The sequence below is a fragment of the Methanolobus mangrovi genome (genome assembly GCF_031312535.1).
Lineage (GTDB): Archaea > Halobacteriota > Methanosarcinia > Methanosarcinales > Methanosarcinaceae > Methanolobus > Methanolobus mangrovi.
Window position 1 is genome coordinate 2191252 of sequence record NZ_CP133594.1, and the last position, 230045, is coordinate 2421296.

Below are 230045 nucleotides of genomic sequence, written 5' to 3' on the forward strand. Positions count from 1 at the left end.
TGCCGGTTTGTGAAGTACGGCATCGATGCATGACTTTCTAGAAACAGCCGCAAGCAGTGGCTTGTGGAATACTTTAAGGCTCTCAAACTGGTCGATGGTCTCAAAATCAAATATCGGGTCCTTTTCAGGGATCCATTTTCCGATGGCAGGGTCCAGTATGAGTTTATCCGTGTTCATTCCCTTTGAATCTGCTTTGTCAATTATGGCTGCAAGGGAATTCATGATCGCATCCATTCCTATTGGATCCCCTGGGATTTCCTCAGATGCCATAACAACTGCAGGGCAATCATATTCTGCCACAACATCAATCATGCGTGGATCGGTGGTGAATCCTGAAACATCATTGACAATATCCGCACCGTGTTTAAGTGATTCTTCTGCAACACTGGCATATACCGTATCCACGGAAATGAGGGCATCCACATTATCCTTCAGGATATCCAGAGCAGGGATCATGCGGTTCAATTCCTCTTCTTCTCCAATTACAGGATTTGCAAGAGGCCATGTTGACCGTGCACCTATGTCCAATATGGTTGCACCGCTGTCAATCATTTTCTGTGCTACATCAAGAAGAGATTCATTACTCACAACAGAACCCTTGTAAAAGGATTCTTTGCTCAGGTTGATGACACCCATTAATCTTACAGGGTGCTCATCGCCAACCTTCAAACCGCATATATCAACATCAACAACCATTATTCAACCTGGTAGTATTAATTCAGGGTTAGACAAATAGATAAAATAGTATTTAGTTAATAAAATATAAAAATGCTTATCAGGCATTCTTTGCTGCCGTAAGCACGTGTTCCATAAGAATCGCGATGGTCATTGGTCCAACGCCTCCGGGAACCGGGGTTATGAGTGAAGCCTTCTTCACCACATTATCGAAATCAACATCACCGTAAACCTTGCCGTTCTCTTCGGTGATTCCCACATCAAAGATAACTGCACCTTCCTTTACCATGTCTGCTTTGATGAGGTGCTTGACACCTGTTCCTACAACAAGGATATCCGCATCAAGGGTGAACTTCTTCAGGTCATCTGTGAAAACATGACACACAGACACAGTTGCATTCCTGTTCACAAGCATTGCTGCCATGGGTTTTCCCACAACATTGCTGTGTCCGACGATAACTGCATGTTTGCCCTGTATTGGCACATTGTACTCTTCCAGTGCTCTTATAACACCTTTTGGAGTGCAGGGCACAAGACCCTCTTCGCCAATCAGGAGTTTTCCCATGTTGTATGCGTGGAACCCATCGGCATCCTTTGCAGGATCGATGGCAAGCATTGCAGACTTATCATCAAGGTGTCCCGGAAGAGGTAACTGAAGGAGGATTCCGTGTATGTCCTCCCGTAAGTTCAATTCCCGGATACGCTCCATGAGTTCTTCCTGGGTGGTGGATTCAGGCATATTGTGGTCTTCTGCATGTATGCCGACCCTTTCACATGCCTTGTGTTTAAGACGGACATACATCTTGGATGCAGGGTCCTCACCCACAAGTATTGTTGCAAGTCCGGGAATTATTCCCTTCTCTGCCTTAAGCTGTTCGACTCCCTGCTTGACCTGTTCTTCCACTTTCTTTGACAGGCTTCTCCCATCTATTTTCCTGGAATCGTAGTTCTCTTCTGTCATGATGCAAACACCTGCGATATTGTTCCTTATACAGGATTGCGTTTTAATTGCTTATTACTTGTATATCGGAAATCCGCTGCAAAGCTGCTCAACATCAGAGTTGATGCCGTGAAGTACCGTATCATCATTGAGGTTGTTGATCACTTCCATGATAAATCCGGCAATCTCCTTCATCTGGTCTTCCTTCATTCCTCTTGTTGTTGCAGCAGGAGTGCCGATCCTTACTCCACTTGTGATGAAAGGACTTCTTGTCTCGAATGGGATGGTGTTCTTATTAAGTACTATACCAGCCTTGCTCATTGCAGCTTCTGCTTCCTTTCCTGTGATGTCGAACTTGTTAAGGTTCAAAAGCATTACGTGGTTGTCGGTTCCGCCTGAAACGATATCAAATCCATTCTTCTGGAGTTCTGTTGCCAGGACACCTGCATTCTTTACGGTCTGGTATTGGTCTGCCTTGAAACTCTCTCCAAGTGCTTCCTTGAATGCAACAGCCTTTGCTGCGATAATATGCATGAGTGGTCCACCCTGGATTCCAGGGAACACAGCCTTGTTAAGTTCTTTTGCATATTCTTCTTTGCACATGACCATTCCACCTCTTGGACCTCTGAGGGTCTTGTGGGTAGTGGTTGTTACAAAGTCTGCATAAGGTACAGGGCTTGGGTGTGCACCGGCAGCAACAAGTCCTGCGATGTGTGCAATATCTGCAAGCAGGTATGCTCCTACTTCATCAGCTATCTCTTTGAATGCCTTGAAATCAAGTGTCTTTGAGTATGCTGAAGCACCACAAACTATCATTTGTGGTTTCTTCTCTTTTGCCATTTCCATAAGTGCATCGTAATCAAGGGCCTCTGTTTCCTTGTCAACACCATATGGGATTATATTGTAAAGCTGTCCTGCAAAGTTCACCGGGCTTCCGTGTGAAAGGTGACCGCCGTGTGTAAGGTCCATTGACATAATGGTGTCCCCTGGCTTGAGGACTGAAAAATAACATGCCATGTTCGAGCCGGAACCGGAGTGTGGCTGGACATTCACATGTTCTGCACCGAAGATCTCCTTTGCTCTCTCAATGGCAAGGTCTTCTGCAATATCAACGAATTCGCAGCCGCCATAGTAGCGTTTTCCTGAATATCCTTCAGCGTATTTGTTTGTCATTACAGAGCCCTGTGCTTCCATTACAGCGCGGCTTGCATAGTTCTCTGATGCGATCAGGTTCAACTTGTAATCCTGGCGGTTTGCTTCCAGCCTGAGGGCCTCTGCAATATCCGGGTCAATTTCTGAGATGTAAGACATTGTTACCAACCGTTATATTTGAAGTAATATGTTTGTGAGAAACTTCCTGGTTTAACCAGTAATATATGAGTATCAATTTATGTGTGTACTACAATTCGACCTTCCACTTTAAGTTTACCCTCAACGAATAGTTTGACTGATTCGGGGAAGATATTGTGTTCCTGCTCAAGGATTCTTGCTGCAAGGTCATCAGCGGTATCTGTGTCAAGCACAGGTACGCATTTCTGGATAATTATAGGTCCTGTGTCCATTCCTTCGTCAACGAAATGCACTGTGCATCCGCTAACCTTCACACCGTAGTCAAAAGCCTGCTGCTGTGCATGCAGTCCTTTGAAAGAAGGAAGCAGTGCTGGGTGGATGTTTATTATCCTGTTTCGGTATGCTCCAATGAGGTCTTTTCCCACCAGCCGCATGTATCCCGCAAGAAGTATCAGGTCAACATCGTTGTCTTCCAGGACTTTCAATATCTCCTTTTCATACTCCTGTTTATTAGGGAAATCAGAAGGATCTATGAATACATCGGTGATTCCATGTTTTTGGGCACGCTCGAGTGCATAGGCATCTCCCACATCGCTGATGACAACAGATATCGTTGCACTTTCGATGTAGCCATTTTCGATATTGTCGATAATTGACTGAAGATTCGATCCTCTTCCTGAAACAAGTACTGCGATGTTGGTGGTCATTGTTAGTTCTAAAAGGGATTTCTGTATATTAGAGTTTTGGGATTTATCAGGAATTACTGAATATTTAAAAAAAAGCTGTAAGAAATTAAGTATCTGAAAGCAAAACATCAGATCTTGATGTTATGCTTTTTAGTCCTTTCATCGATAAGCTCTGCAAGCTCCTCTGTACCTGCAAGTTTGTCCAGTTCGCTTTTCTGGATAAGGATCGTATTCTCAACAGTTTCTGATTTGATCTGTCCGTCTATGATAAAAACCGACTTTGTTCTTGTTACACATGATATGCTGCTCATAAGATCTGCACGTTTTATCATTGCGCTGCTATATGTGCTGATACCTGTCAGCAGTGTGTCGGAAGTATCTTTTGATATGGCTTTAAAGGGCGCCTGGCTTGTTGACATGACCTGATAACCAAGCGCATAGAGCATACTCAAAATACCATCATCCGGTTGTGTCTCAGGCGCTTTTTCCTGTTTGACCTCAACATTTATCTTTTCCTCAAAAGAACGTAGAATATCGATGGATTTTGCAAGGGCAACATCCAGTAGTTCCTCAAGATGGAGAACCACATCTATGGATGCATCCATTCCACCTTCCTCGTATTTGCTGATAGTTCTTCTGGAGACTCCAAGTTCAGTAGCAAGGGCCCCTAACGACATGTCCGTTCTTTGGCGGGCTTCTTTGAGGACCTCACCATCTATTGAAACATAAAGTCCGCCAGGTGCCGCTGATACAAGAGGGGGTACTTCTTCCACTAAATAATCATAAAGGGTTTGTACACTAACCGCCGGAATTTCATAGCGCATATACACTACGCTATCCTCAAGCATCTGGTCCCTGGTTTTTGCACCTATAAGTACCGGAGTTCCTCCAAGGCAGCGTGCGAGGCTTTTCATTTCTCTTGCAGTTTCCTCATTTAGCCCGTCAATATTGTATAATACTTTACAAAAAATGAGGGTTTCGTCTTTCCTAGCTGCAAGATCAAAACTTCGTGGTCTTATATTGCATCTTTTTGATACAATGAAGCCTGCTTGCTGTAATACATCAATGATCTGATGTATCAGGATTTCTTTCGTCATGACAGAATAGGCTTTGTTTGCACATCTATATAAGTGTATCGTGAACTGTTTAGTTATAATTCCCATTTTAACCTTTTATAGATACTTTTAATAAAATCTCGCTAGAAAATTATTTATTTGATGTGTTGAAATAATGGTGTATATACAACAAATGATTGCTTTTGAAAAATAGTTCAGTGTGCCTTGCCAAGGATATTAATATGAAGGTTTAGACTAAGGAAATGGAAAAGAATCAGTTTCTGGAGTAGTCCTTAATGCCTGTATCTAATAGATTGGAAGTTCCTAATCTGGCAATTGAAAGCAAAATATCCGCCAAAATAATGGATAAACTGCCAATGATTATTCTCTTTCTGGATACGAAAGGCAATATCTCATTTGTTAACAAAAAAATCCTTGAGTTGACAGGGTATGAAGAAAAGCATATCTCAGGGAAACAGTGGTTTGACTTATTAGTCCCTGATTCTTTTAAATCTGAATCCCGTTCCATCTGGAATAAATTCATTTCAGATGAAATTGACTCTATTGATAATCTTGAAGTCCCTCTACTTAAAAGAGATGGTAGTAATATTTTTGTCCTATGGAATGCCGTTTCATTTACGGATAATGGTATTTTTAAAGGAATTATAATATCCGGTGAAGATATCACCCAGCAGAAACTCTCCCAGAGGGAGCTTGAGGAAAGTGAGCTGCTTTTCAGGAATGTGGTACAGTTCTCTCCTTTATCTATTGCTCTATTGGATTCCAGTTATAGTCCGATCTATTTTAATCGAAAGTTCACGGAAACCTTTGGTTATGCCCTTGAAGATGTGCTGGAAATGGATAAATGGTGGGAGTTTGCAGATTCCGACTCACATCGCAGAAAGACGATTTTTGATTCATGGTGCTCAAACCAATCATCATCCCGGGATGAAAGAAGCAATGTCTATAAAAAAGAATGCAAGATTTCCTGCAAAGATGGTTCTGTAAAAGACATCAAGTTGAATTTTGCAAAAATAACAGATGATAAGATAATTCTTCTTTTTAAGGATATAACTGAAATGAAGGCTGCACAAAAAGCTTTCTTCCTCGATGAACTAAGGTTAGAGGCCCTTGTTGAGCTTAACCAGTTTACAGGTTCAATGACAAATGATATCCTGAATTTCTCTCTTGAGAAAGCTGTTGAACTTACGGAAAGTAAGGTAGGTTATATTGCCTTTATAAATGAAGATAAAGCCACTACAAGCGTATATAGCTGGTCAGAGAAGGCAATGGAACTTTGTGATGTTCAAAATATAACGACCGAATTCAATGTTGACGAAATGGGACTTTGGGGAGAATCCATACGGCAGCGTAAACCAATAATAACAAATGATTACAGACGTGAGAATTCGTTTAAAAAAGGACTTCCGGAAGGTCATGTGGATATCCACAATCACCTTGGCATTCCCGTATTCTATAATGATAAGATTGTTATGATCGCAGGTGTTGGGAATAAAGACAGTGATTATGACAGCTCCGATATAAGGCAGATAACGCTTCTTATGCAGGGGACATGGGAACTCATACAGAGAAAACAAAGTGAGGAACAAATCAAAGCATATGCAGAAGAACTAGCCAGGAACAACAAGGAACTTGAATCACTGGACCGTATGAAAGATGAATTCATGGCGAACATAACCCACGAACTAAAGACTCCTCTCATACCTATCAAAGGGTACAGTGAACTTCTTTTTGAAGGCCATCTCGGAGCTCTGGAGGAGGAACAGGTAAAAAGCGTGGGAGTGATTTTGCAGAATGCTAAAAGATTGCATAAATTGATAGATTCCCTTCTATATATGCAGAACATTCATTCAGGAAACATACAGTATCATCTTGATTCTATTGATATTGTCAATGTACTCGATAAAGTAATTGATGATCAGTTGTCGATGCGAAGCGAAAAAGGTCCGGTAGTGAATAAAGACTATATTTTATCCCTCCCATTTGTTTGTGGCAATGTGACATATCTGGAACAGGTATTCTCTCATATACTTGAAAATGCATTGAAGTTTACCTCGCCTGAAGGTTCAATAACTGTCGTAGTGTTCCAGGGAGGTAACGAGATCCATGTTGTCGTAAAGGATACTGGCATAGGTATACCCAAAGATGAAATCCAACATATTTTCAAAAGATTCTACCAGATGGACGGCTCTCTGACACGTCGTTATGGTGGCAATGGCCTTGGATTATATCTTTGTAAAAGCATTGTGGAAGCACATGGTGGTTCTATATGGGCAACAAGTGAAGAAGGCAAAGGAACTGAAATACATGTGCTTCTTCCAACAATTAAAGAAGAGAACATCTGATATTCAGAGAATCATTTAACACTAATCAGTCATATTTGCAATTGGTCCAATGAGCAGTGAATATACTAAAATGATCGTAGGTATTGATGACACGGATTCCAGGGATGGTATGTGTACCACCTACCTATGTGCTCTTTTAAGGGATGAGCTATCATCTTATGCAAAGACCGTATCTGATCCTATACTTGTCCGTCTTAATCCTACTATTCCATACAAGACCCGTGGGAATGCATCGGTAGCATTGTTCCTGGAATGCGACGAACCTGAAAAAGTAATGGATCATGTTATCCGGAAAGTCGCTTCCATGGCCTGCATGGAAAATGAGAACACCAATCCGGGAATTGTTTTCATCACAGATGACCAGTTTGAGAAGGTCAGAAAAACACTGAGTGATTTTTTCAGGCATGCTGTCAAAGAAGTCATTACAATAGATGAAGCGAAGGAACTGGTTTCAGGACTTGGACTGAAATTCAAAACATTCAAGAATGGTCGCGGACTTATCGGTGCCCTTTCTGCCTGCGGTGCAATGCTAAGTCAGGATTGGGACCATACTTATGAGTATATTGCATACAGGAAGCTGGAGGTATGCGGTACCCCGCGTTTTGTAGATGGCGATTCTCTCTTTGAAGCTGACAGGCAAACATATCCTGATACATGGGACACTGTAGACCTGAAAAATGAAATGGTGGTTTGTGTCCCTCATGCAGGTGATCCTGTCCTTTACGGAATAAGGGGAAAGGATGCATATTCTGTTGAAAAGGCCGTATCTTTTATCAGGTCAGAACCGGTGGAACGTGTGTGTATATACAGGACAAATCAGGGTACTGATATGCATCTGATCTCAGCATCAACTATCAGTGACATTCAGGAAATGCATTCGTATATTCTGGAAGGACAGGTCTGCTGTGAACCAAAGACCATCAGGGGAGGGCATACAATATTCTCTCTGAAGGATTCTGCCGGGGATACAATTGACTGTGCTGCCTTTGAGCCGACAAAGAACTTCAGGGAACTGATACGCAAACTGATTCCCGGTGACCGGATCGTTGTCTATGGTAGTGTTACTGAAAGGACAGTGAACATTGAGAAAATAAAGATAATCGGTCTTTCCCCAAAGTACGAGGTTAGAAATCCCTTATGTCCTTCCTGTGGTAAGAGGATGAAATCCGCTGGTTCCGATCAGGGTTACAGGTGCAGGAAGTGTGGTACCAGTTCTATGGTTACAGAAAGATCAGAAGTAAAAAGAGAAATTGGGATTGGATTCTATGAGGTTCCACCATGTGCAAGGCGGCATCTTGCAAAGCAGCTTCTGAGATTTGAAAAAGATGAACTGCCAGTTTTTGCCGGCAGATAATCCTTATTAATGCTTTATCTGAGAGATCTTAGTTCTGCTATGGCAGGAGCTTTTTGTTTATGCAGGTTTGCATTGATGCGTTTAACCACAGAATCTCTCTGGGTGCTTGTCAGCCCAAGAGTATTCTGTGCGACCTGTGGGGTTTCCCCTTCTAGTAAAAGGGCAAGGAACCTGTCAACCAGTTCATATGTGATTCCCAGTTCTTCCTCGTCGGTCTGGTCTGCCCATAACCTTGCTGAAGGAGCTTTTGTGATAATCTCTTCAGGAATTCCAAGAAGTGCTGACATCTCTTTAACCTCTGTTTTGTAGAGGTCCCCGATCGGTTCAAAGTCAACGCCACCATCTCCGTATTTTGTGAAATATCCCAGGAGTATCTCTGTTTTGTTGCCTGTTCCCATAACCGTTCGTGACATCATGTTTGCATAATAGTAAAGGGTGGACATGCGAATCCTGGCTTTGAGGTTTCCATTGGAATGTGAATTGGAAGCTGAACTCTCCGGAATTGAGTTAAGGTATGCAGAAAGGATCTCTGATATATCAACGGTTTTGAATTCGATTCCCAGCCTGTCTGCCACTTCGGTGGCATCCAGCACATCTTCTGCAGGCGTTAGATTAAGCTCCGGCATGTGTATGCCAAGGACATTCTCCTTTCCAAGGGCTTCAACTGTCAGGTAAGCTGTCAGGGCGGAATCGATGCCTCCGCTGATTCCTATTACTGCGCCTTTTACACCTGCTTCCTTTGTTTTATCCCTGATGAATTCCACGATGCTATCTTTAGCTTTTGAAATGTCCATTTTATCAAGCCTGCCTGGTCCTAAATTAGGAATATTCTCAATTATACTTATCTGTTGGCCTTTGCTGGAAACAGTTTGATACCTTCTTCGGTTATGTCATAGTTAATAATGTCCAGTGATATCTTTGTCCCTCTCATCTTTGGTATGTACATGAACCGTTCCATTTTGCCGGTATACGGATTTTCTTTTGTCATGAGCCTGATAGTTCCATAAGTGGAGTACTCAGCTATCCGGTGTGTGAGTTCATGGGCAGTTGCATCCATTACTATGAGTGATGTCCTTTTTTGATTTGACAGCACATATGCCAGGGTATCAAGTTTGTCCCTGAATTGTTTCAGGTCGATTCCGATTGAAAATGTGCCGAGGTTATCGAGGATGATGACATCGACATCATCCTGAATGATATGTGCGAGGTTGTTCAGGTCATCTATGTGCATGCAGACGTTGGTATATCCTTCTGCTAAATTATTTGCTCTCAATTCAAGGAAGTGTATCATGGTAAGCTGATTAGTCTCCACGAAAGGTTCAAGGTCAAATCCAAGTGCTTTACCATGAAGGATTATCTTTTCCGGAACCTCTTCAGTTGCTATTATTACGCATTTCTTTCCTTCCTGGCATGCGTTGTAAAGAAACTGAATACCAAAAATAGTTTTACCGGTTCCTGGTTCCCCTGTTATAAGGACACACTCTCCTTCAGGAAAACCTCCCTGTAATCTTTTGTCTAAGTCAATATTTCCACTGGATAATCTAGTCATGAATGATCATTTCCTTTCACCCATATTTATTTTATAAATATATATGTATATTTGTTGAATATATGTTACGTTCATTTTTGAAACTGACAAAGAATTAATCTATGTTCAGAAAGTATCAGCTATTACATGGAATATTACATTGCGGATTCTGCGGTCTTTATAATGGGGACCGGAATCGAGCCCCATAGGATGATAACTATCCCTTCGGTTGTGAATGAACTCAAAAGCAATGAGGCATCCATGCGGTTTGAGCTTGCCCGTGAAAATGGGGCACGTGTGGAAATGCCGGAGGATAGTTCCCGAAAAGCTGTCATGGAAATCGCAAAAGAGACAAGGGATTGTGAGGAATTATCGGCAACTGATGTCGATATCCTCGCCAAGGCGCTTGAATATAAAGGCACTTCTGTCCTTCTGACCGATGATTATGCAGTTCAGAACGTTGCCAGGATCCTGGGTATAGAAGTGAAGCCAGTGGCCCAGAAAAAGATAAAGGATGTGTTGGTATGGCAAAAAGAATGTGTGGGCTGTCGCAGACGTTTTGATAGCGGTGATGTATGCCCGGTTTGTGGTTCTTCACTTAAGAAAAGGCGTAAAAGAAAAATATAACATCTCTGTTGTTATATAACAAATTACAGGTTAAAAATGAACATGCGGGATTCATATGAAGAATATTGATAAATTGATCCAAAAAGCCCTTGAATTGCAGGCAAATGGTCTTGTTACAAGGCAAATTGCAGATGAACTGAACGTTTCCCGGGAAACCGTCACGTGGCTTTTGACCCGTGCAAAGAAGGAAGAAGTCTACCCTGCACCTAAAGATATATCGGTAAACTGGAGCAGTATCGGAAAGAGCTCTTACAGGATGCGCCACATTGGAATTGCAATGTGTGACATGGTGCTTGACACAGTGCAAGAAACCGGTAACGATATCGATATGGTTGTTGGTATCGGTCTTAGTGGGGTTCCTCTTGCAACTCTTATGGCAGAAGAACTCAATACTGAAATGTCAGTGTACCATGCCTACAATGAGCAAAATGATGAATCCAAGTTGAAGGGTGCATTCAGCAGGAATTTCGGAGGCATAAAAGGAAAGAAGTGTGTCATAGTAGATGATGTCATAACCACCGGTGCTACTATGAATGATGTTGTTACCCATCTTAGAAGCTCAGGTGCAAAACCAGTGGCAATTGCGGTCCTTGTTGACAAGACCGGTTCTGAGTCACTTTCCGAGGTCCCTGTACATGCACTTGTACGCATTGTACGTGTGGACTGAAGATAATTAAAAAAAGTTTGAATAATAAATATTAAAGTAGGAGTTATTCAACTCCTACGGACCCTATTTTTTCTACAAGTTTAGAGAGCACATCTGTGCGCATACCTTCTACGAATTTTATACTTCCGACGACAAGGTGTCCTCCACCATTGACTCCGCCGCCCTTTACCTCTTCGTGAAGTTCCCTTACCATCTGCGGTATATTCATCAATACTCCCTTTGAGCGGATTACAGCAAAGTCAGGGCCATATCCTATAGTTACGACAGGTTTGCCTTCGTATCTCTTACACAATTTGTCGTGTACTTCTCCTGATGTTTTTCCTGGTGGTGGGAATGTGAACTTGTGAGCATAGTTCTCAACATCGAGCACATTCAGGACAGCTCCGTTTGGAAGGTCCTGGGCTTTCACATGGGCCATACTCACATCTATCTGTTCGGCTATCATCTCGTTTGCCTGTTCGCAAAGCACGTTGACAAGGTTCTTGTGTATCACGTGGTCACCAAAGTCCAGGATATCGTCAACGATGCCTTTTCCGTTGTTGAACTTAAGCCAGTATGCCGCAAAGTCAAGGGCAAGTGCCATATCTTTGAGGTTTTGCGTGGTATACTTGTCAGATACCAGTTCTATGTATCTCTTTGCCTCTTCCGCTTCTGAGCGGTCACCAAGAGCAGCTACTGCAGGGAGGTGTTTGATATCATTTTCTACGTTGACATTTATCATACGTGCTACTTCGGTACAGAGCATACCCGCTGTCATACCGAAATCTCCTCCGACGTGTGCTGGGTTAACATGGGTTAGTAGGTATTGATCTACCTCATCGTCGGGCTGGTGGTGGTCCATGACTATCATCTGGATACCGTATACCTTTGCCTGCTTCATTGCAGCCACGTTTTCTATGGATGATCCATTGTCCACACTTATGACGAGAGGCATCTTCTGTCCATGTCTTACCACATCTTCAAGGGCAAAGCCGATATCACGGACGACATCCGTCATCTCGTAGAACGGTGCTTTTGAAGGTGCACGTTTGTAGAAGTAATATTCCCCGTCCTGTCCGTTCACCTCTCTTATGAGTGGGACGATGGCCTTCTCGATGGCCAGAGCCGCAGTCATTCCGTCAGCATCGGCATGGTGGCGCAACAGGATAGGAGTGGATTTGATAATTGCCTTCCTTATTTCCTTTGCAGCTTTTTTCATGGTCGGCCTGAGTTTCTCAAGGACCTCACTCTCAACCATGTATTCTATCTCATAGGGTTCTGCCCTGCTGTCAATGGCAGCTTCTATACGCTGGAGTATCTCAGTTTCTTTTGGTCCGGTGAGTCTTTTAAGGCTCTGGATCTCAAGCTGGAAACTGTCTCCGCGGGATGTGATGTCACCTGTTGCTGCAACTATCATGTCCGCGTCTATTTGTGGATATGCTCTTTCACCGGCACTCTCAAAGGCAGCACAGGATATCTGTCCGGTTTCATCAGCAATAGTAAATATGGTTGGTCCTGCAGTCTGTTTGACCTGTATGACCTCACCCTGGATCTTGATCTTCTTGCCGACCATCTGGGGAATTTCGTTTGCCAGTTTTACAGGGAGGTCCTTCTCAAGTTCCACGGTCTGGTATTCTTTCAGCTTACGTGGCACAAGATCCATTTTACCCCTTGGCTTTATCTCCTTGACACTTACAATCACAGCTTCCCCTACTTCCAGTGGTTCTTTCATATTACTGGAATGTATGAGTCCCCTGAGGTTTGAATTGATGTCAACGAAAACTCCGAATTCTGCAATGTTCCTGACAACTGAATGGTACATTTTACCAACTTCGAGTTCATCAAGGGTGCAGGAGTTGTCAAGCTTATACACGACCTGCTTCTTTGCACATGAGCTGCAGACCTCATCTCCTTCGTAGAGGCCGTCCATGGATGTCCCACATATTTTACACTTGTAAAAAGTACCTTTTCCAGAACACTCCGCACATGTTTCTCTGTTCTCTATCTCTCCGCTTCCTCTGCAATTGTTACAGGAAGAGCCATTCTTCAAAAAACTGGCCATATCCTTTTCTGAAAGTTTCATAAAGTCTACTGACTTTGATTTCCCAGTCCCTTTGCATTCCGGACATTTATCAGTGCCAGTGACACGATAGCCTTTTCCGTTGCAATCTATACATTTTTCGCTCATTGTATCTAGTGTTAGATAGTATATGTTAGATTTATGTGTTTGCTTGTGATTAAAAGCTAAAGTTGACCAATAATTATATATTCTATTTGTATATTCGCCGCATGCTATCGATTTAAAAAATTAGTTTGAAATTATTAACGTCAAAATCAATCACATTAATAAACGATTAACGAGTTCTACTATTTGTTGGGTCTGAAGTGTTATTTCGATAATAACAATATGCTTTCGTGTACATCCCCTCAAACAAGAATTCAGACCCACATCCTCTACAAAATCCAATCTAATGGTTCTTGTGATTCCCTTCTAGCGTTCTTAAATATTATTCGTCCAGCCACCGGTATATTTTTAAGAAGTAGAATCTTTATATAAGCTATACTTAAGTTCACCCAGGAGAGTGGTAAATATATGCCTTTGATAGATTTTATTTTTCCTTTAGCTATTGTTGCAGTTTTGATACTGTCCAAAGCAGTCAAGATTGTAAATGAATATGAACGTGTAGTTATCTTCCGTCTTGGAAGATTAAGTGGGATAAAAGGTCCGGGTCTGTTCCTGATCATCCCTGTAATCGATACAGTTGTGAAGATAGACCTGCGTGTGGTTACCATTGATGTACCCAAACAGGCTGTCATAACCAGGGATAACGTAACAGTAGCCGTTGATGCCGTGGTCTATTATCAGGTTATTGACCCTTCAAAAGCTGTCAATGAGGTTGAGAACTTCAAGTATGCAACAGCTATGCTTTCACAGACCACCCTGCGTGATGTTATCGGTCAGATAGACCTTGATGATGTACTATCAAAAAGAGATGATATCAACAGGAGTATTCAGGAGTTGCTTGACGCTTCCACAGACCCGTGGGGTATCAAGGTTACAAGTGTAACTCTAAGGGATGTCAGTATCGATGAAACTATGCTTCGTGCAATTGCAAAGCAGGCAGAAGCAGAGCGTGAAAAGAGATCCCGTATCATACTTGCAGATGGTGAGTTCATTGCCGCTACAAAGATGAAAGATGCTGCACGCCTTTACGAGGAAGTGCCGGTTGCGATCAAACTCAGGGAACTGCAGACATATGCCGAAATAGCAAGGGAAAAGAATATGATTGTCGTAGCCAACTCAACCAATGTTGGAGACGTTGCAGCCCTTTCCAAGGCATTCTCTAAGAAGGAGTGAATGGAGGAAACATGAGACATAAGTGCCGGTCATACCTGAGCACTTTTCTTTTTTTTACATTGCTCCTTTCCCAGTTCACCGGCCTTGCATATGCTGCCGGACAGCAGAAGGTACTGGTGCTTGAGATATCAGACTCCATAACTCCTGTTTCCGATGACATTGTGGCTGATGCCATTGCCTTTGCAGAGAATGATGATTATGAAGCTCTGGTGATAACACTCAATACTCCCGGCGGGGGTCTGGATGAAACCATCGACATAATTGAGCAGATAGCTGCAACCGATGTCCCGGTGATTGGATTTGTGTATCCTGAAGGAACAAAAGCGTGGTCTGCAGGTACTCTTATTTTAATAAGTACGGACATAGCTGCAATGGCACCTTATACTATCATAGGTTCTGCACAGCCTGTCACAGTGACCGCCAGCGGGACAGAACCTGTTGAGGAAGCGAAGATAGTCAATGCTCTTGTAAAAAGAGCTACTGAAAACGCGAAAAAACATGACCGTAATCAGACAGCTGCAGAGGAATTCATCACTAAGAACCTGAACCTTGATGCTGATACTGCTCTTGAGTATGATGTTATTGAGTATGTTTCCCCAACTCTGGGAGATCTGATGTCACAGGTTGACGGTGAAGAGGTGAAAGGAAAAGTACTCAACACCGACGGTGCTGATATCACTTACTATGAACCATCCCTGCGTCTTGCGTTCATGAACATCATATCAAATCCGATAGTTTCCTCGCTGCTCCTGCTTCTTGGAGTCTATGCGATAATACTGGGAATATCAAACCCAGGATTTGGAGCTGAACTTTTCGGAATAGTTGCCATTGCTCTTGGTCTGATAGGAACCGGTTTTGATGTGAATATCGGTGCCCTTTTCCTCATTATTGTTGGTGTGATATTGCTTGTGCTGGAATTCCAGGCTCCGGGATTCGGGGTTTTCGGAATAGCGGGCTTTGTATGCATAATTGCCGGCAGTGTGTTGTTGGCTCCTACGGATTTCCCTCGTAATTATACACCTGCAGAATTCCAGAGGACACTGATAATATCGGTCTCTGCACCTACTGTTATCCTCGGCATTTTCCTTGTTTTTGTGATTTACAAGGTATTTGAGGTAAGAAGGAAAAGACCCCTGTTCGGTGAACTTATTGGTGACAGTGCAAAGGCTCTTGATCCTATTGGTAATGGCCAGGAAGGTTATATTCTCCACCATGGGCAACACTGGAAAGCACGCTCATCGGATCTGATCGAGAAGGGAGATAAGGTCAAAATTCTTGAAAAAGATGGTGTGGTGCTTGTTGTTGAGAAATTAGAAGAAGAGGATGAATTAGATAAGTAAGAAAGGAAGAACCTTTCTACTTATTTTTTACCATTTCTATTACACGGCGTTTCTTTTCGATAGCATCGAGCGCTGCCCTGTCAATGGCTTTTTTCATTTCATCATAGTCACGCGGGTTCTCGTCACCGATCATTTTTTTGATAGGTGTGTATGCCGATTCCCTGAAGCGTGGTGTGAAATCCCTTACCTGTCCGTCAATTATGATCTCAGAACCGGTGCCTTCAACTACTTTCCCGATAACTGCGATATCCACATCTGCACTTCGGATGGTCTTCATAATATCTTCAGCATATTCTTCAGGTGCAATTATGAGCAAAGCATCAAGGGAAACTCCAAGATAATCAATTTCGAGTGATTCAAGCATCTCAAGGACCACCGGGTTGACGAGTTTCCTCATTTCCTTCTCTTCAAACGTGAGTTTGACACCAGCAGTTCTGGATATTTCCTTTGCATCCCCGCGGATTCCGCCGTTTGTTACGTCTGTCATTGCATGGATGTGTTTCACAAGACCAGATTCCAGGAGTTTATCGCATGCTTCCAGGAACTTTATGTTGATGGTTTCATCTACAATATCATGCATTCCATAATAGAGCGCTGTTGTGGATATGGTTCCGCCACCAGCACCTTCTGTCATGAGTATGACGTCTCCTACTTGTGTCTGTTCACGTGATGTCAGGTCGGCTGAAACACCTACGGCACCGACTGCACCGGTCATGCGTTCGCCTATGACCATGTCGCCGCCTATTCTCAGGGTGCTGCCTGTTATGAGTGGGATTCCTGATAGCTCGGAAACTGCGGTAATACCTGCTATATGGTCAAAGATCTTACCTACATCACCATCATCTGCCACGTGGATGTCTGATAACATTGCAATGGGTCTTGATCCCATGACATATACGTCACGTAGTGCTGCTCTTGCAACGTGGAACCCTGCAAGGAATGAGTAATCGCTGAGTCTGGAGTGCATACCGTCAACGGTGAGGATGACATATTCTCCTCCCTCTGTTTTTACTACACCGGAATCATCAAGGTGGGTGGTATCAACGACTGCACTGGTCTTTCCTATGACTTCAGCTATCTTTTCATGAGTGTAAAAATCTCCAAGTCCTCTTGAACCGACACCGAACTCTCCCATTGTTACGCCGGAAACAGTGGGTTCAAGCACATCTCCTTTCAGATTCAGGGTGGCTTTGGCCTCGGTGATGGTTGCCTGTGCAAGCTTGCGTGCATGTTCAGGGCTTGTTTTCTTTACCTCCAGTATCCTGGCGGTGAGTCTGTCCTCGATGTCAGGCTCGTTGTTTTTAAGCCCCCGTTTTGCGTAGCCTTCAATATCCATAGTATCATCTCTTAGCACATAGCAACAAAGTTCTTCAGCATTTTAAGGCCCACGTCACCGCTTTTCTCAGGGTGGAACTGGGTTCCTATGACATTGCCTGTATCATTGACCACGGCTGCTGCAAATTCAGTGCCGTATTCACATGATATCAGTGTGTTCTTCCCTCCGGTATCCACGTAGTATGAGTGGACAAAATAAACAAAGGAACCATCGGGTATGCCTTCAAAAAGTGGATGTTGCTGCGTTATTTTTATAGAGTTCCAGCCCATGTGCGGAACTTTAAGGTCTGAGTGCGGGAACCTGAGAACCTGACCCTTTACAAGATCAAGACCTTCTGTGAGGCCGCCTTCCTCTGATGTGCTCATCATCATCTGCTGTCCCAGGCAGATACCAAGCATTGGCTTGCCTGATGCTACATACTCATCGATAGTGTTTCTCACTTTCTCTACATTCTTCATTGCGTCCTTAAATGCGCCAACTCCCGGAAGGATTACCCCGTCTGCATTTTTTATCTCTTCAGGATCGCTTGATATGAGTACGGTGGCTCCTGCGTGTTCCAGTCCCTTTTGAACACTCCTTAGGTTACCAAGTCCGTAATCGATGATGACTATCTTCTTCATGTGTGAATTAAAGAATGGTTTTGGTACATGAATGTAACGATATTAATTATTCACTCAACAACATAAAAATCAGAAACAAATCAGTAAATTTATATCTAATGTATTTTTCATAGCATTCGGTGTTTTTTTGACCAATTTACAAAAACTGTTTAATGATGATAGGGCCATCGAGCTTCCTATCAATATTGTAGTCATGCTGGTGGTTGGTATGGTTGCCCTTGCGGCACTTGTGGCGATTATCCCTCCTCCAACTAAGAATATGTCCGTGAATATCATTGAGTCAGGCGAGCAAAGTGCAACTCCAAGTCCAGGTAATACTATCATTGTGGATTCGACCGTAGCAAATTCCCCATTTGATATCGGTGTTGAGATATCTGTGTCCGATCCGGATGGCTATCCTGTAAGAGCTGCCAATGTGGTCTTACGCGGACTTGGCGGTGTGGCAACGGGTACTACAGATGACCATGGCAATTGTTCTCTCAGTACTGCAAGCAGTGGCTCATCTGTCAGCCTCGGTCCTAATCAGAATGAAGGAACCATGGATCTTACTATCTCAACCGATGGCTTCTATGATTTCGAAAAGACGGACGCAGTAATGATAGTCAGGACTTCATGATCCTGGCATCTCTTTTATTTTCAGGTTTACATGCTTTCTGATGAATCCGCATCTGCAGGACTTCCGATGAGGATTGTTGTGCTCACGATAATCGGGATGATAGGTATCTATGTGATAGTCACATCGATCATGAGCACACCTTTTGTGCCGGGTTCAATGTTCGCGGCTTCAAATTGCAGCAGCTTCAACATGACCGGAGCAATATGTGATTCTCCTGACCTTATCGTAAGCGTTTTTGACAATGAAGGAAGGCCGGTAGGTGGTGCAAATATTATTGTATGGGGACCAGACAGGGAAAAGGTTGCAGGTGGTATCACAGATGCCAGCGGTGAATTCAATTACAGGTTACTGAACATTTCCTTACCTCAGGGTAAAACCGAAGGCTATCTTTCGGTCAAGGTTATGCAGGAAGGGTATCTGGATTATACAAATGACTTTCTGGTTAAAGTAAGAAAAGTATGAGATTCCGGTTCTGGAATACTCATCTGATATTTTTACATTCTAAGGTTATTTTCACTTTGTTTCATGCACGCTTGCTGTTGGCCATGTAGAACTTCAAAAGTACTGCAGCTGCAAACACAAAAGCAATTGAAAATGAGAAATAGGCCGAGCGTACGATGTCCCAGCGACCTGCCATGATGAGATAGCCTGTCAGTGCAAGTATAACTGCTCCAACGATACCTGAGAGTTCCACGGGAACTTTCACCGAACCTATATTGATGCGGTTATGATTCTCGGCTTTCTCAAGGTGCATGCTGAGCTGTGTGATCTCATTTTTGATATCAAGGCTGATCGATTCAGGTTTCTGCTGTTTTTCTTGATTCAACTGTTCTGAGAGTTTTGAGTTCTCTTCCTGAAGCTCTGTTATGTGTGAGTTAAGGGTGGTAAGTTCAGAGTCAAGTTCCTGAAATCTGCTTTCATAGTCCTGATACTGCAAACTGCCTTGTTTCAGTTCATCGATATCAGAATGAATGGCAGCTATCTCTTCTCTTGTGTGCTCAAGAGCTTCTTCAAAATTAGTCTCATATTCCGGGATCACATCTTCAAGGGGAACATCAACAGAGAGTCTGCGTTCCACCGCACGCAATCGTTTTTCCACGCTTCGAACGGTCTGGTCAACAGAGTGTAACCTGCCGTTGATGTCTTCTTTTATCTGGTTGTCGTTTTTCATCAGGTCTGTCCACCAACAGACATGTCATTTTTACAGGATATATTAAAATCCTTCGATTTTCACTCAGATAATTGAAGAGTTATGTGTTCGGGGTTCACATCAACAATGTAGTACTTTCTTTTGTCCAGTATAATATAGGAGGACTTCCTGGGAAAATAGAAGTTCAGGGCATGCCCCTGATAGCCCTTTGAAAAAAGGAGTCCGATAGAGAAAGTGCTCTCCGAAGACATCCCGCAGTACATCATGTCCTGGGATGTTCCGAAGAGACTGCTTTTGATCGTCCTTCGTTCTCCTATTGCGAGGGTGAATGTCCCGTTCATAGTCGATCCTGCTTACCAGCAGAGACCTTCATAGTCAACATCGGTGCTGATGTCCTTTGGATCGATGAGGTGCCTGCCGTCTATGACTACCCTGTTGGCCATGGATTCGAATTCTTTGTCCAGTTTCCTGAACTCGGTCCATTCTGTCATGATGAGGCAGCCTTCTGCTTCTTCCAGTGCCTGTGCTGCGCTTTTGCAGTATGTGACATCGTGGAATATCTTCTTCATGCTTTCCTCTGCCATTGGGTCGTATGCGGCTATGTCAGCCCCAAGACGCAGCAGTTCAGTGATCACCGGAATGGAGCGGGATTCTCTGATATCATCGGTGTCGTTCTTGAAGGCCAGACCAAGCACGGCTATTCTTTTGTTCTTGAGATCGCCGAGCTTCTTCTGGAGCAGTTCAACCATCTTCAGGGGCTGTTTATCATTAACATCTACCACTGATCTCAGTAGCTGTGGTTCATACCCGATGTCCTTTGCCTTTCCTATGAGAGCCTTGACATCCTTGGGGAAACACGAGCCTCCGAATCCGGCACCGCAGTTGAGGAACTGGCGTTCTATCCTGAAGTCCGTGCCCACGGCATCCATGACCTCGTAGGTGTCGATGCCAAGCTGTTTGCAGATGTTACCAACTTCATTTGCAAAGGATATCTTGGTCGCCAGGAATGAGTTGTTGACGTATTTGATCATCTCGGCTGTTCTGGGATTGGTGTGCGTGACCTTGCAGTCCAGCCTGCGGTAGAGTTCGGATACTACAAAGAATGACCTCTCATCTATCGCACCCACCACTATCTTGTCAGGGTGCATGAAATCATAGACCGCCTTGCCTTCTCTCAAAAACTCCGGGTTCATCGCAACTCCGAAATCCTTTCCTGCCTTCTTGCCGGAGTACTCTTCAATGAGCGGCAGCACCACTTTTTCAGTTGTCTCAGGCACCACTGTGCTCTTGACAACAACAACATGATAGTGATCCTTCTTCGCAATAGCCCTTCCAAGGCTGGCACTTGCAGCCTTCACAATGGAGAGGTCAATGCTCCCGTCCTCTCCCGACGGTGTCCCCACACAGATAAATGAAGCATCGGAATTCTGCACAGCATAATCATAATCCGATGTGGCAATGAGCATCTTTTGTGTATGCTTTTGCATCAGCTCATCCAGCCCCTCCTCCCAGATAGGTGCAATTCCTGCATTGATCTGCTTTACCTTCTCTTCGTCAATGTCAATACAGATGACCTCGTGTCCAAGTTCAGCAAAGCAAGCAGCTGAGACCGACCCGACATAGCCCGAACCTATGATCGATACTTTCATGATGAGATTCTCCTTGTGGTGTAAATTGTTTGGAAGTGTATATTAGATTAATGACTCTCTTATTATTAATGAAACCTTTATCCCAGTTTAGCCTATTAATTGCTTGGTGCTGTAATATAATCATAAATCGAATCTTCAACAGGATGATTCATCCGATATTTTACTTTTACAACTGACACTTTTTTATTATCGTCATTAACCAAAGTAGCTTCTTCGAAGCTTTCATCAACAGGAGTCACATCACCCATATAGTAGAAATCATTACTTTCTCCATTACTTTTTTTGATGAATAAAGGCAGTCTAAGACCATTTTTGTAATTTCTAATAATAACAACATCAGGGCTATCCAGTTTTCTTCCAGATTTAGACATCCATTCGAATTGAGAATTATTAACAAAACCTTCCTCATATTTTGTAGTGCTCGAGATATGTTCTTCTTTGTGATAGTTTACGAATATTGGGCAATTTGTCTTCTGATCATTGATACGATAACCTCCGACATTCTGTGCCAATGGATTCTGATCCCAATTCAGAATTCTAAATACATCTTTTCGGGAATACTTCTGATACAATATGAAGCCATCAACATACTTGTTTTTGTCAAAATTTCGATCATAAATTGTTTTGGAATAGTCTAGCATATCATTTAGGAAATGCAAGAATGTTTCATTTTTTAGTGAATCAATAAATAGATCACTAAATGAGAGAATTCCGTTTTCATAAGAAACGATGCTTAAATCGTATATTTCACTAACACTAACTAAATTACCACTGTACTTTTCAGTTACAAAGTCAAAATTGATGTTTTTGACACATGATTCTATCGTTTCATCAGGAATCGAAATGCCATATTTATCGAAAATAATTGCTTTAAAATCTTCCTTTAATAGAGTATTTCCAGCAATTAGTTCTTTGAGAATAATAACTTCCTCGACTCTCTTAGTGTTTGCAATTTCATTGGAGAATAACTCGAGGAGCTTTGTTTCCTTTTCAGATAATTTATTTTGTAAGGCTTCTTCTTGATGTGATGCGAAGTTAAAATAGGATTTTGAATAGTTTACATACAATTGTGGATCTCGAGAACCATGTTCTACAAAGTCCATCATCAGAGGGATTCTACCAATCTTGAATTTTAATAGCTCGTAGTCTTTATCAAGGTCCTTTTTGAGATGCAAATTAGCTTTGTTAATTGCTGCAAAAATTCTATCATGTGTAATTTTATCAAAATTAATAGTTGAAGCACCCGGAACAAAACTGCTTCCACTTAACATCAATTTGCGCAGTGTATCCTTGTTATAAGTAGTATCTCCATATAATGCAATTGGAACTAAGTAATTATTATTGTAATTGCCTATAAAATCAATTACAGTGAGGTATTCTTTGTCTTTAGCTTTACGCAATCCTCTTCCTAATTGTTGTACAAAAACGATGGCAGATGCCGTGGGTCTTAACATGATGATTTGGTTTACTTTTGGAATATCTACGCCTTCATTGAAGATCTCAACAGTAAAGATATAATCTAATTTTTCAAAAGGATCATGACTTTCCAATCTGTTTATTGCAGTATTTCTCTCCTCTTCACTATTTTTGCCAGATAATGAGACAGTCTTGTATCCTCTTGCATTAAATAAATTAGATAGTTCCTGACTTTCATCTACACTGCTACAAAAGATAAGTCCTCTCACGCATCCATTATCACAACCGTAAAATTCAGCTTTTTCGATAATCCTATCTACACGTTCTTTTGCTGTTAACAAAGAGAAAGCTGCTTCTTCGTCTAAGACTTTATCATCTACCGTAACATCAGTTACACCAAAATAATGAAAAGTCGATAACATTTTTTCTTCTAAAGCTCTATGCAACCGAATTTCGTATGCAATATTGTGTTCAAATTGAGAAAAGATATCGAATCCATCAGTTCTTTCAGGCGTAGCAGTCATGCCCAACAAAAATTTTGGTTTAAAATGATTGAAGATTTTTTGATAACTTTCTGCCCCTGCTCTATGGGTTTCGTCTACAACTATATATTCAAAATGCCTTTGGTCAAATTGATGTAAATGTTCATCTCTAGAAATGGTTTGAATTGTTGAAAAAATAAAATCTGCATTAATTTCTCTTTCATTTCCTGAGTAAATACCCATGCTTCGACTCTCACCAAAAATTCGTTTGAAGCTTTTTATAGCATCATCTACAATGTTTCTTCGATGTACTACAAACAAAAACTTTTTAGGATTGTATGCTTTCACATCAAATGCAGATAGATATGTTTTTCCCGTCCCAGTTGCAGAAATTAATAAAGCCTTATCTTTATCCTTTGATCTTAAATCTTCCAGATTTGCCAATGCTTCAATTTGCATTGAATTGGGAGTTATTGAGTCATTATGACGAGATTCAATGCTTTTTCTTGAACTTGAAATGAACTTCTTTTTCAAATTATAATCTAATGTATATGATTCAATGAAGTTATCATCCACAAATACAGCATTTTCAAATTCATTTCTGAATTCATTAATTGAGTCAATTATTAATTTTGAGTCAGAAGTAGCTGATATTTTCAAGTTCCATTCTTTATTTGAACATAGTGCACTAGATGTAAGATTGCTGCTTCCAATAATTAAGTTAAAGCGATTGCTTTTTTTGAATAGGTAACCTTTTGCATGAAAATCAGAATCGACTGCTATTTTTAAATCAACATTTTTGAGTTTTAATAAAGACTTTAATGCTTCTGGTTGAGTGAAATATTGGTATTGGGATACCAGTATTTTTCCGTTAATTCCAGCTTTTTCAAGTTCTTGGAGTGTATTTATTAAAGAAACTACTCCACCTTTTGTTGCAAATGCTACTGAAAACCAAAATTTCACACAGTTTTTTAGTTCTCTAGATATAGTCTGTAGTACTTTTTTCCCATTACTAGTATCATTTACCAGTAACTCTGGAAGATATTCTTTTTTTGAAGCTAAAGACTGGTCAATAAAGCCAGTTTTCAAGCTGTCCAATAGATGTACAGGAAAGTGATCCATTTTAAGATTCCTTCATTAATTTTGAAACAATTGGAATATCTGCTTCAGCCCAGTCCAAAGTCGATAATTTTTCTGGATTCAACCATTTGAAAGCAATGTGCTCTTTCAGATTAAATGTTGAATTTAAAGCGGTGCAAATGAAACTGTGCATGGTAACACTAAAATCAGGATACTGATGATTTACAGTTAAAAACTCTCTTTCTATTTTTATATCTGCATCAAGTTCCTCTAATAACTCGCGTTGTAATGCTTGTTCTTTAGTTTCGCCAGATTCTATTTTTCCACCTGGGAATTCATACTTTAAAGAAATGTAATCGTATTTTCCATGATCTCTTTGAACACATAGAATCTTATCATCATCAATTATTATTGCTGCAACTACTTCGTGGTGTTTCATTTGTTTTGTACATCCCTGCAATTATAATTACTTAAATAATTTATAAATCTTTTTAAAAATATCGAGCTGATTCACTGCATGTCAACTAGAATCCTCTCAAAGCAAGAATTATTTAAAACTAGAAAACCAATTTTATTATAGAATAGATAGAGAATCACAATGTCCCTCTTAACCACAACCCACGTCTGCCCCACAGAAATATCCATCATTCTCAACAACAGGATTCGCAGATGGTTGCAAAATCCCCGGAAAATACTTGGGCCGTATATTAAAGAAGGGATGGATGTTCTGGAAGTAGGGTGTGGTCCTGGTTTCTTTACTCTTGATATGGCTCGGATGGTTGGGGAAAATGGTCAGGTAGTAGCTGTAGACTTACAGGAAGGCATGCTTGCGAAGGTGAGGGAAAAGATCAGGAGGATTGGGACTGGTCTGAATATCGTACTGCACAAGTGTGATGAAGACAGGATAGGGGTGTCCGGGAACTTTGACTTTGTTTTCCTTTTCTATATGGTCCATGAGGTGGTGGATAAAGAAGCATTTTTCAGGGAACTGGAATCGCTACTTAAAAAAGATGGGCAGATCTACATAGCAGAACCACCGCTGCACGTTTCAAAAAAGGCATTTGAAGAGACTGTTATGATCGCTGGTAAAGCCGGGTTTACAGTTGTGGACAGGCCCAAACGTTTTCCTGACAAAATTATAGTGTTGAAAAAGGCTTAAACACAACACAGTGGACTTCTTGATGTGATGTTATTCTTGTTTAGATGGGCGACCACAAAAAACCGTCTCCGATGTGGACACCTCTGATTACAATAGTTGCTAAGAATACTTGAGAACTCATCACTGCTGAATCACATCTGCTGTTTTACTGGATTCAATATTGAACGGCTGGCTAAATGAAACACTTGTTATTGTCCAACCCTGCTCAATATCATGTAGCTGAAAATAGACTGGTATAAGTGAAATATCAGTTTCCTTCCCAAGAATATTAAAACTGGATACAGTACAGTTTACTGCTATAACTGCTGTATCGTCTTCGATTTCATTTGACACAATATCTATCTGCTTGATGCTATCCGGTTTAATTCCTCCGTTACTGAACAACATTTGGATACTTGCGGGAACAAGAACATCTTCTCCCTGATACATATTAAAAGCAATACTGAACTGACTACCATTCACTGCATTGAGAAAATTGGTCACTATCAATTCCGTTTCATTGGAATTTGTTCCCACTATTCCATACTTGCCAACTATATTTTCTTTAATAATGGGGACTTGCATTAAGGAACCTGCAATAATAAAAAAAATCAGTATGTACAACATCTGTCTGGGGACTTCCTTCTTGCTTTTTTTATTTCCTTCTAAATTTGTTTCTTCTTTTTTACGTGGTGGGGCTGTGCTGCGAAGAATACTGAGTTTCTTGTCCGAAGGATACGGATTACGGGGATGCGGAATGATACTAGCTTCGCTTTTCTCTTCAGTCCCGCTTTGTTTGCTTTCGATTTCTTTTAGATATCTATCATACATTCTCGCAACATCTTCATCTTGCAGGCTTCGATTATATTTGCCAACCGCAACTCCATCTTTTTTGGCATCCTTCCCATTATTATTGCTCTGGCTAATTTCTGAAATCCGGGTTGAATGGGTATTGGATTGCTGTATTTCCATTGGTCGCATATCAACAATGTGTTTTTCCCATTTAGGGTCACGGTAGATTATGCTTGCTTCGATTTTTTCGCTGTGGATGCGTCCCGTAGGCTTCAGGGTGAATTTAGCAGTCAGGGCTGTGCTCGGGGGTATGTTTCCCAGTTTCAGGATCCTGTCTTTATGCAACTTAAAAAGAGATTCATTATAATCAAGAATGACCTGTACATCAGAAATGACAAGATTAGTATTATTAGTGATTCTTATTCCGAAAACGATATTGTTGTCTGGAAGTATCTCATAACCACGTTTTATGTCTATTTCCATTCAACCAAAATTTAATAATTTAGAAATATAAATACATTTTGATTTATGGTATGGGACAACGTTTGAAAAAAAGAAGATGGGGGTGCAGGGAATGCATCACAATCCCTGTAAACGTTGTCTTATCAGACTTCCTTCACCCATATGACCACGCCCTCTTGCATGGCCTCAAAAATATCAAAGGCAACATCAGAATTCGACCTGATCTTGATTTCACCATGTCTGCTGACGGTTGCTGAGAACAGGAATCCTTCACCTGCATAGACTTCCACATCACGGCCTGATACCTCGGGAACATTGAAGATGACATGCTTTCTTGTACGCTCGATGATGGGGTGGTATTCCTTATTCTCTCGTGGTTTTCGCTCCTCATTCTCCTGAGATCTTCGTTCCTCCCCGGGCTCGAACTTACGCACATCGATATGGATGCCAAGTATCTTCTCAATATCATCAATGGTTTTGCCGCTCTTACCTATCACTCTGGGCATGTCCTTATCTCTTACATGCACCATGGCGCGGTTATCTGAGGTCATTTCCACTTCAACAGGACCACTGGCATAGTTGCCAATGACTTCCTTGACCTGTTCTTCTGCAAATTTCCAGGATGGGTTTCTCTTTTGCTCACCGCCAAGAGGCATAACGACAACCTGGTCTCCGTAGGTGTATATCTCGAATTCATTCTTGCCTGTCTCAAGGTCAGAAATAAGGATAACAGGTCTGGCAAGGTCGGCTTCCATCATGCCTGCCGGAACCTTCACAGTGAACTCAAGGACGTGTACCTTTGCAATCTCTCCCTTGTCGATGAATATCACAGTATCCACAACCTGTGGGATCACACCAAGCTCCACCCTGCCGATAAGTCTCTGGATGGCATCTACCGCACGGTTTGCATGCGCAACTCCGATCATGCCCACACCTGCAAGTCTCATGTCCGCAAATATCTCGAAGTCCTTGGTCTTGCGTACTTCATCATATATGGTATAGTCCGGACGCACAAGCAGAAGCACATCTGCCGTATTCTCAAGGCTGCCGTCAAGAGGTGCATACTGGGTGATTTCTTGTGGAACCTGCAGGTCACGGGGTGATTCCATGGTCTTGACAACAAATCCCCCTTCGTTAAGATATGTAGCAACACCTGCTGCAAAAGTGGACTTTCCTGCCCCCGGTGGTCCTGCTATGAGTATTCCTCTCTGGGTTCGTATCCTTTCCTTCAGCACATCGCTCAGACGGTATTCTTCCAGTGACACCGATGCTATCGGACGAACAATGGTTATCTCCACATCATCTGAGAATGGGGGATTGGATATGGCGATCCTCATATTCCGTATCTGGAGTACAGAAGCACCGCTAAAGGACATCTCCGTAAATGACTCCTGGTCAGCGCGTGCTCTTTCCAGCAGCTCCCTTGATATAATTTTCAGTTCCTGGTATGTGCATGGCTCATTTCTTATCTTCACATATTTCACATTTGCAATGGAGCCTCTCTTTGCCATCGGGCATACCTTATGCTTCAGATGGACTGACATTGTGTCAGGCGTGAAAAACTGATCAACAAGCAACGGTCCGAATTCCTCAAAAGGAGGCTTCACAAAATCAACATCAAGTCCCTTTGCTTTCCCAACCAGTGACTGGACCCTGTCACCAGTGACGAATTTTGCATCAAGATTCTCTGCAGTCTCTCTTATCAGTGCATCTATTTCGCCGCCCTTGGCAAGCTTCACCTGGTCAAGGTTTGGTCTGGGTCCTGTGAAAAATAATCTGATGTCACCCTTAGATGCGTAACGCTGAAGTTCCTGTATCTCTTCAAGGCCTCTGTATCCAATCTCAAGTCCCCTGTTGGCCTGAGCTTCCAGTTCAGCCACCACAGCTTCCGGAACATGGATATCAACGTCCCTCAGTCCGCCATCACGTATCCTTCCTGAAAGGATACCATCAATGACCGCACTCGTATCAGGGACTATCTTTTGCCTGTTTTGTGCACTTTCTTCCATAATTATGAATAGGGTTGCTGACTATTTAATTAAGTCGCCACACATGAATCCGGCATAAAAAAGAATATGAGGGTCAGTGTATCTTCAGTCAGGACACTGATATTTGATGTTCCTAATATACATTTTCAGGATCAAAGACCTTTTCACCAATCTCTTTTCCATCGATTGTCCTGTAAAAACATGAACGGTATCCTGTATGGCATGCTCCGCCTTCCTGCCGGACCAATAGCAGAACTGCATCCATATCACAGTCTATCCTGATCTCGACAACCTTTTGTGTATGGCCGGAACTCTCGCCTTTTTTCCACAGGCTCTGCCTGCTGCGGCTCCAGTAGTGTACTATACCGGTATCGAGAGTCTTCTCAAGTGCTTCTTTGTTCATGAAGGCGCACATTAGTATCTCTTTTGTTTCACTATCCTGCGCAATAGCTTGTATGAGGCCGTTATCATACTTCAGGTCTTCAGGTTTTATCATGTGAATCACTAATTGCTATATAGTATAAAATACTATTATACTTCATCATTAATATAATTGTTAATGAAATAATTACTTGATACGGGGTATGATCATGGATTATAGTTTCAATGCTACAGGCGGATATAGGGTCCCCACGGGAATAGCCGGACTGGACGTACAGCTTGGTGGTGGTGTTCCTCCCGGAGCAACTATTCTTATCCTTGCAGAGCCAGGGGCCAATTCAGATATCTTTGCCCAGCAATTCGTGTATGGCGGTCTTTTGAACGATGAGGATGTTTTCTACTTCACCTCAGAACATCCTGCACAGGATATCGTTCATGAGATGGAGAACATGAAATGGGATGTTGAAAAATATCTTGAGGATGGGAATCTTCAGTTTGTAGATGCCTACGGACCGCGTTTCTACAATGTGCTTCCAAAAGAGTTCACAACTAATCTCTCTGCCAAGGATTTTCTTAAAAAAGGCACAGACTCAATGAATCTTCTGAAAGCTACCGTAACGCAAAAAAGAGATACAAAGTATCGTGGAGTTGTAGATTCAATCTCATATTTCCTGCGTGGTTATAGTCTGAACACTATCGTAGATTCCATTGAGCTGATATCTTCCATCGGCAGGGCAACAGGAGCAATTCACCTGATACTGATGACAAGTGGCATGCACGATCCGATTACGGAGAATACCCTTCGCCACATATGTGATGGTGTAATTGAGTTCAGGATCAAAGAACGTGGAAGCGAGATCGAGCGTACTATAATGATAAGGAAGATGCGTGGAATGCTTGTTCCTAACCGAACAATTTCCTATATGGTCACACAGAAGGGGATTGAACTGGAAACTACTACGCGTGTTCTTTGATATATTTCATTTCCGATTCAGGAGCCATCATTCAGGTTCCATACATCTTTTATTCATGGAAAGCTATTTTAATTAACCGACAAAATGGGTAATGATCATAATGAAACAGGACTTAGTGCGAATTTTGAGGGATATTTTCACATCATCAGGTTATGATGTTACAGACTCTTTCAGGTATGACCTTATTGCTGAGAAGAACGACCTGAAGACGTTCATTAAACTTTCATACAACCCGGATCCTCTGGAAGTAAAGGAATTTGCAAGCCAAATAACTGAGGGTGAAGGTCTCTATGTGATTGCCGGGGAGGCAAATGAGGAAGCCCTCCGTCAGGCAGAGGCATCAGGTCTTAAAGTATGGAGCCGTGATGACCTTGCTTTGAAAATAGGCAGGGCAGTACTTGCTGATATGGAAGGTGCAACGGGAGAATTTGATCTGCTTGAAACAGCCCGGAAAAAACCGGTTAACATGTCAGACGAGTTTGCAAAACAAGCTATAAATGCTATATTTGGTACAGGTACCTCTCCCCATGTGGAAAAAGCAGCATTAGAGGACTCTGGTGTCATGTATATGCCCAAACCGGCCATACCTGCGGTGGAGCGAGTGGCAGAAGTTAAATATTATCGCCCAAGAAGTATGCCTTATGACTCTGTTCCGGAGGAAACTGAAATTTTAGAGGCGCCTGATGTTATGGAGGAAGCGCCGGTTGAAGCTCCTGTGGCGCCGGTACAGAATATGCCGATGGATTCAGTTATCATGAATCTGCGGTCATCACCTGTCAATGTATCAGGGGACCGTGCACTTTCAATCGCTATCCCATATGTCAGTGGAGCTACAACAGCAGTACTGAAATTCGTGCCTTTCTGGAAGTATGATTATTCCCTTGGTGTGGAACATCGCTATAAATCAAAGATAATCGATATATCCGGTGATGGTTCCGGTTGCCTTAATGCACTTAACGGAAACTCAGAGAGCATGCGCTTGAATGATGTGCGCGAGAGTGTTGTTGTCCCTAATGTGCATTATGATGTCAAAACACCTGTTACAACTGGCGAAGAAGCTCGCAAGCAACTTCTTGATATGATAGTAGATGAATACACACGTGACCTCCGTTTTGATGCTACCCAGGGCGAAGCCATCATTTCCGAACACAAAAGATTTAAGCCACTTCCAACGGATATCAACTTACAGGTGGACCTTGTCTATGTGCCAATATGGGAGGTAAAAGGGCAGAGGAATTCAGTGGAGATTAATGCTTACAGTGGCGAGGTCTTGCAGAATCCCGTGGATGATGATGTTGAATTTGTGTAAACTCAATTCATCAACGGGATCAAAATAAAGTTCGTATCTATACGAATAGTTTATATATCAAAAACACATATAAGGGATTACCCGGTAGTCACTTTGTAGTATTTTCAAACAAATAACGAGGAATTAATAATGGTAGAAGTAACTGACAATGCAGCAGCTGAATTAAAATCACTGCTTGAAGAACAGGATAAGACAGATATGGCTCTCAGGATTTTCATTGCAGGCATGAGCTGCTGCGGTGTGCAGTACGGAATGTCTCTTGAAGATGAGATTAGCGAAGATAAAGATCTTGTAGTTGAAGAAAAAGGTCTCAAGATCGTAATGAACAAGGATGATGCAGATGGTCTTGCAGGCGCAAAGATCGACTACGTAGATGGTCCATCCGGAAAGGGCTTTGTCATCGACAACCAGAACGGCGGTGGATGTAACACATCATCATGCGGCGGCGGTTGCTGCTAAATAACTGTTTATATTGAATAATTGGGTAAACTTTCATATACAAAGGTGAGTACATGTTTCCGGGAATAGGTGGCAGGGGAATGAACCCTGCAAAAGTCAAACAGATGATGAAACAAATGGGCATTAACATCACTGATATAGATGATGTTGAACAGGTCATTATAAGAACAGCTTCAAAGGACATCGTTTTTAATGATGCCAATGTCTCCATAATGAATGCCCAGGGTGTGGATACCTATCAGATAGTTGGTACCCCGGAAGAGGTCGCCAGGGAAGTTCAAATACCCGATGATGATGTGAGGCTCGTTGCAGAGCAGACAGGCGTGCCAGAGGATAAAGCCAGAGAAGCATTGAAAAATGCAAATGGCGATTTGGCAGAAGCTATTCTGTCACTCTCATCATAATTCTTTTTTTAGCTTTTTTGATTATATTCCCCTTCTTATATTCATAGCGTCCTTAATTGGAAATCTCTTCTTCGAAACGATTATAGCTCCTCATTTAGAACTTAGCTTTTATAAACATACTAATTCTTTTTAGACCAAAATAGGTATATATTATTATCATGATTATACATGATGGATGAAGGTCACTTTATACAATTTATAGTCCCTTCACTGCGGTTCCTTTCATGTCCCGGGGTTTCTTCGTGAACCTTTGTTTGTTTTTCAAAATGACATGATACGGTTGCTCTGCAAGAACTGGTTCGATTGGCCCGAGACAAATTGAGGTCATGGAAAAATCATCATAGTTATTCATTATAAATGGAGTAAACATGTCTGAGAATTTTGATGTCAAGCTGGATGGTAAAAGCTACCTTCCAGATCCCTCTGTAAAGGAAAAGTCCTGGCTACAGGACTACGAAACAGCATATAGTGAGTTTCTGAAAGACCCTGAGAAACACTGGGAGAATGTGGCAGAAGAACTTGAATGGTTTGAAAAATGGGACAAAGTAAAGGAATGGAACCATCCATATGCAAAGTGGTTCACTAATGGCAAGTTGAATATCACTCATAACTGCCTGGACCGTCATGTCCTCAATGGTAAGAGAAACAAGGTGGCCATGATCTGGGTCGGTGATAATGGTGAGGAGCAAATACTGACATATCGTCAGCTTTATCGCGATGTCATGAGATTTGCAAACGGCCTTAAGTCACTTGGAGTGGAAAAGGGTGACAGGGTATGTATCTACATGCCGCTTGTTCCCGAGCAGATCATCGCAATGCTGGCATGTGCCCGTATCGGTGCGGTCCATAGTGTTGTGTTCGGCGGTTTTGGAGCCAATGCACTGCATTCCAGAATAAAGGATGCACAGGCAAAGATAGTCATTACTGCAGATGCAACTCTCAGGCGTGGAAAGCGCATAGACCTCAAGACCCTGGTAGATGAGGCTGTTGTAAATGCTTCTTGTGTGGAAAAGATCGTGGTTTTCAGGAGAATGACTCCCCAGCTCGAACTTTTCTCTGAGATAGAAGTTGATTTCTACGAAATTATGGAAGACGTCGAAAAAGAATGTGAGCCAGAGATCATGGATGCAGAAGATCCGCTATTCATTCTCTATACCAGTGGAACCACAGGTCCTGCAAAGGGAATAGTTCATGCCTGCGGTGGCTACATGGTCGGTACCTATTATACTACAAAGAATATGTTCGACCTGAAAGAGGGCGATGTCATGTGGTGTACTGCAGACCCTGGCTGGATCACAGGTCATAGTTACATTGTTTATGGCCCTCTTTCAATGGGTGCAACTATCCTTATTTCCGAAACGACACCTGATTATCCGGACCCTGGTGTCTGGTGGAGTATGATAGAAGAGTTCGATGTAACTATCTTCTATACGGCACCTACGGCAATTCGTATGTTCATGAGAATGGGGGAAGAGTGGCCTGAAAAGTACAATCTGAGCTCATTGCGTATACTGGGTTCAGTTGGTGAACCTCTCAATCCGGAGGCATTTGAGTGGTACTACCGCGTCATAGGCAAGGAGAAATGCCCTATCCTGGATACCTGGTGGCAAACCGAGACCGGTATGCATATGCTGACAACAACTGTTGGCGAGCCAATGAAGCCGGGATTTGCAGGAAGGCCTGTCCCTGGTGTTGTTGTAGATGTTGTGGATGAGAATGGTGAACCGGTTCCGGCTGGAACAGGAGGATTCCTTGTTATAAAGGAGCCGTGGCCTTCCATGATGAGGACCGTTTACGGCAATGATGAGAGATATCGCCAGTACTGGAACACCATAGGGAATTACTATGCAGCAGGTGACCTGGCGGTAAAGGATGAAGATGGGTATATCATGATCCTGGGTCGCTCTGATGACGTTCTCATAGTTGCAGGTCACAACATTGGAAGCGCAGAGGTTGAAAGTGCCCTGGTATCCCATGAGGCCGTAGCAGAAGCAGCGGTCATTGGAAAACCTGACCCTCTCAAGGGCGATTCTATCAAGGCTTTCATCATATTGCGCATGGGATTCAACCCAAGTGACAAATTGAAACTTGAACTGCTCTATCATGTAAGAATGAACCTTGGTCCGATAGCCATGCCATCAGAGATCGATTTCGTGGGGTCACTGCCAAAGACCCGCAGCGGGAAGATTATGAGGCGTTTGCTCAAGGCACAGGAGCTTGGTCAGGATCCGGGAGACATTTCCACACTGGAGGATTGATCTCCTCCATTTCTTTCAAAAAACAGCAACAGTTATGAAGTATCCTTTACATAATATTTGCAGGTGAGCACCATGATAGACTTTTTTGACCTATATCTTTCGGAAGATTGTCCTTACGGTGATGAGACCACAGAGTTCCTTGGTATAGAGGGCACCGGCCGTATCCGTATCAAATCAAGGGAACACGGGGTAGCAGCATGCATGGATGATCTTGAGGCTTTCTACAAAAAGAACGGTCTTGAAGTTGTTAACATGGTGAAAAATGGTGCGGAGTTCAATTCAAATGATGTGATATTTGAAGCTCAGGGTGATCTTCCTACGCTTTTCAAACTCTGGCGGATATCACAGACATTCCTTTCACTTGTATGTTCAATTGCATCAAGTACCCGTTTTGCCGTAGAGCTTGCAAGAAAGTCAAATCCTGATATAATGATAGCAACAAGTCGTAAAACCCATCCTGGATTTCGCAAGTATGAGCTTAAAGCCGTAAAGATTGGTGGTGGGGACCATCATCGTAACTCGTTAAGTGATTCTATCCTCATTACACAGAACCATCTTGATGTCATGGAGAAACAGGTAAAACTCAAGGCCATACGCAAGATCGAAATAGAGCCACGAACCAGAGAAGAAGCCTATGAGTCTGCTCCGGTTGCAGATATGCTTCTGCTCGATCATTACGAACCTCAGGAACTCGAGTCACTTGTGCCGGAGCTGCGCACACTCAATCCCAATCTGGAGATTGCAGTTGGTGGGATTGACATTGGTATGATTCCTGCATATGCAAAGCATGTGGATGTTATTGTGACAACTGCGCCTTATTACTCAAAGCCTCTCGACCTGACTTCCAAGATTAGACGCATGTGAGTATATAATGTAAACGAAAACTTTATATCCGATTATCTCATTGGTTGTGTGTATAACGCGCATTACCGTCACAAAGAGGTTTATGTCTTTTGGGGACTACGGGTGACAGGAAATCTCTTTCCGGCTTGGTATCGCACGGTATCGATAAATAAAAATAATAACTTCATTGACTATACATAAGAGGTATTCATATGAGCAAAGTGGAACTTTTGGATTTCAGTGCAACATGGTGCGGCCCTTGTAAGATGCAGAAGCCTTTCCTTGAAAAGGTTGAGGCAGAACTCGGTGACAAGGTTGACGTAAAGGAAATTGATGTAGACAAGAACCAGGAGCTTGCAGGCAAGTACGGCATTCAGGCAGTACCTACTCTTATCATTCTTAAAGATGGTGAAGTAGCAAAGCGCTTTACAGGACTTACCACCGCAGGTATCCTCATTGAAGAGCTGAATAAGGTGCTTTAAGCACCTGTTCTTTGTTTTTGAAATATTTTCCAACGTATTTTTTGAAAAAGCGTAAATAGCTTAAGATCAATCCAGTTTCGAGGGTTTAGGAAATTGAAGGAACTGGTCGGTCTTGGTGTAATGGTTTTCAGGGAGAAGAACTCCCGGGGTTCCTTTAAGCCTCATCTTTCTGTTAAGTTCAAATCTGTTGAAGGGGACCTGGTTACATTTTCTATAGATACTACCAGAACCCCTGCAAAGTATCAGCAACCTGATGCCTATCTTATTACTCATGCCCATTCCGATCATAACGGAAAATCCGCAATGCTGTCCGAGCGCGCAGTATGTTCGGAGAAAACGGCCCTTGCCCTTGAGATACGCCACCAGCGTAAATATGCAGGCAGGACGTTCAAAGTTGGCGAAACCATAGATGTCAAGGGCGTAAAGATTCAGACTTTCCCGAATTTCCACACAGTTGGTTCAGTATCATTCATGTGGGAAAATGAACTAGGTACAAGGATACTTGTGACCGGTGATGTGAAGGATGCTTCCATGCTTCCTGAATGTGACCTTCTGATAACCGAGGCTAATTACGGGGATCCCGGAGATACAAGCTGTTATTTTGATGACGACATCACAGGTTTTGAGAATGCCTTCAGGGATAATTCATCAATTGCTTTTGGAGCCTATGCATTTGGCAAGGCCCAGAGAGCAGTTGAACTTCTTCGGGGATTTGGTTATCAGGGAGCAATAGAGATGGATGAACAATCTCTTTCATTGACCCGAACTCTCCTTGAGGATGCCGGGGAACTGACATATCTTGGAGATAGCTGTGAGGATTGTATAAGTATCGTTCCGCCATGGGATCTGGGTAAACTGCCTTCTCATATATCTAAATATGTGATGACCGGACGCAGCGATTATCGTTATCCTGCAATCCAGATAAGTGACCATCTGGATGCCAGGGGACTTGTTACCATGGTAGAAGATATAGATCCTGAATTTACGGTTGTCTATCATCCAAATGGTCATCGTCCCGGAATATTTGCAAAACACCTTTGTTCCATCGGTTTTAATGCACTTTCCATTGACATGATCAATAATGTGTTGAGCAATGAATTTGTGTAATGTCCTTCCGGCAGGATAAACATTTATATAAGTATTGGTTTTTATAGTACCCACATCCAAGTTGTACCAGGAGATCAGATCAATTGTCAAAATCATCCAGTAAAAAGCAATCAGTACCCGTTCCTGTTAAGGAATCCACTGATGATGCACAACCAGCTCCTACCTCATCCGGTTCCGGAAAGATCTCATTTAAGGTGAGAACTCCGGAAGAAAGGAAAAAAGCTCACATGGAGGGAATCATCAAAACGGCAGTTGCAGCTATTATCGGTGTAATAGCAGGTATACTCGCCTACATACAGCTTGGTGTCGGTGATGCCCTGACCACTGGGTATGAGTGGTATGTTATCATGATGTTCATAGTTGGTATTTCCTTCTATGTAATGAAATTCTCCTTCCCTCTCTTCAAGATAAAGGTGAAGGAATTCGGCTTTAAGGACTGGTTCTATGTTGAGTTCATCGTTATAGATTTCTGTCTTGTGACATGGACGCTACTCCTTAATTGATCTTCTCTTTTTCCATTTATTTTATTTCACTGACAGGGATTTTACATGCGAATAGCCATATTGAACAAAGACAGATGTCAGCCAAGACGTTGCAGTCATGAATGTGAAAAGTACTGTCCTCGTGTAAGGACCGGGGACGAGACCATTGTTTTCGGAGACGACGGTAAGCCACTGGTGTCCGAAGAACTTTGTGTGGGTTGTGGAATATGCGTCCACAAGTGTCCTTTCGAAGCTATAATGATTATCGGTCTTCCCGAAGCTCTCACAGAACCAACCCACAGATACGGACCTAATGGATTTGCCCTCTACGGTCTCCCAACCCCTCAGGTTGGAAGAGTCACAGGTATCCTCGGACCGAATGGTATCGGTAAAAGTACGGCAGTCCAGATACTTTCAGGTAACCTTCTGCCTAATTTCTCGCAGGAAAGTGGTACCTGGGATAAGGTGCTTGAATATTATGCGGGAACAGCCCTCTATGATTATTTCAGCGATGTGGCGGACGGCGAGATCAAGGTTTCCCAGAAGCCTCAATATGTGGACATGATCCCCAAGGCTTTCAAGGGTAAGACCAGTGAGCTTCTCGACAAGACTGATGAAAGGGGCAAACTCCCGGAACTGGTGGAAAGGCTCAACCTTTCACATGTCCTTGATCACAAGATCACAGAACTCAGTGGCGGTGAACTCCAGAGAGTAGCTATTGCCGCATGTGCTGCAAAGGATGCTGATTTCTATTTCTTCGATGAGATAAGTCCTTATCTTGATATTTACCAGCGTATCAATTCAGCACAGCTCATACAGGAAATTGCAGAAGATAAAGCCGTACTCGTTGTAGAGCACGATCTTGCAATACTTGACATGCTTGCCGATGTTGTACATATAGCCTACGGAGAGCCTGGTGGGTATGGTGTGATAACCCATCCAAAGGGTGTGCGTATTGCTATTAACCAGTATCTTAAGGGCTACCTGCCTGAAGAGAATGTGCGTGTACGTTCCGAAGCCATCAAGTTCGAGGTCCATCCTCCAAGGATGGGGACAGATATCAGCACCCTTATGGACTATGCTGCCTTCTCTAAAAAGTATGGAGATGCTTTCTCTTTATCAACCGATGGCGGCTCACTGAAACAAGGTGAGGTTCTCGGTATCGTGGGTCCGAATGGTATCGGTAAATCCACATTTGTAAAGATACTTGCAGGAGAAGTACTCCCTGATGAGGGTGAACTTGACCATAATATCAAAATATCATACAAGCCGCAGTATATCAAGGCTGACACAGCCATTCCCGTACGATACTTCCTGCGCAGTGTGTCCAGCAGGTTCGACAGTAGTTACTATCAGTCAGAAATCGCCATACCTCTGCAGATAGAAAGGCTTTATGACCATCTGGTCACTGAGCTCAGTGGTGGAGAACTTCAGAGGGTAGCTATTGCAGCATGTCTTTCCCAGGATGCTGACATGTATATTCTTGACGAACCAAGTGCCCACCTTGATGTAGAACAGCGTTCAATGGCAACGAAAGTCATCAAGAGATTTGCGGAGAACAACCGTAAGACTGCAATGGTCGTTGACCACGATATCTATATGATAGACATGCTGAGTGAGCGTCTCATAGTCTTTGAGGGTGAACCGGCAGTTTACGGTAAAGCACATAAACCTTCCAGCATGCAGGATGGTATGAACAAGTTCCTGGCGAACCTTGGTATCACATTCAGGCGTGACGAGGATACTTCCCGTCCAAGGGTAAATAAACCGAATTCAAGACTTGACAGGGAACAAAAAGCCAAGGGAGAATATTACTACCATGATATTATGGATGAGTAAATTCTCTTCTCTTTTTCCTTTTCAATCTTTTTTATAGGGTAAGTTCTTTTCCCATAACCTGGTAAAACTCCTCCGATGCATGCTTTTCCTGCCACGGGTAATGTCCGCAGTTTTCCAGCAGGATGAACCTGAAATCACTGAGAACCTTTGAAAGAGGTTCTTTTACTCCTTCAAATGGATGAGGGTCATGATTGCCATGGATCGCAACCACAGGACACCTGATATCTTCTCCCATGCTGAGCAGTTTTCCGCTCTTTCTCAAATAACTGGCTTCGCTCCATATGCTTTTATTGACATCATGCCGGAATCCTGCATAAACCCCTTCATAAGGTATCAAATCAAAAGAATCAGCCGCTGAGATAAGTTTTCCAAATTTTGCAAAGACATGGTTCTTATTTGTAACAGATGGGTCGCTCATACTTGAACTAAGATGAAGGTACTCTTCTATTTCGGTTTCACTCATGCGGTCAAGTCGTGTTTTCATAATCGTGGAAGCGTAGCTCTCTTTAAAGGGTCCGCTTGAAACAAGTATCAGTTTCCTTACATAGGACGGGTAACGTGCAGCAAGCATAAAGGAGAGCCATGCACCCCAGGAATGCCCCACCAGTGATACAGGCAGTTTTCCATGTTTTTTCAAAATATTTCTTAGTTCACTGACCTGTCCATCAATGCTCATTGATGTCTGAAGCGGTTCCAGTACGCCAGACCATTCCGATAACCCCCTGGCCAGCTCTGCCACGGTTCCGGGGGCTCCGGGACCTCCATGGACAACTGCGACATTATATGGTGATGTTCCGTATTTTCGTGGGTTTGAATTCATATTCTTATCTCTGGGGATTTTTCCGGCCTGTCATAGTTCATATCTTATTCATGGATTAAAATGGATATGCTTATATGTTATATATCGATAAATATATTGATGAAGATATCAGGGTTAATGGGCCTTGGTTCTGTTTTTCATATGGATGTGGTATCATAGCAGAAACGAAATTCTATAGCAATATGACTGTCCTTGACAGTGTTGATAAAGGTAACTTTAAAGCAGAGGTCCTCCAGTACAATTCTTTAACCGGCAGTAAGGACCCTGGTCTTGCAAAGACCCTGTTCCATATACAGAAATCAGGTATGGCTCTTAAACAGGTGAAAATAACCCTTAACGACAGTGGTGTCATAGTTGAGCCCGGTGCTCTTTATTTCCAGAAAGGGAACATCACATGTGATGCCAATATTGGTGGGGTTGGTGGTCTTGCAAAGAAAATGATAAAGAACAAGCTTACAAACGAGTCAACTTTTAATCCTCTCTACAGGGGAACAGGTGAAGTATTCCTTGAACCAGGTTTTGGTCATTATCTCATAGTAACGCTGGATGGTGGTTCTATCGTTGTTGACAAAGGTGCGTTCTATTGTGCTGAATCAACACTTGAGGTCGGCGTGGCAACCCAGAAGAGCCTTACAGGAGGATTGTTGGGTGGAGAAGGATGGTTCCAGACAAAAATAAGTGGTAAAGGCATATGTATTCTGGAAAGTCCAGTGCCAATGGTAGAGATATTGAAAATCAATCTTGATAACGAGAGACTTCAGGTTGACGGAAGCATTGCCCTGTTAAGGTCTGATTCAGTGAAATTCACTGTAGAGAGGTCCGGAAAAGGTATTGCAGGCAAACTAACATCCGGGGAAGGTCTTCTGCAGACATTTGAAGGAACCGGTACCGTATGGCTTACACCAACACAGCCTGTTTACAATGCTATCGCCTATGGTGGTGTTTCATCGCTGACTGCTGCACCTTACAATAATTCTGTATAAAGGGGCTTTATGCTCCTTTATTTTTCATCCAGTACTATTCTTAGTTCCGTTTTGGTAATTTCTGGCATAGTTAAAAGCCTGGTATACATTGTACAGCCAGAAAATGATCAGTATAGGAAACAGGAGATATGCCGTAACTATCAATATAAATGCAATTACAAAATAGTAAGATCCTTTTCTGAAATCTCCATTGTACATCTGCCCAAGTCCCGGGAATACCAGAGAATAGAGTGCAGATTTCCATGGCAAAGGTTTGTATGCCTCGTCTTCCTCTATTTCTATAACACATTTCTCTTCATCATCTGTCAGGGTGACTCCCCCATCATTACATAAAAGAATATAGAGTTCTCTTTACATAACAAGTTTGCCAGATATCATATTAGTACATCTTTTGCTTTTCTGATCGTGGAAGATGCATTTTGAAGTACATTTCCAAAGCTTCCGTACTCTCGTTATCCGTCTTCCCTTTTTTTCATCTTTGTGCCCTTTGCCAGGTACCATGTCAGGAATTCTGTGTACAGGATTATCCCAATAAGGGTGGACCAGAGCATCAACAATATATGGAAATTGTTTATGGGTACAAGTCCGTTTGCAAGGAGCATATGTCTGTATGAAAGGAAAGCTATAGATGTTCCTGGCATTATGAATATAACTAGAAGGGGTGTCAGGAACAGAATAATAAGTGCAAATCTGGATGACATATTTATCAGGACAAAAAGCACTACTGCAGCGAATAATGCAAAAAGCATTCCAGATCCTATTAAAGCTAGAATTCCCATAGTCTTTTTTCCCAAGTCAGTTAACTTTCTTTACTTATATATTCTGATTATATATAAATATGCAAAGGCAGGCACCGCAGCAATTAGTAGGAACAGGCCGATAAATGAAGATGTCAAAAACCCGGCTGCCTCCATTCTTGTGATTCCGGAGTCCGTTATTGCAGTTTCCTCACCATTTTCAAAAGAGTTATCGTATAACTCATTGTAACTGCTTTCTTCAATATAGTCATCATTTTCTACAATTGCATCATCAATGTAGAGGAAAGGTTCGGCTGAAACAATACTCTCTTTTTTCCCATTTTCATCCGTAATACTCAGTTCAGTCTGTGGCAGGTAGTATTCTCCTGCTCTTTCTGCATGGACACTGTAGGTGAATTCCCTGGTATCTCCTGGTTCCAGTGTTCCATCCCATTTACTGTCCCCTTCAATAAAAGTGAGCTCATCAGGGATGTTTTCCATGAACGATACTTTGAACATATTGTCACCTTCATTACTGATTCTGATGACGATATCTATCTCTTCATCAACAAGCATATAACTGGAACTTAGTTCTTTTTCCACAGTGACCTTTGAACCACTGACATGGAATGGCTGGTCAATTGTTTCAGATTCCAGTATGTATGTCTCTCCTCCATCTTTCCATGCCACTGTTGCAGGCATGAATTTAAAATCTCCCGGTTCTGTGGGTGATACAAAGTATTCTATTGTCTCTGTGCTCCCGGCATCAAGCAACACTGTCCATTCGGTATTGTCGATATCATCGGGGATAAAAGATGCAGGCAACTTATCCGTGACTGAAACAGCTGTCTGGAAATTTGCCTTATTCTGAAGTGTTATAATTATCTGGAAGTACTGTTCTGTTCCGAATTCTGGTTTTTCAGATACTTTATCCCTGGTAATTATCTCCTTTTCGATTGATATATACGGTTTGACATTAACTTCAGTTGCAATTTGGCTATTGTATTCGTTTCCCCTATAATCGTAACCCTGTACTTTTGATATGATGGTTATGTCCTTACCCATAGGCTCGATTTGCGGCTTTACTTTGATAATGAACTTTTTTTGTTTTCCCGATTCAAGTATGGAATATTGTTGACTTTCCCCGTCGACCTTACAGTCATCACATTCGGTAGTGACTATCATCCCATGCAGTGGTATTGTGCCATTATTTGTGACCAGAAGCTCATATTCGACATAGTCATCCGGCTCATAACTGTCTTTTACATTAGCAGAATCTAACTGTATATCGGGTGAACCGGGCTTTAAAGTCTCTATGAACACTTCTTTAGTATCCTTCTTCAGGTACACGACATTTATCATGAACTCATCAGAGAATTTCTGATAATCTCCTGAATTATAGTTTTCTTCTAACTTACTGCCATCATACTCAACTGATATCAGTGCCCCGTCTTCATTCACATCTTTCAGGCTGATCTTATATTCATCCCCTGTCAGCGTATCTCCAATTTTGAATGAAGTCTTGGGGATGTCAGTGACCCATACAAGCTCGGATTTTTGTTTGTATATTTCCAGGGAAACCTTATCCTGGATGATGGAAAGTACATTGATCCTGAGTTGGCTGTTGTAAATATGTTCGTTGTTTACTCCGGCATCAACCTGAAAAGCCTCTTTAAAAACAGAATTCCCGTATACCAGCAAAGTAGCCGAGAGTTCATTATCAACATTTATATCATGGATCTTGATGGTGAAACCTTCCAGGTATGCTCTCTCACCAATTCCCAATTCATAGGAGCCCTGGAATATCCATATGTTCTCTTCACGAATCCCGTAAGCGCTTGCAGGTGTAATGAGAATTAGCAGGAGTATGCTTAAGGACAGAAGCTTTTTTGTTGGCATTAATATCATCTATGTATTTGTATGTTTTAAATGTTATTTGGATCTCTCTTAACAGCCATTACCATTGAAGCGTAAAGGAAAAGTGCCACCAGTATGTAGATGCCCATCCATGTCCAGGTTTCCAGTGCACCTATGCTTTCGATAGAAAGGCGGGTGACCATATTCAGCGGAGAGTTCGTAAACAGGTATGAGGACATGAACAGGAAGATAAGGATAAGTGAGTATAGTAACTGAGCAACTCCTCTTTCCCTGAACAGGACTGCAATTATAGTGCTTGCCAGTACCAGTATGAAGGAAATGATTGTCACAAGCATTAATATCACAAGTGAATTATGTATCGATACCCTGTTCATTGATAGCAATAACATCCATACAAACGATTGTACTGGAACTATCAATGTTGCCAGCATCACTTTTCCGTTCACTATATCGAGCATGGATGCAGGTGACACAAGGAGCATATCCATGGTCTTGCGTTCGTATTCCTCGGTAATGAAATCAACAATCAATCCGCCTGATATGAATGCAGGGGTGAATACCAGCAGTGGCAGGAGTGCTACATATATGAATTCAAAGTAAGTGGAAGATGTTTTGATTCCTCTTTTTATGATGTTGAGATCAATAGGTGTATATCCGGGCAATCTCTGAGTCCTTACATCTCTTACGCTCTGCTCGTACTTCTCAAGGGGTTCCTTTAGCTGGAGAGAAACAACGGTCGCCTGGATTTCCGATTTTGGCAGGTATATATCAACGTTTAGCAGGTCATTTCCGGTGGATGTCCCTAACGGAGTAACGATGATCGCATCGAGCTTGTGGTCATAGAAGTCCGTATATGCTAACTGGAAATCATTGTAAAGATATGTCCTGATATTGCTTTCCTGTAATATCCTGTAAAGTTCATCATCCTGGGTTCCAACTACAGCAATGGAAGTCCCTTCCAGTTCCATACTTCCCAGTGTGCTGGGGTCATAGAATGATGTAAGTCCGATAACCAGGAAGGTTGCGAATGATGCTATGAAAAGCTGGATTATAATGGCAAGTATGAATGTTTTTTCTCTCATCAGCTCTTTGAATTCCTTCTTAGCTATGGTCTTCACTTTGCTGCATGAGTTTCCGTTTTTCCTCAAAAGAACAACCCCCTCAGGATTATTATGTTATACAGGCTGTGAAACAGGGTTGCAAGCACTACGGCTACCATGTAATAACGTGGTCCTTTCCTGTACATTACAAGTGAACTGATTAGAACCGTTGTGATATGCAGGAACAATGGTATCAATAGCAAAGTTCCCATTGACATTACTGAACCGAAGGCTGAACTTGCAATTGGTGCTAAAGTCAGTACTGCAACAGCTTTTTCGCCTACGAAGAATCCAGCACCAGACAGTATGGAATACTTGATCGCATTCCTTAATGTGATGTCTGCCAGCTTCCTTTTGAAAAGTGTGTATATTCCTATTGATTTTACAAGTTCTTCCGCCATTGCGGATAGCAGGATCATAGCTATTATCGAATATGGCAGAGGCAGGTTGAAAAGCATGACTATGAGCATCAATTGTGCCATATATACAAAAGGAATGAATATGATACTAAGCAGGAACACAGAACCATAGGGATATGAAAGGAACAGCTCGAAGCAATCTACTATTTTTCCACTTATGGGTTTCTGCGTGAACAGATCCTCTTCCCTGAAAATGAAAGTTCCAAAAGCATATACTGAGATAGATACAAAATAGAATGGCAGGGTTGAGAACAGATATGTATTTGTCATGACTGCCTGGTTCTCAATAAGCCTGACTATGAGCGTTATGGGGGAAATGGAACTTATAGCATGGATATTTGCAAACATTGCAGGGAAGAACAGGTATCCTGATATGACTACAGACAGGAATACGCTTGCGAATGTCAGTTCCTTGAAGCTCCTTGAAAGTATCGCACTGTAGAATGAAAGTGCAAAGAAGAGCATGACTACAGGGAATATGGCTGCAAGTACAAGAAATACTCTCTCGACACCTGCAAAAGTTGAAGGTATGCCGATTATGTATAGTGTGATGGCTGTCTGGATAGCCATTGTGATAAAAAGGTATGGAATCGTTTTGCCGATCACGACATCAATCCCGCGTAAAGGTGCAACAAGTACAAGTTCTCCTTTTTTATTGGTACGCTCATCCATCAGGCTTGTTGAGTAGAACTGTGAGATGAAGTAGATCGGGAATATGAACAGGAATGCGTAAAGTATGGCTGTGAATGGTATGGGTGGTGAGAAGTTGGAAGGTGTGGCTATTGTCTGCTTCTCAAAGAAGGTCTTTCCTTTCATGGCATCAAGAGCTGCAATATCTTCCGGAGAGATCGTTGATGATCCGGTTCTGAGAGACCCACTGCTCCCTTGTCCGGTTGTGCCATCAGTACCGGGTACATCCTGAAAACCTGCAGACCCGTTTGCCCCTCTCCTGATGCTGTCTACTGTTTCTTCAGCTCCTGCCAGCTGGAAGGTCTGCGGTCTTTCCAGATCATGGACAGTAACCCATACCGGATGGCTATTGTTAACGTCATTATATGAGGTGAGCACTAACTCGCGATATGTTTTAAATGTGCTTTCTAATGAATCGCCGGCGGCAGCAGCTTTTCGTGTGTCGCTAAGATATACATTGTTCCCAATGATCGCCATATCTGCACCAAATTCATAATAGGTACCTGCAGTGGATCTGTCTACCAGAAAATAATCGAACCTCTGGTCGGTTTCGATAATGGGCTGTACATCCGGCTGTGAAATGGCTGCAAGATATATTTTCTGGTTCATGCTCATCCCTGTTTGGGATGCAGCGTAAGAGGCAACAATTACCAGTATCAAAGATAATGTGAGCATGATCATCGATCGTGCATCGAATTTGAGTTTGGACCTTAAAAACTCCCATTTTGCAATAGTGAACCAGCCTGGCATCACCATTTTATTAGGTATTTATTATATTAATAGGTATTTCATAAATCTTCTTTTTATTGAAAAAGACTATATGCAGGCAATTATTGATAATAATGTGGATATTTCATAATAAGATTTAGGAGTGGTAGAATGGCAGATATTTTAGCTCAAACTATACCTTACACGACAATAACACTGGCAAATATAATATTCGCACTGATCGTCTTACTTGCAGGTCTTCTGGTTGCAGGAGTCCTTTCCAGTATGTTCAGAAATGGTCTGAAAAAGACAAAACTTCCCGAACTGGTCGTCGAATTCCTTGTTCGGTTCCTGCGTGCATTGCTCTATGTAGCAGTGTTGCTTGCAGTTGTAAGTACCCTTGGAGTTGACATAAGTTCTGTGGTAGTAGGTCTTTCCGCAGTCATCGGACTGGTACTTGGTTTTGGTATGCAGGATTCGCTGAACAATATGGCGGCAGGTGTGTGGATCGCATCCCTGAGACCTCTTGACAAAGGCGAGTATGTGACTGTAAACGGTCTTTCCGGTAAAGTTCATGCAGTAGGTATCATGGCAACGGAACTCCTGACCCCTGACAATCAGTTCATCACATTGCCTAACAAACTTGTGTGGGGCAGTCCTATCGTGAATGCAACCCGTATGCCTACCCGCAGGGTATCAGTGGATGTAGGCGTAGCTTATGCAACAGAGATCCCTAAAGCTGTAGAGGTAGCCATGAGTGTTATCAAGCAACATGCCCTTGTACTTGCGGACCCTGCACCGGCAGTTGTCACTACTGAACTGGCAGATTCATCTGTGAACCTTCAGTTGCGTGCATGGGTGAATACTGCTGATTTCTGGGCTGTTAAAAATGACCTCACCATTGCTATACATGCAGCATTTGACAGGGAAGATGTGGAGATCCCATTCCCACAGCTGGATGTACATATGTACAAGCTCTGAGTACTTTACAGGCATAGTTGTCCTCCAACTATGCTTTCTCCTTTTATATAACACGGTTTATATATAGTGAACAATATTGTACTCTTGTGGAACCTGGCATAATAGAAGTTAACGGCCTGCGGAAAGAATACGGCGATTTTGTTGCTGTTGATAACCTTTCTTTTTCAGTTGCCAAAGGGCAGATATTCGGAATAGTTGGTCCCAACGGTGCTGGTAAGACCACCACACTAAAAATGCTCAGCAGTCTTGTCAGGCCAAGCTCCGGCAATATCTATATGAAGGGGCTGGATATTTCCAGAGATGCCGTTGAGATAAAGTCATTCCTTGGATTTCTTCCTGAAGAGTCACCTCTGTATGAGGGCATGGGGGTAGAGGACTACCTGATGTTCTTCTCAGAGCTATACTCCATCCCAAAAGACCGTGCAAAGAAAAGGATACGTGAACTTCTTTTTGATCTGTCCCTCAATGCCGATGGGAAGAAGATAGGTGATCTTTCAAAAGGTATGAAACGAAAGGTAGCAATAGCCCGTTCTCTTATCAATGATCCTGATATCCTGATATATGATGAACCGGCATCAGGCCTGGATCCCATGACTTCCCGGTATATTACTGATTATGTGCGCTCATTGAAACAATCGGGAAAGACCATTATATTCAGTGCTCACAATCTTTTCCAGGTAGAAAGTCTATGTGACCGGATACTTATCCTCAAATCGGGAAAACTTGTAACACTTGGCACAGCTGAGGAAATAAGAAAAGAGTATGGTAAGATCCAGTACCGCCTTGAGTTCAAGGTAGATGATGTTGAAGAATATGTCATTTCCGAAATCAAGACTGTGGATGACAACTATGTCGTTACAACCAATGATATTGATGTAGTTAACCAGACTACTAAATGGGTTGCATCCCGAGGCGGGGATATAGTGGAGATGCGCACAATCGTACCATCGCTTGAAGAGATATTCCTTGAATTGATGGGTGTTGAGCTTTTCGTAGATTGATTTATCTTAAATCTGGCTTATTCAGGAGAATGCTTTTTTATATGATTGTTGCATATGCAACAATTGATAACGCAACTAAATGGTGATAGTCCTGACAGATCCTGTTAAAAATGAAAACCTTTGTAGCATTAAAAAGCATGAATCCATAGGCCGGGACATATCTCACCTTTTCAGGTCGATAAACATCTATCTTTCAAAAGAGCTGGAGCCATATGGCATTGGAAGTGGACAATTCCCTTTTTTTATGCGCTTGATGCATCATGAAGGAGTGAGTCAGGAATCGCTTGCAAGTTCATTGAAGTATGACCGTGCAACCATCACCCGTTCTGTGAGCAAACTCGAAGAAATGGGTTATGTTACACGGAAGAGGGATCCTGGTGATAAACGTGCTTATTGTGTATACCTCACTGACAAAGGGCGTGAAATGAAGCCTGTGTTGCTCAATATCAGTTCCAGGATAAATGATGTACTGTTGTATGGTTTTAGCGATGAAGAAAAGGCGATGTTCATTTCCATGATGGAAAAAGCTGCCAAAAACATTGCATCTGAAAATGAAATGAAGAAGGCTTCAAATGAATAATGCGACAAATGGTAAAAAGGCGGGTCCTGCATTAGGGGCCCCAAAGACGACCGCAGGTATGAAGGCCCTGCTAGGTGATCCTAAAAAAGCTATCATAAAGCTGGCATTGCCAATGATGCTTGGCATGTCTGTTCAGACACTATATAATCTCGTAGATACTTTCTGGGTTTCCGGACTTGGCTCAGATGCTCTTGCAGCAGTTGGTTTTGTATTCCCCTTCTTCTTTGTGATCATTGCACTTTCAAACGGTCTGGGAGTCGGCGCCGGTTCAGCCATATCCCGAAGGCTTGGCTCAAAGGACAAAACAGGTGCGGACAATGTTGCAGTTCACACGATGATACTGATGCTTTTGATGTCCGCTGTTTTCACTCTTACACTCTTCACATTTGCAGAACCGATATTTGCTATGATCGGTGCCGGCAAGACAACTGCAATGGCAACTTCCTATGGTCGTATTATCTTCGGAGGCAGTATTCTGCTCTTCTTTACCAATGTTGCAAATGCGATACTTCGCAGTGAAGGCGACACTAAAAGGGCTATGAATGCTATGATATTCGGCTCTGTTCTGAATATAGTACTTGATCCTATCTTCATTTACCAGTTTAAGATGGGCGTTGCTGGTGCTGCCTGGGCTACGGTTCTATCAATGGGAGTAACTGCAGTTATGATGTCCAGCTGGCTTTTCTTTAAAAAGGATACTTACCTTTCCTTTGATTTTAAGGATTTCAATTTCGAAAAGGATATCCTCAAGGATATATCAAAGGTTGGCATTCCTGCTTCTGTGCAGCAGGCATCCATGGCTCTTATGATGCTTGTGATGAATGTCATAATAATAGCCGTCAGTAACACCGACGGAGTGGCAGTTTACACTGTTGGATGGCGTGTTGCAACAATAGCTCTTGCTCCACTCATTGGTATTTCGACTGCTGTTGTGACAATGGTCGGTTTTTCATATGGGGAAGGTTCGTATGATAAAGTATCCTTTTCTCACATATATGCAATGAAGATGGGCCTTCTTGTCGAGACGGTAATTGCTCTTTTTACCTTTGTTCTGGCTCCACAGATAGCTTACGCATTTACCCTTTCAGAAAGTGCTTCCCATATCACGGACGACCTTATTATATTTCTCCGAATAATTTGTATATTCTACCCTACGGTTTCCCTCGGAATGATTTCATCCTCTCTTTTCCAGGGTGTGGGAAAAGGACTCTATGCACTAATTGCAACGATACTGCGTGCTGTCATATTCGTACCATTGTTCGCAGTTTTCTTTGCCTTTAATCTGGACATGGGACTTATAGGTGTCTGGTGGGGGATGGTTGTAGGTAATATCATGGGCTCATTGTTCATCTTTGTGTGGGCAAGAGGTTACGTCGGAAAATTATTGAAGACGTTGGTTCCCATAGACATTCCCCACAAATTGCCCGATCACGAGGAATTAAGGGTCTAATGTACGTTTTCTAACATAGATTCTCTCACCCATTTATTTTTTTAAGAGGGTATTTATAAATATGGTTGAATTATTTATTCGAATATCTGATTATGAGGATATTTGATCAACATGTCAAGATTAATGAAAACGATAATTTTCCTGATCATTTTATTTATTGTCCAGATCGGGATAACAAGTGCGACTAGCGAATACGCTGCAGAAGAGCAGCAGATGCTTGATCTTATCAATGGGGAAAGAGCGATATATGGTCTTGAACCACTGAGGTTCAATGCGGTTTTAAATGACGTTGCAAGTGAACATAGCAAAGAAATGATAGAGTTGGATTATTTTTCACATGATTCCTATGATGGTACTTCTTTTTCAGAAAGGCTCGCAAACGCAGGCTATGATATGGTATATGTGGGCGAGAATATTGCGTTGCGCTATCCTCCGGACCTTGTAGCAGCCCACGAAGGCCTTATGGCTTCACCGGGGCACAGGGCAAACATACTGAGTCCCAATTACAATGAGATTGGCATCGGTATCTGGGTTGGTGAATACTCCGGTTACGACAATGCTGCCATGTATACGCAGAATTTTGGATGGGGTGATTCCACCACTACGGCTTTACAGGTGATGCGCCTAAGTCCGACTGACTCTATAATTGAATCGGATAAATCTGCCCGGACATTTTCCATCGGGACGAACGTAGAATGTGATATTATCTGGTCACTTAAAGGAGAGACCATAAAGGTCGATAGTGATGTGTTATCTTCTTATTGTGAACTGGTTCCTCCGGCAGGTGGGACTTATCAGGTAAAGGCAACAGCATCAGGCTCTGCTCAAAATGTAGTGACAGAGTGGACCTGGCTTGTAGTGGAAGAAACTGTCATGCTAAAAGGAGATGCTAACAACGATGGTTTGATAAACATTCTTGATTTCAGTGCATTTGCGAAGGTTTATAATAGCACAACTACTGGAACCAGCAAATGGGCAGATTTCAATGATGACGGTATGATAAACATTCTTGATTTTAGCGCATTTGCGAAGGTCTATAATAAATAGTCTGGAATTACCTTTTTCCACTACATTTCAAAAGATATTTAATGTACACAGGGATATATTCAATAATGTCCTGTGTATCCCATATTTCTATTTTATGGATATTACATCGAACAGGTAACAAATGATATGGAGATATCCATGGCAGCCAGATCCAGTAAAATAACAGGTCAGGAGACTGACCCTGAATCCGTAAAAGGGAGTGCAGTGGAAGAAGGCACACTTCTTTTTGAGACTACGGGCAAAGAGAAAGTATACAGGTATAAGGATTCTATTTTGCTAAGTCTGCCTGAGGGGAGAAACACTCTCACGACATCGTGGTTGAATGGTGGGTACAGGGAAGACCTGAGGGTAATTTTCAATCACAGGGTCCCAAAAGGAAAACATGCTCCAAAAGACCTGGATGGTGGAAGCATTCCTGCTTACCTGTCCATCCTGGCAAAGAGACTGGGCGCTGATCCTGACACTGCCACAGGGTTGCTGACGGCTGCCAATATGGACAATGTTTCGATCGTGACCAGATCTTTTCGTGGTGTGGAGGTAACGGCTGTCATGACCGCGGGCATTGAGGTAAATGGTGGGCGTGTTGGCGACCCTGCATCATATTATCAGGAGAATGGTTCCCATCAGTTCATTCAGGGGACTATAAACACTATGCTGATAATAGGTGCAAACCTGCCTCCATATGCTATGGCAAGAGCCGTCATCACAGCTACGGAAGCCAAGACTGCAGCTTTGCAGCAATTGATGGCTCCAAGCCGTTATTCCACTGGAATTGCAACCGGTTCGGGAACTGATATGATAGCTGTTGTTGCAGATTCTACAAGTTCTCTTTTGCTGACAGATGCAGGTCATCATTCCAAGCTTGGCGAGCTAATAGGTAAAGTTGTGATCGAGTGCACTTTCAAGGCACTTGAAATGCAGTCTGACCTGACACCTCTTTCCCAGAGGGATGTACTTGTGAGGCTTGAACGGTTTGGGATTGAAGAGAACCATTATTGGAAAGTGGCATCACATATGGACGGGGATAATCGCAAAGCAGCTTTTTTCAAGACATTACGGGAGATGTCAAAGAACCCTGTTCTGGTAAGTGCAACAGGCTCGATACTGCATATTGTGGATGAGATCTCATGGGGTCTTATTCCTGAGACTGCCGGCAGAAAGGTAGCTGTATCTATTATGAAGGGACTGCCTGAAATGCTTGGTATAGACGCTTCCATACCATTCGATGAACTGACTGACGAAAAAGATACGATAATTGAGAATTGGGTCCGTGTTACTGCCTGGCTGGCAAAGAACTGTGACCCTGAAGATATTTGTAGTTCCAGAACCTGATTCATCAGGAGTGCAAAAATGAAAGAACTGATGAATTTATCTCTTTATGAGAATGACATGAAAATGTTCGACCATGATTGGGGCAAAATTCGGAATTTCCTTGTCAGGCATGATCTGGATGGGATAGAACTCTTTGTGGATTCATCCCCGCTTCCTGATGTTCCAGTTGATCTCATAGAAGGTGTACATCTTCCTTACTGGATGGGCAGACATAGGGCATGGGCAGATCCTTCTGCTTTTTCCCAGGAAATGGAGGAGTTTGAGAAGGTTTACGTTTTTGGGGGGAGCAATCGTGAGGAAGTGATCGATAATTTCAGGAGATCACTTGAGAATGCCGCACTTCTGGATGCATCGTATGCAGTATTCCATGTTTCCTATGCGGAAATGGCACAGGTCTTTACACGCTGTTTTGATTGCACTGACCATGATGTGCTCGAAACAACTGCAGAATTCCTGAATAAGGCGGTATCTGTTTATCCAAACGGTGAGCCTCCGGTCCGTTTATTCTTTGAGAATCTCTGGTGGCCGGGACTTACATTCCTTGAGCCTATGAATGTTGAATATTTTTCTTCTCTTCTTGATTTTGATAACTGGGCTTTTGTGTTAGATACGGGGCATCTTATGAATGCTACAATGAAATGTGAGGATGAGGAATGTTCAATAGATGTTGTAATGGATCTGCTTTCCACTCATTCAGAAGATTTCATCAAGCGAATTGAAGGCATGCATTTCCATTGCAGCCTGTCGGGAGAATACATGCGTAATTCCATTGGGAAAGAACTTCCGGCCGGGTTTGATGATATGCCTTTCCATGACCGTTTGTTGTCTGTTATGGAAATCCTTGAACAGATGGACCATCATATGCCATTTACCAGTGAGAAGTGTTCGCAAATAGTCGATTTCGTGTCCCCTGATTTCCTTACGCACGAATTTGTTTCAAGTGACCTGCGCTCTCTCGATGAGAAGCTCTCTGAACAGAAGCGTGCATTGCATGGGTGAATCATATCTCTTTTATTAGCTCATTTATTATGGGCTATTTGTATTATTTGTTATATCTCTAAGATAAAAGTCTGTTTAATGAGCTGTTTGCGTAGAAACTTATATATACCTCACTACATTAACTCTTACTTATGAGCACTCTCGATAACAATGATTCAGAAAATCCAGAGCAAATGGACCGTTTAAAACTGTTCAGTGCACTTGGTAGTGAGACCAGACTCAGGATGCTTCAAAGGCTCACTGAAGGTGAAATGCATATATCCGAACTTGCCAGGGAATTGAGTATTTCTGTTCCTGTTGCTGCAAAGCATGCAAATATACTCGAAGCTGCTGACCTTATACAGCGTAAGGTCTATGGTAAAACGCATGTCCTGCAGTTGAACAATAAAAATATTTTCAATGCACTGGATATATTTGCACCTTCCAGGACAGTCGAAGTCCAAAAGGGCGCTACACTTCTGGAAGCACTTAAAAAAGCCGCAGTAGTGGAAGTGAAAAATGTCCACGGACAGGACAATATTGTTTCCACAAACGGCGAAGAAGGTTTCTTCATCTATGAGGTTGACGGTGAGTTCTCTGATCAGAATGTCAATGAGTTCAGATTTGACAGGGAAGCAACAGTTCTGTGGAAGAAACTGGAACCAATAAGCATCCTGAAGGTGAATGTCAAATTCAAGAAAGAATGATCTTCTATTTAGTCTCTATTAATTAGTAGATTCACTATCACATCTCCATCAATACCTCCTTCATTTTATTCTTTCACTTTTTTGTTTTGTTCCTGCTTAAAGGGGTGCGTTGGCTACATCCTCATGAATGAATACTTTCACCCCGCTTGCCAGTTGCTTATATCCATGTCAGGCGTATTGCTCACTGATGATTCAGAGGAATCCTGTTAATGAGCACCATATGACGCTTATGGAAAGGATGAGAGTATTGTCCGAAGGCACCAAATATGATAGTTGCAACCAGAGTGCAGTCTGCCATGCTTTTGGGCCTGATGGCCGCTGCATACAACTCTACAAGACTTTGATGACAAATTCGTGTTCAGGTGAGTGCACATATTGTCCTAACAGGTGTGGCAGGGATTCTGTACGTGCATCATTAAGTCCTGAGGAAATTGTAAAGATCACATGGTCTTTCTACAGAAGAAATGCAATAGAGGGTCTATTCCTATCCTCTGGTGTGATGGGGGATTCTGAAAGAACTGCAGAGAAGCAACTGGAGGTTGCAAGACTTCTCAGGGGTCAGGGATTTACCGGTTATATCCATATTCGTGTGATGCCCGGTACTCCGAAGTACCTGCTTGAGGAAATTGCAGATTGTGCAAATAAGTTTGGTGTGAATGCGGAGACTACAAGTTCACTGAACTATTCAGAAATATGTCCGAATTTTGATTACCAAAATGATGTGCTTCAACGCTTACAGTGGACACGGGACCTTATTAATAAAAAAAGGCGTGATGCAGGCTCCAGAGGTCGCATCATTGGTGCTAATGACACTCAATTCGTTGTAGGGGCCCTGCAGGAATCTGACAGGGAGATCATTGGAACTGTCGAGAAGTTCATGGACCAATATGAATTAAGAAGGCCATATTTCATGAGTTTTGATCCGGTCCCGTTCACGCCTCTTGAAAATAATGAGCCTTCTCCCCAGTGGAGGGAAACAAGGCTGTATCAGACCTCTTATCTTTTAAAGGACTATGGTTTGACCGCAAATGATCTGGATCATGTCCTCGATGATAATGGTTTTCTCTGCAATGCTGATCCAAAGATGCTTCTTGCATCATGTCGTCCTGATATGTTCCCGGTGGACATAAATTCTGCAAGCAGGGATGAATTGCTTACAGTACCTGGAATTGGTCCTGTCGGTGCGAACAGGATCATGCAGTCAAGACCTATAGCATCAGAAAAGGAACTTTCACGCATGGGTATTGTGCTGGCCCGCGCACGACCATTTATCTCGATAAATGGAAAGAAACAGACTAATCTTTTTTCTTTTGCAGGGGTGGGTGCATGATAGTAGCCTTCAGGGAAAATGTCGGGGGTGTTCTGCTTGCCTGTGCAGAACTCATGGAAGATCCGAATTGTGATCTTATCTCTGCAAAGGATAAAGATGGGCTGCAACAAAAAATGGATTTCGCTGGCGTTGATGAGGTGAAGGTGCTTGGTTTCAGAGGTATTGCAGACACAACAACACTCGTTCGCAACATATTTGGAAAACAGGGTTCAAGAATGTTCCAGCGTGACCCTGACGTTGAAGGATACATAGCCATGGTATTGAGACATAGAAGTTCATCACCTGTTGAACTGGTTCGTTTTCTATGTTCCTGTAAAGATAATGTTGATCTTCTTTATTCCGGGAAGAGTATCACCGGCAAGAAATACTACAATTTCATGCGTGATGTAACCCGTTCATATCATCGTTTATGCATGTTTGCACGTCCCTATTTTGTGAATGGGGTACTGTCTGTTAAAGTCGATTCACCACATCAGATAGGGGATATGTTCTGTCGCTGGCTTGCAAGGAAGAACCCCGACCTTCCCGTTTCAGTTATCGAGGGGGAAATTGCATGGATCGGTAATGGCAGACACGTAGGTCTTGAACATTTCACAAAGGTTCCCTCCTCACTGGCAGGAAGTCTGGAGTTCTCCAATGGACGTGATGAGGTCGATGATATGTGGGATATGTACTATGATTCACAGATGATCCCGAATCGAAGAAACAAAAGCCATGCTAAAAAACTGCAGCCTAAGGCTTCAGCATCTATGAGTGGGATGTCGGAAAGGGATAGGTACAAAGTTGAAAGAGGGATTGCAAACTGCACTCTGGATAATTTCGTATCCTAATTGGAGGTATAATGTTAGCTGAAGTCAGGACCTTACAGGATATTCCTCGTATTGGGGATAAAATGTCTAAACGTTTTGTAGATCATTTCGGTAGTGAGAACCAGGCACTTGATGCTATACTTGCCGGGGATATAGCAAGTATTTCCGAGGTAGAAGGCGTTGGCCAGCGTTATGCCATATCTCTGATGCAGGATGTCGCTTCCAGGGTTGAAGGTGTAAATGTCTCTGATTTTCTAAGGACCAAGGAGTCAATGGATGTGTATGAGAAATTGCTTGACCTTGTCAAGGAGTTTGCACACACTCGATATTCCAGGGACAAACTGCATATTTTTTTCCCGTATCCTTCTGCCAAAGTCGAAAAGATAATGAAGGTGCGTGAATCGGTTTCATATTACATGGAAACTGCCAAATTGCTGGAAACTGATGAGACTATTGTTGATCTGTTGTCAAAGACGACTCAACTCAATTTTAAACACCAGTGTCCTAAGGTACGTGACAGGGTTATCATAACATCTGACCAGGATAGTTACGAATATGCCAGAAAACGTTTTGCAGGATTGGTCGATGTGAATTTTGCGCGCTCCCTTTCCGAATTTATTGATGTTTCAAGAGGCTTTTCCCAGGTCATCGTTGTAGGTGATGATTACCTGTCATTCGATCTTCCTGAAGACGTGGAGCCTGAGTTCTTTTCTGACATGCAGGAAATAGATGATTTCAAGGTTATACCTGAAAAGGAAATAGTTGCATTTTCCAGAAATCTCAAGTCACTGGAATCTTCTATCAAAGTGATAAGGTTGCTTCGTTCCAGGGGAATTGATTTTTTTGACCGAATGGACGACGATAAACTTGAGTTGCTTGCTTCCACGCTGGCTTTAATTGATGAGAATGGTGATATTGCTCATGGTACGGATGAAGAGGTGGACAGGGTTTCCGATGCTATAGATAAGCTTAGTTCAACCGTTTCAGAAACAGTCCGCTTTTTGAATGATAGTCTTAATTCCTGTCTTGAGAATAGTCAGATGACTCTCAGTGGACAGGATATGCTGAAGGTGATGAATGGTACAATTGAGCTGAAAGAGATGCTTGGAAAGAAGCTTCACAAGAGTTATCATTCTATTGTAAAAGAATGTACAGACAGGATATGCAATGAACTTCAGCTTGAGAGGAAAGAAAGATTAATGGTTGATTCTCTTTTCCCGGAAGAGATAATGCATCCTGTTGAAGCTGACGTTGATAAACTCAATGCTTTAAAACAACATCTGAAGACAAAATCCCTGAAACGAAAATTCAATCACAAGCGCGAAGTTTCCCGCATATTGTCTTCTTACAGGGAAATTGTCCGGGAGATGGTTCGTGAAGTACTCGATTTCGATGTAGGATTTGCTATCGGTACTTTTGCCCAGGAATACAATCTTATGATGCCGGAAATTGTGGAACACACAGGGATTGGTTTTAATGGTGGAAGGAACCTTTTCCTGCTTTCCAGGCATGGTGATGTAGTACCAATTGATTATTCGGTGGGAGAGAACAGCCTGAGTCCCAGAGATGAGGCCAGCAGGGTTGTGCTTTTGAGTGGTGTGAATTCAGGAGGTAAGACCTCTCTTCTGGAACTTCTTGCCCAGAGTATTATCCTTGCACATATGGGATTCCCTGTTCCTGCAGGGCATATGGAACTGTCTCTTACTGAGTCTATGTACTACTTTGCCAAATCCAAAGGCACTCTGGATGCAGGTGCATTCGAAACGACTCTTACCGAGTTTTCCGTGGTGGCTGATGATTCTGCAAAATTTGTGCTTGCGGATGAACTTGAATCGATCACCGAACCGGGGGCTTCTGCAAAGATAATGGCTGGTATTCTTGAGGTGCTAACTGAGAACAACAGTACCATGTCTATATTTGTATCGCATCTTTCAGAGCAGATAATGGAGAATACGACCTGTGATATCAGAGTTGACGGAATAGAGGCAAGTGGGCTGGATGCTGATCTTAATTTAATAGTGGACAGAAGTCCTCGCTATAATTATATTGCAAAAAGCACCCCTGAACTGATAGTTGAAAGGCTCTCAAAAAAGACAGAGGGAAAAGAACAGGCCTTCTATGATAAATTAAGGAGTAAGTTCCAGTAGGACTGAAACTATATATTCTAGGTTTAAAGCACACCTTTGGTGCTTTTAATACCTTTTCCTTCAATGACTGTAGCTCTTCGAAGGGCATAAGCAAATGCCTTAAAGAGTGCTTCTATCTTGTGGTGGTCATTGTCACCATAAACATGAGCGTGCATATTTATTTTTGAGTTCTGGGCAATGGCTTCAAAGAAATGAACTACCATTTGTGTGCTGAATTCTCCCACTTTCGAAGCTTTGAACTCTGCATCCATTACAAGATAACTGCGTCCTCCAAGATCAAGAGCCACACTTGCCAGTGCTTCATCCATTGGTATGCGTGCTTCACCAAATCTTGCAATACCGGCTTTGTCAGCAAGTGCTTCTGCAATTACCTGCCCCAAAACGATTCCAGTATCCTCTATGAGGTGGTGATCATCAACTACCAGATCGCCGGTAGCTTTTACGGTGAGATTGAAGTTGCCATGTTTTGTGAATGCAGTGAGCATATGGTCGAAGAATCCAATACCAGTGCTGATGTCTGCAATGCCTTCTCCGTCAAGCTCCAGCTCGATGTTGATATCGGTTTCGCTGGTTTTACGTGATATGTTTGCTTTTCTCATGGATGCACCTGGTCATTCTATTATTTTATAAATTTTCACTGATAATATTTATTGCTTCTGGAAGTGTGAACTTTCCTGTGTATAATGCACTTCCGACAACAACTGCTTTTGCGCCTGTCTTTTTCAGAGCAATTAGGTCATCCAGCTTTGTAACTCCGCCGGATGCGATTACCGGAATGCCGACTGAATTAACCAGTTCTTCGGTAGGTGTGGTGTTTACTCCCTGCAACAATCCTTCAGAATCTATATTTGTGAAGAGGATACTTCCGGCTCCCAGTTCTTCAAACTTTATCCCCATTTCAACAGCTGTGAATTCGGATTGCTTTTGCCATCCTTCAATAGACACTTTGCCATTTTTGGAGTCAAGTGCAACGTTGATGTGCTTGCTTCCAAATGCATCTGCAAGCTCTTTGATAAGTTGTGGATTATTCATGGCTGCAGTGCTGAGTATAACTCTGTCAACCCCGAGTTTTAGCAGGTCTGCCGCATTTTCAAAAGAGCGTATTCCTCCGCCAACCTGGATCTCCACTCCAAGAGGTTTGCATTCCTCTACTATTTTTTCGATGATTTGGGCATTGTTGCGTTTTCCGTCAATGGCGCCATCAAGGTCTATGAGGTGTAAGGTCTTTGCACCCTGAGATACCCAGTCTTTGGCTACTGCTACTGGGTCATCTATAGAGACCATCTCGCTGCCGGGAACGCCCTGGACAAGCTGTACACATTTGCCGTTTCTCATATCAACGGCAGGGATAACTTCAAAGCTCATGCTACCTCAGGGCATCATTCTCTCGATAGGCACTACCAGTATGTCTTTAGCACCTGCCTTCTTGAGTTCATCCACTGTGGCAAAGATACTACCTGCATCAACAACGGCATGCACTGCAAGTATAGAATCATCGGATTCAACTTTCATAACAGTGGGGCCTGCCATTCCTGGTAGGACTTTCTTGACAATTTCCAGTGAATCAGCTGGTACATTCATCATCAGGTAACGTTTTCCTTTTGCTCTCAGGACACTCTCGACAGCGGTCCTGATCTGTCCTATCTTATCGTTGTTTTCCGTTGTCTTCTTATTTGCAATAAGGTAGACTGATGATGTGAATGCCTTTTCTATCATTTTGAGATGATTGGTGACAAGAGTGGTGCCTGAGCTGGAGATGTCCACAATGGCATCAGCGATTCCTACGTGAGGGGTCATTTCGCATGCACCGCTTACTTTAATGACTTCTATTTTCACTCCCTGATTCTCAAAGTACTTGGCAGTAATATTGGGGAATTCGGTAGCAACACGCATTCCTTCAAGCTCTTTTGCAGAGGTTATAGGAGAATCTTCCGGTACGGCAAGGACGAGATTTGCTCCTCCAAACTTAAGGTCCAGTAATATCTCAACATCAGATTCGGTTTCATGTATAAGGTCCAAACCGGTTATGCCCACATCGGCGGCACCATCCTGTACATACTCTGGAATATCTGCGGCTCTTGCAAACAGGTAAGTGATTTCAGGATCTGTTGTCTTGGCAAAAAGTTTCCTTGTCCCTCCTTCAAGTACAGGCAATCCTGCCTCTTTGAGGAGACTTACGGTTGGGTCATGTAAGCGCCCTTTATTGGGTATTGCAATACGTATCATGTGGATCCTTCTGTGAAATTATAATCAGTATCAATTGAACGTTCTTTGAAAGACTTTTATAGCATATAGACTTCACGCTGGACTTATATTCCGTTTTGTGAATTTAATAAAAGCGCGAATATAACTCAGGGTTATCATTATGGACGGATATTATTATATATTGTATAATCTCTAGGTATAGCGAAGGATACATAATTAACTTCAATTATGTATCCTTATCTTTCATTTGTCTCTTAATTGATATTATTGAGGATTAATAATGATGCGAAACATCAAAGTTGAACACCTGATTGAAACGCCGGTGGAAAAACAGCAAATCGAACTTGTGGAGAGAAAGGGTGTGGGACACCCTGACAGTATCTCCGATGGTCTTGCAGAAGCAGTTAGCCGTGCATTGTGCAAGGAATATGTCAATAAATGCGGTGTAGTTCTTCACCACAATACTGATGAGACTCAGATTGTGGCAGGAAGATCAAACCCACAGTTTGGTGGTGGAGAGGTCATCCAGCCTATATACACCCTGCTTGTGGGAAGGGCAACCAAGGAGTTCGAAGGCGTGGAGATCCCTGCAGAGTCTGTTGCTCTGAGGGCAGCAAGACAATACCTCAGGACTACCATAGTAGATATCGACCTCGAAAGTGACATCATAATAGATTGTAAACTTGGTACCGGTTCATCAGACCTTAGGGATGTTTTTAACAGGGACAGGATCCCAATGGCAAATGACACTTCATTTGGTGTCGGTCATGCTCCTTTTTCAGAACTTGAACAGATTGTCTACGAGTCAGAGAGAATGCTGGTAACTGATCTGAAAAAGAAGATTCCGGGTATTGGAACTGATATTAAGGTCATGGGTCTGAGAGATGGGAATGATATCAACCTTACAATATGCTGTGGAATGGTTGGTAAGCATATTGACGATCTGGATCACTATCTCAATCTTAAGGAAGAGATGGCAGATTATGTGACCGATCTTGCGCTTAAGCGTACAGAGCGTAATGTTAAAACCTTCATAAATGCCGCAGACAATCTTAAGTGTGAGTCTGTGTTCCTGACTGTGACAGGTACTTCTGCTGAAATGGGTGATGATGGTTCAGTTGGCCGAGGTAACCGCTGCAATGGCCTTATTACTCCTAACAGGCCAATGAGTATGGAAGCGACCAGTGGTAAGAATCCTATTAACCACATCGGCAAGATCTATAACCTGCTTTCCACCCAGATGGCAAAGGATATTGTGAAGGCTGTTCCTGAGGTTCAGGATGTCTACATTAAGCTGCTTTCCCAGATTGGTCAGCCAATAGACCAGCCACTTGTGGCAAGTGCACAGATCATTCCTGAAGACGGCGCAAACTTTGCTTCCATAAGGGCAGAAACCGAAGTTGTTATGGATGAGTGGCTTGCTGATGTCACAAAGATAACCAAGATGGTTATTAACGGCGAACTGGATACTTTCTGATATTGACATTAAAGTTCATCCTGAATTCAGGGTGGACTTCTTTTAAATTTTATTTTGTTGTTCTTGTTCTTTGTTTCTATTGAACTTCGTTTTTGTCTTTGATTTATATGCTCGTTCTGTTCATGCCCACTTTTCGGCGAAAGAGCTAAGTATGATTGTGCGTATTGGAGTGTTGCATCGCACGGCATCGTCGTGCTGAAGCATGATTTGTTAGACCCGCCTTAACTCAGTGGTAGAGTGCGCGGCTGTAGTTTGATTCATGTGATATGATCACATTACGCGCAGGCACCGCGATGTCCCCGGTTCGAGTCTGGGAGGCGGGACTTCCAAAATCATGGAAAAGCTTTATATACAAGCATCGCCTTTTAGGGGTGCTCACAAGCGAAAACTTGCAAAATGTCCGAATAGTGTAGAGGCCTATCATGGAGCCCTGTCGAGGCTCCGACCCGGGTTCGAATCCCGGTTCGGGCGTTAAAACCTCAATCCCGGTTTATCCGGGTTCTTTTTTCTTTAATTTCTAATCATTGAGTTTTACTCTTGTTTTATTTTATAATTTGTTTAATCTACAGGGCATTTTATATGTACGTTAAAATAAAAGCATATAGTGCATCACTTTTTCTACCTCACTTGCGTGCTTTTAAATGGTATATATGAATGAACATTGTAAATGCAGTACAACAAAAATAGTATTTGTTGTTCTTGCCTATGTCTTAATGATGGCATTCTTTTTATTATTGGCAGGAATGGTCGGCTATTGATGCTTGATTCTTTCTTTATTCAAAGGAAACTCAAACCTGGAATAAATAAAAAGTTGTTTACGTGTCATCTTTAGATGTCTTGTGTTTCCTGATAAAATACTATCTTTTCAACAATCATCGATTCCTGCCTGTAAGTCAGATGTTAGTAGGGATTGATACAGGCATAAGTTTCTCACTGCGAAAAAACTATTTATATCATTTCATCTATTTTAAAGACAGTTATGTTTAGTAAGCAAGGTACTTCTACAATACTGAGAATTGTACTTCTGGTATCCGTATATTTTTTACTGATGATAAGTCTGGGTCTGTTCTCAGCGTTTGTCAGATGAGCTTGCCAGATCAAATATACTAATCTCATCGAAATTAATCTATTTTCTTTTGTTGCAATAACACTTTCATACGAGGTTATTTTTTTCCTTTGTAGGTATGTGGTTAGAAAAGCGTAATCAAATTACAAAACAGCAGAATGAAAAAGAAAAATGGTGGAATTTGCCGTTTTTCTATCGTTTTTCCGTTTTAGAGGAAGTTAAAAAGTCATTGTATGGATTACCTGCAGCAAGCTGCATTCCATGAAAATGACCATAAGGTTGTTCACCACCAGGAACAAACCAACAATCGCGATACTTTTTCTGGATACTACCCACAGGAGATCTGTCCACTTTGAATCTGATTCTCTAAGTATTCTGTAATTCCAGTAAACAATAAAAAGGAAAAATGCCTTCAGAACCAGAAGTGACTCTACGCCATAGTTCTGGAACACCATGGCCAGGAAATTATTCTCTTCAAACCCATAGTTAAGTGCCTGGGCAGTTGTCAGGAAATCACCAAGTACGTAGAACAATATGATATATTTGACATCTTTAAGGAAATCAGGTATATTTGCAAATTGCGAAACGTATTGGTTTGCGTTGTGCATAATACTTGCTATTTATGGAGCTGTATATAATGTGGATGTGGATACATCGAATGTTTATGGGCACAAAAACAGGTAATATGTAGTATCACCCACAATGCTGTGTACATGGAATATATCTGATGTATGACTGGTTCGACTATCCTGGATTTCCTGTTACCTTTTTGAGCTCTACATTTGATAACAATTTTGTACTAGTAACTACTAGATAATATTATGACTTCAACAAAGGTTCCCATTGATATTTCCAAAGCGCTGGAAAGCCACAAATCAGATTCATATCTGATGGTCGGGAATTCGAACAATGCAGACATCTATTATGCAACCCGCTTCTTCGCTTCAGACGAGTTTGCGTACTTCTATACGAAAGATGGTGCTGAAACAATACTTGTTTCTGATATGGAGAAAGGCAGGGCAGAGATCGAGTCCAGGGTGTCTGATATCCGTACATTACAGGGTTGTGACTACAGGTCAAAAGTAAAGGAAAGAAAAGACCCGGCTCTTGCATATTGTGACTGCCTTGCAGAGATTCTGCAAAAGGAAGGCGCAAGAAGGGTAGCAGTTCCGCGGAATTTTCCATATCATGTTGCCCAGACTCTTAAAGAAGAGGGTTTTTCCATAGAAGCCATCAAAAGTCCTTTTGCCCAGTTGCGCTCACGAAAGGATCCTTCAGAGATCGCAATAATAAAAAAAGTCCAGGATGCCTGTAATAAAGCAATGAAAGCAGCAGCTGAGATGGTCAGAAAGTCTGAAGATGTTGAAGGCGTACTCAATTACCATGGCTTTGCCCTGACATCTGAAATGATTCGCAAGGAAATTGATATAACTCTTCTTGAACATGGCTGTGAGGCAGAAAGCACCATAGTTGCCGGTGGGACCGGTTCTGCAAATCCTCATTGGGAAGGTACGGGTCCTCTCAGGGCCAATGAGCCCATTGTCATAGATATTTTCCCCCGCAGCAAAAGGGAAAGATATTATGCCGACATGACCCGGACGGTGCTTAAAGGTGAACCTTCCGAGAAGCTCGCGGACATGTATGAAGCTGTTCTTGCAGCACAGAAAGCCGGAACGGAAATGGTAAAGCCGGGTGTCAAATGCAGTGACATACACAACACGGTTTGTGATGTTTTCAAAGAGAGAGGATATGATACTATCAGGGAAGGTTCAAATGTAGGTTTCATCCATTCCACGGGGCATGGTGTGGGACTTGAGATACATGAACTTCCTTTTGTAGGTAATAGTGATGTTGAACTTGAAGAAGGGAATGTCATCACAATCGAACCGGGATTATACTATCCCGATGTTGGAGGCATACGTCTCGAGGACCTGGTTCTTGTGACATCTGATGGTTTTGAGAACCTCACAGAGATGGAAAAGAAATTCGTATATTAGTCCTGAGACAACAAGTGCTTAAAGGAGATTTCAAATGGTTGATAAAGTAAAGGATATCGAAGAGATCATCGATAAATATGTCAAAGCAGGAAAGATACTCTCACAGGTAAGAAGTGAGGCAAGAGACAAAATAAAGGTAGGTGTCAGCCTGCTTGAAATTGCCGATTTTGTGGAGAACAGGGCTGTCGAGCTTGGAGCAGATGGTTCGGCTTTCCCATGTAATATCTCCCGTAACGATGAGGCAGCACATGCAACCCCACTTGCCGGAGATGAAACTGTCTTTGGTGAGGATGTGATAAAACTTGATCTTGGGGTTCATGTGGATGGTTACATCGCAGATTCTGCCATTACGATCGACCTTTCGGGCAACTACGGAGACCTTGTGAAGGCTTCTGAGGAAGGCCTTAAAGCTGCTATCGATACTGTCAAAAACGGCGTTGATACGGCAGACGTCGGTGCCGCCATAGAGGATGCGATTATGGCTCACGGTTATAAGCCTGTAGGAAACCTTACCGGACATGGGCTTGCACAGTATATCCCTCACGCACATCCCAGTATACCAAATAGGCGGGTAAGCAAAGGTGTTGTACTTAAAACAGGTGACTTCATAGCTATAGAGCCCTTTGCAACAGATGGTGTTGGGAAAGTAGTGGATGGTTCCCTCACAGAGATCTTCCAGGTCATAAACAGAAAACCTGTACGCTTGCCAGCTGCAAGAGCTCTCCTTAAGGAGCTCGAACCATACAGGACGCTTCCATTCGCAAAAAGATGGCTTAAGACTCCACAGCTCGATTTTGCCCTGATGCAACTTGAAAAGGCGGGGATTATCCATTCATATCCCGTACTCAAGGAAGTAGGTGGTGGAATGGTTTCCCAGACAGAGCACACAGTCATTGTCACAGACGACGGGTGTGAAGTCACAACCCTATAAAAAACGGGATGAGATAAGATTGAGGATTGAAAATCTATTATTGTTCATCGTATTATTTTCAATGTTTTCCATTCCGGCAAGTGCTGCATATGAATGGGATAACAACATCAATGTAAATGCCGACAGCATGGTCTGGGAATACACTGAAACATATTCCGGTGACCGGTCAGTGATATTCAAAGCCTTCATTGATGTAGAATTCGGGGACAATGATAGATTTGTCAGTGCATGGGAATTACTTAAAGCCGATGTAAGTACCAGCAAGTCATTTCAGAAGTCTATAGAGAATAATATGGATGTGAAAATAGACAATTCCTCAAAGAATGTGACTCTTTTGAGAGTGGAATCCGATATGTCCACTGAACTTATCGGACCTGTTAGCGGGGAAAAAGACATAATCAACAAGTATCAGGCATTTTATAATTTCAAAACACCACTTTCAGAATCCGGTTCACACATGTGGTTCCAGGGCGAACCCGGGACGGATGTAGTCATAAATATTCCTGCAGGAATGAAGCTGATATCTGTGGAAGGCATTGACGACAAATCTATAGAAGAAAGCTCAAAAGGGACAAGCATCTCCGGTAAGTTTGGATTTACAGGAGAACTTGTCATTGATTTCTCAATTGAAGAACCACCTGTTCAGGAAAAAGAAGAAATTATAGTAGAAGCGACACCTGTCAATACTTCAAAAGTGGATTCCTCACTACTTGATACGATATTCCCGGGATTTACTGACAGGTTACTTGGAATGTTAAACTCCGATAGAGTTAATGTCTCTTAAATACACTATGGAATCAGTGATTATATATGCTGGTCGAGAAAATAGAACTTGATAATGGATCGGCTCTGGGCCTTAGTTTCCAGATGCAGAATGCTCCTTTGCTTGTGATCAGGGCAGACAAGGGCTTTGTTATGTGCGGTTATCTGGATATGGAATCAGCAGGTGCCCTTGGTGATGTTGCAGTTAAGGTAAAAGGTGTCAGTACCTTTGATGATGTACTTCAGGCACTTGTTATTGGTGCTACCCAGAAAGCCATAGACCTTGGTATCAAAGTAGGCATGACAGGGAGAGAAGCACTGGAACTGATGTTCTGACTCCTCACACATTTCCTATTTTGTTTTTATCCGGCCATTCATTGAAACGCTTTAAATAGTACTTCTATTCTCTATTGCAGTTATTATGCTGTATGCTTTTGAGTTATCCGGGGAGCACGCCGTCCTGCCATGTAAAGAGGTATTTGCATGTCTTTCAATGGTAGGTCTTGAGTACAGGGAGCATGCTTTCTTTGATCAGTGCCTCGTTCTTGATATTGAAGGCGAGGATGTCGATGAGAAGCTTGTATTTATCGCAGACCGGCTCGCCATGTCCCATCATATACTGAAAGTAGTGGGAATCTGTGACATGGACAATGATTCCATTATTTCTATGTGCGATGCCTCAGATCTGTCAGGACATTTGTCCGAAGGTCAGACATACGTTGTGCGCGCAAAAAGAATCAGGCATCACGGTGATGTCAACAGGGAATATATTGAAGGCAGGCTTGGTGGCAGTATTTTCCGCAAAGGGTTCCGAGCAAATCTCAAGAATCCTGATATAACATTTCGTTTAATAATGACTGACAGGGCAATCCTTGGTACAATTGTAGCCTCTGTTGACAGGGGTGCATATGAGCACCGTGCGCCACATAAAAAACCATTTTTCTATCCGGGAGTGCTCATGCCCAGAGTTGCAAGGGCACTGGTGAATATTTCACAGGTAAAGGATGGAGAATCCCTTTTTGATCCTTTTAGCGGTACGGCTGGTATTCTTGTGGAAGCAGGACTGGTAGGTGCTCATGTGATTGGCATCGAAGTCCGCCATAAGATATCCCATGGTGCCAGGCTGAACCTTGATGAATATAACACTGACTATTCCCTGCTGGTGGGCGATGCGTGCCGCGTTCCTCTCAAGGATTCATGTGTCGATGCAATCGTGACCGATCCTCCATATGGCCGTTCAGCAGCCATAAAGGCAGAATCCCTGCATCACCTGTATAGTGATTCATTTGGCGAGATGTACAGGGTACTCAGACAGGGAAAACTTGCAGTGGTTGTATCAGAGATCAAGGTGATAGAATTTGCAGAGAATGCAGGTTTCAGAGTTGCGGATGTATTCACGCAGAAAGTTCACAAGAGCCTAACAAGGACATTCACGGTTCTTTATAAGGACTGACCAGTACATTGCTTCTGTATGAGTGACCAGTATGCTGCAAGCAGTGTCTCGTATTCTTTATAATCTGGAAAACGTTCTTTGACGTGATTCCAGAACCGATGGCTGTGGTTGAGTTCGATGAGATGTACCATCTCATGGAATACGATATATTCGATAATCCTGTCTGGCAGGTGCCTCATGTGACTGTTAAAATTCAGGTTTCCTTTAGAACTGCAGCTTCCCCACTTAGTTTTCATTTTTCGGAACCCGATTCTTTGTGGCTTTGCCCCGAGTTCATTCCCGATCATTGCGACAAAGGAGTTTACAAGTTCCTTTAGCTCCTCGACTGACCTGCCTGCCACCAGCTCAACATCCTTTGATATTTCTCTTAACTTCTGAACCCGGGAAAACCTGTTGTAGATCCATCTCCTATGCCTGTGAATGACCTTTTCATGGTCCTTGTGTGCATGCGGGACTATAAGGTACAATTGCTGGTCCCGGAACTCAAGTCTGGGATTTTTTACATCTCTGCGTATTAACTCATAGTCTATGACCATATCTTTGATACTTGCCTGGAGATGCATTTGTAGTAATAAAAAAAGTAAAGTTCATTCTTTAGGGACCAGATGGTCCATCACTTCTGCCATGACACGGTGGCGCACCAGGTAATCATGTACATTCTCATTAGCCCTTCGTATGGCATAACCATCCTCACACCATTCAATAGGTTGAGGATATTCTACTTCCATAAGGGTTAGTCCGTATGCAGCAGCAGGTTCCAGTCCCTCCTCGTAAGATTCGGGGTCAAGCATCTGATTAAGCCATTCCTCATCCCTGACTCCGCTTCCCACCATTGTGAGGGCAGAAACGATCTTCCTGACCATGTTCCAGAGGAAACTGTTAGCCTGTATATCGATCTTTGTCAGGGTTCCGCTTACACGTACATCTATTCTTTCGACATTGCGGACTGTGCTCTTGTCTTCATCTTTACTGCAGAAGTTTGCAAAATCATGTTCTCCCACAAGAATCTTGGAAGCAGCCCTTATCTTGGAAATATCGTATTGTTCCCCGCTCATGATGTATCGGTACTTACGGCTGACCGCCCATCTTCTCGGATCAAAGTCATCGGGAACTTCTGCATATGACCATGCCCATATTGAGTTTGGGAGCTTGGAATTTATCACCCTTGGTATGGCGAGGTTAGGCTTGTCTGTATTAAATGCCACTACCTGTTCCCTGGCATGTACTCCTGCATCTGTCCTTCCGGAACTTGAGAAACGGGCAGATTTCGGGTCTTCTATTATCTCAAGCTGCGTGAGCGCATTGAACAGCTCGCCTTCTATTGTTGCAACATCCGGCTGAACCTGCGATCCATGATATCCGGTGCCTACATATGCTATTTTCAGAGCAATTCTCATACCATTCACTCTGGCTTCATATGTTCTTTTTTCTATAATACATTTCTCTTACGAACAACAAAGCGATAACGAAAATGCATCCAAAGAAAAACCATATGCTGACATGTGACAGAATTCCCTGCTGGAATATTCCTGATGCAGGTTCTGCCATAGCAGTCATGTTATCAGTGAATGTATTTGACGCAGGTATTGCATGAGTCTGGTTTGTGGCATTTGGGATTATGCCTTCTCTTAAAAGATCGGCTCCTGCATCTGTTCCATTTGGCGCAGATGCTGCAAGTATCTCCGGGCTTGCGCCATCAACCGGTAAACTATCTGAACTAAATGATTCGGTGGGTACGTCATAATCCGTGATATCTGCTGAAACTGTCTGTTCATCGACAGCAACACCCATGGCGGAATCATCTACGGGCATTTCAGCCCCTGCAAAATTTTCAACTTCTACTTCAGGTGTTTCAAATTCCGGGGCAATATCCTTGGCCATGAATGCCATTGGCTCTTCATCAAACATTGGTGCTGTGGCAGTATCCTGTGCTATTGAAGGCCCTGCTCCCAAACTAAAGCTTCTTGTTATAGCCTCAAGTCCAGTGGCCGCAAAAACAGCTCCTGCAATAAGGCCCAGGTATTTTTTCAGCATGCTTATGATGGATGATCTGTCGTTTTTCATGCCTCCTGGTGCTACAACTATCAGTTTTTGCACAGGCTCATAGATCTTTATCTCTCTTCCCTTGCGACTCCACTTTGTTTCCCTGACCTTTATTAGGTCCACTTCAATTAGTCCGTCGAGGTTGTATTTGACAGTGGTAAGCGGAATATCAAGTTTTTCAGCTACATCACTGGCAGACATTGGCTTGTCTGCAAGAATCTCAAGCATCTTCATTGCTTTTTCATTGGAAAGTATCTGGGTGATCTTTTTTGAATCCTCATTGAGGGGTACAATGAGCACTTTTTCAGAATATGTACTTTCGTCGTTATCTCCCATATAATCCAGTATACAAACATTGGCTTATATTGTTTCCTTTAACTTCAATTCTGTTTGAAGTCTTCACTATATCAGATGTAACTCGTAAAGTTAAAGAATAGCTAGAACAATATGGGATAAATTCTAGGGGCTATTACACTATGATTACTAAAGAACGAATAATGGAAATTGTTGAGAACTACGATCTGAATGCTCTGAGCATTGCTACTGTTTGTTCTCACTCAAGCCTTCAGATATTCTACGGTGCAAGAAAGGAAGGCTTCAAGACCATAGGAATCTGTGTAAAAGAACCTCCAAGATTCTATGATGCTTTTCCACTGGCAAAACCGGATGAATTCATCGTTATTGAGAGTTACGCGGACATACCAAACATCCTCGATGAACTCAGGTCAAAGAACGCAATTATCATTCCACACGGTTCCTTTGTAGAGTACATGGGCACTGACGCATTTGCTGAAATGGCTATCCCTACCTTTGGTAACAGGGCGGTTCTTGAATGGGAATCTGACAGGGAAATGGAACGCGAGTGGCTGGAAGGTGCAGGTCTTGAGATGCCAAAGCTTGTTAAACCTGAGGAGATCAATGGCCCTGTTATGGTCAAGTACCACGGCGCAAAAGGAGGACGTGGTTTCTTTGTGGCCAAGAACTATGAAGAGTTCAAGGAACACGTTGATCCCAATGAGAAATTCACTATCCAGGAATTCATTGTGGGCACAAGATATTACCTTCACTTCTTCTATTCCCCGCTGAGGGAAGATGGCTATAAATTAAGCACCGGTATCCTTGAAATGCTTAGCATGGACCGCAGAGTGGAATCTAACGCTGATGAGATATTCAGGCTTGGTTCACCACGTGAACTTGCAGAGGCAGATATCATTCCAACCTATGTGGTAACAGGAAATGTTCCTCTTGTTGCAAGAGAATCACTGCTGCCAAAGATATTCAGTATTGGTGAAAAAGTGGTTGAGCAGTCTTTAGAGCTCTTTGACGGTATGATCGGTCCTTTCTGTCTGGAAACCGTAGTTACGGACAAGCTTGAGATCAAGGTCTTTGAAATATCCGCCCGCATAGTTGCAGGTACTAACCTATATCTTGCAGGCTCACCTTATTCTGACCTCATCGAACCGGATCTTTCCACCGGCAAAAGAATAGCTCAGGAAATTAAGATCGCAAGTTCCACCGGTCAGCTGGATAAAATCTTATCCTAATACTTACAATAATATCTATGGTCCTCTTTTTCTGACGGGGACCATGGGTGTGGTACTATTTCTAATGCAACAGACGATTATGATGTTGTGATTGTGGGCGCAGGGCCTGCAGGACTTTTTGCAGCTTATGAGCTTACAGGCACTGATCTGAAAGTACTTGTAGTGGATGCAGGCAAGGACATCGATAAGAGACATTGTCCGATGTCCTCTGTGTTATCATGTGAACATTGTACTCCATGTTCCATTCTTTGCGGCGTTGGTGGTGCAGGTGCTTATTCTGACGGGACGCTGAACCTGAGGCCTGACATCGGTGGAAATCTGGCAGATCAGACCGGTGATGACGAAAGTGCCTGGGAACTTGTGGAGTATGTCGATAGTATATATCTGAAATATGGTGTACCTCAGGAATCCTATATTGCTTCAGGTGGTGATGCAGATATGCTAAAGCGCAGAGCTGCTTCTGCAGGTGCCAGGTTTATAGATATAAAACAGCGACACATAGGTTCGGATTATTCTACGGCTCTTATTTCCAGCATGAAGGATGATCTTGGATCAAAGGGAATTTCCTTTCTTCTTGAATCCAGAGTGAAAGATATCCTTGTAGATAAGGGCAAATGCCATGGTGTGCTTCTGGAAAACCGGATGATCAATTCCAGGTATACTATACTGGCTCCGGGAAGAGTGGGTTATGAATGGATGGATGGTCTTGTGAATCGCCATTCAATAAAATATTCATACAGCGGAGTTGATATAGGAGTACGTGTGGAAGTTCCTTCTATTATCATGGACCCCATTACCAGGATAAATCATGACCCTAAGTTCCACATATATACACGCAGGTATGATGACTTTGTAAGGACTTTCTGCACAAATGAACATGGTTTTGTTGTGAAGGAAGAATATGAGGGTTTTGTTGCAACAAATGGGCATTCGATGCATAGTAAGGAATCTGAGAATACTAATTTTGCATTCCTCGTGCATGTGGAACTGACACGACCTATGGAAAATACTATCAAATATGCAAAATCAGTGGCAAAACTTGCAACCACGATTGGTGGCGGCAAACCTGTTTTGCAGCGGCTTGGGGACCTGAGGCGGGGTAGGCGGTCAACAGCAGAACATATTTCCAGAAATGCAGTTATCAACACCCTCAAAGATGTCACGCCAGGGGATATTTCCATGGCAATGCCTCACAGGATCGTGATGAATATAATCGAAGGTCTGGAAGTGCTGAGCAAAATAATTCCCGGTGTTGATTCAGATTGCACCCTTTTGTATGCTCCCGAGGTGAAGTTCTATTCGCTTAAAATAGATGTTGACCGCACAATGCAGACCAATATTCATGATCTGTTCGTTGCAGGTGATGGTGCCGGTCTCTCACGTGATCTTATAAATTCATCAGCAACAGGAGTGTTAGCTGCAAGAGGAATACTCTCACGTATAAAAGATGATTAAAAGAGGAACCTCACATAATGATGGTTTGGGTGAAGTTTGGGGTATGACACATTTAAGAATCAATGCATCAGAGGGGAATGATGTGATGACGGAGATTCCTCGTCCCCCTACATATAGGTAGGGCTATATATATTTTGTCAATTTATTCACGTTTCTTCTTTTATTTTATAATGTCGGCTGTATCTCATTTTAATCTTCTGTGATGGATACTTTTACAATTTAGAACCAAATAAAAAGTAATATATACTGTGCTATTACTTTTCCAATCACTATGGAAGGTTCTTTTACAGCAGGTGTTTCAAAACAGCAATACATCCTTGGTGGAAATTGTGAAGATGTTCTCCTTTACATGGGAAGGTATCTTGCACGTGACCGGTCTTCCGGTTCCCATGTATCACTTGATGTAAATCATCCTCATGCTATATTCATTGCAGGAAAGAGGGGATATGGTAAATCCTATACAATGGCAATTCTCATGGAAGAGCTGATGATGCTTCCAGTTCATATCAAAGATAATGTTTCTTCTGTTGTCATCGATACCATGGGAATTTTCTGGACATTGAGCAAGGGCAATGAAATACAAACGTCCGTCATTGATGAATGGGAACTTGTGTCAAGGGGTTTTGATGTGGACATTTTTGTACCTGCCGGAAGTCAGAGAAGTTATGAAGAACGTCATATTGTGGTAAAGCCACTGTCTATTCCAATATCACAAATGTCTGGATATGAGTGGTGCAAATTGTTTGGTATGGAGGCAGTTTCTCCGCCCGGTGTGCTTATCATCAGGATCATTGATGTTCTGAAAAAGAACCGTGCATTCTCTTTTGAAGATATCCTTGATCTGGTAATGGAAGATGAACGTTCTGAAATAACCACAAAAGGTGCTGTGGAAAATCATTTCAGAACTGCTATGGCATGGGGTATATTCGCTGAAAAAAGCGAGGGCATTGAGGATATGGTAAAAGGCGGCTCTACATCTGTTATTGATGTAAGTACGATAAGAAATGAGGCTGTAAGGTCTGCGCTGGTCAGTTCCATTGCCCGGAACATCTATCATTTAAGGCTTGAAGCCAGGCGGTCTTATGAAAGAATAATGATGGGCGACAAAGATGTTGAAAAAGGTATTCCAATGGTATGGTTATTCATCGACGAGGCCCAGCAGTTCTTACCATCTCAGGGCAACACTCTTGCTTCGGATATTCTGTTGAATGAGTGGTTAAAACAGGGCCGTCAGCCGGGATTGTCATTAGTTCTTGCAACCCAGCGTCCCTCTTCCATACACCCTGATGTGCTTTCACAATCAGATATTGTTATATGTCATCGGCTTACATCTCAGGATGATATACGTGTCCTTGAATCTGTCAGGCCGACATACATGGAGGAAAATTTCGGTGATTCCCTCATGAAAATGGGCTCTGAAAAGGGAGCAGCGTTTGTTGTGGACGATAATACGGAAGCAGCTCATCTAATAAGAATGAGGCCTCGTCTTAGCTGGCACGGTGGGGATGATCCGGCAATTATCTCTTAATTCTATCTTTTTCTGTTTCTGCATAAATGTGCCTGCATATATGCGGAATCATCAGATAACTTTTATATTGTCATAAAAGATTCTTTATGAAGAACCAAGCATGTATATCTAAATATAGAAGATCAACCACAGAAAATTGTTTGTGGTGAACAATTATTCCAAAAACCGGAATTATTTATTCTGAGGTATTCTGTTTTTCATTATCTTCTGTAAAGCAAAATCCTATATTGATAAGTGATTCGATGAAATCATACGAAACAAGACAACAAAATATTGTAGATAGAATTGATTCTGAGGAACCCCTCACAAAATGGAATGACTGGAAATGGCAATTGAGACATTCGGTCACCGATATTGATACATTTGAAACGCTTCTTAACATCAAATTTCCAGCAGATGAAAGAGAGGCACTTGAGAAAACACTGGATACATTTCCATTATCCATAACTCCTTACTACCTTTCACTCATTGAAGTCGAGGATTTCAGGAACGATCCTATATTCATGCAATCCTTCCCTTCACCTAATGAACTGGTCCTTTCCTGCGATGACATGGAAGATCCATTAAGTGAAGACCACGACAGCCCGGTGCCTGGAATCACGCACAGGTATCCTGACAGGGTGCTTTTCCATATAAGCAACGTCTGTTCTATGTATTGCAGGCATTGTACCAGAAAAAGAAAAGTGGGTGATGTGGATTCAATACCCATAAAAGATGAAGTCCTTCAGGGAATTGAATATATAGCCAGCAACCCGGAGATAAGGGATGTCCTTCTCTCAGGCGGTGACCCTTTCATGCTTTCAGATGAGTATCTGGACTGGATCCTCACAGAAATTCGGGCTATTCCACATGTGGAGGTCATAAGAATAGGCAGCAGAATGCCTGTTGTTCTTCCGTACCGTGTAACTGACAATCTTGTGGATGTATTGAAAAAACACCATCCTGTATGGGTGAATACTCACTTCAATCACCCGCGAGAAGTCACGGCCTCATCAAGGGCAGCCCTGCGAAAACTTGCAGATGCAGGAATCCCGCTGGGTAATCAGACAGTCCTGCTTGCAGGTGTGAACGATTGTTACAGGATACTGAAGAGACTTTTCCATAAGCTGGTAGAGAACAGGGTCAGGCCATATTATCTATACCAATGTGACCTTTCAGAGGGCCTGACACATTTCAGGACATCTGTTGGCAAAGGTATGGAGATAATGGAAAACCTGATTGGCCACACCAGTGGCTTTGCGGTTCCTTCTTATGTCATAGACGCTCCCGGTGGTGGGGGTAAGATCCCTGTTATGCCAAATTATCTTATCTCCTGGTCCACGAACAAGGTTATCCTGAGAAACTATGAGGGTGTGATCACTTCATATGCAGAGCCGGATTCATACGAAGCTGTGTATTGTGATCGAAAGTGCGACGACTGCAAATTACAGTTAAAACTTGATGAGGCAAAGGAATCAAAATCAGTGGGAATTGCAAGTCTGCTATCCGATTATGATGATGCATTGAGTCTGGTTCCTGAAGATACTGCGCGCATGGAGAGACGGAACATTGTGTGATCAGGTGGAAAAGATTGCAGGTTCCCTGATACAACATGGTCCATTCAATGACCGTGTGTATCTCATGAAGCTTGCGACAGATGACTTTGAGTATTTGCCATCCGTTATTGAAGGAATTGCGCAGGAAAACAATTATTCGAAGATATTTTCCAAGATACCTGTATCTGCAAAGGAATACTTTCTGAACAGGGATCACATTGAAGAAGCCCTTATACCTGGCTTCTTCAACGGGGATGAAGATGCCAGTTTCATGGCAAAGTATCTTTCTCAGGCGCGTATGCAGGAACCTGATTCCCAGGAGAATACCTCTGTTCTGAAAGCTGCAATCTCAAAATTCAATGTGCATAAAGATGTGGAACTTTCAGATGATGAACGATTTATTGTTTGCAGGGAAGCTGATACGCCAGAGATGGCTGATCTGTATGAGCAGGTCTTCACGACGTATCCTTTTCCAATAAGCGATGCCACTTATTTGCTTAAGACAATGTCTGAGAATTTTGTTTATTTTGGAATAAGGAAAAATGGAAAACTCGTTGCCGTTTCTTCATGTGAGATGGATGTTAGCAACAGCAACGTTGAAATGACTGATTTTGCAACACTTCCAGAATCACAGGGAAAAGGATATTCCTATTATCTGTTGGGTGAGATGGAATCTAATATGCGCGATACGGGCATCAAAACAGCATATACAATTGCAAGAGCAAAGTCATATGGTATGAATACGGTTTTTTCACGTCATTCCTATATCTATGCCGGAACCCTTGTAAACAATACCAATATTTCCGGGGGTATCGAAAGTATGAATGTATGGTACAAAAAGCTCTGATCAGACGTAATAGATACTGTCCTTGATACTTTTGGTTATGATCTCTACACTGTAGTTCTGCACAGGTATCTCGTAAAGAAGATGATTGTTTATGAAGCTGGTCAACTCTTCTTCATCATTGAAAAGACCGAATGCTTTGATGGAGTATTGACCGGTTGTCTGGTATATCTTGATGAATTCATCAATTTGCATGAGTTTCTTTATACTTTCCTTTGTTTTTTTAGGCTCCATTTCCAGATTGAATATCGCAAAGGTGTTTTTACCAAATTTTTTAGGATTCAATAGCACTGTATAATTTTTGATGTATCCTTCGTCTTCCAGTTTTTCAAGTCTGTATCTGACTCCGTTCTCGCTGAGATTAACTTCTTTAGCTATCTCTGATATTGGCGTCCTTGCTCCATTTTGCAGCATGGAAAGTATGACTTGATCCTTCTTGCTGACCATCTGCTTAACCTTGGGTTTGTTATTACTAATGATTTTTCGTTATAACCTGCTTCTGGAGCATTTACAGTTAACTTAATTCAATATTTATGAAGCTATCAATTTGCCAGTAGTATTATTTAGTATAATGATATCTAAGGTATAGTTTCAACTTTAGTATTGATAATCATTAATAATCTTAATCAGGTGGAAATATGAACGGAAGAGTCTGGAAATTCGGAGATGATGTTGATACGGATGCTGTTATTCCGGGAAGGTATCTTATCATGAATACCCCAAAAGAGCTTGCTGCACATGCTTTTGAAGGTGTACGGCCTGAATTCCCAAAAGAGGTCAAAGAAGGTGACATCATTGTTGCCGGTAACAATTTTGGTTGCGGTTCTTCAAGAGAACATGCTCCAATTGCACTGAAAGGAACAAAGATAAGCTGTGTGATCGCTAAATCATTTGCACGTATCTTTTTCAGGAACTCCATTAATATCGGTGTGGCACTTCTTGAGTGTCCTGACACTGATAAAATAGATGATGGTGATGAATTGTCTGTTGATTTTGCTTCAGGTGAGATTACCAACGTCACAAAGAATGAGAAATATCAGGCAACACCTCTGCCGGATTTCGTCAGGGGAATTATGGATGCTGGTGGCCTGATCGAATACACGAGACAAATTATCTGATCACTTTCTGATCATATCTTTGTAATTATCAAGAAGATCTATCTTAGGAGTAATTATGACACAGTATAAAATACCTGTAATTCCAGGAGACGGTATAGGGCCTGAGATCATTGCCGAAGGCCGCAAGGTAATCGATGCTGCAGGCGAGAGATTTGGATTTGATGTTGAATGGACAGAGTTCCCACACGGTGCTGACCATTATCTTGCAACAGGGGAACTAATATCAGAAGATTCCCTGAAGGAGCTTTCCAAGTATTCTGCTATTTACCTTGGTTCAATTGGTGACCCAAGAGTGGCACCCGGTGTCCTTGAGAAAGGAGTATTGCTTGCTGCCAGGTTCTACTTTGACCAGTATGTGAACCTTCGTCCTATCAAGTTGCTTGAGGGCGTCTGGACACCTATAAAGGACAAGACCCCTGCAGACATTGACTTTACAGTTGTCAGGGAAAACACCGAGGACTTCTACATCGGAATAGGCGGACGTGCAAAGAAAGGCGAAAGCAAGGACCTCCTGGAAGTCTCAAGATCCCTTTACTCTGCAAAGTTCGGTCTTGACATTGAGACTGACAGTGAGGAGATCGGCTACCAGATCGGTATGATCTCAAAGGAAGGTACACAGAGAGTTATCAGGTACGCATTCGATCTTGCTGAGAAGAGCAAGAAGCACGTATCATCTGTTGACAAGGCAAATGTGCTTTCTGATATCTACGGTTTCTGGAGAGAGGAATTTGAGAGTGTTGCATCAGAGCACCCGGATGTTACTACAGACTTCAACTACGTTGATGCAATGACCATGTGGTTCGTGAAGAATCCTGAGTGGTTCGATGTTGTTGTGACTCCAAACATGTTCGGTGACATCATCACTGACCTTGGCGCAATGGTTCAGGGAGGACTTGGACTTGCACCTGGTGGAAATATCAACCCTGAGGGTACCAGTATGTTCGAGCCAATTCACGGTTCTGCACCAAAGTACAAGGGAATGAACAAGGTCAACCCAATCGCTACCATCTGGGCAGGCGCTATGATGATAGAGCAGCTCGGTGAAAAGGAAGCTGCAGATACTATTGTCTCTGCTATCGAAACTAACATACTTGAAGCAAAGGTCCGTACCTATGACATGGGTGGCTCTGCCGGAACTTCTGATGTCGGTGACGATATCGCAAGAATAGTTCTTGGAAAGTAAATTCATATTGTGCATCCTTCATGGATGCATTTTCTTATATTTTCTGTATTTTACATTGTTTCTGTGTTTTAGTTCAATTTTATTATAATGGCCCTATATTCTGCATACTTTCACATTTTGTTCAATAATAACGTTTTTCATATTTATTTGTGATATTATTATTTAATTATGTAGATTCGTGACAAATGTCTGCTTTTAAGTCGCAACTCTTATATCTTATTAGATTTTTGTCAAATTTATTACAAACTTGCATAACCATGCAATTTGGGATACTTGATCCATATCAGAGAGATGATATATTGTCTCAACAAAAAATTATAACACAGCTCATAGAAAATGCAAAGAATTCGATTCTGGATTTTGATGAGGAGGGTGCTGAAAACGTAGCTATGGATGCCCTCGAAATGGGTTTGGATATCAATGACTTTATAGAGAAAGGATTTCTCGAAGGCATGAAGGCAGTTGGAGATATGTTCGAAGAGGGAAACGCATGTCTTCTTCACATCTTTGCAGCATCGAATGCTATGAAAGCAGGACTTGCAGTGCTTGAAAATTGTGAATGTTATAAAAAAGCAAATGACAGTATGGTTATCGAACTTGTCAATGAAGGTCAGAGAGATGAAAAGATCGAAATTCTGGAGGCAATGTTCAGGATAAACGGTTATGATGTTGTAGAGATTTCTGACAATGTTCCAATAGTAGATTTCATAGAAAAGGATAGGGGATTTCTTGATATTCCTAGTTCATGCAAGGAAGAATTTATGGCAACACTTGCTGCCAATCCGAGGGTAACAACTTTCCAGTTGTGTGATCTGACTAAGAACCTTATCTGTTAATTTCTATTTTTTATTCCTTTTAAGACCTCATAATGATGATGGTCATTATATTCTAAAGAATCGATATGTATATATGTCTGTATTTGTACCCTTTAAGTGTGGACGTATAGTTTGCTATGTTCTAGATCAAAACAACTTATCAATAGCGGCCTTTCACTTAAAGGAGTGTGACCCTCGTATGGCAAAAACAATTGCAGAACTGGAAAATGACCTTGATGTCATGAACGAGATGTTTCGTAAATATGTAAAAGTCTCTTTAAATTATCAATTACAGATCAAGAATGCAGAAATTCCTGAGGAGCAGCGCAAAGCCCTGATGGAAAAACTTGCAGTTGAAAACGCGAAGGTCCAAAAGGCAAAAGAGCAAATGAAAAAGTTCGAGCAAACAATAAAAACACTTAAAATGTCTAATCAGAAACTAAAAGAAGTTGTTTCCGGCAAGGAAACGCCTGCGGAAACATCCGATTATCTTGTGGCTTACATCTAAGAAGCCACAAATTGTATTTTAACTTTAATTTAACCGATTATTCTGGTTCCAAGGTATACGCCTTTTTTGTCACTGTTCTTCTCGCTTTCCTGCAAGATGACTTTCAGGACATTCTGTGGGTCACTACCTTCCATCACTATAGTTTCAATGTTGCAGCGCTCTATTATTTTTGCAGCAAGTGGGTCAACTGGTGATTTAGATCCTGCTTTCATTTCTGTCGTCATCACTGTGCTAACGAGCTGTTTTGCTGTCATTGTCGCATATTTGGTAGCATGCGGGTCCTTGCGGGGATCTGCAGAATATACTCCGTCAACGGCTGTGGATATGACTAACAGGTCCGCCCTAAGATATTCGGTCAGGATTGCAGCTACTGCATCGGTTGTCTGGCCGGGAATGACTCCTCCCATGACTACTATTTTGCCAGAAGACAAAACTTCCTGGGCCTGTTTGTAGTCCTTTGGAGGTTCAGGATATGCGGCATCTCCAATTGCAGAAATGAGCAACTTTGCGTTCAGGCGGGTTATGTCAATACCGATGTAATCGCATTCGACCTCATTTGCACCTGTGCTGCGTGCCACATTGATGTAATCTCTTGCAGCGGCGCCACCTCCGGTTACTACTACTATCTCATGCTCTTTCGCAAGCTCTTTAAGCGCATCAGCATATCCGAGAAAGCTATCCGGACTAAGTTCTTTTGCCAGTATTGATCCACCGACTGATAATATAATTAACATGATAATCTCTAGTCGTTACGCTGTTTTGATTTTAAAAGTAACGCCAGAGATAGGATTGCGACAGCTCCCATGATTGAAGAAAAGCCTGGTACAAGCGTTGTAATAGAAAGAGGTGACTTGTTCCGGGTCATACTTTCACTGTGAAGGGCATTGCCATTGTAAAGTCCGAAGGCTTTTATGTCGTCTCCGATTCCAAGTTCCGTAGATCCGTAATAATATATCTTCATGGCGTTGTTTTCGCTGTCCACAATGGTGATGGTATATCTTCCCATGCTCATTTCACGACTTGATACATTCCCTACAACGGTCATGTACCGTCCATTATGGTCGGCTGGATCACTGACAATGCTGCTAATATTAACAAGACCCATATCTTCAATTGGATAATGGAGGACATATGTGGGCATTAATGTGCTTTCTCCTACCGGTTCATATATGAACTCCCCGGTAGTCATAATTTGATCGTTTATATTGAACCCATCGAAAAGTTCTATTCTGGATATGTCAATCTTCAATGAATCCTGACCATCGACAAGGATTGCAGATTGTTTGGTCAATTCTGATATATTTCCTATTACACTTATCTTGCGATAAGCCATCGTACTATCATAGACAGTGGGGTCTTCCTTTATTTTAGAAATAGGCACTATCTCCAGTTCGAACATGGATGCGTATGCGTTCGTGACAGTACAACTGAGTAACAGTATTGCCATGAATATCGTTCTTGTCGTACTGTCATTTAGCATTATATCGCCTGTTTAAAGTTTACCTAACTTGTGAAGTAACTCGGCATTGAGTACACTGGCCCCGGCAGCTCCACGAACGGTGTTATGTCCCATTACTGTGTAGCGTATGCCTTCTCTTATGCGGCCTACTGTGATACCCATTCCGTTACCCATGTTCCTGTCAAGGCGTGGCTGTGGCCTGTCTGGCTCGTCCCTTACGATTAGGACAGGGTTTGGTTCGGTTGGGAGGTCTCCAAGACCTGGATTGAAATTGAGGAATGCTTCCCTTACCTGCTCCGGTGTTGGATTCTGTGTCATCTTTGCCCAGATGTTCTCGGTGTGTCCGTCCATTACAGGTACTCTGTTACAGGATGCACTAATCTCGATATCAGCATCTATTATTTTTGTACCATCGAACTCTCCGAGGAGTTTCAGTGGCTCGGTTTCCACTTTCTCTTCTTCGCCGCCAATGTATGGGACAACATTATCGAGTATTGCCATTGAAGCAATTCCATCATATCCTGCACCGGATATTGCTTGCATTGTAGCAACAGTGACCGACTCAAGTCCGAACTGCATGAGCGGCTTGAGTGTTGGGACCATGACAATTGTGGAACAGTTTGGGTTTGTAACGATGTAGCCATCCCATCCGCGCTTATCCTGCTGTACGTCAATGAGTCCGAGGTGGTCTGCATTGACTTCCGGGATTACGAGTGGCACATCTTTTTCCATCCTGTATGCGGATGCATTACTTGCAACAACGAATCCTTCCTTTGCAAATTCAGCCTCGACTGTTTTTGCGTAGTCGGATGGCAGTGCTGAGAATACAACATCAGCATCAACTTTCTTTGGGTCTACAGGGACCACTTTCATGTCTTTGACGGAGTCCGGAAGTTTGCTCTCAAGTCTCCAGTTGGCTGCTTTATCGTATGTCTTGCCTGCGCTTCTTTCTGATGCTGCAAGTGATGTTATTTCGAACCATGGGTGGTTTTCAAGTGCCTGGATGAATCTCTGGCCGACAGCACCTGTTGCCCCCAAAATACCTGCTTTGATTACTTCTGGCATTAGTCTCCCTCTGGGATAAAAAAAGAATAGAAAAGTAAAGAATATGGAATAAAATATTATTTTTATTCCATTGCTATTGCGTCTGTTGGGCACACATCGACACATGCACCGCAGTCCAGACATTCGCTTGCTGCAACTATTGCAATATTTTCACCGTTAAGTGTAATTGCCTCTGCAGGGCACTCATCTATACATGTTCCACAACCGACACATTCATCGACAGTAATAATTGCTACCATTTGTTTTACGCTCCTTTACATTGCATAACAATGCGCTTTCGCTTTTATATGTATATATCTCTACAATATATTAGTAGGACTCTACACTCTATCATAACACAAGTGAGATAAAAAGCTATCGTTATCTGTTTAAAATAGGGTTGCCTGCACTCATATTGTTTAGTCTTGACTTTCTTTGGTAGTTGCATTGCTATCGGTATTTTTAATTCCAATTGTATTATACTGGTGAGGATATATTAAAGTAATTAAGATTAATTTATATAGTTCTTCATAAAATTGTGCTCGTGCAAAAACAAATTTTGAATTTTACACGTCACGTTGAAGGTATATCTCCAGTCATAGGAGTCGTAATAATGCTTTTCCTAACTCTGTTATTGGCAGGTATAACGGTCTCTTCTGTGTATGGCGGAGATACTGCTTTGTTTCCTGGTAAAGCTCCTATGGCATCGATTGAAGTGGAGTCTGTAGTGGGAGGCGTTCCAAATTCTGTGAAATATGAAGAAAATTTCCTGTACTTGATGCACAAAGGTGGAGATCCTTTGCTTACAGATTCTACAAGAATTGTAATATGTGGTGAAGGGAGTGGTTACACGGGCGTTGCTGCACATGGAGGATCGTTTCTCTATGGCGAATTATTCGTCAGTTATGATGATCTCACTATTAATGGAAAAGATTCGCCGTATGCTTCAAATAATCCTGATATATTGGATGGCGTCTGGTCTGCAGGGGAGAAAGTTATTTTGAGTGGACACGATAGTCCTGATGGGAGTTCTCCTTCTTCAGTACATGTTGCAGTCAACGGTATGACAAATACTTCTGATAATTATGGTTTGAAAGAAACTAAAATGGTTTCAATCAAAATATTCGATATGCAGACCCAGTGTATCATCTCTGAATTAGAATGTTTGGTCATTCTGGCAGACTAACATTTCATTGTATCAAAACCGTTTAAGTAATGTGAGATCATAGGGGTAGTTCGATGAGCGGCAAAAGTGGATACATGAGATATTTTCCGAAAGAAACCTGTTATCCAAACCAGCAGGATGCAATGGATAAGATCCATTCTTCCCTCATAAACAAAGAGATCATACTTTTTGAAGGAGCATGTGGTACAGGTAAGACTCTCAGTGCCCTGGCACCTTCTCTGAATGTGGCAAAACAGCTCCAGAAAACGGTAATTATAGCTACCAATGTTCACCAGCAGATGGTCCAGTTTATCAATGAGGCACGTGAGATCAGGCAGACTAACGATCTGAAAGTTGCAGTGGTAAAGGGAAAGGCTGCAATGTGTCCGAATGAGACTGATTATGAAGAATGCAGGCTCAGACGCGAGAACACTTTTGATCTTCTGGAAACCGAAAGGGAAATTGTCCTTAAAAAACAGGAAATGAAGTCTGCATTTGAGACTTATAAACGTTCAAAGGACCCAGCACTAGTGGCACTGCGTGATGCTCTTTCAAAGGAGCTGGACGTGGCTGAGGAAAAGGCAAAAGAACTTCGTAAACGCTCATGCAATGAACTTTATGAGGTGCTGCGTTACGACGGTGAAACTTTCAGGCAGTGGCTGTTCGATGATGTGCGCACCCCCGAGGAAGTAAATGAATATGCTTCCCAGAAAAGTATGTGCGGTTATGAATTGCTGAAACGTGAACTTAAACATGCAGAACTGGTTATCTGCAATTTCCATCACGTATTGAATTCGGATATATTCATGACAGTGCTCAACTGGCTTGAAAAAGAACCTCAGGATGTTATTGTCATCTTTGACGAGGCACACAATATTGAATCTGCCGCAAGATCACATTCATCTATCACTATCACAGAGCATACGCTGGAAAAAGCGATCGCTGAGATCGAGGCTAATATGGACCAAATGCCCGATGGCGGTGCCCACAACCTGTTGAGGATACTTCTCAACATTATGCGTGAGGTCTATAACTCCCGATTCAAGTTCGGCGAGAGGGAAAGAGTTGGAAGGCACTGGTATGATATGCGTATCAGTGACCCATACGAGCGCAATGACGTGGTACAGGGTAAATTCCTAAAACTTGCAAGGGAAGCAGGTTTTGGGGATGAGGCTGCGATACAGACAACACTTTCAGAGGCAAGTGCATTCGGTGAGATGCTTGATGAGAATTATCGTGAACAGTACAAGAAGGGATTGAGCGGAGTTCTTAAGCGTTCTAACATTCGCTACGCTGCAGACTTCCTGTCATCATATCTAGTACTCTCAAATAACCTGAATTACTATCCGGTTCTCAATGTCAGGCGTGATCTCAGTGATGAGATATACGGTCGTATCGAACTTTTCACATGCATACCAAAGAATGTAACGGAACCATTGTTTGATTCTGTTTTCTCGGCTGTACTTATGTCGGCCACCCTGCGTCCATTCGATATGGTAAAATCCACGCTGGGAATTGGAAGACCTACTTGCGAGATCGCTTATGCAACATCATTCCCTGAAGACAAGCGCCTGACCTTATCAGTCTCAGTTCCGCCTTTGTTTGCAAAGACCAGGGACGACCCGCAGACATTACAGGCTCTTGAAGAGGTCATCTTCGATGCTGTAGAGTATAGTAAAGGCAACGTTATCCTCTTTTTCCAGAGTTCATTCGAGGCCAGAAGGTACTATAATAAACTGGAATCCAGAGTTGATGTGCCTGTTTTCCTTGATGAGGTAGGTGTTTCATCCCAGGAAATAAGGGAGGATTTCTTCAGGATGGGCGAGTCCGGTGGTAAAGCTGTACTTGTTTCTTATCTATGGGGCACACTCAGCGAAGGTATCGATTATCGTGACGGCAGGGGCAGGACGGTCATTATAGTAGGTGTGGGATATCCAGCCCTAAACGACAGAATGAACGCTGTGGAGTCGGCTTATGATCATACATTCGGCTATGGCGCAGGATGGGAATATGCAGTTCAGGTGCCAACTATCCGTAAGATACGCCAGGCAATGGGAAGAGTCGTGCGCTCTCCTGATGACTATGGTGTGAGGATACTTCTGGATGGGCGTTTTACCACAGATGCACCGAAAAAGTTTGGTAAATTCTCAGTGTTTGAGATATTCCCGCCTGAGGAAAGGGAAGAATTCATTGATGTGGAGCCACAGAAAGTAAAATATTCCCTTATGAATTTCTTCCAGGATAACGCATAGTGCCAATAATTTGTGCACTACGGTCCCATAGGTGCTACATGTTCCCGTTATATTAGTGGGCTACTTCTTTATATTCTGGTGACTCTTTTTTTATCAGTAAATAATATTAGTAATAAAAGTCCATTATTCTTAAAGGGGTTTTAGTATGGCACTTGAAGATCTTATGAAGGAAGTATCCGCAGAACTTGAAAGACTTGTGAGCACCAAGACCGTTGTCGGGGAAGCGATGGTTGTTGGAGATACCACCATTATTCCTGTCACCAAGGTTTCCTTTGGATTTGGAAGCGGTGGCGGCGAGGGCAAGAAGAAAGGTGAGGAAGAAGGTTTTGGCGGCGGCGGCGGTGCAGGCGCAAAGATAGAGCCTGTGGCATTCATAGTGATTTCCCCAGAAGGCACACGCCTGATGTCTGTATCCGGCCAGGCAGATTTCGGAAAATTACTGGAATCGGTTCCGGGACTTATCGACAAGATAAGGTCAATGAAGAAATCAAAGAAAGGCAACAGCTGTCAGGATGATTCAGAACCCTGTGAAGGGACAGATGAGTCTTCTGAAGACTGATCCCTTTATTTTTATTGATGGTCCTGCCGGGGAGCAGCTATGTTATCTGTTTTAGTGGTGATACTGCTTCTTATCATACTTGCTGTACTCTTAGTTCTGTTTGCAGCTATTGATATTGTTTTTGAGGCGAAGGGTTCCGGTACGGATATTGAACATGCGGTAACCGTACACTGGCTACTGTTTTCCAGGCTTGTTAGTCCGAAAGAAGACGATGATGAAGATATTCCAGAGGAAGTAAAGGATGCAGAGAAGTTTGTAACTGAGCATGTTACAAAACATTTTCAGAAACCAAAAAAGGAAAAAAAGAAAAAGAAAACAGATATGTCTTTTTCAGAGATGGTTCAGGCTTTCAGGCAACTGAGATCACCTGTGCTCCGGTTACTGAAGGGGATAATCCATTCCATCAGAATTCCTCATGCGAAGGTCAATGTAGCGTTTGGCTTTTCTGACCCTGCATATACCGGAATGGCATGTGGCTATGTATATGCGCTGAAAGGCTACCTGGCATGTCACTCCGAGAACCTGGTAATGCAACTGGAACCTGATTTTGTTGACAGCCGACTGGACCTTGATATGTCCGGAACTGTCAGGGTCCGGTTGTATCGTTTTATTTCTGTGATCCTGTTGTTTATTCTGAACTGGGAAGTGTTGCGTTTTTCATGGCACTTTTTGATTAAAAAGGATTCTAAAAAATCAAGTGTTAATCTTTAATAGTATGTGTCACTGATACTTCATGACATGATTACTATTAAGTCCCCATCAAGGCTCCATCTCACTCTTATTGATATGAATGCCCAACTTGGCAGAGTGGATGGTGGCGCCGGTATTTCTCTGGCATCACCCCATGTTTTGATATCTGCAGAGAAGTCAGATACTATTGAAGTGGTGGGTGACTCATTTCTTGCTGAAAGGATGCTGAATGCTGTTAAGCAGATACTTCCTGAAGGTGAGGGGATAAGTCTTAAGATCGAAGAGGATATGCTGGCTCATGTTGGTTTTGGTTCCGGAACACAGGCGGCTTTATCCGCGGCTGCTGCTGTGAACGAATTATATGATCTTGGCATGAGTGTAAGAGAGCTTGCTATTGCAGTGGGACGCGGCGGCACATCAGGAATTGGTGTAGCTTCATTTGAAATGGGTGGCTTCATTGTTGACGGTGGCCACAGGTTCATTGATAAAGGTTCATTTTCTCCATCATCTGCAAGCAGGGCAGACCCGGCTCCTGTGTTGTTCAGGCATGATTTCCCTGATTGGGATATAGTGCTTGCACTTCCTGATACCCTGGGAGCACACGATGCAAAAGAGGTCAATATATTCCAGCAGGAATGCCCGATTCCTATTAGTGAGGTGCAGGAATTGTCTCATATCATACTGATGAAGATGATGCCTGCTATTATTGAGAAGGATATCGAATCTTTTGGTTATTGCATTAATCACATACAGAATATTGGTTTTAAGAAGCGAGAGGTACAGCTTCAGCATCAGGTAGTGAGGGATGTGATGACACTGATGCAGGACAATGGTGCTTACGGCGCCGGTATGAGTTCATTTGGGCCGGCTGTTTTTGGTATAGTTGATAATAATGAGGATGCTGCCTATCTTCAGGAGGGTGTGCAGGAGCTTCTTGATAAAACAATAGGCGGCAGGGTTATAGTTACAAAGGCTAACAACACCGGTGCGGAAATAAGGAGGGTTTGATCTGGAATTCACTACTTGGTTTGGAAAGCTCAAGGTAAATGATGCCGGTGAGCTAGAGGATTGCAGTCTGTTTGATAAAGACCCTGAAAAGCTGTCCGGACTTGTTGTTGAGCTGCAGGAAAACGTGCAGTCTGTTCCGGTTCAAAGGCCGGATATCCGTGAGGTTGCTCTGGAGTCCGGTTTTGTCGAGCTTGACGAGGATTACGATATACTCCTGAGGGATGTGTGTATCAGGGCTGCAAAGAGCCAGATATCACAGACTGATACTGATGATTCAAGGATTATCCAGGCTGTTGAGGCGCTGGATGATATAGATAAGAATGTGAATGAACTCAGTGAGCGCCTTTTCGAGTGGTACGGAAGGTATTTCCCTGAGCTGGAAATGACAGGTGAGGAGCTTGCAAGATTCATTTCTGCCTATGGTTCACGGGCAAATGTGCCAGAGGAACATGTTTTGTCCGAAAAGGCATCAACTTCCATGGGTGCTGAACTTTCATTTATCGATGAGGAGCTTTTGAGAGCTCTTGCCAACAATATCTGCAGTCTGTATGATACCCGCAGGTATATCGAGAATTACATTAATACGAGCATGGGCTCGGTTGCACCGAACCTTTGCAATATCACAGGAGCATCTCTTGGTGCCCGTCTTATAAGCATGGCAGGAAGCCTGCAGAAACTTGCAGCTTTCCCGTCCAGCACGGTCCAGGTTATTGGTGCTAACAGGGCGCTTTTCAAGCATCTGCGCTCCCGGGCACCGTCCCCTAAACACGGTATTATTTTCAACAATCCGGCGATCAAGAATGCACCCTGGTGGCAGAGAGGAAAGCTTGCAAGGGCACTTGCTTCCAAGATAAGCCTGGCTGCAAGAACTGATTTCTATTCCGGTGAACTGGAGCCATCCATCAAGGAGGCCCTTGAAAAGAAACTGGAACACATAAGGAATGCCAACCCAAATCCACCAAAGAGGGAGCCAAAACCCCAGCCACAGGGCAAGGGCGGTAAAAGAACACACAGAGGCAAGAGGAAAGGAGGTAAGCGCTAATGTCAGTTAAAGAGTTATATCGCGGTATCTATGAACTGGATATCGGTGACAGGAAGGTGCTTGCAACTAAAAATATCATGCCCGGCCTGAGTGTTTACGGTGAGCGTCTCATTGTTGATGATGGTATCGAATACCGCCAGTGGGACCCCAGCAGAAGTAAACTTGGAGCCATGGTGCTCAAGAACTTCGAAAATCCGATAGAACCTGATTCCGCAGTCCTCTATCTTGGTGCTGCCTCAGGAACAACAGTAAGCCACGTTTCCGACATACTAACGGACGGTCTGGTCTACGCCGTGGAATTCTCCCCACGCACCATGCGTGACCTTATACAGCTCTGCGACCAGCGCCCGAACATAATCCCGATACTGGCTGACGCCAACAAACCCCAGTCCTATGCACATATCGTGGAAAAAGCGGACGTCATATTCCAGGACGTAGCCCAGCCCAACCAGGCTGAGATAGCAGCCATCAACTCAAAATACTTCCTAGAAGAACACGGCCACCTGATGCTCTCAATCAAGTCAAGAAGCATCGACACCGTAGCCAGCCCAAAAAAGGTATTCAAGGAAGAGGTTCGTAAACTTGAAAGCGACTTTGATATCGAGTTCGAGGTACTGCAAAGAAAAGAGCTTGACCCGTTCCACGAGGATCATTTGGGTTTGGTGGCACGGATGTTTGTGGATGATGAGGAATGAGTATTCTACTTTAAAAGACTCACTCCATTAATTTTTTAATTTCGTCAATTATTGCTCCAATATTGTGTTTTTTTGATTCATCAAGCAATTTGATAAGATTATCTTTTGCTGCCTTTGAGACCTCTCTTTTTCTCTTTTCAATTGCATGAATCTCTATGTTTTTTAATGCAAAAGAAGTCACAGTAACTCCATAAACACTTTCTTCTCCGGCTTCTTTTATCGTTTTTATTCCTATATTTCCTAATGTAGTTATGACCTCAATCGCGATTTGATATTGATGTGATTTTATAGCTATAATTCCTATAAGTTCTAAACTACTCGCGATATCGGCTATTGTTACATTAGCCCACCCTTTGCTTATACTACTGTAACTTATTGTTTGTATAGATCTGACAATAGCATCTGCAAAGTATCTCTTATTTTCTAATGCTTGGATTGCAATTTCTGATAGCTCGCCTACTACATATTCTATAATTTCAGCATCATATGATGAATTTATGGATTTATCAGCAAGTACTACAAGGGATTGAATAGTTCTTTCCGTAGCTTCATGGAATCCAATTTTAACGACACTATTTCCTAAGTTTCCGAGGCTAAATATAGTTTTTATTGCTAAACCATATTCTTCTTTTTCAACAGCTTTTATTCCAATATCAGCGATGTTCTTGATGATTAAACAAAAAAATTCTTCTTTTTTTATTTCAACAGAAATTTCTGCAATCCGGTTTAAATGTATAAATATTGGTTCTAATTCCCAGATATCACGAAACTCTTTATAATCAGGTGAATATGACTTTTCTACTTGCATAACTTCTTCAAAAACAGTTTGAGTTCTTTTTTGTATTACATTAAGCCCATTTTTTACTGTTTCATAATCATTTTTACTCAAGGCTGCATTAACAATATCTATAATCGGTTGTATGGGGTCTTTTTCAGCAATATCATTTTCATCTTTTATTACTGCCAACAGTTTTTCTTTTGTAATATCCATCGCCAACAATTTAATCACAGTCGAAGGCTTCAGCAAATCCAAAGTCTTCAGCATATACGGCACCAGACAAATAAAAGCAAAGAACCCCATGAAGTAAGCCACAAAAATGGCGCCCTCTATATAGTTTCCTAAAATGCCAAGTCCAATTATTTTGGTTAATCCAAGCCCGTAGAATATAGTAATAATGTAGATGCAGAGAAGTATCCACATATCAGGGTTCCGTTTGTAGACATCAATGACCCTTGCAGAATAGGATTGGGCTGCGAGCTGTACGGCTACAAGGCTGAGTGTGATAACTAATGCGATGGTGGCTGCAAGACTTTGGACGAGGGCGCTTAGGAGATAGCGTTCGTTGTCGTAGTTGATGGCATTGTTTGGGAAGGTGAAGTTGGGGAAAATGAGATTGAATATTCCAAAGATAAATGCGAATACAAAGGCTATGATAAGAAATATGCCCACGTAAACTCCAATTCTTTGTAACCATACATGTTTAGCGAGAAACTTTTCTAATTTGTCTGGTAGCATACCCACATAAAGTAAACAGTTTCAAGAAATAAAACAGTATTGAAATTAACAGAGAACTTATACATATTAAAAATAACATATAACTGAAAAACACTTTTCGAGATGAAAATGCTAGGCAAAAATAATATTGAAACTTATAGGAAAAAGCTCCATGAAATGCTACCGGAGTTGGAAACAGAATACAATATTAGTTACATAGGATTATTCGGCTCCTATGTACGTGGGGAGCATACTCTGGAAAGTGACCTTGATGTGTTGGTAGAATTTAGCAAGACACCTACTATTTTCAGATTCGTTCATCTTGAGAACTATCTTTCGGATTCTCTTGGAGTGAAAGTTGATCTGGTTATGAAAGATGCACTAAAACCGAATATCGGAAAGTATATACTAAACGAGGTCGAAGCTGTCTGAGGTGTTAGTATTCGGGACATAAAGGACTATGTGCAGGATATCTATAATGCCATGGATGCAGCAGAAGACTTCGTAAGTGACTGCTCATTCGATGATTTTATTGAAGATACCAAGACCCAGTATGCTGTTATCAGGGCACTGGAGATTATTGGTGAAGCAGCAAACAACGTTCCTGATGATATCAGACAAAAATATCCTGCTGTTCCATGGAAAGACTTGGCAGGTATCAGAGATAAGTTGATACATGCTTATTTTGGTGTAAATATTGAAGTTGTATGGCTGAGTGTGAAAGAAGGTATTCCTGAAGCAAAGCCTGTAATTGAGGATTTATTGAGGGAATTGAATTCATTGTGAGAACAGAAAATACTAGATTCTGATGCCTATGAATAAATTCAAAGTTGTAATAGAACATGATGAGAATGGTATTTATGTTGCTTGAGTGCCGGAATTGACGGCATGCCATACTCAAGAGCAGACACTATATGAACTTGATAATCACGTAGAGAAGGAATAGATCTCTATCTCGAAGCGATTTCTGCAAAGTGAACTCATCAAAAGCTGCACTTGACCGAATGCTGTTGATTTTGGAATTTCCCTCCTTGGTCAAAAAAGAAAATAAAAAAGTAAACGGTGGTTGAACCCACCATCATTCATTAAGCAAAAGTCAGTTCTTCGCCACGCATGATAACCATGTTATTCTTGTATGGCAGGAGTACTTTGCCGTAAAGTTCCCACTGGTAAGTTCCATCTCCTTCACTGACGGTCCATATATCATAGTCCCAGTATTTTCGGTCTCCACTCTCGTCTAGAATTGTCCATCCGCTTACACCGTAGTATGTGTCTGTAAGTGTCTTCATTGCAAGATTTACACTCTCATCATTCTCCGGGATAGAATCGAGATCCACGAATGTAGCTATCCAGAGAGCATCGTATGCAGCCAATGCGTAGGACTCAGGCATTCTTCCAAGCTGTTCTTCAATTTCAGGTCCAACTGCCTGGTATATGTCATTAGCTCTCACGTATCCGTACATAGCTGCCTTGATGTTGGTTGTTGCAGCAAATGCGGCTGCATCCTCATTGGTGATCAGCTTGTTGTTGAGTGCTATACCATCGGTAGCATACCAGTCGACCTCTGAAAGACCCGGGTAATTCTGAGCTAAAGCAAAGATATCTGTTACCTCTCCGTATGAACAAATAAGTACGGCAATGTTTTCATCTTCATATTCAGAAGTTGCAGCTATTACCTTTTCATTGAGTGATTCTACTTCTGCAGAAAAGTCTGTTGTTTCCGTATCGTATGTAACTCCCTCTATCATTGTGCCGCCAAGTTCCTCAAAATTCTCACCGATCTCATCAACGAGTCCGTTGCCCCATACGTCATTTATGTAGATTGGGACCACAGCACCGTTTCCTTCTTCACTCATGAATGTAGCCAGAACCATTCCCTGTTTAGTGTCATCGGGTACAAGCCTGAACAGGTTATCTTCAGGAATAGCTAAAGAAGGGGCTGTTGATGCAGTACTCAGAAGAGTTATACCATTCTCATTCGCATAATCCAGCACTGCTTCTGCTTCATTGCTTGCCTGCGGGCCAATAACGATAGTTATTCCCATCTCATCAAGTTCCTTGAGTTTCTCCAGAGCAGTTTCAGGATCACTTTCTGTATCCTTTACAATCACTTCTACATTCTTTCCGGAACCAAGTCCTGAGAAATAACCGTTGATATCCTCGGTTGAAACTTCAATCGCTGCCTGGCTTGCTTCTCCGATAGATGCAAGATTTCCTGAAAGCGGTAAAAGTGCTCCTATGGTTAAATCTTCAGATTCACTGGTGGCTTTTTCAGTTGATTCCGCACAACCAGACAATAGAATTGCTATAAGTAAAATTCCTATAAAAATGAATGTTGTTCTCTTCATTTGATCACGGTAGGTCATATGCACAAACACAATATATATATTTTGATAGTGTGCCAAATATTGGCATGACATCATCGATTTGCAGTGCTGGTTCATGCATCAAAACATTTATTTACTCTCTTCTCATAAATGAGATACTACTCAAATATGAGATTGGAGTGGTAGGTCAATGTACACAACAAAGTCCCTTAAAAAACTGGCATTGCTCGGTGCGATCGGGAAGCCTTTGAAGATATCTTCAACAGAGTTCATGCACCACATATCCGCCAGTTCCAAGACTGCTGCAAGAGTGCTTAAACAGCTTGAAGAGGACGGTTACATTTCCAGAAAGCTTGTTGCCGGGGGACAGCTTGTCCAGCTTACCAATACCGGTATCGAGCTTCTCAAAAAAGAGTATGTTGATTACCAGCAGATATTCTGCAAAGATTACGCCGACCTTGAACTCTACGGACATGTCATAACAGGTCTTGGAGAAGGACAGTACTACATTGCAAAGGACGGATACATGTCCCAGTTCAGGGACAAACTCGACTTCAAACCATTCCCCGGAACTCTCAATGTGAGACTCACGGACCAGAGTTCTCAGATGCGTGACAATATGGATTTCCTCCAGCCACTCATTATCCATGGTTTCAGCGATGGTGAGCGTAGTTTTGGCGGAGGGAAGTGCTATCCCATAGAGATAGAAGGCATAAAAGGTGCTGTCATCATACCCGACAGGACGCACTATCCGGCAGACCTCCTGGAAATAATCGCGCCTGTAAAACTGCGTGAGATGCTCGGGATAAGCGACGATGATGAAGTTAAAATCGTGGTGAAGAACCCTCAAAAATGTAAGTGATGATCGAGAACTGATTAGTGTGAGTGATAAAATGGATTCAGGTGCAAAAGAATACAGTAAGAATATACAGAAGGCAATCAAGGCTCTTCAGAACGGTGAGATGATCCTGCTTTTCGATCTTGAGGGACGTGAGGCTGAAACCGACTTCACCATTGCTGCAAATGCTGTTACACCCGCCGATGTAAGGTGGATGCGCAAGGATGCAGGTGGACTCATCTGTGTTGCTCTTGACTCAGAAGCATCAGAGGAACTTGGTCTTCCTTTCATGGCTGACATAGTAAGGGAAGCCAACCAGTGCAGCACAGCACTTCACAAGATAGTGGAAAAAGGCGGAGACCTCAAATACGATTCACGCTCCTCATTCTCAATATGGGTAAACCACAGGGACACACGCACCGGAATTCCTGATAATGACCGTGCACTGACAATCAACAAACTTGGTGAGATTGTCGACAGGACTCTCAAAGGTGAAGAGGTCCATTTCGGCAGTGAATTCAGAACTCCCGGACATGTTGCAACCCTGCGTGCTGCAAAAGGACTTGTCCATGAGCGTATGGGTCAGACTGAACTTTCCATTGCTCTTGCAAAGATAGCAGGTATAACCCCTGTAATGGTAGTTTGCGAGATGCTGGACGACGAAAATGGTAGGGCTCTTGCAAAAGGTGATGCAAAGCAGTATGGTAAAGACTACGACCTTGTCTTTGTAGAAGGTGAAGAAGTCGTTGAGGCTTACGATATCTGGCTGAGTTCCCAGTAACTCCCTTTTCGTTATTATTTTGAACCTTCTGTTCTCGGAAACACTAAAATACTGTAATGTATATCTAGTTACAATCCTGCGGGACTGTAGGGTAGCCTGGTCCATCCTGTTAGGCTGGGGGTCTAGCGACTGGAGTTCAAATCTCCGCAGTCCCACCATTTTCTGTTATTGATCTATGAGGTATTACACGTAGTGTTCTACTCCGTCATATATTTCAAAAAAATATTGGTTCGGAGTTTTCACGGCACCAATATCTCATCTATAGCGTGGATGATTCCATTGGTGCACTCAATATCCGCTTCGATTATCTTTGCGGTATCGACCTTTATTCCATCCTTGACCGTGATTTTCAGTTTGTTCCCGCTAATGGTTTCAAGCTCTGTAAGTTCTGCAAGGTCTGAGGTGGTATATTTTCCTTCCACGATGTGATAGTTGATAATACCAAGAAGGTATCCGTGGTCATCAAAGGATTCATCAATGACTTCATCCGGGATTGGTTCAAAAGCCGACTCGACCGGTGCAAAAATAGTGTATGGTCCTTCATTGCTGTATTTATTTATGAGTTTGAGTTTCTCTGCGGCTTTCAGGAGGGTTGGAAAAGATCCCTTCTCTTTTGCTGTTGCTATCAGGTTCTTCAGTTCAGTCATTTTCAATCCTCTTGTTTCATTCACATATGTTCTTTATTATTCAAAAAAGGTTTGAACACATATATTCTTCCTGTGAATTATCTCAATCGAAATAATTAATACTAAACCTTTCTAACTTCCATAAAGGTGGTTATCCATAGCTCCGATAATAGTAGCAAAGAACCTGCAAAAATCATTCAAAGACCTTGTAGCTGTGAACAATATAAGTTTCAGTATTGATGAAGGTGAGATGTTCGGCTTCCTCGGTCCCAACGGGGCGGGCAAGACCACTACCATGCGGATGATACAATGTGTTTCCCCGATAACAGCAGGTAAGCTGGATGTCATGGAAATGGATGTTACAATTCATCAGAGGGAAATAAAATCCTTTATGGGAGTTGTTCCACAGGAGAACAATCTTGACGGTGATTTTACGGTCTATGAGAACCTGTTGGTCTATTCCAGATACTTTGACATCCCGAAAGTAGAAGCGGAAATACGAATAGAGGAGTTGCTGGACTTTGTACATCTCCAGGAGAAGAGGGATGTCATGACAGAAAGCCTGTCAGGCGGAATGAAACGCAGGCTTGTTCTGGCAAGAGCACTTATAAATCGTCCCCGGCTTTTGATACTCGATGAACCCACCGTCGGACTTGACCCGCAGGCACGCCATCTCATATGGGAAAAGCTACGCAGTCTCCAAAAGCAGGGAGTAACTATTGTTCTTACTTCTCATTACCTTGATGAGGTGGAAAAGCTCTGTGACAGGCTTGTGGTCATGGATAATGGAAAAATACTGGTTGAAGGCAGTCCTCGCGGAGTTATTGAGGAATTCATAGGTTCGGATATCATTGAGGCAGAACACAGCCAGCAACTTCTGGACTGTCTCATAAAAAAGGAAGCCAACTACGAAATAATTGGTGATATTGTTCAGATTTACCCTGATAATGCCATAGAGCTATCGGAATATCTGCTCATGGAATGTTCTCTTTCAAAGATAAGCGCAAGGCCGGCAACACTTGAAGATGTGTTCCTGAAACTCACAGGCAGGAGGCTTCGGGAATGAAAATGGTTGATTACTTCAGGATTCCGGGTATAAGTTCCAGGTCATATAAGGTCTGGCAGCGAAACAAGGATGTTTTTATGAAGGATGTGAAATTGAATTTTCTTCCTCCTTTCCTTGAGCCGATAATGTATCTGATTGCATTGGGTTTTGGTCTGGGAAAATTCATAGAGAGCATCGACGGTGTCCCGTATGCCAGATTCATAGCTCCTGCCCTGATAGCTGTTTCAGTCATGTATGCAGCATTTTTTGAGTGCAGTTACAGTTCTTATGTAAGGATGTACTACCAGAAAACATTCGACGCTATCATCGCAACACCTTTGACGATAGAGGATGTGATCGCTGGTGAACTTCTGTGGGGAGCCACCAGGAGCATGATAAATGCAACAGTGATGATTCCAGTAATTGCTCTTTTCGGCTTGATCGACTTGAGATACTCACTTCTTATAATCCCGTTCGCATTCCTTGGCGGACTTTTATTTGCAGCCATAGGTATGTGTTTTACTGCGATAACTCCCAATATAATGTCACTCAGCTATCCTATTCTGTTATTCATAACTCCAATGTTCCTTTTCAGTGGCACATTCTTCCCATTAAGTGCTCTTCCGGTACCAGTGCAATATTTTGCCATTGCTTTTTTACCACTGACACACATGGTGAACGTTATAAGGTCACTGGCTTTTGGAACACTTGCAACATCCATGGTGTTTGATATTGTATGGATTCTGCTTGCAAGTATAATTCTGCTGATACTTTCGATAAATCTCATGAAGAAAAGGCTGGTAATTTGAACAATCTAATGGATGAAAAGAAGGCTTATATCAAGTTTCAGGGTTCTGGGTGTATTTATCTTATTATGTTATTATTATGGCATATGTAGCGATAGTTTGATAAAATAAATAATCAATTGGTGTAGCAATGAAAAAACATTTGATTCTGGTATTGTGTCTTCTCGGGCTTGTCCTCTTTGCAGGTGGCTGCATCGATGAACTTGTGCCTATAGATGAAGAAGATGCTCAGCAGGTGATATCTGCATACGAGTTTGAGGTTTTCCTTAACGATAGTTATGCTGAAGAGGTTTTAATTCCTACTCATAGTTTCTATCTCTCTAAGAATGGGTCTGCAAAGGTCGTTTCAATAATTGAGAATGAATCAGTTATTGATATTATTCCTCTGGAAGATCTAAGCACTTCAGACAATGAGGTTGTAAGCAACATTGTTGTACTGGGTGATATCTCTAACAAAACCAACGCAACACCGGAACAATTCACTGATTTTTCATTGATGGAAAACGGCTCTGATATCAATTATACTATTACAGAAGATGTCATTCGCGGGCAAAAACATGTGTTCATCACATTTGAAGAACCCATGACAGGTTTTGTAGCTTACACAATGGCAACACCACTCGGTCAGGATTTCATATACATTACAACTCCTCCGTCTGTAGTTCGTTTTGTTTTACCGGAGGGATATACTACCGGAAATTCACTCATAGGCAAGCCCAAACCTTCACCTGATGAATTTTATGTTGATACGGTAGGTCGTGAAAACCTTGTATGGCGTAATGAAGTGAAAACGACTGGTTTTCTGGGCATGCTGGGCAGATCTTCTCAGGAAGATACGGCAGATGTGGAGCCAGTACCAAAACTCATAAGCGTTAAGTTCTACACGACATCAGCACCAAAAGGTCTGACTGTTGCTGCAACTATTCTTGGTTTAATTGCACTCTTTGTTATCTCCAGATATCAACTTCAAAAGAAAAAACTGGAAATGATCCGCAGTAATATCGAGAAACAGGTAGTTGTTCCTAAAAAGAAAGGAAAGGACTAAACTCAAAGGTATTCAAAGACCATGCCATCATAGCCCAGGGGATATTCTTTGACCGCCTCATCATGAGGCTTGAAGAAATGGCTAAGGTGTGTGAATACTACTTTTTTAGCTTTAATTTCACAGGCTAGGTCCATAGCTTCTACGGTGTTCATGTGTTTTTTGACCTGTACTGTAGGCGGGACAATGGCATCGGCAATTAACAGGTCCGGCTCCATGATGGTCTCGATACTTTTCTCTGGAATGTCCCTCTGGGTATCTCCGGTGATGACCACTTTTGTATTTCCGTCCCGTACCATTACGCCTACCGACCTTTTCACAGGCGGATGTATGACTTCAAAAAGAGTGAATTCCAGACCAATAAGCTCAAAAGGTTCATACAGATTCCTTTCATTTTTTTTCGGGTGAAGGAACTGAAGGTAACCGAGAATATATTCGAGTGTTTCAGGCAGTCCGTAAACATCCACATTGTACTGGACCCTGTGGAATTCAGCAAAACCTGCAAAGTGGTCGTAATGACCGTGAGTCCATATTACTCCGTCAATGTGTTTCGTATTTTGCCTGAGTAACTGGTATCGAAGATCGGGTCCTGTATCCACCAGCACACTACCTTCTGGTGACTCCACAAGGATTGCAAATCTGGTTCTCTGACTTTTACCGCCGTTATGAGCATCCTGGCATGTAGGACAATTACATCCAATAACAGGAGTGCCGGTAGCATCTCCTGTTCCAAGAATTGTTATCTTCATGAATTGTCCTGTACGTGCCTATTCTTCGTATTCATTGGTTTTGATAACTGCTCTTTCATCGAATGATGCTACTGCATTGAGCATATCTTTCTCTGTAAGTTCGGTCCTCTCTGTAAGAAGCGCACTGAGTACAGCTTCACGGATGACCATACGCAGGTCCGAACCACTATATCCGTGTGTCAGAGCTGCTATTTCTGCTGTATCAAAGTCACCTTTTATCTCTTTTGTGACAATATCAAGTATCTTTTTGCGCATTTCCGCGTCAGGCAGGGGGAATTTCATAATGTCATCAAAACGGCGCCATGCAGCAGAATCAAGCATCTTTGGGTGGTTTGTCGCTGCCAGAAGAAGCACTCCGTCTGTTGTGAGACTGATGTTATCAATGGCTTTGAGCAACGTATTCACAGCTCTCTTAAGTGCTGCATGTTCATCGGATGAACGTGTCTTTGCGACAAAATCAAATTCATCAATAAAAAGTATACAAGGGCTTAATTTCTTGGCAAGTGCAAATACCCTGTCTATGTTCTTTGCAGTCTCTCCCAGGTACTGGTCGGTTATCATTGAGAGCCTGACCTCTACAAAGGGGGTGGAAAGGTGTTCTGACATTGCTTTTGCAAGTGATGTCTTTCCTGTTCCGGGAGGTCCGACCATGAGTATCTTGCCGACATCGTAAAGGCCAATATGTTTAAGGTAATCCCTGTACTTTATCGCCTTGACAATTTTCTTTGTTTCCTCTTCCTGTTCGGGTGTGAGGACAAAGTCTTCCATGGTCTGGCGTATATCTTCCGGTGCGCTGATCTGTGCCAGCTTGAGCATCTCGGGGCCGCCATCTTCTTTTTCAATATCTGCGATCAGGGATTCTATCCATTCCCTGTCAACTTCTTTTGGCCTTACTCTTGATTTTGCAGTGTTGTAGTCTGCACCTTCGGTCTTCTTTTTCTCAAAAAAGAATGCAAGAACGGGATTTTTCGATATTCTGTCCCTGTTTTCATCTTTTTTCTGAAACCATTCTGCTCCCACTTCAAGAGCTGTGACCTTTGCAGAAAAATCCATATCATCAATTGTGATGAAAGGAAGTGATATTGATCTCTTATTTATTTTCTCAATATCGAATATCTTTTCTATATCAGCAACTGTAACCCTTATAGGCTTTAGAACTGTTTTGTGATCCCTGCTCCAGTAATATTTACGTATATCCTTGGGCAGATCACTCACATCCATCTCGGGATATTTGTTATATATTTGTGCTGTAAGTAGCAGTTCCACAATATCGAGGGTTCTATCGGACATATTCATACCTGATCAAATAATTTATTAATTGGAAGTTAACTATTCAGACATTACATATTATACATCTTTTTAGATATATTTTTTGTATAGCTTCAAGAGTTATATTTTTCCCATCATATAAAAAAATCTGTGCATCTGATTTTGATATTAGCGATTATGGTGGTTTACACAAGCCGGATAATATCCTTTGACGGTGAGTATATTTCTCCTGCCTGTAACATTTTTTTGAGAATATCGTCGAATCTGTCCTCATCAACGTCCAGATCAATGGCCTTTTTTTTCAGTTCACCATAAAGCATCTGTTTGTCATTGGAACGGAGTACGTTAAGTATCAGTTCATCTGCTTTTTTCTTTCTTTGAGAAACTCTATTGTCAATGAAACATCCTGTCTTCTCACCGATATCCAGGCCAAATGCCTGATATTCGGTTCCTGGACCTTTCTCATTGTCAGCCGGAATAGTATATGTTTCATTTTCCACTATACTGGCCTGTACCTGCGTCCTGAAGGATATTGCTTCGTTAAGTTCCTCTGCTGAAAATAAGATGCGTAACTTCCTTAATGTTAGTGTTGCATCACACCTCTGGCAACGGGTGGTCTTTGAGCTTTCCAGCTCTATGATCTGTGCATTCTTCCTGCATTTAGTGCATATAACAACTCCGTATGCCATCGGCAACTTCTTAGTATGTATCCTATAAATAGTAAGCCTCACAGAGAAGAGAACCTAAAAACAAATCAAATGATATGATGATAAGAAGAGCATTGATCTCAGATATACCTGAAATTGTAGAAATAGAGGATTGTTCCTTTAAGGTACCTTGGCCTGATTTTCTTTTCAAGGCACACCTTAGTAATCCCGGGTTTCTTGTTTATGAGGATGATCGGGTACTTGGTTATGCAATAGTCAGCGCATCGGATGATAAGAGAAAAGCTCACCTGCAGAGTATTGCTGTTCACAGGGACTACAGGCGGCAGGGAATTGCAAGCAAACTGCTTGAATGGTGTATTGACCTTGTGAAGCTTTATGGTTTTAACAAAATGATGCTTGAGGTGAGGGAGAATAACACTGCAGCCCAACTTTTCTATTCCAAGAATGGCTTTATAGTAGAGGGGAAGATAGACGGTTATTATCTTGATGATAATGCCATTGTGATGTGCAGGGAGATATGAGTTATTTCCCAAATCTTCTCTGGCGTTTTTGAAAATCCCTTATTATCCTGATTATGTCCATTTTCCTCAGGTCATGCCAGTTGACATCGGTGAAGTAAAATTCAGAATATATTGATTGCCATATCAAAAAATCGGACAGATGCTTTCCTCCGGAACGGATGAAGAGGTCCGGTTCGTATTTCATCACAAGATTGGATTCTATATCTTTTTCGCTTATTTCCGATGCTTTGATCTTCCCTTCTTTTACCTTTTTAAGTATTGAGATCACTGCATTTGTAACTTCCCTGCGCCCGCCGAAACCAACAGAAACGTAGACCTGAACTCCTTTTCCTTCCTTCTTTGAGCTGACATCTCCGTTTTCCTCATATATCTCATATCCTACGTCATTAGGTGTTTTCGAAAGGATCTCTTTGAGCTTTGAGGTCAATTTGTCTATCATTTCAGATTTGAGTATTTCCTCGGTGTCCAGCACGTCAATGTAGATGCTGGCAATCTTTACTCCGAGCTGTCTGCACCAGAGGATGTAATCTTTGAGTTTTTTGAAACCGCCTTTTTGCAGCAGGTCGGTTTCAGAGAGTACCAGGGATACGTGCTCGGGGCTGGGATACTTCGTGACCTGCTGTAACAGGTGCTTCTCATAGAAGGAAGTTACAAAGCTCATGATATCCTGATACTTTGCTTTGATCTTTATTTTGCAGTGGAGACTATCTTCACGACATCTCCGTCGTTGAGTTCGTGCTTTTCCCCAAGTCGCATCTTTGTTTTCCCATCCACTGCATAGAGGAATCTGTCACCGATGTCGGAATGTACCCTATATGCGAGGTTGTGTGCATTGGAGCCTTTTTTCATGAGGAATGCATCAGGTAACATTCTTCCGTTCTTGTCGGTCCACTTTCCTTCATCTTCTACCGGATAAACGATTATGAGGTCAAGAAGCTCAAAAACAGCTTTGTTGATACAATTTTGTATGCCGGTGCCATCCATTTTCTGTATGAGGGTGCGTACATTCTCAAGTCCTTTTTTCTGGGCAGCGTTGAGCTCTTCAGACAGGATGGTGAAGTCCTGATCTCCCGGTTCGTATTTTATGGCATGACCCTTGGATGCTGACCTGAGCACAAGTTCTGCGGCTGCGCTGGTGGGCACTACCATCTGGTCAAGTGCCTGCAGGTTGGTGATGTTCTCTGGTGGTGCAACATCTGTTTTGTTGGCGGCGATTATCATTGGCTTGCTCATGATGCGGATCACGTCACAGAAATGAATGATGTCCTCCTCGGTCCATTTTGTAAGATGGTTCCTGTCCAGATTGCATTCGTTAAGGGCACGACTGATATGGTGCTCGTCCACACCTGCTCCGACAAGCTGGTCTGCAAGTATGTGCTCTATGGAGAGTCCTTCTGCCTGTATCTTGCGTGACAGTTTTGTCCAGTTCCTCATGATTATGCTATAGATCCACATGGTGAGTTCACGGTTGAGAAAATCAATGTCACCAAGAGGGTCGTGGTCTCCGATATCAACCGGATTTCCTTCTATGTCAGTGCCACCTGAGGCATCTATCACGTGGATGATTGCCTGTGCCTGCCTCAGGTCGTCGAGGAAGGTGTTACCAAGCCCGCGCCCTTGGTGCGCATCAGGTACCAGGCCTGCAACGTCTATGAGTTCGATAGGAACGTAACGTATTCCATCAGAACAGTTGCCACAGCGCTTGTCACGGCTTACGCAGGGGCACTGCGCCCTTACGTATGTTACTCCTTTGTTTGCATGAATTGTTGTGAATGGATAATTTGCTATCTCCACGTCTGCCAGTGTTGCAGCCTTGAAGAATGTGGATTTCCCTGCATTGGGTTTCCCCGCAAGTCCTATTGTCATCGACATGGATAGTAATCAGTCTTGCAGCATTTAACTTTTATTGATTGTGCACATATCTGTCAATGGGGAGGGAAGCTAGAACTGGCATGAATTGTCACACCCCAACCAATAATCTTTATATGCGAGAAAGACATTAGAGCATGAACCTTGTTGTCCCGGTAGGGTAATGGATATCCTTGAGGCCTGCGGAGCCTTAGATCCGAGTTCGATCCTCGGTCGGGACGTAACTTCTTATTTTTGCTATATTTTTTGTTACAAGTTTAATTTCTAATCTCTATTGCTTTTGCTATAAAATTCTACTGTTGCGAGAAAAAAGCATGGTATATCTATTGCGTGGTTCCTGAAGTCTATCTTAAAATTTTAGATGGTTGCAGGAGACATTTTCAGATATAATTTTATCACAGTTGGTCTGCTAAATCTATTATAACAGCATCTCCAATGGTTTCAGACTGAATTTTAGCACCGGCTATTATAGAAATCACGCCTGAAATTACTTCATCCTTGTTGCTTTTATATTCTAAAATAGGATTGGCTGTTTCATAAGAGGTCATAGCCATTATGTATTCTTCACCCTCATATTCAGTAACATATAATTGAATTATTTTATCAACGTTTATGTATGAACCATTCAGTGTTGTAATGTAGACAGTATACATTTTAATCTCCCCATTAACTATTATGTTCTATATTAATTCATAAAGTTTGTTCCTGAATCCTTGTACCAAAATGCCTCTGCTTGATTCGCCTTATTTAAATACGATTTTTTCCATTCTACTACTATGGGTACTCCAGACATTGACACATACATCAAAGAAGCAGAAGTTATCGAAAAGATGTATATGGAGTTGCTGGAAGGTACCACTCAAAAAAGGATCAAGCGTATCGATGACGGTTCTACGGGGTTACAGAACGTCGAGTACAGGATATGCGTGATCAATTCCAAGAACGAGATTCTGCAACATGCTCTTTTGGAAAGGTATGGGAATTGGTATGAAAGCTGCCGGAACCTTGTTCAGAAATATACAGGCATGAGCAGGAGTTCTAAATATGATGATCTTGCAGGGTTGCACGAAACTACATTGAAGCTCATTGATCTGAAAGACCCTGCCAGCAATTCCAATGAGAAAAAACATCTGAGAAAAGAATTTATCGCTTGTTTTGATGCTCATGTCCGGATTCTTCACTCAATAGGACCTCGGATAGCTTCAGCAAGAAACACCCACATAAGTTTGGTCGCAGCAGACAAGATATATTCTGAACTTGACGAAGCCGAAACTCTGTATGATCAAGGGTCCATTCGTAATTCATGTATCATCGCCGGAAATGCTCTTGAAAGATACCTGAAGATGCGATGTGAAGTTTGTGAGATCGAATTGGAGCCGGAGGATACACTGCTTGCAATGGCCCGGAAACTTCACGAATCGAATAAGGCATATGACTTTGATTTGGAGATGCATGGGATTATAGAGCATCTTGTGGATTTAAGGGATAAATGTGTCAATGTTGATGAGGGTGAAGAGCTGCAGGAAGATTGGTTAAGAGAATTGATTGACCGGATCAGGGAACTTACCTTTATGACATTTTGTTAAATTTGGTATTTCCCTTTGGTGGCTTAGGGTTCGTGATCAGGATGGATTCATGGATTGATTTGTAACCTCTAAATCCATACGGCTTTAATTATATCTCGTGTTTTATTACAAGCAACATTATAAAAATATGTGGAAAAGTTTAACACTTCTGACGATATAGATTATTAGTGGGGTTTGCCGATAGTGGGGACTATCCGGTATATTCAGACAAAAATGGTTGTCCGATAGCTGTGGGTATCGTTTGCTGGTACAGACATCGAAACACATCAACCTCAGGACGAGAGTGAGTTCATATGTCATTTGTAAGGGATATCATACCTGTATTGATTTTGTACATAATAGGTGATACCATAACCACATTCTATGCATTGGGGACGGGTGTGTTCTATGAAGGAAATCCTATTCTGTTCCATCTCTTCAAAATATATGGGTACAGTTTCCTGATACCTCTAAAATTGGGTTTCATATTCCTGTTATATCATGTCTACAGGAATGCAGACCGCTATTACTGGAACATCACAAGATATTCCGTATCATGTATTGGTCTTCTTGCGACTGCAAGCAACATGATGGCAGTCCTCTGCCATTAAAATATAAGCTGGATTTAGACATTGCCGACCATGATCAACAAGGCAATGAATGCGAGGATTCCCAGCAGGAAAATTCCTCCGAGTGCCAGAAGGATCTTCTTTCTTTGCTTTTCCTCTTCAACTGTCATTGGCAAAGGATGAGGGTTATGCTTTTTCTCCAGGTACGTTCCAATTCCCACTCCGATGGCTACACCAATTGCCGGGCCGATGGCAATCATACCTAACAAAAGACCTATCGGAATACCAAGGGGGATGCCTATGACCATGCCAATTGCTATAAAATGGCCTTTTGGATACCTTTTCTCCTCCATGACAATAACTTATCATTTGAGTATATAAATATTGTTTATCTTCAACATCGTGTGTGATCTCAACAATAATGTCTCATTGATTCCCTGGGTTCTAAATGAAAGCTGATACTTGAAAACCACGTCATGCAACATCATCCATATTTATATCCATAATACGATCAGTAAATTTGAACAAGTTTTTAATGAAGTCCTGTGTAAATTTACCATATAATCCTTAGGGGATCATTTTTGATGAAAGATAAATTTTGTTTTCTATTTTGCTGGTGCTTGGTGATTTTACAGGTAAATCCATAACATCATATTTTTATATAATAAAAAAGATAGTTATTATGTATATGACCGTTTGTAACTTTGAGGGAACCATGAAGGAACAAGATGAACAGAAATTTGATGAGTTCAGGGAAATGTTCTCCCGATATCTGGATACAGATGACCTTTCAGAACAGGAATTCGAACTCAGATGCAATATGATCAATTTCGTTAAAAGTGCCTGCATCCAGACACTCATCTCATACTAGGCCTGTAAACTGGAGCTTGCTAACATTTAAGCCTGCTTGCATGTAAAGCGTTGGCTATCTATTTTCCTTGGCTTTTGGCTTTTTTTATCTGAACCTTGAGCAATGTTTATTTGCATAAAAGAACATTTTTAATTAGGGTTTATTGTCCCGGGTGTGAAAATGCAGGAAATCAACATATATACTGAAAAAATAGGCAAGAACACTTTCAGGTCATCTGACATCCCTCTCGTTTTGAAAGTCTTGCGGCAGGATGCAAAAACCGGTTTGATCGGGTTAACAAAGGATGATATTCAATTGTTTCAGGTATATACATTTGCTCTGCAGCAGTTGGAACTCGCAGGTGGGACTAGCTCTTCGGAAGTTCATGCAGGGGACTGGAGGCAAACAGTAGATGATCTTTCCACCCTCAAGCAGGTAATTGATGAAATGGAGCAGAAGGAAATTATCTCGAATGTTGCGTGGAATGCCGGTGGCATGGCCATTTTTGATATTCCTGATAAGAAAATGTACAAAACATTTGTATATAGTATAATACTTGGTCATCTGGATAAATTATATGGCAGGTGATAATGCCTGCTATTAAGGCTTTTTATTTTGATTTTGAAAGGAACCCACTGTTATATAATATAGATTATATCTCTTATTTAGATATATGTGGCCTGCATTCTTCTGAAAACCATCTGTTTTTCACTAGTTATCTTTATATAGAACCGCCTGCATTTAGATTGAGCAGTACGAGTAAGAGTACTCAATTATGACTAATATTACTCTATTATAGAATTTATTATTATTAGGAGGTTAAAAATTGGCAGGACAGCCTACATACGCTTTAGGGAACAGTGGCCGTGCAAGAGATGCCCAGAGCATTAACATACTTGCAGGCAAAGCAGTTGCACGCGCAGTAAGGACCACCCTTGGTCCAAAAGGTATGGACAAGATGCTTGTTGATGGACTTGGAGATATCGTCATCACTAACGATGGTGCCACTATCCTCAGGGAAATGGACATCGAACACCCAGCTGCAAAGATGGTGGTTGAAGTTTCAAAGGCACAGGATGATGAGGTTGGCGATGGTACAACAACAGCAGCTGTACTTACAGGAGAACTTCTCACAATGGCAGAGGAGCTTATTGCAAAGGGAGTTCACCCAACAATCATTGCAACTGGTTACAGACATGCCGCAAAGAAGGCTATTGAGATATTGAAGACCATCACTATCGAAGTTTCCAAGGACGACAGGGAAACCCTGAAGAAACTGGCAAAGACCTCCCTCACAGGAAAGGCTGCCGGAGAATACAAGGACTTCCTTGCTGAGATCGCTCTTGATGCAGTACTTTCAGTTGCAGAAGAAACTGATGAAGGCATCACAGTCGATGTAGGCGATATCACTATCGAGAAACGTGAAGGCGGTAGTATCCTTGACACCGAACTTATCACAGGTCTTGTAATTGATAAGGAAAGGGTCAGACCTAACATGCCAAAGAAGATCGAGAACGCAAAGATTCTCCTTGCAAGCTTTGCAATTGAGTTCCAGAAGATCGAGAAAACTGCAGAGATAAAGATCACCTCACCTGACCAGATGCAGCTCTTCGTTGAACAGGAAGAGAAAATGGTCAAGGAAATGGTAGACAAGATCGTTGCAAGTGGCGCAAACGTAGTCTTCTGCCAGAAGGGCATTGATGATCTTGCACAGTACTATCTTGAGAAAGCTGGTATCTATGCCTGCAGAAGGATCACAAAGAGCGACCTTCAGAAGCTTGCAAAGGCAACAGGTGCAACACTTTTCCAGGATGTAACTGACATCAGGCCAGAGGACCTTGGTTCAGCTGAGTCTGTAGAAGAAAAGAACCTCCATGGTTCAAAGATGACATTCTTCCTCGGATGTAAGGAAGAAAAGACTGCATCAGTCATTCTCCACGGTGGTACAACACACATAGTTGACAGTCTTAAGCGCGCACTGAACGATGCACTTTGTGTCATTGGTGTAGCACTGGAAGACCGCAGCATTGTTGCTGGTGGCGGTTCCCCGGAGATCGAGCTTGCGCTCAGGCTCAGGGAATATGCATCAACACTTAAGGGCAGAGAGCAGCTCGCAGTCGCTAAGTTTGCAGAAGCATTCGAAATCATTCCTCAGACCCTCGCAGAAAATGCAGGTCTTGACCCAATAGACAAGCTTGTCGAGCTTCGTTCACAGCACGAGCAGGGTAACAAGAACATGGGTCTCGATGTCTATACCGGAAAGGTCATAGACATGTATGAGAACGATGTCCTCGAACCACTCAGAATAAAGACCCAGGCAATCAATGCAGCTACCGAAGCAACAGTCATGATCCTCAGGATCGATGATGTTGTAGCAGCAAGCGGCAGAGGCGGCGCAATGCCACCAGGTATGCCACAGCCTGATATGGATATGTAAGTTTTCTTTTCTGTGCAGGATCTTCCTGCACATCATTATCTTTTATTTCTGTAATTTCTGCTATTTGTTGTATTCTTGCATAAGGATTATATATTTTGTAAACCACACAATGAATATACGGTTAACAATAATATATAAGTAACCGATATTCGATGATAGGATATATGTTCTATATTTTGTGTTTGGTGAATCTATGAATGACAAAGTGTACTCTCATAATAGCAACATCAGAAAAATGGTCTTTGCATCCCTGTTTGCTGCCATGATGGCAGTAGGGGCTTATATTAAAATCCCTGTTCCCATAAGTCCTGTACCGATTACGTTACAGGTTCTTTTTGTATTGATGGCAGGAGCAATGCTTGGTGCCAGATGGGGAACGATAAGTGTGATAGTCTACCTGTTTCTGGGAATTGCAGGTCTTCCTGTATTTTCAGGTGGTAGTTCAGGTCTGGGTGTGCTTTTCGGACCAACCGGTGGTTATCTGGTAGGTTTCATGTTTGCTGCACTGATAATCGGGGTATTATGCGACCGATATGGCAGGGAAAAGGTCCATTTCAATGCACTGTTCATGCTGGCAGGTCTTTTTGTTATCTACCTTTTCGGTATTTTACAACTCATGAACGTTGCAAGTCTGACACTTCCTGAAGCTGTAGCTATAGGTCTTCTTTCCTATATTCCGGGAGCTATCCTTAAATTACTTGTCGCTGCAATAATCGCATCAAGATATTCTATTTGAAATGTGGTTACATGATTTGCATAAACAACCTGAGCTTCCGTTATCCTGATGGCACACTGGCACTGGATTCAGTTGATCTGAATATCCGTAAAGGTGAATTCATAGCCATAGTCGGAAAGAATGGTTGTGGTAAATCAACAATTTTGCGTCATATGAATGGCCTCCTCCTGCCCTGTGAAGGTTCTGTTACCGTAAAGGGAATGGATACATCTGATCCATCATCCCTCCTTAAAATTCGTCATACTGCAGGTATGGTCTTTCAGGACCCGGGTTCACAGTTCATCGGAATGACTGTGGAAGAGGATGTTGCATTCGGCCCTGAGAACCTGGGTCTGTCTCCTGAAGAGATACAGTTCTTTGTGAACCGATCCCTCCAGGATGTAGGTATGCTGGAACACAGGAATCATACTCCTCGTACATTAAGTGGTGGACAGAAACAAAAGGTGGCATTGGCATCTGTTCTTGCCATGGGCCCTGAGATCATACTATTTGACGAAGTCACTTCTATGCTGGATGCCAGTTCCGGGAAGGACATCCTTGACCTAATTAAGAAATTACATAAAAACGGAACTACTGTTGTATATGTAACCCATCGCCTGGAAGAACTTGCTTATGCAGATCGTCTTGTTGTGATGGACAAAGGTCGCATAATTCATGACGGAAACCCGCGTACCATATTAAGTAAGGAAAATCCTGTAAGCTTTGGCTTTGCCCTCCCTCCGGTAATTGAACTGGCCAGAAGGCTTGCAGACGAAAATATCATCGACCCGTCTCTCCTTCCGTTGTCTAAGGAAGAACTCCGGGAGGTTTTATGTCAATTGATGTGAAAAAAGTGAGTTTCTGCTATAACAGGGGAACATCTCTTCAAAAACTTGCACTGGACAACGTAAGTTTCTCAATAAACAAAGGTGAATTTGTTCTCATAGGGGGTGAGGTCGGTTCCGGTAAATCCACTCTGCTCAGGCATTTCAATGGTCTTCTCAGACCTCACTCCGGTTCTGTAACAGTAAGCGGAATTAACACCCGGGACCGGAAAGTGAGATCAAAAGTGGGTCTGCTGATGCAATATCCTCAAAAGCAACTTTTCGGAAAAACCGTTTATGAAGATGTTTCCTTTGGTCCTTCTAACTTCGGATCAAAGGGCGAGGAACTGGACAAGAAGGTAAAGGATGCCTTGAATTTAGTGGGTCTTTCAGAGAACGTCTCTGGTCTATCACCATTTAGCCTTAGCGGCGGTCAGATGAGACTTGTGGCTTTGGCAGGAGTTTTATCCATGGAACCTGACTATCTTGTTCTGGATGAACCGACATCAGGGCTTGACCCGGATAATCGTTCTTCCCTTCTATCAATATTGGGCAAGCTTCATAGTTCGGGAATTTCCATAATTGTGGTTTCGCATCAAATAGTTGAGCTTCTTCCCTTCGCAGAAAAAGTGATAATTCTTAAAAAAGGGAGCATCGATTTCATCGGTACTCCAAAAGAATACTTAAGGTCAGCACCAACTTCACTGCCGGAGATAACATGTCTTATGAAAGAACTCCGGGCAGCAGGTTTCAATGTGCGTGATGATATTTACTCTGTTGATGATGCTTTTTTGGAAATAACCAATTCATTGGCAGAAATGGGGGATTAGCGGTATGGATTATCTATTTTTGTCATTTATCCCCGGTGAATCCCTGCTTCACAGGCTCGATCCGAGGACAAAGATCCTTGGTCTTATGCTTGCAAGCATATGCATTCTTGAGACTTCATCCTTTGAAGGGATGGCATTGATCACTCTTGTTTTTACGGTTCTTGTGATAGCATGTAAACTGCCATTGATGCACTTTGCCCGATCAGTAAGGCCAATGATTCTCTTTTTTGTGCTACTCTTCCTGATGCAATTATTTTTAACAGAAGGAGCGTCAATTTTTCAATTCAAATGGATAACTGCCAGCTATGAAGGCCTGATACTTGGTACTATTCTCACTCTGCGTTTCATTTTTCTGTTACTCTTTGCAGCATTGCTCACAGCGACCACATCTCCTTCAAAAATAACAGCAGGGATTGAAAGGCTTCTTCGCCCTCTGCCACTAAAATATATCGGGATAACTTCTCATGACCTCGCAATGATGATGTCCCTTTCTATCTATTTTGTACCGATGTTGTATGATAATTTCAGAACCCTCAGGGATGCCCAGCTTTCCCGTGGACTGGATATTAAAAAAGAGCCTGTAAAAGCCATATTATCCTTTTCTGTCCCTCTTATCAGTATTTCTGTACGTGCAGTGGAAGAAGTGGCTCTTGCGATGGAAAGTCGTTGTTATGTGGGTATGGGGCGTACATCCATGCATGTAATGGAGCTTAAGGGCAGCGATTATCTGAGTTTGTTTTTATACGGGATCCTGTTTGTTTTTTGTATTGTGTTATGATCGAGGGGATATATTAATATATGAACATATGTTCATATGTTTGTAAGAACTATGGATCATATTTGTGCGGATGATAGCTCCATCAATGAAAAAGTCAGAAACTTGCCCTCAGAAGAATCAATTTCTTCCATGTGCCAGATTTTTAATGCTCTCCAGTGTACCACACGCCTGAAAATACTCTTTCTCCTACTACAAGGAGAAATGTGCGTGAAAGAGATAGAGGATGCACTTGGAATGACCCAGTCTTCGATCTCCCATAGCCTGAAACATCTCAGGCAACTTGATATTGTGAGGATGAAAAAAGAAGGCAGGTTTGCGGTATACTATCTGGCTGACGGGCATGTTGAACTATTCATGTCTATGTGCAGGGAACATGTGGAGGAAACAAAATAATGACATTCTTAAACACTCTATTATCAATCATCTCAGGTGTTCTGGCCGAATCATGGGATTTGTTTGAAGAGGCGGCACCTTATCTCATACTGGGATTTGCAGTTGCGGGTATTTTGCACGTAATGGTCCCGGATGAAAAAATTCTGAAGCATCTGGGCAAGTCTGCAGGAAAGTTCAGGTCAGCCCTGAATGCATCATTGCTTGGAATCCCGTTGCCACTGTGTTCATGCGGTGTGGTTCCGACTGCCCTTTCATTGAAGAACAGAGGGGCTACAAAAGGTGCAACTCTCTCTTTCCTTATATCTACTCCGGAAACAGGAGTAGATTCCATAGCCATCACATATGCATTGCTGGACCCTATTATGACTGTATTCCGTCCTCTTGCCAGTATGGTAACTGCATTACTTACAGGGATCGCAGAAAATATAATGGGTGAAAAAAAGGAAGCAACCTCTCAAAAGAAGAACATTCTCATGATGCAGCCTATGGCAGCATGCAGTGACTCATCCTGTTCCTGTAACAATAGTTCATTTTCAGTTGAAGATGCTTCACCTCTTCGGAAGTTGCAGGAAGCTTTCAGGTATTCTTTCGTTGAGCTTCTCGGGGACATTTCCACATGGTTAATAGCAGGTATACTGATTGCTGGAGTCATATCCTATATGGTGCCTGATGAGTTGGTGGATGTTTATCTTGGAGGTGGCATTTTTTCAATGCTAATTATGCTGGTCATAGGTATACCGCTCTATATATGTGCAACAGCATCAACACCACTTGCAGCTGCCCTTGTTTCTAAGGGGATGAGTCCGGGAACAGCTTTTGTGTTCCTGCTTGCCGGGCCTGCTACAAATGCAGCAACTATTACAATGGTCGCAAAATTCCTCGGAAAAAGAAGTGCCACTCTGTATCTTGGAATGATCGCATTGTGTTCGCTGGCATTCGGCCTGTTTCTCGATGCCATCTATTTCAGACTGGGTATTGAGGCCAGTTCTATTGTCGGTAGTGCAAGCGATGTATTGACTCCCGGAATAAAGACAACGTTCGCACTAATCCTGATACCCTTCATAGTTTATGGCATATACAAACAGAATTTTAAAAAAAGATAGCTTCTTTTACTTCTTATGAAGTTCCCTGGAAAGAACTTCTGCCATCTTTTCTTTGAATTCATCAATGATAATGTCTGTATTATCCTCAATTCCTGCCTTGGTCTCTTCAGGTATTTCTATATCCGAATCTTCCTGAAGAGGTATGCTGACTATTTTTCCAAGGGTGTTTCCGGTTGTGATTTTGCCGTTCTTCCAGGAAAAATCATCATTATTCGACATAATATCCCCACACTGAACGCATGTAAACTAATCCCCATAGTTTATTAAGGTTATATAGTGCCTGAAAGTATATACGATTTTTGAATGGCAGATATTTAAAATAAAAGGAGTTTAATCCTTATTCATCTCTTTCCCAATAAGGACTTCAGTAGACTTGATTATTGCAAATACCTTATCTCCTTCTTTAATGTTGAGTCTCTCAACTGCTTCTGAAGTGATAATGGATGTAAGCGCCGAGGGGTCGATCTCCAGCCTGATTTTTGATACAAGCCCTTCTGATTCCACACCAATAACTGTTGCAGGGATTTTATTACGTGCAGATATGGCAAGTCCTATGTTCTCCCACGAACCTTCGTCTTCCATGGTATCATTGATGAATTTCCTGCTCATTTCATATTCACTGATAAGCTTTCGTCCTTCATCAGTGAGGAAGGTTCCCTGGCTCTTCCCGCCTCTAACAGTGGTAACAACATCTTTCCCAAGCCTTTCACTTATCTTGTTCAGCACGTTCCAGGCATGTTTGTAGGATATGTCCATTTTTTCGCAGGCTTTTCGAAGTGATCTTTCCTCGTCTATGGCTTTGAGCAGTTTTACTTTACCTGCACCGATGATGGGTTTTCCATCCTCTGCAAGCCATACCTTTGTTTTTGTTTCCATAATTATCTCCATTTATTATTCGAGGTCTGATTCCTCAAAGATGAACAGTTCATCTATAGTTGTTTCCAGGGTCTTTGCTACTTTATATGCAAGTTTTAGTGAGGGATTGTATTTCCCTTTTTCCAGAAAACCGATAGTTTCCCGCCTGACACCTACTTTGTTTGCAAGGTCTTCCTGGGTCAGGTCGTATCTGGCCCTGAGTTCCTTGATCCTCGTCTTCATTGAATCATCCCTGTGGTTTCCGGTTTATTCAACATCCCCTTTTCTGAAGAGGTACCATTGAATACCTTTTGCGGTAATTATCATTGTAATCATAAGTATTGCCAATACTTGCTTTACACTTATTTGTGCCAGTTCGAATTCCTCTACCCAGAATAAGAGGGATATCAGGATGAATGTTATCAGCCATGAGTAAGAAAGCCCATAAGCTCCTATCTTTATTGTTCTTTCATCCTTTACAGGACCACTGCGGTATCTTTTTGCTCTGATGAATGTGACAAAGAGGATGATAGCTCCTATGTTTATCAGGCTGATACCAATTTGTTGGTAGTCATTGAACATTGCAACCAGTACGATTCCTGCCATGATGAATGCCAAAGCCAGTGTGTAACTGATCTTGATATATTTTTCCAGTTTTCCCATATAATTACCTTATTATCTTGTTCTAACATTACATTAGATATAGTTATTATTATGTTATATATATCGCACATTTATTACTTAAAGTAATGCTTTATCAGGAACCACTGGGAAAATTATTTATCATGTCATATCACCATATCCTATGCTGCCAATGCCATCAACCATGGTCATTCAAACAGGTGGGAATATGAAAATAAATGTTATTTTTTACAGTCTGTACGGTCACAACTACAAAATGGCTGAAGCCGTTGCAAAAGGTGCCATGGAGGTAGAAGGTGCTGATGTTGGCCTTTTTCAGGTTTCGGAAACTTTCACACCTGACATACTGGAAAAGATGGGGGCTACAGAATCCAAAAAGAGTTTTGAGCACATCCCTGTTGCAACCATTGAGAATCTCACCGAGGCAGATGCCATTATTTTCGGAACGCCAACAAGGTTCGGCATGATGACTGCACAGATGCGCGCATTTCTTGACAGGACAGGTGGCATCTGGGTGAAAGGTGCTCTCATCGGTAAAGTGGGCAGTGTTTTCACATCCAGCAGCACCCAGCACGGCGGTCAGGAATCAACAATACTGAGTTTCCACGCAACCCTGCTGCATCACGGTATGATTATAGTCGGAGTTCCATATTCGGAAACCAGGCAGTCAACTCTTTCTGAGATTACAGGTGGCAGTCCATACGGTGCTTCAACGATTGCTGGTGGCGGTGCTAATACACGACAACCGAGTGATAACGAGCTTGGGATTGCCAGGTTTCAGGGCAGGCACGTTGCGGAGATCACGAAGAAGCTGGTTGGGGAGTGATATTTTCAACCATCTCTTTTTCCTTTATGTTTTAATAATCAATCACATCAGTTACTATTTATTCATCATTCATTCACAATAATTTATATTCATTACAGTCATAATTGTGTAAAGAGTTGGATGAATAGAATTACTTGCAGTCTGGTATTATGCATTCTTTTGTGCAGTACAGCAATAATCTCTGGTTGTATATCGAAAGAAAGTGAAAACACAACAGTAACAACGGTGAATGATATCGATGATCATACTATCACCAAAGTTTATGTTTGGAAGGGTTTGAGTGGTGAGTCCTTTAATGTTGATGACAAAGATGCTATAGAAGGACTAATTGAATATCTTGACAAGTACATTCTGGAAGAAGCGGATCTAGAGTACATGGTAGGTGGCAGTCACTATGATATGGTCTTCTATAGTGATTCTACTAAAATATCCATAGTAAGCATTGTTCGATCTGATCTGATGTATATTGATGGAACTTACTATGAAGTGAATAATGATCTTATCAATATAACAGAAATTGGAGAACTTATTGATTCTTCTATTGATGTAACGGAGACAGACGACGATAATTTAGATGCAGAATCCACATCAAATTCCAAAGCTGAAAGTCTGTCAATGGATATTTCCGGAGAAATGGAAGCATTAACCTTCGAGGACCTGACATCCAGATCAGATGTTGTTTTGATTGGAAAGGTTAAGGAGATACTTCCAGCAAGATGGAACACTCCTGATGGTGAAAGGCCGGATAAGCCAGTTGAAGAGTTGGACATTGGCATTGATGACATGATCTATACTGATATTGTAATTCAAGTTGAGCAATATCTCAAGAATTCATCAGGCACAGGTGAATTTACTGTAAGGGTAGAAGGCGGAACAGTTGGCAATGATTCCATATGGGTTGAAGATAACCCTTCTTTTGAGCCTGGTGAGAAAGTCCTTCTTTACCTGCGTGGGGATATTTCACCTTTTAGTGTGACTGGTGGTTTTCAGGGTAAATTCACAATAACCGAAGATGGATCAGCTATCAGACTATATGAAAAGCCCATTAATCTCAGTGAGTTAACAAGCATGATCAATGATTGATATCTCCAAGATCTGATATTATTCGACCTTATTTTTTCTATTTTTCAAAAACAACCTGCTCCACACCTCATAACTTCGAACATCTTTGAAGTTTAAGCAAAGTATATACAGTTCTATTCCTAAATCTGTTATAAGAATCAATTATTTACAAATCCGGAGTGGTAAAGATGAACTTCACAGGAAAAAAGACAGTTTCGTTCATTGTTCTAGTATCGATATTTGCAATTTTGATGTCAGGTTGTATCGGAAGTGATACGGGGAATTCCGGGCTTCCGTCCAATATAGCAGGTCCGTGCAGTGGCCAGATAGCTTCATCGGGTGATGAGTTCCTGATACTTGCACCAAAAATGCTCTTCTCAGGCGGGGAAAGTTCGGTGACAATGGCGGCTTTCTCTGATAACCAGCCGGTGATCCGATGTGTGGAATATACACTAACCGACAAGGACAATAATGAGATAACTCTTATCCAGGCATCTACTTCAGAGTCTGGAAATGTGGTGGCTTCCTTTGAAGTTCCTGATGTTGAAGAAGGGACCTATGTACTCACTGCAAAGCCTTCAGGATTTGATGCCGAGTTCAAGGCAACCGTGGAAGTGGTGAATAACAATCCTCTTTTCATTGAGACCGACAAGCCAATTTACAAACCGGGACAGACAATACACGGCAGGATTCTCTCCCTGAACAACAATCTTATTCCTGTGGAAGAGGACATAACCATAGAGATTACAGATGCTAAAGGTATCAAGGTCTTCAAGGAAGAACTGACTTCCAACGAATATGGTGTTGCTTCATTTGACCTGCCCCTTGCATCCGAGCTGAACCTTGGTACGTGGAAGATAATCGCAACAGCAGGCGATTCAAGTTCCAATGTGGACATTCAGGTGGACAAATACGTGCTTCCAAAGTTCGATGTCTCACTTGAAACTCCACAGGAATGGTTCCTTGTATCCGATGAGATAACAGGTACGGTTTCTGCGAACTACTTCTTTGGCAAGGATGTTGAAGGGGAAGTGCTTGTCGAAGCTTCACGCTATGTGGGTGAATGGGAGCAGTACGCAAGCTTTTCTGGAACACTTGAAGACGGAACTGTTGAGTTCGAACTTCCTGCTGTAAAGTATGCTGCAGGGACATATGGTGCAGGAGGACAGGCGAGTCTCATGCTTAACGTGACGGTTAAAGATACAGGTAATCACAGCGAGACCAGCAACAAGCTGCTTACAATATCCGAATCTCCCCTTGTTATCCAGCTTATACCTGAATCAAGTACCATAAAACCTGGAATGCCATTGCAGGTACTTCTGGTTACAAAAGATCCGGGAGGCAATCCGGTGGATGCTGAAGTGACAGTTGAAACCCGTGTAAGGGATGATTCATACGATATCACTGAGAACGAGGAAACAGTATCTACAGAAGGCGGTATTGCGATGCTGGAATATGATATTCCAAACAATACTAGTCGCATTTTCATTGATGCGTATGCTGATGATGCAATGGCTAGTGAATCACTGAATGCAGCCTATTCACCAAGTGCCAGTTTCATACACATCACCCAGACAAGTCAAGGTGTTCCGGAAGTTGGTGACACAATATCTTTCCGCGTTTATTCTACAAATCCGGGAACGGTGTTCTATGATGTATTTGCAAACGGCAGGACAGTATATTCGGCTACCAGTGATGAACCGGATATCAACATACCTGTGATACCACAGATGAGCCCGCAGGCAAAGGTTGTGGCTTACATGATAAACCCCAACAGTGAGTTGTCCGTAGATGTGCTTCCATTCGATGTGGAATTCTCCACACAGGTTGATCTGGGTAGTTCATTTGACAGTGAAACTGTTGAGCCAGGGGATAATGTAACAGTTGATTTCGATGTCGGAAGCAGGTCTATGATAGGTTTCTCCATCGTAGATGAGTCAGTCTATGCTCTTAGCGAGGGCAGGCTCAATCTCAAACAGGTGTTCAATGAACTGGAAAAGCGTTTCATGGAGCCAATGGCAGAGTCTCATCCTTCCTGGTATGCGGAAGGAGCGTATGACGCGCTGAAAAATGCTGGTATGGTTGTTATGTCATCTCCCGGTCTTGAAGTTCCTCGTTCCGGATATCAGGAACCTGAATTTGAAGTGAATAATTTTGCAGGTTTTTTCGCAGATGTTGACGAGGCAATGGATGATGGAATGGTTAAAGAAGCAATGCCTATGGCTGAAATGCCTGTGGAGGAAATTGCTGAAGAAGAAAAAGCCACTGAAGGAGCGGGCGGAGAACTTGCAGAGGTTCAGCGTGTACGCCAGTTCTTCCCGGAGACGTGGGTTTGGATGCCTGAACTACTCACTGACAATGCAGGTCTTGCAAGCCTTGACCTGACCGCACCGGACAGTATAACCACATGGAGGCTGCATGCAGTCTCATCAGGTCCTGAAGGGATTGGTATTTCCGAATCCAGCCTGATGGTGTTCCAGGACTTCTTCGTTGACCCGGACCTGCCATACTCTGTAACAAGGGGTGAGGAATTCCCTGTACAGGTGCAGGTCTACAATTATCTTGATACTGAGCAGGACGTTAAACTCACACTTTCAGGTGCAGACTGGTTCGATATCATAGGTGATGATGTGCAGACAGTCACTGTGGATGCCAATGGTGTAGGGTATGCCAGCTTTACAATAAGCCCTACAGAAGTTGGTAAGCACATCGTAGAGATAACAGGCCAGACAACTAAGAGGGCGGATGCGGTCAGGAAGGATATGATCGTGGATGCAGAAGGTGCAACCCGTGAGCTTGTTGATAACGGAGTTCTCAGCAATGGTTCTGTGGAACTCGATACAACACTTCCTGCGGATATAGTACAGGATTCCGAAAAAGTGCTTGTGAGCTTTACTCCAAGTATAGTTGCACAGAGCATAAGCGGAATGGATGACCTGCTGGGTATGCCTTACGGATGCGGTGAGCAGAACATGATGCTCTTCTCAACTGATGTTGAGGTATTGCGCTATCTGAAGGCAACAGGGCAGGATAATCCGGAAGTGAGGGCGAAGGCTGAGATGTACATAATCACGGGCTACCAGCGTGAACTGACCTACCGTCACAATGATGGTTCTTTTTCAGCATTCGGTGAGAGCGATGAGAGTGGCAGTCTCTGGCTGACATCTTTCGTGCTGTCCCAGTTCAGTGGTGCAAGGGATGTGACAACCATCGATGAGAACATTCTTTCCGAGTCTGCAGACTGGATTGAATCCCATCAGCAGGAAGATGGTTCATGGGAGCAGGTCGGCTTTGTGATACACCAGGACATGATGGGTGGTGTGAGCGGCACCTATGCACTGACTGCATATGTGACCCTTGCACTGGATGAATATGGTGCTGCAAACCCTGTTGTCATGGCAAATGCGCAGAAATACCTTGAGGACAACCTTGCCAGCCAGGATGATCCGTACGCACTGGCAATCGGTACTCTGGTCCTTCAGAAACTCAACAGTCCCTTTGCCGATGAAGCTCTGAACGACCTGCTGGCAATTTCAAAGCAGGATGAGGACGGCACTTACTGGGGCTATGGCGACGGAAATGTGCCAATGCCATACGAGTACGGTGGATATGGTTTTATAGCTCCTTCAAGCAAGAACGTGGAAACCACCGCCTATGCGACACTTGCTATGATAGAAGCCCGGAACCCCACAGCCATCTCATCACTGAAATGGATATCTGCACAGCGTAATTCCAACGGTGGTTTCTCCAGTACCCAGGATACTGTCATGGCCTTCAGGGCACTGGTGAGCGCAGCGGCATCCGCAGGCAGGGATATCGATGCCACAGTACATGTGATCGCTGACGGCATTGAGATAAGGTCAGTGGATATAAATCAGCAGAACTTCGATGTGGTGCAGATAATTGAAATTTCGGGTGGCACATCAGAACTCAAACTTGAAATGGAGGGCACAGGAGACCTGAACTACCAGTTTGTCAGGCGCTTCAATGTCATCCTGCCTGAAGTCATTGAACAGGACGAGATAGAGCTTGACGTGGACTATGATTCCACGGATGTTGCTGTGAATGATATTGTTACTGTGAATGCCCGTGTAAAATACAATGGAATCCGTGGCATCGGTGGCAGTATTACTTCCAGTGGAATGATGATAGTGGACCTCGCAGTTCCGACAGGTTTCAGTCCGGTATCTTCAAGCCTTGAACTTCTCAAGGAGGAAGCCCTGATAACCCGCTACGAGATAGCAGGCAGAAAAGTTATCCTCTACATCGATGACATGCAGCCTGGTGAGGAACTGAACCTCAGTATGCAGGTAAGGGCACTGTTCCCTGTGAAAGCTATCGTATCGGAGAGTAAGGCTTACTCATACTACAACCCGGAGGTTGTGGCTGAGGCGAAAGGCATGGATGTGACCGTGGTCTGAATGAAAGGAGGGGTATATCCTCTTCTTTTCATTTGATTTTATATGCGATTAAATATCAAATGTATATTGAATTCAAAGCCAAATACTGCTCATTGACTCTGGGGTGGTTTCAAATGAACAAATATATGAGGATGGTCCTTTTCGGACTGATCGTGTGGCTGGTGCCTTTTATCCTATCCTTTGCCTTTGTGGACAGGCAGGGCAATTTCACTATAGATGAGACATTTTTCAAATCCATCATGGTAGTTACCGGCGCTCTTGTGGGTGTTGTTCTTGCTGTCAGGTATTTCAGGGACGTTGAAACGGGCTACGTTAACGAAGGTATAACTCTTGGAGTTATCTGGTTGGTCGTGAATCTTGCACTGGACCTTGTTATGGTATCCGGTGGATTCTTCCAGATGACAGTTGTCCAGTACTTCACAGATATTGGCATGAGGTATCTGGTTATGCCAATCTATACTATGGGTATGGGCTATGCTCTGATGCAAAGAACAAGCTGAATTACAGTTTTTATGGCTATTTATCCTGTAATTACAACACCTTTATCTTTTTCAAAAATAATGAACCTGCTATGACCATCCAGTACCAGAACATAGTCCCATGGGGTCGCTCGTTTCAGGAATATGTTGACATGTTCAAACTCAGCGACAAAGACCTGAACAGCTCTGTCCTTGGATGTGGTGATGGTCCTGCAAGTTTTAACTATGAGATGACACGGCAGGGCAGATCGGTGGTTTCCGTCGATCCGATCTATAATCTGGACAGGGATTTCATTGAAAAGAGAATTGATGAAACCTATATTGAGGTTCTGGAGCAGACCCGGGAGAATCAGGATAAATTTGTCTGGGAAAATATCTCCTCGGTCGAAGAACTTGGAAGAATCCGCATGGATTCTATGAAGCTATTTCTTGAGGACTTCGAGGAAGGTAAAAAGCAGGGTCGCTATATTGCTGGAGAACTGCCGGAACTGCCATTTGAAGATAATTCATTTGACCTGGCACTTGTGTCACATCTATTATTCTTATATTCAGAGCAGCTTTCTCTTGATTTTCACCTTCTTGCGATAGATGAGTTGTTGAGAGTCGCAGGAGAAGTAAGGATATTCCCGTTGCTCGACCTGAATTCAAGGAAATCGATACATCTTGATGAGGTGATTGGCTACCTGCTGTCACAGGGAATCTCTGTTTACGAGGAGAAGGTTAATTATGAATTCCAGAAAGGCGGGAATACGATGCTGAAGATACTAAGAGATTAGTTTTCATGATTTCTTCCAATGCAAACACAAAAATACTAACAACCAGATAATTTGCAGCACCAATTTTGTGTGAATTATCATGAATAAAGTAACCCCTGCAATGCAGCAGTTCTATGCTGCCAAGGAGGAGCATAAGGACGCCCTCATTTTCTTCCGTATGGGAGATTTCTATGAATCCTTTGGAGAGGATGCGAAGACCATCGCAAAGGAGCTTGAGATAACCCTGACCACTCGCGGGAAGGACAAGGATGGGGATAAAATGCCATTGGCAGGCATTCCTTATCATGCCATTGACACTTATCTTCCCCGGCTTATCAAAAAGGGCTACAAGGTTGCCATCTGTGAGCAGCTTGAGGACCCGAAGAAAGCTAAGGGTATAGTGAAAAGGGGAGTTGTACGTGTAGTCACACCGGGTACTGCAATGGATTCTTCCATGTTCACAGATTCCTCAAATAATTATCTCATGGCGTTGTATGGGGAAAAGGATGAATACGGAATCTCTTTTCTGGATATTTCTACCGGTGAATTCCTTACCACACAGTTCACAGATATAGCTCCATATAACAGAATTGCAAGCGAAGCCGCACGTATGGGACCATCGGAATGCATCATGCCACGTTCCTTGCTTGTGGATTCTGATCTCACAGAACGCCTGAAGGAACTGAAGATCATCATTCACGAGTTTGATGGGGATGCTTTTGACTTCGAGAGGGCCGAAAAAGTACTCAGTGAACACTTCAAAGTATCAACTCTGGAAGGTATGGGTTGCAGCGAACTCCAATGTGCAGTGTCTTCTGCAGGAGCAGCATTGCGTTATGCAATGGATACCCAAATGAGGGAACTATCACAGGTGCAGTCCCTGAATACATATTTTGATTCCGAGTTCATGGTGCTGGACGCTATCACTTTGAGAAACCTTGAGATCGTCAGGAATGTAAGGGGTGAAGGCAACGATTCCTCTCTAATCGGGGTTCTTGATGAGACAAAGACCCCAATGGGGAGAAGGCAACTCCAGAAATGGCTCCTGAAACCGCTGGTCTCGGCAGATGCTATCAATGATCGTCTGGATGCAGTTGCATGGCTCCATGATAACACGCTGGTTCGGTTTGATATTCGTGCCCACCTTTCATATGTAAAGGATATGGAGCGGCTTGTTGGGAGGGTAATGTATGGCAATTCAAATGCAAGGGACCTTGTAGCGTTGAAAAAGTCACTTGAAGCTGTTCCGCTTTTACTTGAATCTCTCCGGGAATGCAAAGATGTGGATCTGCTGGAGAGCATCATGTCACAACTTTCTTCTTTCGGAGAACTGAACGATCTTGCTAAACTGATCGACAGTGCCATTGTGGAAGAACCGCCCCTCAGTGTGAGGGATGGGGGAATGATAAAAGACGGATATAACGAGCAGTTAGATGAACTGTTCGACCTGTCAAAGAACGGCAAGCAATGGATTGCCAAGTTCCAGCAGAAGGAAAGGGAAAGGACTGGTATCAAGTCCATGAAGGTCGGTTACAACAAGGTTTTCGGATATTATCTTGAGGTAACAAAGGCTAACATCCCCCAGGTCCCTGATGATTATATCAGGAAGCAGACAATGACCAACGCCGAGCGTTTCTACACTCCTGAACTCAAGGAGCGTGAGAGTGCCATCCTTTCCGCTGATGAGAAAATGACAGCTCTTGAATATGAGTTGCTCTGCGATGTCAATTCAACCGTTGCATCATACTCAAAACAATTACAGGAAACCGCTGGCTTCATTGGCATGCTGGATGTAATGGCAAACCTTGCTGAAGTGGCTGCTAATAATAATTACGTAAGGCCTGCGATTACTCCTGATTGCAGACTTCTTATCAGGGATGGCAGACACCCTGTGGTGGAGAACACAGTTCCCGGAGGATTTGTTCCCAATGATACGGAAATGGATTGCAGTGAGAACCAGTTCCAGCTTATAACCGGGCCGAACATGGCCGGTAAATCCACTTATATGAGGCAGATCGCCATGATAGTCATAATGGCGCAGGCCGGTTCCTTCGTGCCTGCTTCTCACGCTTCCATCGGCATTGTGGACAGGGTGTTCACAAGAGTTGGTGCTTTCGATGACCTTGCAAGCGGCCAGAGTACTTTTATGGTCGAGATGGTGGAACTTGCAAACATCCTGAACAATGCAACCCCGAAAAGCCTGGTGCTGTTGGATGAGATCGGCAGGGGTACGAGCACGTATGACGGTTACAGTATCGCAAAGGCTGTGGTGGAATATATTCACAACAAGGGCCGTGTGGGTGTGAGGTCACTTTTTGCCACGCACTACCATCAGCTCACTGACATCGCAGGCAACCTTAAACGTGTAAGGAATTACCATATTGCTGTAAAGGAAGATGGTGACGACCTTGTATTCCTGCGTAAGATCGTTCCGGGTGCAACGGACCGAAGTTATGGTATCCATGTTGCGAGAATAGCTGGTGTTCCTCATGCTGTCACCACGCGTGCTAAAGAGATCCTTGAGGATATCGAGAATGAATGTATGATCAGTGAGGATGACCGCAAAGGCAAGAAGAAGCAGCGCAGCAGTGCCAAATACACTCAGGTTATATTGTTCGATCAGGATGCGTCCTATGGTGAAACTGCTCCCCATCCGGTAATAGGGGAGTTGAAGGATATGGATTTGAATTCAATGACACCGCTTGAAGCACTCAACAGGCTCAGTCAGCTAAAAACCAGGCTTCTGGAAGAGGGCAGATGAGCGTGAGGGTGCACCCTACGCCCATCAATTATTTTGATATTTATTTTTATTCTATTGCCCTGCAGCGATGCCTTTCTTTTGTAATATCATCCAGGCAACCAGGGTCAGAGCACCACAGATCAAAGTGATGCTTCCCAGAATCTGCATACGTTCCATCCATTCCTGAGATACCAGCCACATTCCCATAGCTCCAAGTGTGAAGTATGTGAATATCAATAAAGATGAAGCAGAGCCTGCATCTTTGTGTACCTGTTCAAGTACAAGGTGGTTACTCGGAGGTCTGCTGATGCCTATAGAATACGTTATTAGTGCCATGGGGATTGCAAAGCTCCAGGGTCCGCGCTGACCAATGACCAGAATAAGTACTGCTCCTATTACTATCCCTGCAAAACCGGTGGTTATCAGATGCCTGGGGTTCATTCTGTCTGTAAGTTTCAGGCATGACATTGACCCTGCCATCAGGGCCAGAGCATTGAAGGCAAAGAAGTAACTGAAATTTTGCTCGCTCAGTCCGAATCCGTTGATGTAAAGGGCTGAAGAGCCGGCAATGAAACTGTATAACGGTAAAAGGCTTACAGACATCACCAGAACCATGATTACATAATTTCTGTTAAGTAACAGATTGCCATAGGAATGCATAACCTTTGAAAGTGGGGTTTGTGAAGCTTCTTTCAATGTTTCCGGTGTTCTGAGTACACCCAGAAGGCCTATAGCCCCCATTATTCCCTGGGCAACGAATATCCAGTGCCATGAAAAATATGTTAATAGCCATCCTCCTACGATTGGAGCAAACATAGGAGCCAGTGCCATGATTATGGCTATATAGGCAAGTATCCTCTGTCTTTCGGCTCCTGAAAAGATATCTTTTGTCATAGCCATGGAAAGGGCTGCACTGGCAGCAGCTCCCGCAGCTTGTAGTATACGGAATGCTATCAATGTGGCTGCACTGTTTGCCATGGCGCATAATACACTTGCAAATATGTACAGTGAGATGCCGATTATCAATGGTTTTCGGCGGCCGTATCTATCTGAGATCGGACCGTAGAAAAGCAGGAAGAATCCATAAGTGATGAAAAAACAAATGAGGATCAAATTGATCACTGCAATTGACTCGTTCCACATCAGAGCAAGTGATGGGATGGCAGGTAGTATCATATCTGTGGAAAAAGCCGGAAAGGCCGTCAAAAGAGCTAACAAAGGTACAATATTTTTTAGTTTTTCAGAATTGTCCATCATGAACCTTCTAATTTTATGTTGCCTCTAACAGCACGAATATTTATAATTGTGTTGGGTATCCGTTGTTCTTTGTTCTCATATGCTTCCCCGGCTGAGGTTATAGTGGCAGGAACGTTCTCAATGCAAACACAAAAATAGTAACAATCAGATAGTTTTGGGTTAAAGGTTCAAGGGATCATAAATATACTTATTGTGGACAGGAAGTGAAAAATGACGGATAAAGCATGTGATATCGGGACTTCAAGAATAAGATTACTGGATGAGTCCACCATCAATAAAATAGCAGCGGGAGAAGTGATTGAGCGCCCTGCATCTGTGGTAAAGGAGCTTATCGAGAACTCTGTCGATGCCCATGCTTCCGAAGTTCGAGTGGAAATAGGGGGGTATGGCACGAAAAGTATTCTTGTCGTGGACAATGGTGTCGGAATGAGCCATACGGATGCTTCACTTGCCTTTAAGAAACATGCCACCAGCAAAATAAACACGATCGAGGACCTCGACCGAATCCTTACGATGGGATTTAGGGGTGAAGCTCTGGCATCCATTGCTTCGGTTGCAAAGGTTGAACTCGTCACTCGACAGGAAGACAGCATCGGAGGCACCAAAGTCGTTGTTGACGGCAGTGGTATCAGAAACATAAGTTCCGCAGGTACGGCTGTGGGAACCAGCATACTTGTCAATGACCTATTCTACAGCACACCTGCCCGCAAGAAGTATCTCAAGAGTGCAAGGACAGAACTTTCTCACATTATAGATGTCGTTTCCAGGAATTCACTTGCACATTCAGACGTTTCATTCACTCTTGTGATAGATGGGAAGGTATCACTCAGGTCCCCTTCATCAGCTAAAATGCTGGACAGCATCGTTCATCTCTATGGTGCTGATGTTGCACGTTCACTTGTTCCACTGGAATATGAGTCGGACCTGCTTACGATATCCGGTTATATCTCAAAGCCTGAACTTACAAGGAGCGGAAAGGACCTTCAGGTCTTTTTCATAAATGGCAGGTCCATTTTTTCAAATCAGATAAGCAATGCTGTCAGGCTTGGATACTACACCCTTCTTCCGAAAGGTCGCTATCCTGCAGCTTTTCTTAATTTCATTATCGACCCTGTAAATGTGGATGTAAATGTACATCCTGCAAAAAGAGAAGTAAGGCTGAGCCATGAAAAAGAGATCGAAGCCATGGTTATCTCTGCTGTTGAGGATGCCCTTGGAAGAGGTTCACTGGTTCCCGAGGTACAGGTCAGGAAAAAAGATGTGCCTGTCCAGGTCCGTTTATCTGAGCCTGAGGTGAAAGAAGAACAGGAAACTGCAAAAACATCCGCTTCATCAGATAAATTGAATGAATACGCCGGTTCAAACGTTTCGTATAAGGCGGATATTTCGGATGCATTGCTTGATGTTCAAACGAAAAGTGATCTTATCAAAGAGAGCAAAGAACCTTATCATTATCCTGCCAAGGATACCCAGAAGCGGCTGAAGAAAAGTGAGAGGCTGCAGATGAGCGTCACTTCAAATGAGATTGCAGAGCTTAGCAGCTCATTCAAACCATCTGATGTAAAAGTATACGGACAGTACGCTGACCTTTACATAATCAGTGAGATGGATGGCAAGCTCATACTCATTGACCAGCATGCTGCACATGAGCGAATAATGTATGAACAGGTGCTCAGGATGCAGGACATGGCCTGGCAGGAACTTATCACGCCTGTGACACTTGACCTGAGCCAGAAGGAGAAGGCCATAATTGAGGATTTCATTCCTGATCTGGAGAACATCGGTTTCTCAATCTCAGAATTTGGTCCGAAAAGCTATGTAGTGACCACGGTTCCAAGCATTTTCGGCAAACTTGAGGACACTGATGTAATACATGATATAATTTCAGATCTCCTGTCCACCGGGAGGGTGAAAGAGGATACTGAAAGATATGATCTCCTTTGCAGTACTATGGCATGTAGGGCAGCTATCAAGGCAGGAGCGGTGTGCAGCACAGGGCAGATGGAAGAACTTATCCGTCAGCTGATGCGCTGCAACAATCCATACACATGTCCTCACGGTCGCCCTACTATGATTTCCTTTACTAAAGATGAATTAGCAAAGCTGTTCAAAAGGACCGGATAGAGTCGGTAGATTTTAAAAGTATTAATTACAATTGACCTGAGATGATCGACCCGGTAAATAAATCAAAGATACCAGACGAGTGGCTGGATCGCTCAAAAATGCCACGTGAAGAGCTGGAAGAAGGTATAAAGAACGGAACTCTTGTAGTTCTAAGTGATGGTTCTGTACTGAAAAGAGGATATACTACCGGGACCACTGCAGCACTGGCTGCAAAGGCATCAGTTCTCTCGCTGGCAGGTGAAGTGACTCATGTTTCCGTACCAACACCTGTAGGACTTCGCGCAGAGATGGATGTCAAAGGCGACAAAGGACATGCTGTGGCAGTAAAAATGAATAACGATCACGAATCTGATATTACCAGGGGTCTTGAGTTCGTTGCCGATGCCAGGGAGGCAGATGGAATTACTGTTTATGCAGGCGAAGGCATAGGAATTGTCACTCGCAGCGGCCTTGAATCAAGGAAAGGGCACCCTGCTATCAATCCTGGTCCTATGGGCCAGATAAAAGCATCCATTCAGGAAGCTGTAGATGAACTCGGGCTGAAAGGCGCCGAGGTTACTGTCTATCTTCCAAGGGGAAAAGAGGTAGCGAAGGAGACTCTGAACAGCCGTATTGGTATCGTTGACGGGATCTCTATCCTTGGCAGTACGGGATTTGTGGAGCCCTGGAACGATCATCTGGGAGAGATGAAAGGTGATCTCATCAGGCATTCTGACAAGGTAGTGCTCACAACCGGAAGGGTAGGTATACGTTACTCGACCATGCTTTTCCCTCATTACACTGTTGTGCTCGCTGGAAGCCGCATATCCGAAGCCCTGGATTCTGCTCATGGTGATGTGGTTATTTGCGGACTGCCGGGTCTTGTATTGAAATGGGGCAATCCTGACATGCTGAAAGATAGCGGGTTTGCCACAGTTGTTGAAATGCTTGATCTTGATCCGCAGAACCAGCGCTTGAAAGAGGCTTTTGATATGGCTGTGGAAAAAGGCAATGGTGCCCGCATTGTTGTTGTTGACAGGGACGGGACCGTGTTGATGGACAGCGGGGAATAAACATGATAATAGTGGGTGTCGGTGTTGGGCCAAAGATGCTTACCCAGGAAGCCATAGAGGTCATCAGCAATGCTCCTGTAGTATATGGTTCCAGACGCTCCATCGAACTTGTAGAAGAGTTCATCAAATGTGAATCTCATCTGATCAAGGATTATAAGAATCTTCATCTTTTACCTGATGATGCTGTTATATTGTCCACCGGTGACCCAATGTTCTCAGGACTCGGCAAATTTGCCACCGAGAATGACCGTGTCGTCACAGGTGTATCTTCAATACAGGCTGCATGTGCTCGTTTTCATGTTGAGATGTCAAATCTTGCCCTAATAACAGCACATGGTAGGGATCCGGCTCCTGCAAAAGAAGCTTTTGTCAGGGAAATTAGCCTGGGCAAAAACATCTTTCTGTTGCCAGCCGACAGTTTTGGACCTAAGGAAGTTGCACTAGTTCTTCAGGAAATGGACGTGGATGCCAGAATCTGTATCTATGAGGATATAGGGTACCCATATGAGCGTGCTGTATGTGGTACTGTGGCTGAGCCTCCTGAGAATCGTTCTGATATGTACTGTATTGTGATCGTACGTTAGATGGTTTCAAAAAAGCTTCATTTTTATAATTACACAATTTCTTCTGTTTTAACAGTATCCTTCTCATTTCATAACTATATGTGTGCTATAGCGATAGTAATAACCATTAAAGATTAGTGGCATGTCATAATGTATTTATTTGTATTATTATAGTGACTAACGTTACTAACCACAAACGTGAATCGTTATGTTTATGTACCATAACATATTACATCCATTATCCAAAACAAATTTAGTTGATTAGGTATGGTACTTTAATTGATTATGTATTGTGATCAAAAATGGAAGGTGAAAATTAATGCATATATTTGAGGGCTTTCTACCCTCTCCCTGGTGGCAGGCATGGTTCGTATTCTCCATCCCTGTGATATTGTATGGCATGTACAAAATGAACAAACTTGTGAGTGAAAGAAGAGAGGTTGTACCTCTACTGGCAGTCGCCGGAGCATTCATATTCGTTCTTTCATCTCTGAAACTTCCTTCTGTTACTGGAAGTTCCTCACACCCTACAGGAACCGGAATGGCTGCCATTCTCTTCGGACCGGCAATTACAGCTGTTCTTGGTGTAATAGTTCTTCTCTATCAGGCAATTTTCCTTGCACACGGTGGTATAACAACCCTTGGTGCAAATTCTGCATCCATGGCAATAATAGGTCCTTTTGTTGCTTATGTATTCTATAAAGCAGCATCCAAGGCAGGAATGAACTTCTACCTGAATGTTTTCCTTGCAACAGCGATCGCGGATTGGGTAACTTATGTTGTAACATCTTTACAACTGGCGTTGGCGTTCCAGTCGGGGGGAAATTTCTTAACGTTGTTTGCAGGGTTTGCAGGTATATTCGCAGCCACCCAGGTTCCTCTTGCAATACTTGAAGGAGCACTCACTGCACTCATTATGAAATATGTAGTTCAGATTAAAAGTGATGTACTTGTCGATCTTAATGTCCTCACTACTGCAACAGTTGCAAAACTCAAGGAGGCAATGCAGTGAAATTAGAGTATATTGTAGCTATAGTGGTATTGCTCTTTGCTGCTCAGTTCTTCTATGGGGCGATGGCAAACCCGGATTCTGAGTTTGGCGGTGCTGACGGTGCAGCAGGGGATTATATCTCTGAGGAGGTTAGTCCTGGCTATGAACCTACAGTGCCATGGTTCCAAAAGTACCTATTTGAGCCACCTGGTGGAGAAACAGAAAGTCTTCTCTTTGCACTTCAGGCCGCATTTGGTGCCATCATCATAGGTTACACAATTGGCTATTATAAGGGAAAAAACGAGGCTAAGTAGTATATTATGTGTGTCCTGCAGGGCACACATAAGTTATTATTTACTCCTTAAAACCTCCATATTTCTACTTTAATTATTTGTATTGATTTTACTAAATCAATTAATTCTTCTTTATGTTGTCAACTATAAAATAGGGTATTTATGGTATGGTATGTTAACAAATATTTTTATTAAAACGTGAGCTTCTTATTGGTTATGGTTTCTAACGATATATTTATGTATAATGCACAGTCTCTTATTTCCTAACAATTGTAATCTAAGTTAAATAAAGTGAAATTTATTTAATGCTGCATTTTAATAACGTGATTGAAAAATGACATACATTCTGGATGATTATGCAATATTAAGTCCATTGAGGTCCAGGAACAACTGGCTCAAATTAGCTATCGTAACTTTCGGAATTTTGGTAGGTATTTCATCTACATCTCCATTTGTTCCCTTTACCATAGCACTATGTATGAGTTTTACAACCATTTATTTTGGGAAGATTCCTCCAAAGTTCTATTTTCAGATACTTGCAGTGCCGGCAGGTTTTGTATTTGTGAGTGTTGTGATAATTGCATTCTTTTTTGGAGAAGGCACTAAATTCTTTGCATTTGATATTTTAGGATACACGCTCGGGGTGAACTCACAGGGCCTGAATATGGCGCTTCTCATCCTTGCAAGAACAATTGGCGGTATGTCATGCTTGTTCTTCCTGTCACTGACAACTCCTATGATAGAACTGTTTGCAGTCTTAAAGAAAGCAAAGTTTCCGGAGTCCTTTGTGGAGATTTCCATGATGATGTATCGCTACATCTTTGTCTTTCTTGACGTTGCAATGGGGATAAAATATGCTCAGGAAGTGCGCCTGGGGTACAGGAACTTTAAGACATCGTTCAGGTCCATGGTAATGCTTGGTGCCAATCTTTTCATAAGGTCCTGGGAGCAGGGTGAAAAACTCTACCTGTCTATGAATTCAAGATGTTATGACGGTAAAATGATAATGTATGACGAAAAAAGGCCTGTAAAGATGCCTGAATTATTGCTGACCGGGGTCTATTTTGCTATTGTGCTTACGGTCTTCTATTTTACAAAGGGAATGTCGTTTATTTGAGGTGAAATGGTGGTTATTTTAGAAACAAAAGGTCTCAGTTACTCTTATCCTGATGGTACTCTGGCCCTTGATGGTATCAGCATAAAGATCGAAAAGGGCAAGAAGATAGCCTTTGTCGGTCGTAATGGTTCGGGAAAATCCACCCTTTTCATGACACTTAACGGTACTCACCGTCCTCAGAAAGGCGAGGTGCTTTTCCATGGGAAGCCCCTGAAATACGACTCAAAATCCCTCAGGGAAGTGAGGAAAAGTGTGGGTATAGTCTTCCAGAATTCCGATGACCAGATATTTGCTCCTACTATTTACCAGGATGTGGCTTTTGGCCCCACGAACCTGGATTATCCTAAAGATAAGGTTGCAAAGATCGTCCATGATACACTGGAATATGTAGGTTTGACTCATCTAAAGGACAAGCCTCCTCATCATTTAAGCGGCGGACAGAAAAAGAGGGTTGCCATAGCAGGCGTAGTTGCAATGGATCCTGAGGTCATAGTCCTCGATGAACCTCTTTCCAATCTGGATCCGGTAGGTGCGGATGAGGTAATGGACCTTCTTAATGAATTGAATTACTTCGGCAAGACTATAATCATTTCAACACATGATGTTGATCTGGCATATGGATGGGCTGATTATGTTTTCCTTATGAACAACTGCAATGTCATCAGTGAAGGAACTCCCGAGGAGATATTCAGGCAGACTGAGAAGCTCAAGGAGGCCTACCTTAAAAGACCTATAACTCTTGAGATCTACGATGAAATTCGAAAAAGAGGTATTGCTCGTGCTTCAAGACCTCCTCGTGATATTCCAGACCTTGTACACACCTTAAGGCCACAAAACCTGATGTGGGTTGATGTTCCGCCCGAGGTAAAGGAAGGTGAAACTATCAACATGGGAATTCTTTACGGGGAATTTGCACAGGATTCCATGTATGAAGCTGCAAATTGTAAAGTCCTCCACATTCATGATGAAGGCCTTGCAATAGTTGAAATGGGCAGAAAACCCCTTAGGGCAGGTTCCATTGGTATCTATGATACTTCCTGTTATGACAATGAGGAACTTTTGAAGATCATAAAAAGGGATGGTGTTGAATGTGTCGGTGCCATGGGCAAGAAAAGCAAAATAGTTGCTGAGAGGGATGAGATCTATCTTGATGTCACCTCCGGAGTCATTGACCGGTCAATCCTCAATGCACTTTCAGGCCAGCGTTGCCTTATACTTACGCATGGTGGCATGGTGGAGCATGCTCTTGAAAGGATAAACGGGTATATTGAAAAGAGTGGAATAAACCTTCATGTAGGGGTTGTGAATGGAGATCTGGAAGGAAGTGAAGGTTCGCGCTGAACAAAATGAGAGTTTAGATGCTCTCATATGTCTTTTGTAACAGGAGTGCATCCCCTTCGTTATCGGGGCTTTCGCATATCAAAAGGCCTTTTACTTTGAAATCCTTCAATGCTCTCATCAGTTCGGCATATTCAAGATCGGAATCGTCCAGATTCAGATGATTTCTCTCTCCTTTTTCGCTATATTCGATGCCTGATACATGCATGTGCATTTCATCAAGTCCTTCCCTTCCAAGTTCATTCTCTATCATCCCAAGTGTGGAAGCGAACTCTTCATAGCTATTTTCTGCTCCGTTGCTTCTGGCATGAAGGTGCGCAAAATCAATGCATGGGAGCACATTATCTATTTCACAGCCAAGCCTTACATTCTCTTTAAGGCTTCCAAACTGGGTTGCTTTTCCGGTGGTTTCCGGGCGAAGGATCACATCGATACCTTCATCCTCCAGCCGGGAACTGAGCAGTTTCAGCAGTTCGTAAACACTTTCATAGACATTTTCCGGAGCATCCTTGTGGTAGTATGCAAGGTGGAATACGATGTTCCTTGCACCACAAAGACTTCCGATCCTTGCAGATGTGTATATCCTTTCGATGCTCGCATCTACTTTTTCCGGTTCGGCTGAGTTGAGATTTATGTAGTAAGGTGCATGTACACTCAGTGATATGTCTTCTTTTTCAGACATGTCATGGACTTCTTTTGCAGTGCCTTCTCCCATCTTGACACCACGGACAAATTCAAGTTCCATACAGCCAAGTCCTAGCTCATGAACTCTTTCAATGCCGGATATGCTGTTTCTTTTTTTCGAGCTTTTTGGTGTTCCGGCAGTTCCAAAAAGCAGTTTTGCAGGCTTCATTATGCCATGCCGAGTTTTGCCTTGAGTTCCTTCAGTTTTTCAGTTGAAAGCTTCTCTTCGACCAGCTCGAGGAAAGTATCAACATCGTCCTCTTCCAGTGACCTGATGTCCTCTTTTCCTTCCATAGCAAGCTGGAACAGATACTCCATCTCTTCTTTTTCCAGTTTATTCATCCTGTTTCTGAAGTCTTCGCCATCTTCAGCGATCTTGTGTGACAGGGGTCTTAGAATAAAAGGATAATTATGCCCTGCTGAAGATACTGTGTTTCCGCTGAGTTCAGGTGCAAGTTTGTTAAAGATCTGATTGTCCATTTCGTTGAATACTCTGCCCATGGACTTAACTTGTAAAAAGTAGTTAATAAAATTATGTTCTGGAACCGGATTGCAGATGTCCGTGAATATCTATCTCTCCGTGGGCTATCCTTGTGGAAGAAATCGGCTTTTCATCATCAGCAAGGACATATTCTATCCTTACAACCTTAATCTCCTTCATGCCACTCTCGCTCCTTAGTTTGTTGATCTTCAGGGCAACAGGGTGTGTCTCAGGGGAGACTACAATGTAGTCATAGTTTTCTTTGAGTGTATTCCCATAAGGGTCATTTAGCTCTATAATAGTATATTTCCGGTTTTCTGATATCTCATTTATATATTGGAGGATTCTTTCTTTCCGGATACTATATTCAGGAACACTGCGTGGACGCTTGTTTGCCATCGCATTGGATGTAAGGCCAATATCCACTTCTCCATCTTCAGCAAGTTCAAACGCTTTTCTTAATAGCTCTTTGTGTCCATCATGAAGACATTCGAAGGTTCCGCCTACAACTACTCTGGCCATTGCTTCTTAATACGTGCTTCAAATGATAAGTCTTGTGTTATAAATAATACTTTCACCCCGCTCTCTTCATGTATATATACTCACAGATCAATTAGGTAATCGAATTGTGCACCGGAAGAAAACATGTGCACCCATGGAGTTAAGATAAATGTCAGAAGTGTTATTAGAAGAACTGGACCACGTTGGTCCGGCAACCGCGCAAAAATTGAAAGATGCAGGATTTACAACAATTGAGGCAATTGCTGTCTCCTCTCCGGCAGAACTTGCAACCGCAGCTGAGATCGGTGAATCAACAGCTTCAAAAATTATTCTTGCAGCCCGTCAGTCAGCTGATATTGGGGGTTTTGAGACGGGTGATGTTGTGTTGGAGCGCAGGAAACTTGTGGGTAAATTATCTACGGGTTGTACTGAATTCAATGAGATGATGGGCGGAGGAATAGACACGCAGGCAATAACTGAACTCTATGGTGAATTCGGTTCCGGTAAAACACAGGTTGCACACCAGCTTGCTGTAAATGTACAGCTACCAAAAGAACAGGGTGGACTTAGTGGTTCTGTAATAATCATTGACACTGAGAATACCTTCAGGCCTGAGAGAATCAAACAAATGGTGGATGGCCTTTCCGAAATATATGGTCAGGAATACGATCATGAAGAATTCCTCAAACACATACATGTAGCACGTGCATACAATTCCAATCACCAGATACTTCTTGTTGATTCAGCAATGGAGCTTGCTAATGAACTAAAAGATACTGATATGCCGGTGAAGCTTTTTATTGTTGATTCCCTGACTGCTCACTTCAGGGCGGAGTACATAGGAAGGGGAACACTTGCCGACAGGCAACAGAAACTCAACAAACACCTGCATGGCCTGCAGAAGTGCGGTGATCTCTATAATGCTTGTGTCGTAGTCACAAACCAGGTTATGTCCAAACCTGATGCGTTCTTCGGTGACCCTACAAAACCAATCGGTGGTCATATTGTGGGACACACAGCAACTTTCAGGCTATACCTGCGTAAGTCCAAAGGGGATAAGAGGATAGTCAAACTAGTGGATTCTCCAAATCTTCCTGATGGAGAAGCAATAATTTCCGTGACAACTCCAGGTCTTCGTGACCCTTGATTGCAAATATTAACGTAGGTGTCTCCTTTATGGAGATTCCGACATCTTTTTATTTGTTGTTAATTGCATATTTTGTGCTATTTTTTGTAGTTATTTCTGCCAGCCAGATATATGGGGCGCACTGAAAACACTTTTATCCCTGCCTTCTTATCTATTGCTATGAAATTCAAGGCACTTGTAATTGACATAGATGGTACTATCACCCATATGGATCGCAAACTCAGCCTGGAGGCTGCTGCAAAACTGCGTTCACTTGATATTCCTGTTGTGATAGCAACCGGAAATGTCCTCTGCTATGCAAAGGCAGCAGCCAAACTGGTGGGAGTATGCTGTAATATCATAGCTGAGAATGGTGGTGTCATAGTTGATGGATTTGACAAGGAACCTATTATTTCTGATGTGATCCATGAGTGTGAGGAAGCATATGAGTTTCTCTCCGGGACATTTGATCTGGAAAAGCTTGATTCAGTACACAGAATGACAGAAATTGTGCTTAGAAATAATTTTGATGTTGAAGAGGCCAGGCAATTACTGGGCTCACGTTTTCCGGGAGTTGAAATAATTGATACTCATTTTGCTATTCATATAAAGAGCAGGAAAATAAACAAAGGTACAGGTCTCCTGAAAATGGCAGAATTAATGGGGCTTAAAACATCCGACTTCGTTGCCATCGGTGATTCTGTGAATGATCTTGAAATGCTTGAAGAAGCAGGCTTTGCAATTGCAGTGGGCAATGCTGACGATTTCCTAAAAGATATCGCTGATTACGTAAGCACGGAAACATATGGTGATGGCACTGCCGAGGCCATAGATTTCCTTTTATCCAAAGGTCTTATCTAAACCAACTCATAAACAAAAAAGATGGCAGAACTGCAAAGGCAAATATGTGCTTTGCAGCCTCTAAAATTACATGCTGATACTTTCACTTTTAAGTCCGCGTGCTATATTCTTGTCAACAACTATGTAGTCCTTTATTGCTCTTACAGATTCAAAAGGCAATAATATGTACTGTTCGTCAACCTTGTATCTTGATGTATCAAGACTCATGTCCGGTTTAACTATCAGGTCTATGATATCTCCTGTTCTGATATCCATTACAATGTTGAACAGAATACCAATTTCTGTTCCATCTGTTGCCATTACCTGTTTGCTCGAAAGGTTTTTTGCAAAGACATTTGCCATTTTCATTCGCCCCTTTGTATAAATGTCACATCTAAATTTTTCATATATTTATCTGTATCCTATATAAGAACTTGCTTCTTCTTTCCTTATGCCGCCCTTGAACTGTGCCTGTATTTTCTCATAATATTCCACCATATTCTCGGATAGTGTTGGCCTGACCTTGTTAAGAGCTTCCCTGAAGTATTTCATACTAACCTTTTGCACTTCAAAGTTGTCTCTCAGTGCCAGCATGACCGCTTCCCTGCAAACTGCTTCAATGTCTGCTCCGACGAAGCCTTCCGTGATGGTTGCAAGGTCATCAATTGTGACATCATCATCCATAGGTATGTTCTTGGCGTGTATTTTGAAGATTTCTTTTCTGCCTGCAAATGTAGATTGCCCTACAAGTACCATTCTGTCAAATCGTCCTGATCTGATGAGTGCCGGGTCTATAATATCTGGGCGGTTAGTTGCAGCAATGACTACTATTTCTTTTAACGGCTCAAGACCGTCGAGCTCTGTCAACAGTTGGTTCACAATTCTTTCGGATACTTTAGAGTCCTCAGAGGCTGCACTTCTCATTGGTGCAATGGAATCTATTTCATCAAAGAATACTATGCATGGGGCCACCTGTCTTGCTTTCTTGAATGTCTCCCTGATGGCTTTTTCGGATTCTCCTACCCATTTGGAGAGCATTTGCGGTCCTTTCACACTAATGAAATTTGCATTAGACTCATTTGCGACAGCTTGTGCAATAAGTGTTTTTCCGGTACCTGGCGGGCCAAACAATAAAACCCCCTTTGGAGGTTTTATTCCCATGTTCACGAATTTTTCAGGGTTGGTAAGCGGCCATTCCACAGCTTCCCTCATTTCCTGTTTAGCCTTGTCAAGCCCTCCTACGTCATCCCATTTTACGGAGGGGATTTCTACGAGGACTTCTCTCATTGCGGAAGGTTCTATTTCCCTGAGTGCATTCTCAAAGTCGTCCTTGCATACCATAATGGTCTCAAGTATCTCTGGGGGTATGTCTTCGTCTTCAAGATTGATATCTGGTAAGGCACGTCTCAATGAACGCATTGCAGCTTCCTGTACAAGGGCCAGGAGATCCGCACCAACAAATGCCTGTGTGTGTTTTGCAATGTAATCTAAAAAATCTTCATCGACATCATCAGCAAGCGGGACGCCTCTGGTATGGATCTGCATTATTTCCAGACGGTCATCTGTATCAGGAACACCAATCTCTATTTCCCTGTCAAATCTTCCGGGCCTTCGAAGTGCCGGATCAATTGCATCCAGGCGATTGGTAGCACCTATTATAACGACCTGTCCTCTTTCCTCAAGGCCGTCCATCATTGTGAGCAACTGGGCTACAACCCTGCGCTCAACCTCGCCTGTAACGTTCTCTCTCTTTGGTGCAATGGAGTCGATCTCATCGATAAATACTATGGATGGGGCATCATCCTCAGCTTCTTCGAATATTTTACGGATACGCTCTTCACTTTCTCCGTAATATTTGCCCATTATCTCCGGGCCGGCTATGTAAAGGAAATTTGCTCGTGACTCATTTGCAACAGCTTTGGCAATTAATGTCTTTCCGGTTCCGGGAGGTCCGTAAAGTATGATACCTTTAGGTGGTTCAATATTAAGCCTCTGGAAGAGTTCAGGGTGCTTTAATGGGAGTTCTATCATTTCCCTTACGCGCTGTATCTCTGTGCTAAGACCGCCAATATCTTCGTATGTGGTGCCCCTGGTTGCGCCATCGTAACCACGCACGGGTTTCTGGCGAAGTTCTATTTCTGTAAATTCTCCAACGATGAGGACCTCATCTTCTTTTGGTTCAGTCTCAACGGCTACAAGCGGTATTGCCTGTCCGCCGCCCATCTGGCTAGACATGGGCTGTGTCATTGAACTTATAATGGGTACTATGTCTCCTTCTACAAGAGGGCGTTTCATAATATTACGTTTGATTATCTCGCTGATGTGGTCTCCATACTCCATGGTGACTCCTTCAGGAGGTGCAAGAATTACTTTAGTAGCAGTTACGACCTCGGCTTTCCTTACCGTAATTCTTTCTCCGATCCCGACACCTGCGTTCTGCCTGATAAATCCGTCTATTCTGGCGATTCCCTGTCCCCAGTCCTGCCTTTCGGCTCTCCATACCTTGGCTGCAGTCTTTCTCTTTCCTTCTATCTCAACAATGTCGCCAGGTGAGAGTTGGAGACTTAAGAGTGTAGTAGGGTCCAGACGAATAATTCCCCTTCCAAAATCATTTGGGTGTGCTTTCTCTACTTTTATCTGTACTTCATCCATTATTTTCATCCCTACAATTATTTTAAATCAATAGTGTGATTGTGATTTATATCTACCTATTTTATTCTAAAGAATAAATAAGATATGGTATCCGGCTTTATTTAGAATGTTATATTTTCTCCCGAACCTTTAAATATCAGGTGTGTATACTTATCGGTGTAAGAATTAATACTATTCTGGGATTCTGTTAAATTGGATTTTTATCTATTGCGGTTTTCAGTATGGTTTTAGTCTTAGCTTTGAATTAAAGGACGTGCATTATTTTGTTTAATAACAATGACAGAGAATCAACAGCCCCTGTAGAGGTTGGAGAGACCTACGAAGTAACGATTGAAGATATCGCAAGAGAAGGAGATGGCATTGCCAGAGTAGAAGGATTTGTAATCTTTGTACCTCAGACTCAGGTCGGCGATACCGTAAACATCAAGATCACAAGAGTATTGCGTAAATTTGCTTTTGGAGAAAAGGAAGAATAATTCTTCAAAGAATGGTTTTCACCATTCTTTTACATTCTTTTTTGTTTTTACTTTCGTTTTATTTTCTTTATACTTCTGATTAAGGAAATGTATTTATCCCTCAATAGCGCATGCTTTTACTATGGGGTTAAAAGCATTATTTCTGAATTGTACGCTGAAACGTTCTCCTGATGTATCAAACACTAGGGCTCTGATCGATAAAGCTGTCAGGCTTTTTGAAGAGTTAGGCGTTGAAAGTGAAGTTATCAGGGTTGCCGATTATAATGTAAAGTTTGGTGTTACGTCTGATGAAGGGGATGGTGACGAATGGCCGTTAATACTGGAGAAGGTCAAAGCATGCGATATCCTTGTTATAGGTTCTCCTATATGGTTCGGTGTCCGATCATCTGTGACACAGATGGTGTTTGAGAGACTTGATGGTACCTATGGGGAAGGTGATCCTGAAACCGGCCAGTTCCCGCTTTACGGTAAAGTAGGTGGTGTGGTTATAACCGGTAATGAGGATGGAGCACATGATGTTGCTGCCAATACCTTATTCAACCTGACACATCTGGGGTGTACCGTACCACCTAATGTTGACAGTTATTGGGTAGGTGATGCTGGTCCGGGTCCAAGCTATATTGCTGCTGGTGGGGAGAAACATCTCTACACTAACAAGACAGTGCGATATATGGTGCATAATCTTGCTTTCTTTGCAAAATTATTGAAGGACAATCCTATTCCTACAAATATAAATAAATTATATGAGGATGCACTCAGGGAAAGTGAATAGTTTCCTTAAGTAATCTGATTGTTTTTAATTAAAAAAGAAATGAATTGATGATGATTATTCCATCATCAATGTCATGAGGCTGTCCCTTGCTTCTTTGATCTCATCAAGGGTCAGTTGTACCTTTGAATCTCCAATCTGGATATTCAATGTGTTTCCGCCAACAGTTCCTATTACTATATGTGGAACGTCTTTTAGCATCTCTGCAACAACATCAGGTTCTGATGTAGCTACCAGTGCCCTGGCATAGGATTCGGAGAACAGGATATCATCTGCTCTGAGGTCATCTCCTGCGTTGCTCAAATCAATATCAGCACCGTATTTTTCACACATTTCACAAATTGAAGCTGCAATCCCTCCAAGTGATACATCGTGTGATGCTGTGAGCTTTCCGCTTTTTCCAAGGTCTATGAGGGTGTCGATGACCTTTGTAGTGTTCTCAGGTGGCTGTGGGGCTTTACCGTCCTTTTCCTTTCCAATGATGTTGTAGTATTCAGAACCACCGAGTTCGTCACCTGTTGTTCCTACGAGGATTATGGTGTCACCTTCTGTTGTGAATACTCCGGCAGGTGCCATGCTCACATCTTCAATGTGACCTACAAGTCCGATGGATGGGGTTGGTGCGATCGCTGTCTTGAATTCACCACTCTCATTGTAGAGAGATACATTTCCACCAACTACTGGTATTGTAAGATCTCTTGCTGCATCTCCAAGTCCCAGGATAGCCTGCTTGAACTGCCAGTATATGTCCGGTCTTTCAGGGTTTCCGAAGTTCAGGCAATCCACAATAGCGATTCCACGTGCGCCCTTAACTGCAAGGTTCATGGCATTTTCGATGACTGTTCCTTTTCCGCCGGCATACGGGTCGAGTAATGTGTGTCTGGGGTTGCAGCCGCATGAAAGTGCTATTCCCTCATTGCCCTCAATGCGCAGTATTCCAGCGTCATCTCCGGGTTTTGTGACTGTGCGTACCTGTACTTCGTGGTCGTATTGTCTGTATATCCATCTCTTTGATGCTACGTTATGTGAGGACATTATATCAAGCACGGTCTGTTTCAGGTCAGCCGGCATTTCCGGTTTTACTCCAATTTCACGGGGTGCCGGAGCTTTTGAAGGACGCTCGAAAGTTGGTGCTCCCTCTGTCAATTCTTTGATTGGTATATCCGCGACTACCTCTCCCTTGAACTCAACGGTGTAGTTCATAGCTTCGGTAAGTTCGCCTATCATGCTGGCATTGAGGTCGTACTTCTTTGCGATATCCAGTACTGCATCTACATTTTCAGGTTCGACTTCAAGTAGCATACGTTCCTGTGATTCTGCAATAAGTATCTCATAAGGTGTCATGCCGGTTTCACGCAGGATCACATTATCTGATATGATTCTCATTCCCAGATTTCCTTTGGATGCCATTTCTGAACTTGCACCTGCAAGTCCTGCTGCTCCAAGGTCTCTGCATGATTTCACGTATCCTTTTCCAATAGCTTCCAGCGTTGCTTCTATCACAAGTTTCTCAGTGAATGGGTCTCCTATCTGGATACTTGGCCTGTCTTCTGCTTCGGAATCTTCGGAAAGGTCTCTTGATGCAAAAGATGCTCCTCCAAGTCCATCCCTTCCGGTAGTGGATCCCATCAGTACAAGCTTGTTACCTGCCTTTTGTGCGCAGGCGGTCACGATATCCTTCTCACGTGCAAGGCCTACTGCAACAACGTTCACCAGGGGGTTTCCACTGTATGACTTGTCAAAGAATGCTTCACCACGTACTACCGGCACACCGATACAGTTGCCGTATCCTGCAATTCCCTCGATGATGTGTTCAAAAAGGTAGAGGTTCTTCGGGTTGTCAAGCGGTCCGAAGTAGAGTGGGTCCATAAGTGCTATTGGCCTTGCCCCCATGGATATTATATCACGGACAATGCCTCCGACACCTGTGGCTGAACCATTATATGGGTCTACATATGAGGGGTGGTTGTGACTCTCCATTCCAATTGCAAGTACCCATCCGTTTCCAAAACTGATGATGGCTGCATCGTCGCCGGGACCTATAATGACCTTGTCTCCGGTAGTTGTAAATGTCTTAAGCAGTGGTGCACTTGAGCGATATGAGCAGTGCTCGCTCCACAGGTTCAGAAAACAACCCTGTTCTACGAGGTTTGGTTCCCTTCCCATCTTCTCTGTTATGATCTTTAAGTCATCTTCAGGTAACATTCATGTGCCTCTGGTTTAATATGGTGATTTATATAGTGAATTATCAGGGCTTTAAAGAACCCTTAATGTAATAAACATTTCTTTGAACAGGTTTTAAGGCTGATTTCAATAATGTAGCTTATGTAATGGTTAATAACTTACTGACATTGATTCTCAAATTCAAATTTGTCCCCGATATCTATTCCCATTCTATCTGATTTGCCGTGGGAGGTTTCTATTATATATTTTACTTTTGCCTTACAGGAACATGTGCCTATCCATGGCCGCAGGCTGTCCTTCTTTATTACTCTTTTCTGTTCGTCAAGAAAAATAGCATCAATGGGGTAATTGACAAAAAGCATGTGTAATGACACTTTCTGTGCTTTCTTCATAACAAATATGAGGGCATAATTATCAGGTATCCTCTTGCTGAACATGAGCCCTTTTGTTTGCTTAAACAGGCTACATGCAAAAACAACGTCTGTTGCGACTTCTTTACCATTAGATATTAATATCATCGAAGTTCTACTCTAATCATCTATTTTGATTGAATCATATGGAGTGTTTAAAATAGATAATAATGTCGGAGGAAATACCAGAAGATGAGTTCTGAAATGTGTTCAGTATGTGGATTACCAAAAGAGCTTTGCATATGCGAAGAAGTGGCAAAAGAGCAGCAAAGAATAACTGTCAAAGTAAACAGGCGAAGATATGGTAAAGAAGTAACGGTAGTAGATGGTCTTGATGCCCATGAAATTGATCTTCATGAACTTTCAACTTACCTCAAGTCCAAATTTGCATGTGGTGGGACAGTAAAAGGAAATTCGGTAGAATTGCAGGGTAATCACCTGAGCCGTATGAAGGCCGTTCTTATCGAAAGAGGATTTTCCCCCGATCAGATAAAAAACTAATTTTATTCTCTCTTATGTGTGGAATGTCCACACATTTTCTTGCAGGATGTTTTCTGCCTGATTCTAACCATTCAGCATGCTTTGCTGAAGGATATTTATTTATTGTACATCTTCTCTACTAATTATGGATATTATGAAGCGGATCTATATGGACCACAGTGCGACCACTCGTGTGGACTCTCTGGTGGTTGATGCCATGTTACCTTATTTTAGTGAGATGTTTGGAAACTCGTCAAGTTTGCATTCATTTGGCATGGAGGCTGCAGAAGCTCTCTCCATGGCGCGTAAACAGGTCGCAGAAGCAATTGGTGCTCTGCCTGAAGAAATTATATTCACATCAGGAGGAACAGAATCGGATAATCTTGCAATAAGGGGTGTAATCCCTCATAACTCCGGAAAAAAACACATCATTACATCAGTTGTCGAGCATCCTGCAGTGCTTAATACATGTGCTTATCTTGAAAGCCTGGGCCATGAGGTATCATATATCCAGGTTGATGGCGATGGTGTGGTGGATCTTGGAAAGCTAGAGGCTTCGATTCGTGAGAACACTGTTCTCATAAGTGTAATGCATGCTAATAATGAAGTAGGAACCATCCAGCCCATAAAAGAGATTGGACAAATTGCAAAGAAAAACAATATTTACTTCCATACTGATGCAGTACAGAGTGTTGGAAAGATCCCTGTTAATGTGGATGACCTCGGAGTTGATATGCTTTCGATATCCTCTCACAAGATACACGGACCAAAAGGTGTCGGGGTATTGTATGTTCGAAAGGGAACAACCATTGAGCCGATAGTCTTTGGTGGCAATCATGAAAATGGCATGCGTTCGGGAACTGAGAATATCCCTGGTATTGTAGGTATCGGTAAAGCAATGATCCTTGCAAAGGAACGTCTAGATGCCGATTCAAAACATATGCAGCAAATGCGTGATTCTTTAATAAGCAGGATATTTGAGTCAGTTACGGATGTTCGCCTAAATGGGCATCCTGCACAACGTCTTCCAAACAATGTAAATTTAAGTTTCAAATACGCGGAAGGTGAATCCATGCTCATGCTCCTGGATATGAAGGGCATTGCAGTGTCGACAGGTTCAGCATGCTCATCCAAATCCCTGAAGGCATCCCACGTACTCAGTTCTCTTAATATAGAGGACGATTACATACATGGTTCCCTGCGGATAAGTCTTGGAAGGGAAAATACTATGGAAGACATAGATTATGTTGTTGAGAGCCTGAAGGAAACAGTTTTGAAGCTCAGGGAAATGTCTGCGATTTCCAGTTAAAATACAGTGGGAGGTATTCATGTATTCAAAAAAGGTTATTGAGGAATTTAGCAATCCCAAAAACGTAGGTAGTATAGAGGATGCTGATGGTGTGGGTGAAATCGGAAGCACCATTGATGGTGATATAATAAATATATCTATCAAGGTGAAGGACAACGTGATCGAAGATGTCAAGTTCAAGACATTCGGTTGTGTTGTTGCAATTTCCACATCAAGCATGGTTACGAATCTGGCAAAGGGAAAGACTATCGATGAAGCTCTTGCACTAGACAATGAAGATGTTATCAATGCCCTTGAAGGCCTTCCTGAAGGGAAGGACAGGTGCTCTGGTTTTGCCCTTGATGCTCTTAAACTGGCAATTGAAGATTACAGGCAAAAGAACAAATGACAATTAAAAAAGGTGACTTCTTATGAAAACAACATGTGAGATCATGGTTCAGCGGGTACTGCCTGCTATACGTGCAGAGCTTGCGAGATGTATGATCTGTGAGCATGGAAAAAACCAGCAGGAAGTTGCAGAGGTACTGGAGCTATCACGGGCAGCCGTGTCTCAGTATGTCAATGATAAACGTGGTGCAGAGGTTGATTTTTCAGAGGAGGCCCAGCAGGAGATAAAGAGATTTGCTGCCAGTCTTCTTGAGGGGATGAAGTCAAGGGAGCAGGTTGCTGGAATGTGCAATGTCTGCAAGTTCGTCCAGCGTTCCGGCTGGCTCAACAAAAATGAACCGTATGCCGGTTATTGTGTTCTTTGCGGAGATGGCGAGGTTCATTGACGCAAAATCTTTGCATAAAATGTAAGGGCAAAGGTCTTTGTGGACGACCAAGGTGTCCTATCCTGGAGAAATTCAAGTCCATAGAGTCCGTAATTCCGAAATCCTCCGGTGAGACTTCTATTTTTGGCGCATCTCCTCCATCTGTCTTTGTGGGGCGGTACAATTATCCTGAGGTAAAAGCAGGTCCCATGATACCGCCTGAGCTTTGCGGGGATGAGGCAATGTTGCTGGAAGACCCAAAATCCTTGCTGAAGATGAATATACAGGATGTCATTGCATCCCGTTCCCAGCTTGTAAGGGCTAACACAGGTATTAATGTGAAGAATGCACGTTCTCCTGATAATCAACTGATTGAAAGATCCCAGGAATTAGCCCTGTCAAAAAATCCTGTGGATACTGAGGCATGGTTCAATAAGCCCATAAGTAACAAACTCAAATTCGATAACGTCCTGACTCCTATGGGTCCTTCGGGTGACCTGAAGAAATTCGATATAACTGAGAATCCCAAAGTCCCAAAGAAAGTAGATTATCTGGTGTATGATGAAGATGCACTGGCAAAGGATGCAATATCCGAGTTATGGGGCGGTAATATCCCTGCAGAACATATCACGCGCCTTCTTTCTATCGGGCTTTTAGGTCAGGAACGAAAATTAGTCCCTACCCGCTGGTCTATAACTGCAGTCGACGATATGGTGGGAAAGGACCTCCTTTCAAATATAAGGGACTACCAGCAGTTGAGTGAAGTTCAGGTTTTCAGTGGTGGCGTATTTGGTAATCACTTTGAAATAATCCTGATTCCCCGCATGTTCTCATTTGAGTTAATTGAGGTCTGGATGCCGCGTACTGTTTGGTCCGGAGGGAGCACGTGGATAGGGGCAGATCATGAGGATTTCGGTGGAAAAAAGAAATACTCTGATCTTGCAGGCGGTTACTATGCAGCTCGTCTGGGTGCCTTGGAATATCTTAATTCCATTCGCAGGCAGGCTACCGTATTCATGGTTAGGGAAATAAGGCCTGAATACTGGGCACCGCTTGGCGTATGGGTTGTCAGGGAAGGTGTGAGGGAAGCATTCAACAATGAACCTCAACGTTTTGAATCCGTGGGGCAGGCGCTTTCAGATATTTCAATCCGTATAAAGACTTCATCATCTGAATGGTTGCCAAAAGCAGCTTTGTTGCCTGATATACGCTTCCAGCGGACTCTTAACTCTTTCTTCTAAATAGTTATATATAGTTTATTTATCTCTATATAGTATATAGTGCACACATTTATGTTTCACTTACCCTCTAGCCATACTAAATCTATATAGTGGAGAATATTACCGATGAGTTTTTTTGATCCTCTCGTATTGTTATTGGTTGCAGCAGGTCTGTATATGGCATGGAATATCGGTGCCAATGACCTTGCAAATGCCATGGGAACGTCAGTAGGCAGTGGGGCGCTGTCTATCAAACAAGTAATTATAATTGCAGGTGTTTTTGAGTTTGCAGGCGCCGTACTTTTTGGAAAAAGAGTTACTTCCACCATTGCCAAGGGCATTGTCCCTGTTGACTCCATCAGTCTAATTGATCCGCATCTTGTGGCCATTGGAATGCTTGCAGCTATCCTTGCAGCAGGTTTCTGGATCACACTTGCCACATTCTATAATCTCCCTGTGTCCACCACACATTCAATTGTAGGTGCTGTCCTTGGTTTTGGTTTAATGGCAGCATACTATGGTATCATCGGTTTTGAAGAGATAAAATGGGCCGTATTGGGTAAAATAGTTGGTAGTTGGCTGGTCTCGCCACTTCTTGGAGCGTTGCTTGCTTATGTTATCTTTTCTCTCATCCGGTATTTCATACTTCAAAAAGCAGATGATCCTTATAATGTAGAGAAGAAATTCGTCCTTCTACAGACAATGACTGCATGTTACATTGCCTTTGCACATGGTTCCAACGATGTTGCAAATGCTATCGGTCCTCTGTATGCAGGTTTGAATTCACTTGAGATGGCAGGCCTTGTTATTCCTCTCTGGGTAATGGCTCTTGGAGGTATTGGAATGGTCATAGGACTTGCTACATGGGGATACCGTGTGATTGAAACTATCGGCACACGAATAACCGAACTTACTCCTACAAGAGGTTTTTCGGCAGAGTTTGCCACAGCTTCCGTGGTGGTCCTCCATAGTTACAGTTCCCTGCCAATATCTACCACACACACACTTGTGGGTTCAGTTATAGGTGTTGGACTTGCTGGTGGTCTTGCGGCGGTTGATTTAAGTGTTATCGGAAAGATAGTTGTTTCCTGGATAGTTACTGTACCTGCAGCGGCAATTACATCTGCTATTATATTTGCAGGGCTAATGGGAGTCGGACTATGATAAAGAAAGAGTATATCCGTTCTGTATTGAATATATTTGCAAGTTCTCCTTTCAAACCACTGGTAATGCATGCCAACAAAGGAGGCGATTGTGTCAGGAAACTCAACGAGTCACTGATAGCCTACTGTGATGGCAATATGGACATAGTAGAGGAATTGAGCAATCAGATCGATGTTATAGAACACGAAGCTGATGTCATAAAACAGACCATTCGTTCCGAGCTGTCCTCTTCCATAATGCTTCCTGTACATGCCAATGACCTGCTCAATTTCCTGAAGCCGCAGGACTCTATATCAGACGATGCGCAGGAAGTGGCATTCTGGCTAACGGTGCACAAATTCGAGGCACCCGATGATATACGTGATGGATTCAAGGAGCTCATGGCGAAGACCCTTGAAACAGTGGAAATGTATGAAGACCTTGTTTCCACCCTTGGGGAACTACTGGAAACGTCTTTCAGTAAAAGAGATGTTGAAGAAACCCTTCACCTTGTAGTAAAAGTAGAGGAAATGGAGCATCAGGTCGATGTTATTGAAAAAGATCTGGTGAGGCAGATCTTCAGGAATGAAAATAATATTGGCGCGGTTGGCGTGTACCACCTTGCCCGCCTTGTAAGGGGCATTGGTGATATTGCAGACAAGTCCGAGCATGCAGCAGACAGGTTAAGGACAATGGTCCTGAGAAGGTAATTACCTTCTCATTATTACTTGTGAAGACATCCGTCTTCGTTCATCTTTTTAAGTAATTCGACTATCGAATATGCTGCACGGGTGACTCCCATACTTCTTTTATCAGTGTCCGTTCCAGCTGCATAAAGTCCGTTGATAGGTGTTCTTACATCGGCGAAATAGCCGTCGATGGTCACAGCAGCTTTTTCAGGAATCGTTATCTGATTGTGCTTCATCTCAATATGTTCCTCGATTTTCGGGATAGCATGATAGATCGTTTCATATGCTTTCTTTATCTGCATATCTTCATTATCCTCCCCGTCAATTATGAATGTGAAACCAACGAGCTGTTTTCCCTTTGGTGCCAGTGAAGCATCATAGTTGCTTATTGGCATAGCCCAGTAAGGAGCGTCCTTGAACCAGATCTCCGATCCGATGTAATTGAACTCGTCCATAATACAGTCCAGTCCAGTCCATACAGTCAGACTTTTGGTGTGTACGACACCTTTTAGCTCTTGTATGTAGGAGTTTGGAAGACTCTCTATCATGGAAGGAAGGTCAGTAACAAATCCTGTGTATATAACTTTCCTGGCAGTGTATACCTCATCAGCTTCAACACCGGTCACCCTGCCTTTATCTGTGAGTATCTTCTTTACTTCGCAGTCAGTTTTAATCTCCACTGTCTTTGGAAGTGAGAATAAAAGCGCATTAAGGAGGGCTTTCAATCCTTTTCTTGGATAGCCCTGAGAATAGCTGACCTTGTTAGTTGCCAGTCTTCCAAGGGATGTGAAAGGATTGGATACCCTGTTGATCCTTGTCTGCAATGAAGCATGCAGGTTTGGTGGAAGTATTGATCGTGGGACTGGTTCCACAGCCATCTTCTCATTAGACTTCATTATATTCTCTAACTGTTCTTCCGGTACGCTGTCACGTACAAAACTGCTTCCTGCAAGGATCCTCTGGGCAGATGTCTGCTTCATGTCCTTGCCTGAAAGGAAGTGGCATATGGTATCTACGAAGTCATATGTGTCAGCTGAAAGGTTGTTTGGCATGAATTCATAGACCGATTGCTTGGCCAGGTCAGTTCCGAATGTAGAGAGAGTGAGTGCTTTGGTGATGGCCTGCGTGAGTACTATCCTGTCCTTGCGTGGAAGGACATCGAATGTGACAAACTCCTTGATATTAGAAGGAACTTTCATGAACTGGTTCTCAGTTCTTATGTAGTAGTATCCGTAATCCTCAAAGACCGGAACGTAATCAAAATAATTATCCATAAGCCTTCTAAGAGGCCCTACTTCAAGATGTGTAATGGCATGGGCGCCTGTATCTACCTGGAAACCATCAACCATATAGCTGTTACAGTTACCGCCTACGAATTTATCTTTTTCAAGTACCAGTACTTTATTTCCATGTTTAGAAAGGGTGAGTGCGGACAGAAGCCCGCTTATACCTGCACCCACGACTATTACATCGTAATCTTCCATCATATCCCCTCATTACGAGTAAATGCGTGTGCTTATTCAAAGATCTCAGGCACGATGCGCCTTGCAACTTCTTCGTATGCTTTGGAAAGATCTCCCTTATCAAAGCGGAAAATATCCTTGTCCATTGATTCGCCTGTGCTCTTGTCCCAGAGTCGGCATGTGTCACATGATATCTCATCAGCCACAACGATCTTGCCGTCAACTCTTCCGAACTCCAGTTTGAAATCAGGGAGCAGGAATCCTTTTTCATCAAGGTATTTCACGAGTATCTCGTTGATCTTCAGGGCCATTGCACGGATCTGCGCAATCTCTTCGTAAGTGGCAATTCCCATGGCTACAGCGATATCTTCGTTCATCATAGGGTCGCCGTGTTCGTCACTCTTGTAATCCATTACAATCACGGGTGTTTTGAAAACAGTCCCTTCTTTAATAGGATACTTGCGTGTGATAGAACCTGCTGCAATGTTACGTGGAATTACTTCGATCAGTATTATCTCAACAGCACGGACGAGCATTTCGTTGTCAGAAACCATCCCCAGGTAATGTGTGGGGATGCCTTGCTCTTCAAGCATCTCAAATATCTTTTTAGATATCTGTGCATTGAAATAGCCCTTGTTCTTAGCTTCGCTCTTCTTCTTGCCGTCAAATGCCGTAAGACTGTCCCTGAACTCTGAGATCAGTTTTTCTGGGTCTTCGGTTTTGTAGATGGTCTTTGCTTTTCCTGAGTATAACTGTTCTTTCTTCATCTGCATCATCCTCTTGTCAATAGCATTATTGATTACTTTATATATAGATGTTCTATAATTATTTATGTCTTAATTTATGTATCATTAGTGTACTATTATTGCATACTAAATGTTATTATGATACTGATTGATTATTATAGGTGAACCAAATGGAACAGGAACTTATGCGTATTGGGGTATCTCTTCCCGAAAATCTTCTGACTAAATTTGACACGATCATCGAACAGAGAGGTTACTCTTCCCGTTCTGAAGGAATCAGGGATTCCATCAGGAACTATATTACCCATTATGAATGGATGAGTGATGTAAAAGGCAGGCGTGTAGGTACTATCACTTTGATATATGACCATACAAAGCGTGGCCTTTCAAGCGCTCTTACTGAAATACAGCATGATTACTCTCATATTATTAAGTCTTCCGTCCACATTCATCTTGACCATGATAACTGTCTGGAAGTCATCATTCTTGATGGTGAAGGCGAAGAGGTAAAAGAGGTTGCTGAGAGGACAATGGCGCTTAAAGGTGTCAATTACGTCAAACTCAATACAGCCCTTCCGGCAGAGAAATCATAAAATCAGATCTCTTTTTTGAATGAGGACTCAATTGCCCTCAACATTTTTTTCCCTGGTTCCGTCAGATAATATATTTGGAAATTCTTGTCCCTTCTCGAGTCAACAAGGTCTGCATCCTTGAGCAGTTTCAGGTGGTATGAAAGTGCAGAATGTTTATAGTCAGTAGTCTCCACCAGCACGCATACACACAGTTCACTGATATGGAGGGCTTTTAGAATACGTATTCTTACTGGGTCAGAAAGTACTTTAAAAAGAGATACTAGGTTATTGACATCTTCTTTCATAGCTTCATGGACTTTCAGAGTTGTTGCGTCCGGAAGTATGTAAGGTTCCTGGCTCCTTTCGTTTACCTGTATTGTCATCTGTTTGATAATTAAGGTTCAACAGATTAATAGATTTTGCAATAGAACTAATATAGAATAACCAAAAAAAGGTTAATTGAACTCCTTTTCAATAAATAGTGGTGCATACTTCTTGTCCGTATCCTGTATGTGCCCAACGAACCATTCCTTGGGGAAGTTCAGGATATCATAACTAACTCCTGCTTTTTAGTACCATATTCTCAGTATTCCGGCATCTGTTCCCACACCCATGGCAACACTGTTATTTGCCAGTGTTACAGCTGCAATATTGGTATTAAGAGCTCCATCAAGAAGTAGATGCCCTTGCATATGAATGCCTGTCTCATTATGTTCCAGTATAGTCAATTCCCTGAAATCCTGAGTTGGAACAAGCAATTCGAAACGAGTATCATTGTCAAAGTTTCCTGCAACTGCCATGTCCAGGTCTCTTGATCCGGACATATGGGAGCTATAACCTGAAAGACCTGACATTACTGTCAGTTCATCCTCATTCAGCTGGTAGAATTCCACGATACCTTCAATATGTGGTGTGAGTACACCTGCTATCTCAATTTCTTCATTTGGTCCAAAAGGTGCAACGGCTATCTGATGTCTCCATCTATATCCATTGCCTGTAGTCGGCCCTGATGCCATAATATTTCCTTTGTCATCAAAAACCACATGTCTTGAGCCATCTTCTGCATTGCTCAGGGTAACAATTATCTCACGTATCCCGTCACCATCAAGGTCAGTCCAGATAGGTGCAATTCCTTCAATAACATCCCCTTCGGGAACAGTGATAATTCTAGTAATTGCAGGTGTTCCTGCAGTTTCGACAAGTGTAATGCCCGAAGCCTCTATAATGTCACCCAGCACTCCATGTTTATAATCTTCAGTTGGACCTGTCAGTAGCAGTATTCTCTCATCCTCATCCAACAGCAGGCGTGCATCGGGAAGGGCATTGACTTCAAGACGTGCTGATTCCCTGTCATTCACTCTGAATACCAGGTCACCTGATGTTTCTATAAAAACAGTCCTTCCTGAGCTTGAAAGGACAACCGGGTGGCTTAGAAGTGATTCATTCCACAGCCCTGGTGCAAGTAAAAATGCTTCATCGTTCTTGATCATAAGTATTGGAGGGCTGTCTGCATGAATTTTAGCAGGACTTATGTTCACTTTGCCGATGTCACCATTGGAAAGCTCAAAGGCTTCTACTGCACCGTCATCGAGCACCACGGCCCAGATGCTTCCGTTGTTTGAAGCTGCTGAAATAACCCATTCAGGTTTGCCTGATAGCTCCACATCCGTGTAATCTGCACTCAGCAGATCCATATTGCCTCGCACTACCCTGTTCCCGTCTGGCTGCAGGTACGTGTATGCAAGTGTGAAAGGTGTTCTGTAATTGAAAGTACAGTAATCACAGTCCAGTATCTCCTCAGGTATTGTGACCTCTTTTTGAGTGTCCTGTGTACCATTAATCGCTATGGCAATGAGGACAATGACTGCGAGCATTCCAAGAAGTATGAACATCATATTGCGGTTCCCAGCCATCATATGGTTTTGACACTCCTTGTGATGTATTTTAGTCCCTCTGCACAGAGGAACGTAATGAAAGCAACTCCGATAGGCATAATCCACTCTCCTGCGGACAGTGGCAGCAATCCGAATGCTTCGTTCAGGTGAGGAATATACATGACTGACATAGTTGCAAAGAAGGTCGCCAGAACACCTGCTATCATGAGCTTGTTAGTGAAAATACCTATACTTAATACAGAACGTTCAAGTGACCTGAAAGCCAGCGGTATGAAAAGTATCATGCTGACTACGGTTGCAAAGGTGAGTGTTCTTGCCATGACTGTATTGCTTGCCGGGTCACTCAGGGCAAAGACAAGGAAAGATGCTATTCCCATAATGAATGCCAGAGTAATTACCAAGAATAAGTTCCTCTTTTTCAGGAAACTATCATTAGGGTCACGGGGTGGCCTTTTCATAATTCCGTCTGCTGCGGGGTCCAGTCCCAGTGAGATTGCAGGCATTATCTCATTGAACATATTGATGAAAAGTATTTGCAGTGCCAGCAGCGGTATGAGATCAAAGCCAAGAAGGCTGATTCCTGCCATGATGAGAATTATCAGGGTGAAGTTCCTTGATATAAGATATGTTATGAACTTCTCGATGTTGTTATAAATAGTTCGCCCACCCTTGACAGCTTCAACAATGGTGGCAAAGTTGTCATCCTGAAGTATCATTACACTGGATTCTTTTGCAACATCAGTACCCTTTATTCCCATGGCGATACCGATATCTGCTTTTTTAAGTGCAGGTGCATCATTGACACCATCGCCTGTCATGGCAACGATATGTCCTTTTTTCTGCAGGGCATCAACTATCCTGAGTTTCTGCTCTGGCATTGTCCTGGCATAAACATTGATATTCTCAACAATAATTGAAAACTCTTCGTCGTTGAGTTCTTCAAGCTCGTCACCCGTAACTGCACAGTCGGCTGCTATGCGCTGAAGTTTCTCATCGTCATAGATTCCGCATCCCTGTTTGCCTTCAAAGAGTCCGATACTTCTGCCAATAGCCTTTGCAGTCTCCTGGTTATCTCCGGTTATCATGATGACTTGAATACCAGCATTCCTGCACATTTCTACTGCAGTTTTTACTTCTTCACGTGGCGGGTCTATCATGGCAACAAGTCCGAGGAAGGTCATTTCCTTTTCAAAGTCACCATCAAGGCCATGCTCCGGAGTCTCTTTACATGCAACCGCAAGCACACGATAGGCTGAACTTGCAAATTCAAGGTTCTTCTCCAGTATTGCTTCCGTATCCTGTTGTGTAATGGTGTATAATTCCCCGTTCTTCTCAATGCTCCTGCATTTTGGGAGAACAAACTCCGGTGCTCCTTTTGTGAATGAGATTGTTCCACTGCCGGTGCTGTGGATAGTTGTCATTATTTTCCTTTCTGAGGTGAAAACTATCTCCTCAACCATAGCATATTCTTTTTCTAGTTCGTCCTTCCAAAGGTCTGCTTTTGCAGCGGCAACGGTGAGTGCTATTTCTGTAGGGTCCCCGACAACCTCCCATTTGTCCTGTCTTTTTTCGATGGCAGAGTTATTACACAGTGCAATAGCTTTAAGCAGTTTTAAGGAAGTCTCTTCTTCCGTCACATCAACCCGGTCACCCCTTTTCTGGAACTCTCCTTTTGGCACGTATCCTGCCCCTGTCAGTTCAAGTGCGTTCCCGCTGACGAATATCTTTTCCACGGTCATCTCGTTCTTGGTTAAGGTACCTGTTTTATCCGTACATATGACCGTTGTGGAGCCGAGAGTCTCAACAGCAAGCATCTTTCTGATAATGGCATTGTGACCCGCCATTTTTTTCATACCATAGGCAAGGGTTATTGTAAGTGTAAGCGGCAATCCTTCAGGTACTGCTGCCACAGCAAGTGCAAGGGATATTAAAAGCATATCAGCAAATGGAGCTCCAATGGCAATACCAATTGCAAAAGTGATTGCAGAGGCAAGTATTGCAAGTATTGCAAGTGTCAGGGATAATTTTGTAATCTTCACCTGCAGGGGCGTATCCTCGCTTTTTGTCTGTATGAGGCTGGCGATCTTTCCTATCTGTGTCTGCATTCCCGTAGCTGTGACCAGTGCCTTGCATTTTCCATGTACCAGCTGGGTGCCGGCAAAGATACTCTCGTTCCCTATTTTTCCGACCGGTACACTTTCCCCGGTCAGGGCAGATTCATCCAATCTCAGGGCAACAGTATCAAAGAGGACCGCATCTGCAGGAACCTTGTCCCCGGTTTCCAGAACAAGTATGTCTCCGGGAACTATCTCTGTTGTGAGTATCTTCCGGAGTTTCCGGTCCCGGATGACCGTTGTTTCGGGCTGTACTATACTTTTGAGGGCTTCCATTGCTTTTTCGGCCCTGTACTCCTGTATAAAACCAAGTACTATAACAACAGCAATTGTGAACATTATTACCCAGAAATCAATGGTCTCATTGATTATCAGGGAAATTACAGCCGCAGCCATGAGCACCCAGACTATCAGGTTCACGAATTGTCCGGCAAAGACCTTCAATGCCGTAGTTTTTTCCTTCTCCTCAAGTTCATTCTTTCCGTATTTCTGTAACCTTTCAAGGGCTTCCTGATTGGAAAGTCCTGTTTCGGAGCTCTCAAGGTCTGTGAATATTTCTTCGATTCCCACGGGTACATTTCCCACTGTATTTACTCCCTGTCCACTTTGTCAATATAATTGAATTATCAGTATTGGTATTATATCTTTTTTAAAGAGATGGCAAAATCATTGGATATGTAGTTCTCAGTGCTCATGCAGACCCGGGACGCAAAGTCAGTGGCTTTTGCTATTATTTCATCCCACATTTGTTCCGAAACACAGCCTATATCTCTTATTTTCCTTGAATGCAACATGTAAACAATGCCTGCATTGAAACTGTCACCTGCGCCAACGGTGCTAACTGTTTCTATAACAGGGACTTTGTAGTATTTTGAAAAAGAAGGTGTCTTCAGGTACACACCGTTGGAACTGGAAGTGTAGATAAGGAATTTGCAGCCATTCATCTTGATAAAATCATATGCTTCATCTGAATTCATGCACCCATGTATCATCCTCATGTCTTCATCCGAGGCTCTTACAATGTCTGAATATGCTATGTTTTCAGATATCATGGGCTTTATCTCCTCAAGAAGTGGAAGCTGCGATGGCCTGAAATTAGGGTCGTAAAGAATAGTTGAACTGGCATTCTTTGCAGAATTGATGAGTTCCTCAAGTCTGGTTCTGACTTCTTTTGTTACAGCCAGTATGGATCCGAACATTACAATATCCCCCGGACCAAAGGAGGGAATACTAGTCATGAAACGCTCTTGCGGAAAGTCTTCGTAGAAATCATACGTTGCATCGTTCCTGTCGTTTAGAAAAGCAAGTGAAAGTGGTGAACTTCCTTCATACAGGTAGAGATGCTCTGTTGATACGTTGTTCTCCCTGAGAAATTCGTATATTATATTTCCAACGTTGTCGTGAGCAAACTCACTGATGAATGAAACCGGAACATTTGCCCGTCCAAGTGAGATAGAACTATTGAGCATAGCTCCTCCGGGGCAGGCAGAAACCGGCTTGCCTTTATTGAAAAGAATATCATAGAAGGTTTCACTGATTGCAAAGACGCGGGTTATGGTTACACCTGCCATTTTCAGGCTACTTCTTATCGGTTATATCTTCCAGAACTCCCTGATAATAGATGACCTTTCCATTTTCATCTCTCATGATGGCAGTTCTTTCCTCTACGACTCTGACATAGCCTTTTTTAGTTCTGATTCTGTATGTCTGCCTGAAATCACTTGCACCTTCCAGTGCGTTCTCTGTGAGTTCAAGATATACACGGTCAAAATCATCCGGATGGATAAGGTCTTTGAATGTGATTTTGCCTGAAGTGAGATCTTCTACCTTGTACCCGAAAGATTCTATTCCCTCTGAAATGAATTCTACCGGAGCATCTTCCTTCGGGCTGCGCAGAAATGCTATTACTCTGGTGTTGTTCACAAGTCCCTCAAGTGCTCTGATGCGAAGCTCCATCTTTTTCTGCACATCAATTAATTCCCCATCGCACTTCACAGTATCCTGATTGCTGTCTTCTTTCAGGCTATCTTCTTTTCTGTTATTATTGCCAAACTTGCCAAACCCTGTATTCTGACTGATAGTAACCCCTCCGGTTTTGGATGATAATATCAATTAATTATCTGGTTCAATAAATTATCTCATTCACTAATTTAAGTAATTGTTGTCCTGGGCATTTCTACTCGGATACTGTTAATCCTCTTTCCTTGTACCTGATAGACATTTCCAGTAATATGGGACTGATTATTATGGATATGACAACCATTAGTACAATGGCAGAAAATACTTCATTGCTTATTATGCCAAGTTCCTTGCCGATGGCAATGACCACAAGTTCCACTCCTGCGCGTGGCATCATTCCTATTCCGAATATCAGACTATCCATGGAACTAAAACCCACAAGTTTTGTGCCAATGAATCCTCCGATAAGCTTTCCCGAAAGTGCAAGTACGATAACAAGGATAGCAAAGGTGCCTGCGGTGTATAGTACTTCAGTCTCTACGGAAAGTCCGATGAAAGCAAAGAAAAGTGGAGTGAAAAATCCATAGGCAATACCGCTGACCTTTTTCTGTACGGCCTCTATCTTTGCAAGAGGCAGGTCTGAAAGAAGCACACCGCCGAAAAAAGCACCAATAACAGCATGGAGCCCGAATCTTTCTGACAGGTATGCAGAGAACAGTGCAATGAGCAGTACAAAGGAGAACAGTGATTCTTTAGTGTGCATTTTTTGTATGTGCTCAAAGAGGCGTGGGAAAAGTTTCCATCCCATAAAACCCATAATGAGCATGAATGCCAGTATCTGTCCTAGAATTCCAAGTATGTGAATACCTGACGGGAATTCGTTGAGTGTTGCAATGGACACAACAATGGACAGCAGGAATATGCCTATTATATCATCGAATATTGCTGATGTAAGCATCATGGAACCAGGTTTGCTTGACAGATAATCAGTATCTATCAATGTTTTTACAACAACACTTATGCTTGTAGGGCTGAAAGCAACTGCCATGAAAAGGCTCTCGGTGAAACCAAAACCGAACATCTTTCCCACCATGAATCCAAAACAAAATGCTACGAATATCTGTGACATTGTAGGGATAAGTGCGCTTGTTGATGCAGCTTTCAAATCTTTTATGTGTACTTCTTTATAGCCTGCAGTAAACAGGAGGAATATAGCTCCAAGTTCTGCAAAAAAAGCAAAAGTTTCAACATCATCAGGCTTAAAAACAAAGGCAAAGAGAAATCCGGCTCCAATTTCTCCGATTATGCCCGGTAGTCCGAATCTTTCACTGATTTCGCTGAATATTCTTGCCAGAAATAGTATGACCATTATCTGGAGAAGAGTTTCCATTGGTCATTATCTCCGCAACTCGTATATCTTTTTGATCAGGTCTGATTTTGAAATGACGCCAACCAGTTTTTTACCATCAACGACACACATGCGATTGATATGGTGTTTTATCATGAGATCGGCGGCTTCACAGAGGCTGGCATCGTGGGATATGGTGACGGGATGGTGAACCATAAGGGTGGCTGCTTCTTCACTCAATGCTTTTATAGCCATCAAATGAGTATGGTGTGTTCGATGACTTCTTTCGAAAAAGAGTAATTCAAGTATATTCTCCTGGTCAATAACACCAACCAGTTCATCATCGGAATTAAGAACAGGGAAACTGTGGTACGGTGTCCTTGTCATAAGTTCTATGATATTTTCTATAGGCTCAGTGTCCCTTACAACAGTAGTTTCTTTTGACATTATCTGGCTGATCTTAACATCAGCACAAATGTCAGACAACCTTGTCCTGTCTCTTGGGCTATCCTCTATGCCTTTTCCATTTTCCGAATTTTCCAGGCTTTCCTCTTCCTTTTCAATCATATGGATAGGATATTGTATATGGAAAAAATAATGTTCTGGAGTATTACAACTCCAGTTTCACAGGTTAAAATTAAGGAAATTTATTTTACTTTATGTAAAGTCCGCACTTGCATGAGCCGCGCATTTCAACATCTCTGGTTCTTGCAGCACATGGGCAGATGATCTTCTTGTCCTGCTCCTTATCTCCTGTTCTTTTCTGACAGAAGCAGTACCATTCTCCAAACTCTTTCTTATTGTTGCAAATGCCTTTTACAGCAGTTGTGATAACATCCCAGTCAGTATTGAGTTTGTATCCGGTTGTTTCTGCATTTTTCTTTGACCTTTCATAGAATTCAGCTTCTAGATCATTTTCGAATCTCATGGTAACACTCTCGTTATTTTCATATAAACATTCATTTTCACTCATTTAAGATTTTGCATTCTCTTTTGCCATTTCGCCAAGCTTGTAACCAATCTCACGGCAAGCTTCCTTATCTTCTTCGTAAGGTCTGAATTTTACCTGCATGCTTTCCATGGCAAGTTCGAATTTTCCGCTTTCCAGTTCTTTTTCCATTCCCTTGACTGCTCCGCCGCCCCATCCGTAAGAGCCGAACAGGAAGTACTTCTTGCCTTTGGGGTGCAGTCCTTTCATGTAAGTGAGGAAACCGGATATTGTAAAGAACATGTTGTTGTTCATTGTGGGTGAGCCAATTGCAACGACTGATGCATCCATGAGTTCTTTCATGGTCAGGCTCCAATCGTTCTTTCGCAGGTGCCTCAGTCGAACTTCAACTCCTGATGCCCTTGCCCCTTCAACGAGTTCCATTGCCATTTTCTCGGTACTTCCCCACATAGTATCATAGATGACAAGCAGTTTGGGTGATGAACTCCCTTTTGCCCACTTTCCGTATTCTTCAATTACTCTTGATACGTCCTTTCTCCAGATGATCCCATGTGCCGGAGCTATAATTTCAGGATTTACATCCAGCTCTTTCAGTTTATCAACATATTTGAGTACCTGTGATCCGAATGGCAGAAGGATATTGGCATAGTATATGCCTGCATCTTCCATTACATCATCAACCTCATCGTCAAAACGTTTTGAAGTTGCTACATGTTGTCCGAAAGCGTCATTTGAGAAAAGTATCCTGTCTTCTTTCACATAGGTCTGCATGCTGTCCGGCCAGTGCAGCATGGTGGCTTCTATGAACATTAGAGTCCTTTTTCCAAGGCTAAGTTCATCTCCGGTCCCGACAACCTGAAGGTCCCAGTTGTCAAAGCCTTCTTCTTTGTAGTATTCGGAAAGTCCTGTTTGTCCTTTGGATGATGCAAACAACTTTGCATTGGGCGCGATGTCCATAATAGTCGATATGGAACTAGAATGGTCCATTTCGACATGGTTGGAAATAACATAGTCTATTTTTGCGGGATCGACTATCTGGCTTATACGCTTAAGCATCTCTCCTGCAAATGGTGCTTTTACTGTGTCAATGAGCGCAATTTTCTCATCGACTACAAGGTACGCGTTATAACTTCCGCCCTTTGGAGTTTCGTATCCGTGGAAGTCGCGCAGGTTCCAGTCAACCACGCCTACCCAGTATATTCCTTTTGCCAGCTCAAGCGGTTTGTAATCATCCATTAAAAAACTCTCCTTTATTATGTCTGCATCCTGAACTCAGTTGCAGCTCCAAGTAATTCATCAATTATCTGGTAGTGTCCCCTTTCAGCGGCAGCTATCTTTTCAAAGAACAAACTCTGCTCATCGTCATCTGCTCTGTTTGCAAGCTCCATATAGAAATATTCGCTTTTGTGTTCGAATCTCAGGGCGGCAAGAAGTATGCCTATCTCTTCAAGTTTTTCATCAGAGAATTCTTCTGTGAAAGATGCCTTGAATTTTGGAAAAGTGAACTCAACTTCAGGAATATGCTTGCTTTCCCTGAATTGCTTCAGGTATTCTGCATGCTTTTTTTCCTCGCCTGCAAGGAAAACATATAGTTTGCTGGCAGTTTCATTTTTTATTAGGGATGCTTTTTCAGCGTAATACTCCATTCCCTCTTCTTCAAGTTCTATTGCCAGGCCGATTGCCTGGTCCATCGATTTTAATTGATCAAGCTCTTCTGCGATCTCATATAGTATATCTTTCATTTCAAAATCTCCTTAGAGCAACAAAATGATTAAACTTAAAGTACCGACGTCCGGTCTGCGAACGAAGGCAAAACCCACTGTATCAAATATTATCTTGGTTTGACTTAATATATCTTTCGAGCTTCATTATTATGTGCCTTTATTCATTTTAAAAAAAAGTTGTCAACCACCTTCTATTTAGAAAACTTTTTATTTGTAACAATACATTAGTCAGGTTATATTTTATATGTCATTTACTTTCAAAAATCACTTTTATAGAGGTAGTTGAATGGACAAAATCAAGATTGCAATTGCAGGTATTGGCAATTGTGCAAGCTCTCTTATCCAAGGCATTGAGTATTATAAAAACAAAGAAGAAAACAATGCTATAGGCCTTATGCACTGGGAAATTGGTGGCTACAGACCTTTTGATATTGAGGTAGTTGCTGCATTTGATATTGACGAAAGGAAAGTTGGTAAGGATGTAGCAGAGGCTATTTTTGCGCTACCAAACTGTACAGCAGTATTCTGCCCTGAGCTTCCAAAAACCGATGTAATTGTACAAATGGGACGTATTCTTGACGGTGTTTCCGAGCATATGGTAAATTACAGCGACAACAGGAGATTTATTCCCTCTACTGAAAAAGAAGCTGACAAAGAATCTGTGGTACAGCAATTAAAAGATTCAGGTGCAGAAATATTGCTTAACTATCTTCCTGTAGGTTCAGAGGAAGCCACCAAATTCTATGCTGAATGTGCCCTTGAGGCAGGAGTTGCATACATCAATAACATGCCTGTTTTCATCGTAAGCAATCCAGAATGGGCTGCAAAATTCGAGGAGAAAGGTATCCCGATCATAGGTGATGACATAAAGGCCCAGCTTGGTGCTACTATCACCCACAGGACCCTTGCAGACCTTTTCCACAAACGTGGTGTGAAGCTGGAGAGGACTTATCAACTTAATACCGGTGGTAACACTGACTTCCTTAACATGCTTAACAGAAGCAGACTTGCTTCCAAGAAGGAATCTAAAACAGAGGCTGTCCAGTCTGTAGTTGGCCAGAGGATAGACGATGATAATATTCATGTGGGTCCAAGTGACTACGTGCCATGGCAGAATGATAATAAGGTATGCTTCCTGAGGATGGAAGGTAAGCTCTTTGGTGATGTTCCAATGAATATCGAGCTTCGTCTCTCGGTAGAAGACTCCCCTAACTCTGCAGGTGTTGTCATTGACGCTATCAGGTGCTGTAAACTTGCTCTTGACAGGGGAATTGGCGGAATCCTATATTCTCCTTCCTCCTATTTCATGAAGCACCCTCCAAAACAGTTCACTGATGATGAAGCCCATGTGATGACAAGTGACTTCATCAAGGGAACCCGGGACAACTGACATTCTAATATTTCCGATATGTATGTCGATACCTGAAGAGCGTCGCATCGTTTATGGTATCGACTTCAGTGCTGCAAAGGATGCCTGTAAGAAGATATGGGTCAGCAGTGGTAGACCTGTTGGTAATACTTATCATATAGATGAGTGTTACAGGCTTGCAGACATGCTCGCTCTCTCAGGTAACTACCGTGTAGGGAGGGATGAATGCTTTGCTGCACTGAGATATCTCATCGTAAACAACGAAGATGCCGTAATTGGGATCGATCTCTCTTTTTCCCTGCCGGAAGCTCTCATAGAGGATGACTGGGAGGACTTTATTGGATCGTTCTCTTCAAAGTACCCTTCTGCTGAGCAGTTCCGCGGATCATGTCGTAGCTTGGCTGGCGGAAAGGAACTGAAACGTGCATCTGAGGTAAGGGCAAAAGTTCCCTTTTCAGTATATAATCTCAGGCTGTATCGCCAGACATATTTTGGTATAAGGGACATAATATCCCCTCTTGTAAGGGATGGTCTTGCATGTGTCCTTCCAATGCAGGAAGCAAAGAATGGAAAACCGTGGCTTATCGAGATATGTCCTGCCTGCAGGCTGAAAAAAGAGAACATGTATATCCCCTATAAGGGTAAGACTGGTGACAAACGTAGTGCCAGACTTCAAATTCTTGAATATTTCATGAATAAAGGTCTTGTAATCCCAGAGTCATTGCAGGAGCGAATCGTTGAGGATACTGAAGGTGATGCCCTTGACAGTATCCTTGCAACGTATTCAACTTTCAGGTCGCTTTCCAGACTGGATGGGATATCAAAAAGCTTAAAAGGAAACTATATGGTGGAAGGTTACACATTTTTCTGAAACATGGTGGTAATTAAAAGATTATGTATCAAATGCGCAGTTTGTGTCAACCCATTCCTTTGCCCTGTATATCTGTCTGAGCATTTCATCCATGTGTTCCTTTTCGACAAAAGGACTCATAGGATAGGATTTCAGTGCAACTATCGTCCTGCTCAGCCTCGTTGTCTTGTAGTTATCAGTATAAGAGATCATAGCAGTACCTTCATGTTGCGCTTTTTCTATCATGTACTGTGCTATTCTCTGATTGTATGAATTGACCTTATCTGTGAACTTCTCTTCGTTTTCATCACACATTTCTTTCAGGTACAAAGATTCCCCTACGGAATCGTATTTTGTATGTGGATAAATACGAAAATCAGTGACAAAGGCAGGATTGTGCCTGTTCAGCAGTTCGATGTCCTGACAATCATCCATCATCTCTCTCAGGTGGTTGGCAGCGGTAATCAGATGTATTATCAGGGTTTCGTATCCCTGCTTACCCAGAAGCATCATGTTTGCAAGTGCCTTTTGTGCATAATTTGGTCTGCTGCTTTCCAGTGTAAAGGTTCCGGGCTGGTAACCTTCTCCATGAAACAGGTATGGCATGTCCTTTTTTTGTTTCTGGAGAAGTGAAAGGTCCTTTCTATCTTTTATTACAAAAGCACTGCATAGGTACGGTGCCCATCCTGTCTTATGGAAATCTATGCCAACAGAATCTGCATACTGCAGTTCACTTATTTTGGAAACTATCTCTTTGATCTCCTCCTGCAACAGGTGTGGCAGGTGATTGATACAGGTGTCTCCCCTGAATGTAAGATAAGGCCATCCTATGACTGCATCGGCATGTATGTGTATCTGGTAATCAAGTTTTTTCTGGATTCTGTTGCGGACTTCCACTATCTTCTTCAGCGGGTCTATGCCAAAAGCATCTGTGGTTCCCATTGTGGCAAATATTGTTCCGATACGGGCACCATCATTGATTGTCTTTTCCATCTCCTCTTCAAGAAGGCGTACATCCATTACGTTGTCATACGAAGGTATCGTTTTTACGTTGTCCAGCCCTACTCCTGTCCATATGGCAGCAGATTTTATGCTGTAGTGGGATACCTCGGAGCAAAAGAAGTGAATCCTGTCCCTTATTCCAGTGTTCTTTGCATTTGGGTCTGCTTTTTCAATGCCAATGCGTGCGCCATAGAGATTGCAGCCGGTTCCCCCAAAAGTAAAGATTCCGCCAGCTTTTGTCGTATCATAACCAATAAGGTCAGCAAGCATGGCTATTGCCATTATCTCAGAACGTGCTGCACTCATCCCGTAGTCGTCACTGATGGAGTTCTCATTGTATCTTGCACCCAATGTTGCTGCAATTATTGAAAGTGTCGTGGTAGGCGGCACTACGTTTGGCTGCATAAGAGGATGGCTCCATAAATTTATACCTTCATAGAGTCCAGTAATAAAATTCCCAACATCTGTTTCATTGCTCATCCTGTAAGGAAACTTTGTTTCCCTCATTAGCTTCTCATAGTCCAGAGGTTTTTTCTTCCCGATTACGGTACCGTTTTCCTTGTTGTCTATCTTTTCAAGGAGGTCGTTCAGCATCAGGACTATCCTGTCTTCGTCACCACTCGGTTTAGTAAAATAAGAGCGTACAAGCTCAATATCTGTCATATGATCTCCCCAAATCAGTTATACAGACTATTCTGAATTATTTGTCGTTATTCAAACCCAGTATTTCATAGAGATCATCTGGTCTTTCCAGCACCGTTATATTCTCCATCTGCGCAAGTTTTTCAGTGTTCGTTACGTCAACCTCACGCATTTTCAGCTCCATTACTCTTCCTTCAGGAGATACTGTTTTCACAGTCCCTCTTTTTTGGTCAACAGGAAGGATGTAGATTGGGGTTTTGCCCTTGGCTGTCTGCGCAACGACGTTCGTGACAAGGGTGTCGGCAATACCGTATACTATCTTGGCCACTGTGTTTGATGTTGTAGGGGCAATGATAAGGGCATCGTAATATCCCACCTGCAAAGGACCGGCTATGAAGGGTGAATTCGGTCCTGCATCGGTCTTGAAATTAGGAAAATCCTTCTGGATATCATTCCACATACGATACCATTTCATGACGGTCTCACCTTCTTTTGATAAGAATACCATTATCTCGATATCGCTCTTATTCTTGATATCGACCATTACGTCATACGTTTCTTTGATCAGATCTCCTGATCCGGTAATTCCCCATGCTATCCTCTTCATGATATTACTGCCTCCTCTCCTCTTATTCCTGTAAATTGCTTCAATATCCTATCAATGATTCCTTGTGTATCATGCTGTCAGGTACGTTCATATTGTGGAGCATTTCCATCATAGAATCTACCATCGGTGGCGGTCCGCATACATAGAAAACTCTCTCTGCGTAATCGGGTAGTTGTCTTATGATCATACTTTCACATATGCGTTCTCTGCATCCTGTCCAGCTTTCTGAAGCTCTTGTGAGCGTATTGAATACGGTAAGGTTCGGGTTTTGCTTTTTCATCTCTTCAAGCTCTTCCGTAAATAACATGTCCTGCTCTGTTTTATCGCTGCAGATCAACATGATGTTCGTACTCAGCTTCATATCCGTGGAATACTTACAGATACTAATCATCGGAGTAATCCCTATTCCACCGCTCAGGAGTGCTATTTTTTCGTATTCCCCTTCAAAGGTCATCTTTCCGAAGGGGCCTTTCATAAGTGCAGTATCTCCGACTTCCATGGAATCCAGCATATTGGAATACTCATGTCCTGTAAGTTTCTTTGTAAATTCAATATGGTCTTTTTCCGTAGGGCTACTTGAAAGGGTGAACGCCTTACTCATCTTCTTTTCATTGGACTTGAGTGTCACTGTAATGTATTGTCCGGCTTTGAAATCAAAGCCATCCGGTCTTTTGAATCTGAAACTCTTTGCGTTGTACGTCCTTTTTATAATCTCGGTTACAGCTTCCTCAAATTCCAAACATGACCACCTACTCTATCTTCTTCATCGCTATGGCTGTCTTGATCATCTTGTTCACGGTCCTGTGAAGGGTCCTTATACCCTCTGAATCCGCAGCAGCACCCTCGGCACCTTTATCCTGTGACCAGAATGCTCCTCCAAGGTTAGAGCCAAAAGAACCACCTGCAACGGGTATCATCTCGCTGATGATGTAGAAGTTATGGATAGTCTGCATGGCAGGTTCCTGTCCTCCGACTCTGTCCCCGCCAACTGCGGTTGCAGCTCCTACCTTGTTCATGAAGGCTTTCGGGTCACGGGCAACCACTGCGCGGCACCTGTCCATAATTGTCTTTGTCTGGGCACTTAATGTACCCTGATAAACAGGAGTGCCGATAATCCATGCATCTGCCCAGAGCATTTTGTCATAGAGCTCAACAAGGTCATCCTTATGTATGCATCCTTCTTTCTTGCGGACACAGTAATCACAATGGATACAGAACTTCATGTTCTTTGCTCTTGAAGAGAAATATTCTACCTCTACGTTGTATTTCTCTTGCGCATACCTGAGAGCTTCATTGACAATGTAGTCTGTGGATCCTTTTCTGGGACTACCTGATATTCCAAGAAGTTTGATGCTGGTGTCATCGGACATTATGGCACTCCGTATTGTTTTCAATCTAATGTTATTGCTTCTGTAGGGCAGGCGTCAACACAGTTTCCGCATTCCACACAGTCATCTGGGCGTGCGATTACGGATTTAAGATCTCCGTTCTCGTCTGCTTCAATATCTATAACATCTGTTGGACATGATTCTGCGCATGCGCCAATTCCTTCACATTTATTCTTGTCTACTTTTGGTACCATTTTTAATTTCCTCCGTTTATTTTCTGTAAAAGATATGCATAATCAGGACAAAGGCCATGGAAGCAGCAAAGATGCTGAATCCTGGTGTTGATTCCGTTCTCTCTTCAGGCGGTGTGGCTGGGTCGTATATGGTACTGGAGACCTGATTCATGTTTATTACAGGGACCTCATACATTTCCTCGCCAAAAAGGTGGTCAATGGTATACTGTGGTGCTGACCTGTAATTCAGGTTCGTTTGCACCGTAAGCGGATAAACGACATTACCCGGAAGGGTGAACGTGTGTTCTTCAGTTACGGTCTCTTTCGGACCGATCCTGTTATCCTCAAGCACCCTGTCGGCAAGCCAGAAACTATCAGTTGCGTTGCCTTCACTATCGCCGAGTATATTATTATAAATTAACTTTGCTCCATCTATGTTCCCGTAAATATCGAGAGTTCCAGCACTATATATCACATTGCCTGTGGCATCAGTTACGTTTACTTCAAGCCAGACCTGCCTGATTTCAGAAACGCCTGTCGGGATATTGTGCCCCGCTCCTGAATTGGTGATAGTGGCTTTGATTGTAACTTTATCTCCAGCGGATGCTATCTCAGGGGTTGTTACTTCCATTGTTGTAGCTTTCTGAAGCCTTTCAACAGCCATATCTGCAATATTTTCAGCACCGAACATTACAGGGATGAATGCATTTCCACCAACAATATCATGTGAGGATATATGGTCCCTTTTAGGAGCACCCGATCCTGCACGTCCGGGGTTTGCCTCAAATTCTGTGATGCCTTCTGTCATATGACAATCCTGGCAGACAATATTGTCTTCTCCATACTGGCTTTCCTTCCAGCTTGAATATGTGTCATCTATAACAAGGCCGTTGACCGGGTGTATTACCTGATGGCACATGCCACAGTATTCGGATTGGGTATAAAGTTCGAGATATTCGGATTCATGATAGGCAGACTTTGAGTCGTCAAAAGGTCCCCATTTAGTATCTCCCGGGGTTACTGTGAATGGTGCATTGCCAGTTCCGTCACTTCCTGATACGACATGGCAAAAGTCACATTGTACTCCAAGCTTTGAGATGTCACTCATTTCAGAGCCGTCTATAGGGGGAATTTCGCCGGACACGACTCCTATGGGCGTGTGGCAACGTGAGCAGAATTCATCTATCAGTCCGTCAGTGTCGTCACTTGCAACTTTTACCTCTTCCAGATAGAATGGATCAAGGTATGCATTGAAGTGCATGGTACCTTCCCAATCTGCATAAATGATTGCATGGCACTGCCTGCATCTGCTTTCATAAGTGAAATCATCAGCAGAATATTCTCCGAATTGTGTAGCCTCCGTTGCAACTGCAAAGCCGCTGAACAAAGATACTAAAACGATGGCTGCCATGAAAAACAGGCTGCTCCTTGCAAGTCTCCCCCTCATCTCCTATCCTCACAATAGTATAATATAAACCAATTGAATTTGTTCAAAGGAGCCAGTTGGCTCCTTTATATAATACTCTTATTTGAGCAGTTTCAGTGCATCTCTGCATGCAGCAACCGCAGGAGCGCCGGATGTGATGAAGATGACATCCATTGTCTCCATGATCTCTTCTTTTGTTGCCCCGTTCTTCAGAGCACTCTTTATTTGTGATGCAACACAACGTTCACACTGCTTTGATGCAACGACTGCAAGAGCCATCAGTATCTTTGTTTTAGCAGGCAGTGCTCCGTCACTGAGTATCTTGTTGTTGCACATGTTGTATTTATGCAGGAACTCCGGTTCAAGCTCTCCAAGTGTTTCCAGTATCTGTGGTGTGAATCCTAATTTTTCGGACATATCGTCAATGATCTCTCTGTGTCCGCCACATGCTTTTCCTTTATTATCTCCGCACATAATGTATCCTCCCTGTTATTAATAAGTAAATTATAATCAGTCAAATCCGTCTTCAATGGTCTGGCCAAAACAGTAGTGGCACAGAATCCTTGGCAATCCGTTTGGGAGCCTTTCAACATGGGGTGGCTGTCCTACTGATACAGGAAGTTCGAGTTCCTTAGTGTGATCAGTACAAAGTCCTTTTCCGCAAGCGATACAGACACATGTTGCTTCTGCGTCTTTTCCTTCTTCCATGCAGTCATAGCATTTCATCATGATATCACCTAATAGTTCTCCACCAGTGCTTTATGGCAAGGCATGCAGAGCACTTTTTTCCAGTGCTGGACATCCTTGTAATCGCAAGCTATTCCCATTCCACACTTAAGTTTGATGCTGTATTCACCTTCCCATACAGGTGTTTCTTCCCTGACCAGGTGTTCCTTGCAGACACCTCTCCCACAGATTATGCAGATAGCCAGTGTATCGCTATCTTTACCATTTTTTGAACATTCATAGCATTTCATGATGATCACTCTATTCAAAATTTAGTTTGTTCGCAAGCTATTCCCATATTTTATTCACATTCTTGCAGATAGGCAAACGCTCGTTTGAGGCAATGACTCAATAACTCCCTCGACATTGTCACCTCCTACAAATATGAACAATATTTCTTCTGACATTTACCGGATATATCTGTAACGGTAAGTACATGTTTATTTTATATGGGGTGTTAATGTTCTGCTGTTCGATTATATGATGATGCCAGCTCTGGTTTGATCATTCGTACTTCACTGACCACTTTCGGCTTGTTCTTTGCTCGTCATTTTCACATGTTTTGCTATAATCAAACCAACAAAGTTTTAAATATGTATAGATACCTGAGTAACAACACTCTTTAGAGGAGGATTCAAATGACTTTTGGAATAGAATTTGTACCAAGTGACCCAGTACTGAAAATTGCTCACTATGCAAAGCTTGCTGAACAGCAGGGTTTTGACAATGTATGGATTACAGACCACTACAACAACCGTGATGTATACTCAACATTAACTGTGCTCGCAATGAACACAAACAGTATCAAGCTCGGAACAGGTGTAACAAATCCGTACACAAGGAATGCAGCTATCACCGCATCAAGCATTGCTTCACTTAACGAGATCTCAGGCGGCCGTGCAATTCTCGGTCTTGGTCCTGGAGACAAGGCAACCTTCGATGCAATGGGCATCTCATGGGACAAGCCACTCAGCACAACAAAGGAAAGCATCCAGGCAATCCGCGGCTTCATTGCTGGAGAGAAAGTAACCATGGACGGCGACATGGTAAAGTTTGGCGGTGCTAAGATGGCATTCAAGGCTGGAAACGTACCTATCTACATGGGTGCACAGGGTCCAAAGATGCTTGAGCTCGCAGGAGAGATCTCAGATGGTGTACTTATCAACGCATCACACCCTAAGGACTTCGAAGTAGCTGTACAGCAGATTGCTGCAGGTGCAAAGAAGGCAGGCCGTGACCCTAAGGAAGTTGACGTTGCAGCATATGCATGTTTCTCAATTGACAAGGACGCTGGAAAGGCAAAAAGTGCAGCACAGATAGTAGTTGCATTTATTGTTGCAGGTTCACCTGACATGGTACTCGAACGCCACGGCATTGATGTAGCAGCAAAGGCTGACATCGGTGGAGCTATCGCCAAGGGTGACTTCGGTGCACTCATGGGCGGCATGGTCACAAGTGACATGATGGACGCATTCTCTATCAGTGGAACACCAGATGATTGTAAGGCAAGGATCAACGAATTGCTTGACATCGGTGTAACACAGATTGTTGCAGGTTCCCCAATCGGACCTGACAAAGAGAAAGCCATCAAGCTCATCGGCAAAGAAATCATTGGTAAATAAGAAAAGAACGTCGGAGGCAATTAATGGCCCATCCAAAAATATTAGAGGTCATTGAGCACGACGTCTGTACTGCTTGTGGGGCATGTGTATCAACATGCCCTGCTGGCGCTATTGTTATGAACAAGCGTGCAGAAGTCCGTGACCCTGATAATTTAGAATTCTATGTTCAAGGAGCAGCACCCAATGTATGTGAGGGATGTCTCACATGCGGAAGATTGTGTCCTGTGATCGATGGATATGCAGAAGACGAATTTGCAAATGTAAAAGAGTTCTTCGGAGCAAAGAGCACTATCCAAGGTCAGGATGGTGGTGTCACATCTATATTGGCAAAAGCTTTGCTGGAAACCGGTACGGTAGATTGCATTGTTGGTATCACTAAGGATGATAAATGGGGTACTGAGCTTATAGTTATGACCAAACCGGAAGATGTTGACAGAACAACAGGTACCAAGTACACTTATGATTCAGTTCTTTCAGCTCTCAAGGAACCTTTTGAGAAATATGACAAAATAGGCGTTATTGGCGTACCTTGCCAAGCACATGGTGCACGTCTCATTGTTGAGAATGCAAGTGACAAGATCGTTGTGATCCTTGGTCTTCTATGCATGGAAAGTTTCCATCATGATGTTATGACCGAGAAGATCGTTCCTGAAGTAATGGGACTTAACCTTGACGATGTCGTAAAGATGGACTTCGGTAAGGGTAAATTCTGGAACTACACAAAGGACGGCGAAGCCCACAGCGTGAAGATCCCTGAAGTTGCTCACTACGCAAGAAATCCATGTCATCACTGCTGTGACTATACTTCAGTGTCCGCTGATATCTCACTCGGTTCAGTCGGTACTCCAGATGGCTGGAACTGTGTGCTCATACGCACAGACGTAGGCAAGCAGATGTTTGAACTTGTCAAAGACAAGGTCGAGCTCATGGAAGATCCAAAGCCAGGAATGGACCTGATCCAGAAACTTGCTAAGATGAAACACGATAACAACTCAGGACACTATCTAGAAGTGTGTGAGAAGTTCACATTCGATGAATGTGGCATTCACTGATGGTTATCACATATGTACATGAGAAGGGCGTTCTATATTGGACGCTTTCAACCATTTCATCTCGGACATTATTCCATTATAAATGATATTGCCCGGGATGTTGATGAGGTCGTAATTGGTATAGGCAGTGCGCAGAAAAGCCACGAGCCTAAGAATCCATTTACTGCAGGTGAACGCGTAATGATGATCAGGCATTCTCTTGAAGATGCTAATGTGAAACATTACGCCATACCTCTGGAAGATCTGCAAAGAAATGCCGTATGGGTTTCCCACATCATTTCTATGACACCACCTTTTGATGTAGTCTACTCCAACAATCCGCTTGTTGTACGTCTTTTCAAAGAAGCCGGTATCAATGTCAGACAACCACCCATGTACAAGAGGGAAGGTTACTCAGGCAGTGAAATACGAAGGCGTATGTTGAATGATGAGGACTGGAGATCGCTTGTTCCTGAAGCGGTTGCTGATGTAATTGATGAGATAGATGGTGTTAACCGGCTCAAAAGCGTTTCAAAATCGGATGCTGATTAGTATCAGTAAGTGTTTTTACTTTTTTAATTCAATACCTTTGCAAATAGCCGCATTGAATACCTTTGAGCAGCAGTTCCCGGTTGGATTTCTCACTTTGCACTGGCATTTTGCACCTTTATCATAGAATTCCCTTATGGTTCCCATATCATGCAATCCCTGTTCCAAAACTGCTTTTATTACCTCATTTTCTGTTATGCGGCTGCAGTAGCAGGCATATTTTGGATTTGCATCTTTTTTGAACCACAAAGGCACTCTGATGTTCTCCTTATCAAAGATGGTGCTATTCTCATCATAGTAAGCAACATCACATTCAGGGTCCATGCACAGGTGGTAGTCCCCTTTCCCGACTCTTTCCATCTGCTCTTTTTTGACAATATGCCTGACTGTGACATTTTTGACAGGGATTCCCGGTTTCTTGCAGACTGGACATAAAATATTAGATATAGGGCTTAGAGTTGTATCAATTATGTTCTTTCCAATTACATGAATTGGATCGAAACGATTTGGTATTTCATTTTCATTGTTGCGCAAGAATCTCACCTTCAAGAACAGTCACTGCTTTTCCGGAAAGGATGACTCTTTCTCCTTTGACCTGCACTTTCAAAAATCCTCCTCTTGCAGATGCCTGGTATGCGTTGAAGCTACTTTTGCCCAGTTTCTTCATCCAGTAAGGCCCAAGACAACAGTGGGCAGATCCGGTTACCGGGTCTTCGGGTATGCCGATTGCAGGAGCAAAGAGTCTGGATATGAAATCATAATCTTCTGAGTTTGCAAGGGCTGTTACAATGACGCCCCGGGTCGTTACCTTTGAAAGTTTGGGTAAATCAGGTACAATCGATCTGACATCCTCTTCTGACACTACTTCCACGATGTAGTCAAAAGCATTCCTGCCAACATATTTTGGTTCAATTCCAAGAGCCTCAATAAGTCCTGTGGGTGCTTCAGATATTTCTTCATGCAATGTAGGAAAGTCCAGCTCTATCCACTTTTCCTTTAGTTCTGCCGTGAGCAATCCACTTTTTGTAAAGAACTTTAAAATCTCGTCTTTCCCGGTATATCCTTTCTCCCACAACACGTGGGCGCTTGCCAGCGTTGCATGTCCGCACAGGTTAACTTCAGCGTCCGGTGCGAACCAGCGAAGATTGTAGCCATCATTTTCAGGGTAAAGGAATGCAGTCTCTGAAAGGTTCATCTCCTTTGCCACGTTCTGCATCCATTTATCATCTGCCGGCTCTTCAAGGATGCACACTCCTGCCGGGTTGCCGTGGAATAGTTTATCGGTGAAAGCATCTACCTGGTAAATTCGGGTCATGTTCCATCCTCTCTGAAAAAGTAAGTTAGGGGAAATGCCTGAGGTTCCTGACTTTCATTTCTCCGCTCTTTTCCACCTGACTCCATCTTTCCCATCTTCAATTACAATTCCTTTATCTTTAAGCTCATCACGAATGGCATCGGATTTTGCCCAGTCCTTCTCTGCACGTGCTTTTTCTCGAAGTTCTATCATTTCCATGATGTCCTCCTCTGATAGGCCATCCGGCATATCTTCCGAGGCAGGGCCTTCATCCTCAGTGAATATTCCAAGCACTTCGTTGATCTCTGAATAGAATCTCAGTACATCCTCAAGTGCCACACTACCGGGCTTTTCACCGGAAACTATGGAATTTACCTTGCGTGAGAACACAAAAAGATTTCCAACAGCTTCCCTTGTATTGAAATCATCATCCATTGAATTGACAAACGCCTCTCTGGCCCCGGTTATTAATTCAGTGAGTCCACAATCATTTCCATCTTCATGAGCTTCTTTCAGGGCATGTTTCACGTTCAAGATCGTATTCAACAGTCTTTGCCTTGCCCTGCCTGCCTCTTCCAGGTTATCCTCGCTGAAATCGATAGTACTCCTGTAGTGTGTATAGACTATGAAGAACCTGATAGTTCCTGAGGGGAATTTGCTGAGCACCTCTTTAATTGTGAAGAAATTACCAAGAGACTTTGACATTTTCTCCTTATCTATAGTCAGGAAACCATTGTGCATCCAGTATTTGCTGAATGGATGCTTTCCACTGCAACTTTCAGACTGGTGTATTTCAGCCTCATGGTGTGGGAAGATCAGGTCCATGCCGCCGCCATGGATGTCAAGTTGTCCTGAACCATACTTCATTGACATTACAGAACATTCTATGTGCCAGCCCGGGCGCCCCCAGCCCCATGGGCTGTTCCATCCGGGTTCGCCTTCTGTAGCAGATTTCCAGAGGACGAAATCAAGCTGGTATCTTTTATCGTCCTCTACTTCTACTCTGTTTCCAGAGCCTTCAAGAAGTCCTTCTGCGGTCTGATGGCTCAGTATTCCTATCTTGTCCTCTGATGTTGTGAGGTCATAATACACGTTTCCTTTAGGAGTTACGTAGGCAGTGCCGTTTTCTATAAGGGTTCCCACGGTCTCGATAATCTCAGGAATGTGCTCCGTGACCTTTGGCTGAGTATCCGGGGGCAGCACTGCGAGAGTTTCCATATCTTCTATGAATGACTCTGTGAACTTGCGTGAAAGGACAAAAGGGTCTTCTTCCGTCTCTTTTGCTCTGTTGATTACCTTGTCATCTACATCAGTTATGTTGGAAGTGTAGTTGACATCATATCCTCTGTAAATAAGATATCGCCTTATCACATCAAAAGAAACGTAGCTCCTTGCATGCCCAAGGTGGCAGTGGTCATATACTGTGGGACCGCAAACATACATGTTTACTTTTTTTCCCTGGATGGGGACAAAATCTTCCAGCTCTCTTGTTAATGTATTGTATACTTTGAGTGCCACAGTTTAACTCCTTTATAAATATGGATCAAATATGAACAGGTATGTAAGTGCGAATGCCGAGGGGAAGATTCGAACTCCCGAAAAACCGCTCTGCAGGCGGTCACATTAGCCACTCTGTCACCTCGGCACAAGGACAGTAAAAATTATTATAATTAACTATTGTCAATTATCCCTATTTATCTGTTATTATTAATAGTAGCGTCAAGTGGCAAAATTTGACAAGAAAGTCGAAAATAGCCTGTTATTTCTCACTAAAATGATAAAAGTAAAAGGTCAATCGAAGAAATAGTCACTCCATTCCACAGATCCGGGTCTGAATTCCTGTTCGAGTTCTTCAGTATCTCCTCTTCGAAGTCCCTTTATTATTCTCCCGATATCCTTGAAGGTTCTATCCACAGTTCCTCCTGTCGTATCGAGTTCAAAGACCTTCTCGCACCAGTCCACCGCTTCCGCCAGGATGATGTCCAGGGCTTCTGCTTCGAGGTTTTCCCGTACTTTTTCAACTGAATACTTCCTTTTTTCCAGTCTTTCTTTCAGTTTTCCAGGCGATGTCCTCAGCACAATAACTATATCAGCAATATGGTGGGAAAGGTGACTATCAACTATGGTCACAGGGTAGGATTTATCCTGTAGCTCCAGAACCCTGTCATATACAAGGTCCATGTCAGCAACGACACAATCCCTCTCAACATCCACCTCTGAATAGAGCTTCTCTTCCTTGATGAGCTCGTTGAGGTGGATCACCTGGCAGAGCGGATCATCTTCCAGTAGTTTCGTTATCGAGGTTTTTCCAGTTCCCGGTGTCCCGGTGATGCCGATAATCATAGTCCACAATAAACCTGCAAACGCTTAATCCTTATGCACGCCTTCAACTATCCTGAGGAAATTCCTGATGATCTTCACTCCTTCATCTGTAAGGATGGATTCCGGATGGAACTGCACGCCGTACACCGGATATTCCTTGTGTTCGACGGCCATGATTATGCCATCATTTGTCTTTGCAGTGACTTTCAGGTCATCAGCCAGTTCCTTAATGGCAAGGGAGTGGTATCTTCCACCCTTGAAATCACCTTTAAGGTTAGCAAAGAGTGTTGAATTCTCGTGGGTTATGTCAGATGTTTTACCATGTATGGGTCCTCCATCTGCATGGCTGATGGTCCCTCCATATGCGGTATTTATGGCCTGGTGCCCAAGACAGACTCCAAGTACTGGAATCTTTGGTCCAAATTCCCTGATGATGTCAAGGCATGTTCCAATGTCTGCTGGATTGTGAGGTGTGCCGGGTCCGGGTGAAATAATAATTCCGTCCGGATTCATGGCCTTAACCTCTTCAACGGTAATTGTGTTGGGAACGACCACAGTGTCCGGCTCGAATATGGATACAAAATCCACAAGGTTCCAAACGAATGAATCTTTGTTGTCGATGAACAATATCTTCATTATTTGCCTCCTATTGCCTTTATCATTGCAGCCATTTTTCTTTCCGTTTCATTGTATTCGTATGTCGGGTCTGAGTCAGCCACGATGCCAGCTCCTGCCTGCACATAGGCTGTGTTATTCTTAATAAGCACTGTCCTTATGACAATCGCAAAGTCCGCATCCCCGTTCCATGAATAATATCCTACTCCACCGCCGTATATTCCTCTTGATTCCGGTTCAAGGTCATCTATTATTTCCATTGCCCTGATCTTTGGAGCACCTGAAAGCGTTCCTGCGGGGAATATGGCGCGTGTGGCATCGAACTGGTCGCATTCATCCCTGAGTTCCCCGCTTACGGTACTCTCGATGTGCTGGAGGTGTGAATATTTTACAACACTCATGAGATCGTCAACCTTAACGGTTCCGGCTTTTGAGACCATCCTGACATCATTGCGCCCGAGGTCTACAAGCATTACATGCTCCGCGCGTTCCTTCTCATCACTGAGCATTTTTTCTGCAAGCAGTTTATCCTCTTCGTCATCCTTTCCGCGGGGACAGGTTCCTGCTATTGGGTTTGAGATAACTTTCCTGTCGAAGACCGTCATAAGGGTCTCAGGGCTTGCACCCACGATACCGATATCCTTGAAATTGAAGATATACATGTAAGGACTTGGATTGATATTCCTCAGTCTGATGTAGAGTTGCAGGGGTGTCTGTTTCATTTTAACAGTGTACCTGCGGGAGATGACTACCTGGAATATGTCTCCGTCAATGATGTGCTGTTTAGATTTCCTGACCGCTTCCTCATAAGCTTCCTGGTTGACGTTGGCAACAGGATCATCTGAGTCTGCAGCGGGTATGTCTTCACTGATGCCGATGACTGATGCCATCTGCAATGATCTTTCCATCAGCAGCGCCTCTGAGTTTGCATGCTCATAAACAGCATCCATATCACTGGTTTCTGTGACAAATGGGGTGATTACAATGTATGTCTCGTTGGTTATATGGTCAAAGACAAAGGTCTTTGTCATAATTGCAAAATGCATGTCCGGCGTGTCAGCATCAGGCTTTTTATCGATATCTAACCACGAATCGTACACAAGGTCATAACTGTTGTACCCGATGGCCCCACCAAGGAAGGTCTGCCTGTCAAAACGCTTCTGGTTAAGGAGTGTTGTGTCGGTACTTGTGGGGTAGATCTTACGGAATGCTGCAAGGGCATCATCTCCTTCACTGACCTTTACCCTGAACTTGCCGCCTACAAGTGATTCAACATCACCGATGGACTTGAGCTTGTTATAGATATGTTTTGTAAGCTCGGAGTTCATCTGGCATTCGATTGTAAGGTAGCTGTCCTTAATGGACACTACCATCTCCGGTTCGTATCCTACAAAGGAGTATCTAGCATGTCTTTTTTCCTTTTCTACTGATTCCAGAAGATAGGAATGTCCTGCATTCTGCAGGGTTGCATACAACTGCAGGGGCGTGCATATGCTATCCACTTTTGTCATAAGCTGCACGATTGCAGGTTTTTGTGAATTTTCAACAAGGGATATGAAATCCTCTTTACTAAGATCAAAATCAACCATTGATACACCTGGCCTCTTCTATAAACCTGCATACTTTTGCAGGGTCTTTTTTTCCATTGCTCTCTACACCTGAGGCAGTATCCACAGCAAATGGTCTGACCTCTTTAACGGCATCTCTCACATTATCGGGCTTCAGCCCGCCAGCAAGTATGACCGGAGCCTTCGTATTCTCCACTACCTGCCTGCTTATTGACCAGTCATGCACCATACCAGTGCCGCCGGTGGCTCCTGCTTTGCCAGAGTCCAGAAGTATACCGTCTATCAGGTCATTGTCAAGAAGTGCATCCACCTGTGCCATCAGGTCTGCAGGTAGTTCCTTGCTTTCAACGGGTATGGTAAATGTCCTTATTAGCTTCTGGTGTGTGCCGTCACGTATAATTTCTATTTCTTCTGCACTGATGTCATTGTGAAGCTGTACGACATCCGGCTTTACCTTATCTATAAGGTCAAGTGCATCCTGCCCGCTCGATGGCATTATCACAAGTACCGAGTCCACAAAGAAAGGTACGGTCTTTACGAGTTCTGCTGCGGTCTGAGCATCCACTTTTCTGGGTGTGTTCACCGGGACCTCGGTGATAAAACCAACAGCATCAGCTCCTAAGCTCACTGCCAGTCCTATGTCATCAGCAGACTTCATTCCGCATATCTTCACTCTTGGAAGCTGCTTCATCTATAACCTCGTGGATATTGTTGTTATCACTGAATTCCATCAGTTTCTGCATAGCTTTACCGCTGTCAATTATCTCTTCAACCATTGGTATTGCTTCTTTCACGGAGTCAGCTTTGCCTGCAACATAAAGTGCTGCGGCGGAGTTCATTACTATGATGTCCCTCTTAGGTCCTTTTTCACCTTTGAGGATATATATTATGTCAAGTGCATTCTCTTTAGGCGTGCCGCCTACAATATCAGTTGCAGTTGCCCTCTTTATGCCAAGCTCTTCCGGTGTCAGTGTGTAAGTGCTGATCTTTCCATCCCTGAGTTCGGCAACATATGTTTCGGATATGTTGGATATCTCATCCATGCCGTCCCCGTGGACGACCATTGCTCTTTCAACTCCCAGTTTTTTCATTACCTGGGCAAACGGTTCGCAAAGCTTCTTATCAAAAACACCAACAAGCTGCACTTTTGCATTCGCAGGATTTGTAAGTGGACCAAGTATGTTGAAAACAGTTCTGACTCCCATTTCCTGTCTTATGGGTCCGACCCTTTTCATTGCAGGGTGGAAGATCGGGGCGAACATGAAACCAATGCCGTCCTTTTCAATTGAAGCCTTCACATCTTCAGGTGCCTTGTCTACCTTTATTCCAAGTTCTCTCAGAACATCTGCACTTCCTGAAAGTGAAGTAATGGAACGGTTGCCGTGTTTTGCTACTGCCACTCCTGCTGCTGCAGTTACAATAGCGGATGCAGTTGAAACATTGATGGTATTGTGCCTGTCGCCGCCGGTGCCTACCACGTCAACAAGCATTCCTTCAACTTCCGGGGCGATTGTGTTGGCAGCTTTTTTCATTCCGATGGCAAAACCTGCGATTTCTTCAGTAGTCTCGCCCTTCATTTTCAGGGCAATGAGGAGACCGGCGATCTGTGCGTCAGTGGCCTCTGTGAATATCTTTGTGATAGCATCCTCTGCTTCCTTTATTGTGAGGTTCTGCTTTTCACTTACTTTCTTTATGTATTCCTTCATGCTAGCACCCATCTACGCATTAATGTATATAGTTGTACAGTAATGGGCAATAATGAGATAATAGTATTTATTCTTTATGGAATTCGAAGTCTGTATTATTCTTTGCTATTTGCAGAGTCTGCATTTTCATTATTTCTTGTATTGCTGCAGGACTCTTGTGTCATCATCGCGGCTAAAAGTGTTAGGTATACAAACATTTATATCTCATAATTATCTATGGCTTCTAAAATTAGGAACGACTATATTCCCGAGGTGCAGTAAATAATGTTAAACATTCTTAAAAAAAAGAGTTGCTGTAATGTTGAAGGCGACACTCAAAACGGTCTTGAAAAGATCATCCTTGTGGGGAACCCAAACGTCGGGAAAAGTGTTATCTTCAACCATTTTTCAGACAGCTATGCAGTGGTTTCCAATTATCCGGGAACCACGGTGGCTATAAGCAAGGGAAAGGGTCTGTTCAGGGGGGAAGAGTATGAGATTATAGACACTCCTGGCATGTATTCCCTGCAACCGATCACAGAGGAAGAACGTGTATCACAAAAATATGTTTTCAACAGTAAGCCTTTTGTGTACCTGCATGTGGTCGATGCCAAAAATCTTCAGCGTATGCTTCCACTCACACTTCAGTTGATCGAAGCCAAGGTCCCTCTCATACTTGTTCTGAACATGATGGATGAAGCATCTGCCAGAGGTATCAGTATCAATGAGTCCGGGCTTCAAAAGAAACTGGGGATTCCAGTCATCTGTACGACCTCTATTAAAGGAGAGGGAATGGACCGTCTTGAAGAAGCCATATCTTCTTACAGCTTTCAATCTGCTGGAAGCAAGGTAGTAGAGTACAGCAGGGGAATAACGTATGCCATTGATGAGATATCTTCCCTTCTCAGGTCTGAATATTCAATCTCAAAAAAGACAGTTGCACAATTGCTCCTCCTGAATGATACTGTTGCACTTGAGGAAGTGAAACAGAAGCATGAGGATATTAAAGCTATCAATAAGATTGTCGAAGGGACTGAGAAAGAGTATTCTGATCCCCTTAATTATGTAATGGCAATAGAAAGACAGGGATATGTCAATGATATCGTTGACTCTGTCATGATAATGAACAATATGGCTGGGGTAAACCGTGAGAATTCAAGAAATAAATCCTCTCCATCTTTCAGTGAGCGCATAGACAAACTTCTCATACGACCGATAACCGGTATTCCGATATTACTACTGGTGCTATACTTTGGTTTGTACAAGTTTGTAGGCGGTTTTGCAGCAGGTACTGTTGTGGACTATCTTGAGGGCACACTTTTCGGTGAGCTGATCAATCCCTGGGTCATAGAGACGTTCAATTCCTTTGTCCCTTATCCTGTCATACAGGATCTCTTTGTAGGTGAATACGGGATATTCACTCAGGCGGTAACATATGCAATAGCGCTTATTATGCCTCTTGTTGGTGCATTCTTTATTGTGTTCTCTATTGTCGAGGATACAGGATACCTGCCTCGTCTTGCAATGCTGATTGATCGTGTTTTCAAAAAAATGGGCATGAGTGGCAGAGCTGTTATACCTATGGTGCTTGGTTTTGGATGTGCTACCATGGCGACCATGGTAACCCGTACTCTTGAAACAAAGAGGGAGAAGGTTATTGCAAGTATGCTGCTGGCACTGGCAATCCCCTGTTCTGCTCAACTTGGGGTCATACTGGGTGTGCTCTCATTCAGTGGAAAGGCACTGGCAATATGGGCAATTGTGATCGCCTTTGAACTTGTGTTGATAGGTTATCTCTCCTCTCTCGTCATGCCCGGAGAAAAGCCAAGTTTCTTTATCGAAATGCCTCCACTCAGGCTTCCTAAACTATCAAATGTACTTGTAAAAACATATTCCAGAATGCAATGGTATTTCTTTGAAGTACTTCCGCTTTTCGTTATTGCAAGTGTGCTTATATGGGTAGGAAGGCTTACCGGCCTGTTTGACATAGCGGTCAACCTTATGGAATATCCTTCACAGTGGATCGGTCTTCCGGCTGAAGCGGGACTTATGTTCTTCTATGGTTTCTTCAGAAGGGATTTCGGTGCAGCCGGTCTGTTCGATATGTACAATGCCGGTATGCTGACCGGAGTCAACATTGTGGTTGCAGCTATCACCCTGACGTTGTTCATGCCATGTATTGCCCAGTTCCTGGTAACGGTAAAAGAAAGAGGGATCAAAACCGCTCTTGCAATGGCAGCTTTCATTTTCCCAGGTGCTTTTGCAGTAGGATTTATTGTGAACTACTTCCTCACAACATTCGGGGTGGTACTATGAAATGTCCTCTTTGTGGCAAAGAGTTCGATGAACCTGACAGGTCAAAATGCTCGGGTTGCGGGAGATTTAGTTCTTGTAACATGCAACGTTGTCCGGCTTGCGGATATGAAATAGCACCGGAAACAAAACTGGAAAAATTCATAAGAGGGATATTCAAATGAAAATAACTGAGGATGCAGAGAACATCCTTGAACAGATGTGGGTATGCATCAATGAAGAAATGAATTATTTGGTGAATCTCTCATCACTTGGCCTGGATGAGGCTTCACCTGAGATCCGTGAACTGCTTGAGACGGGCAACATACTACTGTCCGATTCTCTGGCAACACTTTCAGAAGAAGGAGATGCCAACGGAAGGACAGTTGTCAGAAGACGCAGATTAGCAGAAAGGCTTCTTGTGGATGTGCTGAATACAAAGGAGAGGCATGTTCGTAGTTCTGCCTGCGAGTTCGAACACATACTTCACAGGGGTATTGATGAAAATGTCTGCATATTGCTGGGTCATCCACGTACCTGTCCGCATGGGAAACAAATTCCTGAGGGCGAATGCTGTAAAAAGGCAAGGGAAGAAATAGGACATGTAGTTGCTCCTCTCTCTGCACTGAAGAATGGTCAAAGTGGCAAGATCGCTTATTTTGACATGAGGGAGGAACAGAAAATGCAAAAGATGCTTTCGATGGGCGTACTACCTGGCATCTCCGTGGGTCTTGTTCAGTCGTATCCTTCGTATGTTTTTGATCTGAACCATACAAGATATGCCGTTGATTCAGAAATGGCAGACAGTATTTATGTTAGGGTAGAAAGAGAATGAAAAAGTGAAAGGGAAAATCCTTTCACTCATTCCTGATTTTCGATGAGCTGGTATATCTTCTTCATGTCGAGGCAGCTTTCAACAACTTCTGCAAGCTCTTCGTAGGCTTCATCTTCTGTTGTGATCGTTTCAGGATGGTACTCTATCCCCTTCTTTTCAGTCAGGTATATCATGAGTGCATGCCTGATGTTCTCATTCTCGAAAAGTCCATGAAGGTATGTGCCAACCACAGTGCCGCTTTCGTCAATACTGCCGTCATCTCCAAATACTGTTCTTGGTGTCTTTGTTGCGCCCATGTGTATCTCATAGCCCCATATCTTATCACCTTTGATATTCTTGAAGATGGGGCCGTCGGCAACTATGTCCTTCTGTACCTGGACTGTTCTCTTTTTGTACTCGCCAAAAGTGGTTTCGGTATCAAGGAGCCCAAGACCTTCATAGTCTGCCTCAACTCCGTTCTCTATACCTGAATCATGGATAACCTTGCCAAGCATCTGGTAACCGCCGCAAATCCCGAAGATGGCTGCTTTTCCTTTCAGGTTGCGTATCTGGGTGTCCATGCCACTTTCCTGAAGGTCGAGCAGGTCACTGACGGTATTTTTCGTGCCCGGGATTATCACGCAATCCGGATTTCCGAGATTCTCGTCAAGGTCAACATACCTGACGTTTGCAATCCTCTCAAGTGGCTCGAAATCCGTGAAATTGGAAATCCTTGGAAGGCGGATGACTGCAATGTCAATATCGTTGATATCCTCTCTTTCAGCCCTGCCTTTTTTCTTCCTGATGGCCATGGAATCTTCGGATGGTATATTAAGCTTGTAATATGGCAGAACTCCAAGAACAGGTACGTCTGTCAGGTCTTCAAGCTGCTTTAATCCTGGTTCGAGTATGGCAGGGTCGCCCCTGAACTTGTTGATGACGAACCCTTTCAGGTTCTTGCTGACATCATCGGGCAACAGTTCCTTTGTTCCGTAAAGGCTTGCGAATACTCCTCCGGATTCGATATCCCCTACCAGTATGATGGGTGCACCGGTTATGCGTGCAGTTCCTATATTGACGATGTCACGGTCATAGAGGTTAATCTCTGCGGCTCCGCCTGCGCCTTCCATTACTATGAGGTCATATTCGGATTCAAGCCTTTCAAGGGCTCCCCTGAGCACGTCATGCATTTCCTCAATAGAATCATAATAGTTGCCTGCGGTCTTGTCGGCATACGGTTCACCAAGGACGATGACCTGTGATGTCCTGTCTCCTTTGGGTTTGAGGAGCACTGGATTCATATCTGCTGTAGGTTCGACCCCGGCAGCTTTGGCCTGTATTGCCTGGGCAATTCCGATTTCTTTTCCATCCTTTGTGATCCATGAGTTCAGGCTCATGTTCTGGGCCTTAAATGGTGCAACCTTATACTTCCTGGAAAGGATCTTGCACAGGCCTGTGACCATTATGCTCTTACCTACATCTGATGCAGTTCCCAATACCAGTAGTTTCTTAGCTTTTTTCTTATTCTCCATTGCAACCGCCCTAAATATTTTTGAATTGCTATACTATGTCGTAATAATGCAACAGTTTTATGAAGGACAACTTATATCTACTTAACTCCAGTTTATCTTAGTTAAGGTGGAACATGACAGAACTTATGCACGTAAGTGGCGGTCCGACAAAACCGGAGATTATTGCAGTTGCCCTATCTAAACTTGATTTAGCGGATAACTGTAGATTTTTCGACATTGGTTGTGGTACGGGAGCCGTGTCTATAGAAGCTTCAAAAATGGTACGTAATATTAGCATATGTGCCATTGATGCAAGGGAAGAGGCAATAAATGTAACGAAGAAAAACTTCGAAGCATTTAAGATTACCAATGCCAAAGTGTTTTCCGGTGAATCTTCCGAGATCCTGGAAAAGCAGGATGTTGGGTCTATCGATTGTGCATTTATTGGTGGCACAAAAAACATTTCCCGTGTGCTTGAAGTGCTTGCCGAGAAAAAGGCAAAGAGTATTGTAGTGAATGCGGTCAGGATCGAAACGGTCGTAAACGTAATAAATAAGATGAAAGAACTTGACTTATTCGATGAGGTACTGCATTTAATTGTTTCACGTGGAGCACCGATTACCGGTGAAACCATGTTCAAACCTGAAAACCCGGTATATGTTATTGTCGGCAGATCAGGTAAGAATTAATCTTTAATCTTGATGGTGATAAAAAATGCTTGTTGGAGTTGGACTTGGTCCGGGAGATCCGGAGCTTCTTACATTGAAAGCTGTTGAAAGCCTGAAAAATGCATATAAGGTATACGTTCCTGGTCCTATGGCTGCGGATCTGGTGGCACCTTATGCAGAATCAGAGATTCTGGAATTCCCAATGTTGACAGACTATGATGTGCTAAATGCCGTCTGGAAGAAGAATGCTGACATGCTTGCTGAAGAATCAAAGGATAACCTTGTTGTTTTTGGTCTCATCGGCGATCCTAACTTTTTCTCAACATTCACTCATTTGAAACGTGTGATGAAGAAGTTTTATCCTGATGTTGAAACAGCAACAATTCCTGGCATCAGCTCTATCACATCATTCGCTGCACAGACCGGGGCAGAGGTTGACTCTTCCTTTGAGGTCAGTGATGGTTCCGAGAGCCAGTATAAGATAAGGTTAAAGGCAAGTAAGCCGCTTGAGATCATCAATTCATTTGAAAAGGAAGGTTTTAACAAATTCACTTTCTGTGAACGCCTTTTCAGTGACAAGGAAGTCATAATCACAGAAAGAGAAAAGATTCCTGAAAAAGGTAACTATTTCAGTATTATCTTTGCAGAAAAGGAATAATCGCAGGGAGAATCAAGATGACAGACAAAAAAGTCTATTTTGTAGGTTCCGGTCCGGGAAACGCTAAGTATATCACAGTAATGGGAAAGGAGCTTCTTGAAGAAGCTGACCTTGTAATATATGCCGGTTCCCTTGTGAATCCTGAAGTACTCAATTACTCCAAAGGGGAAAAGATCGATAGTTACGGACTTACCCTTGATGAAACTAACAAGCTGATCGTTGATAATCTCAATGCAGGCAAGAAAGTTGTAAGATTACACAGCGGTGATCCATCACTTTATGGTTCCATCGTTGAGCAGATCGAGGAACTGAAGAAATTCGATGTAGTGGTTGAGATCATACCTGGTGTTTCCTCAGTATTTGCAACTGCAGCAGCATTACAGACTCAGCTTACTCTGAACGATGTTTCAGAAACCCTTATTATCACACGCCCGGCTGGTAAGACCCTTGAGAAGGACCAGATAAAGGAACTCTCAAGACACAACGCAACCATGGCTGTTTTCCTGGGAACCCAGAAAATAGAGCAGATCATGGAAAAGGTTGAGTATGCACCTGACACTCCGGTTGCAGTTGTCTTCCATGCATCCTGGCCAGACCAGAAGATCATAAAGGGCACTGTGGCAGATATCGCCGGAAAGGTCAAGGAAGCAGGAATCAAACGTTCCGCAATGATCCTTATCGGCGGAGTTGTTGACCCTGTTGACTATGGCAACTACGGGAGGTCTTACTTATACGGAGTGGCACAAGAACCGCTATCATAACCTTTGAGAGAAATCTTGAGGTTGCAGAGCGTCTGGCAGGACATCTGAATGCTGATGTCCTGATGTACGATAAAAGTGTCTTCAAAAAGGCCTTCGAGCAATATGATGCTATTGTGGCAGTCTTTGCCACAGGCATTGTAGTGCGCGAGATTGCACCGCTTATTGAGGACAAATGGAAGGATCCTGCAGTCATTGTAGTGGATTCGAATATGAATTTCGCAATCCCACTGCTTGGCGGTCATCATGGGGGCAATGAGGTCGTCAGGAAGATAGCTGAAATAGGTCCTGTTCCTGTTGTCACAACGGCTACGGAGGTCCATAACCGGAATTCCGTGGAGGGTATTGCCAAGGCACTTGGTTGTGATATTGTCAACAAACCTTCCACTGTACAGGTTAACTGCGCTTTGCTTGATGAGGATGTTGAGGTCCTTGAAATAAAGGGACCTAAGATAGTCATTGTCGGGGACGATGTATCGGTCCTGAAAAAAGAAAAGGCAGAAAACGCATGATCATAGGTATCGGAGCCCGAAAGGGCATCAACAGCCAGGAAGCAATCGATGCGATCAACAGTGCACTTGCTGAGGCCGGCAGGAGCATCGATGAAGTACATGCGCTGGCGTCTGCAAAGTTAAAAGAGAATGAAGCAGGCCTCCATGAGGCAGCAGAAATTCTCGGTATTGGAATCACTTTCATTGATCACGATGAATTGAATACATATGATGCGCCGTCAGCTTCGCAGGCAAAACGCTTCGGGCTTACAGGTGTGGCAGAGCCTGCTGCACTGGCGTTGTCGGAAAAAAAAGAATTGATACTAAGGAAGAAGGCATATGGTAGGGTCACAATCGCAATCGCAGAGTGAAGCAAAAGGAAAGCTTTACATTATTGGTATAGGTCCGGGTTCTGTCGAACAGCTAACGGTAAAGGCAAGAGACGTCATCCTGAATTCAGATTACATCGTCGGAAACGGTACTTACCTCGACCAGATGGCAAGCCTGCTGGACAAACAGGAGATCGTCCGCAGTGCCATGGGTAAGGAAGTTGACCGTTCACGCAAGGCAGTGGAGCTTGCGCAGGAAAATGTAGTTTCCATGATAAGTGGTGGAGATGCAAACATTTACGGTATGGCAGGTCTTGTCCTTGAAGTGGCAGAGCACACAGGTCTGAATGTTGAGATCGAGGTACTTCCTGGTGTTACAGCTATTACTGCAGCAGCAAGTGTGCTTGGTGCACCTATCGTTAATGACATGTGTACTGTCAGTCTCAGTGACCTTCTGACTCCGTGGGAAGTTATTGAGAAAAGACTTGATGCAGCAGCATCTGCAGACTTTGTGATGTCACTGTACAATCCTAAGAGCCGCCAGCGCAAATCCAATTTCTCAAAGGCTATTGAGATCATCAGGCGTCATAAGGATGATTCAGTCCCGGTCGGACTTGTGAAAAATGCCCTCAGGGATAAGGATCAGGATTACATAGTTACCACCCTTGGCGAGGTTATGGACCACAACGACTGGGTGGACATGAGTACTACTATTCTTATCACAACCAATGATTCCCGTATATGGGAGTCAGAATATGGCAAGAGAATAATCACTCCTAGGGGGTATCATAGGAAATATGACTACTGAATCAAAAAAGGCAGACACAAGTATCGAAGAACTTGTGGAAATGACCACTGAGATCGACCCTGAACTTATTGGTATCTGTACTGACCTTGGGTCACAAACTGATGAGGCAAAGGCAATTTACATGACCAGTCGTAATATTGCTAAAAAACTCGTTGGTGATGAGACCATTGAGGACAAGGTCAGGCAGCGCTGTGTAACCTCAACCGGTGACCCGGCAGTTGCAGATCTTATGCGCTTTGTCAACAATCCTATGAAAGCAGGTGTAGAAGCTATCAAAAAGGGTGCTCCTATTCTTGTTGATATCAACATGGTCAAAGCAGGAATTACTAAGAGAGGTCATAACTGTGAGGTTATCTGTGTACTCGACAAGGATGAGGATGCAGAACTTGCCCGCAAGTACGGTATTACAAGGACCGCAGCAGGTTTCCTGAAATGCAAAGACATACTTGAAGGTTCAATTGTGGCAATTGGTAATGCACCATCAGCTGCTTTTGCAGTTTGCAGGATGATCGAGCATGGTATCAAACCGGCAATCATTGTAGGCACGCCTGTAGGCTTCGTCAATGCCGCAGAATCAAAAGAAGTTGTCAGGAAAGCACCTGTTCCTTCCATCACATGTGTGGGAACACGTGGCGGAACTCCAATGGCAGTTGCCTGTGTTAACGAACTTGTTGCAATCGCAAATGATGATGAATGTGTAATTGATTAAGCACATTCACCTTTTCTAATTTTAGTTTTCATTTTTAATTGCATTTCAGAATTATGAAATTGTCCGTTAATTGTATAGTTCTCATTCATAAATAGGCAACAATATGGTTAGTGTAGACCATCCATAGCCCCACGACTACAAGTATAATTCCTGCTGCTTTTTTGAGTTCAATATCTAATTCCGATAACTTGCTAAGTCTGTCACCGGACAGTTTTGCGGAATAGGCAATAAGCATCATCGGTATTGCAAAACCCAGGGAGTATATCAGGAGAAGTTCTACGCCGTAGATGATATTACTTTCAAGTGCCACCAATGTGAGGATGGATGCAAGTATGGGTCCTACACATGGGATCCAGACTATTCCCAGTGAGGCACCAACGACAAGTCCGCCAAGAAGTCCTTTTCCTTCGGCATGTATTTTCCCGGTGTACTGTGAAATGAAACTAAATATGTCGATTTCCGTCAACATTGAAAGGCCGATGAGAATAATCATAATCTCAGCAACGATCCTGAGCTTGCCCATATAGGGCAGGAACAATGTTCCAAAGGCAGAAGCGGCAATGCCCATAGCCGTGAATGATATGGCAAGTCCGATTATTATTGCAAGGGGGCGGAATTTACTGTTACCTGTGGAATAGGCGAGTATAACTGGCAGAAGCGGAAGTACGCATGGTGAGAGTACACTCACGATCCCTGCAAAAAAAGCGGCGATAGGTGTGAGTGATGTCGCTTCCAGCATGTTGTACACCTATTGATCATTGCCTGTATTCAATTGCTGCATCAAGAAGGTCAGTCAGCGTTTTTTTAGCGGTGATGCCTATGTATCTGGCTTTGTTCCTGTCGGTTGTTACCTGTCCGTCTGCTCCCATGTAGATGTAGCCTTCATCACTATTTTCTGCGATGACAAATATGTCCGGGATAGTGTATACATTAAAACTGGCAGCCATGGCTCTGGTATTCTCTGCATTTATAAACATGACAGTGGCTTTATCTTCATAATCATTTGCTATATCTGCCATGATTGGTTTTTGGGCAATACATGCAGGACAACTATTTGTTCCGATCTCTACCAGGACCGGTCCTTTTGCGAGTGCATCGTTCAATTGCTCCATGTTGGCAGCGGTGACGATTGCACTGTCATCTACAGCTTTATTGTCCCCGACAAGGCCCACAACAACAAAAAATACTGCTATGATAGCTACTACGGGCAGGATTATTTTATTCATGGTATCTCTCTTGTTCGTCTTATATAAAACTATATTGATTTATACTTTGTGTGTTGTTTTGGGACATGCGCGCAAAACCGCCTGTCAAAAAAAGAATAATATTTAAGTTATTTGCCAGGGACTTTCCATTTCAATAAAATGCCATCTTCTATTTTTTCAGCATCCATTAACTCAAGTTTCAAAAGCTCCTTTTCCGGAAAACCATCCCCGTCAACGAAAGTAGGGGAACTCTTCCCCCCGATTATCAGGTTTCCGACAAAGGTGTAGATCTCATCAATAAGGCCATTGGAAAGCATTCCCCAGTTAAGTGTTGCTCCGCCTTCTACCATTAATCGGTTAATACCTCGTTTCTTAAGCTCCCGCATGGCTTCCGGAAGGTCTACCTTTTCTTTTCCGGATACAATAATGTCTGCTTGTTCCTGAAGTTCCGCCACTCTTTCCACCGGGGCAGATTCCGAAACAATTATTATTCGCTTTCCTTCTCCCTTCTTGAAAATATCTGCATCACAGGGAGTTCGTGCTGTGCTGTCGACAATGATTCTCACAGGATTTGTATCAAGGCCTGCCTTTATCCTGTTATCCTGGAGTTCAGGGGATTTTACTGTCAGGCTCGGATCATCTGCAAGAACCGTGCCAATGCCTACCATTATAGCATCGGACCCTGCCCGGAGTTGATCCATACGGTTAAAATCGATCTTACCGGATATTTTAACCTGTTTTCTTTCCTTTGTAGATATCTTGCCGTCAGCAGACATTGCTGAATTTATAAATATGAATGGACGTTCCATCAGAATCACTTAACTAAAAAAAGAATTTTGGGCATTTAATGCCCGGGAATTATGCTGTATTTATTCCTGGTCTATGATAGCCTTCATGATATTACGGTCACGCAGAAGTCCAAGGAATTTCTGGTTAGCATTGACGATTGGAATCTGGTCGATCTTATTCCTTTTCATCTTCAATGCGCACTCACTCACGCCTGAGATGTATGCAGCTTTTACAAGATCTGCAATCATTACGTCCTTTACAGGTATGGCAGGAACCTTTACTCTTGAAACACTGTAATAAATGCTCATGGTATCTCTCATGGATTCCCATGTCCATTCATCATCGTCTGAACCATTGGACATATCGGACATTTCCACTGTATCTTCAATAACACTGGCATTTATGATGTCACGATCAGTGATTATGCCGACTACTTCAAGATCACTATCAATAACAGGTGCTGCTTTTGATTTTGCAAGTTCCATTATTCTGGCGGCAACATTCAATGGTGTGTCTGTCCACACAGGTACGACGGTTGGATTGACATATTGTCCTACATGATCGCTGATGTCCATTTCGGCAATGGAGGCAACTATATCTGCAACAGAAATGATTCCCAGCAGGTTGTCGTCCTTTACAACAGGTAATCTTCTGATATTGTTGTCCAGAAGGATCTTTGCTGCAACCGTTATGTCTACATCAGGGTCTACGACTATAGGATTGCGTGTCATTAAAAGAGCTAATTGTTCTTCCTCCGGGTTTCTTAGAAGATTTGCCCTGCTGACAATTCCTACGATCTTTCCGTCTTTTAATACAGGTACTCCTGATACCTTTTTATCTTTAAGGAGGGTGTGGACTTCATCTCTTGAGCCTGGGAGAGTTGCAAAGGCAACGTTTGTCCTCATTATGTCAGAGACTTTAGTGTTTTTTGGCATTGTTTAACTCCCTACTCTTCCTTTTCGGAGTCTCCCCGCACTACAAGTACAGGTACTTTTGAGTTTCTTGTGACCTTTTCTGCTACACTGCCGAGCAGGAATCTGTCTAATCCGGTCTTTCCAAGAGTTCCCAATACTATCAGGTCAATGTCATTATTGTCTGCAAATTCAATTATCTCGTGGCTTGGATTCCCTTCAAGGGTCACCATTTCAAAAGCAATACCTTCGCCCTCAGCTATCTTTTTAACTGACTCGGTTGCAACATTTGCTTCCTGCTCAAGGAGTTCATACATCATCTCCCAGCCGGAATCCATGGGGATAGAAGCAAAAGCTGCAGTATCAACAACATATCCTGCATATAATTTAGCCCCACTCAATTTTGCAAGTTCAATACTGTGCAGAATTGCTTTCCTGTTTTGTGTGGATCCATCGGTTGCAATAAAAATCTTTTTATACAGAGCACTTGTCATTGTCCCTCTCCTTTGTAATATGTCCCTATTATATCATCACAGATAGTATATCATCAGGCCGACCTCTCCTTACAATTCCACTGATCGGGTCTCTTATACCTGTGAGATTATTTGAATTACCATTAATGATCATTATTTTAGCTATATTTCCTTCCAGAATATAGCCGGGCGCATCAAGTCCCAATATTGTTGCACCCATAAGCGTACACATCATAAATACTTGTCTGTCCTCTATACCAAAAATTTTAGATAATAGCTCCATTTCAGAGAACATATTGACAGAATTCAGCATTACATTATCAGTACCAACTGCTACTTTAATCTCCTGGTCCAGCATATCTACAATGGGTGCCATCCCTACTCCCGTTATAAAGTTAGATCTGGGACAAACCACTATCGGTATGCCCATATCAGCAACTTCTTTTAGGTCCTGCTGAGTTGCCTGGGTCATGTGTATCAGGATATCCGGGTCAAGTGACAATGCTTTTTCTATGTCACTCCGACTGTGTTCTCCTGCATGTATTGCAAAGGGTTTACCTGCTTTTAGTGAGTGTTGCCTTGCGTTTTCCAGGATTTCCATATCCATATCGTTCGCACCGCTCATCCCAAGACCGTCTGCATAGTTAAGCAGTGTTTCCAGTTCTTCTGAAATACCCTTTTTACCGGTATCGTTTGCCGGTCTCCCAAAGATCCTGGCATCAAGGTCTGATGATTCAAGTGCTTCTTTCAGTGCAACTATTCCTTTTGTACTTCCCTCCCTGAAATCTGCAAATGCATATGTGCCGGTGTTGTTCATATCCTGAAGAGACTTTTCCATTGCTTCCACCATTTTCCTGTGTGGTGTCATGTTCAATATCCGGTGCTTCAGTCCGTGTGGTGGTTGAACTAGCTGGCTAAGGTCTCTTTGCACAAAATGACCATGCACATTTCCAAGCACAGGGTCTTTACAGACCGAATCTCCAATGTGGGTATGGGCATTAACAAAACAGGGTGCAATGATGATTCCGGAATCATTCTTTTTTTCGTGAACTTCCTTAATGATGCCATCCTCTATTACGATATATCCTTCAATGACCTCTGCTTCAGGGCCGTATATTATTTTACCGTGTATTGTCTGTTCACATGGCATAGCAAGTTGTTTATGGACTTTATTGTTTATAAACATTTTAAAAGTGCTAAAGCGTTTCTCCTACAAACGGACGTAAGTCGCGATTATCAAAAACAATTCTGCAACAAAACCTGAGAACACGGGGATTGCAAGATTGTCATCTATTTTTTCAAAACCTGTTTCTACAAGTGTGGCAACAAATGCCATGACAAGTGCAATGCTCCAGTTTGAAAGGAAAATGTAGCCTATAATCAGGTCTACGATGAACTCTGCCACACATCCTTCCAGGGACTTTCCTCCCCGGAATATCCTTGTCCTGCCAAAACTTTTGCCAATAAGTGCTGCACTCATGTCCCCAAAGGTGGCCATCAGGATCGCAGCATAGGCAACGCTCTCGCTGAATACAGAGACTGCAACTATGGCACCAAGGGTGAAATAAACATGTCCTGCAATTGATGTTTCTTCCTTCCGGCGCAGCAGATAATGTATGACAGGTAGCCTGAATCCGCGGTCCAGTCTCATATGTTCGATAAGAAGTACAAGAACAAGGTAGACGGTCATGAAATACAGGGCTATCTGTTTTCCGAAAAAGAAGTATACAAGCACAATAGCAACCGATGCCAGATGAAGACCCTTGCGAAAGATCTCATCAAGGAATGAACTGGGTGCCATGAATTATTATTTCATTTTTTCATATATAAAAGAGTTCAATGTTATATGAGGAGGTGGGTAGAGATGGCATAAAGCTGGAAATCAAAATTAGTGAAATGTGTTTTCTCAATATTTTGGGATGGTTACCCGATTATACATGATTTGTTCTTTGTACACTCCAGTGCAGATTAGATATATCTGGGTGCACTACCAAAAACAAAAGTATCAAGTTTATTGTCCTGGCTTCTAACAGCAGGACATGCAAGAACAATTAAAGGAGCAAAAAAATGAAGGTAATAGGAATATCAGGTTCTCCAATCCCGGACAGTAATACTGACAGGGCACTGAAGGTCGCATTGAATGCAACAGGCATGGATTCCGAATTCATCAAACTCAGCAAGCATGATATCAAACCATGCCTTGCATGTCTGAAATGTGTTGATACTAACGTTTGTGTGATTGGTGATGCTGGCAATATCATTGCAGAGAAAGTTAAGGATGCAGATGCGCTTATAATTGCAGGCTACACTCCTTACTCATCCATTGATTCCAGGACAAAGACCATGCTTGAGCGTTTGTACTGCCTAAGGCACAAGAAAGGATTCATGCAGGGCAAACCCGGTGGCATAATTGTGACATCTGCTGTGCCATGTATGCCTGAAGCGCCACCTGTTGCCGAGGGTGCTGTCAATGCTGTTGCTGCGTACATGCAGGAAGAAGGTATGCAGGTAGTAGGCGATGTCAAAATACTCGGAAATGTGCCCTGTGTTAAGTGTGGATACGGGGATGAATGTAGCCTTAGCGGCATAAAGATGGTCTACGGACCTGATGCAACAGTGGGTTCCGTGGGAATCAACAGTTTTGAGGATCAGGAGATTCCATTAGAGGCTGCAAAAGAACTGGGCAGGAATATAGCTGAAATCCTGAATTCAAAGAAGTAATTTCATAATCGATAAAATCACGACCGCAATTTCATTCAGATAATGAAGTATGAGGATATCAAAAGGTTTCCTTCCCTTTTTCCACCCCCGCAATACTCTTTGATATGTTCATACGATCTTTTCCATCTTTACATAGTCCATACTTATAATCCATAATCTCAGAAGCAACTATTTATTACGCTTTTTTGATGTGCAGCTATGGTTTAGTTGCTATAATTGAGATCAAAGTTATTCCGGAATATGCATGGGTATATAAGGAAGTATGAACTAGTGGGGACTCCAACATGAAAAAGAGTGAATAAAATGCTTAAAATAAAAGGACACGAAATTGGTTCAGTAGTTATTAAGGGTGCTAGTAACAGAAGGGCCATACAATTTCAGAATAATATTATTACAATTCTAAGAAAGATCGGTGTTAACGAGAATGACATCGATATCCCTCTTGAGCGCATTGCAATGAAAAAGGTAAAAGCTTCTGCAACCTGGTGGCTAGCGGATGACAGGATGCATTACAGCCATAATATGCAAAAGAATTATGTAGAGAATCTCTATGTCCTGTCCCGGGTAATTGAGATTGAAGCAAACAGGGTTCTTTCAGGTGACATTACAATAGCTGATTTCATTTCAGAGTTCAGAGAGGATAAAGACGTTCATCAGAAACGTCAGGAAGCAAGAGAATTCTTCGGCTGTGACCACGATGAAACAGATTTTACAGTCATTAATGAAAAATATAAGATTCTGTCAAAAGAGTTGCATCCGGACAAGCCAACCGGGGACCTCGAGAAATTCAAGCAGCTAAACGTTGCACACAAGATACTGAAGAGGGAATTGACATAAGGTCATTTCATCAAGGTGTTAAAACCCAGGTGTGATAGTTTCAATAATTACATGCAAATCTGCTTTTAGTTCGTTTTTGTTTTCACTCCTGGGATAACTTTTCAATATTGGGAAAAAGAGAGGAATACTCTCCTTTGAGTATTCTAATTTAAGTTTGCACAGACTTATATAATATATTATTATTTACGATATTTACTCTGCAAAATTTAATATTGTCTGCCAGTGAGCATTGAAAATGGCTTGAAATCACTAAAACTAGATTGAAACAAAGTTAAGATTCATCAGCTAACATAGATTTAGTTAATGGAATTGAATCTTTTAAGTAATACTCTGCAAAGTCTTGTGCCCATCTAACAGCATCTGGACCTTTACAAACGATATGCTTGTTATCAAACTCCCCGCTAATTTTCAGCGGACTCATCATTACGGAGGTTTCATTGAATACAAATGCCAAGAATTGCATTTTCTTCTGATATACATACAAATGGACTGACTTATTATTTACCAATCTCTCAATGTCTTGATAATTTTCAGCTTTTAATTTGTCAAACAGATTTTGAGAAATAATTACATGCATATCTACATCATTTGATAGTAATTCCATGAATATGTCAGTAAAATGTGGATAAAAGAAACTAGTAATTGAAAACTGAAACTCATGGGCTTTGGTCATTTGATTGAAGTCAGCATGGGCATCATACATCATTTCAGTAGATGGACTTTTAATCGTACAAGATTCAAGCTCATTTATTCTTTTAAAGAGATCGGTTGGCATGAAACTAAAATCGTGTGTTCTCCAGTATTGAACATCTGAGTCGAAGACATTAATTGTTGATAATAGTGGTTTCATCCAATCTACTATCAATTTCCCAATAGTTGTCAGTTCATAGATGTCATTATAGTGAAACACAAGATAATGTTCTTCTAAGATCTTCATTTGAGGAAGTGAAGCCTGTCTTGTTGTTTCCAGTGACTTGAGAAGAGCATCCATTTCTTGTGGACCATTCTGTAACAATAATAGCACATTCTTTCTCTTATCTGAAGCAAATATAACATCAAGTAACCGTTTTTTCACTTAAGCCACATCCCATTAGCAAAAATTGTTCATGCTATGGTTTGATACATATTTATTTTATTTAAATAGGTTTGTTAATAACAATTATATTATATATGTACCCAATAATTTTTAACCAACAATTATTTTACTTCTATTTTCCCTCTCACAAAGTCGTCGGTTTATATTTGATGAAAACGTTGTTAATTATACTAGCTCAAAATCATCTGAGTGAAATTAACAGGAGTGGGTAACATAGTACAAATAGAAGGTACATGTAAGGAAGTTCTGGATAAAACAGAATGGGTTGCAATTGCAACCTGTGGGGAAAGTGGTCCACATTTGGTGGCTACATGGGGCGGATATATGAGAGCATTAAAAACTGAAGATAGTGGTATACTCATAATTCCTGCCGGGTATTATAATATAACCGAGGAGAACCTTAAAAAGAATCCTCAAGTGGAGTTACTGATAGCTTCACAGAAAGTCCAGGGGACCAATACTCTTGGTCAGGGATGTTGTATTTCCGGAAAAGGGGAAGTTCAAACTTCAGGAAAATATGCAGATCTGGCAAAATCAAAATTCTCATGGGCAAGAGGGGCATTGGTTATAACAATAGAAAAAATCAATACGCAGCTATAAATAATCTTTATGAGTGTGATGGCATACATTATTTGGTATGCATCCTGTAGAAATATTCATTTGAATAACAAATATAACCTTGAGATATTATCAAGGTTATATGCTATTTACTTAAAAATAACCGATTTAAGTAGGTTCCAGTATTTGTTCATTCAAATTTTGAATAAATCGATACTTGACGTTTTATGTTAAGCAGGACTGTGGTTCAATTTCCTGTTGCTGATCCGTAGACTCGGTTTGTTTACCGGTCGAATGGCAACAATGGCCTTTTAACATCTTGATCAACATCAAAATTCCAAAATTTATCAATATCCATTTCAGTATCTTGTTCATTTCTCCCACTCCTACATATAATTACTAATATCTTTGATTTACATTATGATAAACGTATCTGAAATTTAGAATTCAGCTATTTTCAAGTTAGCTGACTCTGAGATTGCACGCTCCAGTTCTTTTTGTTCATCAGTACCTATCCTGTATATTTTATTGTTTTTCATCTTGATCTCAACTGCATCAAAACCAGAAACATTGAGAATCCACATTTTAGGCCACAGCCATAATCTTATTCCCCATCCATAATACCAATGATTCTTCACCGTTTTTGTTGAAATGATTTCATCAAGCAGGAACTTCTTCCTAAATATCCCATAACCAAATTTTATTCTAAAATAATTTTCGTCAATCGTTACGTTAAGTGTTGTAAAAGAAATGACTATTATCACAACTAGCAACATAGTGGCAAAAGCCATTGGCTCAAAACCTGTACTTAATAATATGAATGCAAATAATAAAATAAGTGCAAGGAGGATAAATCCCCTTAGACGTCCTTTTTGAGTGTGGTTATAGGTCATATTATTACGTTAGTCACTCAGGTTTAAAGCTTTGCTTCCTTCATCTCATTCTCTCCCTAACATGATCATTCAAGGTAAATAGCTTATCAGCTCCCGCATTTTTCTCCATATAATGCAACACATCTTTTGAGAATCTCATCTTATTCCGATCCGAATAAGAAATACTCAGTATTCTTTGCATTATAACGTATGGATCCTGCCTTTCGACACTAAAAGCAGGCTTACTGAAATCAATATTCTTCCTCTTCCCAACAAGATACTGAACAAGCTCCCCTTTTTTCAATGATAAGACATAGTTATACATTGATCTAAATAAAGTTTATAACAGAAGGTCTAAATTCAAAGATCAATATTGATTAAATGTCAGTTACTGGTTTTGAATCTTTTAGATAGCAGTTGTAAAAATCTATTCCCCATTCATTTACAGTTTTCCCTTTACATAGAAGATATTTGCTATCAAATTCCCCATTAGTTCTTAGTAAAGATAACATGGCGTAGCATTCATTAAATGCAACAAATTGAAAATCCATTTTTTTAGAGTAAACAAAAGCATGAACTAAGTGATTTTGAATTATTTTTTCAAAATCGTCGTGATACTCTTTAATCATTTTATCCAGTAAATCCTGGGAGCTGATAAAATATATATTAATATTATTGGTAATCAGGTCATTGGCTAACTGTATAAAATTTGGATGTAGAAACGTAGTAACAATATAGTGAGATTTAGCTTTCTTGGAAGCCTCAAAAAATTCGGTATTAATTTCATATAGTTCAGTGATCTTAGGCTTTATCAATTTACATTTCCTTAGTTCATCTATTCTCTCCAGAAGATGAGGTGGGATGAAATCCAAATAGTGACTTCCCCAGTAATCAATACTGCCATCAAGAAGTTCAATGATATCTAATAATGACGTCATTTCATCAATTATCAGTTTTCCAATAATTGTTAATCCATAAGTATCTTCATGGTCACAAATAAGGTGATTATCTTTCAGAATCTTTACTTGAGGAAGCAATGCTTGTCTTGTTGTTTCTAGTGATTTGAGGAGAGTATCCATTTCCATGGGACCATCTTTCAATAATAATAATACCTTTTTTCTTTTCTCAGAAGTAAATAATACATTAAGCAACGCTTTTGCCATTCAAGCCACGACCTATATGGAAATGTCACACAAATACTTTTAACAATATAATGTTATATTTTTATAATCAACACAAACTGTACATTAATAATAGTTTATTCAGTTATAAAAATTACGAAATCACATCATTATATTAGTAAATATTAGAATTTTTTCACAAATAATCTATCCTCCCTCTATAATGAGTATCTAGGGGAAATAACTTATCAGCTTCCGCATTCTTTTTAATGCAGTGGGGGTGCCCTCAGAAACCCATTTTCATCTATTGTAAGATTAACTCAGTATATCTTATCTATTGGAGAATTACATGGTAAGGTGGTTTAGAAATATTCATATAGAATTCCATTGACATTTTTATTATGCATGGAAAAGGAAGGTTAAGTGATTTGCCTTTTTTTGAAACCGTTCAGGAAATACTTTCACACTATTCATGTCCATCCAGTTGTCCTGCAATTTGCTGTAAATTAGCAGACATCAATCTGGATGAAAAAGATCTGGATCTATTAATGCAGGCATCAAAATATCAGACTGATAAGATCGAATCCTGTGATGAAGAAGGAGTAAGTCATTACAAAATAAGTATTCCTTGCCCCTATCTGGAGCTTGGTAGGTGCAGCGTATATGAATGGAGACCAACTCTATGTCGGATGTTTCCGTTTAACATCTGCGATGTGCCAGATGTATTGCTTCTATTTCCATGTGATATGGGAGCAAGTATATTCAAAGACTATGTAGAATATTCAGACAATATACTAAAACAATCCATTCCTGCAAAAACGATTGATGCCTTCGAACAATCACACTGTTCTTTTGGCATCAGGCAGAACAAGTGCTTGTCCATTCCCATGTTAGTTCTTAAAATTAATAATCTATTACCATTTAAGGAATATCTCAAACTAAGATTAAAGTAGAATGAATTAATAGCCAATTTTTTTTAACATCCTCGTCCCCACGTCTCCTAACTTTCCCTGATGTGAGAGTTTAAGGTAAATGGCTTTTCAGCCTGTGTATTCTTTTTCATGCAATGTAGAATACACTTAGAGCATATCATTTTTTCATTCTGAATAATAAATTGGGCCATAATACAGTTTATCTTTATCTATTGACATTTCTTATTTAGGCTACCTATCATCTAAAGGTTCAGGGCAGACTGAATACGGCAATGATGTTTTTGTATTTTTGACATGCACATCACCTGTTTTTTCAAACATATTCTTCATTAGGTACGTTGTCAGAGCAATAAGCAAACCCAGAATGCCTGATATCATAAAGACCGTGTTAATGTCAAAATGCAACAGGATTATACCGAGGACTATGGGAGAAAGGCTCTGACCAGTATACTTCATGGTGTTGTGTATGGATAACACGCCACCTCTTGATTCAGAAGGGGATATATGAATTATCTGTGCGTCAATTGTGGTTTGGGCAAGTCCGTAACCTGCTCCGAACACCAGCATTAAGAGAAGAACCACGATAATTGAATTTGCAAACGAAATAGATAATATTGCAAGTCCAAGAATTGCAAAACCAGTGCTAATGACTTTCATCATCGAATACTTAGTGACAAGGCCCTTTACGCGTGATGCCATTAGAATGACGGCCATTCCCTGGAAAGCTAATGTCATTCCTGCTTGCTTTGCTGTATAACCAAACACAGCCTTAAGCATAAAGGGCATGTAGATGATCACTGAAAATAACAGGAAGAAAACAGCAAAGCTCAGGAATACTGTATATAGTATTCGCAGGTCCCTGAGTGCTGGAAGTACATTAAGTATACCTTTATGGCTATCGTTTTCTTTCTTTACGCTTGTTTCCGGAAGGAATAATATTACAAGGGCAGCGAATGGTAGTGCAAGTGCATAGAAAAGGAATGGGTAGTTCCATCCCAGAATTGCCAGTCCTCCACCTATAAGAGGGGCAGATACCGTACCAATGGCAATAGCCATACTAACCCTGCTCATTGCATGTAAACTATCATGGCCTTTGTACACATCACCAATGATGAGCATAGACAAAGACATCATTCCTGCGACACCTATTCCCTGTATGAACCTCATTACAAGAAGTGCTTGCAGATCAGCCACAAAATAACTGATAAGTCCCATCAGGCCATAGAGTATGAGGCACGGGACAAGTATGCTCTTACGTTTCACCCGGTCTATAAAATGTCCAATAGCCAATGTGAAAATGGCTGTTGAAATGGTATATACCGATATCATCAGCCCGATCTCATGGGATGTTGTATTCAGAGGTTTTACCATATCTGGCAACACCGGTGCTAAAATAGCACTACCTGCCATTGCAAAAAAAGCAGTAACACAAAGCATTAAAAGGTGAATTTTTTTAAATTGCATAATATTGCCTATTTATCCTGCATTCTTTCGGATACGTTTTTGAACATAGTTTCAAGTGAACTAATGATATCTTCTCTTTGAGTCCGATCTAGATTCGAAAAAAGGATATTTTCCCACTCTGCGGCTATCTTTTTCATATCAGGTTCCAACTTTCTCCCTTTATCGGTAAGAAATATCCTGTATGACCGCCTGTCTTTCTCATCGATGGTTTTGAAAACATAACCTTCATGTACAAGTTTTTTTATAGCCCTCGTAGTTGTGGCTTTATCGATCTTCAGATAGTTTGAAAGACATTCCTGATTGACACCATCTTCGTGATACAATTGCACGAGAAAAGAGAACTGTCCACTTCCTATGCCGTATGGTTCCATTTTGTTATCAATGTAGATCTGTCCATATCGGTGGAGGTATGAGATGAACTTTCCACTGAAATCATTATCATGCATTTGTACACCTTTTTTGTTTCTCTATAGTGCCGGCCAATTAGTTGCAAACGCAACGATTTGTGCACGTATACCCTTTCAACAGATATATAGTTGCCGATGCAACTAATTTTAAGATTCTTACTCTAATTACCAAAAATAGTACTAACTACAGGTTATCTTTATCATGTGAACTCTCTTTATACATCCTCTGAAAGGTGAGTGAAAACAGTGAAAGTTGCCTGCATCCAGATGAATGTCTCTGTTTGTTCAAAGAATGATAATCTTCAGCGTGCTCTTCAAATGTCAGAAGAAGCAGTTTCCAGAGAAGCTGAGTTGCTTGTTTTCCCTGAAGTATTCTCCACTGGCTTTTGTTATGATAGGATAGAAGAGGTTGCAGAAGATGTTCCCGGTCCGACAATTGAAGCTCTTTGTGATTTCTCAAAGGAACATGACTGCATCCTTGCAGGTTCAATGATAGAAAGAAGAGAAAAGGATTCAACGAACAAAAAAGGTCAGCTTTCTCAATGTAATCTGGGTTTTTGTATCGAATCAGGAAAACTGGTGGGTTCACACCGAAAGGTTCAGCTTTACGGGCCGGAAAAAGAATATTTTGCATCCGGTGCCAGCATAACTCCTATCAAACTGAAAAAGCACGATATTTCAGTCGGACTTATTATATGTAACGAACTTCGCTACCCGGAAGTTGCACGAAAACTGGCAGTTGAAGGTGCAGACATTTTTGTATCATCAGCCGAGATCCCGGATTTTTACGCTCATCCCTGGCGTATTATGTCTATTTCCAGGGCTATTGAAAATCAACTTCCTCATGTAGCCTGCAACAGGGTTGGAAGAGGAAAGCGTACAATTTATCCTGGTGGTTCTTTGATCACAGATGGTTGGGGTCGTATTTTGGAGGAAGCTGGGAAAGAGGAAACTGTTCTCATCGGGAAAATTGACCTTGATAAAGCAAAGGACATCAAACAAAAGGGCTCTATTCTACAGGATCTAAGAAATGATCTTTACTGAGTTGATGATGTATTTAATTCGCTTTGTTGATTGAAATTTCTCTTTTTTCAAAAACACCCACAGGTTTATTTTACAAACATGACCTAATTACCTAAGGAGGAGAATCCTATGGCAAGATATTGTAAGGTATGCGGAGCAAAAAGTGGAAGATGTAATCATCTGGTAATTAACTTTGGTGAAAGGGAAGAGGAAAGCGGAAAGAACAAGGATGATTCTCAAAACTCTGATACCCAAAAATGATTTTTAAGATCATTTTTGATAAGCTCTTTTGTAAAACGTGATTCAAATGATCCTTAAATTCAAATCTTCAAATCCTGATATTTCAGATTCTGCTTTTGTAGCTGACAATGCAACTGTAATAGGTGATGTTATTATCTCGGACGAGTCCAGTGTATGGTTCAGTGCGGTAATCCGTGGTGATGTAAGTTCCATCCATATAGGAAAAAGGTCAAATGTTCAGGACAACGTTGTCATTCACACATCAGACAAGCATAATGTTGAGATAGGCGATGATGTAACGATTGGTCACTGCGCCGTGGTTCATGGCTGTAAGATTGCCAGCAACGTACTCATCGGGATGAACGCCACGGTGCTGGATGGTGCAGAGATAGGAGAGAACTGTATCATCGGTGCAAATGCACTCGTGCCACCGGGGAAAAAGATACCAGCGGGAAGTCTTGTTGTTGGAGTGCCGGGGAAGGTACAGAGGCAACTCACAGATGATGACATCGTTCACATAAAAGAAAATGCGGCAGTATACGTCCGATTGCTCAAAGAATACAAAAGTATGCAGGATGAATAATTATATCCTGCTGAAAGGGTCTGTCAGAATTAAACGATGGCTAATACAAATACGATTACTCCGATTGCGAACAAAGCAGCGAATATCATAATCGTCTTTTTTCTCAGGTCTCTTTCCCTTAGGGTAAGAGATCTTAATTCATGCTCGTGTTTCTTTTCCATATTTGACCCGATAAAGGTACCGATAACCAGACCTACCATATATCCTGCAAAGATACTCTCAAGTACAATGGCAATGGGTATCCCTATTGCAATGCCGATAGCAAGCCCCCGTCCCATATAATGGCCTCTGGGGTACTTACCGGTATTCTTGTACTCTTCTCTCTTTAGCTTGAATGCGAAAAACGACATCACAAGTCCTGCAAGGAGCAGCACAAGGATAATGACCATAACAAAATTAAACGCCATGTGTCTGTTTTTGTCTCCTTTTACTTAATAGTTTACGGACCGGGGATTATATATTCATGATGGGACTGGCGGGATTTACAAATACTATTGATGCGTAATATAAAGTGGAGTAAATAATGTCCTGTCTTCTTCATTGGGTTGAAGATGCAGGAGAAGGCCTATAGTTGGGCTTACAGGCTTATCTTTAAGGGAGTGAAACAATGATAGTTGGGGACATAATGACTAAAGACCCGGTATATGTAAGAGAGACTGATCTAATGACATATGCCAGGCAGGTAATGCGTGATAACCGTTTGCATGGTCTTCCAGTGCTGGATGAAAATGACCGTGTAGTAGGCATGCTGGATGTTCAGGACATTCTCAGGATACGGTCGAACAGGTCTGAAGTAACAGTTGGGGGTTATGCTAGTGAATCTCCGCTTATAACTCCTGATATGGAAATACGTGATGCGGCAAAATTGCTGTTCGATGCACAGCAAAACCGTGCACCTGTGGTGAATTCATCCACCGACAAGACCATAGCAGGAATACTGAGCGATAGCAATATCCTGCAGCATGTCCGTCTTACGAAACTCCCTAGGAAAACCGTAGATGATATCATGAACACGAAGGTAACGACTGCATATCATGATGACACTATTTCCGGGATATGGGGTAATATGCTGGATGGGAAGTACACAGGTGTACCGGTAATATCGCATGCGGAAGAAGTTCTTGGGATTATCACCAGAAGCGATATAATAAAAGCCGGATTTGCCAGGACAGGTAACCGTTCAAGTGATTTCCATGACAGCCTGTCAGGAGATGCCCCTAAAGTTGAAAGAATGATGTCTACTCCACTTTATTCAGTCAGCCCGGGTACACTGATATCCAAAGCCATTGAAGCCATTGTTCACTATGATGTCGGACGTATATGTGTCACTGACGATAAGAAGCTCATGGGTATGGTGGACAGATTCTCCCTTATGAAAGAATGCCTTGCAGTTCAGGGTTTTGAATAATCCCTGATTCATTTTTCTTTAATTTTTTTAGGAACACCTTAAAAGCAATCCTGCGTGTCCTCTGAAAATTTAACAGATAGGCACATATAGTCATACATAGAAGTGCATAGAAGTATACATTCTATGCAATTAAACGGGGAAATGCAGTTTTGAAGTATTATGTGAACACTCTTTATCCGGGCGACTGTTTCAGGGATTGGCTTGTGGAAATTCTCGGTGAAAGAATACGGAATAAGAACTGTGAGGTTGATGTTTTCAAGTATGATCCTTCTTCACATACCGTATGCAGGTATAAGTTCAGGGGGGAAAAGTACAGTGTTGTAGCCAAGTTCTTTGCCGAACCACGTGGTAAACTTAAAAGATACAATGCCTATGAGGCAATGACAAACGAATACAACAACCTCAAGAGAGTGGAACAATTCATAAACGTTCCAAAGCCCATAGGAATAAACCAGCATTTCAATTGTGTTCTTGTGACCGAATATATCTCGGGCAAATCTCTTTTCCGTTACATGGAGAACGAAAGGAACCTTTATGACCGCCTGACATCGGTTGCGCACATGCTAAGGCGGCTCCATGACTGCACAGATGGTTATTATAATCGTGAGAGGGAATTTGCAAATTTCCATCATGTTCTGGACCAACTCAAGCTCGATAATTCCACCAGGCAGGTTTTCAATGAATTGCTTGGGAATTGGTGGCACAGTCCGCTCCTTGACCGTTATTCCGGCTGCATGGTTCACAGGGATGCTACTCCCTCTAACTACATCTTCAGAAAAAGTGTTCCATATGCCCTTGATTTTGAAAGTTCATGGGAGGGCGGTAATGCTGTAAGGGATCTGGGTATATTGTGCTCGGAGCTGAAGAACTATTTCGAGTTCAACAAAGGTTCAGGAACAAATGCCGAACCATATATTGGGCATTTTCTCTGGCATTACAGCAGAAGTGAAGATGATTTCCGCTATGTAACGCAGGTCTTGCCATTCTTCATGAGTCTTGGGCTATTGAGGTCTGCGAGATTACACCGGAGATACCCGCATTATAATTATCTAATAAAGGAGGCTCTTGAATGCCTGAAGACTCTCAGATAAAAGGTATGATATTCGATTGTTATGGTACGCTGATAGATATCCACACTGACGAAAGCAGTTTTTACACTTATGATGCCTTAAGCAAGTGGTTGCAGTATCAGGGAGTGAAGATAGACCCTCTTGTATTGAAGGAAGGATATCGTAACAAAGCAAAGTCTATAGTTGAATCTTCTACAGAGTCCCATCCCGAAATAAAGGTTGATGAGGTCTTTGAGTCGATATGCAGCGAGAATGCCATATGGGAGATCGATGCAAAGAAATTGGGCATTGAAACTTCCCGGGTATTCAGGTCCGCATCCCTGCGCACGATAGAAGCCTATCCGCAAAGCCTGATGTTTCTTGAAAAATACAGGGATTTGCCCAAATGCATAGTATCTAACGGACAGCGTGTTTTCTCAGAACTGGAATTGCAATTCCTGGGACTGCATCAGTACTTTGATTTCATTATTTTCTCTTCTGATGTAGGTTACAAGAAACCCGACACACGGATGTTTGAACGAGCAATGGAGATCATGGGTCTTGAAGCTCATGAAGTGATGTCCATAGGTGATACGCCTGAGAATGATATCTTCCCGCCACAGGAACTTGGAATGCAGGCAATGCATATTCAAGATGCATGGAAAGAAGTTGAAGGAACAGAAAAAGCAGATGCGAATACAGGAAATAAAGATGAAGAAGCTTAGTTCTTCATTAATATGCCTTTAGTCTTATTTCTCATTGATATGGCAGGAGTCACTACACATCGATCTTATAAACCCGGATACTTCGTCGTAATTGTCATCTGTGCAGAATACAATGCTCTTTTCCCCGTATCCTGCTGAGAGTGTAACGGTACTGCTGTCAGGGTGGAATGTGGCTTTTTTGATATTTTTCCATTTAAGATTCTGGTCCTGGTGAGAACTGGCAAGAAAACCTATCCCTGTTGCCGTAGGATTTCGAGCGAGAAGTCCGATGATTATTAGCAGGAAATTCAATTTACTGTTCTTGCCTCGTTGTTCTGTTCGGCTGATGGTGCTTACACTTTTGCTGTCCATACTGTAAGAAAGCATGTACATGTTCCCGTAATATACGAATATGAACAATGCTGTGAAAAAGAATAACATGCCGATGAGGGTCAAAGCATACTTCATATCTCTGGCATTGCTGCTGTTGGAATGAATGTCCCCACCAAGGATAGAAGGCAGCGTTATCAAAAGCACGATGGCAACTGTAACAAAGGTCGCAATTCCAAGGACTTTAAGCAGTTCCTTCAGGATGAACCTGTTAGTCAATATTGAAACGTCAATATCCCATTTTATATCATTTTTTGTGTCCATATCCATCACCAACCATGACCATGAGCTGAATCTGTCTCAACAGTTGAGCTATACGCTAATATATACGAACTCTATAAAATGATTATTATTTTAGCAAGAGAAATGTTTCATTGAAATCAGGGACTTCGCTCATTTCCAGCATGGAGTTTCAGGTATTCCCAGTCTCAGTTTTTCTATCTGGAGTCTCTTTGCTTCGTTGTATCTTCTCCAGAGCAGGAAAAAGCCTAAAATTGCCACAAGTACCTGTCCTGTGAATACATTTACCACCGTTTGCGGGAATATGGCTAACACTTCGGGCAGGCCGTTCCATAGTCCGTGAAGGGCGGCTACTGTCAGATATGTGCCGATGACCTTGTAGTTTATGTGGAATATCCGTGGTCCGCTTTCCCTGAACATCACACTGACAAGAATGGCCGTCCATGTGCCGTGTCCTATGGGAGAGATAACTCCTCTTACAAGAGTTATCAGGACAGTCTGTGACAGGCTGCCGCCACTTGCCAGAAATGCTGTGAAAGCGTAGCCTGTGCTTTCAAGTGCTGCAAAGCCCATTCCTGAAGCTGCACCAAGTATGAGTCCGTCCATTTCAGAATCATGGAAACAGCGTTTTGCGATGATCAGTACTCCAATTATCTTGGCAAACTCTTCTATAAGTCCGACTTCAAAGGAAAAGTACAATTTATGCTGTGAAAGAAATATTGGTTCCAGTGTAGCTGCAGCCAGCACTCCCAGCATTCCTCCATAGAAAAAAGCTAGGGCGGTTGTTGGCAGGTCGAGTTTGCTCAAATGTCTTCTCTGGTAAAAAAATGCCACATATGTGATTGGGACCAGAAAGTTTCCGAGCATAACCACCGTTGGAAAGATGTTGCTATTGCGGGTTATTGCAAGTGCAAACACTCCAAATATATACAAGAGTAATCCGCCGGTGAATACTTTAAGCCAGGAATGGTTTCGCTGGTTAACTATTTCCTCGTAGTCGGTCTGGTCTTCCATGGTATATGTGGTCTGGTTTTTGCTTTCAAACCTTTACTAATACTTATTAACTAAGTTTATTTTTATTTAAAGATGTTTGAATAGACTGTTAGTTCAAATTCTAATATAAAGTATTAGCACATATTATCCTGATAATAGTATTTCATCACAGGGAGTAATTACACATGCCCGAATCAGCTAAGGACAATATGATCTCCGAATGGGAAAGAAAACAGCTTCTTGCAGCGTTGCATGCCCGGCTTTTCTGGGTAGGCGAGGAAGTGCCGTATTCAGTGGAGATCAAAGGAGAAAAATGCAAGCCGCATGACCTGGTTTGGGATCTCATAAACAAAGATACGCTATCAGATGATGATGTCAGGCATATTGATACATACATCTCCTATATCCGGGAAAAGGAAAAAGAGGATGAGCTGAAATTAGCAACAAGCAAACTCACACGAAAGGATGCAAAGGCTCTTTTCAACGAGACTGCCGGGCTTCTCAGGGCGATAATGGATCTCAGGGAGATTGAGGACGGAACTGCTAAAGAGAAGGAACAGGAATTTCGTGATACATTTTCCAGGGAACGTGTAGATGAAGCACGCAGGTGGCTTCAATTCCTGAAAGATAGTGGAACATTGGAATAGAAACTTCTTATCTGTTATGGTCATTTGCCGGAATAAGATATGGTTTTAATTTCCGGCATTTTTGTAACTTCAATACTTGAGATACTTCCTATAAGGATATCCGATTCATCGGCAAAGACCTCAAGAAGATTCCGGACGATCATATCATTGACGTGTCTTCGCTTTTTAGGATCAACCACATAACGAAGATGCATCTCTATCCTGTCTCCTTCGATCTGCATAAATACCTTTGTATCAACATCATAGGATGTCAAGAGGTATCTCTGTTCCATATTTGCAAGCTCTCTTTTTGAATGTTCAACGTAATCTTTTATGAGTTCATTAGTGGTTTCAAGTGCATTTGACTTTGCCTTCTCCCAGTTACTCTCTGGAGCCAGCATAATGGTCACTTCATCCCATATGAATGAGAAGTCCCTTGTGTAGTTCTTTACTGTATTGTTCAGGACAAAACTGTTCGGAACGTTGAGTATCCTTCCTGAGTACTGGTCCCCGTCAACCCATTCTCTTATCTCCATCAGGGTCGTGTGGAAATATGCAATATCAAGCACATCCCCATAGCAGTCGTCTACCTGTATTCTGTCTCCTGCCCGAAAGGATTTTGAGAACAGGATAATAATACCGCCAGCAAAGTTACGAAACACATCCTGCAACGTGATAACGATACCTGCACTGAAGATACCATATGCAATTATAAGGGTGGTAGTTTCCTTGAAAAAAACGATTAATAACGATCCCACTGCGAGCAAGGTAATGAAGATGGATGATACTTTTCTGAGCGTGTACCTGTCTCTGGTATCATGCACTCTTTCCATTATGATATTTCCAAGAAAAGCACCCAGCAAATATGCAAGCAGAATTATCAATGATGCATGTATGAGTTTTACGACCAGAGTTCCATAATTTGTGGCATAGTCCGTGAAGTAATTCAAGTAAGAAAGTATCAGGACAAGGGCAGTAAAAAATAAGATGGCAATATTAGCTCTCCCACTCACATAATAATGTTGAGCTGGATATTATAATAATTTAATCCACTATCCATTCTTAACATCTGAATGCAGTAAGATGCCGGATACTATGCTATATGCTCCGATTCCTGCAAAGATACAAAAAACGAATGCACCCAGTGCAAGATTTATTTCATGTTGTGCAGTTCCCATTCCTAAAAAGACAAGTATCCCAATTATCCTTGCCATTTTTATTCTTGCAGGGTCCAGAGGTTCATTTGTCCTGTCTCCGACACTTTCTAATTTCCCAGGCCATATGATAACAGGCAGGAACATTACGGTTCCAAACACAACAAACAGTATGCTTTCGTATGAGTAAGCAAATGTGATCTCTCTATTTTCAACGCAAACGATGGCTGAAATAATTAGCATAAGTACTCCTATGGGCAGGTGGTGTTTTGCAGGCGCATTCAACCGGCTGTCGATTATAAATCCTACTGCTGTCAGAATGCCGTATATCCAGGACATATAGTATGCCAGTATTGTCCCGATGATGGCGGTTAATAAAGAATCCATTATTCCGGCAGGCATGCCACTTGAATGGTTGACAGTTCTCAGGATAAGAAGGAACCAGACAAAAGGGAGGATGCTTGGTATTTCAAAGATCATCATGAATGCAAGTGCCAGAAATACAGTTACAAAAGCTCCCCGCTCTTTGTCGGGATCAAGCTCTCTTGAGATGGCCCATAGAAAAAATACGAGCAAACCAGCTTTTATTCCTGTTGTCAGGCTCGTGTAGTTAGTTTCTCCACGGGCTGCATTGAAAAGTGAAATAGTGGTATAAATAATAAAAGTGAGAACTGCAATGATGATTATCAATTTATTTGTAAAATAACCAAAATTCAGGGAACGACCTATAGTAGTTATTTCATGATTATTCATCTTTGTAAAGGTTGATAATATCTGATTTTAAGGTTTCCTATCATTTATTAGGCAATCCTAAAAGGACCTCATCATTATGATGATTATTAGATATGATAGTGTAGATATATTTATATAGTATGTTTTAATAGTAAGTATTGTGTCACATACAAGATGGAATGTGGCTAAATGTCCCAAATGGTACGATATGGACATCATCAAAAACCCGTCAAAAAACGAAATTGGATTGCACAGGAATGTGGACTTTACGATACTCCCCTCAGTATCTCCTCGATATGTTTGCAAGTGTCCACATTCCACTCGTCAATTTTTCATAGTGGAGTATGAGCTATAAAGGGTTTGCATTCCGTTTACCACGGAATGCGGGGTTATTGTCATTTCACTTTATTCAATGCCATCTTTTATCTTTCTGGCATTTTCATACATCCATGATGCATCTTCTTTTCTTCCCATAAGTTCCAGTGTATACCCGAGATTCTCAAGCGAAATGGTCACATTGGAACGATATGTAAGGTTCTCAGGTTCTAACTCCATGATACCTGCAAAGGTCTTCAGGGCATTTTCATAACTTTTCTTCGCTTCTGCATGCATTCCTATACTAAGGAAAAAGGAACCTACGCCATCAAGAACACCTGCATAATCCAGCTGATGCTCTGTGTTTGAAGGATTTGCATTCATCAATGACCTGTAGGTGTCAAGAGACATCTCATATCTGCTTCTTGCTTCATCACTGTCATTCCGGCTTGCTGCAAGTTCTGCTATTCTTGCATGCAGTGCTGCAATCCTTTCTACCGGAAAAACACTTTCTGGTTCCAGGTCAGCCAGCCCTGCGTATGCATCAAGTGCATAGTTGTACATGTAGCCTGATTCTTCAGTCTCTCCTTTTTCTGAAAGGACATATGCAATATTCTCGATCACAGCTGCACGGTTAGCAAGAATAGAAACATCGTTTCCATTCATTTCCATCAGTTTGTTGTATTTTGAAAGCAAGAATTCGAATATTTCAAGTCCCTCAGCTCCCGGTTGCTGGTCGGCTGAGGTCTTGAGTCTTTCAAGAAGTTTGACTATCTTAGACAGGTATGTGTTTTTGGTATCCATTTCCTGAAGTTGTTCGTATGCCTGAAGTGCTTCTCTGGTTTGCCCCATTGCAACCATGATGTCCGCTATCTTTCCCTGGAGTTCCCTTATTCCTGCTACATTCTTTTCATTCTCATCAGGTACAAGCCCCAGTAGTTCAGTTCTGATCTCCAGTATATTCTCATACTCTTTTTTCAGGATCTCTACATTTCCAGTGCTATCTGCCTTCTTTTCTTTTTCAAGCAGTATTTCATTAATCCTGTCAATGTATCCTTTGCCAAAGGGTTCTGTTTTCACAAGTTGCATATAACTGAGCAAAGCATCATCATTCAGTCCAAGACTGAGCTGTGTTTTTGCTATATTTTCCAGAACATCATTCATTTTGGAATCATCTCCAGTTGCATGTCTGACAGTTTCATAAGTTGAAATAGCCCTGTTGAAGTACTCAAGTGCTTCTGAATAAGCACTCTTTTCAGCAAGTATTTTGCCAGCTTCATGGCATATTCCTGCACTGATCAGTCCAAGTTCCAGGCTTTCCTGGCTCACTGTCTTTATCTTTTCTTCTAGGTTGCTGTACAAATTCAGTTTTGTATCGGCATCGTCTGCCAGTTCTATAAGTGCAAGCATATCTTCAATGATGGATACTCCTGCCTGCAGACTCGAACTGTCATCATGTTCACTTTCAAGAACCTGCAATGTAATATCCACAGATTCTTCTATTCTTTGCATTGCTTCTTCAATTCTGCCTGCCTCTTTTAGCAGGTTTCCAATAATGTCAAGAGAGAAAGCTACATTCAACTGGTAAGATGTATTTGATGGCATGGAAGCCAGCAATTTTCGGGACATTTCCAGTATTGACCCATATTTTTCCAGCAAAATTTCGGAGTTTTCTTCATTTTCCAGCATCCTGTTCATATCTCTCAGGATCTTTATAGCAATCTTCCTGTTAACGGATTCCGGGTCTTCATCAAAGTGCGTAGAGATATTTTCCAGTGCCTCTTGCAGTTTCATGAATGCAGCATCATGTTTACCCTCATTCTCCAGTGCATGTGCAAAATTCTGTAACGCTGTGGGCACATCTAAAGAAACAACATTATTTGCACGTGTTTCTTCAAGGTACATTTCCAGTAATTGACCGTACCTTCCTTCTTCCAGTCCGGTTGCACTCTCGATGGGTATATTCAGCAGGTTCTCAAGTATTGTGATTCTCTTAAGCTGGTATTCAGCATCTTCTTTTTTGCTCTCAGCTGTTTTCTCATGGAGCTTGAAGGCTTCTTCAAATATTCTTAATGCATCGTCGTTCTCGCGCATTTCCGCAAGCAATGCACCCATGTTGTTCAAAGTTGACACTGCATTTGATACATGGGATGTGTTTGAAGGCTCTTTTTCAATTAGTTCCCTGTAAATCTGTGCAGATATCTTGTATTTATTCCTGGCTTCTTCTTTCCTGCTCGAGTCTTCAAGGGCTGTTGCCATATTACTGAACATACTTGCCCTTTGTTCAGGGGACATATACTTCGGGTTTTCTTCAAGGATCTCAGAAGCTGAAATGTATCTTTCCAGTGCTTCCTCTTTTTGATCGTGTGAATATAAAAGGTCTGCATATGTCTGTAATACTGCGACCAGTATCTGGGGCGATTCTGCTCCCTTTGCCTGCTCTTCAGCCTGTTTCAGGTTTTCAAGTGCATCTTCATGCAGTCCTTTCTCAATGAGGCTTACTCCTTTATTGAAGTGCCTGAATGCCATATCTCTTGCTCTTTTGGACATAGTGCTCTCGGTTTTTTGATGATGGTAATTAACAACATAAGTTATACTATTTATTTTATGCTGGGAAAATAATAATGAATGATTACATTGATTCTGCTTTTTAGGTGGAATTATCTTATTTAATAATAACCCTGTTCTTAGTTACATTGATAACCTTTTCTATTAATGCATCCTTTGACTCAGAATCGACCTCTACTGTAAAATGCACTACGTCTGTATATTTTGCTTCCAGGATAGTTCCGTACTCCGAAACCAGTTTGGTAACAGCATCAATATTCGAATAATCGGATTCCATATGGACGAGTGTCCTATCCCGTACCTCGACAGTCCCCGCATTCTCTATAGCTTCAATCGCTGTCTCCCTGTATGCTCTGGCAAGCCCCCCAAAACCCAGTTTAATACCACCAAAATATCTGCTTACCACCACCGCCACATTGCTGAGTTCCTTCATCTCCAGAACTCTGAATACTGGCTTTCCTGAACTACCGGCTGGTTCTCCATCATCATCATATTTCATCGCGAGCACATTATCTGCATTTATAAGGTATGCAGAAACATTGTGATTTGCATCAGTATGTTTACTTTTGATCAATTTGATGAATTTTTTTGCATCATCTTCATCTGTTACGGGAACTGCGCAGGCAATGAATATCGAATTCCTGAACTTCTTCTGAGCCTGCCCTGTTTCTTTCAATGTTATGCAGGTTGACACTTATATTCACCCGTTTGTCCACTGTTATTATATGCCATGCATTATATTTGTAAAATTTATATTCAATATCTGTAAATACTTCAAAATCCTATATTATTATTCATAAGTGTTAGTGCTCAATTATTACTATCAGGTAATGTCATGGTCTTTAAAAATCCTGTCATATATATAATCCTCTTATTGATGTTATCTCCTCTCTGCCCTTTAGCTGTTAGTCTGGGGCAGGAAGCCAGGGGTATGAATTCAATAGCAGTCTCTATGACTGAAAATGGCACATACGATGAAGCTCTTCTTTATTATGATAAAGCTCTTGAAACAGAACCTGATTATATTCAGGCACTGGATAACAAAGGTTCAACACTTTTCCTGATGGGAGACTACAGTGAAGCGTCAAAGGCATACGATGGTGTACTTTCCAGATATCCGGATTCCTCCGCAGCTCTTTTCAAAAAAGGTATGTCTCTGTCCCGACAGGGCAACCATGAAGATGCACTCGTCTATTATGACAGGTCCCTCCAATTGCTCTCAAATGAAAGTGTTTCCGATTACGAGCCAATCTTTGACATCGGTCTTTTTACCTTTTTGGACGCTTCTCAGGGATACGAAATAAATGATATAACCTATGATTCCCGGCTTCCAAGTGTCTGGTATCAGAAAGCCCTGTCACTTGAAGCTCTTGAAAGGCACAATGAATCCCTTTACTATTATGATCTCATTCTGGACTTTGCTAATTCACATTCTACTGAACTTTCAAGACATGCGGCCAGCTTATATGATCTTGGCAAATACAATGAGTCCATAGGTGTTTATGATGAAGCACTTGAGATAGAACCTGATAATGCTGCTTACTGGTATGGAAAAGGACTTGCCTATGACAAATTGGGTGATTTTCAGAATGCTATAACCGCTTATGACAGAGCTCTGGATTTTGCACCCGGGAATCTCAATGCGCATTATAACAAGGCACAGGATCTTGAGGCATTGGGTCAGTTTCAACTTGCAGTGCAGCAATATGATAAAATCCTCACGGTGGATCCATATGCAGTTGATGCCTGGTACAAGGTAGGAAAAGTCTATGAGCAGCTTGGGAATTATGACTCTGCCCTGAAAGCATATGGCCAGGTTCTCATTTATGAGCCTGAAAATGCAGATGCATGGAGCTGCAAGGGTAATGTCCTCAATAAAATGGGGAGATACGCAGAGGCTATAGAAGCTTATGATAAGGCATTGAAGCTTGGACCCGACAGTACGTCAGTAGAGTCATTTGGTTCCGGAGCCAATCTTTTTGGTGTGCCCATGGAAGTTTCCGTTTGTTACGGAAACACTCCTGAATTCGAGTCTGATTCTGCCTTGCTGTGGTTCAACAAAGGTCTTGCTTTCTACAAAATGGCGGATTATGAAAATGCAATCGAGGCGTTTGATAATGCAGGTGCCATTGAGCCGGATTTCCCAATGCTCTGGTATAAAATGGCCAATTCATACGATAGTCTTGAGCTATATGATGAAGCCGTTGGGTCATACGAGAAAGCTTTGAAGATCGATGATTCATGTGCAAGGGTTTACTATGACCTTGCTCTGGATTATGATCGGCTTGGCGAGTACAGTGACGCACAAAAAGCATATTTAAAGGCTGCAAAGCTGGAACCCAATTTCACATCAGCTCTTTACAACAGGGCTCTGGATCTGGATAATCTGGGAAAATATGATGATTCTGTTGAGGTTTATGAACAGGTACTCGAGTTACATCCTGAGTCTGTGGATGCATGGCTGCGGAAAGGCAATGCACTACATGAACTTGGAAGATATGATGAAGCTATAGTTTCCTATGAACAGGTGCTTCAGTTAAACCCAACCCACTCTGTTGCCAGATTCCAGTTAAATGTAAATCAGGACTTACTCGGGAACAAGAACGGTTCAGCTTCATATTACCCAACAACATCCACATTGTTCGGTGTAATGGATGATGACGTTTTCAGTTCGGACCTCTTCATATGGTATACTTCAAATCCGTTCTCAAATGACAACATCAATGATCTGGATGATGCTGAAATACTTGGTGATGTTATCAGTTATGACAGAGTCTGGGTTTCAAGGGGTTCTTCCTTTGAGAGTATGTCTATGCCAGAGCTTGCTATAGATTCTTATACGAAAGCTATACTTCTCAATCCTGATTCTGCAGAGGCCTGGACAAGTATGGCATCGTCTTATGATAAGCTTGGAAATTATGCGGATGCTGTTGCCTCTTATGAAAAGGCAGTACTGATAGACCCAGATAATTCAGAGGCCTGGTATAGCAAGGGTCTTTCACATTATAATAATGGAGACGATCAACTGGCAATTGAATCCTTTGAGAGGGTACTGCAAAAAGAACCTGCAAACTATAATGCTCTTTACTTTAAGGCTTCAGCTTACGATAATCTGGGAATGTACTCTGAGTCTCTCCGGTCTTATGAGGTCATACTGCAAAAAGATACCCAGAATACTGATGTATGGTACAAGGCTGGCTATGCTGCATACCAGCTTGGAACATATGACCGTTCGATCGATGCTTTCAACAATGTCCTGAAGTATGACCCTACAAACGTTACGGTTCTTAAATTACAGAGCAGTGCCGCCGATAATCTCGGAAGGTATGAAATGGCACTGAGTTTCTATGACAGGGTACTGGCCATTACTCCTGCAGATTCCATTGCAATGTTTGGACAAGCCTCAGTCTATGAGAATCTGGGAAGATATGAGGATGCGCTTGCGACTTATGATATCATCCTTGAACTTGAGCCTGGCAACACCAAGGCATTGAACAGCAAAGGTTTCACGTATTATCTGATGGGTGACCTTGCAAGTGCTTCATCAACATTTGAGATGGCAGCAAGCTCCGATCCAACCAGTGCTTCCGCATGGTATCACCTAGGAATGCTGTCGTATCTAAGGAGCAGTTATACCGGTTCCATCTATTATTACGACAAGGCGCTGGAACTTGACCCTTCATGCACCACTGCCTGGTATAACAAAGGTTTCATCCTCAATATCCTTGGAGATGTTGATGCTGCGGTGGAATGCTATGATAAGGTACTGGCAATCGATCCGAACTCGGCATCTGCCCTCTACAACAAACAGTTCGCATTGTACCGTATCGGTAAATCCGTCACAGCAGATGCAACAAAAGAGAAGCTGGATTCCATTGATCCGAGTTTTGCAGCTTCTCTCGATGACAGGGGTACTGAGTTCTTCCTTCCATCCAGCTATAGCGACACACTGGATTACAAGCTGCCCCAGAGATGGTACAACAGTACTGTTGAATGAATTCATTTGTCACATAAGATTTATCGCGTATGGAGGTAATTACAGTCCATGTTAAGTTCCCTTATTTTTGACATGGACGGTGTACTTGTCGATTCCATGGCATATCATGCGCAGGCATGGATGCAGGTTTCCAGTGAAGTAGGTGTCAATGTTACGCCTGCTGATATCTATGAAATAGAAGGTGCCAATCACAGGCTTGGCCTGCAATGGCTTTTCCAGAAGGCAGGCAGGGATTTTGAACCGGAGATGTACGAAAAGATCCTGCAAAGGAAAATCGAGATATTCCATAGTATTGCCAATGTGAAAGCATTTGATGGCATGGAAGATTGTCTAAGTGCTCTTAAGAATAAATTCAGGCTGGCGGTTGTTACCGGTTCTGAAAAGGCTACAGTTGAATCATTTATGGATCAGTTCTTCCCGGGAATCTTTGATGTTGTGGTTTCAGGTGAAGACGTGCATTATGGAAAACCATATCCTGAACCTTATCTTAAAGCTGTTGAAATGCTGGGCATTGCAAAGGATGAGTGCATCGTTATAGAGAATGCACCCATGGGCGTTGAATCTGCAAAAAAGGCAGGTCTTTATTGCATAGGTGTGCCGACGTATGTTTCTCCTGCTATATTATCTGAGGCAGACCTTGTATTGGAGAACCACGCAATACTACAAAAGTACCTGTATGATATTCTTGAAGGGCAGCATTCGTAAGTTTTTAAAACCCATCTCCTAATATACTCTTTATGGGTGAAAATACTGAAGCCGATATGAAGGCCATGCTTGCAGACAACATGAGCAGTCTGAAGGAACTTTTCCGTGAGACTCCGAGTATGGAGCATCTTCTCCAGATAGTTGCTACCTATCACGGGATGGAGCAGACCGAACGAGGCATTGGTTTTGCCGAAGCTTTCATCATGCAGATAGAGGATGAAAAGGATCGGCTGTTACAGGCCTCCATGGTTCTGGAAATGGTAGATAGGAATGAAGAAGCACTTACCTATCTGGGTGAAGCTGAAGACAAGTTTCCTGATGATGTACAGGTGAAAAACCACCGTGGTATGCTTTTGAACAAATTGTCTGAATTCGAGAAAGCTCTTTCAATTTATGAAGGTCTGCTTGAGAGCAGTCCAAAATCACTCGAGTCACTTTCAGGTAAATTGATTGCATTGACCGGACTTGGAAGGCACGGTGATGTACTCAAATTGTATAAAACATCTATTGCTATAACTCCTTCAACAGTCCAGGACTGGCATTTCAAGGGAGTAATTGATGGAATTCTCAAAGATTATTTTGAGGCTGAAAAAGGGGCTTCCATTACGGATGGACAGGCTGACAAATTATCCCAGAGCTTTAACTCAATTGACCACATAATAGAAGGACTTGGGCCCGAAGTTCGTAATTTCTACATGATGGGTAATTTTGCAGGTAAAGAGATCTATCACGAAATACTGGAAAACAAAGGCTGAGTTTTCCAATATTTTTATTAAGAATACCCCTGACATTGTCCTTTTTGTACGTTATTATCTTTTATTTCACCCTCATAAGGACTATAGTCCATTCAAAAGGATAACTTTTATAATCGCTCTTGCCACATTTGTCATATGAACAAGTACAGTGTGAAATGCCTGCTGTGTGGCGAAGTTCACGACCCTTATTCATTGAACTGCAAAAAGGGTGATGATTCTTTTCTTCGTGCTTATTACACAGCAAAACAGTTGATGCCAACTGATATGCCTGGTATCTGGAGATATTACAACTGGCTGCCCACAGAAGGTATCATAGAAGAAGGTTCCGGAAGAACTGTCACTTATAAGAGTGAGAACCTTGCTTCAGCTCTTGGCCTTGATGATCTGTGGATCGCTTTTAACGGTTACTGGCCTGAGAAGAATGCATACATTATGACCTGCACTTTCAAGGACCTTGAATCGTTCCCCACCATGCAGAGACTCAGGGAACAGGGGGATAAAAGAATAATCGTAGTGGCATCCGCAGGCAATACTGCCAGGGCATTTGCTCATGCATGCAGTGTAACGGGCCAGCCTCTGCTTCTTGTAGTTCCTAAGGACAGCGCCCACAGGTTGTGGACGCTACATGATGATAATCACTCAGTATGCCTTGTTACGGTTGAAGGCGACTATTTCGATGCAATATCCCTTGCGGGTAAGCTGGCATCCAGAGAAGGTTTTGTGAATGAGGGTGGTGCTAAGAATGTTGCCAGACGAGATGGCATGGGCACTGTAATGCTGGATGCAGTCCTTACTTCCAATGAACTGCCGGCTCATTATTTCCAGGCAGTTGGCAGCGGCACAGGCGGTATATCAGCATGGGAAGCATCCATGAGATTACTTGAGGATGGAAGATTTGGAGACACTTTGCCAAAACTCCAGCTTGGTCAGAATCTTCCGTGTGCTCCGCTATATTCTCTCTGGAATGATGTTGATGCAGTAGATGCTGCATGTCCCGAAGGAATGTATGATGATGTTCTCTTTAACCGGAAACCTCCATTTGCTATAAAAGGCGGTGTAAAAGATGCCCTTGAAGCAACAGGCGGAATCCTCTATGCAGTAAACAACAAAGAGGCATCTGAAGCTCAGGAACTCTTTGAGAGATCCGAGGGTATAGACATAAATCCTGCTGCTGCAGTTGCAGTCGCTTCACTGGTGCAGGCTGTAAAAGCCGGTAATGTCAAATCAACTGAAAAAATTGTCCTGAATATCACAGGCGGCGGTCAAAAACGATTGATGCAGGATTATGAATTAAAACAACTACCTGTTTCCCTTACGGTATCAGCAAAGGACGAAGACGCAGAGGCTAAGGTAGTAACAAAGGCAGCAGAATTATTTGGTGCATTATTATGACTGAAATATTGAATCTTACTATAATTGGCGGTGTCAACAAGGACGGCGTTGATGAACCTATAAGGTCAGTTGAAATATCTCGTGGCGAGATCGTGGGTATTGTCGGTCCCACAGGCTCTGGAAAGAGTACGCTTATCGATGACATAGAGCAGCTTGCACAGGGTGACACTCCGACAGGCAGGACACTTCTTATCAATGGTGAAAAACCAGATGCGGATATACGTGTGGATCCTCGTCAGAAACTCGTGGCCCAGTTATCCCAGAACATGCATTTCCTTGCTGACATGACGGTTGAGGAATTCCTGGAGATGCACGCACGCAGCAGGGGAAAGGACACAAGCCTTGTTGCAAGGGTTATAGAGCTTGCAAACACCCTTACAGGTGAACCTATTGCCGCGCATCACCATCTTACAGCTCTTAGCGGTGGTCAGTCCAGATCGCTCATGACCGCGGACATCGCAGTGATAAGTGATTCTCCTGTGGTGCTTATTGATGAAGTAGAGAACGCAGGGATAAAAAAACAGGAAGCTCTCCAGTTACTTGCAGGCGAAGGTAAGATCGTTGTAGTGGTCACACATGACCCGGTACTTGCTCTGATGTCTTCCCGTAGGATAGTCATCAGGAACGGTGGCATGGTGGATATTATTACCACAAGCCAGCAGGAGCAGGATGTCTGTGGAAGGATCACCGAGGTAGATAACTGGCTCATGTCTCTCAGGGATACCATCCGGCGCGGCGATATTGTTGAGGGCATTGCATGAAACTGGTAGTAGTTGCCGGCACGCCGGGTTCCGGGAAGACATCAGTTCTGCTTCACACGATAAAAGCTCTCATAAGACATGGTAAAAATCCAGCTGTTGTCAAAGTAGATTGTCTCTGGACAGATGATGACCAGCGTTTCAAGAAACTGGATATTCCGGTTCATGTGGGTCTTGCCAAGGACATGTGTCCTGACCATTTTACCATTTATAACACTGATGAAATGCTCAAATGGGCCGAAGATGAAGGCGCAGATGTCCTGTTTAGCGAAACAGCCGGACTTTGCCTGCGCTGTGCCCCATACCCCGATGAGTGCCTTGCAGTATGTGTTATTGATGTAACCACAGGCCCCAACACGCCGTTGAAGGTTGGTCCCCTTCTGACTACTGCTGATGTAGTTGTCACGACAAAAGGTGACCTTGTATCCCAGGCAGAACGTGAGGTTTTCAGGGAACGTGTGCTTGAGGTGAATCCCGGGTGTAAGATCGTGGAGGCCAATGGTCTCACGGGAAAAGGTGCATTCGAACTTGCAGAAACGGTACGTTTGGGCCCGGATGTTTGCGATAACATGGTTCTGCGCTATAACCCTCCTCTTGCCATATGTTCCCTGTGTACCGGGGAAACCCGTGTTGCAAGGAAACACCACATGGGTGTTTTGAGGCGCCTTGACGGATTTATGGAATACAAGGGAGAATAACTTATGAGCGAGATAGAAAAACTGCTTCCGGGTTATAATTGCGGAAGCTGTGGATATCGCCAGTGCAGGGATTTTGCCGCTGAACTCAAAAACTCGGATGATCTGCAAAAATGTCCTTTCCTTTCCCGCGACAATTTCCAGGACAATGTGAAAAAGATATTGACTCTCCTGGGTGAAGATGTTCACAAAGATGAAAAGATAATTGGAATAATTGATGCTCTTGAAGCAGACTTCACGCTTGCTCCTCTTAAAGATGAATGCTCATGCAGGGAAGATATCCATCCCTTTGACGGCTCAGTGGAAGTAGAAATAGGTGACATCCTGCGCTACAGGCCACTTGGATGCCCTGTAACTCATTTTGCGAAAGTCATCGACATGATTCCGGGTGCCATCTACACGGTCCATCTTGTAGGGCCACTACACAGGCTTGGAAATGACGATTTCAAATTCAAGGATGTAGGTCTCTGTATGATACTTGCTTTTGATGGCAAGATTGCAAAAGGTAAGATCCCGAAAGTTGGGCAGACTGTGAAGTTCGTTCCTGAATACTGCATGATGCAGAAGGTCCACTCCGGCATGGTCGTGGGTGTGGAAGGCAGGAACGTTCGTATCGAGGCAATAGACCTCAAAGTATGGTGATAACATGACACAATCTTTATCAGTTGCTCCTACTCCTTCTGAATCCACATTCAAAGGAATCAAGGATGCTGGAATTGATTTTATTGTCAGCGTGCCCTGTGCCAATCTCAAGGAACTTATTCCTATGGTGGATGAAGCTCATGATATCATTCATCTGCCTGTGACCCGCGAGGAGGAAGGCGTGGGCGTATGTGCAGGTGCTTATATGGGCGGAAAAAAGCCAGCAATGCTTATGCAGAACTCGGGTCTTGGTAATTCTATCAATGCTCTTGCTTCACTCAACATGCTCTATGGCATCCCACTTTTGATGATAATGAGCCACAGGGGTGTTGAAGGTGAACCAATAGTTGCCCAGGTACCAATGGGTGAGCTAACTCCCAAACTGCTTGAGACAATGGATATTCCCTATTTCCTGCCGGAGAAAGGGGTCGACCCGGCAGATATTATTGTGAAGGCATGGAATGTGGCATCTGAACAGAAAAAACCTGTAGCTGTACTTTTGCCCATACCTTTCTGGAGGCGTCAGGCATGAAGCGTATAGATGCCATAAACGAGATCGCTGCAAAGGCAAAGGAAAGTGGGGCGTTGCTAATCGGTAACATCGGTATTCCATGTAAAGAGATACATCATGTTTGTGATGTTCCTACAAATTTCTACATGCTGGGTTCCATGGGACTTGCATCTTCCATAGGTCTTGGTCTTGCATTATCCCGGCCGGATAAAAAGGTCATTACGATAGAAGGAGACGGCTCCATATTGATGAACATGGGAACTCTTGCAACAATAGCGTCGCAGGAGCCGGATAACTACCTTCTGGTCATTGTTGACAACGGTGCTTATGGTTCAACCGGCAACCAGCCAACAGCCACATCAAAGAACACAGACCTTGCAGCGGTTGCAAAAGGCGCTGGAAACAAGAATGTTTACGTGGTAGCTAATCCCGAGGACCTGAGGGAAACCCTTAGATCCACGGATAAAGGAATAATTGTAGTAAAAGCGGAACCGGGCAATACTGAAGCTCCGGTTATCGAGATGACTCCTGAAGTTATCCTGAAAAGGTTTATGGATATATCTTCTCAACCATCTCGTTGATTTTGAACTCGCCATCTATTATTTTCTTTTTTAATTTCTCAGCCAGTTCTTCTGATCTTTTGCGGTCAGATTGTCTGAGTACGATTGGGATCTTTAACTGCTTTGCATCCTTCTCAAAGTGAAGGGTTCCGAGTTTTGCAGTGAACACTTCTCCCGGACAGACAGTGGAGCAGAGTCCGCAATTGAAACATAAGTACCTGTCAAGTATCATTCTGTCATTCTGGAGGTATATTGCTTCCATTGGACAATCTCTGATGGGTTTGCATACCTCACAATTGAGACACACTTCGGGATTGAACATAACTGTGGGGTCTGTATTCTTCCATGCATCGGCATATGTGCTGCTGCCTATCATGACCCTTTTATCGACATCATTCACAACCATGGGGATGTCTTTGTCTGTTTTCAGGACCGCATCAAGCACTGACTGACTTGTGACAGGTATTGCAATTGCCCATGAGGCGATGCACTCAGGTCCGGCAGATGTCTTGAAACCTCCCATGAGTGCCGGGTCCATGCCATGCATGTCTGCAACTCCGGTAAGGTTCGGTTTCCCGGGACTGCTGCGTGTTCCTTCTCCGATGACAAACCCTTCGGCACCATTCATAAGCATACGTGTTCCAATGCCTATTGTCTCCATTTTTGGGTCATTCTGGACTGGATTTATCTCTCCACATCCGGAAAGTGTTGCACCGTTCATGCTGGGGCTGAACTGTGTAGCATGGAATATTGTATTGACAGGTTCGGTTGAGCAGTTGACAAAAGCTGCGTAGTTCTTGAAGGCATGGCGGGTTGCATAGAGTTTTGCATAGGGCATGTCTTCCAGTTTGATCTCACTTTTGAAGGATACATTCTCATCAGTGACAACAGAAACCTCTATGTTCTTTCCTTCAACCAGTTCCCTGAACAGGTGGCCGGCACCATAATTGTGTTCCAGGGTCGAGTGCGCTGTTCCGAATACTATCAGGTCAAGTACTCCAAGGCTTTCATTGGGGCATGGTCCCACATGTGCAGGAACTCCATTCAGGAGGACCTTTGAAGCTCTCTTGAAACAGAGGGGGGAATTTACAGGAAATGACAGGAGGGCATAAGTTCCACTCATTATTGCCCTTGTTGCGGTTGTGACAACATCGACATCCATTGTGGTAATGCTCTCTCCCCTGTCTACAAGTTCGGATACTTCCTGTGCTGTCATTACAACAGCTTCTTTTTTCTCTAGTTTTTCCCTGATATCGGCAATGGAACGGTCCAAAAATATCCCTCTTAATTAGTTGAATATGAATATAAATCAAAAATAAAAAAAGATTGCAGCATTTGCTGCATTCAGTCTACACCAAGTATGCTTGCCAGTTCAAGACCTTCGCTTCCAAGTTCAGCGAGCTGGTCAAAGGCTTCTTCCTTGGTGATATATTTCTCAGTACGGGTGCCATCGGATGATTCGACCTTGATGGTTATCTCGTTCTTGACATATCCTTTGTCGAGTGATTCCCTTACAATATCCCCATATTGTTCGGCAATGAGCTTGAGGCAGTCAAATACCTCGTTATTGCGCACGGCATCATTTCCATCAAGCAATATCTGCGTAAGTTTCTGGTATTTGATGAACATTTCCATATACTTTTTCAGATCATCTACAAGGCCTGCAACGTTGTCCACCTGGACTGATTTGAGGAGTGTTTCATCAGAAGTTACATCAAACTCTCCGTGATATATCTGGTATGTGTCATTGTCAGAAGTTATCTTGAATTTCTGGTCACCTTTCTTGTTCTCAAAGCTTACGTCAACGTGCTTGTTGCCATCATAGTTCATGGAAGCGATGGTGTATTCTGACACATCTATCATTTTAACCTTGTTCTCTTTAGAGAATATACCGGCTTTTGTCCATGTTGGGAGGGACAAATTCCCGTAAACCTCTCTGATAGTGAGTATCTCATGAGCATAGGTCAGGTCACAGGTGTATTCCATCCCGGAAAAAGATGCTTTGAGCACTCCTTTTAATGCACCTTCTGTCATGGAAACCGAATATGCCTTGTTTGCACCATAAATGCCTGATTCAAAAAGAGGATTAAGGTTGTTAAGCAGGTCCATTTCAATCTTGTATATTCCACTTTCAGACTGGCGCTTTATCTGCTCCAGTTTCTGGTTAAGTTCCTTGAGTCCGCGGTTGCCGGTTTCAATACAGGCATCGATGACAGCATTGCGACATTCAAGTATTTCCTTGTCTTCCGCACCTTTTGCACGTTCATCTACATATTGCTGTATATCCTTGCTGAAGCTATCGATCTCCTTGATCCTTGCTTCAAGGGATGATATTTCGCTGGATTCTTCCTCGCTAAGCTCAATAGCGGAATTCTCAAGTGGAAGGACCTTCTTCGCCATTTCT

242 protein-coding genes and 5 tRNA genes (2 of these 247 only partly in view) are annotated in these 230045 nt (G+C 42.6%); 136 read left to right on the forward strand and 111 right to left on the reverse strand.

All coding sequences use genetic code 11. The features are described from left to right. The 5 genes from folP to RE476_RS10565 all read right to left on the reverse strand — a co-directional run. Nucleotides 1-696, reverse strand: partial view of a dihydropteroate synthase gene (gene folP, locus RE476_RS10545; protein ID WP_309307594.1) — the 5' portion only. 540 nt of this gene lie to the left of the window's left edge; only the first 696 of its 1236 coding nucleotides appear in the window; it begins with the start codon at nt 694-696; the stop codon falls past the left edge of the window. 79 nt (nt 697-775) lie between these two features. Then, a complete protein-coding gene (locus RE476_RS10550; protein WP_309307595.1) occupies nt 776-1636 on the reverse strand; it encodes a bifunctional methylenetetrahydrofolate dehydrogenase/methenyltetrahydrofolate cyclohydrolase in 861 nt (286 codons plus the stop codon). Between the two features lie 54 nt (nt 1637-1690). Continuing rightward, nucleotides 1691-2926: a serine hydroxymethyltransferase gene (gene glyA, locus RE476_RS10555; protein WP_309307596.1), complete on the reverse strand. Its 1236-nt coding sequence runs from the start codon at nt 2924-2926 to the stop codon at nt 1691-1693. 77 nt (nt 2927-3003) lie between these two features. Then, nucleotides 3004-3612: a phosphoribosylglycinamide formyltransferase gene (gene purN, locus RE476_RS10560; RefSeq protein ID WP_309307597.1), complete on the reverse strand. Its 609-nt coding sequence runs from the start codon at nt 3610-3612 to the stop codon at nt 3004-3006. Nucleotides 3613-3719: 107 nt separating this feature from the next. After that, nucleotides 3720-4688, reverse strand: coding sequence for a transcriptional regulator (locus tag RE476_RS10565; protein WP_309307598.1), 969 nt, complete (start codon nt 4686-4688; stop codon nt 3720-3722). 254 nt (nt 4689-4942) lie between these two features. Between RE476_RS10565 and RE476_RS10570 the strand changes: the two genes are divergently transcribed. Further along, on the forward strand, nt 4943-7012 hold the full coding sequence (locus tag RE476_RS10570; protein WP_309307599.1) for a sensor histidine kinase: 2070 nt from the start codon (nt 4943-4945) through the stop codon (nt 7010-7012). A 49-nt stretch (nt 7013-7061) separates the two neighbouring features. After that, nucleotides 7062-8366: a tRNA(Ile)(2)-agmatinylcytidine synthase gene (locus tag RE476_RS10575; protein WP_309307600.1), complete on the forward strand. Its 1305-nt coding sequence runs from the start codon at nt 7062-7064 to the stop codon at nt 8364-8366. A 14-nt stretch (nt 8367-8380) separates the two neighbouring features. Here the strand turns inward: RE476_RS10575 and RE476_RS10580 are convergent, their stop codons facing one another. Together RE476_RS10580 and RE476_RS10585 are read right to left on the reverse strand one after the other, a co-directional pair. Next, entirely contained in the window at nt 8381-9160 is a 780-nt protein-coding gene (locus tag RE476_RS10580; RefSeq protein ID WP_309307601.1) for an NAD+ synthase, read from the reverse strand. Nucleotides 9161-9207: 47 nt separating this feature from the next. After that, the gene (locus RE476_RS10585; RefSeq protein ID WP_309307602.1) at nt 9208-9915 is read right to left on the reverse strand and encodes an RAD55 family ATPase; all 708 of its coding nucleotides are present in this window, start codon (nt 9913-9915) and stop codon (nt 9208-9210) included. Nucleotides 9916-10041: 126 nt separating this feature from the next. On the opposite strand from RE476_RS10585, the gene RE476_RS10590 reads away from it, so the two are divergent. Next, nucleotides 10042-10521 (forward strand): NOB1 family endonuclease, encoded by a 480-nt coding sequence (locus RE476_RS10590; RefSeq protein WP_309307603.1) that lies wholly within the window; start codon nt 10042-10044, stop codon nt 10519-10521. Nucleotides 10522-10576: 55 nt separating this feature from the next. Then, the gene (locus tag RE476_RS10595; RefSeq protein ID WP_309307604.1) at nt 10577-11188 is read left to right on the forward strand and encodes an orotate phosphoribosyltransferase-like protein; all 612 of its coding nucleotides are present in this window, start codon (nt 10577-10579) and stop codon (nt 11186-11188) included. Nucleotides 11189-11231: 43 nt separating this feature from the next. Here the strand turns inward: RE476_RS10595 and RE476_RS10600 are convergent, their stop codons facing one another. Further along, entirely contained in the window at nt 11232-13355 is a 2124-nt protein-coding gene (locus RE476_RS10600) for a DHH family phosphoesterase (RefSeq protein WP_309307605.1), read from the reverse strand. A 405-nt stretch (nt 13356-13760) separates the two neighbouring features. On the opposite strand from RE476_RS10600, the gene RE476_RS10605 reads away from it, so the two are divergent. Together RE476_RS10605 and RE476_RS10610 are read left to right on the forward strand one after the other, a co-directional pair. Continuing rightward, nucleotides 13761-14525, forward strand: coding sequence for a slipin family protein (locus RE476_RS10605; RefSeq protein ID WP_309307606.1), 765 nt, complete (start codon nt 13761-13763; stop codon nt 14523-14525). A gap of 11 nt (nt 14526-14536) precedes the next feature. Next, a complete protein-coding gene (locus RE476_RS10610) occupies nt 14537-15865 on the forward strand; it encodes an NfeD family protein (protein ID WP_309307607.1) in 1329 nt (442 codons plus the stop codon). Nucleotides 15866-15881: 16 nt separating this feature from the next. Here the strand turns inward: RE476_RS10610 and RE476_RS10615 are convergent, their stop codons facing one another. Together RE476_RS10615 and hisH are read right to left on the reverse strand one after the other, a co-directional pair. Further along, nucleotides 15882-17201, reverse strand: coding sequence for an AIR synthase-related protein (locus RE476_RS10615; RefSeq protein ID WP_309307608.1), 1320 nt, complete (start codon nt 17199-17201; stop codon nt 15882-15884). 11 nt (nt 17202-17212) lie between these two features. Continuing rightward, nucleotides 17213-17821: an imidazole glycerol phosphate synthase subunit HisH gene (hisH, locus tag RE476_RS10620; RefSeq protein ID WP_309307609.1), complete on the reverse strand. Its 609-nt coding sequence runs from the start codon at nt 17819-17821 to the stop codon at nt 17213-17215. A gap of 127 nt (nt 17822-17948) precedes the next feature. Between hisH and RE476_RS10625 the strand changes: the two genes are divergently transcribed. Together RE476_RS10625 and RE476_RS10630 are read left to right on the forward strand one after the other, a co-directional pair. Further along, nucleotides 17949-18437, forward strand: coding sequence for a carboxypeptidase regulatory-like domain-containing protein (locus tag RE476_RS10625; RefSeq protein WP_309307610.1), 489 nt, complete (start codon nt 17949-17951; stop codon nt 18435-18437). Nucleotides 18438-18467: 30 nt separating this feature from the next. Further along, nucleotides 18468-18899: a carboxypeptidase-like regulatory domain-containing protein gene (locus RE476_RS10630; protein ID WP_309307611.1), complete on the forward strand. Its 432-nt coding sequence runs from the start codon at nt 18468-18470 to the stop codon at nt 18897-18899. A gap of 61 nt (nt 18900-18960) precedes the next feature. Here RE476_RS10630 and RE476_RS10635 read toward each other — a convergent pair whose 3' ends face one another. The 5 genes from RE476_RS10635 to RE476_RS10655 all read right to left on the reverse strand — a co-directional run bounded on the left by RE476_RS10635 (nt 18961) and on the right by RE476_RS10655 (nt 24674). After that, nucleotides 18961-19608 carry a hypothetical protein gene (locus tag RE476_RS10635; protein WP_309307612.1) on the reverse strand — a complete coding sequence of 216 codons (648 nt, stop codon included), beginning with the start codon at nt 19606-19608 and terminating at the stop codon, nt 18961-18963. A gap of 59 nt (nt 19609-19667) precedes the next feature. Beyond that, the gene (locus RE476_RS10640) at nt 19668-19928 is read right to left on the reverse strand and encodes a hypothetical protein (protein WP_309307613.1); all 261 of its coding nucleotides are present in this window, start codon (nt 19926-19928) and stop codon (nt 19668-19670) included. Between the two features lie 12 nt (nt 19929-19940). Beyond that, a complete protein-coding gene (locus RE476_RS10645) occupies nt 19941-21236 on the reverse strand; it encodes a UDP-glucose dehydrogenase family protein (RefSeq protein WP_309307614.1) in 1296 nt (431 codons plus the stop codon). A 95-nt stretch (nt 21237-21331) separates the two neighbouring features. Then, the gene (locus RE476_RS10650; RefSeq protein ID WP_309307615.1) at nt 21332-24232 is read right to left on the reverse strand and encodes a DEAD/DEAH box helicase; all 2901 of its coding nucleotides are present in this window, start codon (nt 24230-24232) and stop codon (nt 21332-21334) included. 25 nt (nt 24233-24257) lie between these two features. After that, entirely contained in the window at nt 24258-24674 is a 417-nt protein-coding gene (locus RE476_RS10655; protein WP_309307616.1) for a (deoxy)nucleoside triphosphate pyrophosphohydrolase, read from the reverse strand. A 138-nt stretch (nt 24675-24812) separates the two neighbouring features. Here RE476_RS10655 and RE476_RS10660 point away from each other — a divergent pair, with 138 nt between their 5' ends. Then, complete coding sequence (locus RE476_RS10660; protein ID WP_309307617.1) at nt 24813-25373, forward strand: class I SAM-dependent methyltransferase; 561 nt, start codon at nt 24813-24815, stop codon at nt 25371-25373. A gap of 120 nt (nt 25374-25493) precedes the next feature. On the opposite strand, the gene RE476_RS10665 is transcribed toward RE476_RS10660, so the two are convergent. The 3 genes from RE476_RS10665 to hisI all read right to left on the reverse strand — a co-directional run bounded on the left by RE476_RS10665 (nt 25494) and on the right by hisI (nt 29090). Next, the gene (locus RE476_RS10665) at nt 25494-26627 is read right to left on the reverse strand and encodes a hypothetical protein (RefSeq protein ID WP_309307618.1); all 1134 of its coding nucleotides are present in this window, start codon (nt 26625-26627) and stop codon (nt 25494-25496) included. A gap of 122 nt (nt 26628-26749) precedes the next feature. Then, complete coding sequence (locus RE476_RS10670; protein WP_309307620.1) at nt 26750-28615, reverse strand: PINc/VapC family ATPase; 1866 nt, start codon at nt 28613-28615, stop codon at nt 26750-26752. Between the two features lie 112 nt (nt 28616-28727). Continuing rightward, complete coding sequence (gene hisI, locus RE476_RS10675) at nt 28728-29090, reverse strand: phosphoribosyl-AMP cyclohydrolase (RefSeq protein ID WP_309307621.1); 363 nt, start codon at nt 29088-29090, stop codon at nt 28728-28730. A gap of 94 nt (nt 29091-29184) precedes the next feature. Here hisI and RE476_RS10680 point away from each other — a divergent pair, with 94 nt between their 5' ends. From RE476_RS10680 to RE476_RS10725, 10 genes are all read left to right on the forward strand, one after another. Next, the gene (locus RE476_RS10680; RefSeq protein ID WP_309307622.1) at nt 29185-29949 is read left to right on the forward strand and encodes an RAD55 family ATPase; all 765 of its coding nucleotides are present in this window, start codon (nt 29185-29187) and stop codon (nt 29947-29949) included. A 91-nt stretch (nt 29950-30040) separates the two neighbouring features. Continuing rightward, nucleotides 30041-31258, forward strand: a complete 1218-nt coding sequence (locus RE476_RS10685) for a hypothetical protein (protein WP_309307623.1) — start codon at nt 30041-30043, stop codon at nt 31256-31258. A gap of 129 nt (nt 31259-31387) precedes the next feature. After that, nucleotides 31388-31717: a HesB/IscA family protein gene (locus RE476_RS10690; protein ID WP_309307624.1), complete on the forward strand. Its 330-nt coding sequence runs from the start codon at nt 31388-31390 to the stop codon at nt 31715-31717. A gap of 53 nt (nt 31718-31770) precedes the next feature. Beyond that, nucleotides 31771-32121 (forward strand): nascent polypeptide-associated complex protein, encoded by a 351-nt coding sequence (locus RE476_RS10695; RefSeq protein WP_309307625.1) that lies wholly within the window; start codon nt 31771-31773, stop codon nt 32119-32121. 368 nt (nt 32122-32489) lie between these two features. After that, the gene (acs, locus tag RE476_RS10700; protein WP_309307626.1) at nt 32490-34379 is read left to right on the forward strand and encodes an acetate--CoA ligase; all 1890 of its coding nucleotides are present in this window, start codon (nt 32490-32492) and stop codon (nt 34377-34379) included. 72 nt (nt 34380-34451) lie between these two features. Beyond that, entirely contained in the window at nt 34452-35243 is a 792-nt protein-coding gene (locus RE476_RS10705) for a beta/alpha barrel domain-containing protein (protein ID WP_309307627.1), read from the forward strand. A 191-nt stretch (nt 35244-35434) separates the two neighbouring features. Continuing rightward, the gene (locus RE476_RS10710; RefSeq protein WP_309307628.1) at nt 35435-35704 is read left to right on the forward strand and encodes a thioredoxin family protein; all 270 of its coding nucleotides are present in this window, start codon (nt 35435-35437) and stop codon (nt 35702-35704) included. 120 nt (nt 35705-35824) lie between these two features. Continuing rightward, a complete protein-coding gene (locus RE476_RS10715; RefSeq protein ID WP_309309605.1) occupies nt 35825-36811 on the forward strand; it encodes an MBL fold metallo-hydrolase in 987 nt (328 codons plus the stop codon). A gap of 83 nt (nt 36812-36894) precedes the next feature. Next, nucleotides 36895-37314 carry an EMC6-like membrane protein gene (locus tag RE476_RS10720; protein WP_309307629.1) on the forward strand — a complete coding sequence of 140 codons (420 nt, stop codon included), beginning with the start codon at nt 36895-36897 and terminating at the stop codon, nt 37312-37314. 45 nt (nt 37315-37359) lie between these two features. Further along, nucleotides 37360-39132, forward strand: a complete 1773-nt coding sequence (locus RE476_RS10725) for a ribosome biogenesis/translation initiation ATPase RLI (protein ID WP_309307630.1) — start codon at nt 37360-37362, stop codon at nt 39130-39132. 31 nt (nt 39133-39163) lie between these two features. On the opposite strand, the gene RE476_RS10730 is transcribed toward RE476_RS10725, so the two are convergent. Next, the gene (locus RE476_RS10730; RefSeq protein WP_309307631.1) at nt 39164-39952 is read right to left on the reverse strand and encodes an alpha/beta fold hydrolase; all 789 of its coding nucleotides are present in this window, start codon (nt 39950-39952) and stop codon (nt 39164-39166) included. A gap of 74 nt (nt 39953-40026) precedes the next feature. Here RE476_RS10730 and RE476_RS10735 point away from each other — a divergent pair, with 74 nt between their 5' ends. Next, a complete protein-coding gene (locus tag RE476_RS10735; protein ID WP_309307632.1) occupies nt 40027-40935 on the forward strand; it encodes an AIM24 family protein in 909 nt (302 codons plus the stop codon). 24 nt (nt 40936-40959) lie between these two features. On the opposite strand, the gene RE476_RS10740 is transcribed toward RE476_RS10735, so the two are convergent. The 5 genes from RE476_RS10740 to RE476_RS10760 all read right to left on the reverse strand — a co-directional run bounded on the left by RE476_RS10740 (nt 40960) and on the right by RE476_RS10760 (nt 46509). Continuing rightward, entirely contained in the window at nt 40960-41184 is a 225-nt protein-coding gene (locus RE476_RS10740; RefSeq protein ID WP_309307633.1) for a DUF5683 domain-containing protein, read from the reverse strand. Nucleotides 41185-41387: 203 nt separating this feature from the next. Continuing rightward, the gene (locus RE476_RS10745; RefSeq protein ID WP_309307634.1) at nt 41388-41714 is read right to left on the reverse strand and encodes a hypothetical protein; all 327 of its coding nucleotides are present in this window, start codon (nt 41712-41714) and stop codon (nt 41388-41390) included. 30 nt (nt 41715-41744) lie between these two features. Beyond that, the gene (locus tag RE476_RS10750; RefSeq protein ID WP_309307635.1) at nt 41745-43571 is read right to left on the reverse strand and encodes a COG1361 family protein; all 1827 of its coding nucleotides are present in this window, start codon (nt 43569-43571) and stop codon (nt 41745-41747) included. A gap of 26 nt (nt 43572-43597) precedes the next feature. Next, the gene (locus RE476_RS10755; protein ID WP_309307636.1) at nt 43598-44698 is read right to left on the reverse strand and encodes an ABC transporter permease; all 1101 of its coding nucleotides are present in this window, start codon (nt 44696-44698) and stop codon (nt 43598-43600) included. After that, nucleotides 44695-46509 (reverse strand): ABC transporter permease, encoded by a 1815-nt coding sequence (locus tag RE476_RS10760; protein ID WP_309307637.1) that lies wholly within the window; start codon nt 46507-46509, stop codon nt 44695-44697. The genes RE476_RS10755 and RE476_RS10760 overlap by 4 nt, the downstream gene beginning before the upstream one ends. A 129-nt stretch (nt 46510-46638) precedes the next feature. Here RE476_RS10760 and RE476_RS10765 point away from each other — a divergent pair, with 129 nt between their 5' ends. The 11 genes from RE476_RS10765 to RE476_RS10815 all read left to right on the forward strand — a co-directional run bounded on the left by RE476_RS10765 (nt 46639) and on the right by RE476_RS10815 (nt 58829). Beyond that, nucleotides 46639-47448 carry a mechanosensitive ion channel family protein gene (locus RE476_RS10765; protein WP_309307639.1) on the forward strand — a complete coding sequence of 270 codons (810 nt, stop codon included), beginning with the start codon at nt 46639-46641 and terminating at the stop codon, nt 47446-47448. Between the two features lie 86 nt (nt 47449-47534). After that, a complete protein-coding gene (locus tag RE476_RS10770; protein ID WP_309307640.1) occupies nt 47535-48449 on the forward strand; it encodes an ABC transporter ATP-binding protein in 915 nt (304 codons plus the stop codon). Between the two features lie 79 nt (nt 48450-48528). Further along, the gene (locus RE476_RS10775) at nt 48529-49029 is read left to right on the forward strand and encodes a MarR family winged helix-turn-helix transcriptional regulator (RefSeq protein WP_309307641.1); all 501 of its coding nucleotides are present in this window, start codon (nt 48529-48531) and stop codon (nt 49027-49029) included. After that, nucleotides 49022-50479: an MATE family efflux transporter gene (locus tag RE476_RS10780; RefSeq protein WP_309307642.1), complete on the forward strand. Its 1458-nt coding sequence runs from the start codon at nt 49022-49024 to the stop codon at nt 50477-50479. Before RE476_RS10775 ends, RE476_RS10780 begins: the two co-directional genes overlap by 8 nt. Nucleotides 50480-50590: 111 nt before the next feature. Beyond that, complete coding sequence (locus RE476_RS10785) at nt 50591-51526, forward strand: CAP domain-containing protein (RefSeq protein WP_309307643.1); 936 nt, start codon at nt 50591-50593, stop codon at nt 51524-51526. A gap of 138 nt (nt 51527-51664) precedes the next feature. Then, on the forward strand, nt 51665-52858 hold the full coding sequence (locus RE476_RS10790) for an adenosylcobinamide amidohydrolase (RefSeq protein WP_309307644.1): 1194 nt from the start codon (nt 51665-51667) through the stop codon (nt 52856-52858). An 18-nt stretch (nt 52859-52876) separates the two neighbouring features. Then, nucleotides 52877-53857 (forward strand): TIM barrel protein, encoded by a 981-nt coding sequence (locus RE476_RS10795; RefSeq protein ID WP_309307645.1) that lies wholly within the window; start codon nt 52877-52879, stop codon nt 53855-53857. Nucleotides 53858-53988: 131 nt separating this feature from the next. Next, the gene (locus tag RE476_RS10800) at nt 53989-54543 is read left to right on the forward strand and encodes an ArsR/SmtB family transcription factor (protein WP_309307646.1); all 555 of its coding nucleotides are present in this window, start codon (nt 53989-53991) and stop codon (nt 54541-54543) included. Between the two features lie 187 nt (nt 54544-54730). Further along, the gene (locus RE476_RS10805) at nt 54731-55873 is read left to right on the forward strand and encodes a radical SAM protein (RefSeq protein WP_309307647.1); all 1143 of its coding nucleotides are present in this window, start codon (nt 54731-54733) and stop codon (nt 55871-55873) included. After that, a complete protein-coding gene (locus RE476_RS10810) occupies nt 55870-56703 on the forward strand; it encodes a DUF4130 domain-containing protein (protein ID WP_309307648.1) in 834 nt (277 codons plus the stop codon). The genes RE476_RS10805 and RE476_RS10810 overlap by 4 nt, the downstream gene beginning before the upstream one ends. 11 nt (nt 56704-56714) lie before the next feature. Next, on the forward strand, nt 56715-58829 hold the full coding sequence (locus RE476_RS10815) for a MutS-related protein (RefSeq protein ID WP_309307649.1): 2115 nt from the start codon (nt 56715-56717) through the stop codon (nt 58827-58829). A gap of 23 nt (nt 58830-58852) precedes the next feature. Here the strand turns inward: RE476_RS10815 and hisB are convergent, their stop codons facing one another. Genes hisB through hisG form a run of 3 tightly spaced genes read right to left on the reverse strand, consistent with a single transcriptional unit; the run spans nt 58853 to nt 61055 of the window. Beyond that, nucleotides 58853-59428, reverse strand: a complete 576-nt coding sequence (gene hisB, locus RE476_RS10820) for an imidazoleglycerol-phosphate dehydratase HisB (protein ID WP_309307650.1) — start codon at nt 59426-59428, stop codon at nt 58853-58855. Nucleotides 59429-59453: 25 nt separating this feature from the next. Next, on the reverse strand, nt 59454-60194 hold the full coding sequence (hisA, locus tag RE476_RS10825; protein WP_309307651.1) for a 1-(5-phosphoribosyl)-5-[(5-phosphoribosylamino)methylideneamino]imidazole-4-carboxamide isomerase: 741 nt from the start codon (nt 60192-60194) through the stop codon (nt 59454-59456). A 6-nt stretch (nt 60195-60200) separates the two neighbouring features. Then, nucleotides 60201-61055: an ATP phosphoribosyltransferase gene (gene hisG / locus RE476_RS10830; protein WP_309307652.1), complete on the reverse strand. Its 855-nt coding sequence runs from the start codon at nt 61053-61055 to the stop codon at nt 60201-60203. A gap of 259 nt (nt 61056-61314) precedes the next feature. On the opposite strand from hisG, the gene RE476_RS10835 reads away from it, so the two are divergent. The 3 genes from RE476_RS10835 to RE476_RS10845 all read left to right on the forward strand — a co-directional run bounded on the left by RE476_RS10835 (nt 61315) and on the right by RE476_RS10845 (nt 62982). Continuing rightward, entirely contained in the window at nt 61315-62511 is a 1197-nt protein-coding gene (locus RE476_RS10835) for a methionine adenosyltransferase (protein WP_309307653.1), read from the forward strand. Nucleotides 62512-62726: 215 nt separating this feature from the next. Then, nucleotides 62727-62834 (forward strand) — tRNA-Tyr (locus tag RE476_RS10840). Nucleotides 62835-62909: 75 nt separating this feature from the next. Continuing rightward, a tRNA-Asp gene (locus RE476_RS10845) sits at nt 62910-62982 on the forward strand. An 813-nt stretch (nt 62983-63795) separates the two neighbouring features. On the opposite strand, the gene RE476_RS10850 is transcribed toward RE476_RS10845, so the two are convergent. Then, nucleotides 63796-64185 carry a hypothetical protein gene (locus RE476_RS10850; protein WP_309307654.1) on the reverse strand — a complete coding sequence of 130 codons (390 nt, stop codon included), beginning with the start codon at nt 64183-64185 and terminating at the stop codon, nt 63796-63798. Nucleotides 64186-64398: 213 nt separating this feature from the next. Between RE476_RS10850 and RE476_RS10855 the strand changes: the two genes are divergently transcribed. The 5 genes from RE476_RS10855 to RE476_RS10875 all read left to right on the forward strand — a co-directional run bounded on the left by RE476_RS10855 (nt 64399) and on the right by RE476_RS10875 (nt 68720). Beyond that, nucleotides 64399-65574, forward strand: coding sequence for a Xaa-Pro peptidase family protein (locus tag RE476_RS10855; protein ID WP_309307655.1), 1176 nt, complete (start codon nt 64399-64401; stop codon nt 65572-65574). Between the two features lie 34 nt (nt 65575-65608). Next, the gene (map, locus tag RE476_RS10860; RefSeq protein ID WP_309307656.1) at nt 65609-66505 is read left to right on the forward strand and encodes a type II methionyl aminopeptidase; all 897 of its coding nucleotides are present in this window, start codon (nt 65609-65611) and stop codon (nt 66503-66505) included. A 19-nt stretch (nt 66506-66524) separates the two neighbouring features. After that, complete coding sequence (locus RE476_RS10865; RefSeq protein WP_309307657.1) at nt 66525-67289, forward strand: hypothetical protein; 765 nt, start codon at nt 66525-66527, stop codon at nt 67287-67289. Nucleotides 67290-67315: 26 nt separating this feature from the next. Beyond that, on the forward strand, nt 67316-67603 hold the full coding sequence (locus RE476_RS10870; protein ID WP_309307658.1) for a YunC family protein: 288 nt from the start codon (nt 67316-67318) through the stop codon (nt 67601-67603). A gap of 85 nt (nt 67604-67688) precedes the next feature. Then, nucleotides 67689-68720, forward strand: coding sequence for a TRM11 family methyltransferase (locus tag RE476_RS10875; RefSeq protein ID WP_309307659.1), 1032 nt, complete (start codon nt 67689-67691; stop codon nt 68718-68720). Here RE476_RS10875 and RE476_RS10880 read toward each other — a convergent pair. Genes RE476_RS10880 through RE476_RS10890 form a run of 3 tightly spaced genes read right to left on the reverse strand, consistent with a single transcriptional unit; the run spans nt 68708 to nt 71099 of the window. Next, nucleotides 68708-69283 (reverse strand): M48 family metallopeptidase, encoded by a 576-nt coding sequence (locus RE476_RS10880; RefSeq protein WP_309307660.1) that lies wholly within the window; start codon nt 69281-69283, stop codon nt 68708-68710. The genes RE476_RS10875 and RE476_RS10880 overlap by 13 nt on opposite strands. 24 nt (nt 69284-69307) lie before the next feature. Next, nucleotides 69308-70117, reverse strand: a complete 810-nt coding sequence (gene truA, locus RE476_RS10885) for a tRNA pseudouridine(38-40) synthase TruA (RefSeq protein ID WP_309307661.1) — start codon at nt 70115-70117, stop codon at nt 69308-69310. A 16-nt stretch (nt 70118-70133) separates the two neighbouring features. After that, nucleotides 70134-71099: an ArsR/SmtB family transcription factor gene (locus RE476_RS10890; RefSeq protein WP_309307662.1), complete on the reverse strand. Its 966-nt coding sequence runs from the start codon at nt 71097-71099 to the stop codon at nt 70134-70136. A gap of 140 nt (nt 71100-71239) precedes the next feature. Here RE476_RS10890 and RE476_RS10895 point away from each other — a divergent pair, with 140 nt between their 5' ends. The 5 genes from RE476_RS10895 (at nt 71240) to ablB (ending at nt 77672) form a co-directional block, all read left to right on the forward strand. Beyond that, nucleotides 71240-72307: a formate--phosphoribosylaminoimidazolecarboxamide ligase gene (locus tag RE476_RS10895; protein ID WP_309307663.1), complete on the forward strand. Its 1068-nt coding sequence runs from the start codon at nt 71240-71242 to the stop codon at nt 72305-72307. Between the two features lie 57 nt (nt 72308-72364). Then, a complete protein-coding gene (locus RE476_RS10900) occupies nt 72365-73762 on the forward strand; it encodes an NAD(P)/FAD-dependent oxidoreductase (RefSeq protein WP_309309606.1) in 1398 nt (465 codons plus the stop codon). 271 nt (nt 73763-74033) lie between these two features. Continuing rightward, entirely contained in the window at nt 74034-75290 is a 1257-nt protein-coding gene (locus RE476_RS10905) for an ATP-binding protein (RefSeq protein WP_309307664.1), read from the forward strand. Nucleotides 75291-75532: 242 nt separating this feature from the next. Continuing rightward, a complete protein-coding gene (gene kamA / locus RE476_RS10910; protein ID WP_309307665.1) occupies nt 75533-76846 on the forward strand; it encodes a lysine 2,3-aminomutase in 1314 nt (437 codons plus the stop codon). A gap of 4 nt (nt 76847-76850) precedes the next feature. Beyond that, on the forward strand, nt 76851-77672 hold the full coding sequence (ablB, locus tag RE476_RS10915) for a putative beta-lysine N-acetyltransferase (RefSeq protein ID WP_309307666.1): 822 nt from the start codon (nt 76851-76853) through the stop codon (nt 77670-77672). Here ablB and RE476_RS10920 read toward each other — a convergent pair whose 3' ends face one another. After that, nucleotides 77673-78116, reverse strand: coding sequence for an Lrp/AsnC family transcriptional regulator (locus tag RE476_RS10920; RefSeq protein ID WP_309307667.1), 444 nt, complete (start codon nt 78114-78116; stop codon nt 77673-77675). Nucleotides 78117-78307: 191 nt separating this feature from the next. Between RE476_RS10920 and RE476_RS10925 the strand changes: the two genes are divergently transcribed. The 4 genes from RE476_RS10925 to RE476_RS10940 all read left to right on the forward strand — a co-directional run bounded on the left by RE476_RS10925 (nt 78308) and on the right by RE476_RS10940 (nt 81293). After that, nucleotides 78308-78787, forward strand: a complete 480-nt coding sequence (locus RE476_RS10925) for a 3-isopropylmalate dehydratase small subunit (protein WP_309307668.1) — start codon at nt 78308-78310, stop codon at nt 78785-78787. A gap of 55 nt (nt 78788-78842) precedes the next feature. Further along, nucleotides 78843-79970 carry an isocitrate/isopropylmalate dehydrogenase family protein gene (locus RE476_RS10930; protein WP_309307669.1) on the forward strand — a complete coding sequence of 376 codons (1128 nt, stop codon included), beginning with the start codon at nt 78843-78845 and terminating at the stop codon, nt 79968-79970. Between the two features lie 299 nt (nt 79971-80269). Beyond that, nucleotides 80270-80806: a B12-binding domain-containing protein gene (locus RE476_RS10935; protein WP_309307670.1), complete on the forward strand. Its 537-nt coding sequence runs from the start codon at nt 80270-80272 to the stop codon at nt 80804-80806. Nucleotides 80807-80984: 178 nt separating this feature from the next. Continuing rightward, nucleotides 80985-81293: a hypothetical protein gene (locus RE476_RS10940; RefSeq protein ID WP_309307671.1), complete on the forward strand. Its 309-nt coding sequence runs from the start codon at nt 80985-80987 to the stop codon at nt 81291-81293. A 29-nt stretch (nt 81294-81322) separates the two neighbouring features. Here RE476_RS10940 and pyrH read toward each other — a convergent pair whose 3' ends face one another. The 4 genes from pyrH to RE476_RS10960 form a co-directional block, all read right to left on the reverse strand. Continuing rightward, a complete protein-coding gene (pyrH, locus tag RE476_RS10945; protein WP_309307672.1) occupies nt 81323-82027 on the reverse strand; it encodes a UMP kinase in 705 nt (234 codons plus the stop codon). Between the two features lie 8 nt (nt 82028-82035). After that, nucleotides 82036-82773, reverse strand: coding sequence for a hypothetical protein (locus tag RE476_RS10950; protein WP_309307673.1), 738 nt, complete (start codon nt 82771-82773; stop codon nt 82036-82038). Between the two features lie 12 nt (nt 82774-82785). After that, nucleotides 82786-83817, reverse strand: a complete 1032-nt coding sequence (gene asd, locus RE476_RS10955; protein WP_309307674.1) for an aspartate-semialdehyde dehydrogenase — start codon at nt 83815-83817, stop codon at nt 82786-82788. A gap of 62 nt (nt 83818-83879) precedes the next feature. Next, nucleotides 83880-84056, reverse strand: a complete 177-nt coding sequence (locus RE476_RS10960; RefSeq protein ID WP_309307675.1) for a 4Fe-4S binding protein — start codon at nt 84054-84056, stop codon at nt 83880-83882. Between the two features lie 284 nt (nt 84057-84340). Between RE476_RS10960 and RE476_RS10965 the strand changes: the two genes are divergently transcribed. From RE476_RS10965 to RE476_RS10995, 7 genes are all read left to right on the forward strand, one after another. Beyond that, entirely contained in the window at nt 84341-84982 is a 642-nt protein-coding gene (locus RE476_RS10965) for a type IV pilin N-terminal domain-containing protein (RefSeq protein WP_309307676.1), read from the forward strand. A 53-nt stretch (nt 84983-85035) separates the two neighbouring features. Beyond that, a complete protein-coding gene (locus RE476_RS10970; RefSeq protein WP_309307677.1) occupies nt 85036-87213 on the forward strand; it encodes an ATP-dependent DNA helicase in 2178 nt (725 codons plus the stop codon). A gap of 145 nt (nt 87214-87358) precedes the next feature. Then, nucleotides 87359-87772, forward strand: coding sequence for a GerW family sporulation protein (locus tag RE476_RS10975; RefSeq protein ID WP_309307678.1), 414 nt, complete (start codon nt 87359-87361; stop codon nt 87770-87772). A gap of 39 nt (nt 87773-87811) precedes the next feature. Continuing rightward, nucleotides 87812-88483 (forward strand): DUF2953 domain-containing protein, encoded by a 672-nt coding sequence (locus RE476_RS10980; protein WP_309307679.1) that lies wholly within the window; start codon nt 87812-87814, stop codon nt 88481-88483. A gap of 27 nt (nt 88484-88510) precedes the next feature. After that, nucleotides 88511-89470: a beta-ribofuranosylaminobenzene 5'-phosphate synthase gene (locus RE476_RS10985; protein ID WP_309307680.1), complete on the forward strand. Its 960-nt coding sequence runs from the start codon at nt 88511-88513 to the stop codon at nt 89468-89470. Nucleotides 89471-89594: 124 nt separating this feature from the next. Then, nucleotides 89595-90512: an NOP5/NOP56 family protein gene (locus tag RE476_RS10990; protein WP_309307681.1), complete on the forward strand. Its 918-nt coding sequence runs from the start codon at nt 89595-89597 to the stop codon at nt 90510-90512. Further along, nucleotides 90512-91207, forward strand: a complete 696-nt coding sequence (locus RE476_RS10995; protein WP_309307682.1) for a fibrillarin-like rRNA/tRNA 2'-O-methyltransferase — start codon at nt 90512-90514, stop codon at nt 91205-91207. The genes RE476_RS10990 and RE476_RS10995 overlap by 1 nt, the downstream gene beginning before the upstream one ends. 19 nt (nt 91208-91226) lie before the next feature. On the opposite strand, the gene RE476_RS11000 is transcribed toward RE476_RS10995, so the two are convergent. Then, on the reverse strand, nt 91227-92723 hold the full coding sequence (locus tag RE476_RS11000) for a DUF2254 family protein (RefSeq protein WP_309307683.1): 1497 nt from the start codon (nt 92721-92723) through the stop codon (nt 91227-91229). A 102-nt stretch (nt 92724-92825) separates the two neighbouring features. Between RE476_RS11000 and RE476_RS11005 the strand changes: the two genes are divergently transcribed. Together RE476_RS11005 and RE476_RS11010 are read left to right on the forward strand one after the other, a co-directional pair. After that, a complete protein-coding gene (locus RE476_RS11005; RefSeq protein WP_309307684.1) occupies nt 92826-93134 on the forward strand; it encodes a nucleotidyltransferase family protein in 309 nt (102 codons plus the stop codon). Between the two features lie 51 nt (nt 93135-93185). After that, the gene (locus RE476_RS11010) at nt 93186-93488 is read left to right on the forward strand and encodes a HepT-like ribonuclease domain-containing protein (RefSeq protein ID WP_309307685.1); all 303 of its coding nucleotides are present in this window, start codon (nt 93186-93188) and stop codon (nt 93486-93488) included. 299 nt (nt 93489-93787) lie between these two features. On the opposite strand, the gene RE476_RS11015 is transcribed toward RE476_RS11010, so the two are convergent. Next, nucleotides 93788-95050 carry an ABC transporter substrate-binding protein gene (locus tag RE476_RS11015; RefSeq protein ID WP_309307686.1) on the reverse strand — a complete coding sequence of 421 codons (1263 nt, stop codon included), beginning with the start codon at nt 95048-95050 and terminating at the stop codon, nt 93788-93790. A gap of 169 nt (nt 95051-95219) precedes the next feature. On the opposite strand from RE476_RS11015, the gene RE476_RS11020 reads away from it, so the two are divergent. From RE476_RS11020 to RE476_RS11030, 3 genes are all read left to right on the forward strand, one after another. Then, nucleotides 95220-95891: a winged helix-turn-helix domain-containing protein/riboflavin kinase gene (locus RE476_RS11020; protein ID WP_309307687.1), complete on the forward strand. Its 672-nt coding sequence runs from the start codon at nt 95220-95222 to the stop codon at nt 95889-95891. 31 nt (nt 95892-95922) lie between these two features. Continuing rightward, nucleotides 95923-96648, forward strand: coding sequence for a 3,4-dihydroxy-2-butanone-4-phosphate synthase (ribB, locus tag RE476_RS11025; RefSeq protein ID WP_309309607.1), 726 nt, complete (start codon nt 95923-95925; stop codon nt 96646-96648). Nucleotides 96649-96728: 80 nt separating this feature from the next. Further along, a tRNA-Pro gene (locus RE476_RS11030) sits at nt 96729-96806 on the forward strand. An 81-nt stretch (nt 96807-96887) separates the two neighbouring features. Here the strand turns inward: RE476_RS11030 and RE476_RS11035 are convergent. Next, nucleotides 96888-97295 carry a fasciclin domain-containing protein gene (locus RE476_RS11035; RefSeq protein WP_309307688.1) on the reverse strand — a complete coding sequence of 136 codons (408 nt, stop codon included), beginning with the start codon at nt 97293-97295 and terminating at the stop codon, nt 96888-96890. 193 nt (nt 97296-97488) lie between these two features. Between RE476_RS11035 and RE476_RS11040 the strand changes: the two genes are divergently transcribed. The 3 genes from RE476_RS11040 (at nt 97489) to RE476_RS11050 (ending at nt 100170) form a co-directional block, all read left to right on the forward strand. Continuing rightward, complete coding sequence (locus RE476_RS11040; RefSeq protein WP_309307689.1) at nt 97489-98340, forward strand: ABC transporter ATP-binding protein; 852 nt, start codon at nt 97489-97491, stop codon at nt 98338-98340. Further along, entirely contained in the window at nt 98337-99128 is a 792-nt protein-coding gene (locus tag RE476_RS11045) for an ABC transporter permease (protein ID WP_309307690.1), read from the forward strand. Before RE476_RS11040 ends, RE476_RS11045 begins: the two co-directional genes overlap by 4 nt. A gap of 127 nt (nt 99129-99255) precedes the next feature. After that, on the forward strand, nt 99256-100170 hold the full coding sequence (locus tag RE476_RS11050) for a hypothetical protein (RefSeq protein WP_309307691.1): 915 nt from the start codon (nt 99256-99258) through the stop codon (nt 100168-100170). Between the two features lie 2 nt (nt 100171-100172). On the opposite strand, the gene RE476_RS11055 is transcribed toward RE476_RS11050, so the two are convergent. The 3 genes from RE476_RS11055 to RE476_RS11065 form a co-directional block, all read right to left on the reverse strand. Then, complete coding sequence (locus RE476_RS11055; RefSeq protein WP_309307692.1) at nt 100173-100916, reverse strand: MBL fold metallo-hydrolase; 744 nt, start codon at nt 100914-100916, stop codon at nt 100173-100175. A gap of 18 nt (nt 100917-100934) precedes the next feature. Then, nucleotides 100935-102206, reverse strand: a complete 1272-nt coding sequence (locus RE476_RS11060; RefSeq protein ID WP_309307693.1) for an ATP-binding protein — start codon at nt 102204-102206, stop codon at nt 100935-100937. 164 nt (nt 102207-102370) lie between these two features. Beyond that, complete coding sequence (locus tag RE476_RS11065) at nt 102371-102874, reverse strand: DUF5817 domain-containing protein (protein WP_309307694.1); 504 nt, start codon at nt 102872-102874, stop codon at nt 102371-102373. A gap of 74 nt (nt 102875-102948) precedes the next feature. Between RE476_RS11065 and rimI the strand changes: the two genes are divergently transcribed. Then, nucleotides 102949-103374 (forward strand): ribosomal protein S18-alanine N-acetyltransferase, encoded by a 426-nt coding sequence (gene rimI / locus RE476_RS11070; RefSeq protein WP_309307696.1) that lies wholly within the window; start codon nt 102949-102951, stop codon nt 103372-103374. A gap of 1 nt (nt 103375) precedes the next feature. Here the strand turns inward: rimI and RE476_RS11075 are convergent, their stop codons facing one another. After that, a complete protein-coding gene (locus RE476_RS11075; RefSeq protein WP_309307697.1) occupies nt 103376-104035 on the reverse strand; it encodes an undecaprenyl diphosphate synthase family protein in 660 nt (219 codons plus the stop codon). A 26-nt stretch (nt 104036-104061) separates the two neighbouring features. Next, a complete protein-coding gene (locus RE476_RS11080) occupies nt 104062-105246 on the reverse strand; it encodes a redox-regulated ATPase YchF (RefSeq protein ID WP_309307698.1) in 1185 nt (394 codons plus the stop codon). 146 nt (nt 105247-105392) lie between these two features. On the opposite strand from RE476_RS11080, the gene RE476_RS11085 reads away from it, so the two are divergent. Further along, nucleotides 105393-105464, forward strand: a tRNA-Arg gene (locus RE476_RS11085). Between the two features lie 174 nt (nt 105465-105638). On the opposite strand, the gene RE476_RS11090 is transcribed toward RE476_RS11085, so the two are convergent. After that, complete coding sequence (locus RE476_RS11090) at nt 105639-105896, reverse strand: hypothetical protein (RefSeq protein WP_309307699.1); 258 nt, start codon at nt 105894-105896, stop codon at nt 105639-105641. Nucleotides 105897-106019: 123 nt separating this feature from the next. Between RE476_RS11090 and RE476_RS11095 the strand changes: the two genes are divergently transcribed. Next, the gene (locus tag RE476_RS11095) at nt 106020-106829 is read left to right on the forward strand and encodes a hypothetical protein (protein WP_309307700.1); all 810 of its coding nucleotides are present in this window, start codon (nt 106020-106022) and stop codon (nt 106827-106829) included. Between the two features lie 293 nt (nt 106830-107122). Continuing rightward, the gene (locus RE476_RS11100; protein WP_309307701.1) at nt 107123-107419 is read left to right on the forward strand and encodes a DUF5658 family protein; all 297 of its coding nucleotides are present in this window, start codon (nt 107123-107125) and stop codon (nt 107417-107419) included. 14 nt (nt 107420-107433) lie between these two features. Here RE476_RS11100 and RE476_RS11105 read toward each other — a convergent pair whose 3' ends face one another. After that, nucleotides 107434-107730: a hypothetical protein gene (locus tag RE476_RS11105; protein ID WP_309307702.1), complete on the reverse strand. Its 297-nt coding sequence runs from the start codon at nt 107728-107730 to the stop codon at nt 107434-107436. 362 nt (nt 107731-108092) lie between these two features. Here RE476_RS11105 and RE476_RS11110 point away from each other — a divergent pair, with 362 nt between their 5' ends. The 9 genes from RE476_RS11110 (at nt 108093) to RE476_RS11150 (ending at nt 115307) form a co-directional block, all read left to right on the forward strand. Next, the gene (locus tag RE476_RS11110; protein WP_309307703.1) at nt 108093-108248 is read left to right on the forward strand and encodes a hypothetical protein; all 156 of its coding nucleotides are present in this window, start codon (nt 108093-108095) and stop codon (nt 108246-108248) included. Nucleotides 108249-108407: 159 nt separating this feature from the next. Next, nucleotides 108408-108815: a hypothetical protein gene (locus RE476_RS11115; protein ID WP_309307704.1), complete on the forward strand. Its 408-nt coding sequence runs from the start codon at nt 108408-108410 to the stop codon at nt 108813-108815. Between the two features lie 238 nt (nt 108816-109053). Next, nucleotides 109054-110664 (forward strand): thermosome subunit alpha, encoded by a 1611-nt coding sequence (thsA, locus tag RE476_RS11120; RefSeq protein ID WP_309307705.1) that lies wholly within the window; start codon nt 109054-109056, stop codon nt 110662-110664. Nucleotides 110665-110857: 193 nt separating this feature from the next. Further along, nucleotides 110858-111400 carry a biotin transporter BioY gene (locus RE476_RS11125; protein ID WP_309307706.1) on the forward strand — a complete coding sequence of 181 codons (543 nt, stop codon included), beginning with the start codon at nt 110858-110860 and terminating at the stop codon, nt 111398-111400. Between the two features lie 11 nt (nt 111401-111411). Continuing rightward, nucleotides 111412-112227 carry an ATP-binding cassette domain-containing protein gene (locus RE476_RS11130; RefSeq protein ID WP_309307707.1) on the forward strand — a complete coding sequence of 272 codons (816 nt, stop codon included), beginning with the start codon at nt 111412-111414 and terminating at the stop codon, nt 112225-112227. Then, nucleotides 112212-113033 carry an ATP-binding cassette domain-containing protein gene (locus tag RE476_RS11135; protein ID WP_309307708.1) on the forward strand — a complete coding sequence of 274 codons (822 nt, stop codon included), beginning with the start codon at nt 112212-112214 and terminating at the stop codon, nt 113031-113033. The genes RE476_RS11130 and RE476_RS11135 overlap by 16 nt, the downstream gene beginning before the upstream one ends. A 4-nt stretch (nt 113034-113037) precedes the next feature. Then, nucleotides 113038-113811, forward strand: coding sequence for an energy-coupling factor transporter transmembrane component T family protein (locus RE476_RS11140; RefSeq protein ID WP_309307709.1), 774 nt, complete (start codon nt 113038-113040; stop codon nt 113809-113811). 129 nt (nt 113812-113940) lie between these two features. Continuing rightward, a complete protein-coding gene (locus RE476_RS11145) occupies nt 113941-114204 on the forward strand; it encodes an ArsR/SmtB family transcription factor (protein ID WP_309309608.1) in 264 nt (87 codons plus the stop codon). After that, a complete protein-coding gene (locus RE476_RS11150; protein ID WP_309307710.1) occupies nt 114204-115307 on the forward strand; it encodes an SO_0444 family Cu/Zn efflux transporter in 1104 nt (367 codons plus the stop codon). Before RE476_RS11145 ends, RE476_RS11150 begins: the two co-directional genes overlap by 1 nt. 6 nt (nt 115308-115313) lie before the next feature. Here the strand turns inward: RE476_RS11150 and RE476_RS11155 are convergent, their stop codons facing one another. The 4 genes from RE476_RS11155 to RE476_RS11170 all read right to left on the reverse strand — a co-directional run bounded on the left by RE476_RS11155 (nt 115314) and on the right by RE476_RS11170 (nt 116825). Beyond that, the gene (locus RE476_RS11155) at nt 115314-115526 is read right to left on the reverse strand and encodes a hypothetical protein (RefSeq protein WP_309307711.1); all 213 of its coding nucleotides are present in this window, start codon (nt 115524-115526) and stop codon (nt 115314-115316) included. A gap of 111 nt (nt 115527-115637) precedes the next feature. Continuing rightward, nucleotides 115638-116183 (reverse strand): TOBE domain-containing protein, encoded by a 546-nt coding sequence (locus RE476_RS11160; protein WP_309307712.1) that lies wholly within the window; start codon nt 116181-116183, stop codon nt 115638-115640. A 15-nt stretch (nt 116184-116198) separates the two neighbouring features. Next, complete coding sequence (locus RE476_RS11165) at nt 116199-116405, reverse strand: helix-turn-helix transcriptional regulator (protein WP_309307713.1); 207 nt, start codon at nt 116403-116405, stop codon at nt 116199-116201. Nucleotides 116406-116429: 24 nt separating this feature from the next. Further along, the gene (locus RE476_RS11170; protein WP_309307714.1) at nt 116430-116825 is read right to left on the reverse strand and encodes a hypothetical protein; all 396 of its coding nucleotides are present in this window, start codon (nt 116823-116825) and stop codon (nt 116430-116432) included. A gap of 187 nt (nt 116826-117012) precedes the next feature. Here RE476_RS11170 and wrbA point away from each other — a divergent pair, with 187 nt between their 5' ends. The 6 genes from wrbA to mutS all read left to right on the forward strand — a co-directional run bounded on the left by wrbA (nt 117013) and on the right by mutS (nt 127108). After that, nucleotides 117013-117630: an NAD(P)H:quinone oxidoreductase type IV gene (gene wrbA, locus RE476_RS11175; protein WP_309307715.1), complete on the forward strand. Its 618-nt coding sequence runs from the start codon at nt 117013-117015 to the stop codon at nt 117628-117630. A 159-nt stretch (nt 117631-117789) separates the two neighbouring features. Next, entirely contained in the window at nt 117790-118713 is a 924-nt protein-coding gene (locus RE476_RS11180; protein ID WP_309307716.1) for a hypothetical protein, read from the forward strand. Nucleotides 118714-118880: 167 nt separating this feature from the next. Next, nucleotides 118881-123113, forward strand: a complete 4233-nt coding sequence (locus RE476_RS11185; protein WP_309307717.1) for an alpha-2-macroglobulin family protein — start codon at nt 118881-118883, stop codon at nt 123111-123113. A gap of 113 nt (nt 123114-123226) precedes the next feature. Continuing rightward, nucleotides 123227-123613 carry a hypothetical protein gene (locus RE476_RS11190; protein ID WP_309307718.1) on the forward strand — a complete coding sequence of 129 codons (387 nt, stop codon included), beginning with the start codon at nt 123227-123229 and terminating at the stop codon, nt 123611-123613. 71 nt (nt 123614-123684) lie between these two features. Then, nucleotides 123685-124368 carry a class I SAM-dependent methyltransferase gene (locus tag RE476_RS11195; protein WP_309307719.1) on the forward strand — a complete coding sequence of 228 codons (684 nt, stop codon included), beginning with the start codon at nt 123685-123687 and terminating at the stop codon, nt 124366-124368. A 76-nt stretch (nt 124369-124444) separates the two neighbouring features. Next, complete coding sequence (gene mutS, locus RE476_RS11200) at nt 124445-127108, forward strand: DNA mismatch repair protein MutS (protein WP_309309609.1); 2664 nt, start codon at nt 124445-124447, stop codon at nt 127106-127108. Between the two features lie 51 nt (nt 127109-127159). Here mutS and RE476_RS11205 read toward each other — a convergent pair whose 3' ends face one another. Next, nucleotides 127160-128344, reverse strand: a complete 1185-nt coding sequence (locus RE476_RS11205) for a multidrug effflux MFS transporter (protein ID WP_309307720.1) — start codon at nt 128342-128344, stop codon at nt 127160-127162. 210 nt (nt 128345-128554) lie between these two features. Between RE476_RS11205 and mutL the strand changes: the two genes are divergently transcribed. The 7 genes from mutL to RE476_RS11240 all read left to right on the forward strand — a co-directional run bounded on the left by mutL (nt 128555) and on the right by RE476_RS11240 (nt 135825). Then, nucleotides 128555-130468, forward strand: coding sequence for a DNA mismatch repair endonuclease MutL (mutL, locus tag RE476_RS11210; RefSeq protein ID WP_309307721.1), 1914 nt, complete (start codon nt 128555-128557; stop codon nt 130466-130468). 41 nt (nt 130469-130509) lie between these two features. Beyond that, entirely contained in the window at nt 130510-131520 is a 1011-nt protein-coding gene (locus RE476_RS11215; protein ID WP_309307722.1) for a cobalt-precorrin-5B (C(1))-methyltransferase, read from the forward strand. 2 nt (nt 131521-131522) lie between these two features. After that, a complete protein-coding gene (locus tag RE476_RS11220) occupies nt 131523-132104 on the forward strand; it encodes a cobalt-precorrin-7 (C(5))-methyltransferase (protein ID WP_309307723.1) in 582 nt (193 codons plus the stop codon). 298 nt (nt 132105-132402) lie between these two features. Next, nucleotides 132403-133095, forward strand: a complete 693-nt coding sequence (locus RE476_RS11225; protein WP_309307724.1) for an energy-coupling factor ABC transporter permease — start codon at nt 132403-132405, stop codon at nt 133093-133095. Then, nucleotides 133092-133388: an energy-coupling factor ABC transporter substrate-binding protein gene (locus RE476_RS11230; protein ID WP_309307725.1), complete on the forward strand. Its 297-nt coding sequence runs from the start codon at nt 133092-133094 to the stop codon at nt 133386-133388. Before RE476_RS11225 ends, RE476_RS11230 begins: the two co-directional genes overlap by 4 nt. 313 nt (nt 133389-133701) lie before the next feature. After that, complete coding sequence (gene cbiQ / locus RE476_RS11235; protein ID WP_309307726.1) at nt 133702-134484, forward strand: cobalt ECF transporter T component CbiQ; 783 nt, start codon at nt 133702-133704, stop codon at nt 134482-134484. Between the two features lie 9 nt (nt 134485-134493). Then, nucleotides 134494-135825, forward strand: coding sequence for an energy-coupling factor ABC transporter ATP-binding protein (locus RE476_RS11240; protein WP_309309610.1), 1332 nt, complete (start codon nt 134494-134496; stop codon nt 135823-135825). A 13-nt stretch (nt 135826-135838) separates the two neighbouring features. On the opposite strand, the gene RE476_RS11245 is transcribed toward RE476_RS11240, so the two are convergent. The 3 genes from RE476_RS11245 to RE476_RS11255 are packed head-to-tail and all read right to left on the reverse strand — an operon-like array spanning nt 135839 to nt 137509. Beyond that, complete coding sequence (locus RE476_RS11245) at nt 135839-136675, reverse strand: TIM barrel protein (protein WP_309307727.1); 837 nt, start codon at nt 136673-136675, stop codon at nt 135839-135841. Further along, nucleotides 136675-137007 carry a hypothetical protein gene (locus tag RE476_RS11250; protein ID WP_309307728.1) on the reverse strand — a complete coding sequence of 111 codons (333 nt, stop codon included), beginning with the start codon at nt 137005-137007 and terminating at the stop codon, nt 136675-136677. Before RE476_RS11250 ends, RE476_RS11245 begins: the two co-directional genes overlap by 1 nt. Nucleotides 137008-137038: 31 nt before the next feature. Continuing rightward, on the reverse strand, nt 137039-137509 hold the full coding sequence (locus tag RE476_RS11255) for a phosphopantetheine adenylyltransferase (RefSeq protein ID WP_309307729.1): 471 nt from the start codon (nt 137507-137509) through the stop codon (nt 137039-137041). Nucleotides 137510-137657: 148 nt separating this feature from the next. Here RE476_RS11255 and radA point away from each other — a divergent pair, with 148 nt between their 5' ends. Together radA and RE476_RS11265 are read left to right on the forward strand one after the other, a co-directional pair. Further along, complete coding sequence (gene radA / locus RE476_RS11260) at nt 137658-138635, forward strand: DNA repair and recombination protein RadA (protein WP_309307730.1); 978 nt, start codon at nt 137658-137660, stop codon at nt 138633-138635. Nucleotides 138636-138794: 159 nt separating this feature from the next. Next, nucleotides 138795-139475: a phosphoglycolate phosphatase gene (locus tag RE476_RS11265; protein ID WP_309307731.1), complete on the forward strand. Its 681-nt coding sequence runs from the start codon at nt 138795-138797 to the stop codon at nt 139473-139475. A 66-nt stretch (nt 139476-139541) separates the two neighbouring features. On the opposite strand, the gene RE476_RS11270 is transcribed toward RE476_RS11265, so the two are convergent. Further along, nucleotides 139542-139817, reverse strand: a complete 276-nt coding sequence (locus tag RE476_RS11270; RefSeq protein ID WP_309309611.1) for a PRC-barrel domain-containing protein — start codon at nt 139815-139817, stop codon at nt 139542-139544. A gap of 48 nt (nt 139818-139865) precedes the next feature. Further along, a complete protein-coding gene (locus RE476_RS11275) occupies nt 139866-142106 on the reverse strand; it encodes a CDC48 family AAA ATPase (RefSeq protein ID WP_309307732.1) in 2241 nt (746 codons plus the stop codon). Between the two features lie 263 nt (nt 142107-142369). On the opposite strand from RE476_RS11275, the gene RE476_RS11280 reads away from it, so the two are divergent. Both RE476_RS11280 and RE476_RS11285 read left to right on the forward strand, forming a co-directional pair. Then, nucleotides 142370-142582 carry a TRAM domain-containing protein gene (locus RE476_RS11280; RefSeq protein WP_309307733.1) on the forward strand — a complete coding sequence of 71 codons (213 nt, stop codon included), beginning with the start codon at nt 142370-142372 and terminating at the stop codon, nt 142580-142582. Nucleotides 142583-142703: 121 nt separating this feature from the next. Then, nucleotides 142704-143354, forward strand: a complete 651-nt coding sequence (locus tag RE476_RS11285; protein ID WP_309307734.1) for a flavodoxin family protein — start codon at nt 142704-142706, stop codon at nt 143352-143354. A gap of 54 nt (nt 143355-143408) precedes the next feature. On the opposite strand, the gene purL is transcribed toward RE476_RS11285, so the two are convergent. Further along, nucleotides 143409-145556, reverse strand: a complete 2148-nt coding sequence (purL, locus tag RE476_RS11290; protein ID WP_309307735.1) for a phosphoribosylformylglycinamidine synthase subunit PurL — start codon at nt 145554-145556, stop codon at nt 143409-143411. A 137-nt stretch (nt 145557-145693) separates the two neighbouring features. Further along, nucleotides 145694-146053: a DUF192 domain-containing protein gene (locus RE476_RS11295; protein ID WP_309307736.1), complete on the reverse strand. Its 360-nt coding sequence runs from the start codon at nt 146051-146053 to the stop codon at nt 145694-145696. Nucleotides 146054-146137: 84 nt separating this feature from the next. On the opposite strand from RE476_RS11295, the gene yciH reads away from it, so the two are divergent. The 7 genes from yciH (at nt 146138) to RE476_RS11330 (ending at nt 151559) form a co-directional block, all read left to right on the forward strand. Beyond that, a complete protein-coding gene (yciH, locus tag RE476_RS11300) occupies nt 146138-146446 on the forward strand; it encodes a stress response translation initiation inhibitor YciH (RefSeq protein WP_309307737.1) in 309 nt (102 codons plus the stop codon). 124 nt (nt 146447-146570) lie between these two features. Further along, nucleotides 146571-147734: a cysteine desulfurase NifS gene (gene nifS, locus RE476_RS11305; RefSeq protein WP_309307738.1), complete on the forward strand. Its 1164-nt coding sequence runs from the start codon at nt 146571-146573 to the stop codon at nt 147732-147734. A gap of 19 nt (nt 147735-147753) precedes the next feature. Further along, a complete protein-coding gene (locus RE476_RS11310) occupies nt 147754-148122 on the forward strand; it encodes an iron-sulfur cluster assembly scaffold protein (protein ID WP_309307739.1) in 369 nt (122 codons plus the stop codon). Between the two features lie 22 nt (nt 148123-148144). Further along, nucleotides 148145-148507: a transcriptional regulator gene (locus RE476_RS11315; RefSeq protein ID WP_309307740.1), complete on the forward strand. Its 363-nt coding sequence runs from the start codon at nt 148145-148147 to the stop codon at nt 148505-148507. Beyond that, nucleotides 148504-149727, forward strand: coding sequence for an Nre family DNA repair protein (locus RE476_RS11320; protein ID WP_309307741.1), 1224 nt, complete (start codon nt 148504-148506; stop codon nt 149725-149727). The genes RE476_RS11315 and RE476_RS11320 overlap by 4 nt, the downstream gene beginning before the upstream one ends. Nucleotides 149728-149832: 105 nt before the next feature. Beyond that, nucleotides 149833-150870 carry an inorganic phosphate transporter gene (locus RE476_RS11325; RefSeq protein WP_309307742.1) on the forward strand — a complete coding sequence of 346 codons (1038 nt, stop codon included), beginning with the start codon at nt 149833-149835 and terminating at the stop codon, nt 150868-150870. Next, nucleotides 150867-151559 carry a TIGR00153 family protein gene (locus tag RE476_RS11330; protein ID WP_309307743.1) on the forward strand — a complete coding sequence of 231 codons (693 nt, stop codon included), beginning with the start codon at nt 150867-150869 and terminating at the stop codon, nt 151557-151559. The genes RE476_RS11325 and RE476_RS11330 overlap by 4 nt, the downstream gene beginning before the upstream one ends. A gap of 14 nt (nt 151560-151573) precedes the next feature. Here the strand turns inward: RE476_RS11330 and RE476_RS11335 are convergent, their stop codons facing one another. Together RE476_RS11335 and purC are read right to left on the reverse strand one after the other, a co-directional pair. Then, a complete protein-coding gene (locus RE476_RS11335) occupies nt 151574-153022 on the reverse strand; it encodes a phytoene desaturase family protein (protein ID WP_309309612.1) in 1449 nt (482 codons plus the stop codon). Nucleotides 153023-153054: 32 nt separating this feature from the next. Next, a complete protein-coding gene (gene purC, locus RE476_RS11340; RefSeq protein WP_309307744.1) occupies nt 153055-153768 on the reverse strand; it encodes a phosphoribosylaminoimidazolesuccinocarboxamide synthase in 714 nt (237 codons plus the stop codon). A gap of 149 nt (nt 153769-153917) precedes the next feature. On the opposite strand from purC, the gene nikR reads away from it, so the two are divergent. Then, nucleotides 153918-154340: a nickel-responsive transcriptional regulator NikR gene (nikR, locus tag RE476_RS11345; RefSeq protein WP_309307745.1), complete on the forward strand. Its 423-nt coding sequence runs from the start codon at nt 153918-153920 to the stop codon at nt 154338-154340. 2 nt (nt 154341-154342) lie between these two features. Here the strand turns inward: nikR and RE476_RS11350 are convergent, their stop codons facing one another. From RE476_RS11350 to RE476_RS11395, 10 genes are all read right to left on the reverse strand, one after another. Then, complete coding sequence (locus tag RE476_RS11350) at nt 154343-154702, reverse strand: ArsR/SmtB family transcription factor (RefSeq protein WP_309307746.1); 360 nt, start codon at nt 154700-154702, stop codon at nt 154343-154345. A 186-nt stretch (nt 154703-154888) separates the two neighbouring features. Further along, nucleotides 154889-156235: a hypothetical protein gene (locus tag RE476_RS11355; protein ID WP_309307747.1), complete on the reverse strand. Its 1347-nt coding sequence runs from the start codon at nt 156233-156235 to the stop codon at nt 154889-154891. After that, nucleotides 156232-158913: a cation-translocating P-type ATPase gene (locus tag RE476_RS11360; protein ID WP_309307748.1), complete on the reverse strand. Its 2682-nt coding sequence runs from the start codon at nt 158911-158913 to the stop codon at nt 156232-156234. Before RE476_RS11360 ends, RE476_RS11355 begins: the two co-directional genes overlap by 4 nt. A gap of 53 nt (nt 158914-158966) precedes the next feature. Then, nucleotides 158967-159899 carry a PfkB family carbohydrate kinase gene (locus tag RE476_RS11365; RefSeq protein WP_309307749.1) on the reverse strand — a complete coding sequence of 311 codons (933 nt, stop codon included), beginning with the start codon at nt 159897-159899 and terminating at the stop codon, nt 158967-158969. 7 nt (nt 159900-159906) lie between these two features. Then, nucleotides 159907-160440: a PAS domain-containing protein gene (locus tag RE476_RS11370; protein ID WP_309307750.1), complete on the reverse strand. Its 534-nt coding sequence runs from the start codon at nt 160438-160440 to the stop codon at nt 159907-159909. A 64-nt stretch (nt 160441-160504) separates the two neighbouring features. Beyond that, nucleotides 160505-161677, reverse strand: coding sequence for a cation:proton antiporter (locus tag RE476_RS11375; protein WP_309307751.1), 1173 nt, complete (start codon nt 161675-161677; stop codon nt 160505-160507). Between the two features lie 6 nt (nt 161678-161683). Continuing rightward, entirely contained in the window at nt 161684-162202 is a 519-nt protein-coding gene (locus RE476_RS11380; protein ID WP_309307752.1) for a CBS domain-containing protein, read from the reverse strand. An 85-nt stretch (nt 162203-162287) separates the two neighbouring features. Continuing rightward, nucleotides 162288-162563, reverse strand: a complete 276-nt coding sequence (locus tag RE476_RS11385; RefSeq protein WP_309307753.1) for a ferredoxin-thioredoxin reductase catalytic domain-containing protein — start codon at nt 162561-162563, stop codon at nt 162288-162290. 45 nt (nt 162564-162608) lie between these two features. Further along, nucleotides 162609-163820, reverse strand: coding sequence for an FprA family A-type flavoprotein (locus RE476_RS11390; RefSeq protein ID WP_309307754.1), 1212 nt, complete (start codon nt 163818-163820; stop codon nt 162609-162611). 17 nt (nt 163821-163837) lie between these two features. Further along, complete coding sequence (locus tag RE476_RS11395) at nt 163838-164326, reverse strand: ferritin family protein (RefSeq protein ID WP_309307755.1); 489 nt, start codon at nt 164324-164326, stop codon at nt 163838-163840. 268 nt (nt 164327-164594) lie between these two features. Here RE476_RS11395 and RE476_RS11400 point away from each other — a divergent pair, with 268 nt between their 5' ends. Together RE476_RS11400 and RE476_RS11405 are read left to right on the forward strand one after the other, a co-directional pair. Further along, nucleotides 164595-165698 carry an inositol-3-phosphate synthase gene (locus RE476_RS11400; RefSeq protein WP_309307756.1) on the forward strand — a complete coding sequence of 368 codons (1104 nt, stop codon included), beginning with the start codon at nt 164595-164597 and terminating at the stop codon, nt 165696-165698. After that, a complete protein-coding gene (locus RE476_RS11405; protein ID WP_309307757.1) occupies nt 165667-166548 on the forward strand; it encodes a hypothetical protein in 882 nt (293 codons plus the stop codon). The genes RE476_RS11400 and RE476_RS11405 overlap by 32 nt, the downstream gene beginning before the upstream one ends. Before the next feature lie 21 nt (nt 166549-166569). On the opposite strand, the gene RE476_RS11410 is transcribed toward RE476_RS11405, so the two are convergent. The 9 genes from RE476_RS11410 to RE476_RS11450 all read right to left on the reverse strand — a co-directional run bounded on the left by RE476_RS11410 (nt 166570) and on the right by RE476_RS11450 (nt 172742). After that, nucleotides 166570-168192: a pyridoxal phosphate-dependent decarboxylase family protein gene (locus RE476_RS11410; RefSeq protein ID WP_309307758.1), complete on the reverse strand. Its 1623-nt coding sequence runs from the start codon at nt 168190-168192 to the stop codon at nt 166570-166572. A 37-nt stretch (nt 168193-168229) separates the two neighbouring features. Beyond that, nucleotides 168230-168778, reverse strand: a complete 549-nt coding sequence (gene afpA, locus RE476_RS11415; RefSeq protein WP_309307759.1) for an archaeoflavoprotein AfpA — start codon at nt 168776-168778, stop codon at nt 168230-168232. Nucleotides 168779-168818: 40 nt separating this feature from the next. Next, complete coding sequence (locus RE476_RS11420; RefSeq protein WP_309307760.1) at nt 168819-169517, reverse strand: ferredoxin--NADP reductase; 699 nt, start codon at nt 169515-169517, stop codon at nt 168819-168821. 10 nt (nt 169518-169527) lie between these two features. Next, nucleotides 169528-170148 (reverse strand): flavodoxin family protein, encoded by a 621-nt coding sequence (locus RE476_RS11425; RefSeq protein ID WP_309307761.1) that lies wholly within the window; start codon nt 170146-170148, stop codon nt 169528-169530. Between the two features lie 20 nt (nt 170149-170168). After that, nucleotides 170169-170360, reverse strand: coding sequence for a 4Fe-4S dicluster domain-containing protein (locus RE476_RS11430; protein WP_309307762.1), 192 nt, complete (start codon nt 170358-170360; stop codon nt 170169-170171). Nucleotides 170361-170376: 16 nt separating this feature from the next. Further along, nucleotides 170377-171786, reverse strand: a complete 1410-nt coding sequence (locus tag RE476_RS11435; RefSeq protein WP_309307763.1) for a multiheme c-type cytochrome — start codon at nt 171784-171786, stop codon at nt 170377-170379. 78 nt (nt 171787-171864) lie between these two features. Then, nucleotides 171865-172239 carry a carboxymuconolactone decarboxylase family protein gene (locus RE476_RS11440; RefSeq protein WP_309307764.1) on the reverse strand — a complete coding sequence of 125 codons (375 nt, stop codon included), beginning with the start codon at nt 172237-172239 and terminating at the stop codon, nt 171865-171867. A gap of 36 nt (nt 172240-172275) precedes the next feature. Continuing rightward, nucleotides 172276-172494 carry a DUF2180 family protein gene (locus RE476_RS11445; RefSeq protein WP_309307765.1) on the reverse strand — a complete coding sequence of 73 codons (219 nt, stop codon included), beginning with the start codon at nt 172492-172494 and terminating at the stop codon, nt 172276-172278. 8 nt (nt 172495-172502) lie between these two features. Then, nucleotides 172503-172742 carry a DUF2180 family protein gene (locus tag RE476_RS11450; RefSeq protein ID WP_094226681.1) on the reverse strand — a complete coding sequence of 80 codons (240 nt, stop codon included), beginning with the start codon at nt 172740-172742 and terminating at the stop codon, nt 172503-172505. 387 nt (nt 172743-173129) lie between these two features. Between RE476_RS11450 and mer the strand changes: the two genes are divergently transcribed. From mer to RE476_RS11465, 3 genes are read left to right on the forward strand one after another with little or no spacing between them, the layout of a single operon-like run. Next, complete coding sequence (mer, locus tag RE476_RS11455; RefSeq protein WP_309307766.1) at nt 173130-174113, forward strand: 5,10-methylenetetrahydromethanopterin reductase; 984 nt, start codon at nt 173130-173132, stop codon at nt 174111-174113. Between the two features lie 23 nt (nt 174114-174136). Next, entirely contained in the window at nt 174137-175165 is a 1029-nt protein-coding gene (fpoF, locus tag RE476_RS11460; RefSeq protein WP_309307767.1) for a F420H2 dehydrogenase subunit FpoF, read from the forward strand. Between the two features lie 12 nt (nt 175166-175177). After that, nucleotides 175178-175696 (forward strand): nicotinamide-nucleotide adenylyltransferase, encoded by a 519-nt coding sequence (locus tag RE476_RS11465; RefSeq protein ID WP_309307768.1) that lies wholly within the window; start codon nt 175178-175180, stop codon nt 175694-175696. 15 nt (nt 175697-175711) lie between these two features. Here RE476_RS11465 and RE476_RS11470 read toward each other — a convergent pair whose 3' ends face one another. The 9 genes from RE476_RS11470 to trpD form a co-directional block, all read right to left on the reverse strand. Further along, entirely contained in the window at nt 175712-176227 is a 516-nt protein-coding gene (locus tag RE476_RS11470) for a (2Fe-2S)-binding protein (protein ID WP_309307769.1), read from the reverse strand. Then, nucleotides 176214-177008, reverse strand: a complete 795-nt coding sequence (locus RE476_RS11475) for a PhzF family phenazine biosynthesis protein (protein ID WP_309307770.1) — start codon at nt 177006-177008, stop codon at nt 176214-176216. The genes RE476_RS11470 and RE476_RS11475 overlap by 14 nt, the downstream gene beginning before the upstream one ends. Nucleotides 177009-177062: 54 nt before the next feature. Beyond that, nucleotides 177063-178505, reverse strand: coding sequence for a cysteine--tRNA ligase (cysS, locus tag RE476_RS11480; RefSeq protein ID WP_309307771.1), 1443 nt, complete (start codon nt 178503-178505; stop codon nt 177063-177065). Nucleotides 178506-178559: 54 nt separating this feature from the next. Next, a tRNA-Cys gene (locus RE476_RS11485) sits at nt 178560-178632 on the reverse strand. A 146-nt stretch (nt 178633-178778) separates the two neighbouring features. Next, nucleotides 178779-179330, reverse strand: coding sequence for an adenylate kinase family protein (locus tag RE476_RS11490; RefSeq protein WP_309307772.1), 552 nt, complete (start codon nt 179328-179330; stop codon nt 178779-178781). A 24-nt stretch (nt 179331-179354) separates the two neighbouring features. Further along, nucleotides 179355-179945, reverse strand: a complete 591-nt coding sequence (locus RE476_RS11495) for an anthranilate synthase component II (protein ID WP_309307773.1) — start codon at nt 179943-179945, stop codon at nt 179355-179357. Then, complete coding sequence (trpE, locus tag RE476_RS11500) at nt 179945-181513, reverse strand: anthranilate synthase component I (protein ID WP_309307774.1); 1569 nt, start codon at nt 181511-181513, stop codon at nt 179945-179947. The genes RE476_RS11495 and trpE overlap by 1 nt, the downstream gene beginning before the upstream one ends. Then, nucleotides 181506-182183: a phosphoribosylanthranilate isomerase gene (locus RE476_RS11505; RefSeq protein ID WP_309307775.1), complete on the reverse strand. Its 678-nt coding sequence runs from the start codon at nt 182181-182183 to the stop codon at nt 181506-181508. The genes trpE and RE476_RS11505 overlap by 8 nt, the downstream gene beginning before the upstream one ends. Further along, entirely contained in the window at nt 182137-183198 is a 1062-nt protein-coding gene (gene trpD / locus RE476_RS11510) for an anthranilate phosphoribosyltransferase (RefSeq protein WP_309307776.1), read from the reverse strand. Before trpD ends, RE476_RS11505 begins: the two co-directional genes overlap by 47 nt. Nucleotides 183199-183462: 264 nt before the next feature. Between trpD and feoB the strand changes: the two genes are divergently transcribed. Genes feoB through RE476_RS11525 form a run of 3 tightly spaced genes read left to right on the forward strand, consistent with a single transcriptional unit; the run spans nt 183463 to nt 186304 of the window. Then, a complete protein-coding gene (gene feoB, locus RE476_RS11515) occupies nt 183463-185493 on the forward strand; it encodes a ferrous iron transport protein B (RefSeq protein WP_309307777.1) in 2031 nt (676 codons plus the stop codon). After that, complete coding sequence (locus RE476_RS11520; RefSeq protein ID WP_309307778.1) at nt 185490-185654, forward strand: hypothetical protein; 165 nt, start codon at nt 185490-185492, stop codon at nt 185652-185654. Before feoB ends, RE476_RS11520 begins: the two co-directional genes overlap by 4 nt. After that, complete coding sequence (locus tag RE476_RS11525) at nt 185651-186304, forward strand: metal-dependent transcriptional regulator (RefSeq protein WP_309307779.1); 654 nt, start codon at nt 185651-185653, stop codon at nt 186302-186304. Before RE476_RS11520 ends, RE476_RS11525 begins: the two co-directional genes overlap by 4 nt. A gap of 26 nt (nt 186305-186330) precedes the next feature. On the opposite strand, the gene RE476_RS11530 is transcribed toward RE476_RS11525, so the two are convergent. Next, nucleotides 186331-187815, reverse strand: coding sequence for a cobyric acid synthase (locus tag RE476_RS11530; protein WP_309307780.1), 1485 nt, complete (start codon nt 187813-187815; stop codon nt 186331-186333). A 113-nt stretch (nt 187816-187928) separates the two neighbouring features. Here RE476_RS11530 and cbiT point away from each other — a divergent pair, with 113 nt between their 5' ends. The 7 genes from cbiT to RE476_RS11565 all read left to right on the forward strand — a co-directional run bounded on the left by cbiT (nt 187929) and on the right by RE476_RS11565 (nt 192215). Further along, the gene (gene cbiT / locus RE476_RS11535) at nt 187929-188483 is read left to right on the forward strand and encodes a precorrin-6Y C5,15-methyltransferase (decarboxylating) subunit CbiT (RefSeq protein ID WP_309307781.1); all 555 of its coding nucleotides are present in this window, start codon (nt 187929-187931) and stop codon (nt 188481-188483) included. 25 nt (nt 188484-188508) lie between these two features. After that, on the forward strand, nt 188509-189120 hold the full coding sequence (locus RE476_RS11540; RefSeq protein ID WP_309307782.1) for a cobalt-factor II C(20)-methyltransferase: 612 nt from the start codon (nt 188509-188511) through the stop codon (nt 189118-189120). Nucleotides 189121-189137: 17 nt separating this feature from the next. Next, nucleotides 189138-189881, forward strand: a complete 744-nt coding sequence (gene cobM / locus RE476_RS11545; RefSeq protein WP_309307783.1) for a precorrin-4 C(11)-methyltransferase — start codon at nt 189138-189140, stop codon at nt 189879-189881. Between the two features lie 62 nt (nt 189882-189943). Further along, the gene (locus tag RE476_RS11550) at nt 189944-190390 is read left to right on the forward strand and encodes a cobalamin biosynthesis protein CbiG (RefSeq protein WP_309307784.1); all 447 of its coding nucleotides are present in this window, start codon (nt 189944-189946) and stop codon (nt 190388-190390) included. Then, complete coding sequence (locus RE476_RS11555; RefSeq protein WP_309307785.1) at nt 190387-190740, forward strand: cobalamin biosynthesis protein; 354 nt, start codon at nt 190387-190389, stop codon at nt 190738-190740. The genes RE476_RS11550 and RE476_RS11555 overlap by 4 nt, the downstream gene beginning before the upstream one ends. Further along, nucleotides 190709-191506 carry a precorrin-3B C(17)-methyltransferase gene (cobJ, locus tag RE476_RS11560; protein ID WP_309307786.1) on the forward strand — a complete coding sequence of 266 codons (798 nt, stop codon included), beginning with the start codon at nt 190709-190711 and terminating at the stop codon, nt 191504-191506. Before RE476_RS11555 ends, cobJ begins: the two co-directional genes overlap by 32 nt. Then, nucleotides 191496-192215: a precorrin-8X methylmutase gene (locus RE476_RS11565; protein ID WP_309307787.1), complete on the forward strand. Its 720-nt coding sequence runs from the start codon at nt 191496-191498 to the stop codon at nt 192213-192215. Before cobJ ends, RE476_RS11565 begins: the two co-directional genes overlap by 11 nt. Nucleotides 192216-192300: 85 nt before the next feature. On the opposite strand, the gene RE476_RS11570 is transcribed toward RE476_RS11565, so the two are convergent. The 7 genes from RE476_RS11570 to RE476_RS11600 form a co-directional block, all read right to left on the reverse strand. Then, complete coding sequence (locus tag RE476_RS11570) at nt 192301-192954, reverse strand: cytochrome c biogenesis CcdA family protein (protein WP_309307788.1); 654 nt, start codon at nt 192952-192954, stop codon at nt 192301-192303. A 16-nt stretch (nt 192955-192970) separates the two neighbouring features. Next, complete coding sequence (locus tag RE476_RS11575; RefSeq protein WP_309307789.1) at nt 192971-193441, reverse strand: thioredoxin family protein; 471 nt, start codon at nt 193439-193441, stop codon at nt 192971-192973. 107 nt (nt 193442-193548) lie between these two features. Next, nucleotides 193549-194229 (reverse strand): 2,5-diamino-6-(ribosylamino)-4(3H)-pyrimidinone 5'-phosphate reductase, encoded by a 681-nt coding sequence (locus RE476_RS11580; RefSeq protein WP_309307790.1) that lies wholly within the window; start codon nt 194227-194229, stop codon nt 193549-193551. A 60-nt stretch (nt 194230-194289) separates the two neighbouring features. Beyond that, the gene (locus RE476_RS11585; protein WP_309307791.1) at nt 194290-195144 is read right to left on the reverse strand and encodes a CBS domain-containing protein; all 855 of its coding nucleotides are present in this window, start codon (nt 195142-195144) and stop codon (nt 194290-194292) included. 11 nt (nt 195145-195155) lie between these two features. Continuing rightward, nucleotides 195156-195614 carry a universal stress protein gene (locus RE476_RS11590; RefSeq protein WP_309307792.1) on the reverse strand — a complete coding sequence of 153 codons (459 nt, stop codon included), beginning with the start codon at nt 195612-195614 and terminating at the stop codon, nt 195156-195158. Between the two features lie 28 nt (nt 195615-195642). Next, complete coding sequence (locus RE476_RS11595; protein ID WP_309307793.1) at nt 195643-196743, reverse strand: amidohydrolase family protein; 1101 nt, start codon at nt 196741-196743, stop codon at nt 195643-195645. Between the two features lie 60 nt (nt 196744-196803). Beyond that, nucleotides 196804-197394: a diacylglycerol/polyprenol kinase family protein gene (locus tag RE476_RS11600; protein ID WP_309307794.1), complete on the reverse strand. Its 591-nt coding sequence runs from the start codon at nt 197392-197394 to the stop codon at nt 196804-196806. A 266-nt stretch (nt 197395-197660) separates the two neighbouring features. Here RE476_RS11600 and RE476_RS11605 point away from each other — a divergent pair, with 266 nt between their 5' ends. Further along, a complete protein-coding gene (locus RE476_RS11605; RefSeq protein WP_309307795.1) occupies nt 197661-198314 on the forward strand; it encodes a flavodoxin family protein in 654 nt (217 codons plus the stop codon). A gap of 303 nt (nt 198315-198617) precedes the next feature. After that, nucleotides 198618-199151, forward strand: coding sequence for a J domain-containing protein (locus RE476_RS11610; RefSeq protein ID WP_309307796.1), 534 nt, complete (start codon nt 198618-198620; stop codon nt 199149-199151). A 271-nt stretch (nt 199152-199422) separates the two neighbouring features. Here the strand turns inward: RE476_RS11610 and RE476_RS11615 are convergent, their stop codons facing one another. After that, nucleotides 199423-200226, reverse strand: coding sequence for a helix-turn-helix transcriptional regulator (locus RE476_RS11615; RefSeq protein WP_309307797.1), 804 nt, complete (start codon nt 200224-200226; stop codon nt 199423-199425). A 210-nt stretch (nt 200227-200436) separates the two neighbouring features. Between RE476_RS11615 and RE476_RS11620 the strand changes: the two genes are divergently transcribed. After that, nucleotides 200437-200847: a pyridoxamine 5'-phosphate oxidase family protein gene (locus RE476_RS11620; RefSeq protein ID WP_309307798.1), complete on the forward strand. Its 411-nt coding sequence runs from the start codon at nt 200437-200439 to the stop codon at nt 200845-200847. Between the two features lie 398 nt (nt 200848-201245). On the opposite strand, the gene RE476_RS11625 is transcribed toward RE476_RS11620, so the two are convergent. The 3 genes from RE476_RS11625 to RE476_RS11635 form a co-directional block, all read right to left on the reverse strand. Then, on the reverse strand, nt 201246-201698 hold the full coding sequence (locus RE476_RS11625) for a hypothetical protein (protein WP_309307799.1): 453 nt from the start codon (nt 201696-201698) through the stop codon (nt 201246-201248). 40 nt (nt 201699-201738) lie between these two features. Beyond that, nucleotides 201739-201981, reverse strand: coding sequence for a hypothetical protein (locus RE476_RS11630; protein WP_309307800.1), 243 nt, complete (start codon nt 201979-201981; stop codon nt 201739-201741). Nucleotides 201982-202054: 73 nt separating this feature from the next. Next, nucleotides 202055-202840 carry a helix-turn-helix transcriptional regulator gene (locus RE476_RS11635; RefSeq protein WP_309307801.1) on the reverse strand — a complete coding sequence of 262 codons (786 nt, stop codon included), beginning with the start codon at nt 202838-202840 and terminating at the stop codon, nt 202055-202057. 359 nt (nt 202841-203199) lie between these two features. On the opposite strand from RE476_RS11635, the gene RE476_RS11640 reads away from it, so the two are divergent. Next, the gene (locus tag RE476_RS11640; RefSeq protein WP_309307802.1) at nt 203200-203751 is read left to right on the forward strand and encodes a YkgJ family cysteine cluster protein; all 552 of its coding nucleotides are present in this window, start codon (nt 203200-203202) and stop codon (nt 203749-203751) included. A 210-nt stretch (nt 203752-203961) separates the two neighbouring features. Here the strand turns inward: RE476_RS11640 and RE476_RS11645 are convergent, their stop codons facing one another. Beyond that, entirely contained in the window at nt 203962-205194 is a 1233-nt protein-coding gene (locus tag RE476_RS11645) for an MFS transporter (RefSeq protein ID WP_309307803.1), read from the reverse strand. 8 nt (nt 205195-205202) lie between these two features. Next, on the reverse strand, nt 205203-205640 hold the full coding sequence (locus RE476_RS11650) for a MarR family winged helix-turn-helix transcriptional regulator (RefSeq protein WP_309307804.1): 438 nt from the start codon (nt 205638-205640) through the stop codon (nt 205203-205205). A 198-nt stretch (nt 205641-205838) separates the two neighbouring features. Between RE476_RS11650 and RE476_RS11655 the strand changes: the two genes are divergently transcribed. The 3 genes from RE476_RS11655 (at nt 205839) to RE476_RS11665 (ending at nt 207447) form a co-directional block, all read left to right on the forward strand. Then, the gene (locus RE476_RS11655; RefSeq protein ID WP_309307805.1) at nt 205839-206645 is read left to right on the forward strand and encodes a nitrilase-related carbon-nitrogen hydrolase; all 807 of its coding nucleotides are present in this window, start codon (nt 205839-205841) and stop codon (nt 206643-206645) included. 108 nt (nt 206646-206753) lie between these two features. Then, nucleotides 206754-206885, forward strand: coding sequence for a hypothetical protein (locus tag RE476_RS11660; protein ID WP_309307806.1), 132 nt, complete (start codon nt 206754-206756; stop codon nt 206883-206885). A 46-nt stretch (nt 206886-206931) separates the two neighbouring features. Then, a complete protein-coding gene (locus tag RE476_RS11665) occupies nt 206932-207447 on the forward strand; it encodes a gamma carbonic anhydrase family protein (protein WP_309307807.1) in 516 nt (171 codons plus the stop codon). 29 nt (nt 207448-207476) lie between these two features. Here the strand turns inward: RE476_RS11665 and RE476_RS11670 are convergent, their stop codons facing one another. Then, nucleotides 207477-207854 carry a hypothetical protein gene (locus RE476_RS11670; RefSeq protein ID WP_309307808.1) on the reverse strand — a complete coding sequence of 126 codons (378 nt, stop codon included), beginning with the start codon at nt 207852-207854 and terminating at the stop codon, nt 207477-207479. Nucleotides 207855-208054: 200 nt separating this feature from the next. On the opposite strand from RE476_RS11670, the gene RE476_RS11675 reads away from it, so the two are divergent. The 3 genes from RE476_RS11675 to RE476_RS11685 all read left to right on the forward strand — a co-directional run bounded on the left by RE476_RS11675 (nt 208055) and on the right by RE476_RS11685 (nt 210629). After that, nucleotides 208055-208855 carry a CBS domain-containing protein gene (locus RE476_RS11675; RefSeq protein WP_309307809.1) on the forward strand — a complete coding sequence of 267 codons (801 nt, stop codon included), beginning with the start codon at nt 208055-208057 and terminating at the stop codon, nt 208853-208855. Nucleotides 208856-209004: 149 nt separating this feature from the next. After that, the gene (locus RE476_RS11680) at nt 209005-209946 is read left to right on the forward strand and encodes a phosphotransferase (protein WP_309307810.1); all 942 of its coding nucleotides are present in this window, start codon (nt 209005-209007) and stop codon (nt 209944-209946) included. After that, nucleotides 209925-210629 carry an HAD family hydrolase gene (locus RE476_RS11685; RefSeq protein ID WP_309307811.1) on the forward strand — a complete coding sequence of 235 codons (705 nt, stop codon included), beginning with the start codon at nt 209925-209927 and terminating at the stop codon, nt 210627-210629. The genes RE476_RS11680 and RE476_RS11685 overlap by 22 nt, the downstream gene beginning before the upstream one ends. A 24-nt stretch (nt 210630-210653) precedes the next feature. Here RE476_RS11685 and RE476_RS11690 read toward each other — a convergent pair whose 3' ends face one another. Next, entirely contained in the window at nt 210654-211262 is a 609-nt protein-coding gene (locus tag RE476_RS11690) for a hypothetical protein (protein WP_309307812.1), read from the reverse strand. 129 nt (nt 211263-211391) lie between these two features. After that, nucleotides 211392-212252, reverse strand: a complete 861-nt coding sequence (locus RE476_RS11695) for a PrsW family intramembrane metalloprotease (protein WP_309307813.1) — start codon at nt 212250-212252, stop codon at nt 211392-211394. 164 nt (nt 212253-212416) lie between these two features. Here RE476_RS11695 and RE476_RS11700 point away from each other — a divergent pair, with 164 nt between their 5' ends. After that, a complete protein-coding gene (locus RE476_RS11700) occupies nt 212417-212878 on the forward strand; it encodes a DUF5788 family protein (protein WP_309307814.1) in 462 nt (153 codons plus the stop codon). A gap of 20 nt (nt 212879-212898) precedes the next feature. On the opposite strand, the gene RE476_RS11705 is transcribed toward RE476_RS11700, so the two are convergent. From RE476_RS11705 to RE476_RS11720, 4 genes are all read right to left on the reverse strand, one after another. Continuing rightward, a complete protein-coding gene (locus RE476_RS11705) occupies nt 212899-213870 on the reverse strand; it encodes a mechanosensitive ion channel family protein (RefSeq protein ID WP_309307815.1) in 972 nt (323 codons plus the stop codon). A gap of 39 nt (nt 213871-213909) precedes the next feature. Continuing rightward, nucleotides 213910-214764: a hypothetical protein gene (locus RE476_RS11710; protein ID WP_309307816.1), complete on the reverse strand. Its 855-nt coding sequence runs from the start codon at nt 214762-214764 to the stop codon at nt 213910-213912. A gap of 384 nt (nt 214765-215148) precedes the next feature. Beyond that, nucleotides 215149-217608: a tetratricopeptide repeat protein gene (locus RE476_RS11715; protein ID WP_309307817.1), complete on the reverse strand. Its 2460-nt coding sequence runs from the start codon at nt 217606-217608 to the stop codon at nt 215149-215151. Between the two features lie 115 nt (nt 217609-217723). Then, complete coding sequence (locus tag RE476_RS11720) at nt 217724-218320, reverse strand: IMPACT family protein (RefSeq protein WP_309307818.1); 597 nt, start codon at nt 218318-218320, stop codon at nt 217724-217726. A 141-nt stretch (nt 218321-218461) separates the two neighbouring features. On the opposite strand from RE476_RS11720, the gene RE476_RS11725 reads away from it, so the two are divergent. From RE476_RS11725 to comE, 9 genes are all read left to right on the forward strand, one after another. Next, entirely contained in the window at nt 218462-221623 is a 3162-nt protein-coding gene (locus RE476_RS11725; protein WP_309307819.1) for a tetratricopeptide repeat protein, read from the forward strand. A 48-nt stretch (nt 221624-221671) separates the two neighbouring features. Continuing rightward, on the forward strand, nt 221672-222328 hold the full coding sequence (locus tag RE476_RS11730; protein WP_309307820.1) for an HAD family hydrolase: 657 nt from the start codon (nt 221672-221674) through the stop codon (nt 222326-222328). 32 nt (nt 222329-222360) lie between these two features. Then, nucleotides 222361-223083, forward strand: coding sequence for a tetratricopeptide repeat protein (locus RE476_RS11735; RefSeq protein WP_309307821.1), 723 nt, complete (start codon nt 222361-222363; stop codon nt 223081-223083). 135 nt (nt 223084-223218) lie between these two features. After that, nucleotides 223219-224475 carry a cysteate synthase gene (locus RE476_RS11740; protein WP_309307822.1) on the forward strand — a complete coding sequence of 419 codons (1257 nt, stop codon included), beginning with the start codon at nt 223219-223221 and terminating at the stop codon, nt 224473-224475. Continuing rightward, nucleotides 224472-225236: an ATP-binding cassette domain-containing protein gene (locus RE476_RS11745; protein ID WP_309307823.1), complete on the forward strand. Its 765-nt coding sequence runs from the start codon at nt 224472-224474 to the stop codon at nt 225234-225236. The genes RE476_RS11740 and RE476_RS11745 overlap by 4 nt, the downstream gene beginning before the upstream one ends. Beyond that, nucleotides 225233-225931 (forward strand): GTP-binding protein, encoded by a 699-nt coding sequence (locus tag RE476_RS11750; RefSeq protein ID WP_309307824.1) that lies wholly within the window; start codon nt 225233-225235, stop codon nt 225929-225931. Before RE476_RS11745 ends, RE476_RS11750 begins: the two co-directional genes overlap by 4 nt. Nucleotides 225932-225934: 3 nt before the next feature. Further along, a complete protein-coding gene (locus tag RE476_RS11755; protein WP_309307825.1) occupies nt 225935-226570 on the forward strand; it encodes a (Fe-S)-binding protein in 636 nt (211 codons plus the stop codon). 4 nt (nt 226571-226574) lie between these two features. Continuing rightward, nucleotides 226575-227102: a sulfopyruvate decarboxylase subunit alpha gene (comD, locus tag RE476_RS11760; RefSeq protein ID WP_309307826.1), complete on the forward strand. Its 528-nt coding sequence runs from the start codon at nt 226575-226577 to the stop codon at nt 227100-227102. After that, the gene (gene comE / locus RE476_RS11765; RefSeq protein ID WP_309307827.1) at nt 227099-227662 is read left to right on the forward strand and encodes a sulfopyruvate decarboxylase subunit beta; all 564 of its coding nucleotides are present in this window, start codon (nt 227099-227101) and stop codon (nt 227660-227662) included. Before comD ends, comE begins: the two co-directional genes overlap by 4 nt. Here the strand turns inward: comE and RE476_RS11770 are convergent. Beyond that, nucleotides 227631-228914 carry a methanogenesis marker 16 metalloprotein gene (locus tag RE476_RS11770; protein ID WP_309307828.1) on the reverse strand — a complete coding sequence of 428 codons (1284 nt, stop codon included), beginning with the start codon at nt 228912-228914 and terminating at the stop codon, nt 227631-227633. The two genes, comE and RE476_RS11770, sit on opposite strands and share 32 nt — an antisense overlap. 71 nt (nt 228915-228985) lie before the next feature. Next, nucleotides 228986-230045 carry the 3' portion of a hypothetical protein gene (locus tag RE476_RS11775; RefSeq protein WP_309307829.1) on the reverse strand. The gene runs 74 nt beyond the window's last position, so 1060 of the gene's 1134 nt are visible here — the last part of the coding sequence; its start codon lies beyond the right edge, outside the window; its stop codon occupies nt 228986-228988.

What these genes read in the sequence shown, in the direction of transcription:
- RE476_RS11580 (WP_309307790.1), bottom strand. Translation starts at nt 194,229, where the DNA reads ATGGAACGTCCATTCATATTTATAAATTCAGCAATGTCTGCTGACGGC.
- afpA (WP_309307759.1), bottom strand. Translation starts at nt 168,778, where the DNA reads ATGAAGAGGATAGCATGGGGAATTACCGGATCAGGAGATCTGATCAAA.
- RE476_RS10670 (WP_309307620.1), bottom strand. Translation starts at nt 28,615, where the DNA reads ATGGAAGAAAGTGCACAAAACAGGCAAAAGATAGTCCCTGATACGAGT.
- RE476_RS10850 (WP_309307654.1), bottom strand. Translation starts at nt 64,185, where the DNA reads ATGCACAACGCAAACCAATACGTTTCGCAATTTGCAAATATACCTGAT.
- RE476_RS10980 (WP_309307679.1), top strand. Translation starts at nt 87,812, where the DNA reads ATGTTATCTGTTTTAGTGGTGATACTGCTTCTTATCATACTTGCTGTA.
- RE476_RS11665 (WP_309307807.1), top strand. Translation starts at nt 206,932, where the DNA reads ATGATCCTTAAATTCAAATCTTCAAATCCTGATATTTCAGATTCTGCT.
- RE476_RS11275 (WP_309307732.1), bottom strand. Translation starts at nt 142,106, where the DNA reads ATGGATGAAGTACAGATAAAAGTAGAGAAAGCACACCCAAATGATTTT.
- RE476_RS11250 (WP_309307728.1), bottom strand. Translation starts at nt 137,007, where the DNA reads ATGGGCAGAGTATTCAACGAAATGGACAATCAGATCTTTAACAAACTT.
- RE476_RS11540 (WP_309307782.1), top strand. Translation starts at nt 188,509, where the DNA reads ATGCTTGTTGGAGTTGGACTTGGTCCGGGAGATCCGGAGCTTCTTACA.
- RE476_RS11205 (WP_309307720.1), bottom strand. Translation starts at nt 128,344, where the DNA reads ATGATGGACAATTCTGAAAAACTAAAAAATATTGTACCTTTGTTAGCT.
- hisI (WP_309307621.1), bottom strand. Translation starts at nt 29,090, where the DNA reads ATGATAAAACCTGAAGACCTGAAGTATGATAACGGCCTCATACAAGCT.
- RE476_RS11035 (WP_309307688.1), bottom strand. Translation starts at nt 97,295, where the DNA reads ATGACTGAACTGAAGAACCTGATAGCAACAGCAAAAGAGAAGGGATCT.
- RE476_RS11670 (WP_309307808.1), bottom strand. Translation starts at nt 207,854, where the DNA reads ATGGCGTTTAATTTTGTTATGGTCATTATCCTTGTGCTGCTCCTTGCA.
- RE476_RS11575 (WP_309307789.1), bottom strand. Translation starts at nt 193,441, where the DNA reads ATGAATAAAATAATCCTGCCCGTAGTAGCTATCATAGCAGTATTTTTT.
- RE476_RS10695 (WP_309307625.1), top strand. Translation starts at nt 31,771, where the DNA reads ATGTTTCCGGGAATAGGTGGCAGGGGAATGAACCCTGCAAAAGTCAAA.
- RE476_RS11750 (WP_309307824.1), top strand. Translation starts at nt 225,233, where the DNA reads ATGAAACTGGTAGTAGTTGCCGGCACGCCGGGTTCCGGGAAGACATCA.
- yciH (WP_309307737.1), top strand. Translation starts at nt 146,138, where the DNA reads ATGAGTTCTGAAATGTGTTCAGTATGTGGATTACCAAAAGAGCTTTGC.
- feoB (WP_309307777.1), top strand. Translation starts at nt 183,463, where the DNA reads ATGTTAAACATTCTTAAAAAAAAGAGTTGCTGTAATGTTGAAGGCGAC.
- RE476_RS11385 (WP_309307753.1), bottom strand. Translation starts at nt 162,563, where the DNA reads ATGAGATTCGAAAATGATCTAGAAGCTGAATTCTATGAAAGGTCAAAG.
- RE476_RS11550 (WP_309307784.1), top strand. Translation starts at nt 189,944, where the DNA reads ATGTACGATAAAAGTGTCTTCAAAAAGGCCTTCGAGCAATATGATGCT.
- RE476_RS11265 (WP_309307731.1), top strand. Translation starts at nt 138,795, where the DNA reads ATGAAATTCAAGGCACTTGTAATTGACATAGATGGTACTATCACCCAT.
- RE476_RS11090 (WP_309307699.1), bottom strand. Translation starts at nt 105,896, where the DNA reads ATGTATACTGTCTACATTACAACACTGAATGGTTCATACATAAACGTT.
- RE476_RS11155 (WP_309307711.1), bottom strand. Translation starts at nt 115,526, where the DNA reads ATGTCGAATAATGATGATTTTTCCTGGAAGAACGGCAAAATCACAACC.
- RE476_RS11325 (WP_309307742.1), top strand. Translation starts at nt 149,833, where the DNA reads ATGAGTTTTTTTGATCCTCTCGTATTGTTATTGGTTGCAGCAGGTCTG.
- RE476_RS11440 (WP_309307764.1), bottom strand. Translation starts at nt 172,239, where the DNA reads ATGTGCGGAGATAATAAAGGAAAAGCATGTGGCGGACACAGAGAGATC.
- truA (WP_309307661.1), bottom strand. Translation starts at nt 70,117, where the DNA reads ATGAGAATTGCTCTGAAAATAGCATATGTAGGCACCGGATATCATGGA.
- RE476_RS10645 (WP_309307614.1), bottom strand. Translation starts at nt 21,236, where the DNA reads ATGAAAGTATCGATCATAGGTTCGGGCTATGTCGGGTCGGTCTCAGCT.
- pyrH (WP_309307672.1), bottom strand. Translation starts at nt 82,027, where the DNA reads ATGTTAATTATATTATCAGTCGGTGGATCAATACTGGCAAAAGAACTT.
- RE476_RS11735 (WP_309307821.1), top strand. Translation starts at nt 222,361, where the DNA reads ATGGGTGAAAATACTGAAGCCGATATGAAGGCCATGCTTGCAGACAAC.
- trpE (WP_309307774.1), bottom strand. Translation starts at nt 181,513, where the DNA reads ATGGTTGATTTTGATCTTAGTAAAGAGGATTTCATATCCCTTGTTGAA.
- RE476_RS11565 (WP_309307787.1), top strand. Translation starts at nt 191,496, where the DNA reads ATGACTACTGAATCAAAAAAGGCAGACACAAGTATCGAAGAACTTGTG.
- RE476_RS10970 (WP_309307677.1), top strand. Translation starts at nt 85,036, where the DNA reads ATGAGCGGCAAAAGTGGATACATGAGATATTTTCCGAAAGAAACCTGT.
- RE476_RS10605 (WP_309307606.1), top strand. Translation starts at nt 13,761, where the DNA reads ATGCCTTTGATAGATTTTATTTTTCCTTTAGCTATTGTTGCAGTTTTG.
- RE476_RS10995 (WP_309307682.1), top strand. Translation starts at nt 90,512, where the DNA reads ATGTCAGTTAAAGAGTTATATCGCGGTATCTATGAACTGGATATCGGT.
- RE476_RS11710 (WP_309307816.1), bottom strand. Translation starts at nt 214,764, where the DNA reads ATGAATAATCATGAAATAACTACTATAGGTCGTTCCCTGAATTTTGGT.
- RE476_RS11740 (WP_309307822.1), top strand. Translation starts at nt 223,219, where the DNA reads ATGAACAAGTACAGTGTGAAATGCCTGCTGTGTGGCGAAGTTCACGAC.
- RE476_RS11310 (WP_309307739.1), top strand. Translation starts at nt 147,754, where the DNA reads ATGTATTCAAAAAAGGTTATTGAGGAATTTAGCAATCCCAAAAACGTA.
- RE476_RS10615 (WP_309307608.1), bottom strand. Translation starts at nt 17,201, where the DNA reads ATGGATATTGAAGGCTACGCAAAACGGGGGCTTAAAAACAACGAGCCT.
- RE476_RS10895 (WP_309307663.1), top strand. Translation starts at nt 71,240, where the DNA reads ATGATTACTAAAGAACGAATAATGGAAATTGTTGAGAACTACGATCTG.
- RE476_RS11690 (WP_309307812.1), bottom strand. Translation starts at nt 211,262, where the DNA reads ATGGACACAAAAAATGATATAAAATGGGATATTGACGTTTCAATATTG.
- RE476_RS10640 (WP_309307613.1), bottom strand. Translation starts at nt 19,928, where the DNA reads ATGAACGGGACATTCACCCTCGCAATAGGAGAACGAAGGACGATCAAA.
- RE476_RS11010 (WP_309307685.1), top strand. Translation starts at nt 93,186, where the DNA reads ATGGATGCAGCAGAAGACTTCGTAAGTGACTGCTCATTCGATGATTTT.
- purN (WP_309307597.1), bottom strand. Translation starts at nt 3,612, where the DNA reads ATGACCACCAACATCGCAGTACTTGTTTCAGGAAGAGGATCGAATCTT.
- RE476_RS11600 (WP_309307794.1), bottom strand. Translation starts at nt 197,394, where the DNA reads ATGGCACCCAGTTCATTCCTTGATGAGATCTTTCGCAAGGGTCTTCAT.
- RE476_RS11005 (WP_309307684.1), top strand. Translation starts at nt 92,826, where the DNA reads ATGAAAATGCTAGGCAAAAATAATATTGAAACTTATAGGAAAAAGCTC.
- RE476_RS11045 (WP_309307690.1), top strand. Translation starts at nt 98,337, where the DNA reads ATGAAAATGGTTGATTACTTCAGGATTCCGGGTATAAGTTCCAGGTCA.
- RE476_RS11490 (WP_309307772.1), bottom strand. Translation starts at nt 179,330, where the DNA reads ATGATTATCGGCATCACCGGGACACCGGGAACTGGAAAAACCTCGATA.
- RE476_RS11130 (WP_309307707.1), top strand. Translation starts at nt 111,412, where the DNA reads ATGATTTGCATAAACAACCTGAGCTTCCGTTATCCTGATGGCACACTG.
- RE476_RS11285 (WP_309307734.1), top strand. Translation starts at nt 142,704, where the DNA reads ATGGGGTTAAAAGCATTATTTCTGAATTGTACGCTGAAACGTTCTCCT.
- RE476_RS10760 (WP_309307637.1), bottom strand. Translation starts at nt 46,509, where the DNA reads ATGCCAGGCTGGTTCACTATTGCAAAATGGGAGTTTTTAAGGTCCAAA.
- RE476_RS10870 (WP_309307658.1), top strand. Translation starts at nt 67,316, where the DNA reads ATGCTGGTCGAGAAAATAGAACTTGATAATGGATCGGCTCTGGGCCTT.
- RE476_RS10925 (WP_309307668.1), top strand. Translation starts at nt 78,308, where the DNA reads ATGAACGGAAGAGTCTGGAAATTCGGAGATGATGTTGATACGGATGCT.
- mutL (WP_309307721.1), top strand. Translation starts at nt 128,555, where the DNA reads ATGACGGATAAAGCATGTGATATCGGGACTTCAAGAATAAGATTACTG.
- RE476_RS11745 (WP_309307823.1), top strand. Translation starts at nt 224,472, where the DNA reads ATGACTGAAATATTGAATCTTACTATAATTGGCGGTGTCAACAAGGAC.
- RE476_RS11330 (WP_309307743.1), top strand. Translation starts at nt 150,867, where the DNA reads ATGATAAAGAAAGAGTATATCCGTTCTGTATTGAATATATTTGCAAGT.
- RE476_RS11520 (WP_309307778.1), top strand. Translation starts at nt 185,490, where the DNA reads ATGAAATGTCCTCTTTGTGGCAAAGAGTTCGATGAACCTGACAGGTCA.
- RE476_RS11220 (WP_309307723.1), top strand. Translation starts at nt 131,523, where the DNA reads ATGATAATAGTGGGTGTCGGTGTTGGGCCAAAGATGCTTACCCAGGAA.
- RE476_RS11000 (WP_309307683.1), bottom strand. Translation starts at nt 92,723, where the DNA reads ATGCTACCAGACAAATTAGAAAAGTTTCTCGCTAAACATGTATGGTTA.
- RE476_RS10920 (WP_309307667.1), bottom strand. Translation starts at nt 78,116, where the DNA reads ATGGTCAGCAAGAAGGATCAAGTCATACTTTCCATGCTGCAAAATGGA.
- RE476_RS11015 (WP_309307686.1), bottom strand. Translation starts at nt 95,050, where the DNA reads ATGAAGAGAACAACATTCATTTTTATAGGAATTTTACTTATAGCAATT.
- RE476_RS10735 (WP_309307632.1), top strand. Translation starts at nt 40,027, where the DNA reads ATGTTATATATCGATAAATATATTGATGAAGATATCAGGGTTAATGGG.
- cobM (WP_309307783.1), top strand. Translation starts at nt 189,138, where the DNA reads ATGACAGACAAAAAAGTCTATTTTGTAGGTTCCGGTCCGGGAAACGCT.
- RE476_RS10705 (WP_309307627.1), top strand. Translation starts at nt 34,452, where the DNA reads ATGATAGACTTTTTTGACCTATATCTTTCGGAAGATTGTCCTTACGGT.
- radA (WP_309307730.1), top strand. Translation starts at nt 137,658, where the DNA reads ATGTCAGAAGTGTTATTAGAAGAACTGGACCACGTTGGTCCGGCAACC.
- RE476_RS11725 (WP_309307819.1), top strand. Translation starts at nt 218,462, where the DNA reads ATGGTCTTTAAAAATCCTGTCATATATATAATCCTCTTATTGATGTTA.
- RE476_RS11380 (WP_309307752.1), bottom strand. Translation starts at nt 162,202, where the DNA reads ATGATTGAAAAGGAAGAGGAAAGCCTGGAAAATTCGGAAAATGGAAAA.
- asd (WP_309307674.1), bottom strand. Translation starts at nt 83,817, where the DNA reads ATGCCAGAAGTAATCAAAGCAGGTATTTTGGGGGCAACAGGTGCTGTC.
- RE476_RS11450 (WP_094226681.1), bottom strand. Translation starts at nt 172,742, where the DNA reads ATGAAATGCTATGAATGTTCAAAAAATGGTAAAGATAGCGATACACTG.
- RE476_RS11055 (WP_309307692.1), bottom strand. Translation starts at nt 100,916, where the DNA reads ATGAAGATAACAATTCTTGGAACAGGAGATGCTACCGGCACTCCTGTT.
- RE476_RS11105 (WP_309307702.1), bottom strand. Translation starts at nt 107,730, where the DNA reads ATGGAGGAGAAAAGGTATCCAAAAGGCCATTTTATAGCAATTGGCATG.
- RE476_RS11095 (WP_309307700.1), top strand. Translation starts at nt 106,020, where the DNA reads ATGGGTACTCCAGACATTGACACATACATCAAAGAAGCAGAAGTTATC.
- cobJ (WP_309307786.1), top strand. Translation starts at nt 190,709, where the DNA reads ATGGTAGGGTCACAATCGCAATCGCAGAGTGAAGCAAAAGGAAAGCTT.
- RE476_RS11435 (WP_309307763.1), bottom strand. Translation starts at nt 171,786, where the DNA reads ATGAGGGGGAGACTTGCAAGGAGCAGCCTGTTTTTCATGGCAGCCATC.
- RE476_RS11375 (WP_309307751.1), bottom strand. Translation starts at nt 161,677, where the DNA reads ATGGAAACTCTTCTCCAGATAATGGTCATACTATTTCTGGCAAGAATA.
- RE476_RS11590 (WP_309307792.1), bottom strand. Translation starts at nt 195,614, where the DNA reads ATGACAAGTGCTCTGTATAAAAAGATTTTTATTGCAACCGATGGATCC.
- RE476_RS10775 (WP_309307641.1), top strand. Translation starts at nt 48,529, where the DNA reads ATGGTGATAGTCCTGACAGATCCTGTTAAAAATGAAAACCTTTGTAGC.
- RE476_RS10730 (WP_309307631.1), bottom strand. Translation starts at nt 39,952, where the DNA reads ATGAATTCAAACCCACGAAAATACGGAACATCACCATATAATGTCGCA.
- RE476_RS10580 (WP_309307601.1), bottom strand. Translation starts at nt 9,160, where the DNA reads ATGGACATTTCAAAAGCTAAAGATAGCATCGTGGAATTCATCAGGGAT.
- RE476_RS10960 (WP_309307675.1), bottom strand. Translation starts at nt 84,056, where the DNA reads ATGGTAGCAATTATTACTGTCGATGAATGTGTCGGTTGTGGAACATGT.
- wrbA (WP_309307715.1), top strand. Translation starts at nt 117,013, where the DNA reads ATGAAAATAAATGTTATTTTTTACAGTCTGTACGGTCACAACTACAAA.
- RE476_RS10685 (WP_309307623.1), top strand. Translation starts at nt 30,041, where the DNA reads ATGATCATAATGAAACAGGACTTAGTGCGAATTTTGAGGGATATTTTC.
- ribB (WP_309309607.1), top strand. Translation starts at nt 95,923, where the DNA reads ATGGATTCAGGTGCAAAAGAATACAGTAAGAATATACAGAAGGCAATC.
- RE476_RS10585 (WP_309307602.1), bottom strand. Translation starts at nt 9,915, where the DNA reads ATGACTAGATTATCCAGTGGAAATATTGACTTAGACAAAAGATTACAG.
- RE476_RS11430 (WP_309307762.1), bottom strand. Translation starts at nt 170,360, where the DNA reads ATGGTACCAAAAGTAGACAAGAATAAATGTGAAGGAATTGGCGCATGC.
- RE476_RS10815 (WP_309307649.1), top strand. Translation starts at nt 56,715, where the DNA reads ATGTTAGCTGAAGTCAGGACCTTACAGGATATTCCTCGTATTGGGGAT.
- RE476_RS11475 (WP_309307770.1), bottom strand. Translation starts at nt 177,008, where the DNA reads ATGACCCGAATTTACCAGGTAGATGCTTTCACCGATAAACTATTCCAC.
- RE476_RS11660 (WP_309307806.1), top strand. Translation starts at nt 206,754, where the DNA reads ATGGCAAGATATTGTAAGGTATGCGGAGCAAAAAGTGGAAGATGTAAT.
- RE476_RS11160 (WP_309307712.1), bottom strand. Translation starts at nt 116,183, where the DNA reads ATGGAAACAAAAACAAAGGTATGGCTTGCAGAGGATGGAAAACCCATC.
- glyA (WP_309307596.1), bottom strand. Translation starts at nt 2,926, where the DNA reads ATGTCTTACATCTCAGAAATTGACCCGGATATTGCAGAGGCCCTCAGG.
- RE476_RS11595 (WP_309307793.1), bottom strand. Translation starts at nt 196,743, where the DNA reads ATGCCATGTGAACAGACAATACACGGTAAAATAATATACGGCCCTGAA.
- hisA (WP_309307651.1), bottom strand. Translation starts at nt 60,194, where the DNA reads ATGAGCTTTGAAGTTATCCCTGCCGTTGATATGAGAAACGGCAAATGT.
- kamA (WP_309307665.1), top strand. Translation starts at nt 75,533, where the DNA reads ATGAAATCATACGAAACAAGACAACAAAATATTGTAGATAGAATTGAT.
- RE476_RS11355 (WP_309307747.1), bottom strand. Translation starts at nt 156,235, where the DNA reads ATGATGGCTGGGAACCGCAATATGATGTTCATACTTCTTGGAATGCTC.
- RE476_RS10985 (WP_309307680.1), top strand. Translation starts at nt 88,511, where the DNA reads ATGATTACTATTAAGTCCCCATCAAGGCTCCATCTCACTCTTATTGAT.
- RE476_RS11395 (WP_309307755.1), bottom strand. Translation starts at nt 164,326, where the DNA reads ATGAAAGATATACTATATGAGATCGCAGAAGAGCTTGATCAATTAAAA.
- RE476_RS10750 (WP_309307635.1), bottom strand. Translation starts at nt 43,571, where the DNA reads ATGCCAACAAAAAAGCTTCTGTCCTTAAGCATACTCCTGCTAATTCTC.
- hisH (WP_309307609.1), bottom strand. Translation starts at nt 17,821, where the DNA reads ATGAAGAAGATAGTCATCATCGATTACGGACTTGGTAACCTAAGGAGT.
- RE476_RS10690 (WP_309307624.1), top strand. Translation starts at nt 31,388, where the DNA reads ATGGTAGAAGTAACTGACAATGCAGCAGCTGAATTAAAATCACTGCTT.
- RE476_RS11525 (WP_309307779.1), top strand. Translation starts at nt 185,651, where the DNA reads ATGAAAATAACTGAGGATGCAGAGAACATCCTTGAACAGATGTGGGTA.
- RE476_RS10635 (WP_309307612.1), bottom strand. Translation starts at nt 19,608, where the DNA reads ATGAAAAACGACAACCAGATAAAAGAAGACATCAACGGCAGGTTACAC.
- RE476_RS11050 (WP_309307691.1), top strand. Translation starts at nt 99,256, where the DNA reads ATGAAAAAACATTTGATTCTGGTATTGTGTCTTCTCGGGCTTGTCCTC.
- acs (WP_309307626.1), top strand. Translation starts at nt 32,490, where the DNA reads ATGTCTGAGAATTTTGATGTCAAGCTGGATGGTAAAAGCTACCTTCCA.
- hisG (WP_309307652.1), bottom strand. Translation starts at nt 61,055, where the DNA reads ATGATACGTATTGCAATACCCAATAAAGGGCGCTTACATGACCCAACC.
- RE476_RS11295 (WP_309307736.1), bottom strand. Translation starts at nt 146,053, where the DNA reads ATGATATTAATATCTAATGGTAAAGAAGTCGCAACAGACGTTGTTTTT.
- RE476_RS10600 (WP_309307605.1), bottom strand. Translation starts at nt 13,355, where the DNA reads ATGAGCGAAAAATGTATAGATTGCAACGGAAAAGGCTATCGTGTCACT.
- RE476_RS11165 (WP_309307713.1), bottom strand. Translation starts at nt 116,405, where the DNA reads ATGAAGACGAGGATCAAGGAACTCAGGGCCAGATACGACCTGACCCAG.
- RE476_RS10905 (WP_309307664.1), top strand. Translation starts at nt 74,034, where the DNA reads ATGGAAGGTTCTTTTACAGCAGGTGTTTCAAAACAGCAATACATCCTT.
- RE476_RS11075 (WP_309307697.1), bottom strand. Translation starts at nt 104,035, where the DNA reads ATGAGCTTTGTAACTTCCTTCTATGAGAAGCACCTGTTACAGCAGGTC.
- RE476_RS10890 (WP_309307662.1), bottom strand. Translation starts at nt 71,099, where the DNA reads ATGGGAGATAACGACGAAAGTACATATTCTGAAAAAGTGCTCATTGTA.
- RE476_RS11115 (WP_309307704.1), top strand. Translation starts at nt 108,408, where the DNA reads ATGCAGGAAATCAACATATATACTGAAAAAATAGGCAAGAACACTTTC.
- RE476_RS11315 (WP_309307740.1), top strand. Translation starts at nt 148,145, where the DNA reads ATGAAAACAACATGTGAGATCATGGTTCAGCGGGTACTGCCTGCTATA.
- RE476_RS11635 (WP_309307801.1), bottom strand. Translation starts at nt 202,840, where the DNA reads ATGGCAAAAGCGTTGCTTAATGTATTATTTACTTCTGAGAAAAGAAAA.
- RE476_RS10765 (WP_309307639.1), top strand. Translation starts at nt 46,639, where the DNA reads ATGGCAGATATTTTAGCTCAAACTATACCTTACACGACAATAACACTG.
- RE476_RS11505 (WP_309307775.1), bottom strand. Translation starts at nt 182,183, where the DNA reads ATGAAGCAGCTTCCAAGAGTGAAGATATGCGGAATGAAGTCTGCTGAT.
- RE476_RS10710 (WP_309307628.1), top strand. Translation starts at nt 35,435, where the DNA reads ATGAGCAAAGTGGAACTTTTGGATTTCAGTGCAACATGGTGCGGCCCT.
- RE476_RS11135 (WP_309307708.1), top strand. Translation starts at nt 112,212, where the DNA reads ATGTCAATTGATGTGAAAAAAGTGAGTTTCTGCTATAACAGGGGAACA.
- RE476_RS11255 (WP_309307729.1), bottom strand. Translation starts at nt 137,509, where the DNA reads ATGGCCAGAGTAGTTGTAGGCGGAACCTTCGAATGTCTTCATGATGGA.
- RE476_RS11530 (WP_309307780.1), bottom strand. Translation starts at nt 187,815, where the DNA reads ATGGAGAATAAGAAAAAAGCTAAGAAACTACTGGTATTGGGAACTGCA.
- RE476_RS11390 (WP_309307754.1), bottom strand. Translation starts at nt 163,820, where the DNA reads ATGGATGATTACAAACCGCTTGAGCTGGCAAAAGGAATATACTGGGTA.
- RE476_RS11700 (WP_309307814.1), top strand. Translation starts at nt 212,417, where the DNA reads ATGCCCGAATCAGCTAAGGACAATATGATCTCCGAATGGGAAAGAAAA.
- purL (WP_309307735.1), bottom strand. Translation starts at nt 145,556, where the DNA reads ATGTTACCTGAAGATGACTTAAAGATCATAACAGAGAAGATGGGAAGG.
- RE476_RS11715 (WP_309307817.1), bottom strand. Translation starts at nt 217,608, where the DNA reads ATGTCCAAAAGAGCAAGAGATATGGCATTCAGGCACTTCAATAAAGGA.
- mer (WP_309307766.1), top strand. Translation starts at nt 173,130, where the DNA reads ATGACTTTTGGAATAGAATTTGTACCAAGTGACCCAGTACTGAAAATT.
- hisB (WP_309307650.1), bottom strand. Translation starts at nt 59,428, where the DNA reads ATGAGAAAAGCAAACATATCACGTAAAACCAGCGAAACCGATATCAAC.
- RE476_RS11335 (WP_309309612.1), bottom strand. Translation starts at nt 153,022, where the DNA reads ATGGAAGATTACGATGTAATAGTCGTGGGTGCAGGTATAAGCGGGCTT.
- RE476_RS10855 (WP_309307655.1), top strand. Translation starts at nt 64,399, where the DNA reads ATGACTTCAACAAAGGTTCCCATTGATATTTCCAAAGCGCTGGAAAGC.
- cbiQ (WP_309307726.1), top strand. Translation starts at nt 133,702, where the DNA reads ATGACATACATTCTGGATGATTATGCAATATTAAGTCCATTGAGGTCC.
- RE476_RS11675 (WP_309307809.1), top strand. Translation starts at nt 208,055, where the DNA reads ATGATAGTTGGGGACATAATGACTAAAGACCCGGTATATGTAAGAGAG.
- RE476_RS11400 (WP_309307756.1), top strand. Translation starts at nt 164,595, where the DNA reads ATGGACAAAATCAAGATTGCAATTGCAGGTATTGGCAATTGTGCAAGC.
- RE476_RS10790 (WP_309307644.1), top strand. Translation starts at nt 51,665, where the DNA reads ATGGCAGCCAGATCCAGTAAAATAACAGGTCAGGAGACTGACCCTGAA.
- fpoF (WP_309307767.1), top strand. Translation starts at nt 174,137, where the DNA reads ATGGCCCATCCAAAAATATTAGAGGTCATTGAGCACGACGTCTGTACT.
- map (WP_309307656.1), top strand. Translation starts at nt 65,609, where the DNA reads ATGGTTGATAAAGTAAAGGATATCGAAGAGATCATCGATAAATATGTC.
- RE476_RS11585 (WP_309307791.1), bottom strand. Translation starts at nt 195,144, where the DNA reads ATGCCAAAAAACACTAAAGTCTCTGACATAATGAGGACAAACGTTGCC.
- RE476_RS10880 (WP_309307660.1), bottom strand. Translation starts at nt 69,283, where the DNA reads ATGCATCTCCAGGCAAGTATCAAAGATATGGTCATAGACTATGAGTTA.
- RE476_RS10805 (WP_309307647.1), top strand. Translation starts at nt 54,731, where the DNA reads ATGATTCAGAGGAATCCTGTTAATGAGCACCATATGACGCTTATGGAA.
- trpD (WP_309307776.1), bottom strand. Translation starts at nt 183,198, where the DNA reads ATGAAGGAATACATAAAGAAAGTAAGTGAAAAGCAGAACCTCACAATA.
- RE476_RS10660 (WP_309307617.1), top strand. Translation starts at nt 24,813, where the DNA reads ATGTCCCTCTTAACCACAACCCACGTCTGCCCCACAGAAATATCCATC.
- RE476_RS10595 (WP_309307604.1), top strand. Translation starts at nt 10,577, where the DNA reads ATGAAGAATATTGATAAATTGATCCAAAAAGCCCTTGAATTGCAGGCA.
- RE476_RS11730 (WP_309307820.1), top strand. Translation starts at nt 221,672, where the DNA reads ATGTTAAGTTCCCTTATTTTTGACATGGACGGTGTACTTGTCGATTCC.
- RE476_RS11650 (WP_309307804.1), bottom strand. Translation starts at nt 205,640, where the DNA reads ATGCATGATAATGATTTCAGTGGAAAGTTCATCTCATACCTCCACCGA.
- RE476_RS10610 (WP_309307607.1), top strand. Translation starts at nt 14,537, where the DNA reads ATGAGACATAAGTGCCGGTCATACCTGAGCACTTTTCTTTTTTTTACA.
- RE476_RS10785 (WP_309307643.1), top strand. Translation starts at nt 50,591, where the DNA reads ATGTCAAGATTAATGAAAACGATAATTTTCCTGATCATTTTATTTATT.
- RE476_RS11080 (WP_309307698.1), bottom strand. Translation starts at nt 105,246, where the DNA reads ATGTCGATGACAATAGGACTTGCGGGGAAACCCAATGCAGGGAAATCC.
- purC (WP_309307744.1), bottom strand. Translation starts at nt 153,768, where the DNA reads ATGAAGAAAGAACAGTTATACTCAGGAAAAGCAAAGACCATCTACAAA.
- RE476_RS11645 (WP_309307803.1), bottom strand. Translation starts at nt 205,194, where the DNA reads ATGCAATTTAAAAAAATTCACCTTTTAATGCTTTGTGTTACTGCTTTT.
- RE476_RS10930 (WP_309307669.1), top strand. Translation starts at nt 78,843, where the DNA reads ATGACACAGTATAAAATACCTGTAATTCCAGGAGACGGTATAGGGCCT.
- RE476_RS10810 (WP_309307648.1), top strand. Translation starts at nt 55,870, where the DNA reads ATGATAGTAGCCTTCAGGGAAAATGTCGGGGGTGTTCTGCTTGCCTGT.
- RE476_RS10575 (WP_309307600.1), top strand. Translation starts at nt 7,062, where the DNA reads ATGAGCAGTGAATATACTAAAATGATCGTAGGTATTGATGACACGGAT.
- RE476_RS11425 (WP_309307761.1), bottom strand. Translation starts at nt 170,148, where the DNA reads ATGTCCGATGACACCAGCATCAAACTTCTTGGAATATCAGGTAGTCCC.
- RE476_RS11195 (WP_309307719.1), top strand. Translation starts at nt 123,685, where the DNA reads ATGACCATCCAGTACCAGAACATAGTCCCATGGGGTCGCTCGTTTCAG.
- RE476_RS10550 (WP_309307595.1), bottom strand. Translation starts at nt 1,636, where the DNA reads ATGACAGAAGAGAACTACGATTCCAGGAAAATAGATGGGAGAAGCCTG.
- RE476_RS11185 (WP_309307717.1), top strand. Translation starts at nt 118,881, where the DNA reads ATGAACTTCACAGGAAAAAAGACAGTTTCGTTCATTGTTCTAGTATCG.
- RE476_RS11140 (WP_309307709.1), top strand. Translation starts at nt 113,038, where the DNA reads ATGGATTATCTATTTTTGTCATTTATCCCCGGTGAATCCCTGCTTCAC.
- RE476_RS10940 (WP_309307671.1), top strand. Translation starts at nt 80,985, where the DNA reads ATGGCAAAAACAATTGCAGAACTGGAAAATGACCTTGATGTCATGAAC.
- RE476_RS11605 (WP_309307795.1), top strand. Translation starts at nt 197,661, where the DNA reads ATGAAGGTAATAGGAATATCAGGTTCTCCAATCCCGGACAGTAATACT.
- RE476_RS10800 (WP_309307646.1), top strand. Translation starts at nt 53,989, where the DNA reads ATGAGCACTCTCGATAACAATGATTCAGAAAATCCAGAGCAAATGGAC.
- nifS (WP_309307738.1), top strand. Translation starts at nt 146,571, where the DNA reads ATGGATATTATGAAGCGGATCTATATGGACCACAGTGCGACCACTCGT.
- RE476_RS11350 (WP_309307746.1), bottom strand. Translation starts at nt 154,702, where the DNA reads ATGACAATACAGGTAAACGAAAGGAGCCAGGAACCTTACATACTTCCG.
- RE476_RS11060 (WP_309307693.1), bottom strand. Translation starts at nt 102,206, where the DNA reads ATGTCCGATAGAACCCTCGATATTGTGGAACTGCTACTTACAGCACAA.
- RE476_RS11245 (WP_309307727.1), bottom strand. Translation starts at nt 136,675, where the DNA reads ATGAAGCCTGCAAAACTGCTTTTTGGAACTGCCGGAACACCAAAAAGC.
- RE476_RS11695 (WP_309307813.1), bottom strand. Translation starts at nt 212,252, where the DNA reads ATGGAAGACCAGACCGACTACGAGGAAATAGTTAACCAGCGAAACCAT.
- RE476_RS10665 (WP_309307618.1), bottom strand. Translation starts at nt 26,627, where the DNA reads ATGGAAATAGACATAAAACGTGGTTATGAGATACTTCCAGACAACAAT.
- RE476_RS11190 (WP_309307718.1), top strand. Translation starts at nt 123,227, where the DNA reads ATGAACAAATATATGAGGATGGTCCTTTTCGGACTGATCGTGTGGCTG.
- RE476_RS10950 (WP_309307673.1), bottom strand. Translation starts at nt 82,773, where the DNA reads ATGCTAAATGACAGTACGACAAGAACGATATTCATGGCAATACTGTTA.
- RE476_RS11445 (WP_309307765.1), bottom strand. Translation starts at nt 172,494, where the DNA reads ATGATGAAATGCTATGACTGCATGGAAGAAGGAAAAGACGCAGAAGCA.
- RE476_RS11685 (WP_309307811.1), top strand. Translation starts at nt 209,925, where the DNA reads ATGCCTGAAGACTCTCAGATAAAAGGTATGATATTCGATTGTTATGGT.
- RE476_RS11125 (WP_309307706.1), top strand. Translation starts at nt 110,858, where the DNA reads ATGAATGACAAAGTGTACTCTCATAATAGCAACATCAGAAAAATGGTC.
- cbiT (WP_309307781.1), top strand. Translation starts at nt 187,929, where the DNA reads ATGACAGAACTTATGCACGTAAGTGGCGGTCCGACAAAACCGGAGATT.
- nikR (WP_309307745.1), top strand. Translation starts at nt 153,918, where the DNA reads ATGGAACAGGAACTTATGCGTATTGGGGTATCTCTTCCCGAAAATCTT.
- RE476_RS10725 (WP_309307630.1), top strand. Translation starts at nt 37,360, where the DNA reads ATGCGAATAGCCATATTGAACAAAGACAGATGTCAGCCAAGACGTTGC.
- RE476_RS10630 (WP_309307611.1), top strand. Translation starts at nt 18,468, where the DNA reads ATGCTTTCTGATGAATCCGCATCTGCAGGACTTCCGATGAGGATTGTT.
- comE (WP_309307827.1), top strand. Translation starts at nt 227,099, where the DNA reads ATGAAGCGTATAGATGCCATAAACGAGATCGCTGCAAAGGCAAAGGAA.
- RE476_RS11755 (WP_309307825.1), top strand. Translation starts at nt 225,935, where the DNA reads ATGAGCGAGATAGAAAAACTGCTTCCGGGTTATAATTGCGGAAGCTGT.
- RE476_RS10680 (WP_309307622.1), top strand. Translation starts at nt 29,185, where the DNA reads ATGGATTATAGTTTCAATGCTACAGGCGGATATAGGGTCCCCACGGGA.
- RE476_RS11465 (WP_309307768.1), top strand. Translation starts at nt 175,178, where the DNA reads ATGTACATGAGAAGGGCGTTCTATATTGGACGCTTTCAACCATTTCAT.
- RE476_RS11410 (WP_309307758.1), bottom strand. Translation starts at nt 168,192, where the DNA reads ATGACAGATATTGAGCTTGTACGCTCTTATTTTACTAAACCGAGTGGT.
- RE476_RS10835 (WP_309307653.1), top strand. Translation starts at nt 61,315, where the DNA reads ATGATGCGAAACATCAAAGTTGAACACCTGATTGAAACGCCGGTGGAA.
- RE476_RS10590 (WP_309307603.1), top strand. Translation starts at nt 10,042, where the DNA reads ATGGAATATTACATTGCGGATTCTGCGGTCTTTATAATGGGGACCGGA.
- RE476_RS10795 (WP_309307645.1), top strand. Translation starts at nt 52,877, where the DNA reads ATGAAAGAACTGATGAATTTATCTCTTTATGAGAATGACATGAAAATG.
- RE476_RS11570 (WP_309307788.1), bottom strand. Translation starts at nt 192,954, where the DNA reads ATGCTGGAAGCGACATCACTCACACCTATCGCCGCTTTTTTTGCAGGG.
- RE476_RS11065 (WP_309307694.1), bottom strand. Translation starts at nt 102,874, where the DNA reads ATGGCATACGGAGTTGTTATATGCACTAAATGCAGGAAGAATGCACAG.
- RE476_RS11365 (WP_309307749.1), bottom strand. Translation starts at nt 159,899, where the DNA reads ATGGCAGGTGTAACCATAACCCGCGTCTTTGCAATCAGTGAAACCTTC.
- RE476_RS10780 (WP_309307642.1), top strand. Translation starts at nt 49,022, where the DNA reads ATGAATAATGCGACAAATGGTAAAAAGGCGGGTCCTGCATTAGGGGCC.
- RE476_RS11555 (WP_309307785.1), top strand. Translation starts at nt 190,387, where the DNA reads ATGATCATAGGTATCGGAGCCCGAAAGGGCATCAACAGCCAGGAAGCA.
- RE476_RS11145 (WP_309309608.1), top strand. Translation starts at nt 113,941, where the DNA reads ATGTGCCAGATTTTTAATGCTCTCCAGTGTACCACACGCCTGAAAATA.
- comD (WP_309307826.1), top strand. Translation starts at nt 226,575, where the DNA reads ATGACACAATCTTTATCAGTTGCTCCTACTCCTTCTGAATCCACATTC.
- RE476_RS11150 (WP_309307710.1), top strand. Translation starts at nt 114,204, where the DNA reads ATGACATTCTTAAACACTCTATTATCAATCATCTCAGGTGTTCTGGCC.
- RE476_RS10745 (WP_309307634.1), bottom strand. Translation starts at nt 41,714, where the DNA reads ATGGGAATTCTAGCTTTAATAGGATCTGGAATGCTTTTTGCATTATTC.
- RE476_RS10715 (WP_309309605.1), top strand. Translation starts at nt 35,825, where the DNA reads ATGGTTTTCAGGGAGAAGAACTCCCGGGGTTCCTTTAAGCCTCATCTT.
- RE476_RS11610 (WP_309307796.1), top strand. Translation starts at nt 198,618, where the DNA reads ATGCTTAAAATAAAAGGACACGAAATTGGTTCAGTAGTTATTAAGGGT.
- RE476_RS11495 (WP_309307773.1), bottom strand. Translation starts at nt 179,945, where the DNA reads ATGAAGATATTGTTCATCGACAACAAAGATTCATTCGTTTGGAACCTT.
- RE476_RS11110 (WP_309307703.1), top strand. Translation starts at nt 108,093, where the DNA reads ATGAAGGAACAAGATGAACAGAAATTTGATGAGTTCAGGGAAATGTTC.
- RE476_RS10570 (WP_309307599.1), top strand. Translation starts at nt 4,943, where the DNA reads ATGCCTGTATCTAATAGATTGGAAGTTCCTAATCTGGCAATTGAAAGC.
- RE476_RS11625 (WP_309307799.1), bottom strand. Translation starts at nt 201,698, where the DNA reads ATGACCTATAACCACACTCAAAAAGGACGTCTAAGGGGATTTATCCTC.
- rimI (WP_309307696.1), top strand. Translation starts at nt 102,949, where the DNA reads ATGATGATAAGAAGAGCATTGATCTCAGATATACCTGAAATTGTAGAA.
- RE476_RS11020 (WP_309307687.1), top strand. Translation starts at nt 95,220, where the DNA reads ATGTACACAACAAAGTCCCTTAAAAAACTGGCATTGCTCGGTGCGATC.
- RE476_RS11170 (WP_309307714.1), bottom strand. Translation starts at nt 116,825, where the DNA reads ATGGGAAAACTGGAAAAATATATCAAGATCAGTTACACACTGGCTTTG.
- RE476_RS10875 (WP_309307659.1), top strand. Translation starts at nt 67,689, where the DNA reads ATGCTGTATGCTTTTGAGTTATCCGGGGAGCACGCCGTCCTGCCATGT.
- RE476_RS10975 (WP_309307678.1), top strand. Translation starts at nt 87,359, where the DNA reads ATGGCACTTGAAGATCTTATGAAGGAAGTATCCGCAGAACTTGAAAGA.
- RE476_RS11100 (WP_309307701.1), top strand. Translation starts at nt 107,123, where the DNA reads ATGTCATTTGTAAGGGATATCATACCTGTATTGATTTTGTACATAATA.
- RE476_RS11215 (WP_309307722.1), top strand. Translation starts at nt 130,510, where the DNA reads ATGATCGACCCGGTAAATAAATCAAAGATACCAGACGAGTGGCTGGAT.
- RE476_RS11640 (WP_309307802.1), top strand. Translation starts at nt 203,200, where the DNA reads ATGCATGGAAAAGGAAGGTTAAGTGATTTGCCTTTTTTTGAAACCGTT.
- RE476_RS10565 (WP_309307598.1), bottom strand. Translation starts at nt 4,688, where the DNA reads ATGACGAAAGAAATCCTGATACATCAGATCATTGATGTATTACAGCAA.
- RE476_RS11225 (WP_309307724.1), top strand. Translation starts at nt 132,403, where the DNA reads ATGCATATATTTGAGGGCTTTCTACCCTCTCCCTGGTGGCAGGCATGG.
- RE476_RS11270 (WP_309309611.1), bottom strand. Translation starts at nt 139,817, where the DNA reads ATGGCAAATGTCTTTGCAAAAAACCTTTCGAGCAAACAGGTAATGGCA.